The organism is Kitasatospora sp. NPDC032121 (assembly GCF_055580145.1).
Window position 1 is genome coordinate 41072 of record NZ_JBVILX010000015.1, and the last position, 174800, is coordinate 215871.

The window sequence follows — 174800 nt, forward strand, 5'->3', positions numbered from 1 at the left end:
TTCTCCCCCCCCCCCCCCCCACGACGTCCCCTCCTCCCCCCCCCCCCCCCCCCCCCCCCTCCCCCCCCCCCCCCCCCCCCCCCCCCCCTCCCCCCCCCCCCCCCCCCCTCCTCCCCCCCCCCCCTCTCCCCCCTCCCCCCCCCCCCCCCCCCCCCCCGGCCCCTGTCTGTCCCGATCTACCTCGAACCGCCCTCGATCGAATGAGATCGGAACGACGGCTCAGTGGCCGCCCTGCTCCGCCAGACGCTTGATCGAAGCGGTGACCTCGGCCTCGGCCTCGGCGCGGCCGACCCAGTTGGCGCCCTCGACGGACTTGCCCGGCTCCAGGTCCTTGTAGACCTCGAAGAAGTGCTGGATCTCCAGGCGGTCGAACTCCGACACGTGGTGGATGTCGCGCAGGTGCTCCCAGCGCGGGTCGGTCGCCGGGACGCAGAGCAGCTTGTCGTCGCCGCCGGCCTCGTCGGTCATGTGGAACATGCCGATGGCACGGCACTTGATCAGGCAGCCCGGGAAGGTCGGCTCGTCCAGGATGACCAGGGCGTCCAGCGGGTCGCCGTCCTCGCCGAGCGTGCCCTCGACGTAGCCGTAGTCGGCCGGGTAGCGGGTCGAGGTGAAGAGCATCCGGTCGAGCCGCAGACGGCCGGTCTCGTGGTCGACCTCGTACTTGTTACGAGAGCCCTTCGGGATTTCGATAAGGACGTCGAACTCCAACGGTTCCTCCAAGGTAGGGACTGACAGAATCCAAGTGTCTCCTACGGGAGTGAGTGCTCGGGAAAGGGGCCGGTCGGTGCGAGCAGGGGGAGGAGCGGCGCGCCGCCGCGGGGGGACGGCCGCGGGGCTGTTCGGGGCGGCGCTGCTGGTCGTCGGTACGGTCCTGACCTCGGGCGGCGCGTACGCGCAGCCGTCCCCGTCGCCGGGCGGGCACAGCGCCGGGCAGGGCGAGGACGGGGACCACGACGGGCAGGGCGGCCGCGACGGGAAGAAGGACGACCACGGGAAGGGCGGCAAGTCCCGGCCGGGCGACAGTCCGAGCGCGGGTCCGAGCACCACGCCCGCCCGCCGGGCCGCGCAACCGGGCGCCACCTCGCCCACCGCCGCCGGCAGCGATGCGCCTGGCACAGGCCAGGCCCCCGCGCCGGGCGCCGTCCTGGCCGCCGTCGAGGGTGGTGCCGGTGCCGCCGTCCCCACCGCCCAGGGCCTCCAGCAGGCGCTCGCCGCCGCCCTCGCCGACCGGAGCCTCGGCGAGGTCACCGTCGCCGTCGCGGACGCCGGCACCGGCCAACTCCTGTACGGCTCAGGGGAGAACACCCCGGCCACCCCCGCCTCCACCACCAAGCTGGCCACCGCGGTCGCGGCCCTGTCCCTCATCCCGGGCGACACCCGGCTGCACACCCGGGTGGTCCGGGGCGCGGACCCGTCCGCGATCACCCTGGTCGGCGGCGGAGACCCGACGCTCACCGCGCTGCCCGCCGACCAGGTGCAGATCGGCGGGCAGCCGGCCGACGCCGACACCGCCCCCGCCTCGCTGGACCTCCTCGCCCAGCAGACCGCCGACGGCCTCAAGAACATCGGCGTCACGTCGGTCCGGCTGGACTACGACCTGTCGCTGTACGCGGGCAGCCCGCAGCACCGCAACCACGACGCGCAGAACATCGCCCTGGTGGTCCCGCTGATGGTGGACGAGGGCAGGGTGGACCCGAAGAGCCGGGAGGACGCGCCGGACCGGGTCGCCGACCCGGCTGCCGCGGCCGCCGAGGCCTTCGCCGCGCTGCTCAGGGCCCGGGGCGTCGCCGTGACGGGCAAGGTCGCGCCCGCCGCCGCCCCGGCCCCCTCCGGCGCGATACCCCTCGCCGACGTCCGGTCGCCGACGGTCTCCCGTCTGGTCGAACGCCTGCTGACCACCTCCGACAACCAGCTCGCCGAGGCGATCGCCCGTCAGGTCGCCATCGCCGCCCACCAGCCGGCGAGCTTCGAGGGCGCCGCGGCCGCCGTCGCCCAGGAGCTCACCCGGCTCGGCGTGCCGATGGGCAACGCGGTCCTCAACGACGGCAGCGGCCTGCACCCGGGCAACGCGATCCCGCCCGCCGTCCTGGTCCGACTGCTCGTGCTGGCCGCCTCCGAACAGCACCCCACCCTGCGCCCGGTGCTCACCGGCCTCCCGGTCGCCGGCTTCACCGGCACCCTCAACAAGCGCTACGGCTCCGGGTCCGGCGCCGCCGACGCGGCCGGCCTGATCCGTGCCAAGACCGGCACCCTCAGCGGCGTCAACACCCTCGCGGGCACCGCCGTCGACGCCGACGGCCGGCTGCTCGCCTTCGCCGTCATGACCCGCACCACCGCCCCCGCCGACACCGCCCGCGCCGCCATGGACCGGGTGGCCGCCCGCCTCACCGCCTGCGGTTGCCACTGACCCCGACGTCCGGCGGCGGTGCCACGGGCGGGCGGCCGTCAGCCCCCGTTCGCCGGGCGCTCCGTCGGGGCACCTCGTCGGGCGCTCCGTCGGGTGCTCCGTCGGGCGCGGGGAGGTCCCGCCGGTGCCCGGCCGTGGCCGGGGCGGTGCGCCGGGGCCCTCGGTGGAGAGGTGTTGGCGGCGGGTGGCTGCCGTTGGCGGTGGGGAGCACGTACGGTGAGGGCATGACGAGCGCGAGTGGCGGTGCTGACATGGTCGACTGGAACCTCGCGGTCGCAACCGCGACCAGGTTGGTGCGGCCGGGTCCGGAAGTGAGCCGGGAAGAAGCGGCGGCGGTGGTCGCCGAGTTGCGCCGGCACGCCCTGGCGGCGGAGGAGCACGTGCGGGCGTTCACCGGCATGCGCTCGTCCAGCCTGTCCCAGGCCGTGGCGACGCCGGTGCTGGTGGTGGACCGCCCCGGGTGGATCCGGGCGAACGTGGCGGGCTTCCGGACGGTCGTCCAGCCGCTGGTGGAGAAGCTCCGGGCCCGCCGGGCGAACAGCGCGGCGGCCGGGATGTTCGGGGCGGTGGGCGAGAAGGCCACCGGGATCGAGGTCGGGGCGCTGCTGGCGTTCCTGTCCACCAAGGTGCTGGGCCAGTACGAGACCTTCGCCCCGGCCGAGGCCCCGCTGGAGGCGCCGGACAGCCCGGCCGCGCTGTTCGACAAGCCGCGGCTGGGGCCGGACGGCCCCGGGCCGGGCCGGCTGCTGCTGGTGGCGCCGAACATCGTGCACGTCGAGCGGGAGCTGGACGTCGACCCGTCCGACTTCCGGCTCTGGGTCTGCCTGCACGAGGAGACGCACCGGACGCAGTTCACCGCGGTGCCGTGGCTGCGCGACCACATCCAGTCCGAGGTGCAGTCCTTCCTCGCCGAGACGGACATCGACCCGGGTGCCCTGCTGGAGCGGCTGCGGGACGCGGCGGGTTCGCTCGGTGGCCTGCCGGGCGGCGGAGACCGGGAGGGTGCCTCGTCCAGGAACCTGCTGGAGGTCGTCCAGTCGCCCGCGCAGCGCGAGATCCTCGGCCGGCTGACGGCCGTGATGTCGCTGCTGGAGGGCCACGCGGACGTGGTGATGGACGGCGTCGGCCCGGCCGTGGTGCCGACGGTCGCCGAGATCCGGGAGAAGTTCCAGCAGCGCCGGGACCGCGGTGCCAACCGGCTCGACCTGGTGCTGCGGCGGCTGCTCGGCATGGACGCCAAGCTGCGCCAGTACCAGGACGGCGCGGTGTTCGTGCGCGGGGTGGTGGAGCAGGTCGGCATGGAGGGGTTCAACCGGGTGTGGACCTCCCCGAACACCCTGCCGACCAAGGAGGAGATCCACGATCCGGCCGCCTGGGTGGCCCGGGTGGCCCGCTGAGCGCGCGGTCGTGACGCGGGCGCGCCGGGAGCCGGACGGCAAGCGGCGCGCGCCGCTCAAACCCGCTCGTACGAGTGGTCCAATCGGCCGTACGACGGATGAAGAACCGTTTCTTCATTCACCCGAACGTGGGACGGTGGTGCCGGCGGGCGCGCGGGTGGCGTAGTGGGTGGCCACTATCTGCCACCATCTGTGAGCGCCCCGTAACCGGGCGTTCATGCCGGTGCGCGGTCCCCGCCGCGTCCGCCGCGAGTCCTGTCCCCCCTCCGTCGAGGAGTCTTCCGCCGTGGGCCCTCACCCCGCCGTCGCCGCGATACGCCTGGCCGTTCGCCGTACGCTCACCGACCTCGCCGCCGAGGCCGGTTCCACCTTCACCGCGCCCGCGCGCGAGCCCCGCGACCGCCCGGCCGGGGCGCCGCTGGTGGGCGCCTCGGTCGGCACCACCCTGATCGGCAACGCCGCGCGCCATCCCTCCGGGCTGCCCCGGACCCCGGCCGCGCCCGGCTCGCCGCTGGTCCTGGTCGCCGTCAGCGGCGGCGCGGACTCGATGGCGCTGGCCATCGCCGCCGCCTTCGAGGCCCCCAAGATCGGTCTGCGGGTCGGCGCCGTCACCGTCGACCACGGCCTCCAGGCCGGCTCCGCCGAGCGCGCCGCCCAGGTGGCCGACCGGCTGCGCACGCTCGGCCTCGATCCGGTGGAGGCGGTCCCGGTGCGGGTCGGCCGCACCGGCGGCCCGGAGGCCGCGGCCCGGGACGCCCGCTACGCCGCCCTGGACGAGGCCGCCGACCGCCACGGTGCGATCGCGGTGCTGCTCGGCCACACCAGGGACGACCAGGCCGAGACCGTGCTGCTGGGCCTGGCCCGCGGTTCCGGCGCGCGCTCGCTGGCCGGGATGCCCGCCCACAAGGGCCGCTACCGCCGCCCGCTGCTGGAGCTGGACCGGGCGGCCACCCGACAGGCCTGCGCCGCCCAGTCGATCCCGGTCTGGGACGACCCGCACAACTGTGATCCCGCCTACACCCGCTCCCGCGTCCGCCACGAGGTGCTGCCCGTCCTGGAGAAGCACCTGGGCGGTGGAGTGGTCGAGGCGCTGGCCCGTACCGCCCGGCTGTTCCGCGACGACGCCGACGCCCTCGACCAGTGGGCCTCCCTGGCAGAACGCGACCTCCGTACGGGCGACGGGGCCCTGGACGCCGTGAAACTGGCCGAACTGCCGCCCGCGGTGCGCCGCCGGGTGCTGCGCCGGGCCGCGCTGCGGGCGGGCTGTCCGGCCGGGGACCTCTTCGCCCGGCACCTGGAGACGATCGACCTGCTGGTCACCGGATGGCGCGGACAGGGCCCGCTGCACCTACCCGGGGGCGTCGAGGCCACCCGCAGGTGTGGCACGCTGGTCTTTCGGCGGCAGGGCGACTGACGGGCGAGGCATGCCCCGGGGGAGCCGGCCGCCGGCCACAAAGACCCCGAACGTTTGAGGACGTATCCCCGGTGGACCAGAACGACATGGGCGCTGACCTCGCGAAGGTGCTCATCAGCAAGGACGAGATCGACGCCAAGCTCCTGGAGCTGGCCGAGCGCATCGACCGGGACTACGCAGGCAAGGACCTGCTGATCGTCGGCGTCCTCAAGGGGGCCGTGATGGTCATGGCCGACCTCGCCCGGGCCCTGCACTCGCAGGTCACCATGGACTGGATGGCCGTCTCCTCGTACGGAATGGGCACCAAGTCCTCCGGTGTGGTGCGGATCCTGAAGGACCTGGACACCGACATCGCCGGCCGTGACGTCCTGATCGTCGAGGACATCATCGACTCCGGCCTGACGCTGTCCTGGCTGCTGGGCAACCTGGGCTCGCGCGGCCCGGCCTCGCTGGAGGTCTGCACCCTGCTCCGCAAGCCGGACGCGGCCAAGGTCGAGATCGACGTGAAGTACGTCGGCTTCGACATCCCCAACGAGTTCGTGGTCGGCTACGGCCTGGACTACGCGGAGAAGCTGCGCAACCTCCCGTTCATCGGGACCCTCGCCCCGCACGTCTACGGCGGCTGAGGCCCCGTTCGGGCTACGGGCGGGAACAGTAGGCCGTTCCCGCCCGTTGTCCCGGGGGGACAAAGAACCAAAGCCGTGTCGCCGTGCTCCCGCCATGGGTGGGTTCGACTGCGGTACGGTCCAATAAACCGCTCTTCACATGAGCACCAATCGGATGCGCCGCGGCCCAACAGCCTCCCGGCGCCGTTGAGTGGCAGGAGGGACGGGGCGGCAACGCCCCGCATGGATGGACGTCAAGCGATACTTCCGTGCGCCGATCATGTGGATCGTGCTGGCCGTCCTCGCCGTCATCGTACTGATGCAGGTCGTTTCGGACTCGAACGGCTACAAGACGGTGGACACCGGTCAGGTCGTCGCGGCGATCGACGCGCACAACGTCAAGTCGGCGCAGATCACCACCGGTGACTCGAACACGATCAAGATCCAGCTGAAGGACGGCGCAACGCTGCCCAGCTCCGGCACGGGCAAGACCCCGTCCGGTACCAAGTTCCAGGCCTCGTACATCGGCGACCAGGGCGTCGCCATCGCCGACAAGCTCCAGGCCCAGGTCAACGACAAGGACCAGAGCACGCTCGCCGAGGGCTACACCATCAGCCCGGAGAAGCAGAGCACCTTCGTCAGCCTGCTGCTGTCGATGCTCCCGATCGTGATCATCGTCCTGGTCTTCCTGTTCCTGATGAACCAGATGCAGGGCGGCGGCTCCCGGGTCATGCAGTTCGGCAAGTCCAAGGCCAAGCTGCTCACCAAGGACACCCCCAAGACCACCTTCGCCGACGTCGCCGGCGCGGACGAGGCGGTCGAGGAGCTCCACGAGATCAAGGAGTTCCTCCAGGAGCCGGCCAAGTTCCAGGCCGTCGGCGCTAAGATCCCCAAGGGCGTGCTGCTCTACGGCCCGCCCGGTACCGGCAAGACCCTGCTGGCGCGCGCCGTCGCGGGCGAGGCCGGCGTGCCGTTCTACTCCATCTCCGGCTCGGACTTCGTCGAGATGTTCGTCGGCGTCGGCGCCAGCCGCGTCCGCGACCTCTTCGAGCAGGCCAAGGCGAACGCCCCGGCGATCGTCTTCGTCGACGAGATCGACGCCGTCGGCCGGCACCGCGGCGCGGGCCTCGGCGGCGGCCACGACGAGCGCGAGCAGACCCTCAACCAGCTGCTGGTCGAGATGGACGGCTTCGACGTCAAGGGCGGCGTGATCCTGATCGCCGCGACCAACCGCCCCGACATCCTGGACCCGGCGCTGCTGCGCCCGGGCCGCTTCGACCGCCAGATCGCGGTGGAGCGCCCCGACCTCCAGGGCCGGCTGGACATCCTCAAGGTGCACCAGAAGGGCAAGCCGATCGCGCCCGACGTCGACCTGTCGGCCGTCGCCAAGCGCACCCCCGGCTTCACCGGTGCCGACCTGTCGAACGTCCTCAACGAGGCGGCGCTGCTGACCGCCCGCTCGGACAAGAAGCTGATCGACAACGGCATCCTGGACGAGGCGATCGACCGCGTCGTGGCCGGTCCGCAGAAGCGCACGCGGATCATGTCCGACAAGGAGAAGAAGATCACCGCGTACCACGAGGGCGGCCACGCCCTGGTCGCGGCGGCCTGCCAGTACAGCGACCCGGTGCACAAGATCACCATCCTGTCCCGCGGCCGGGCCCTCGGCTACACCATGGTGCTGCCGGACGAGGACAAGTACTCCACCACCCGCAACGAGATGCTCGACCAGCTCGCCTACATGATGGGCGGGCGCGCGGCGGAGGAGCTGGTCTTCCACGACCCGACCACCGGTGCCTCGAACGACATCGAGAAGGCCACCGCGACGGCCCGGGCCATGGTCACCCAGTACGGCATGACCGAGCGCCTCGGCGCGATCAAGTTCGGCTCGGACAACTCGGAGCCGTTCCTGGGCCGCGAGATGGGCCACCAGCGCGACTACTCGGAAGAGGTCGCCGGGCTGGTGGACGAGGAGGTCAAGAAGCTCATCGACACGGCGCACAACGAGGCCTGGGAGATCCTGGTCGAGAACCGCGACGTGCTCGACAACCTGGTTCTGGAGCTCCTGGAGAAGGAGACCCTGAACAAGGAGCAGATCGCCGAGATCTTCGCCCCGATCGTCAAGCGCCCGGCCCGGCCGGCCTGGACGGGCTCCGCCCGCCGCACGCCGTCCACCCGGCCTCCGGTGCAGTCCCCGAAGGAGCTGGCGCTCACCAACGGCGCCGCCTCCGTGGAGAGCGCTCCGGTGGACGTCGTGAAGCTCCCGCCGCTGCCGGCCGAGCCGCCGACCGAGGGCTGACCCCCACTCCGCAGGGAATGGATGCCGCGTCACCAGGGTTTGTACCCTGGAGGCGCGGCATCCGTGCTGTTCCGCCAGAGCTCTTCCCATACGTAAGCGAGGCCCGCATGATCGACCCGGTGACGTTCGACGGTCCGCCCGCCGTCGGTACCTTCGACCAGAAGCGGGCCGAGAACGCCATCCGCGAGCTGCTGCTCGCCGTCGGCGAGGACCCGGACCGCGAGGGCCTGCTGGAGACCCCGGCCCGGGTCGCGCGTGCCTACAAGGAGATATTCGCGGGCCTGTGGCAGGAGCCCGAGGACGTCCTCACCACCACCTTCGACCTCGGCCACGACGAGATGGTGCTGGTCAAGGACATCGAGCTGACCTCGGTCTGCGAGCACCACCTGGTGCCGTTCCGCGGTGTGGCCCACGTCGGGTACATCCCGTCCACCAGCGGCAAGATCACCGGGCTGTCCAAGCTCGCCCGGCTGGTCGACGTCTACTCCCGCCGGCCGCAGGTGCAGGAACGGCTGACCAGTCAGGTCGCCGACGCGCTGATGCGGATCCTGGAGCCGCGCGGGGCCATCGTCGTGGTCGAGTGCGAGCACATGTGCATGTCGATGCGCGGCATCCGCAAGCCCGGCGCCAAGACCATCACCTCCTGCGTGCGCGGCCAGCTGCGCGACCCTGCCACCCGGGCCGAGGCGATGAGCCTCATCATCGGCCGCTAGGGCGGTCGGCGGGGGTCCGCTCAGAGCACCTCGTGTTCCGCGTGCGGCGGGGCCGGGGTGCCCAGGGCGTTGCGGCGCTCGGGCATCCGCAGTGTGACCATCCGGCGCCAGCCGTAGGCGCGGTCGTACAGGTAGAGCGCCTGCACCCCGAGGGTGACCAGGGCGAGCTGCCGGCGCGGCCAGCGCAGGATCCCGGCCATCCGGGCGGTGACGGCGAGGCCGACGTCCCGGTGGGTGCGGATCTCGCCGCGGGCGCTGGTCTCCAGGGTGTGCCGGATGTACGGGCCGTGGCCCTCGGAGGCCAGCCGCAGCAGCTCCTCGTGGCAGTAGGCGAGGTGGTTGTCCTCGTCGGCGGAGATCATCCGCATCGCCCGGCCGAGGTCGGGGTTGTGCTCGTACACCCTCACCAGTCGGCGCATCTGCTCGGCGGCGCGCTGCTCGGTGACCCGGCTGTGGGCGAGGTAGGTGATGATCTCGCGGTCGGTCAGCGGGACGTCGCTGTTCAGCCGCTCGTGCGAGAGGCCGATGCCCTGGCGCTCCAGCAGCATGCAGTAGTCCGCCTCCTCCGGCACGGGCACCCTGGGCAGGCCGCGCTTGTGCAGCAGCCCGTCGAAGATCCGGCCGTGCTTGCGCTCGTCGGCACCGTGCCGGGCGACCTTCGGGGCGAGGACCGGGTCCCGGGTGAGCGCGGCGATCCGCTCGTTCTCCCAGCCGCCCTGGTCCTCGCCACCGGCCGCGATGCTGCAGAACAGCTGGTACGCCTGGTCGTTCCGGTAGATCTCGTCGAAGAGCGAGCGGGTGCTCAGCACGGTGCCTCCTGCGCGGGTCCGGGGCGGCGCCCGGCGGGGGCCGACGGGCGGTCGCGATACGTTCCCCCGGGCCGCCGGCCGCCCCGGGCCGACCGTCGGGTAATCACTCAGCTGTCCCAGTCCGGGTGCGCGCCCGGCTCGGGTGCGGCCTAGCCCAGGTGCGCGCCCAACCATTCGAGGGTGGCCGGCAGCTCCCTGGTCCAGCTCTCGAAGTTGTGCCCGCCGTCGTTCAGGTAGAGCGACTCGATGGTGAACTGCGGGTTGGCCGCCGCGGCCTTGGTGGCCTGGTCGACGAACTGGACGGTCTGCGGGTAGTCGCTCTCCGTGCGGGTGGAGACGGCCAGCAGGTTGAGCGTCGGGACCGGCAGGTTCTGCAGCCGCCAGCCGAGGTCGTGCTGCTGGGCCAGCTTCGTGTCGCCGTTGAAGAGGTCGCCGCCGGTGTAGTTGTCCTGGCGCACGGTGAAGTCGCCGTGCAGGCTCGCCGCGTTGCCGTAGACGTTCGGGAAGCGCATCGCCAGGCGCAGCGCGCAGCTGCCGCCGGTGGAGTAGCCGAAGGTGCCCCAGGAGCCGGCCGTGCGGCCGACCCGGTAGGCGCTGCGGACGGCCTCGGGGACGTCCTTGACGAACCAGGTCTCGGTGCGCGGCCCGCCGGGGACGTCCACGCACTCGGTGTCGCGGGCGGGGACGACCGCGGGGCGGGCCAGCACCAGGATGGTCGGCGGCATCTTGCCGGTGCGCTGCAGCTCGATCGCGGTCTGGGCGAGGGGGAGTTCCTGCAGCAGGTTCAGCGTGGTGCCCGGGTAGCCGGCGATGGCCAGCAGGACGGGGAAGCGGACCAGGGCGAGCTTCTGGTCGAAGTACGCGGGCGGCAGGTAGACGAACATCTGGTCGGAGAAGCCCGTCTCCTTGCCGTTGACCCGGATCGACTCGATCTTGCCGACCTCCTCGGGCGGGCCCTTCGGCAGGTTGGTGACGGCCTCCAGGCCGCCCTCGGTGGTGGGCACGACCAGTGCGTCGGCGACCGGGGTGCCGCCCTTGTGGTTCTCGTTGCTGGTCAGCGCGAGCTTGGCGCCGCCCGGGCTGAGCAGGTCGTCCCAGGAGGTGTAGAACCCGAAGGAGTTGTTCACCGACAGCGCGAGCACGGCCAGGACGGAGGCTTGAACGACCGTCAGCAGTCCGATCCGGCCGAGTACCTGCAGTGGGCGCTGGGGTGCCAGTCGCGGCCAGAGCCACAGGGTCGCGACGATGGCCGCAACGCCGAGTGCGAGCAGCGAGTTCACCAGCGCTTCGCTGGTCAGTTCCATGCCGTCGGCCTTCCGGTGGGACGCTGTCGGTGCAGGCTTCATCGTCTGGCGGTCCGTCAGGTCCGGCCACTGCGGCTAGGCTGTCCGGGCGCTCGGGCGGGCCGGGTGGGGCGGGGGGAACCGCGGGGCAACCGGCGCCCTAGAATGCGGCGTCCACCGTACGTAACGCGTCCCGGAGGGCTCCGTCGCGCCACGCTGCGGCGGGCTCCGGGCTCCCGCCGCCGGCTCAACCCGCAGCGCGACCACGGCCCCGGTTTACCGACCGTTTCCGGGTCCTTGGTATGCGCATTGCCTGATGAAGGAATAGGCATGAAGGTCCATCACGCGTCCTCCTCCGGAGTGACCGGACACCGCACCGCAGCCTCTACGCTGAGCTTCCATGAGCGTTCCCGTGTCCGTTGAGCCGAGCCCCGAGCAGCCGTCCCGCCGTCGCCGCGGCCTGCAGACGCTGCGCACCCAGGCGGCCGCCGTCCCGAGGGCCTGGCTCCCCGGAGCGGTCGGCTACGCCTGTCTGCTGATCGGGCTCATGGACATAGCCAGCGCGGTGTTCCCCAAGCTCCGGCACACCAGGGTGCACACCTTCGCCGGGCAGCTGCCGGGCGGCACCACCAGCCTGGCGGCGGTCGGCACGCTGATGGTCGGGATCCTGCTGGTGCCGCTGGCGCACGCGCTGCGCCGGCGCAAGCGGCGGGCCTGGCGGGCGGTCTGCGTGCTGCTGCCGGTCAGCGCCGCACTGCACATCGTGCGCTGGCACCAGATCGGCCCGGCGGTCGTCTCGCTGGTGGTCCTCGTCGTGATGCTGGTCCACCAGCGCGAGTTCTACGCCAAGGCCGACCCGCGCACCCGCTGGCGGGCGCTGGTCAACCTGATCGTCATGGGCGCCCTCAGCGTGCTGCTCGGCCTGCTGATCGTGAGCACCCGGACCAAGTACGAGATCGGCCACCCCGGCCTGACCGAGCACCTGCAGCACGTCGGGTACGGACTGTTCGGCTTCGAGGGCCCGGTCCGGTACAACAACATCCGGATGTCCGACCTGGTCGCGTACCTGCTCGGCGGACTCGGCCTGCTGACCGCCTTCACCACCGCCTACCTGGCGCTGCGTCCGGGCAAGCCGAAGCCCGAGCTGACCGCGGAGGACGAGGACAAGGTCCGCGAGCTGCTCAAGCGGCACGGCGAGCGCGACTCGCTCGGCTACTTCGCGCTGCGCCGCGACAAGAGCGTGCTGTTCTCGCCCACCGGCAAGGCGGCGATCTCCTACCGGGTGGTCTCCGGCGTGATGCTGGCCTCCGGCGACCCGGTCGGCGACGTCGAGGCCTGGCCCGGCGCGATCAAGGTGTTCATGGCCGAGGCCCGCGAGCACGCCTGGGTGCCGGCGGTGATGGGCTGCAGTGAGGTCGGGGGCGAGGTCTGGACCCGCGAGGCGGGCCTGGACGCGCTGGAGCTGGGTGACGAAGCGATCGTGGACACCGCCACCTTCTCGCTCTCCGGCCGGGCCATGCGCAACGTGCGCCAGATGGTCAAGCGGATCGAGCGCAACGGTTACTCCTGCCGGGTGCGCCGGGTCTCCGAGCTCACGGCGGAGGAGAAGTACCGGATCGCCGACGCCGCCGCCCGCTGGCGCGGCACCGACACCGAACGCGGCTTCTCGATGGCCCTCGGCCGCTTCGGCGACCCGCTGGACGACGACTGCGTGGTGGTCACCGCCCACAAGGCCCCGGAGGAGGGGGAGGAGGGCGACGACCTGAAGGCCGTGCTGCACTTCGTGCCCTGGGGGCCGGACGGCATCTCGCTGGAGCTGATGCGCCGCGACCGCGCCGCCGACCCCGGCCTGAACGAACTGCTGATCGTCGCCGCGCTGCAGGCGGTGCCCGCGATGGGCGTGCGCCGGGTGTCGCTCAACTTCGCGATGTTCCGCTCGGCGCTGGCCCGCGGCGAGCGGATCGGCGCCGGTCCGGTGCTGCGCGCCTGGCGCGGACTGCTGGTGTTCCTGTCGCGCTGGTTCCAGATCGAGTCGCTGTACAAGTTCAACGCCAAGTTCCAGCCCGAGTGGGAGCCGCGCTTCCTGGTCTTCCCGAGCACCCGGGACCTGCCGCGGATCGGCTTCGCCGCGATGCAGGCGGAGGCCTTCATCACCCTCGGCATGCCGCGTTTCGGCCGCAAGCGCCAGCGCGAGGGGCTGATGCCGGTCCCGTCGACCCGTGAGGTCACCGAGGTCGCCTGAGGCCCGCCGCCGCCCTCCGGGGCCCGCCGGTACGGAACGGGGCCCCCGCCGAGAACCTTCGGCGGGGGCCCCGTTCGATAATGGGAAGCATGAACGATTCGCCGTCTTTCTCCCTGCCGGCCGGCCTGCCGCGACTGGAGCGCTGTGCCGTGATGGGCGTTGTCAACGTCACGCCCGACTCCTTCTCGGACGGCGGGATGTGGCACGACCCGGCCAAGGCGATCGCGCACGGCCTCGCGCTGCGGGCCCGCGGCGCCGACCTGGTGGACGTCGGCGGCGAGTCCACCCGTCCGGGCTCGCAGCGGGTGCCCGAGGAGGAGGAGCTGCGCCGGGTGATCCCGGTGGTGCGCGAGCTCTCCGACGCCGGGGTGATGGTCTCCGTGGACACCATGCGCGCCTCGGTCGCCGAGCGGGCCGTCGAGGCCGGCGCCGTGATCGTCAACGACGTCTCCGGCGGGCTCGCCGACCCGGCGATGGCCCGGGTGGTCGCCGAGACCGGCGCCCCCTTCGTGGTGATGCACTGGCGCGGGCAGTCCGCCGACATGGACCGGCTGGCCGTCTACGACGACGTGGTCCGGGACGTGGTGACCGAACTGACCGACCGGGTGGACGCGCTGCTGGCCGCCGGGGTCAAGGAGGACCAGGTGATCCTCGACCCGGGGCTCGGCTTCGCCAAGACCTCCGAGCACAACTGGGCGCTGCTCGGCCGGCTGGACGCGCTCACCGCGCTCGGCCGTCCCGTGCTCGTGGCGGCTTCGCGCAAGCGGTTCCTGGGTACGCTGCTCGCCGACCCGGCAACCGGGGAACTGCGCCCGGCCCGGGAGCGCGACGACGCGACGGCCGCGGTGTCGGTGCTGTCCGCCCGGGCCGGAGCCTGGGCGGTGCGGGTGCACGACGTGTCCGGCACGGCGGATGCCGTCCGGGTCGTCGCGGCCTGGCAGCACGCGGCGCGGTCGGTGTGAGGGAGGGTCTGTGACGGGTGACGGCAGGTTGAGCGGCGGTACGGCCGGGCGGGCTCGCGAGGCGGACGTGGAGGCCGTGCTCGCGGCGAACCGGGGGCTCTACGAGGCGTTGGAACGGGGGGACCTGGAAGCGGTCGAGGACGCCTGGCTGGGCGCCGCCGACGCCGACGACAAGGGCGGGGTGGTGTGCGTGCACCCGGGCTGGCCGGTCCTGCGCGGCCGCGCCCAGGTGACCCGTTCGTACATGCTGATCATGATGAACACGGAGTACATCCAGTTCTTCCTGACCGATGTCGAGGCCGAGGTGAACGGGGATGTGGCCCTTGTCACGTGCACCGAGAACATCCTGTCCGGCGGTGAGTCGGAAGAGGAGGGGGAACTCGGGCCACTGGTCGGCGGAAAGGTCGTGTCGACGAATCTGTTCCGTCGCACCCCGGCCGGGTGGAAGCTCTGGTCGCATCACGGTTCACCCGTTCTGACCAGCGGGGACGACGACGAGGAGAGCTGATTCCGGCGGCCGCGGAAATGCGCTGCCGAGAAGTCGCCGGGAATTTCCGAGTGGTCACCGAACGTTCACGTCAATCGCCATATCGGCGCGCGTGGCGTCGGTTCGTGCCGGGTAGGACGGTCAGGCGTTGTCCGTGCTCGCGGGTAGATTCGAAACGGAGTGGCGGGCGTGCTGCCCGCCTTCGCCCTGCCCGTCCATGCCTTTCTCCGGGTGGGGCCCGTCCGACTGGGAGCAGTGATTCGTTTGCTGGACCGCGTCACCCTGCGGGGGCTGCGAGCCCGGGGCCACCACGGCGTCTTCGAGCGCGAGCGCGTCGAGGGGCAGACCTTCGTGGTCGACCTCGTGCTCTACCTGGACACCCGCCCCGCCGCGGCCGGAGACGACCTCACCCGCACCGCGCACTACGGCCTGGTGGCGGAGGAGGTCACCGCGATCATCGCCGGGGAGCCGGTCGACCTGATCGAGACGCTGGCCCAGCGCATCGCCGACCAGTGCCTGAAGCACGATGCGGTCGAGGAGGTCGAGGTCACCGTGCACAAGCCGGACGCCCCGATCACCGTGCCGTTCGACGACGTGACCGTGACCATCCACCGGGGCCGCGCATGACCCCCACCGCGCGCCCGGTATCCGATGCAGAGGGATTTCTTCGATGAACAGCAGCGACACGCCGAACGCGTTCGACCTGGAGAGCCGGGTGGACTCCGCCGACACCACGCTGCACAGCCAGCGGTGCGCGGTGATCGCGCTCGGCAGCAACCTGGGCAACCGGCTGGACACCCTCCAGGGTGCCGTCGACGCGCTCGCCGACACCCCGGGGCTGAAGATCAAGGCCGTCTCCGCGGTGTACGAGACCGAGGCCGTCGGCGGGCCCGAGGAGCAGCCGAACTACTACAACGCGGTCGTGGTGCTGCGGACCTCACTGCCCCCGCGGGACCTGCTGGAGCGCGGCAACGCCATCGAGGACGCCTTCGGGCGGGTGCGGACCGTCCACTGGGGCCCGCGCACCCTGGACGTCGACATCCTGGCCTACGAGGGCGTGCTGAGCGACGACCCGCAGCTGCTGCTGCCGCACCCGCGCTCGCACGAGCGGGCCTTCGTGCTCGCCCCCTGGCTGGACGCCCAGCCGGAGGCCGAGGTGCCCGGGCACGGGCGGGTGGACGCGCTGCTGACGGCACTGGGCGGCCCCGACGCGCAGGGCGTGAAGCGCCGCGACGACATCCGGCTGACGCTGCCGGAGTGAGGCCGTAACAGGGCCGCCGCGGGGCCGGGGGAGCCCCGCGGGGGCCGGCGGCCGGGGCCGTCGCCCGGGGAACTCGACCGGGGGCCCGGCCGTACGAGTAGGTGACCGTCGTCGGCGCGGGTGTCCGCCCGGCCGGGCCCGGTACGGTGGCTTGGCGTCGCCGCGCCGGGCCGCCGGGCGGTCGGCCGGTTCTGGTACCCGGGAAGGACCTCCTCCGCGTGAAGCTGCTTCGCCTCCGTCTGCTGATCGGCATCACCGCCGCCACGACGGCGCTGTCCTGGGCCGGCTCCAAGCTGTGGGCCTCCGTGGACACGCTGCCGGCCGTTCCGGCCGCGGCGCCGGTGGTGCTGGCGGCGGTGGCCGTGATCCTGCTGGCGACCGCGCTGTCGCTGCGGGCCCGGCTGAAGGCGGTGCGCGAGCGGCAGCCCGGGGCGAAGGGGGTCGACCCGCTGCTGGCGGCCAGGGCGGTGGTGCTGGGGCAGGCCAGCGCGCTGGTGTCGTCGGTGGTCACCGGGATCTACGCGGGGGCCGGGATCTACCTGCTGGGCGAGCTGGACGTGCCGGCCCGCAAGGACCAGGCCGTGACGGCCGGGCTCGCGGTGCTGGCGGGGGCCGCGGTGATCGCGGCGGCGCTCTGGATCCAGCACGTGTGCAAGCTGCCGGAGAACCACGACGACCCGGGCGGTCCGGCGGCGTCGCACCGCTGAGACCGCCGGGGCCTCGTTGAGCAGGGCTTTCTTCGTGATCTTGGGTGAGAATCCGGGCACGTGCGGTAAAAACCGCCCCCTGTCAAGGGCGGAAGGGGACCCTGGGCTGACACGCCCCCAATTCGCACGCTAGTTTCTTGGACATGTCTCGCGGACGCCACCGTCATTCCTCCGTCCTCGGCCGGGTCTTTCCCCCCACCGCCGCCGGCGTGCTGCTGGTCGCCGCGCTGGCCGCGCTGCTTTTCAGTCAGGACACCGTCCTGGTGCGCTCGGTGGGCGTCGCGGCGGTGATCGCGACGCTCGGCTTCGCGCTGCTGCTGCGCCAGCGGGACAAGGCGGCCCGGGCGGCCGCCGAGATGTCCTCGGCGCAGCGGCTGCGCGCCGAGGAGCGGTTCGAGGAGCAGCTGGCCGAGGCCGAGTACGCGGCGGAGGTCGCCGAGGAGCGGGCCACCCGGTTCGGGCGGCGGCTGACGGCGGAGAAGTCGCGGCTGGCGAAGGCCGAGACCGAGATCGCCCGGCTGCTGCGCGAGCGGGCCGTGACGGTGGCCGAGCAGGCGCTCAAGGAGGCCGAGGCGGCCCAGCGGGCGCTCGCCGCGAGCCGTCCGAAGTACCCGGCCAGCCCGGCGGCGTACGTGCGGGCGGCGGCCGTGCTGCGGCAGCTGGAGCGCCGTGCGGCGGAGCAGGAGGCCCAGCGGGCGCGGACGGCGGGTGCGGAGGTGGCTCTGCGGGCGCGTACGGCGCCGGCGCCGACCGCGGTGCCCGCCCCGGTGGCCGTACCGGCTCCGGTGGCGCCCTCGGTGCCCACGCCGGAGCAGGCTCCGGCGGCCCAGTCGCCGGTGCGTCCGGCGCTGACCGCGACGGTGGGTCAGCTCGGCGGGACGCCGGCCGCGCCCGCCGCGCCCGCCGCGGCGCCCGCGCCGGCCGAGCGGCAGCGGCCGCGGCCGGCCCAGTCCGGGCAGGCGCGCGGGCAGGGCTTCAGCTTCTTCGGCCGCGGCTCGGCCGCCCCGGCGCGCCCGGCGGCTCCGGCGCCGGCCGTGGGCAGCGTCGCCGAGCTGGGGGAGCGCGCCGACCTGGCGGACGTGGTGGGCGACGAGGCGGTGGCCGCGAAGGCCGAGGCCGACGCCAGGGCGGCGGAGCCGGCCGAGCGGCCGGAGCAGGGCGCGCCGGCCGTGGTGGACCTGACGCCGGAGGACGAGACCGAGCTGATCCAGCTGCCGGAGCTGCGCGCCTCGCGCTGAGGGCGCCGGGCCCGCCGGGCCCCGGAAACGAGAACCGCGGCGCGGGAGGTCGGACGGACCGACTTCCCGCGCCGCGGTGTTTTCCGCGGGTGCGTCAGATCTGGACGCCGAAGTCCTGGGCGATGCCCGCCAGGCCGGAGGCGTAGCCCTGGCCGACGGCGCGGAACTTCCACTCCCCGCCGTTGCGGTAGAGCTCGCCGAAGATCATCGCGGTCTCGGTGGCGGCGTCCTCGGAGAGGTCGTAGCGGGCGATCTCGGAGCCGCCGGCCGCGTTCACCACGCGGATGTAGGCGTTGCGGACCTGGCCGAAGTTCTGGCCGCGGGCGACGCCGTCGTAGATGGTGACCGGGAAGGTGATCTTGACGGCCTCGGCCGGCAGGCCGGCCAGGTTGACGTTGATCGACTCGTCGTCGCCCGCACCCTCGCCGGTGCGGTTGTCACCGGTGTGCACGACGGTGTTGTCCGGCGTGCTGGTGTTGTTGAAGAAGACGAAGTGGGCGTTGGACAGCACCTTGCCGTCCGCGTTCAGGACGATCGCGCTGGCGTCGAGGTCGAACTCGGCGCCGGTCGTGGTGCGGACGTCCCAACCCAGGCCGACGGAGACCGCGGACAGGCCGGGGGCCTCCTTGGTCAGCGAGACGTTGCCACCCTTGGAGAGGCTCACTGGCATGACGATTGCAGTCCCTTCGTTGCTCTCGTTCGCTATTTCCCGGGACAACGCAATAGTCCGGGGGCTTGGTTCCGCAGAGCCCGTGAATTCTTCGTGGGCGCCAATCGGCTGGCAAAGCCCCGGCAAAGCCGGTGTCAGATCCGGCGGAACCGTCCCTGCAGCGTCCAGATGTTCGGGTTGTCGGCCAGACCGGGGTGCATGTCGAAGAGGTCGGCCAGGGTGTCCTGGAGGAAGTCCCGGGCCTCGCGCCGCAGTTCGCCGTGCCGGACGACCACCGGCGGCTCGTCCGGCAGCCAGGTGGCGGTGACCTCCACCCAGTTGAAGCGGCGGGCGAAGCGCAGCAGCTCGGTGTTCTGGGTGAAGTCGAGGTCGGCGGTCTGCACCCGGGCGGCCCGGACGCCGTCCGGGTCACGGTCCAGCAGCTCGGCGATGTCGCACAGCGCCCACGCGAAGTCGAGCACCGGCACCCAGCCCCAGGCGGTGGACAGCTCCGAGCCCTCGCCGTCCAGGTAGACGTCGCCGCAGAACAGGTCGTACCGCAGGGCGTGCACGGACGCGGTGCGGTAGTCCGTCTGCGGGGGGTCGGGGAAACGGTTGGAGAGGGAGTAGCCGAGCTCGATCACGTACGCCATTGTCGGGGCTCCGGACGCACGGGGGGAACCGGGGCCGGACGGGCGACGGGGCCCGCGGGCCGCGCCGCCCGGAGCCGGAGGGGCGGGGGCGAATAACGGCGTGACCGGGTGGGCCGGGCACGGGATGATGGACGCATGTCCGAGCCCATCCGCGTACGGGGGTCGGTGGTCGTCCCCGACGCCGAGCTCGTCTGGCGCTTCTCGCGTTCCTCAGGCCCCGGCGGCCAGCACGTCAACACCTCCGACTCCAAGGCCGAGCTGCGCTTCGACCTGGCGTCGACCAAGGCGCTGCCCGAGGTCTGGCGCGAGCGCGCACTGGAGCGGCTGGCCGGTCGGCTGGTGGACGGCCGGGTGCTGGTGGTCCAGGCCTCGGAGTTCCGCTCGCAGTGGCGCAACCGGGAGGCGGCCGCGGCCCGGCTGTCGGCGCTGCTGAGCGAGGCGTGCGCACCGCCGCCGAAGACCCGGCGGGCGACCAGGCCGAGCCGGGGGATGGTCGAGCGGCGGTTGTACAACAAGCGGCACCGCTCCGAGCTGAAGCAGGGCCGTCGGGCGCCGCGGGGCGGCGAGTAGACGCGCCCTGGGCGGACGGGCCGTAGCCGAGCGGACGCGCCCTAGCCCTAGCCGAGGGCGCGGTAGCCGCCGCGGAAGTAGAGCAGCGGGCGGCCGCCGGGGTCGGGCACCACGGCCTCCAGGACGCGGCCGAGCAGCAGGGTGTGGTCCCCGGCCGGTATCCGCTGTTCGGTGCGGCACTCGACGGTGGCCAGCGCCCCGGCGATCAGCGGGGCGTCGGTGTGCGGGCCGCGGTGGTGCGGGGTGTCCGCGAACAGCAGCCGGTCGCTGAGCCGGCCCTTCATGGCGAACCGGGAGCCGAGCGTCTTCTGCCCCTCGGCCAGCACCGAGACCGCCCAGGTGTCCGCCCGGGAGAGCACGTCGTCCATCCGGGAGTCCTCGCGGACCGAGATCAGCACCAGCGGCGGCTCCAGCGACACCGAGAGGAAGGACGTGGCGGTCATGCCGGCGTCCTCGCCGTCCTCCGGGTCGTGGACGGTCACCAGGCTCACGCCGGCGGCGAGCTGGGAGAGGGCAGCCCGGAACTCGTCGGGCGTGGCGTGGGGGGCAGCTTCGGGCTGCGGGGACGGGTACACGTACCGCACGGTAGTCGTCACCTGGGAGAAACGGCATCGGGCCTTGGTCGTAGGACCGGAGGTCAGGCCGAGGGGTTGCGCTCGGTGGCCGAACTCACCCGCAGGAGTGAAGCGGCCGCAGTGGCGGGCGCACTGGGCTTCAGCCCGCGGCCAATGCGGTCGACCACCAGAAATGTTCCGATGGCGCTTTATGTCCCGCTATGGGTCAGATGAGCTGATTAAGGGCGCATTAGTGTCGTGTGATTTAAGTCACAAGTGATGGCCTATTGCTGACCGAGCGTGCCGAGCGCTGTGCTCCCTGTGATTCAGTTCTTCTGGCAATCGGACGATAACCAATCAAGAACTATCCGAAGCAGCCGGGGAGCCCCCGCATGGAAGCCGAGTCGGAGCCGTACGTCCGTCTCGCGACCCTCCGCACCTTGCACCGGGTCGTGGCGGACCTCAACGCTGCCCGCAGCCTCGCTGGCACGCTCCAGGCCGTTGTCGAAGGCGCGGTGCACGGGCTCGGCTTCGACGCCGCCGCGGTCAGCCTGGTCCGGCCGGACGGCGACCTGGTGGTGGCGGCCGTCTGGGAGCTGGAGGAGAGCCCGATGGGCGGCCCCTCCGTCCTGCTCGGCCAGGTCGGCTCCCGGGAGTCCTGGGACCGGCTGCTCGGCGTCAGTGACCACTGGGGCACCCTGCGCTTCCTGCCGTACGACCGCGGCTGGGCCGTCGCCAGCGACATCCCGCGCTGGATCGGGGACGGTCCGCTGCCGGTGTACGCCAACGACTGGCACCCCGCCGACGGGCTGCTCGCCCCGATGTACAGCGCCGGTGGCGACCTCCTCGGCGTCCTCTCGGTGGACCGGCCGCGCAGCGGCAAGCGGCCCGGGGCGTGGACCCGCGAGGCGCTGGAGATGTTCTCGCTGCAGGCCTCCATCGCGATCGGCAACGCCCGGCTGCGGGCCGAGATGCAGCGCGCGCTGGCCCGTCTGGAGAAGGAGCAGCAGGCGCTGCGGGCCAGCGAGGAGAGCTTCCGCCAGGCGTTCGAGTACGCGCCCAGCGGGATGGCGATCACCGAGCTGCACGGTGCCGGGCGCGGCCAGCTGACCAGGGTCAACGACGCGCTCTGCCGGCTGCTCGGCCGGCCCCGGGCGGTGCTGCGCCAGCAGAGCTTCGCCGACCTCGTGCACCCCGAGGACCGGGCGCTGCTGGAGCGCACCAGCGCCGAGAGCGGCCGCGCCGAGCTGCGGCTGTCCCGGCGGGACGGCGGCTACCAGTGGGTCTGCCTGCGCAACTCGATCGTCGCGGACGCGGCCGAGGGCCCGAGCTTCCTGCTCACCCACGTCGAGGACATCGAGGACCGCAAGCGGCACGAGTTCCAGCTCGCCCACCGGGCCAGCCACGACGCGCTCACCGGGCTGCCGAACGGCGCCGAGCTCAAGGCCAGGCTGGCCCGCCGGCTCTGCGCCCAGCCGCAGCCGGTCGGCGCCGCCGCCGGCCAGGTCGAGGTGGCCTATCCCCAGCCGTACGGCTACCCGGCCGACTCCTACGCCGTGCACAGGGAGTACGCCGGGGCGCAGGGGGCGGACCCGTACGCCGGGGCGGTGCACGGCTACGGGACGTACGAGGGCGTACCGGGCGGGATCGGCCCGGGCTACGGGGAGCACGTGCACGCGGTGGTCCCCGCCGAGTACGGGCCGGGCGGCGAGGCCTGGTCGGTGCCGTTCCGCTCCGGCGGCGCGGCGGCGGTGGAGAAGGGGCTCGCGGTGATCTTCTGCGACCTGGACGGCTTCAAGTCGATCAACGACCGGTTCGGCCACAACGCGGGTGACGCGGTGCTGGTCGAGGTCGCCCAGCGGCTGAGCCAGGCGGTCCGGGACGGCGACACGGTGGCCCGGCTCGGCGGTGACGAGTTCGTGGTGCTGGCCGACGGGATCGGCCGCGAGGAGGCCAAGGACCTCGCCCACCGGCTGCGGGGCGCCATCATCCCGCCGATGCGGATCGACGGCCGGGCGATGCGGGTGGGGGTGAGCCTCGGGGTCGGCTGGGCCGGCTGCGGGATGAGCATCGAGGAGGTGCTGCACACCGCGGACGAGCGGATGTACGACGAGAAGCGGGCCCGGGGCGGGGCGGTGCGCGGGGCGCGCGGCGAGCGCTCGCACCGGCGCGCGGGCTGAGCGGGCGCCGAGCACGGCGGGCGCGGGCTCCGGTCCCGCCAGGTTACCGGTGAGTTGTCAAGGGGTCTTTTCCCGCTGTCACGTACGGCAGGTAGGGTTCCCGGTACGACAGCGTCCATGATCTGTGCCGCCCGCAGCCGGCGGTGCACCGGATGGGGGAGCAGACCACCGTGACGACCGCCGGCAGCAACGGAGTGCCCGAGGGCCAGGGGGGCGGTGCCCCGCAGGACGACGACCCGTTCGGCTACCTCTACCGCCCGGCCGACGGTTCCACCGGGCAGCCGGCCGAGCCGCAGCAGGGGGTCCCGCGCACGCCGTACAGCCGTCCGATGGAGGTCGGGCGCGCGCAGTACGGCTACCCGCCGCGGGCTCAGCAGCAGCCGTACGGCCCGCAGGGCGGTCAGCCGCAGGGGTACCCGGGCGGCCAGCCGCAGGCCCCTTACGGCGGCCAGCCCGGCCAGCCGCAGCAGCCCGAGTACGGTGCCGTGCCCGCCCAGCAGACCCGCTACGCGGAGCACTCCCGGCCGCAGCCGGGGGAGGAGCCCCGCAGCAGCGGCCGCAGCAAGGGCGCGGTGATCGGCGCGGTGGCCGTGGTCGCGGCGATAGCGATCGGGGCCGGCATAGCGCTCTCCACCGGGGACCCGGACGACAAGGGCGGCAAGGGCGGCGTCGCGACCTCCGCACCGCCGGCCCCCACCACCCCGGCTCCGACGGCCACGTCCGCGAGCGCCGCCCCGTCGGCGAGCACCGCCGCGATCACCGGCCCGACGAACGTGGACGCCGGCCAGTTCCAGGCGCAGAACGCGCCGGTGGGCAACAGCGTCAAGGGCGCCAAGTCGGCCGACGGCAGTTACCTGACGCTGCAGCCGGGCGGCTCGGTGACCTGGACCGGCGAGATCGCCACGGCCGGGACGTACAAGCTGTCCGTGCACTACAACTACACGGGCGCCGACATCAAGGGCAGCGCCGTGGTGAACGGCAAGGACTGGCCGAGCGGGGTGACCTACAAGATCTACGGGGCGCCCCCCAAGGACCAGACCTCCGCCTGGTTCTCCACCTGGATACTCCCGCAGTTCCAGGCCGGGACGAACTCGGTGACCTTCACGGTGCCCTCCGGGCCGGTCCTGATCGACCAGATCACCATCGAGCCGAGCGGCTGACCCCGCCCCGGACGCGACACGGCCGCCCGTCCCCTCCCGGGGGCGGGCGGCCGTCGTGTCGGCGGGCTCCGGTCAGTCGGCCTTCACGGGCCGGAACCGCTCGCCGCCGAGGACCCACCGGCCGCGGCGCATCACGGCGACCAGGTCGTAGCTCTCGGAGTCGACCACGACCAGGTCGGCGAGCTTGCCGGCCTCCAGTGAGCCGATCGAGTCGCTCAGGCCGATCAGCCGGGCCGGGGTGGCGGACAGCGACTCGACGGTCTGGTTCAGGCTCAGCCCGTTGACGGTGACCGAGCGCTTGAACGCCACGTCCAGGGTGAGGGTGGAGCCGGCGATCGCGCCGCCCTCGACCAGCCGGGCCACGCCGTCCTTGACGTCGACCTGGAGCGGTCCGAGCGGGTAGAGGCCGTCGCCCATGCCGGCCGCGCCCATGGCGTCGGTGATCAGGGCGACCCTCTGCGCGCCGGCGGTGCCGTAGGCGAGGTCGAGGACGGAGGGGTGCAGGTGCACGCCGTCGTTGATCAGTTCGACGGTGACCCGCTCGTCCTCCAGCAGCGCCACGATCGGGCCGGGGGCGCGGTGGGCGATGCCGGGCATGGCGTTGAACAGGTGGGTGGCGACGGTGGCGCCGGCCTCGATCGCCTCCAGGGTGGTGGCGTAGTCGGAGTCGGTGTGGCCGACGGCGGCGATCACGCCGAGGTCGGCGAGCATCCGCACCGAGTCCAGGCCGCCGGGCAGTTCGGGGGCCAGGGTGACCATCCTGGCGTGGCCGCGGGCGGCGTCGACCAGCTTGCGCACCAGCGCCGGGTCGGGGTCCCGCAGCAGGTCGGGGCGGTGGGCGCCGCAGCGGCCCGGCGAGATGAACGGCCCCTCGAAGTGGATGCCGGCCAGGACGCCGTCCTCGACGAGTTCGGACAGGACGTGGGCCTGGCGGGCGAGGTCGTCGATCTCGCCGGTGACGGTGGAGGCCACCGTGGTGGTGGTGCCGTGCTCCAGGTGGGTGCGGGCGGCCAGCAGCGCCTCCTCGGCGATGCCGGAGGTGTACGAGGCACCGCCGCCGCCGTGGACGTGCAGGTCGACGAAGCCGGGCACGACGGTGTACCCGGTCAGGTCGAGGTCGCCGGGCTCGCTGTCGCCGCCACCCGCCTCGTTCCCGATGGCGGCGATGCGCTCGCCGTCGACGGTGAGGCGGCCGCCCTCGACGACGCCGCCGGGCAGGACCAGTCGGGCGCCGGCCAGGGCAGTACGGTCACGGTCCGCGGTGGTCACGCGGTCACCTCCAAGGTGAGCAGATCCCAGGCGAGCAGGCCAGCGCCCAGGGATGCGGCGGTGTCTTTGAGCATGGCGGGCACGACCTTCGGGGGCATCTGGAAGGTCAGTCGCTCGGCGACCGCCGCGCGCAGTGGGGTGAAGAGCGTGTCGGCGGCCTCGGCCAGCCCGCCGCCGACGATCACCGTCGACGGGTCGAGCAGGCTCTGGGCCAGGACGATGCCGTCCGCCAGGGCGTCGACGGCCCGCTGCCAGACCGCGACGGCACGGTCGTCCCCGGCGTCCACCGCGGCGGCGCAGGATGCCGCGTCGGCGTCGGGGTCACCGCTGGCCTCGGCCCAGGCGCGGGAGACGGCGGAGGCGGAGGCCAGCGTCTCCAGGCAGCCGCGGGCGCCGCAGCCGCACAGCGGGCCGCCGGGGCGGACCACGACGTGGCCGATCTCGCCGCCGTAGCCGTGCGCGCCGGCCTCGATCCGGCCGTCGATGCCGATGGCGCCGGCGATGCCGGTGCCGAGGGCGATGAACAGGAAGCGGTCGACGCCCCGGCCGGCTCCGATCCGGCCCTCGGCCAGGCCGCCGGAACGCACGTCGTGGCCGAGGGCCACCGGCATCGCGCCGCCCTGCGGCCCGGCCAGGCGCTCGCCGAGCAGCTTGCGCAGCGGGAGGTCGCGCCAGCCGAGGTTGGCGGAGTAGACCGCGATGCCGTTCTTCTCGTCGATCGTGCCCGGGACGGCGACACCGGCCGCGAGCGGGGCGACGCCGAAGCGGCTGCGGCCCTCGTCCGCCAGGTCGGTGGCGAAGTCGAGGATGGCGGTGACGACGGCGTCGGTGCCGTGCTCCCGCCCGGTCGGTCGGCGTGCTTCGAACAGCACGGAGCCGTCCTGGGCGAGCAGCGCGGCCTTCATGCCGGTGCCGCCTACATCGAGTGCGATGACGTGCTTCACGGAGGACAGTTTCCCTTGGGCGGGTCGAAGAGGTCTAGTCCAGTTGTCGGATTGGTCTGGTCCATACTGGGTGAGCTTTGTCGCAGCTGCGCAGGTGTGCGGGGCTTTGCGCCGGGGCGCGGGGCCGGGTGCCGGAGCGGGTGCGGACCGGGGTGCGCGGGGGTTTTGTTGCGCATTGTGCAATGACTCAGAGCACTTCGATAACTACTCGGGCGGGCCCGGTCGGTGGTGTGGACCGGCGGTCGGCGGGTTTGGCAGTGTGGCGCGTCCCCTGCCGGAATCCCCCGTTCCGGCCGATTCATCCCCCCGAAGGCGGTACCCGCGTTGAACAGGCGCGTCCACGTTCCCACCCGTGTGCTCGGCGGTGTGCTGGCCGGAACACTGGTCCTCATCGCGGCCAGTGCCTGCGCCGGGAAGGACGACGGGCCCGTCACCCTCAAGCTGGTCGCGGCCGACTACGGGGAGAGCCCCGAGACCAACTCCCAGCACTACTGGGACGCGGTCGCCAGGGACTTCGAGGCGGCCAACCCCGGGATCAAGGTCAGCGTCGAGGTGGACAGCTGGACCGAGATCGGCAAGAAGGTCGAGGACATGATCGCGGCCGGCAAGTCGCCGGACCTGCTGCAGACCGGCGGCTTCGCCGACCAGGTGGCGGCGGAGCGGCTCTACCCGGCGTCCGACGTGCTTTCGGTGGAGACCCAGGCCAGGTTCCTGGAGACCTTCGCGCACGCCGGGCAGGTGCTCGGGACGCAGTACGGGATCCCGTTCGTCTCCTCGTCGCGGGTGCTCTTCTACAACAAGGCGATGTTCCGGCAGGCCGGGATCGCCCAGCCGCCGGCCACCTGGAACGAGCTGCGGCAGGACGCGGAGAAGATCAAGGCCAAGGTGCCGGGGGTGACCCCGTACGGGTTGCCGCTGGGACCGGAGGAGGCGCCGGCCGAGTCGATGCTGTGGACGCTGAGCGGCGGCGGCAGCATCTCCGACGACGTCGGCAACTACACCATCGACAGCTCCCAGAACCAGGCGACCTTCAGCTGGCTGAAGAGCAACCTGGTGGCCACCGGGCTGACGTACCCGGACCCCGGCAAGATGAACCGCACCCCGGTGTTCCAGGACTTCGCCGCGGGGAAGGTGGCGATGCTGAACGGGCATCCGACGCTGCTGCGGATGGCGACCGCCGGGAAGGTCGAGTTCGGGACGGCGCCGATCCCGAAGCGGGACGGGCTCGGGCGCACGGGGAGCCTCGGGGTCGCGGACTGGATGATGGCGTTCAAGGCGAACGGGCACAAGAACGAGATCAAGAAGTTCCTGTCGTTCGTCTACGACAAGGACAACCAGCTGAAGTTCGACGAGCAGTACAACCTCCTGCCGGTCACCCAGGACGCGTTCGCGCAGATGTCGACGGACCCGAAGCACGAGGACCTCAAGCAGTTCGCGGTCGGGCTGACCAACGCGAGCTTCTACCCGTTCGGGGACCCGGCCTGGGGCGAGGTCAGCGACCGGATCAAGGCGGGGATCGGGCAGGCGGTGACGGGGGATCCGAAGCAGGTGCTCGGGGGGCTGCAGGACGCGGCCGTGAAGGAGGCGGCGGCGGTCCGCAAGTAGGGGCCGGGGGCCGGGGGCCGGCCCCCGGCCCGGGCGGGGTCGTCCGGCTCCTACGGGAGCGTGATGGCGTAGGCCTTGCGGAGGGTCTCGTGGACCGTCCAGGTGGTGCGGTCGCCCTCGCGCAGGACCGCGCAGTCGCCGGGGCCGACCTCCAGGGTCGGGCCGCCCTCGATCTCGATGGTGGCCCGGCCGCTGAGCACCACGAACATCTCGTCGGCCTCGACGTCGGTGACCACGCCGGGGGTGATCTGCCAGAGGCCGCGCAGGTGGCGGCCGTCGGCGGACTCGGAGAGCACCCTGCCGGTGACCTCGGGGGTGCCGGAGACGATCTGGGAGGGGTCCAGCGGGTCGGGGTCGAGGTCGGCGGTCGGGATGTGCAGGGCGAAGCTGGGCGTGGTCATGGGAGTGACGTTAGTGCGGCCGGGGTGGCGGTGGGGCGAGCACTGTGTGTCGGGGTCGCGCGGGAGAATGACACTCCGTAGTGGCGGGCGGAGGTGTGCGCGGTGGGCGAGCTGAGTGAGCGGGAACGGGCGGTGCTGGCGCTGGAGGGGCGGCAGTGGCGTACGGCGGGAGCCAAGGAGCGGGCGATCCGGGAGGAGCTGGGGCTCTCCTCCACGCGGTACTACCAGGTGCTGAACGCTCTGCTGGACCGGGAGGAGGCGCTGGCGCACGCGCCGGTGTTGGTGAATCGGCTGCGGCGGGTGCGGGAGGCTCGGCGGGGGGCTCGCTGATCGGCTCGCTGATCGACGGGGGGCTCTCGGGAGGGTGGGGGCTCCCGCGCGCCCGCGGGCCGGGGGAGTGCGGAGCGGGGTGCTCCGGGGTAGGGGCTCCGGTATGGGCTTTGAAGAGATGTTCGTGCCGGCGACCGGGGCTGGGCGGGACGGGGTGCGGGCCGTCCTGGCGGCGCCCGGGGATGCCGTGATCGGGTTGGACTTCGACGGGACGTTGGCGCCGATCGTGGCGGATCCGGAGCGGGCGCGGGCGCATCCGGGGGTGGTGGGGGCGTTGCGGCGGCTGGCTCCGGTGGTGGGCGGCGTGGTGGTGGTGACGGGGCGGCCGGCCGGGGTGGCGGTGGAGTACGGGGGGTTCGCGGGGCTGCCGGGGGTGGTGGTGCTGGGGCACTACGGGGCCGAGCGGTGGGAGGGCGGGGAGCTGTCGGCGCCGGAGGCGCATCCGGGGGTGGCGCGGGTGCGGGAGGAGTTGCCGGGGGTGCTGGAGCGGGTGGGGGCGCCCGGGGGGACGTGGGTGGAGGACAAGGGGCGGGCGGTGGCCGTGCACACCCGGCGGACGGCGGCGCCGCAGGAGGCGTTGGAGCTGTTGCGGGCGCCGGTGGGGGAGTTGGCGGCCGAGTACGGGCTGGTGGTGGAGCCCGGGCGGCTGGTGCTGGAGCTGCGGCCGCCGGGGGTGGACAAGGGGGCGGCGCTGACCGGCTTCCTGCGGGAGCGGAGGGCCCGTTCGGTGCTCTACGCGGGGGACGACCTGGGGGACGTGGCGGCCTTCGCCGCGGTGGAGAAGCTGCGCGGCGAGGGTGTCGCGGGGGTGCTGGTGTGCGCCGGCGCGGTGGGGGACGCGCCGGTGCGGGAGCTGGCCGACCGGGCGGACCTGGTGGTCGCCGGGCCGGAGGGTGTGGTGGAGCTGTTGGGGGCGTTGGGGGACGCGCTCACAGCGCGTTGAGCTGGTCCAGGAACCACTGCTGCGGGGGGAGTGCGGTGGCCGCCGCCGCCAGGCGCTTGGTGCGGTCGGCGCGCTCCTCCGGGCTCATGGTGAGGCCGGCGTGGAGGGCGTCGGCGGTGGCGATGACGTCGTAGGGGTTGACGGTGAGGGCGTCGTCCTTGAGTTCGGCGTGGGCGCCGGCCTCGCGGGAGAGGACGAGGGCGCAGCCGCGGTCGGAGACCACGGGGACCTCCTTGGCGACCAGGTTCATGCCGTCGCGGATGGGGTTGACCAGGGCGACGTCGGCCAGCCGGTAGGCGGCGAGGGAGCGCGGGAAGTCGTCGTCGACGTGCAGGATCAGCGGTTGCCAGGTGGGGGTGGCGAATTCGGCGTTGACGGCCTCGGCGAGCTCCCGGACCCGGGCCGTGTAGTCGCGGTACTCGGCGAGGTCGGTGCGGGACGGGTAGGCGAAGGCGATGTGCACCACCCGGTCGTGCCACTGCGGGCGGGTGCGGAGCAGGTGCCGGTAGGCCAGCAGGCCGCGGACGATGTTCTTGCTCAGCTCGGTGCGGTCGACCCGGACGATGGTGCGGCGGTCGCCGACGGCCGCGCGGAGGGCGGCGAGGCGTTCGTCGACGTCGGGGCGGTGGGCGCGCTCGCGCAGGAAGTCGGCGTCGGCGCCGAGGGCGTGCACGCCGAGGCGGGTGGTGCGGCCGTCGAGCGTGACGGAGAGCGCGTCGTGGTCGACGCCGGCGCCGAGGAGGTCCGCGCAGCAGGCGGCGAAGGCGCGGGCCCAGCGCTCGGTGAGGAAGCCGGCCCGGTCGGCGCCCAGGATGCCGGTGAGGACGGCCCGGGCGACGTCGTCGGGCAGCAGCCGGTAGTACTCGGGCGGGGCCCAGGGGGTGTGCGAGAAGTGGCCGATCCGCAGGTCGGGGCGGGCCTCCCGGAGCAGGGCCGGGACCAGGGAGAGGTGGTAGTCCTGGACGAGCACCGCGGCGTTCGGGGCGGCTTCGGCGGCCAGGGCTTCGGCGAAGGCCTCGTTGTAGGCCTGGTAGGCGGCCCACTCGGTGCGGAAGCCGGCGTCGAAGACGGGGGCGGTGGGGGTCGCGTAGAGCAGGTGGTGGACGAACCAGAGGGTGGAGTTGGCGACGCCGTTGTAGGCGCGGGCGAAGGTCTGCGGGTCCAGGTCCAGCATCCGCACGGCCTGGCCGCCGACCGCGTGGCCGGCCAGGTCGAGGCGGCCGTGCGGGGCCCCGGCGGCGGCTCTGCGGTCGGAGTCGTCGAGGGCGGCGCAGACCCAGACGGCGTTCGGGTCCTCGATGGCGGAGAGGCCGGAGACCAGGCCGCCGCCGCCCCGCCGCAGGGTCAGCGTGCCGTCGTCGGCGGTGCTGAAGGACACCGGTCCCCGGTTGGAGGCCACCAGGACGGGGGCGGTGCCGGTCGCGTTCGAACGGTTGGTCGTGAGATCGCCCATGGTTGGCATCTTGCCGGGGGCTCGGCGTGGCAAACCCGTGGGGCCTGTCTTCGAACCCCGGCGTCACCCCGCGGACGCGGGTTCGAGGACAGGCCCCTAATGACGGGTGGCGTATTCCGGCACGGTGTGCATCGGGGGGCGTTCCAGGGCGGTCACCGGGTGGGTGTGCGCGGTGAAGGCGCGGGTTTCCGGGTCGCGGGTGAACTGGGTGAGGTGGGGGTGGACGAGGTCGGCCGAGGCCTTGAGGCGGTGGGTGCGGTCGAGCCGTTCCAGGGCGGTCCGGTAGATGGTGGCGGCCATCCGGCCGAGGGCCTGGCCGTCCTGGTGGCGGTGGTGCCGGACGCCGACGTCCACCTGGGCCAGGGCGTCGAGGCCGGCCACTTCCAGGGCGTCGACCAGCAGGCCGAGTTCGACGCCGTAGCCGGTGGGGAAGGGCAGCCGTTCGAGCAGTGAGCGGCGGGCCGCGTACTCGCCGCCGAGGGGCTGGACGAAGCCGGCGAGTTCCGGCCAGTGGAGGTTGAGCAGGGGGCGGGCGACGAGTTCGGTGACCCGGCCGCCGCCGGCGGGCAGGACGGCGCCGTCCGACTCCAGCGGGCGGTCGTACATGGCCTTGACCAGCTGGATGGACTCGTCGGTGAGCAGCGGGCCGACGATGCCGGAGACGAAGGCCGGGTCGAACTCGCGCAGGTCGGCGTCGACGAAGCAGACGATGTCGCCGTGGGTGACCAGCAGGGAGCGCCAGAGCACCTCGCCCTTGCCGGGGACGGCGGGCAGCCGGGGGAGGATCCGGTCGCGGTGTTCCACCCGGGCGCCGGCCTCGGCGGCGACGGCGGCGGTGGCGTCGGTGGAGCCGGAGTCGACGACGACGAGTTCGTCGACGAGCGGGAGGCGTTCCATCAGCTCGCGGCGGACGGTGCGGACGATGTCGCCGACGGTGGCCTCCTCGTCCAGGGCGGGGAGGACCACGCTGACGGTGCGGCCGGTGCGTTCCTTGGCGTCGAGGAGGGTGCGGACCGGCCGGTCGGCCGCGCTCCAGGAGCGGCGGTGGAGCCAGGACGCCGCCTGCGGGAGGAGCTCGGGAGTCGGTTCGGGGGGCACGGAGGTCTCCTCGGCGGGGTCGGTGGAATCTGTCATCTCGCGTGGCGGACGGTCCCGTTCAGGATTGGCGCCTTCGGATACAGTCTTCGTACAGCGGTCGGACCTTCGCACGCCGGGGTCGCCGTTGAGCAGCACCACAATTTCACAAGCTCATCCAGAGGGACTGAGGGAACGGCCCGTTGACGTCCCGGCAACCTTCTCGCGCGGCTGTCGTCGACAGGCCCCGGCGGGACAGGTGCCAATTCCGGCCCGTGCGCGACCGCGCCACGGGGAAGATGAGGAGAGAGGCCTCGCCATCATGGCTATCGACACCGCCGCACCAGTTTCCGTCGACCTCGGCCCCGCCACCGCGCTGTCCTGTCGCGAGTGTGGCACCCGTTTCCCGCTCGGCCCCAGCTTCGCCTGCCTGGAGTGCTTCGGCCCGCTGGAGATCGCCTACGAGTTCGGCAGCGAGGGCGCCGAGGAGCTGCGCAAGCGGATCGAGGCCGGTCCGGCGTCGATCTGGCGGTACGCGCCGCTGCTGCCCGTTCCGGCGGACGTGGCCTCGAAGCCGAACCTGAACCCGGGGTGGACCCCGCTGGTGAAGGCGGACAACCTGGGCCGGGAGCTCGGGTTCACCGCCCAGCTGCACGTCAAGGACGACTCCGGGAACCCGACGCACTCCTTCAAGGACCGGGTGGTCGCGTGCGCGATCGAGGCGGCCCGGGCGTTCGGCTACACCACGCTGTCCTGCTCCTCCACCGGCAACCTGGCCGGCGCGGTGGGTGCGGCGGCGGCCAGGGCCGGGTTCCGGTCCTGCGTGTTCATCCCGCACGACCTGGAGCAGGGCAAGGTCGTCATGGCCGGGGTGTACGGCGGTGAGCTGGTCGGCATCGAGGGCAACTACGACGACGTGAACCGCTTCTGTTCGGAGCTGATCGGCGATCCGGCCGGCGAGGGCTGGGGCTTCGTCAACGTGAACCTGCGGCCGTACTACGGCGAGGGGTCCAAGACGCTGGCGTACGAGATCTGCGAGCAGCTCGGCTGGCGGCTGCCGGAGCAGATCGTGATCCCGATCGCCTCGGGCTCGCAGCTGACGAAGATCGACAAGGGTCTCCAGGAGCTGATCAGGCTGGGCCTGGTCGAGGACCGGCCGTACCGGATCTTCGGTGCCCAGGCCGAGGGCTGCTCGCCGGTGTCGGCCGCGTTCAAGGCCGGCCGGGACGTGATCAAGCCGGTCAAGCCGGACACCATCGCCAAGTCGCTGGCGATCGGCAACCCGGCCGACGGCCCGTACGTGCTGGACATCGCCCGCCGCACCGGTGGCGCGGTGGAGGACGTCACGGACGCCGAGGTCGTGGCGGCGATCCGGCTGCTGGCGCGGACCGAGGGGATCTTCGCCGAGACCGCGGGCGGGGTGACCGTCGGCGTGCTGAAGAAGCTGGTCGAGACCGGGCAGCTGGACCCGTCGAAGGAGACCGTCGCGATCAACACCGGCGACGGCCTGAAGACCCTGGACGCCGTCTCCGAGGCCGGGATGACCGCCGTCATCCGCCCGACGCTGGACTCGTTCCGCGCCGCCGGCCTCGTGTCCGCCTGAACCACCCGCCCCCGCAAGGAGAAGTCATGAGCGCCAACGTCCGCATCCCCACCATCCTGCGCACCTACACCTCCGGCGCCGCCGAGGTGACCGCCGAGGGCGCCACCCTGGCCGAGGTCGTCGCCGACCTGGAGAAGAACCACGCGGGCATCTCGGCCCGCATCCTGGACGACACGGGCAAGCTGCGCCGCTTCGTGAACGTGTACGTGAACGACGACGACGTGCGCTTCGCCGAGGGCCTGGCGACCGGGATCGAGGACGGCGCCAGCATCTCGATCATCCCGGCGGTGGCCGGCGGCTGCTGAGCCCGCAAGAGAACCCGCGGTCGCCCGCGCGTACGGAATTCCGCTGTCCGTATGCGCGGGCGACCGCTCGCATTCCTGCGGGAATATTTCCGGGTCGAGTCGGAGTAGAGTGTCGCTCGGCTGGGAACAGGGTTTCCCTTTCGGCCCCGCAGTGCTCGTTCGGCCCCGCAGTGCTCGGCCCGGGGCGTCCGGCCGATGAGACCGGCCCGTGAAACATGTCAGGCAGATGTCAGAATTACCGCAGGCATTTGGGTAATTCGTCCGCTATGTCCGGCGTGAAATGCCGAGAACATCCCGATTCGGTCCGTCCTGTCCCTTGACGCCGTACCGGAATTACCGGTGGTTGGGCCTGTTGCAGAGGGCGTCGATCCGGATACATTCAGCGGCGGTCGACGCAATCACCCGCTCGTCGGAGGCCGCCTGGCGTCCTGTGCGGAGGGTTGCGGCGTGCACGGCTGCGCCCAGGGGGGGTTCCCCGGGCCGGCCTTCAACCAACCCGGGCCCGCGACCTGCGGGCGCGCGAAGGGCCAGCACAGCACTAGGGGAGTTCGGAATGGCTCAGGGCACCGTCAAGTGGTTCAACGCGGAGAAGGGCTACGGCTTCATCGCGGTCGACGGTGGTGCGGACGTCTTCGTCCACTACAGCGCGATCCAGATGGACGGCTACCGCACCCTCGAGGAGGGCCAGCGGGTCGAGTTCGAGATCTCCCAGGGACAGAAGGGCCCGCAGGCGGACATGGTCCGCGCGGCGGTCTGACCCCTTCCGGCTCCAGGAGCTCGGCGCGGCCCCACGGCTGGTGACCTCTCGCTTCTCGACGGGCCCGTGCGACGTGTGTCGCACGGGCCCGTCGGCGTTCCCGGGCGGCTCCCGCGGCGGCTCGCGGATTGCCGATTGGGCTTGCACTCGACCACCCGGAGTGCTAATCATTGGCGTTAGCACTCACAGTGTGAGAGTGACAGCGGACCGGGTCGGTGAGGCCCCCGGGAGCGGCAGGGGAATGGACCTCCGCGCACCAGGGCCGTCCGTCGCGGGCACCCCTTGGTCCGAGCAGTCGACCGTGTCCCGGAGGACCACTTCTGATGGCCAAGATCATCGCCTTTGATGAGGAAGCTCGCCGCGGCCTTGAGCGTGGCATGAACCAGCTCGCCGACGCAGTGAAGGTCACGCTCGGCCCCAAGGGTCGCAACGTCGTGCTGGAGAAGAAGTGGGGCGCCCCCACGATCACCAACGACGGTGTCTCCATCGCCAAGGAGATCGAGCTCGAGGACCCGTACGAGAAGATCGGTGCCGAGCTCGTCAAGGAGGTCGCCAAGAAGACGGACGACGTCGCGGGTGACGGCACCACCACCGCCACCGTGCTCGCCCAGGCCCTGGTTCGCGAGGGTCTGCGCAACGTCGCCGCCGGCGCCAACCCGATGGCCCTGAAGCGCGGCATCGAGAAGGCCGTCGCGGCCGTCTCCGACCAGCTGCTGGCCCAGGCCAAGGACGTGGAGACCAAGGAGCAGATCGCCTCCACCGCCTCCATCTCCGCCGCCGACACCCAGATCGGCGAGCTGATCGCCGAGGCCATGGACAAGGTCGGCAAGGAAGGCGTCATCACCGTCGAGGAGAGCAACACCTTCGGCCTGGAGCTCGAGCTCACCGAGGGCATGCGCTTCGACAAGGGCTACATCTCCGCCTACTTCGCCACCGACCTGGAGCGCATGGAGGCGACGTTCGAGGACCCGTACATCCTCATCGCCAACTCCAAGATCGGCTCGGTCAAGGACCTGCTCCCGCTGCTGGAGAAGGTCATGCAGAGCGGCAAGCCGCTGGTCATCATCGCCGAGGACGTCGAGGGCGAGGCCCTGTCGACCCTGGTCGTGAACAAGATCCGTGGCACCTTCAAGTCCGTCGCCGTCAAGGCCCCGGGCTTCGGTGACCGCCGCAAGGCCATGCTCGGCGACATCGCCATCCTCACCGGTGGCACCGTCATCTCCGAGGAGGTCGGCCTGAAGCTGGAGAGCGCCGGCATCGACCTGCTGGGCACCGCCCGCAAGGTGGTCATCACCAAGGACGAGACCACCATCGTCGACGGTGGCGGCGACAGCGAGCAGGTCGCGGGCCGCGTGAACCAGATCCGCGCCGAGATCGAGAACAGCGACTCGGACTACGACCGCGAGAAGCTCCAGGAGCGCCTCGCCAAGCTGGCCGGCGGCGTGGCCGTCATCAAGGCCGGCGCGGCCACCGAGGTGGAGCTCAAGGAGCGCAAGCACCGCATCGAGGACGCCGTCCGCAACGCCAAGGCCGCCGTCGAGGAGGGCATCGTCGCCGGTGGTGGCGTCGCCCTGCTGCAGGCCGGTGTCGCCTTCGACAAGCTGGAGCTGGACGGCGACGAGGCCACCGGTGCCAACATCGTCAAGGTCGCGCTGGAGGCCCCGATCAAGCAGATCGCGACCAACGCCGGCCTGGAGGGTGGCGTCGTGGTGGAGAAGGTGCGCAACCTCCCCGCCGGTCACGGCCTGAACGCCGCCACCAACGAGTACGTCGACCTGGTCGCCGAGGGCATCATCGACCCGGCCAAGGTCACCCGCTCCGCGCTGCAGAACGCCGCCTCCATCGCGGCGCTGTTCCTCACCACCGAGGCCGTCATCGCCGACAAGCCGGAGAAGGCCGCCGCGGCCGCCGGCGGCGGCATGCCGGGCGGTGACATGGACTTCTGATCCTGATCGCTCCGATCGGATCGGCTGGTTCCTCGTCCGTGTGGGCGGCTCCCTTCGGGGGGCCGCCCACACGGCGTTTCGGCGTTCGGGGGAGTTGAGGAGAGGATGGACGGATGGCTGCCGACGACATCGAGACCGCCCTGCACAACGCGCGGGCACTGATCCTGGCCGACCTCACCGCGCGGGACGTGGCGGACGCCGCCGTCGTCTCGCTGGTGGAGCAGGCCGTGACGCACCGCCGCTGGTGGCTGGAGCAGTGGCCCGACGGCACCGACTACGTGCTCGGACTGGTCGCCCAGGACGTCCAGGACGCGCTCCTGGAGGCGTACGGCCGCTGGCCGCTGTGCACCGACTGCGCGGCCGACGGGGATCCGCACGCGCTGAGCGTGGAGCCCGAGTTGGGGCCGGAGCCGCACTGGGTGTGCGGCAAGCAGGGCGCGGTGGTGGCTCCGGTGGGGGAGCTCTCCTAGGCCGCGCGGCGCGGCTGACGGGCGCGCGCGTGCGGGGGGAGCCGGCTGCTGCCCGCGCGTGCGGGCGCGCGGGCGGGCTCGTGTCAGAGGGCGCCGAGCTCGGCCGTCAGGTTGGCGTGGGCGGCCGCCGTGAAGCGCTCGCGGGCGGCGGGCGTGCGGTAGAGCCCGGGCAGGTCGAGCAGGGCGAGCAGGTGGCGCAGTACGGCGGCCCGGCCGGCCGTGAAGTCCGGTGCGGGGACGAAGCCGTACTCCTCGCGGACGGCGGCCGCGTACGCCGCGTACGCCTCGGGGGTGCCGCCGAGGACGGCGAGGTCCGCGTCGCAGAGCACCTCGCCGTTGCGGTCGCCGGGGGCGGGGTCGTGGCCGACGGTGAGCAGCACGAGGCGCTCGACCTCGGCGACCCGCTCGGCGGGCAGCCCGGCGGCGGTCAGCGCGCGGACGGCGAGGGCGGCGCTGCGCTCCTCGTTCTCGGTGCGGTCCGGCCGGTAGACGGCGTCGTGGAACCAGGCCGCGAGGCGGACGGCCTCCGGGTCGGCGGCGTGCCCGGCCAGCTCGTCGACGTGCCGCAGCACCGCGCGCAGGTGCGCGACGGTGTGGTACCTGCGCTGCGGCTCCGACCAGCGGCGCAGCAGCTCCCGGCCGTACGGCTCGGGGTCGACGGCGGCGCCGCAGCGGTGCAGCAGGGCGGTCCAGGCGGCGAGCAGGTCCTCGGTCGGCATGGGCACATTGTGGCGGACGGGCCCGGCCCTGGACCTATAGGTAGGTTGGCGATATATGTAGTCGTATGACAGAACGCTCCATGCAGGAGCCCACGCTGCTGCTGCTCACCGCCCTGGCCGACGCGCCGAGACACGGTTACGCGCTGATCCAGGAGGTCGCCGCGATCTCGGACGGCCGGGTCAAGATGCGCACCGGCACGCTCTACGGGGCGCTCGACCGGCTGCTCGGCCAGGGCCTGATCGAGGTCGCCGCCGAGGAGGTGGTGGACGGTCGGGCTCGGCGCAGCTACGCGCTGACCGGGGCCGGCCGGGACGCGCTGGCCGCCGAGGCGGAGCGGCTGCGGGCGGTCGCCACCGAGGCCGAGCGCCGACTGGCCAAGATCCGGTCGGTGCTGCCGGGCGGGGCCGGGTCGCAGGGGCGGCCCGCGGCGGGGGGAGGCTTCTCATGAGCGCACCGGCGATCGGCGCGGGGCCCTCGGTGGCGCTGCGGACCGCGCTCCGGTTCTACCCGGAGCGGTACCGCCGCGAGCGCGGCGAGGAACTGGCCGAGGTGTTCGCCGACACGACGGCGGAGGGCGGCCGCCTGGCGGTCACCCGGGAGCTCCTCGGCCTGGCGGTGTACGGGCTGCGGGTGCGGCTCGGGCTGACCGGGGCCTCGCCGGCCGGGCGGCTGTTGGCGCTGGTCGCGCCGATGCTCGCCGGCGCGGTGGCCGGCGCGACACTGGTGGCCTGGGCGGCCACCGCGGGCCGGGTCGCCAACCGGCTCTCCTGGGACGGCTCGTACGGCACCTACGCCGAGCTGCTCTCCCGGCCGGTGGCCGCCGCGCTGCTCCTGGTGGCGGCGCTCCTCGGGCGGTGGACGGCGGTGCGGGGCAGCGCGCTGGTCCTGGGCGCGGTGGGGCTGTACGAGCTGGTGGAGGCCGTGTGGGTCTCCTCCTTCGACGCGTGGTGGAGCGGCTACATCGGGATGGCCTCGCTGCCGCTGGTGCTGGCCGCGCTGCTGCTGGCCGCGGCGCCGACCGACCTGCTGGCCCGGCCGACCTGGCGCGCCGGTGGGCTGGTGCTGGTGTCGGCGGCCGTGGGCGGGCTGCTGGAGACGGCCCAGAACTGGGACGACGCCACCTTCCCGCTGGACCTGCCGTGGGTCGTGGCGATGCTGGTCCTCCCGCTGCTGCTGACCTTCGCCGGGCTGCGCGGGCGGGCGGCCCCGGCGGCCGCGGGGGTGGCGGTGCTGGTGCTGACCGGGCCGGGCTGCCTGTTCAACATCTGGCGCGAGTCCCGGGGTATCTCGCACCTGCTTCCGGTGGCGGCGCCGACGGTGGCGCTGCTGGTGCTGGTGGCGGTGGTGGTGCACCGGTCCGGGCGGCGCGCGGCGGTCGGGGCGGTCCACGGGGCGGTCCACGGAGCGGCGTGACGGCGGTGACTGAGGGCTGGTGGGGCGGGGCGGCGGGACCGGGCAGCTCCGGGGGCGTTCCGGTGTGACCGGATCGGGCCCCTGGGGGTCACCGGGGGTCGCCGGGCTCCGCCGGATGTGGCAGTCTGTCGAATATGTCTAGACCAATTTTCGAAGTCATCGCGCTGACGCCCCAGGACGCCCAGGCCGCCGAGTCGGGCGGCGCCGACCGGCTCGAACTGGTCACCGACATGGCCGCCGACGGGCTCACCCCGTCCGTCGAGGACTTCGGCCGGATCCGGGCCGCCGTCGGCATCCCGCTGCGGGTCATGCTGCGGATCCGGGACGGCTTCGCCCCCGGCGACGTGGACGAGCTGTGCGCCCGGGCCGCCGCGCTGCGGGCCGAGGGCGCCGAGGAGTTCGTCCTCGGCTTCCTCGACGCCGACGGCGCCGTCGACCTGGCCGCCACCACCGCCGTCGCCGAGGCGATCGCCGGCTGCCGCTGGACCTTCCACCGGGCGATCGACCACAGCACCGACCGGGCCGCCCTGCGGGCCGCCGTCGGCGGGCTGCCCGGCCTGGACACCTTCCTCACCTCCGGCGCGGCCGCCGGGGTGGACGCCGGGCGCGAGGTGCTGTCGGCCGAGCTGGCCCGGGCCGGCGAGCCCGGGTACCGGCAGCGGATCCTGATCGGCGGCGGTCTGCGGGCCGAGCACCTGAAGGAGCTGCGGGCGGAGGGCTTCGACGCCTTCCACGTCGGCGGCGCGGTGCGGGTCGACGGCTGGCGGACGCCGGTGGACGCGGCCAAGGTCGCCGAGTGGCGGGCGCTGATCGACGCCTGAGCGCGTGCCCGGAGGGGCCGGTCCGCGGGTCGGCCCCTCCGGGTGGGCGAGCCGCTACCGCAACTGCTCAGGCAGCGGCTCGCCGTGCAGCACCGTCAGCCCGGAGACGGCACGGGTCAGCGCCACGTACAGCCGCCGCAGTCCGGTCCGCTCGTCCGGCTCCCCGGCGATCACCGCGGCCGGCTCGTCCAGCACCACGTAGTCGTACTCCAGACCCTTGGCCAGCGAGGCGGGGACGAGGGTGAGCCGGGCCTCCGCGCTGGTCTCGGTGCCGGGGGAGAGGTACGGCAGGCCGGCCGCCGTGAGCGCCTCGGCGAACCGCGGGATGCGGGCGTCGGCGACGATCAGGCCGGTCGAGCCCTCGTGCTCCAGCGCCTCCCGGCAGGCCGCGAGGACCGCCTCCGTGCCGTCCCCGTCCCCGTCCGCGATCGGACGGATCGTCAGCGAGCCGGGCGCCTCGCGGACCGAGGAGGCCGGGGCCAGGCCGGGGGCGATCGCGGGGAGCAGCCGGGAGGCGTACGCGATGACCTCCTCCGGCACCCGGAAGCCCTTGGTCAGCTCCTCGATGTGCGCCTCCGGCTTGCCCAGGTGGCGCAGCGCCTCCGGCCAACTCGCCGTCGCCCACGGGGTGGTGCCCTGGGCGAGGTCGCCGAGGACGGTCGCCGAGCCGGTGGTGCAGCGGCGGCCGACCGCGCGGTACTGCATCGGGGAGAGGTCCTGGGCCTCGTCCAGCACCACGTGCCCGAGCGAGGGGGTGCGCTGCACCAGGTCGGTCGCCTCGTCCACCAGGACGGCGTCGGCCGCCGTCCAGCGGGCCGTCTTCACCGAGCGGCCGGGCTTGGGCCACAGCACCGCCCGCTGCTCCTCGGGCGTCAGCACGCCCTCGGCGCACTCGGCCAGGAACTCCGGCTCGGAGAGCAGTCGCAGGACCAGCTTCGCCGGGTCGACGGCCGGCCAACACTCCTTGACCACCGCCTTGACGGCGCTGTTGCGGGCCACCGCGTCCTGCACCCGGTCGTCCGGGGCCTCGCCGCCCTGCTCCATCTTCAGCAGCACGGCGTGCGCGATGCGCTGCGGCAGGGCGTCCCTGGACGCGCCGTAACGGACCTCGCGGCCCTTCAACTCCTCGATGATCTCGACCAGTTCGTACACCGGCACGCGCCAGCGGCGGGAGCCGCGGACCACCACGCAGGGCTCGGTGGGCAGCGAGATGCCCGAGCGCACGGCCCGGCGCAGCACCTCGGCCATCCGGGCGTCGCCCTTCAGCCGGGCCGCCTCCGGGGTGTCCTCGCCCCGCACCTCGACGTGTCCGACCAGCTGCTGCACGGTGGCCTGGGCGACGTCCAGCTCGCCGAGGGCAGGGAGCACCTGCTCGATGTAGGAGAGGAAGGCGTTGTTCGGGCCGATCACCAGGGTGCCGGTACGGGCCAGGCGCTCGCGGTGCGCGTACAGCAGGTAGGCGACGCGGTGCAGGCCGACGGCGGTCTTCCCGGTGCCGGGCGCCCCCTGGACGCAGATGGTGCCCGTGATGTCGGAGCGGACGATCTCGTCCTGCTCGGGCTGGATGGTGGCGACGATGTCGCGCATCGGGCCGACGCGGGGCTTCTCGATCTCGGCGGCCAGCAGGGCGGAGGTCTGCTCCGTCTCGGCCGGGTCGGTGAGGTGCTCGTCCTCGTAGGCGGTGAGCTCGCCGCCGGTGTAGCCGAAGCGGCGGCGGCGCTCGACGTCCATCGGCTCGGTGCGGCTGGCCCGGTAGAACGGCTGGGAGACCGGCGCGCGCCAGTCGATCACCATCGGGTCGCCGTCGGTGTCGTGGACGTGCCGGCGGCCGATGTAGAAGCTCTCGCCGCCGCTGCCCTCGCTCAGCTCCTCGCTGATCGCGTGGAGGTAGTCGAGGCGGCCGAAGAACAGCGGGGTGTGCGAGAGGTCGGCCAGTGCGGCGATCCTGGCCTCGATCTGGTTCTGCAGGACGAGGGTGGTGACCCAGCTGCCGGTCACGTCGCGGATGTCGAGCGACTCGACGTCCTCGCGCATGGCGCGCAGCGCGGCCCGGGACGCGGCCAGGTGGTCGCGTTCGCGCTGGAGGGGGTCGGTGGTGGGGGTGGCGGGCACAGCGAACCTTCCCGGCTGCCCCGGTGGCGGGTGCAGCGGATCGTAGGAGCTCACGGTGGGCACGCCGACCGGTTGCCGTGCGGTCGGCACCTCCCCCGGCTGCCTGCGGGACTTCAGCAGGTACCACGGTTCGGGAGGGGGCAGACGGACGATCTTAGACCCGTCCGTCCCGGGGTTCCAGCCGTGCTCCTCCCGGGGTTCCGGCCGCACCGGCCCCGGGGTTCGGGGCGCGCCGGTCCCGGGGTTCGGGGCGCGCCCCTCCCGGGTTCCGGCCGTGCGGGCCTCGGGGTTCGCCCTACCCCGGCCCCGGGGTCCGCCGTACACCCGCAGGACGACCCGCGCACCTGCGGATACGGCCTTTGGAGTGATGCCGACGGCCGTCCGGGTGCCTACCGTTGAAGACATGAGCACCACGAACCGAACCCCCCGATCCGGCCCGTCCGGCGCCACCGCCGCCTCCGGGCGTCACCGCAGCCCGCTCAGCACCGCCGTCCGCAACGTCGGCATCGCCCTGGACACCGCCGCGCGCGTGATCTTCCTCGGGCGCGACGGTGTCCGGTACTGAAACGCCCGGTACTGACGCGCCCTACAGCACGTCGTCCGCGTCGATGATCCGGTACGCGTAGCCCTGCTCGGCCAGGAAGCGCTGCCGGTGGGCGGCGAAGTCCTGGTCCACGGTGTCCCGGGCGACCACCGAGTAGAAGTGCGCCGCGTGGCCGTCCGCCTTGGGGCGCAGCACCCGGCCGAGGCGCTGGGCCTCCTCCTGGCGGGAACCGAAGGTCCCGGAGACCTGGATGGCGACGGTGGCCTCGGGCAGGTCGATCGAGAAGTTCGCGACCTTGGAGACCACCAGGACGCCGATCTCCTTGTTCCGGAAGGCGTCGAAGAGCTTCTCGCGCTGGGCGTTGCTGGTCTCGCCCTTGATCACCGGGGCGTCCAGGGCCTCGCCGAGCTCGTCCAACTGGTCGATGTACTGGCCGATGATCAGCGTCTGGTCCTTCTCGTGCTTCCTGACCAGTGCCTCCACCACCCGCCGCTTGGTCGCCGTGGTGGCACAGAAGCGGTAGCGCTCCTCCGGCTCGGCGGTCGCGTAGGCGAGCCGCTCGGAGTCGGTCAGGGTGACCCGCACCTCACAGCAGTCGGCCGGCGCGATGTAGCCCTGCGCCTCGATCTCCTTCCACGGCGCGTCGAAGCGCTTGGGGCCGATCAGGCTGAACACGTCGCCCTCGCGGCCGTCCTCGCGCACCAGCGTGGCGGTCAGGCCGAGCCGGCGGCGGGCCTGGAGGTCGGCGGTGAACTTGAACACGGGCGCGGGCAGCAGGTGCACTTCGTCGTAGACCACCAGCCCCCAGTTGCGGGCGTCGAACAGCTCCAGGTGGGCGTAGACGCCCTTCCGCTTGGTCGTCATCACCTGGTAGGTGGCGATGGTGACCGGGCGGATCTCCTTCCGCGTCCCGCTGTACTCGCCGATCTCGTCCTCGGTGAGCGAGGTGCGCTTGACCAGCTCGTGCTTCCACTGGCGGGCCGAGACGGTGTTGGTGACCAGGATCAGCGTGGTCGACTTGGCGTGCGCCATCGCCGCCGCGCCGACCAGCGTCTTGCCGGCGCCGCAGGGCAGCACGACCACGCCCGAGCCGCCGTGCCAGAAGCCCTCGACGGCCTGCTCCTGGTACGGGCGCAGCTGCCAGCCGTCCTCCTCCAGGTGGATCGGGTGCGCCTCGCCGTCGACGTACCCGGCGAAGTCCTCGGCGGGCCAGCCGAGCTTGAGCAGCACCTGCTTGATCTGCCCGCGCTCGGAGGGGTGGACCACCACGGTGTCCGGGTCGACCCGGGCGCCGACCAGCGGGACGATCTTCTTGGAGCGCAGCACCTCCTCCAGCACCGGCCGGTCGGTGGTGGTGAGCACCAGCCCGTGGGTCGGGTGCTTGACCAGCTGGAGCCGCCCGTACCGGCCCATGGTGTCCGCCACGTCCACCAGCAGCGCGTGCGGCACCGGGTAGCGCGAGTACGTCACCAGGGCGTCCACCACCTGCTCGGCGTCGTGCCCGGCCGCCCGCGCGTTCCACAGCCCGAGCGGCGTCACCCGGTACGTGTGCACGTGCTCGGGCGCCCGCTCCAACTCGGCGAACGGCGCGATGGCGCGACGGCAGTCGGCGGCCTTGGGGTGGTCGATCTCCAGGAGAAGAGTTTTGTCGCTCTGGACGATGAGCGGTCCGTCGTTCACGCGGGGGAGCCCTCCACTGGCTGACAGGGTGGATTGACGCAGACCCTCCAGTGTCGCGCATCGCGGGGGCTGCGCGGGAGGCCGCTCGGAGTGACCACGGTGCGTGCTCGCTCGTTGAGCTGGTCATGAAGAAGTCGAAGCGTGTTCTCACCGCCCTCGCCCTGATGGGCTCGGCCTTCGCGGCCACCGCGTCCTCGGCCGGTTCGGCGCATGCCCTCGCGGGCATCGGGGAGGGGCCCGGCGGGCTGCTCGCGGCGCCCGGGTTCCTGTTGGCGGACACCGTCACCGGGGGTGCGATGCCGGTCGGGCAGGGGCAGATCGGCAGCCTGGCGGACAAGGCCGTGCAGGAGAAGATGAAGGAGGCGCAGCAGGGGCACTGAGCGCCCCGGGGGTCACTCGTCGAGTTCCGCGACGCCGGTGATGCGGTGCAGGGCGAAGGTGCGGAGTTCGTCGGCGTGGTGGTCGAAGGCGGTGACGAAGCCGCCTTCGACCTTGACCGGGTCGATGATCCGCTGGCTGGCGATGCCCTCGGCGTTGAGGTAGCCGATCCACATGCGTTCGCCGAGCAGGACGGCCGTCTGGAGGGCGGCCAGGGTCTCCGCGGCGGCGGTGCGGGGGAGGTGGCGCGGGTCGGGGGTGGGATCGCGGCGGGTGGCGGTGGCGGCGCGGTCGCCGGCCCGGATGGCCTTGATGGCGGCCGCGAGCAGGGTGTCGTCGGGGGCGGGCGGCCCGTCGGGGACGGGCACGGGGGCGGTCCGGGGCGGGGTGCGGTGGCTGTCCGGACGGGTGATCAGCACGTCGCCTTCGGCGGACTCGGCGGCCGGGGCGTAGCCCATGGTGCGCAGGGCGGCGAGCAGGACGTCCGGGGCGGCCTGGGCGGCGAGGACGGTGGGGGCGAGCAGCCGGAGCCGCAGCTCGGCGGAGCGGCGGTCCGCGAGCACCTCGCCGAGCAGTGACGGGTCGTCGCAGCGCAGGTAGGAGGAGGCGGCGCCGACCCGCAGGACGCCGTGCCGGCGGGCGACGTCGTCGATCAGGTAGGCGAGCGGCTGCGGGACGGGTGTGCGGCTGTGCTGCTCCAGGAAGGTCCGCAGGTCGGTGGCGGTGCGGCCGGCGTCGAGGGCGCGGCGGACCGAGGCCGGGGTGAAGCGGTAGACGGTGGCGCCGCCCTTGGACTCGATGTCGGCGCACAGGGCGAGGGCCTGGGCGAGCGGGGTGAGCAGCGGGCCGGGGGCGATCGCGGTGAGGTCCGGCTGGAGGATCACGTGGTCCAGCGGCTGCGGGAGCAGCGGGGCGAGCACCTCGGCCGGGTCGGACTCGGCGGTCAGCAGTGCGCGGCCGGGGGCGGCCAGGGCGCCGCGGCCGGTGATGCCGAGGAGTTCGGCCTCGTCGAGGGTCCAGGCGGTGAGCTCGTCGCGCAGTTCGCGGCCGTCCGGGCCGGTGGGGCCGCCGCGCAGCGGGCGCTGCCAGCGCAGGGTGGGGAGCAGTTCCTCGGCGGTGGCCGGGGTGCCGGGCGGGAGTTCGGCGAGCAGGGCGAGGGCGGCGCGGCGGACGGACGGGGCGAGGGTGCGGTCGAGTTCGGGGCCGAGGGCGGCGCGCGGCTTGCCCCGGCCGTCCGGGGTGCCGGTGAGGGCGGGGACGCGGGTGGCGGCGAGCCAGGCGGTGGCCAGTACGGACCAGCGCTCGGCGGTGTCCAGGTGCAGCCAGGCGTCGTATGCCGGGGTGGGGGCCCAGCGTTCGTCCACCTCGCCGTCGGGGGCCAGCAGCCCCGCGGTGTAGGCGAGCTCGAGCCAGAAGGCGGTCTGCTGCTCGGTGGTCTCCAGGGCCTGGGCGGTGCGCTTGAGGTCGCGGACGCCGAGGCCGCCGGCGCGCAGGGTCAGCGGCGGGGTGAGGGCCCAGCCGTCCAGCAGCTCCTCGACGGTCTTGACCGCGGTGTGCGCCTGGCCGGCCGCGGCGCCGTCCACGGCCCCTGGGTCGCGCGGGGCGGCGGCGGGCACCGGCTCGGGCTGGACCGGTTCGATGGTGCGGTGGGTGCGGCCGCCGCGCAGGTGCAGCGCGAGTTCGCGGGGCAGGACGACGCTGCCGGGACTGGTGGGCAGCAGCAGGCCGCGGGCGAGCAGCCACTCGACCGGGCTCTGGGCGTCCTCGGCGGTGACCGGACGGGTGGCGTCCGGGACGGTGCCGGTGGGCGGGCCCCAGACCAGCCGTTCCAGCAGCCGCAGCGCGGCCTCGGGCGCGGTGGCGAGCAGCGCGGCGCAGCGGGTGCGGTCGGTGAGCAGCGCGGTGAGCGCGGCGATCGCGCTGACCGGGTCCGGGGTGGCGGGTTGCCCGGCCGAGGCGAGCAGCTGCTGCAGCCGGGCCGGGGACATGCCGACGGTGGCGTCGGCGAGGGTGGGGCCGAGTCCGGTGCGGCCCGGGTTGGTGGCGGTCGGGGCGAGCGCCTCGCGGACGGCGAGGACCAGCCGCAGCCCGTTGTCCGGGCCCCAGAGCAGCGCCCGGTCGCGCAGGGTGGCGATCGCGCGTGGCAGGGCGGTGGCGACGGCGGCCCGGTCGGCCGGGGTGAGCGGGGTCGCGCCGGGGTGCGGCTTGACCTTCGCCGGGCCGGTCAGCAGGGTGCGGACGGTGCTCAGCGAGGTGCCGTCCGGGGCGGTGGCCAGCGCCTCGGCGACCTGGAGGGTGAAGCGGTCGAGCCGTTCCAGGGCGCGCAGCGCGGAGGCGCGCGAGGAGAGCCGGGCGGACAGCTGGGTGAGGTCCCCGGGGACGGGGTTCAGCAGGTCGGGGCGGGAGCGGAGCAGGGCGGCGAGCGCGTCGTCGGGACGGGAGCGCAGCTCCTCGGCGAGGGTGCGCGGGCCGGTGGCGGACCTGCCCCGGCGTTGGGGGCCCTGCTGTGTGGTCATTCGACCTAGGTTAGTCGGGCGAGCGGACGGCGCGGTGTCCCTCGGCCGCCGTACCTCCGGCGCACCGCCGGGCGCGCGGACGTACTCGCGCGGGCGGGGGCGGGGTGGGTAGCGTCACGCCGAGGGCGGTTCGGTGGCGGCCGGTACGGGCGAGGCGGGGTGGTCGGTGTGACGGACGGCGAGTGGTGGCGCAAGAGCGGGCCGTGGAGCGAGCGTTCCGGCGGCGGTTCGGCGGACCGTTCGGCCGACCGTTCGGACGTCGGCCCGGACGTCGGCCCGGACGCCGGCCCGGGCGGGGCCGCGTCCGGCGGCGCCCCGGGGGCGCCGTCCGCCCCCGCCCCGGAACGTGACCCCGACAGCGTGTACGACCCGCCGGCGCCGAGCGCGGCCGGCATTCCGTCGGTGCCGCTGGACCTGCCGGACCTGGCCGCCGTCGAGGAGCGGTCGGACGCGATCCCGCCGCCGACGGTGTCGAGCACCGGCCCGTGGACGATGACGCTCTTCGACTTCTCGGACGGGCCGCGGCCCGCGCCGAAGCCGATCCCCGAGCAGCGCACGGCCGAGGAGGAGGCGGCGGCCGCGCCCGTGGCGGAGCCGGCGAAGCCCGCGGACCTGAGGAAGAAGCCGCGCCGGGGCCTGCTCAGGCCGGCCCCGGCCCCGGCCGCTCCCCCCGTGCCGCCCCAGGCCCCGGCCGGGAAGGCCGGGGGCAAGGTCAGGGGCAGGGGCAGGGGCAAGGTGGCGGAGAAGGATGCGTCCGCCCGCAAGCCCTCCCCGCTGATCCTGCTCTCCTGCCTCCTGCTGGTCGGCGGGGCGGTCTCCGGGTTCTTCCCGGCGATGCTGGCCGGCTGGGGCCTCGGGTACCTGTCCCGCCGGATCTCCGAGCTGATGCGCAAGTTCGTGGTCCTCGGCATTCCGCTGATCACGATGAGCGCGACCACCCTCTACTCCATGCAGCGGGCCAAGCAGGGCGGGGGCCAGGGCGGCGGCCTCCAGACGGGCTCGCCGCTGGGCGAGATCAGCTGGTCGTCGGCCCCGACCGTGCTGCGGGTGTCCGCCGTGCTGTCGGCGGTGGTCCTGCTGCTGCTCGCCATGCGCCGCCGCCCGCCGCAGGAGGGGTGAGCCGGGGCCGTACCGGCGGTCCTCCCGGGACGGCCGGGGCCTGAGCCGACGCCGTACTGCTCCGGCTGCGCGTCGGCGGCCGGGTCAGTCGTCGGCGAGGTGCACGAGGCGGCGGAAGGTCTCCGGGTCGCCGAGGTGGCCGACGATCCACCGGGCGACGGTGGCGCGGGTGACGGTGCCGGCGCGGGGGAGCGGCCGGTCGTACGAGACCTGGGGGCCCGGGGCCGGCGGTCCGTCCTTGAGCATCGGCACCCGGACCACCGTCCAGGCGGTGTCGGACCCGGCGAGCACCGCCTCCATCCGGGCGAGGTCGTGGTGGATCTCCCGGTACAGCCGGTCGGCCACCAGCGTGGCCACCATCCGCTGGGCGAACGGGAGCCGGCTGGTGTCCAGGCCCGCCGAGCTCATCGTCACCAGGTGCCCGGCGCCGCCGTCCCGCAGCGCCGCGGTCAGCTCGCGGGCGCCGTCGGAGAAGACGGAGGTGGCCCGGCGACCGGTGGTGCCGAGGGTGGCGACGACGGCGTCCTGGCCGTTCAGCGGGCCGTGCAGGGAGCCCGGCCGACCGACGTCGGCCCGTGCGGTCAGCGGGGTGCCGTGCGGGAAGTCCGGCAGCCGGGCGGGGTCGCGGACGACGGCGGTCACGGTGTGTCCGGCGGCCAGCGCGAGGTCGACCACCAGGCGGCCGGTGCGCCCGGTGGCTCCCACGACTGCGATCCTCATCGGTTCCTCCTCGGGATGCCCGGGACTCGGGGGTTCGGGCTCGGGGTTCGGGCTCGGCCCGGGCCTGGGCTCGGGCTTGGGCCCGGCAGCGGTTGTCATTCATTCAGACGGGCTGTATGAATGAAATCAAGTGAACCACAGCACACCCCGAGCGCAAGCCCAAAGGAGCGATGGGACATGGGAGTTCGACAGGCTCAGTACCCCGACCTGGACGGCCGGGTGGTCGTGATCACCGGCGGCAGCCGTGGCATCGGTGCGGAGACCGCCCGCGCCTTCGCCCGGCAGGGCGCGGCCGTCGCCGTCCTCGGCCGCGACGAGGCGGCGCTGACGGCGGTGGCCGAACAGCTGCGGGCGGAGGGGGCCCGGGCACTCGGGCTGGTCGCCGACTGCACGGACGCGGCGGCGCTCGGCTCCGCCGCCGCCAGGATCGGCCGGGACCTCGGCCCGGTCTCCGTCCTGGCCGCCTTCGCCGGCGGCGACGGCTACCCGGTGTCGACCGTCCACGAGACCGAGGAGCACTGGCGGGCCGTGCTGGACGGCAACCTCACCGCCACCTTCCTCACCGTCCGGGCCTTCCTGCCCGGCCTGCTGGTCCGCGGCGGCGGCTCGATCGTCACCATGGCCTCCACGGCGGGCCGGCTGCCCAGCGGAGCCTCCGCGGCGTACGCCACGGCCAAGGCGGGGGTGCTGATGTTCACCCGGCACCTCGCGCTGGAGGTCGCCGACGAGGGCGTACGGGTCAACGCCGTCGCGCCGGGTGCCGTCCGCACCGAGCGGACCGCCGCGCGGATGCCGCCCGAGGTGCAGGCCACGGTCGCCGCCGCGCACCCGCTGGGCCGGCTCGGCGAGCCGGTGGACATCGCCTCGGCCGCGCTCTTCCTGGCCTCCGACGCGTCCTCCTGGATCACCGGGCAGACCCTGGACGTCAGTGGCGGGCGGATCATGCTCTGAGCCGCGCGGCCGTCCCGCCGGGCGCCCGGTGCGGCCGGGTCGTCCCGCCGGACGCCGGTGCGGGCGCCGGTGCGGCCCGGTCGGATGCGGGCGCGGCCCGGCCCGGGTGAACCGATCGGCGATACTGCCAGTTCACGCGGAACGAGTGGAGGCGAGCGGGATGAGCCCCCGGTCCTACCGGATGGGACAGCGGCAGGCGGAGGTCGACGAGACCCGCGCCCGGATCGTCGCGGCCGCCCGCGCGCACCTGGCCGAGACCGGCGGGGTCTCGCTGGACGCGGTCGCCCGCCGCGCGGACGTCGCCCGGGCGACCGTCTACTACCAGTTCGGCTCCAAGGCGGGCCTGCTGGAGGCGGTCTGCGACGCCCTCGCCGAGCAGGGCGGCATGGCCCGGCTCGCCGAGGCCTTCACCCTGGCCGACCCCTGGGCGGCGGTGGACCGCTTCGTCGAGGTGATGGGCGGCTTCTGGGCGTTCGACCGGGTCTGCACCCGCCGCCTGCGGGCGCTCGCCGCGCTCGACGAGGAGGTGGGCCGGGTCATCGCCGACCGAGACGCCCGCCGCCGCCAGGGGGCCGCCGTGCTGTCCGGCCGCCTGCCCGCCGCCCCGCCGGACGCGGCGAGCCTGCTGTTCGTGCTCACCGCCTTCGAGACCTACGACGCGCTGGCGACGGACGCGGAGGCGGAGGACGCGGAGGGGGCGTCGGGCGGCGGCGACCTGACGGTGGCCACCGCGACCGTCATCCGCCTGGTCCGCGCCGCCCTGGGCGGGCCGGGGGACGGGCGGTAGGGGGCGAGGCCCGCGGGCCTCGGTTCAGGGGGAGCGCCTCGACGCCCGAGAGCAGCGGGATGAGCCGGAACCGGCCGTCCCCGTTCTGGGCGAAGGTCGTGAGGCGGTCGTGGCAGCCGCCGTGGCAGTACGTGCACTGGTGCAGGTCCAGGTGCCGGCCCGCGGGGGCGGCGGAGCGGTGTCGGCGGGGGCGGCGGTGTTGACGGTGCCGGCGACGGCAGAGGGAGCCGGGCCGCCATCGGAGCGGCGTGGCGGGCTGGCACCCCGTGCGGGCAGGGGGTTAACACCCGTACGGGACGGGTGCTTTCCCCGTTCTGCGGGTCGGCCGGCCGCGGCCAGACTCTGGGCATGCCCGCGCAGCCCGTGATGACGCCCGAAGCACCCGAAGCGCCCGAAGCACCCGAAGCCCGCGAAGTCCCCGCAGTGCCTGGAGCGCCCGACACCTGCGCCGCCCCGCGGTCCGGGAGCGGCGGCAGCGACTTCGCCGAGTTGACCCGCCGGATAGCCGCCGAGGGCCTGCTCGACCGGCGCCCCGGCTACTACGCCGTCCGCGCGGGCCTGGTGCTCGCCGCCTTCCTCGGCGGCTGGTGCGCCCTGTTCGCGCTGGGCGACACCTGGTGGCAGCTCGGCCTGGCGGCGGCGATGGCCGTCGTCTTCGCCCAGGTCGGCCTGCTCTCCCACGACCTGGCGCACCGCCAGGTCTTCGACCGGCGGGTGCCGAGCGAGATCGGCGGCCGGATCGCCGCCAACCTGCTGATGGGCATGAGTTACGGCTGGTGGATGAACAAGCACACCCGCCACCACGCCAACCCGAACCACGAGGAGCGGGACCCGGACGTCGCCCCCGATCTCCTGGTGTGGTCCGGGCGGCAGGCCCGGCAGGCGAGCGGCCTCGCCCGGTTCATCGGCCGCCGGCAGGCGTACCTGTTCGTCCCGCTGCTCCTGCTGGAGGGCCTCAACCTCAGCTTCAACAGCTTCCGTGCGCTGCGCAGCCCCGTGATGAAGCGCCCGGTGCTGGAGGGCGTGCTGCTGGTGGTCCACTTCGTCGGCTACCTCGGCCTGGTGTTCGCCGCGCTCCCGGCGGGCAAGGCGGTCGCCTTCCTCGCCGTGCACCAGGCGCTGCTCGGCGTCTACCTGGGCTCCGTCTTCGCCCCGAACCACAAGGGGATGCTGATGGTGACGCCCGGCATGAAGCTCGACTTCCTGCGCCGCCAGGTGCTCACCTCGCGCAACGTCCGTGGCGGGCCGGTCGTCGACTCGGTGATGGGCGGCCTCAACTACCAGGTGGAGCACCACCTGTTCCCCAGCATGCCGACCCCGGCCCTCGGGCGGGCGGCCCGGATCACCAGGGAGTTCTGCGCCGAGAAGGGCGTCCGGTACTACGAGACGGGCCTGTTCCGCTCCTACCGGGAGATCTTCGGCCACCTGCACCGGACGGGTGAGTCGATCCGCTCCGGCTCGGGCGCGTGAAGGCCCGGCTTTCGCGACGTGACGGCCTGAGGTCCTGAACGCCGTTGTCCCGCACGGGAAGTCGGATCCGCCGACCTCCCGTGCCGGACGGTTTTCCGGCGGCACCGCCCGGCCACTCGCGCGTTCGCGCGTCCGCGCCCGTACGATGCCCGAGCGGGGGGTGGGCGGACGCCGGGGGTGGGTGTGGTTCGGTTCTGGCTGAGGTGGGTGCTGGTCGCGGTCCTCGGGGCGGCCGTCGTGTTCGGCAGCTGGGCGGGGTGGCGGCTCTACCGCGACACGGCCATTCCGGCCCCGCCGGACGTCCAGGGCCTGGCGCGGGCCGCGGACACCGCCGAGGCCCGCCGGACGGCCGAGGGGCGGATGGCGGAGCGGATCGACCGGCTGCCCGAACTGTTGCCGTGGGCGCAGGGGTTGGGGCGGTCCACGGTCGACGTGTGCCGGACCGACTATCGCGGCGACCTCTGGATCCGGGGCAAGTGGCTGCCGACGGCCTGCGAGCGGACCGTGAACGTGTACCTGGCCTTCGACGGGGCCGACGTCCGTGCCCGGCTGGCCGATCTGGACGGCTATCTGGACGGCCAGGGCTGGCGGAGCTCGCAGCGCTGGAAGGGCCTGGTCGCGGCCGACGAGTACGACCACCTGCCGCCCGCCGAACCGGCCCCGGAGGAGGCGCAGGAGGCGGCGGCCAGGCCGATCACCCCGTCCGTGGAGTTCGAGGCGGCGACGGACGAGGCGGTGCGGACGGAGCTGGTCGTGAGCGTCGCCCGGCCGCCGGGGCCCGAACGCCTGACCTCCGGCGAGGACTACTGGTACGAGAAGTACGGCAGCCGGCGCTACCGGAACGACGAGGGGCAGCGGTCCGAGTACCTGATCTGGCAGCCCGTGCGGCCGAGCGAGGTCACCAGGGCGGCCGAGGGGCGGTACGTGGTGGTCCTCGGCTTCACCACCAGGTACACGGAGAAGCACGGAACGCCGTAGCCCCCGCCGTGCCCGAGGACGGTCCGCCGCCTCCAGCGCCCGTTCGCCGAGTACGCCGGCGCCTCCCCGAAGCGGGTGCTGCGCCGCGCCCGCCTCCACGAGGCCGCCGAACGCGCCGCCGGCGACGGCGAGTCGGACCCGGCCGGGCTCGCTACCGAGCCGGGCTACGCCGACCAGGCGTACCTGAGCAGGGACTTCACCGCCGCCGTGGGTGTTTCCCCGGCCCGCTGCGCGGGGACGCGCCGGCCCTAGGCTCCGAGGAAGCGCTGCAGCTCGTCCAGCATGTAGTTGGCGCCCGTGTACCCGATCCCCTGGAACCACAGCTGGTCGTCCACCGGGAACGCCCGGTGCCCCTTGACCGCCCCCAGTGCCTGCCAACCCGGGCTCGCCAGCACCGAGGTGGTGCCCGCGCGCCCCGGATCGCCGTAGGTCGCGTACAGCAGCAGATCGCCGTCGGCCCTGGCGAGCTGGTCCGCCGGGATCTCGAAGTCCGACTGGTCGACGTTCTGCGCGTCCGGCCGGCCCACCTCGGCGTCGGCGAGCACCGTGCCGGGAAAGCTCTGCCGGCCGAACAGCCGGATGCCGCCGCCCTCCACGAACCGCACCAGGCTCACCTTGCGCCCCGACAGCTTGGCCGCCGCCAGCGCCTGCACCACCTGCCCGACGTGCCTCTGGTACGAGCCGGCGAAGGCCGCCGCGGCCGCCTCCCGGCTCAGCGCCTGGGCGTGCAGCTGGAAGTCGGCCTTCCACGGCGCCCCGGTGGTCTGGGTGAGCACGGTCGGGGCGATGCCCCGCAGCTGTTCGTAGCGGTCGCCGTCGCGGGCCTGGTTGGAGAGGATCAGGTCCGGCCGCAGCGCCCGTACGGTCGGCAGGTCGGGTGCGCCCGCCGGGCCGACCAGCCGGATCCCGGCCGTCCGGGAGGCCGGCCAGTACCCGGGGTAGCTGGTGTCGCGGGCCGGCAGCGCGGCGCCGACCGGGGTGATGCCGAGGGTCAGCGCCGAGTCGAGCACGTCGGTGTCCAGCACGACCACCCGCATCGGCGCGCCCGGCACCACCACCGGCCCGGTGGCGGCGTTCACCGTCACCGGCGGCAGCGGGGTCGGGGACGGCGGGGTCGGGGACGGCGTGGCGCCGGGGGCGAGGCCGTCCGTGGCCGCCGGGGCCGGGTGGTGGTCGGTGCACCCGGTGGCCGTCGCGAGCACGGCGGTGCCGAGGCCGGTGAGGAGGGTGCGGCGGGAGATCCGGGGCATCGGCGGTCCTCTGGCGTCGCGGCGGGGTCGGGGCGCCGTCGATTATGTCCGAAATGGCAGCTAAAGTGCCGTTAAGGGCGCCGTCAGGCGGGAGCACCGTCCGGGGTGAGCGCCGACCACGGGGCGCCCGGCACGACCAGCGGCGTGCCGGTCACCGGGTCCGGCACTACCACCGAGTCCAGCCCGAACACCTCCCGCACCAGCTCGGCCGTCACCACGTCCCCGGGCGCGCCCTGCGCCACCACCCGGCCGTCCCGCATCGCCACCAGGTGGTCCGCGTACCGGGCGGCCTGGTTGAGGTCGTGCAGCACCGCGACGACGGTCCGGCCGCGCTCGACGTTCAGTCGCCGGACCAGGTCCAGCACCTCCACCTGGTGCGCGATGTCCAGGTAGGTGGTCGGCTCGTCCAGCAGCAGGATGTCGGTGCCCTGGGCGAGCGCCATCGCGATCCAGGCGCGCTGGCGCTGGCCGCCGGACAGCTCGTCCATGCTCCGCTCGGCCAGCTCGGCGGTGGAGGTGCGCTCCAGCGCCTCCGCGACCGCCGCCTCGTCCTCCGGCGACCACTGCCGCCACCAGCTCTGGTGCGGCTGGCGGCCGCGCGCGACCAGGTCCGCCACCGAGATGCCCTCGGGGGCGGTCGGCGACTGCGGCAGCAGGCCGAGCCGCTGGGCGATCCGCTTGGTCGGGATCCGCGCCAGCTCCTCGCCGTCCAGCAGCACGGCGCCCCGGACCGGCTTCAGCAGCCGGCCGAGGGCCCGCAGCAGGGTCGACTTGCCGCAGGCGTTCGGGCCGACGATCACCGTCACCCGCCCGTCCGGGACGCTCACGTCCAGGCCCTCGACGACCGTGCGCGCCTCGTAGGCCAGGGTGAGGCCCCTGGCCTCCAGACGGTGATCGGACATCAGGAACCTCCACGGCGGGATCGGATCAGCAGCCACATCAGGTACGGCGCGCCGACCAGGCCGGTCACCACGCCCACCGGCAGCTCCGTCGGGGCCAGCAGCCGCCGGGCGATCAGGTCGGCGAGGACCACCACCAGCGCGCCGGTCAGCGCCGAGCAGAACAGCGGGACCTGCGCCGAGCGGGCCAGCCGCAGCGCGATCTGCGGGGCCATCAGCGCGACGAAGTCCACCGGCCCTGCGGCCCCGGCCGCGCACGAGGCCAGCACGATGCCCAGCAGGGCCATGCCGAGGCGGATCCGGTCCAGGCGCAGGCCGAGCCCGACGGCGGTGGCGTCGTCGAAGGAGATCGACCGCTGGGCGCGGGCGGCCCACAGCGCGACCGGCAGGGCCGCGAGCAGCACCCAGGCGAGCCGGTCGGCCTGGTCGTAGCCGGCGCCGTTCAGGCTGCCGGTCATCCAGACCTTGGCGGCCTGGGCCTGGAAGCCGTCGCCCTTGGTGAGGAAGACGGAGGTCAGTGAGGACAGCGCGACGCTGACGCCGATGCCGATCAGCACGAAGCGCTGGGCGTGCAGGCCGCGCCGCCAGGCCAGCGCGTACACCAGCAGCCCGGCCACCAGACCGCCGGCCACCGCCGCGTACGGGGCCTGGCCGGTCGAGCCGACCACGCCGTACGCCGTCAGGCCGACCACGGTCGCGGTGGCGCCCCAGGTCACGCCCACCACGTCGGGGCTGGCCAGCGGATTGCGGGCGACGGTCTGGATCAGCGCCCCGGCCAGCCCGAGCGCCAGGCCGACCAGCAGCCCGACCACGACCCGGGGCAGCCGGAACTCGCCGACCACCAGCTCGTGCGGGCTCGGCCGCCCGAGCACCACCTTGACCACCTCGCCCGGCGCCACCGTGGACTCGCCCAGGCAGAGCGAGGCCACCGCGGTCGCCGCCAGCGCCACCAGCAGCCCGGCGGTGACGGCCACCGAGCGCCGGTGCACCAGGAACGACACCCGCCCGGCCCGGACGGCCGAGTAGCCGCGCAGCGACACCGACGTCATGCCGCCACCACCTTCCTGCGGCGGACCAGGGCCACCAGCACCGGGACGCCGACGAGGGCCGTCATCACGCCCGCCGGGACCTCGGACGGCGGGAACAGGACCCGGCCGAGGGTGTCGGCGAGCAGCAGCAGCGCCGGGCCGAGGACGGCGGAGAAGGCGAGGATCCAGCGGTGGTCGGCGCCGGCCACCGCGCGGGCCGCGTGCGGGACGGCGAGGCCGACGAAGGCGATCGGGCCGGCCGCCGCGACCGCCGAGCCGGTCAGGACGGTCGCGCCGAGCGCGCCGACGGCCCGCACCAGGCCGGTCCTGGCGCCCAGCCCCTTGGCGGTGTCGTCGCCGAGCGCCAGCGCGTCCAGCCCGCGCGCCACCGCGACCACCAGCACCGTGCCGACGGCCAGGAACGGCAGCAGCTGCCAGGCCACGTCCGAGGTCCGCCCGGAGAGCGAGCCGACGTGCCAGAAGCGGAACTGGTCCATGGTGGCCGAGTCGGTGGTCAGCACCAGGGTGTTGAGCGAGGCGATGAAGGCGGACGCGGCCGAGCCGGCCAGCGCCAGCTTGATCGGCGTGGCCCCGCCCCGGCCGCGCCCGGCGAGCCCGTACACCAGCACGGTGGCGATCACCGCGCCCGCGAAACCGAACCAGACGTACCCCGTGAGGGTGGAGACGCCGAAGCCGGAGATGGCGACCACCACACCGGCCGCCGCCCCCTGGGAGACGCCGAGGATGCCGGGGTCGGCGATCGGATTGCGGGTCAGGCCCTGCATGACGGCCCCGGCCAGGCCGAGCGCCGCGCCGACGGCCAGCCCGACGACCGTGCGCGGCACCCGCAGCTCGCGGACCACCACGGCGTCGGCGGTGTCGCCGCCGTGCAGCAGGGCGTCCAGCGTGCCGCCGAAGGGGATGGTCCGGCTGCCGACCGCCAGGCTGAGCAGCACCGCGGCGGCCAGGACGGCGAGTGCGGCGGCGAGCCACAGTATTCGGCGCCGCGGCGCGCGGTACGGCGCGCGGGGCGCACCGGGCGGTGCGCTGGTGTCGGTCATGGGCCCTCTCCGCAGACAACTCAGGTAAACCTAAGTTCCCCCGTGAAGCCCGGGCAAATTGCCTCGTGGCCCATGGCCCCCGTTGGGTAGCCTGACGGCATGCCCGCGACCTCACCCGCTCCGCTCACCGTCGGCTTCGACCTCGACATGACGCTGCTGGACACCCGGCCGGGTATCCGCGCCACCTACCTGGCGCTCTCCGCCGAGACCGGCACCCACATCGACGCCGACCTGGCGGTCACCCGGCTCGGCCCGCCGCTGCTGGACGAGATGCGCAACTGGTTCCCGGAGGGCGAGGTGGAGCGGGCCGTCGACCGCTACCGCGAGCTCTACCGGGACCACGCCTTCGCGCCGACCGTGGCCCTGCCCGGCGCGCACGCCGCCGTCGAGGCGGTCCGCGCCCACGGCGGCCGGGTCGCGGTGATCACCGGCAAGTACGAGCCGAACGCCCGCCTCCACCTGGAGCACGCCGGGCTGGCCGCGGACACCGTGATCGGCGACCTGTGGGCGGAGACCAAGGGCGTGGCGCTGCGCGAGCACGGCGCGAGCGTCTACGTCGGCGACCACCTCGGCGACATCAGGGGCGCCCGGTTCGCGGACGCCCTCGCGGTCTGCGTGCCCACCGGCCCGTACAGCGCGCGGGAGCTGCGCGAGGCGGGGGCGGACGTGGTGCTGGCGGACCTCACCGGCTTCCCGGACTGGCTCGCCGGCCACCTGGCCGAGCGGGGCTAGCGCGCGGGCCCGCGGCGGCCGTCGGCGGCCGTCAGGACCCGACGGGCCCGGTTCGGCGGCGCTGGGCCCGGGCGTTCAGCAGCAGCCCGGTCAGCGCGGCCAGGAAGCCGGCCGGCATCAGCATGCTCAGCCAGTACGCGGCCGTCGGCAGCGGCGTCAGGTGAAGGAACAGCGGGACGAAGGTGACCAGGGTGGCGAGTGCCCCGAGGCCGAAGACGATCGCCCCGGCCTTGACGTACACGTCACCGGGGTCGGCGCTCTGGCTGCTCACGTCTGCTCACTCCTCCGGGCCGGTCGGGACTTCTCCCAGTCTGGCAGAGCGGCCTGCGGGCGGTCCCACCGGAGCGGGTCGGTCACGTTGCGCAGTTTCCCGGCAGCTGAACGTTTTGATCCCTGTTGAGCGGGGGTATGCACGGGGTGCCGAGGGGCGCTACAGGTGCGCCCCGCGTCCTCAGACCCGGGGGTGTGAGCCGATGGACCGCGCGGAGCCGCGCCACGGCCGTGCCGGCGCCGGGTTGCCCGTGACCGCGAGATCCCGCTCCCGCCGCCCCGACCGGGCCTCGGAACGCGGATCCCTCGCGGAACGCGGATGAGGCAGTGACGGACGGTTAGTCTGCTCCTGACCGCGTGCCGACCACGAGTGCCCACGGGCGCCGGAGCGGGGTCGGTCGCCTTTCCCCACCACCCAGTGATCCCCGGCCAGGGCCGGGATCCCTCACACCCATTCGAGGACTGTTCGAGATGCCCACCGGCCAGGTCAAGTGGTTCAACGAGACGAAGGGCTTCGGCTTCCTGTCGCGCGACGACGGCGGCGACGTCTTCGTCCACACCAAGGCGCTGCCCGCCGGTGTCACGTCGCTGAAGCCGGGTCAGCGGGTCGAGTTCGGCGTGGTCGCCGGCCACCGCGGGGACCAGGCGATGGCCGTGCAGCTGCTGGACGCGCTGCCCTCGGTGGCCGCCGCCCAGCGCCGCAGCGCCGACGACATGGCACCGATCGTCCAGGACCTGATCACCACGCTGGACGCGGTGCTGCCCGGCCTGCAGCGCGGGCGCTACCCCGCCAAGCCGACCGGCCAGAAGCTGGCCGGCCTGCTGCGCGCGGTGGCCGACCAGTTCGACGTCTGACCGACGGGCACGTGGGAACGCGGGCCGGCTAGAACGAGAGCGCACCCGGGTCGAGCGGGGGCACCAGCCCCTCCGCCGCGGCCCGGGTGAGCAGCGCGTGGACGGCCGCGTAGCCCTCCTCGCCGAGGTCCTCGGAGAACTCGGTGACGTACAGTCCGATGTGCTGCTCGGCGACGGCCAGGTCCATCTCCTGGGCGTGCGCCAGTACGTACTCGCGGCTCGCCGCCGGGTCCGCCCAGGCCTGCCGGACGGAGGCGCGGATCGCGTCGGAGATCTCCCGCAGCCGCTCGGCACCGAGCGAGCGCCTGGCGACGATCGCGCCCAGCGGGATCGGCAGGCCGGTCTCCTGCTCCCAGGCCTCGCCCATGTCGGCCAGGCTGTGCAGGCCGTACTGCCGGTACGTGAAGCGGGCCTCGTGGATCACCAGGCCGGCGTCCACCCGGCCGTCCCGGACGGCGGGCATGATCTCGTGGAACGGCAGGACGACGATCTCGCCGAAGCCGCCCGGCACCGCCCGCGCCGCCCAGAGCCGGAACAGCAGGTAGGCGGTGGAGCGCTCGGAGGGCACCGCGACGGTCTTCCCGGCGAGGTCGGCGGGGGAGTCCACACCCGGCAGGGTGAGCACCAGCGGGCCGCAGCCGCGGCCCAGCGCGCCGCCGCAGGGCAGCAGGGCGTACTCGTCCAGGACCCAGGGCAGCGCGCCGTAGCTGATCTTCAGCACGTCCAGCTCGCCGCGTTCGGCCTGGCCGTTGGTGACGTCGATGTCGGCGAAGGTCACCTCGGGGGCGTCCACCCCGGGCACCAGGCCGTGCGCCCAGGCGTGGAAGACGAAGGTGTCGTTCGGGCAGGGCGAGTACGCGATGCTCAGCCGTTCAGCCACGGCCGGCCTCCTCAATCGGTTGGTGCCGCGCGGCCGGTTCGTGCGCCGCGGCCAGTTCCCGGACGGGCAGCGCGGCGAAGGCCCGTTCCAGGGCGGCCAGCGCCTCGCCGATCCGCCAGGCGGACCGGTCGCGCGGGCCCACCGGGTTGGACACGGTGCGCAGTTCGAGGGCGGGCACGCCGTACCGGGCGGCGGCCTCGGCCACGCCGAAGCCCTCCATCGCCTCGGCGGCGGCGCCCGGGTGGCGGGCCGCCAGCTCGGCGGCCCGCTCGGCGCTGCCGGTGACGGTGGAGACGGTCAGCACCGGGCCGACGGTGAGACCGGGGCCCAGCGCCCGCGCGACCAGGGCGACGGCGGCCGGGGGAGGGGTGTGCCGGACGGTGCCGAAGCCCAGTTCGGTGACGTCGGCGAAGCCGTCGGGGGTCTGGGCGCCGAGGTCCGCGGCCACGATCGCGTCGGCCAGCACGGTGGCGCCGACCGGGGCGAGCGGGGCGAAGCCGCCGGCGATCCCGGCCGAGACGGCCAGGGCGTACGGGTGGGCCGCCAGCGCGGCGGCGGCGCCGGCCGCGGCGGCGGCCGGGCCGACCCCGGCGGCCAGCACGTCCACCGGCACCCGCTCGGCCCGGTGCAGCGTGCCGCCGGGCAGCGGCAGCGCGGCGGACCCGCCGGGCAGGCCGCGGAGCACGGCCTCGGCCTCGGCGGCCACCGCGACGACGACGAGCAGCCGGGCCCGTGCGGGGCCCGACTGCTCGCCCTGGCCGTCGGTGACGGCGTGCGCGGTCATCGCAGGACCGTCAGCTGCCCTGGGTGTTCAGCTGGAAGTACCAGACGGCGACCGGGTTGTCCGAGTTCTTGTCGCCCTCGACCACGGTGACCAGGGTCTTGCCGCTGGCGTTCAGCACCTTGTTCGCCTGCTGGGAACCCGACCAGGTCGGGCCCTTGGCGTACGAGAACAGGCTGAAGCGCCCGCCCTGGCCGGTCGAGCCGCCGTTGGTGAAGGCCCACCAGCCGGTCTCGGCCACGTTCGGGGAGACCCCGACGCCGACCCGGTCGCTGCCCACCACGTCCCTGGTGGGCAGCGTGCCGTTCTTCAGGGCCTCGGTGGCCTTGTCCTGGCACTGCATCTGGAGGTCCTCGGTGATCGGGCTTCCGCCGTTCCAGCACAGCGGGTCCGCGACGATCGAGGAGTTGCCGACCGTGAGGGTGGCACGGTGGGAGCTGTGCTCGGTCTGGCCGGCGGCGATGGCGACGGAGGTGCCCACCGTGGCGGCGCCGACCACGACGACGGCGCCGAGGGCGGCGATGGCACGGGAATTGAGGCTCATGCGTCAGAATCTACCGGGCCTGGCCGATCACGCGACGCGGGGGTCGGCACCGCGTGTTGTCACCAGGCCCCGGGTCAGGCCACCCGGGGCGCCGCCGGGTGCCGCCGCAGACCCACCCGGAACAGCGAGCGCAGCGTCCACAGCAGCACCACGCCGACCACCCCGGCGGCGATCGACAGGCCCAGCTTCCCGTTCAACGGCAGCAGGATGCCGACCGCGCCGCCGGCCACCCAGCACAGCTGCATCAGGGTCTCCGAGCGGGCGAACGCCGAGGTCCGCACCGCCTCCGGGACGTCCCGCTGGATCAGCGCGTCCAGCGCCAGCTTGCCCAGCGACGCCGCCATCCCGGCAGCCCCGGCGACCAGAACCACCGTCACCACGCCGTACCAGAGCGCGGCCGCCGCCGTGACGCAGGTCGCCAGCAGCAGCATCGCGGTGACCGTCGCCTCCGGGCCCCGGGTGCGCAGCCAGGAGCCGAGCACCGAGCCCAGCGCGTTGCCCGTCCCGGCCGCCAGCGCCACCAGGCCCAGCGCCGCGGTCGGCCGCAGCCCGCCGATCGGCTCCTCCCGCAGCAGGAAGGCCAGGAACATCACCAGGAAGCCGACCAGCCACTTCATCGCCGACATCGCCCGCAGCGCCAGGATCACCGAGGGGCCGACGGTGCGCAGCGAGGCCTTGACCGGCGGCGGCCTGTGGTGGATCAGGTGCGAGCCCTCGCCGTGCACCTCGGCGTGCAGGACGGCGCGCTGCTCGCCCTTGGCCGAGTCCACCGCGGGCGGCAGGTGGAAGGCCATCAGGGTGCCGATCACGAACACCAGGAAGGCCCCGCGCAGCGGCCAGCCGGGCCCGAGCAGGTGCAGCAGCCCGCCGACCGCGGCCGCCACGCCGGTGGCCAGCAGCCCGGCCAGGGTGACCCGGGAGTTCGCCTTCACCAGGGACAGCCGGCTCGGCAGCAGCCGGGGCACCACCACGCTGCGCACCACGCCGTACGCCTTGGACGCGACCAGCACGCCGAGCGCCTCCGGGTAGAGCGCGATGCCGCCGCCGGCGATCACCGCGGCCATCGTCCAGGCCAGCACGGCCCGGGCCAGCATGGCCGTCGCCATGGCCGCCCGGCGGCCGTGCGGCAGCCGGTCCAGCAGCGGGCCGACCACCGGGGCCAGCAGCGCGAACGGGGCCATCGTGATCAGCAGGTAGAGCGCGACCCGGCCGCGGGCCTCGCCGGTGGGCACCGAGAAGAAGATGGTGGACGCCAGTGCGACGGTGATCAGCATGTCGCCGAAGGAGTTCAGCGCGTGCAGCTCGATCAGCTTCGCGAGGCCGGACTCGCCCGCGCCCTCGGCGGCGGTGGCCCGGCGGATCCGGCGGCCGGTGCCGTGCACCACCTTGCCGGTGCGGGAGCCGGCGGCGGAGGCGGTGCGGACCAGGAAGTGCCGGCGGGGCTCGGGGGTCTCCGGCTCCTCCAGCTCCTTCGGTTCCGCCGGGGCCGGGTCGAAGGCGGCGGGGGTGTCGGGGGCCCCGGCCGCGGACCGGTCCGCGGATTCGGCGGACGCCTCGGCGCAGTCCGCCGGCGGCGGTTCGCCCGCGCCGGGGACCGGAGGCTGCTGCCGCGGCACGGCGTCCGTCTGGTCGGGGCTGCCGGCCTGCGGGACACGCAGTACGTGCTGCGGCGGTTCGGGGTCCGCCACAAGCCCATCCTGCCCCAGAATCGCCGAGCCGACGCGGGACCGGGCTCCGCTCGGCGCGGCCCCGGAACGGCCGTGTCCGCCCCGGACTGTGCCGGGGCACCGACCGGCGGGTAGCCTGCCCAGGGTCGACCCGCCGGAGCGCCGGGGCGCCGGTAGGCCGGTCGAGCGGCGCGGCCGGTACCCGAGGGGGCTCCCGGTCGCGCAGAATGGACGTGGGACACCAAGCCGCGACGGAACAGGCAACACGCCGTGGGCGACAGAAGAACTGGGAGAGAATCGACGCCGTGAGTGCTGCGATGCGAAGCCGTACCCCCGACCGGCTCTGTGCCGAGGCCGTCGAACTCGCCCGCCAGGCCGCCGAGGAGGCCGTCGGTGCGGAGGCCGTCGGGCCGCACCTGGGTGTCCAGGCGGACGCCGACCGCGTCGTCACCCACACCTTCGAGTGCCTTGACGCGGCCTACCGCGGCTGGCACTGGGCGGTCACCGTCGCGCGTGCGCCGCGCGCCAAGAACGTCACCCTGGACGAGGTCGTGCTGCTGCCCGGCGACGACGCGGTGCTCGCCCCGGAGTGGGTGCCGTGGAGCGACCGGCTGCGCCCCGGCGACATGGGCCCGGGCGACCTGCTGCCCACCGGCGCCGACGACCTGCGGCTGGAGCCCGGCTGGACGGGCGAGGACGAGCCCGCGCCGAACTCCGCGGTCGCCCTGGCGGACGACGAGGACATGGTCGTCACCGACCCGCACGTCGAGCCCGCCCCGGCCCGCGCCCGGATCAACGCCGTCGCCGAGGAGCTGGGCCTGGGCCGCAGCCGGGTGCTCTCCCGGCTCGGGCTGCACCTGGCCGCCGAGCGCTGGGAGAAGTCCCACGGCCCGCAGACCGCGATGGCGCAGGCCGCCCCGGCCTCGTGCGCGAGCTGCGGCTTCCTGATCCCGATCGGCGGCTCGCTCGGGCAGGCCTTCGGCGTGTGCGGCAACGAGTTCGGCCCGGCCGACGGCCAGATCGTCTCCTTCGCGTACGGCTGCGGCGGGCACTCCGAGGCGGCCGTGATCCCGGCCCCGCCGGCGCCGTCCGAGCTGATCCTGGACGAGCTGGTGGTCGAGCCGCTCCCGCTGCACCCCGACCGCGCCTCCGGCTCCGTCGAGCCCGACGCCCCCGCCGAGGAGCTCGGCCACTCCTGAGCCCCGTGCCCTCCGCGGCCCGCCCGGTCACCGACCGGCGCGGGCCGCGGTGCTTTCCGGGCGGCGGGAGGGCCGCCGGGGCCGCCGCCGGCGGGGCGCGTGGTCGGGAGCAGTCAGTGGGGCAGGGAAGAATGCCCTACGACGAACAGGGCAGCGGAAGGCGGCAGGTCCAGTGGAACCTCGGATCATCGGCAGCGGCACGGACGAGCACCTCGCGGACCCCTTCGGCAGCGCCGCGCTGCGCCGACGGGTGCTGGCCGCCTGGGCCGCCTCGCCGGCCCGGTTCCGGGAGGACGCCAACGCCGAGGAGGAGCTGGCGCTCGGCGGCTACCGGGACCGCCTGGTGGTCGAGTTGGCGCAGAACGCGGCCGACGCCGCGGTCCGGGCCGGCCAGGGCCCCGGCCGGCTGCGGCTGACGCTCGCCGACGGCGTGCTCGCCGCCGCCAACACCGGCGCCCCGCTGGACGCGGCCGCCGTCGAGTCGCTGTCCACCCTGCGCGCCTCCTCCAAGCGCGGTGAGGAGCCCGCCGTCGGCCGGTTCGGGGTCGGCTTCGCGGCCGTCCTCGCCGTGACCGACGAGCCCGCCGTGCTGAGCGCCACCGGCGGGGTGCGCTGGTCGCTCGGCGAGGCCCGGGCGCTGGTCGGGGCCCAGCCCGAGCTGGCCGACGAGCTGCGCCGCCGGGACGGCCACGTGCCGCTGCTGCGGCTGCCGTTCGCGGCCGAGGGGCCGGCCCCGGCGGGCTACGACACGGTGGTGGTGCTGCCGCTGCGGGACGCCGCCGCCGAGGACCTGACCCGCCGTCTGCTGGCCGGGATCGACGACGCGCTGCTGCTCACCCTGCCCGGCCTGCGCGAGGTCGTGGTGGAGACCCCGGACGGCACCCGCACGCTCACCCGGGAGGCCGCCGAGGCCCGCCCGGACGGGGTCACCGAGGTCACCGTCACCGACGACGCGGGCGGCCGGCCGCGGCGGACGCTCTGGCAGACCGTCGGCGCCTCCGGCACGCTCGCGGCCGAGCTGCTGCTCGACCGGCCCACCGAGGAACGCTCCCGCCCGTACTGGACGGTGACCTGGGCCGTCCCGGTCGGCCCGGACGGCGCCCCGCAGCGGCCCGCGATCGCCTCCGTGCTGCACGCGCCGACCCCCAGCGACGAGCCGGTCGGCCTGCCCGCGCTGCTGATCGCCTCCTACCCGCTGGACTCCACCCGCCGGCACGTCGCGCCCGGCCCGCTGGCCGACTTCCTCACCGAGCGCGCCGCCGACAGCTACGCCGAGCTGCTGCGCGCCCGCGGCGCCGACCTCGGCTCGCTCGGCCTCGTCCCGGCCCCGCTCGGCCAGGGCGCGCTGGACAACGCGCTGCGCGCCGCGGTGCTCTCCCGGCTGCCGGGCACGCCGTTCCTGCCGCACCCGGCGCCGGTCGAGGAGGGCACGCCCGCGCTGCGGCCCCGGGACGCGACGCTGCTGGAGGGCGCGGACGGCTCGGTGGTCGAGGCGCTCTCGCCGATCTTCCCCGGGCTGCTGCCGGCCGGCCTGGAGCGCCGCACCGAGCTGCGGGTGCTGAACGTGCGCCGGGTGCCGCTGGCCGAGGTGGTGGACCAGCTCGGCGGCCTGGACCGCGAGCCCGCGTGGTGGCGCAACCTGTACGCGGCGCTCGGCGCGGCCGACCCGGAGGCGCTCGGCGCGCTGCCCGTCCCGCTGGCCGACGGGCGGACGGTCACCGGGCCGCGGCGCGTCCTGCTGCCCTCCGAGGACGCCGACTGGGCGGCCTTCCCCGGCTATCCCGAGTCGCTGGCGGGCGCGCTGGCCGCGCTGGACCTGCGCCTGGCCCACCCCGAGGCCGCCCACCCGCTGCTGGCCAAGCTCGGCGCCGGCACCGCCACCCCGGCCGGGGTGCTGGACACCCCCGAGGTGCGGGCCGCCGTCGCCCGCTCCTACGAGCTGGCCGAGGACGACCTGGACGCGGCGCTCGAACTCGCCGACGCCGTCCTGGCGTTGGTGAAGGCCGCCGCCCCGGAGCCGGGCGCCCACCCGTGGCTGGCCCGGCTGGCGCTGCTCGACGACGAGGGCGAGCCCGCCCGGGCCGGTGAACTCGTGCTGCCCGGAAGCCCGTTCGCCGCGCTCGCCCGCGAGGAGGACGCCGGCTGGGTGGACGACGAGCTGCTGGAGCGCTGGGGCCCGGAGGTGCTCGCCGCCGTCGGTGTGCTGGCCGACTTCGTGCTGGTGCGCGCCGAGGACGTGGTGCTCGACCCGGACGACCTGGAGCGGCTCGACCCGACCGCGCCGGCCGACCGCGCGGCCGGCGGCCACCCCACCGGCCTGCTGGACGAGGCCCCGGACGGGCTCGCCGAGTGGGCCGAGGACGCGCTGGAGGCCCTGCAGGCCGACGAGGCGATCGGCGTCCCGCCGGTGGCCGCCGAGCTGCTCGCCGTGCGCGACCTCGACCTGGTGGACGACGACGCCTGGCCCCAGGCGCTCGCCGCGCTGGCCCGCCCGCCGTACCGGGACGCCGTGGTCGGCCCGGTGCGCACCCTGCTGCCGGACGGCTCGTACGCCGACCTGCCGCCGTACACCGCGTGGTGGCTGCGCGACCACCCGGTGCTGGCGGGCCGCGAGCCGGCCGGCCTGCGCGCCGCCGGGGCGGACCCATTGCTGCGCGGCCTGTACGACGAGGCCCGCACCACCCTGGACGAGCAGTTCCTGCACGCGCTCGGGGTGCGCACCACGCTGGCCGCGCTGCTCGCCGAGCCGCACGGTCCTGACGAGGTGCTGGACCGGATGACCGACCCGGCCGCCGAGGTCGGCCACCGTCAGCTGCACGGCATCCACACCGCGCTGGCCCGGGTGGACCGCGAGCGGATCGAGCCGCTGGACGTGGTGCGGGCGCTGCCGCCGCTGGACCCGGAGACCGGGCGCCGGCCGGCCCACACCGTGGTGGTGGACGCCGTCGAGGCGGTCGTCGCCGACGCCCCCGACCTGGTCCAGCTGCTGCACCCGTACCCGCTGCTGCCGGTCGCCCCGGCGCTGGCCGCCGACCTCGCCGAGCGGCTGCAGGTGTCGCTGGCCAGCGAGGTGGCGGGCGGCCGGGTGCTGTCCGAGGGCGTGCTGCACCGGGTGCCGGCGGTGGTGCGGGAGCTGCTGCCCGGCTGCCCGGTGGCGTACGAGGAGCACGAGGAGCTGCTGGTCGTCGGGCCGGACGGCGGCGAGGCGGCGGTGGACTGGCGCTGGGACACCGGGGCGCAGGCCCCGGAGCCGCCGTACGACCCGGAGCTGGCCGAGGCCGGCGACGAGGACGACGAGTTCGACGTCCCGCCGGTGCCCGGGCTGCTGCACGCGGCCACCCCGGAGGGCCTCGCCGCCGGGCTGGCCTGGTCGGTCGGGCAGTGGCACCGCCGCTTCGAGGTGCTGGCCGCCCTCAGCGAGCCGGACCGCGCCTACGAGCTCTCGGCCGCCCGGGACTTCGAGGGCTGAGCCGCGCCCCGTGGGCCCGCCCCGGGCGGCGGGCCCACGGGAGGGTCACTCCATGCCGCGGCGCTTCATGACGCGCCAGGCGATCTCCAGGGCGATGCCGCAGACCACCGCGATGGCGACGCCCGTCAGCGGGTCGCGGAAGCCGACCAGCGAGAGGTCGAAGAAGGTCTTCAGCGGGGGCACCACCAGCACCAGCGCGAAGGCGCCGCACATGCTGCCGATCAGCAGCAGGCGCCACCAGTTGTACGGGCGGGCGACGATGGCGAGGACCCAGATGGCGATCAGGAAGAGCGTCAGGGTGGCCACGCTGGTGTCGGCCTTGAGGTCGGTCGCGTGGTCGGCGCGGGCGAGCGCGTAGGCGACGAAGGTGCCGGTGCCGGCGATGACGCCGCCGGGGATCGCCAGCCGCAGCACCCGCTTCACGAAGCCGGTGCGGGCCCGCTCGTTGTTGGGGGCGAGCGCGAGGAAGAACGCCGGGATGCCGATGGTCAGCGAGGACAGCACGGTGGAGTGCCGGGGCAGGAACGGGTACGGCGAATGGGTGAAGATCACCAGGAGGGCCAGCAGGACCGAGTAGACGGTCTTCACCAGGAAGAGTGAAGCGACCCGCTCGATGTTGCCGATGACCCGGCGGCCCTCGGCCACCACGGACGGCAGCGAGGCGAAGGAGTCGTTCAGCAGCACGATCTGGGCGACCGCCTTGGTGGCGTCCGAGCCGGTGCCCATCGCCACGCCGATGTCGGCGTCCTTGAGCGCGAGCACGTCGTTGACGCCGTCGCCGGTCATCGCCACGGTGTGGCCGCGGGACTGCAGGGCCCCGACCAACTGGCGCTTCTGCTGGGGGGTGACCCGGCCGAAGACGCTGGTCCGGTCGGCGGTCTCGGCGAGTTCCTCGGGGTCGGCGGGCAGGGTGCGGGCGTCCAGCGGGTGGTCGGCGCCGGGCAGGCCCAGGTGGCCGGCCACCGCGCCGACCGAGACCGCCGCGTCGCCGGAGATGACCTTGGCCCGGACCCGCTGGCCCTCGAAGTAGCGCAGGGTCTCGGCGGCGTCCGAGCGCAGCCGCTGCTGGAGCACCACCAGGGCGAGCGGGGTGAGGTCGGCCGCCGGGTCGGGGGCGTCCAGCGGGACGGCGGTGCGGCCGAGCAGCAGCACCCGCAGGCCGCGGGCGCCCAGTTCGTCCACCTCGGCCAGGGCCGGGTGCCCGGCGGGCAGCAGCACGTCGGGCGCGCCGAGCAGCCAGCTGGCCTCGCCGCCCTGCGGCTCCAGCAGTTGCACCCCGCTCCACTTGCGGGCGGAGGAGAAGGGCATCGCCTCGATCACCCGCCAGCCGTCGCGGCCAGAGGAGGCGCCGCCGTCGCCGCGCCCGTACGCGTCGATGACCGCCTGCATGGACGGGTTGGGGCGGGCGTCGGCGCCGGCCATCACGGCCAGCGCGTGCTGGACGGTCTCCGGGGCGACGGCGGCGGGCTCCCCGTTCGAGAGCACCCGCAGGTCGATCACGTCCATGCCGCCCTCGGTGAGGGTGCCGGTCTTGTCCAGGCAGACGGTGTCCACCCGGGCCAGGCCCTCGATCGCCGGGAGCTCCTGGACCAGGCACTGCTTGCGGCCGAGCCGGACCACGCCGATCGCGAAGGCGACCGAGGTCAGCAGCACCAGGCCCTCGGGGACCATCGGCACGATGCCGGCCACCATGCGCCGGACGGCCTCCTGCCAGTCCCGGCCCTCGACGGCCAGCTGGCTGATGATCAGACCGAGGGCGGTGGGGATCAGCAGGTAGGTGATGATCCGCAGGATGCTGTCGATGCCGGTGCGCAGCTCCGACTTCACCAGGGTGAACTTGCTGGCCTCCTCGGCGAGCTGGGCCGCGTAGGCCTCGCGGCCGACCTTGGTGGCGGTGAACGCGCCGGCACCGGCCACCACGAAGCTGCCGGACATCACGTGGTCGCCGGGCTGCTTGAGGACCGGGTCGGGCTCGCCGGTCAGCAGCGACTCGTCGATCTCCAGGCCGTCCGCCTCGGCGACCTCGCCGTCCACGATCACCTTGTCGCCGATGCCGAGCAGCACGGTGTCGTCGAGGACGATCTCGGAGACGCCGATCTGCTGGACGGCGCCGTCCCGGCGGACCTGCGGGCGGGCCTCGCCGATCAGGGCCAGGCTGTCCAGGGTCTTCTTGGCGCGCAGCTCCTGGATGATGCCGATCGCCGTGTTGGCCACGATGACCAGGCCGAACAGGCCGTCCTGGAGCGGACCGACGATCAGGATGATGCCGAACATCACGCCGATGATGGCGTTGAAGCGGGTGAAGACGTTGGCCCGGACGATCTCCTTGGTGGACCGGCTGGACCGTACGGGGACGTCGTTGACCTGGCCCTTCGCGACCCGCTCGGCCACCTCGGCGGCGGTCAGGCCGCCGCGCCGGCCGGGCAGCAGACCGAGGGGGTGTGCTCCGTCCGGTCGGTCCCGGTCGGTCGGCCGCTCTTCCGCTGGCTGGTCAGGCTGCGTCATGGCACCGACTCTACGGGCGCCTTATGCCTGATGCGTGCTACTAAAGGACTATTCAGTCCGACCGGGTGGCCGGGTTCTGGCCGTTGTCCTCGGCCGTGTGTTCGGCCGTGTGCGCGGCCGCCTCGGCGGCGCGGCCGCGGGCGATCGCGTCCCGTCGGGCGCGGCAGTACCAGAGGCCGATCAGGCCGAGCAGGCCGCCGGAGAGGCAGATCCACGGCCAGGTGCCGTGGCCGTGCGCGGAGAGGGTGCCCTGGAAGGGGAGCAGGGCGAGGAAGGCGACGAACCACAGCACCGTGCCGCCGCCGACGATGGCGACGTCGTTGGCCTCCAGCGGAGGGGGCGAGGGGTGCAGTGGCGTCTTGGGCATGGGGCCTAGCGTACGGTGCGGCGGGCGGCGGTGCGGGCCCCTCGGCCCCATGCGAGCTCTACGCGCGAAGATAGCGCGTGTGCGATCCGGAAACCATACTTAAAGATCTGCGCCCGGCCACCGTCGCCCCGGGCGTCCACTCCCTCTCCTCAGCTCCCCCACAGAGGACGCACGCACATGCCTGTGGTCCAGCCGACCACCGAGTCGCCCGAACCCGCCGACGCCGCGCCGAAGCCCCCCACGAGCGCCGTCGACCGCTTCTTCCGGATCAGCGAGCGGGGTTCCACCCTGCCGCGCGAGATCCGCGGTGGTGTCGCCACCTTCTTCACCATGGCGTACATCCTGGTGCTGAACCCGATCATCCTGGCCAGCGGCACCGACGTCACCGGGGCCCACCTGAACAGCGGCCAGCTGGTCACCGCGACCGCCCTGACCGCGGGTCTGACCACCCTGCTGATGGGGGTCATCGGCAACGTCCCGATCGGCCTGGCCGCCGGCCTCGGCGTCAACACGATCGTGGCGCTCCAGCTCGCCCCCAAGATGACCTGGCCGGACGCCATGGGCATGGTCGTGCTGGCCGGTTTTGCGATCATGCTGCTGGTCGCCACGGGTCTGCGCGAGCGGGTCATGAACGCCGTGCCGCTCGGTCTGCGCAAGGCGATCGCGATCGGCATCGGCCTGTTCATCAGCCTGGTCGGCCTGGTCGACTCCGGCTTCGTCAGCCGCATCCCGGACGCCGCCCACACCACGGTCCCGCTCCAGCTCGGCGGTAACGGGCACCTGCTCGGCTTCCCGGTGCTGATCTTCGTGGTCGGCCTGCTGCTGACCCTGATCCTGCTGATCCGCAAGGTGCCCGGCGCCATCCTGATCAGCATCGCGGTCTCCACCGCGCTCGCCGCGATCATCGACAAGGTGGCCGACATCCCGGCGCTCAAGTGGGGCCTCACCGTCCCGACCTGGCCGGGCAACCCGGTCTCGGCGCCGGACTTCGGGCTGGTCGGCAAGGTCAGCCTGTTCGGCGGCTTCGAGAAGGTCGGCGTGCTGACCGGCGTGCTGTTCGTCTTCACCGTGCTGATGTCCTGCTTCTTCGACGCGATGGGCACCATCCTCGGCGTGGCCGACGAGGCCCACCTGCTGGACGCGAAGGGCGACCTGCCCGGCATCAACAGGGTCCTGATGGTGGACGGCATCGCCACCGCGGCCGGCGGTGCCACCTCGTCCTCCGCCAACACCTGCTTCGTCGAGTCCACCGCCGGTGTCGGCGAGGGCGCCAGGACCGGCTTCGCCTCGATCGTCACCGGCCTGCTCTTCGTGGTGGCGCTCTTCCTCACCCCGCTCGCCACCATGGTCCCGGCCCAGGCCGCCACCCCGGCCCTGGTCACCGTCGGCTTCCTGATCCTGGCCAACTCGATCAAGGAGATCGACTGGGCCGACTACACGATCGCGATCCCGGCCTTCGTGACCATCGTGATGATGCCGTTCACCTACAGCATCACCAACGGCATCGGCATGGGCTTCATCGTCTTCTGCGTGATGCGCCTGGCCGCCGGCCGCGGCCGCGAGGTCCCGGTCCCGATGTACGCGGTGGCGGCGGTGTTCGCCTTCTACTACCTGATGCCGGCCCTCGGCCTGCTCTGACGCCGTACGGCCCACGCGGCCCCGTCCTCCCCGGCTTCACCCCGGGAGGACGGGGCCGCGGCGTTTCCGCGGGGCGCTCCTCCGGCCGCACCCGTCACCAACGGTCGGAAGTTGTCAAAAATGCGCCCGTGTAGGCGAGTTGGCGATGGGAATACTGGCTGGACGGAGAAGGGGGAGGGGACTCGACCGATGGTGCAACAGGATCCGCCGGGGGGCGTCGAGGCACAGCTTCTGCCGGAGCTGTTCTGGACGACGGACAAGGCATCGCTGGACGGCCAGCGGGAGACGCTGCGCTGGTACCGCGGCCTGATCGCGATGCTGGTGGTCGCCGCGGTGATCGGGTCGTTCCCGGGCCCGGACGACAAGGGCGACTTCGACGTCTGGCCGCTGTTCTCGGTCGCCGCCTTCCTGGTGGCCGGCTACTTCTGGTCCCGGCTGCGCCGGAGCAACCCGCAGGGCCGCTGGTACCAGGCCAGGGCGGCGGCCGAGTCGGTCAAGACGCTGGCCTGGAAGTACACCGTCCGGGCCACGCCGTTCGACGGCGAGGCCGAGTCCGTGGACGTCGACCGCGGCTACCTGCTCCAGGTCGAGGACGTGCTGCGGGCCTTCGAGGATCCGGAGATCGTGCCGCCCGGCAGCGTCGCCGAGATCACCCCGGAGATGCGCCGGCAGCGCGCGGAGAGCCTGACCGCCCGGCGCACCCTCTACCTGCGCGCCCGGGTCGAGGGCCAGCGCACCTGGTACCGCTCCCGGGCCGAGGCCTGCGACTCGCAGGCGGTCTCCTGGGGACTCGGCGTCGCGGTGCTGATCATCGTCGGTGCCGCGGCGGCCGTCGCCCAGGCCACCGGCGCGCTGCCGGTGCACGTCTTCGGCGCCACCTCGGCCGCGGCGGCGGCGATCATCGCCTGGACGCAGCTCAAGCAGCTCGGCCCGCTGGCCGCCGCCTACCAGCTGGCCGCGCGCGAGCTGGAGAACGTCGGCAACCAGCTGTCCGACCTCGACCTCCGGGCGCCGGACGCCGAGGCGCGCTGGGCCCGGCTGGCCGCCGAGGCGGAGGACGCGGTCTCCCGGGAGCACACCACCTGGCGGGCCCGCAGGGCGTTCCCGCGGTAGCGCGGGTCCGCCGGCGGCGGAGGGTACTCGGTGGGAACGGGGAGTTGGGGAGATCCGGCGAAACGCGGGGCACAGGTGTGCGGGGTGCGTGAGAGTGGAGCGCCGAGACACGGGCCGTAATCATTACGTGTCCATGCCGTGGTTTCATCGCCTGCGCGCGACCCCAGTTCCCGCCGGAGGCCCTCCTTGCGCATTCTCCTGATCGCCAGTGCGTTCAACAGCCTGACCCAGCGCGTCCACACCGGACTGCGCGAGCGCGGCCACCGGGTCGCCGTCCAACTCGCCCTCGGAGACGAGGGGATGAGGGAGGCGGTGGCCCGCACCGATCCCGAGCTGATCATCTGCCCGATGCTCACCAGGGCCGTCCCGCAGGACATCTGGTCCACCCGGACCGTCCTGATCGTGCACCCGGGGCCCAAGGGCGACCGCGGCCCCTCCTCGCTCGACTGGGCGATCACCGAGGGGGCGGAGCACTGGGGCGTCACCGTGCTGCAGGCCGTCGAGGAGATGGACGCCGGGGACATCTGGGCCTCCGTCGAGTTCCCCGTCCCCGCCTGCGGCAAGAGCGAGTTGTACCGGGGCGAGCTCGCCGACGCCGCCGTCGAGGCCGTCCTGCTGGCCGTCCAGCGGTACGAGGGCGGGCTGTTCACCCCCGAGCCGCTGGACTACGCCCGGCCGGACGTGCAGGGCGAACCGCGGCCCTTCCTGCGACAGGAGGCGCGCCGGATCGACTGGTCGCGGGACGACACCGCCACCGTGCTGCGCAAGCTGCGCGCCGCCGACTCCCAGCCCGGCGTGCTGGACGAGCTGTACGGGCGGGAGTTCTTCCTGCACGGCGGCCACCCCGAGGACGAGCTGCGCGGACCGGTGCCCGGCGCCGTGCTGGCCACCCGGGACGGCGCGATCTGCCGGGCCACCGTGGACGGCGCGGTGTGGATACCGCAGCTGCGCCCGCGCCGCACCCCCGGCGGGCCGGCCACCTTCAAGCTGCCGGCGGCCACCGTGCTCGCCGACGAGCTGTACCGGGTCCGCGAGGTGCCGGTGAGCCCGGAGGCGGCGAGCCGCCGGGACACCTGGTCGGAGCTGCGCTACCGCGAGGAGGGCGAGGTCGGATTCCTCGAATTCGCCTACGCGGGCGGGGCGATGAGCACCGGGCAGTGCCGCCGGCTGCTCGCCGCGTACCGGAAGGCGGCCGAGCGGCCGACCTCGGTGCTGGTGCTCGGCGCGCCCCGGGACTTCTACTCCAACGGGATCCAGCTCAACGTCATCCAGGGCGCGGCCTTCCCAGCACTGGAGTCCTGGGAGAACATCAACGCGATGGACGACTTCGTCGAGGCGGTGCTGACCACGACGGACAAGGTGACGGTGGCGGCCCTGGCCGGGAACGCGGCGGCCGGCGGGCTGATGGCGGCGCTCGCCGCCGACGAGGTGTGGTGCCGGGAGTCGGCGGTGCTCAACCCGCACTACCGGCTGATGGGCCTGTACGGCTCCGAGTACTGGACGTACACCCTGCCCCGGCGGGTCGGCGCCGAGCAGGCCGAGCGGCTGACCGCCGAGGCGCTGCCGGTCGGTGCCGACCACGCCCGCCGGATCGGCCTGGTGGACCGCACGGTCGGCGGGGACGCGGCCGGGTTCCGCCGCTGGGTGGCCCGCGAGGCCGCCCGGATCGCCGCCGCCCCGGACCTCACGGGGCGGCTGGTGGACAAGAAGCGCCGCCGCGCGGTCGACGAGGAGGCCAAGCCGCTGGCCGAGTACCGGGCGGAGGAACTGCGCCGGATGCACGCCAACTTCTACCGGGCGGGCGAGCCGTACCACGCGCTGCGGCGGGACTTCGTGCACAAGGTCTGCCCGGTGGCCACGCCGGAGCACGTGGCGGGGCTCCTCGGACGTCCCTCGCGGGCCTGACGCGGCGGTACCCGTCGGAACGGGAACGGGACCGGGCGGACGCCCGGCCGGGGTGGGGGGCCCGGCCGGACGCCCGCTCGGGCTCCGCTCCCGCGCCCGGCCTCAGCGCCGGGCCGCCCCGCCCAGTGGCCGCTGCCGCCGCGGGAGCGGCGGCAGCGCCGGCAGCGGCGGGTCGTCCGGGCCGCCCGGGGTGCGCGCGGCCCACCCGGCCCGCTCGGTGGCGGGAGCACGCGGGGGCAGCGGGGCGGCCGGACCGGCCAGCAGGGGCCGGGAGTCGGGTCGGCTCGGTGAGACGGCGAAGGCCAGCGAGCCGAAGAACACGTAGCAGCCGAGCCCGACCCCGAGCGGGAAGACGAACTGGAGCGCCATCACGCCGTCCGCGGTGGAGCGCGAGAAGTCCAGCCGGACGGAGAGCGCCGCCATGCCGGTGTAGTGCATCGCGCAGACCGCCACGCCCATCACCGGGGCGGCCGCCAGTACGGCGAGCGTGCCCCGGATGTTCAGCGCGGCCCAGAGCGCGGCCGTGGCCGCGACCACGGCGATCGCCACCGAGGCCGCCACGGTGGGCCGGTCGTAGTCGAGCCGGCCGGGCAGGACCATCGCGGCCATGCCCAGGTAGTGCATCGCGGCGACCCCGAGGCCGGTGGTCAGCCCGCCGACCAGCAGGGCCGGACCACGGCGCCGCCAGTACCCGACGGTGAAGAGCCCGACGCCGACCACGGCGACGGCGACCAGCAGGCTGAGGACGGTGAGCCCGGGCCGGTAGCTGATCTCGACGCCGGTCACGGAGAAGCCGAGCATCGCGATGAAGTGCATGGACCAGATCCCGGCCCCGAGCGAGGTCGAGGCGAACAGCAGCCAGACGGCCCGGGTGCGGCCCCGGGAGACGAGTGACCAGCGGGCGCTGCGCAGCGCGACGAAGGCGCCGAGGCAGGCGACGAAGTACGAGACCGCCGGTGTCACCCAGCCGTGGTCGGCATGGTGGATCTCACCCAACAGAGCTCCCTGGACGAGGGTTGCGGGCACCGGGACACGGGCGGACGCGGCTGGCCGGGGAAGGCGCGCGGCAACGGGCACCGGAGCGGGAACGCGGTCCCGCGGGGAGGAGCCTGGCATGTGGTGCCCCTGACAAACCGGGAGAGTAGTCAGTGTTCGGCGGATCGCACAATGTTCGCGTTTTTCGTGAAGTCCCAGGTCAGGATGGATCTTTACGCGGCCTGCATGATCCCGGCACCAATCCCTGACACCGCCTGCGCACCGCCCCCGGGTCGCGGTCGGCGCTCACTTCGGCGGTCGGTGGCCCACTCCGGCGGTCGGTGCTCCCCCCGGCGGTCGGCGCTCACTCCAGGGGCGCTAGCCCGAACGGGTGGCCGGCCGGGTCGATCAGCACCCGCAGCGTGCGGCCGTGCTGGTAGGCGGGCTCGGTGGCGCCGAGCGCGAGGGCCCTCTCGGTGGCCTCGTCCAGGTCGTCGACGTAGAAGTCGAGGTGGAAGTGCTTGCTGCCGTCCGGCTCCTTCCACGGCTCCGGCCGGTACCCGGTCACCCGCCCGAAGCCGATCGGGCTGCCGCCCTCGGGGTTGTCCAGGATCGCGAAGTGCTCGTCCGCGTGCCTGGTCTCCCACCCCAGCAGTTCGCCGTAGAACGAGGCCAGCGCGACCGGGTCGGCGCAGTCGATGGTGACCATGGCGAGCCGGGCGAAGCCGGTGTCGTCGGGCTCGGTCCGGGTGGACGGCACGGACGGCTGCGACTGCTCGGACGGCTGCGGCCGTTCGGACCGCCCGGACGGCTCGGTGGCGAGGTCGGACATGGCAGGTCGGCCCTTCTGGGAGTCGAGAGCTGGGGCCCATGACCAATATCGCACCGGGGTGACCCTCTGGCGCGGCGGATCTCATTTTCCTTAGCGAGAGTAATGACGTAGTCTAAAGAGATGCCCGAGATGTCCGAGCAGGACCTCGCAGCGATCAGTCAGCTGCGATCGTCCACGATGCGCCTCTCCCGACGACTCAAACACCAACGGGTGGAGGAGTCGCTGAGTCCCACCGAGATGGGAGTGCTGGGCACCCTCGCCCGGTGCGGGAAGGCGACGCCGGGTGAGCTCGCCCGGAAGGAGCACGTGCAGCCTCCCTCGATGACCAGGATCGTCGCGATGCTGGAGGAGAAGGGGCTGGTGCGGCGCGAGCCGCACCCCGAGGACCGCCGCCAGGTGGTCGTCAGCAGCACCGAGCAGGCCGAGACGATCCTCGCGGAGAGTCGTCGACGCCGGAACGTCTGGCTCGCCGAGCTCGCCCAGGGGCTCGACGAGGAGGAGTGGGCCGTCCTCAGGGAGGCCGCGCCCGTGCTCTACAAGCTCGCACACCTCTAGGCACACCGAATCCGGCCAGCCGCCGGAAGAACGAGGAGCACTGCATCACCGCAGGACCGACCACTGACACCAGGAGCGCGACGGCCACCGCCATGGCCGTCGCGCCGCGAGGGGAGACCACCGTGACACCGCCGGCCGCAGCCAGCGCCGCCGCCATCCGTACCGACGATCCGACCACCGACCCCGCCGCGGCGAGCGCCGCGGCCGCCGACGCCCAGGCACCCGCCCCCACGGGGCTGCCCGGCAACGGCGACGACGACCCCGACGAACGCACCGCGGCGGACCCCGCCGCTCAGGGCCGCACCCACTCGGCCGCGTCTCCCACAGGTGCCGAATTCACCCGGCCCGGGGGGATGTTCTCCTCACTGCGCGTTCGCAACTACCGCTACTACTTCGCCGGCCAGGTGGTGTCCAACACCGGCACCTGGATGCAGCGGATCGCCCAGGACTGGCTGGTGCTGAGCCTCACCGGCAGTCCGCTCGCGGTCGGCATCACCACCGCCATGCAGTTCCTGCCGATGCTGCTGCTCGGCCTGTTCGGCGGCGTGCTCGCGGACCGGATGCCCAAGCGCCGGCTGCTGATCTACACCCAGGGCGCGATGGGCCTGCTGGCCGCCGGCCTCGCGGTGCTGACCGTCGGCGGCGTGGTGACGCCGTACTACGTGTACTTCTTCGCGCTGCTGCTCGGCCTGGTCACCGTGGTGGACAACCCGACCCGGCAGGCCTTCGTCTCCGAGATGGTCGGGCCCAAGGACCTCGCCAACGCCGTCAGCCTGAACGCCGCCAACTTCCAGACCGCCCGGCTGGTCGGCCCCGCCGTCGCGGGCCTGCTGATCGCCGCGGTCGGCAGCGGCTGGGCGTTCGCCGTCAACGCGCTGTCCTTCGCCGCCGTGATCGGCGGGCTGCTCGCGATGCGGGAGAGCGAACTGCGCCCGACCGAGCCGATCGCCCGCGAGAAGGGGCAGTTGCGCGAGGGCCTGCGGTACGTGAGGGAGCGGCCCGAGCTGCTCTGGCCGATGGTGCTGGCCGGGTTCATCGGCACCTTCGGCTTCAACTTCCCGACGCTGCTCTCCGGTTTCGCGTACGACACCTTCGAGGTGGGCGCCGGCCAGTACGGCCTGCTGAACACCGCGATGGCGATCGGTTCGCTGACCGGCGCGCTGCTCGCCGCCCGCAGGGGCGTGCCGCGGCTGCGCCGGCTGGTCGGTGCGGCGCTGGCCTTCGGCGCGCTGGAGGTGGTCGCCGCGTTCGCGCCCGACTACTGGACCTTCGCGCTGCTGCTGATGCTGATCGGGGTGTTCGGGCTGAGCTTCAACACCTCGGTCAACTCCACGCTGCAGCTGGCCACCGACCCCGAGATGCGCGGCCGGGTGATGGGCCTGCTGGTGCTGGTCTTCACCGGCGGCACGCCGATCGGCGCCCCGATCGTCGGCTGGGTGACCGCCTCGTACGGGCCCCGGCTCGGCCTGCTGGCCTGCGGACTGGTGTCCGCGGCGGCGGCCGGCGTGGTGGGCCTGGTGCTGGCCCGCAGCGCGGACCTGCGGGTGCGCTTCGACCTGCACCCGGGCCGCGGCGGCCGGGTGGTGGCCTTCGTGCCGCGGACCGGAGCGGCGAGCAAGTCGGAGCTGGCCCCGGCCTGCTGACGGAACGCCGGGCCCCCGGACGTGTCCGGGGGCCCGCGGTGGGTCAGAGGCGGATCTCCAGCACCTGGCCGGGCCAGACGCCGTTCGGCTGGTCGACCTCGAACGCCACGGTCTCGGTGAAGCCGAGCGCCCGGTAGCGGCCGACCAGCTTGCGGTCGGCGCCGCCGTAGCAGTCCACGCGCAGCAGGCCGATGCCGCGTCGGCGGGCCTCCTCGACCGCGTCGGCGATCAGCGCGGCGCCGATGCCGGAGCCCTTGCGGTCGCGGTCGGTGACCAGGTTGCGGACGTACAGCTCGCGCTCGTCCACGGCGGGGATCCACCGGCCGCGGTCCTCGGAGAGCACGCAGCAGCCGACCGTACGGCCGTCCTCGTCCACGGCGAGGCGGATCAGGAACGGCTCCTCGGCGTACGAGGAGACCTGGTCGATCCGGGCCTGGATGGTGCTGAACGGCTGGTCGCCCCACTGGCCGGTGCGGCCCTGGGCGGTCAGCCAGGAGACGGCGCCGTCGAGCAGCGACAGGATGTCGGGGACGTCCGCGGACCCCCCGTTGCGGATCTTCATGGGAGAACGTTCTACCCCAGCCGGCCGGGCGCGGGAAGATGGGCCCATGAGGTTGTTCGTGGCGGTGCTGCCGTCGGTCGAGGCGTTGCAGGGGCTCGCCGACGCGGTCGCGCCGGTGCGGGAGCTGCCCGGGGCGGAGCGGCTGCGCTGGACCGGCGTCGAGGGCTGGCACCTGACCCTGGCCTTCCTGGGCGAGGTGCCGGCCGGGAGCCTGCCGGAGCTGGAGGCGGGCCTGGCCGCCGTCGCCGAGGTCCACCCGGTGCACCGGCTGCGGATCGCGGGTGCGGGCCGGTTCGGCGACCGGGTGCTCTGGGCCGGGGTCGAGGGCCAGGCCTGGGCGCTGCGGCGGCTGGCCGACGCCGTCACCGGGGCCACCGCCGAGGTCACCGGGGCGACCGACGACTTCGCCTTCCACCCGCACCTCACCCTCGCCCGGGCCGGCTCCTCGCGCGGTCACCGGCGGGCCGTGCAGCGGGTCGCGGCGGCCGAGCTGGACGGCCTGGTGGCGGCGCTGGCCGACTACCGGGGGCCGGAGTGGGACGCGGCCGAGCTGCACCTGGTGCGCAGCGACCTGGGCGGCGGCTTCGCGCACTACGAGACGCTCCGCTCCTGGGCGCTGGCGGACTGGAGCTGAGCTCCCCGAGAGGGCCCGGCAAGGGGCCCGGGCGGAGTACGGGATGAGCCGGAGGTACGCTCGTTGACCGTGGATCCCAAGACTCGTATGCGCATCGTCTCCGGCACCCTGGTGCTGATGCTGGTCGTCGTGCTGATCAGCTCGCTGGTCGGCCGCTAGGCACCTCCGGCCTCCCGGCCCCGGAACGGCGAGAGGGCCACCGCCCGTCGGCGGTGGCCCTCGGCCGTGTCCTCGGGGGACGGGGTCAGAGCTGCTCGACCACGTAGTCGATGCAGTGGGTGAGCGCCTCGACGTCCGCCGGGTCGATCGCCGGGAACATCGCGATGCGCAGCTGGTTGCGGCCCAGCTTGCGGTACGGCTCGGTGTCCACGATGCCGTTGGCACGCAGTGCCTTGGCGACCGCCGCGGCGTCCACCGACTCGTCGAAGTCGATGGTGCCGACCACCTGGGAGCGCTCGGCCGGGTTCGCCACGAAGGGGGTGGCGTAGGAGGACTTCTCGGCCCAGGAGTACAGCCGGGACGAGGAGTCGGCGGTGCGGGCGACCGCCCAGTCCAGCCCGCCGTTGCCGTTCATCCACTCCAGCTGGTCGGCCAGCAGGAAGAGGGTGGAGAGCGACGGGGTGTTGTACGTCTGGTCCTTCGACGAGTTGTCGATGGCCGTCGGCAGCGAGAAGAACGGCGGGATGTAGCGGCCGGAGGCGGCGATCTCGGCGGCGCGCTCCAGGGCGGCCGGGGAGAAGGTGGCCAGCCACAGGCCGCCCTCGGAGGCGAAGGACTTCTGCGGGGCGAAGTAGTAGACGTCCGTCTCGGTGATGTCCACCGGCAGGCCGCCGGCGCCCGAGGTGGCGTCCACCAGCACCAGCGAGCCCTCGTCCGCGCCGGCCGGGCGCCGGATCGGCATCGCGACGCCGGTCGAGGTTTCGTTGTGGGTGAGCGCGTAGACGTCCACGCCGGCCTCGGCGACCGGCAGCGGGTGGGTGCCCGGGGCGGTCTTGATCACGCTCGGCTCGCCGAGCCAGGGCGCGGCCGCGACCGAGGAGGCGAACTTCGAGGAGAACTCGCCGAAGTCGAGGTGCTGGGACTTCGCCCGGACCAGGCCGAAGGCGGCGATGTCCCAGAAGGCGGTGGAGCCGCCGTTGCCGAGGACGACCTGGTAGCCGTCCGGCAGCGAGAAGAGGCTGCTCACGCCCTCGCGCACGCGCTTGACCACGTTCTTGACCGGGGCCTGGCGGTGTGAGGTGCCGAGCAGGGAGGTCTGGGTGGCGGCGAGGGCACTCAGGGCCTCGGGGCGCACCTTGGACGGTCCGCAGCCGAAACGGCCGTCTGCGGGCTTGATGTCAGCGGGGATCTGGATCTGAGCCACGGGCGCAGCCTACCGGCCGGGGGCCCGGCGGAGGTACGGCCGTCCGCCCGCTGAGACTGGGGTCCCGGCCGTCCCGGAGCCACCCGGGGACGCGCGGCAGCGGGCCCGGCCGGAGCCGGACCCGCTGCTCAGGGGCACTGACCGGACGCTCGTCCGGTATCGCGCCGCGGGGGATCAGTGGGCGATGGCGTCCCAGCCCTCGATCTCCTCGGGGCGGCGCGGGCCGGGGCCGACGTAGCGCGCGGAGGGGCGCACGAGCCGGCCCGTGCGCTTCTGCTCCAGGATGTGCGCCGACCAGCCCGCCGTGCGCGCGCAGGTGAACATCGAGGTGAACATGTGCGCCGGGACCTCGGCGAAGTCCAGCATGATGGCGGCCCAGAACTCGACGTTGGTGGCCAGCACGCGGTCGGGGCGGCGGTTGTGCAGCTCCTCCAGCGCGGCCTTCTCCAGGGCCTCGGCGACCTCGAAGCGCGGCGCGCCGAGCTCCTTGGCGGTGCGGCGCAGCACGCGGGCGCGCGGGTCCTCGGCGCGGTAGACGCGGTGGCCGAAGCCCATCAGGCGCTCGCCCTTGTCCAGCGCGTTCTTGACCCAGGCGGTCGCGTCGCCGGTGCGCTCGATCTCCTCGATCATGCCGAGCACGCGGGACGGGGCGCCGCCGTGCAGCGGGCCGGACATCGCGCCGACCGCGCCGGAGAGGGCGGCCGCGACGTCGGCGCCGGTGGAGGCGATGACCCGGGCGGTGAAGGTGGAGGCGTTCATGCCGTGCTCGGCGGCCGAGGTCCAGTAGGCGTCGACGGCCTTGACGTGCTTCGGGTCCGGCTCGCCGCGCCAGCGGATCATGAACCGCTCGACGACCGTCTCGGCCTTGTCGATCTCGCTCTGCGGGACCATCGGCAGGCCCTGGCCGCGGGCCGACTGGGCGACGTAGGACAGGGCCATCACGGCGGCCCGGGCGAGGTCGTCGCGGGCCTGCTCGGCGTCGATGTCCAGCAGCGGCTTGAGGCCCCAGACCGGGGCGAGCATGGCGAGGGCGGACTGCACGTCGACGCGGATGTCGCCGGAGTGCACCGGGATCGGGAACGGCTCCGCGGCCGGCAGGCCGGGGTTGAACTTGCCGTCCACCAGCAGGCCCCAGACGTGGCCGAAGGAGACGTTGCCCACCAGGTCGTCGATGTCGACACCGCGGTACCGCAGGGCGCCGCCCTCGCGGTCGGGTTCGGCGATCTCGCTCTCGAACGCGACGACTCCCTCAAGCCCGGGTACGAAGTCGGACATGCGACGGCTCCTTCAGTTCTGCGATCGGCGCTCCGCCGTGGTGGGGCGGCGCGCCAGTGACCGAATGGTGTTTGGCACTCGGTGCCAGAGTGACAGGCACGGGGTGCATTGCGCCATACACCACCGTGGTGATGTTTCCCGTCGTCCCGCTTGACTTTCCCGCGGGCGGGCCGGCCCCGCCCGGGGAGGCCGCGGAACGAAACGCCCGGTTCCGGACAATTCCCTGCAGGGTGGGCGGCCGACCGGTGGCGGGTCACCTCGTCTCCCACCGAGGTTTGTCCGGAGGTAGCGGTGCCCGTTGCTTGTCGTACGGGATGATGTTGGCGTGCAGACCCCGGATCGCGCCCAGTCGACGCCCCTGAGCCCCGCCAACCGGATCCTGGCCGACGAGGCCCGCCCAGGCCCGGACCTCACCGTGATGCGCAAGCACTACAGTCACGAGGGCCTGGTCGAGGAGCAGCTCGCGCCCGAGCCGATCGGCCAGTTCACCCGATGGTTCCACGAGGCGGACGACGCCGGCGTGGTGGAGCCCAACGCGATGGTGCTCTCCACCGCCGACGCCCAGGGGCGGCCCAGCTCCCGCACCGTCCTGCTCAAGGGCTACGACCTGCGCGGCTTCGTGTTCTTCACCAACTACGGCTCCCGCAAGGGCTCCGAGCTGGCCGCCAACCCCTACGCGGGGCTGCTGTTCCCGTGGATCGCGCTGGCCCGCCAGGTGATCGTCCAGGGCCGGGTGGAGAAGGTCGGCCGGGACGAGACCGCCGCCTACTTCCGCACCCGCCCGCACGGCTCCCAGCTGGGCGCCTGGGCCAGCGAGCAGTCCAGCCCGGTCGACAGCCGGGAGGTGCTCGAACGGCGCTACGCCGAGCTGGAGCGCCGCTACCCGGAGGGCGAGGGCGTGCCCGTCCCGCCGTTCTGGGGCGGGTACCGGGTGGTCCCGCAGAGCGTCGAGTTCTGGCAGGGCCGGGAGAACCGGTTGCACGACCGGCTCCGCTACGTCGCCGACCCCGCCGCCCCGACGGGCTGGCGGGTGGAGCGGCTCTGCCCGTGATCCGTTCGGCCCATCAGCTCCGCGCGGCGCCCGCGCGGAGCTGATGGGGCGTCACTCCCCGGGTGTAGGATGCCCGTCGCGGACCTGGGTCGATGCACCTTCGGCCAACAGCCCGCTGTGCCGACACGATCGAGTGAGGGACTGATGGGCGTCACCGGTGCGGAAACCGCCGCTGGACTCGGCTCTGACCTGGTCGACGTCGCCGCCCTGTCGCTCGACGAACTCGAAGCCCTGCCCGACACCGTCCTCGGCGACCTGCTGCGCCGGGTGGTCGCGGACGCCCTGACCCCCGGCGCCGAGCCGCTCGCCGCCTTCCAGTCGGCGCTCGACCGGTAGGTCGCCCCGCCGCCGGCATCCCGCCCGCGGCACCCCGCCGGAGGGCCCCGCCGGCAGCGCTCGACCGGTGGCACCCGCCGATCCCGCCGGTGCGCCCCGCGATCCCGTCCGCGCGCCCCCGGGCGCCGGAGCGCCGCGGGCCGTCCGTGTGCGCCTGACCACCGGCTAAACCACCCGCGGTACCGAATCCTCCAACTCGCCAGCGGCGCCGGGGGAGTTCGCGACATGCTGGGGTATGAAACCAGCGCCGTCGCGGACCGTCGGGGCACGGGGGGAACAGGTGATGGGGCAGGAACAGCAAAGGCCGTACTTCTTCTTCAGCTACGCGCGTCGGGACTTCGAGGCCGAGGACGCCTTCGTCAACCAGTTCTTCAACGACCTGCGGGACGAACTCGGCCGACTGCTCGGGGTGGCCGTCCGGGCCGAGGAGCTCGCCTTCCGCGACACCGAGCAGCTGCGCCTCGGCGACGACTGGGCCGAGCGGCTGGCGACGATGCTGGGCCGCAGCCGGACCATGATCGCGCTCTACTCCCCGGCCTACTTCGCCAGCCTCTACTGCGGCAAGGAGTGGACCGCCTTCCGCGGCCGGGTGCGGCGCCACCACGAGGACACCGGGGAGCTCGTCCCGGCGCTGATCCCGGTGCTCTGGGAGCCCGTCGGCTCGGGCGAACTGGCCGCCGAGGTGACCAAGGTCCAGTGGGTCCAGCCGGACATGGGCGAGGCCTACGCCCGGCACGGCCTGCGGGCCCTGCTGCGCACCGCGCAGAGCGGGGCGTACGAGCAGGTCGTCCGGGTGGTCGCGGAGCGGGTGCGGGACGCGGCCGCGCGGCGGCTCGGCGAACTGCCCGAGTTCGACCTGGGTGCGGTGCGCGGCTACTTCCCGCCCCCGGCGGCGCCGGAGCCGGCGCCCAGCCCCGGGATGGTGCGGCTGTTCATCGCCGCCGGGAGCGCCCCTGAGGCCGTCGCGCAGGGCGGCTCGTACACGGGTGGCTGGTACGGGGCCAAGCCCTGGCACTGGGCGCCCTACTACCCGCCCGCCCGGCCGTCCCTGGCGGCCCGCGCCCAGCAGGTGATCACCGCGGCCGGGCACACCACCACGCTGGAGGAGGTCGGCCCGGGCCTCGGCAGGAAGCTCGACCAGGCCCGGGAGGACAGCCAGGTCAGCGTGCTGCTGGTCGACCCGTGGGTGGCCGGCAGCGGCCGCTACCGGGCCGCGCTGAGCGAGTACGACGACCAGAACCACCCGGTCACCGGCGTGGTGGTGCCGATCGGCAGCAACGACCCGGACGGGGAGCGCGAAGCGCCGTGGACCGGCGTGCGCGGCGTGTTCCGCCGCAACTGGTTGCGCCGGAGCGACCTGGAGCACTTGTTCCGGGTGCGCGTGAACCAGGAGAGCTTCGACAACGACCTCACCATCATGGTGACGGTCGCCCAGAACAAGCTCATGGACGACAACCTCGATTGGGGAGACGATGGCGGGGACGCCTTCGGCCTCGGCCCGGAAGGCGACGCCTTCGGCTTCGGCGACGGCCCGGACATGCCCGGGCTGACCATCCCGGCCGGTCCGTCCGGGCGGTCCGGCCCGTCGGGTCCGCGCCAGGGCCGACCGCCCGCGCAGCACCACCCCGACCCCGCTCCACCGGAACTGCCCGGCCAGCGCCGGGGCCAGGACGATGCCGTCCCGCTGAGGGGAGACCAGGACGATGACCACTGAGCCCGGCGCAGAGCTGGAGCGCGGCGGACCGGGATCGGTCGTCACGTTCTACTCCTTCAAGGGCGGCACCGGCCGCACCATGGCGCTCGCCAACGTCGGCTGGATCCTCGCCAGCCGCGGCCTGCGCGTCCTGGTCGTCGACTGGGACCTGGAGGCGCCCGGCCTCCACCGCTACTACCACCCGCTGCTGGTCGACCCGGAACTCCACTCCACCGAAGGCCTGATCGACCTGCTGCGCTCCTACGTCAAGCAGGCGCTGCCCTCCGCCAGCGGGCCGGTCGGGCAGTCCCCGGCCGACTGGCTGGACGAGCCAGGCCGCCTGGAGGGCTACGTCTGCGGCCTCGCCCTCGACCTGCCGCCCGGCGGCCGGCTCGACTTCCTGCCCGCCGGCCGGCAGAACGCCGCCTACGCCGCCGCCGTCACCACCTTCAACTGGCGCAGCTTCTACCACGGCCGGGACATCCGCGGCGGCGAGTTCCTGCGCGAGCTGCGCGAACGCTGGGCCCGCGACTACGACTACGTGCTCATCGACAGCCGCACCGGCGTCAGCGACACCTCCGGCATCTGCACCGTCCTGATGCCCGACACCGTGGTGGACTGCTTCACCTTCAGCGCCCAGAACATCCGCGGCGGCGTCGACGCCGCCCGCGCCATCGCCGAGGCCGAGGAGCGGGCGATCCGGGTCCTGCCGGTGCCGATGCGGGTCGAGGACGCCGAGCAGGAGCGCCTGGAGGCCGGCCGGGACTTCGCCCGCGAGGCCTTCGCCCCCTACCTCGGCCGCTGGCTGGCCGGCGACCGCCGGGCCGGCTACTGGGCCGACGTCGAGGTGCCGTACAAGCCCTTCTACGCGTACGAGGAGGTGCCCGCCACCGTCGCCGACCGGCCGCAGGAGGCCCGTAGCCTGCTCAACGCCTTCGAACGGCTGGCCGGTTGGATCACCGACGGCCGGGTCCGCACCCTGCGCCCGCTCACCGCCGAGACCCGCCGCCGGCTCTACGGCGCCTACCTGCGCTCCGCCCGCGCGGTGCCGCGCCAGGTGTTCGTCAGCTACGCGCCCGAGGACCGGATGTGGGCCGAGTGGGCCGCCGGGACGCTCACCCGCTTCGGCTACCAGGCCTCCCTGCACAGCGCCGCCGAACCGTACACGGGCCCCCGGCCGCCCGAGGTCGCCGGGCCGGTCGACGGCCAGGGCCGGCTGCTCGCGCTGCTCTCGCCCGAGTACACCGCGCTGCCCCGGGCCGCCGAGGTCTGGCAGCTCCTCCAGGGGCGCGAACTGACCTCCGGATCACCGGCGTTGGTCTCCTTCCGACTCCAGGACTCGGACGAGCCGGTGCCCCGCCCGTTCGCCGGGCAGCCGGTGCCCGACCTGGTCCGCTCCTCCGCGGTCGGCGCCGAGTCCCAGCTCTACGCCGAACTCGGCCCGCCGCCCGGCAGCAACCGGCAACTCGACACCGACAGCGGTGAGTTCGCCGCCCCCGCGCGGTTTCCCGGCACCGCCCCGCAGGTCCAGGACGCGCCCTCGCGCAACGCCGCCTTCATCGGCCGCGGCAAGCTCCTGGAACTGCTCCGCAACCGCTTCACCGGCGGCCCCGCCGCCGTGCTCAGCCAGGTGCTCTACGGCTTCGGCGGCGCCGGCAAGTCCCAGATCGCCGCCGAGTACGCGCACCGCTTCAAGGCCGCCTACGACGTGATCTGGTGGGTGCCCGCCGAGGAGCCCGCCAACATCCCGCAGAAGCTCGCCGAACTCGCGCCCCGGCTCGGCGTGCCCACCAGTGACGACGTCGCCCACACCGCCGCCGCCGTGCTTGACGCGCTGCGCCGCGGTCAGCCGTACCGCCGCTGGCTGCTCGTCTTCGACAACGCCGGCACCCCCGAGGAACTCGCCCCCTGGCAGCCGGCCGGCTCCTCCGGCGGGCACGTGCTGATCACCTCCCGCAACCAGGGCTGGGCCCGGCACGCCGGCCTGGTGGAGGTCGACGTCTTCCTCCGCGAGGAGAGCGTGCGACTGCTGCGCCGCTTCAACGGCGGCCTCTCCGCGGAGGACGCCGACCAGGTCGCGCACCGCCTCGGCGACCTGCCGCTCGCCGTCGGCCAGGCCGCCGTCTGGCTCCAGGAGACGTCGATGCCGATCGCCACCTACCTCGAACTGCTCGACGAAGAGCTCACCGAGATGCTGGAACGCACCCGGCTGCGGGCCGCCGACTACCCGCACTCGGCCGCCGCGACCTGGCGCATCTCGGTCGAGGAACTGCGCCGGATGAACGCCCCGGCCGCCCAGATCCTGGAGATCTGCGCCTTCTTCGGCCCGGACGCCATCCCGATGCGGCTGCTCTACAGCCGGGCCGTCACCCGCGCCCTGCGGCTGCCCCCGCGCGCGCCCCGCGACAAGCTCGCGATCGGCGAGTTCCTGCGCGCCATCAACCGGTTCGGGCTCGCCCGCACCGACCAGGGCAGCGAGACCATCACCGTGCACCGGCTGGTCCAGGCGGTGCTGCGGGACCAGGTCGAGGAGGAGCGGCGGGCCGAACTGAGCGGCGTCGTCCACGCCGCCCTCGCCACCGCCAACCCCGGCGACCCGGACGTGCCCGCGAACTGGGCCGAGTACGCCGAACTCCTGCCCCACCTCTGGCCGTCCGGGGCGCTCGACAGCGCCGACGAGGACGTCCGGCAGTGGATCATCGACTCGGTGCGCTACCAGTGGAAGCGCAGCCTGCACGAGTCCGGCCGGGAACTCGCCGAGCGGACCCTGGAGCACTGGCGCCAGGACGGCTACGGCGGGCCCGGCTTCGACGTCGACAACGACGCCCAGACGCTCATGCTGCGCACCCAGCTGAGCAACATCCGCCGCTCCCAGGGCGCCCTCCAGGAGGCGTACGAGACGGACCGGGACATCCTGGAGCGCTTCACCGCGACCCTGGGCCCGGAGCACTCGCACACCCTCGCCGTCGCCAACAGCCTCGGCGCCGACCTGCGCTTCCTCGGCCGCTACGACGAGGCCAGGGCGCTCGACCGCCGCACCCTGGACGCCGCCCGGCGCACCCTCGGCCCGGACCACCCGCGCACCCTGATGATCACCAACAACCTCGCCGTCTCCGACTACCTGGCCGGCGACCGCCGGGCCGCCCTGGAACGGCACCGCAGCAACTACCTCCAGCAGCGCGACGCGCTCGGCGCGCACAGCCTCTACGCGCTCTCCTCGGCCTCCAACTACGCCCGCGACCTGCGCGAGACCGGGCGGCTGCGGGAGGCCCTGGACCTGCTGGAGGAGACCGTCCGGATCTACCAGCAGACCATCGGGGACAGCCACACCGACACCCTGCGTGCCCGCAAGAACCTGGCCGTGGCGCTGCGCCGGGCCGGCCGGTACCACGAGGCCCTGGAGATCGACGAGGACATCTACCAGCGCTACCTGGACATCAACGGCCCCGAGCACCCCGACACCCTGGCGGCCGCCACCAACCTGGCCAGCGACCTCAACGCGCTCGGCGACACCGGGCGGGCGATCCCGCTGGCCGAGCGCGCGCTGGCGCGGTACCGCGACTACCTGGGCGAGAACCACCCGGTGACGCTGGCCGGCGCCAACAACCTCTCGGTGTACCTGCGGCTGGCGGGGCGCACGGCGGAGGCGCGCGAGCTGTCCGGCCGTACGCTGGCGCAGTTCCGCACCGTCCTCGGCGCGCACCACCTCTACATCCCGATCGCGATGATGAACCACGCCAACGACCTGGCGCTGGCCGGGGAACTCCGGGCCGCGCTCGAACTGGAGCTGGAGGCCGAGCCGTTGATGACCGACGCCCTCGGCCAGGACCACTACGACTCCATCGGCATCAACTCCAACCTCGCGCTGTCGCTGGCCGCCCTGGGGTACGCCGAGCGGGCCGCGGAGCTGCGGGCGGAGTGCATCCGGCGGGCGCGGTCGACCTTGGGGGAGGAGCACCCGACGACGATCGCGGTGCGGGCCGGGACGCGGCTGGACTCGGACGTGGAGCCGCCGCACGTGTGACGGGTGATCAGGCGGCGTGGTGGTCGGGCGGCGTGGCGGCCGGCGGCCGGCGGTCGGCGGCGTGGCAGCCGGGCGGTCGGCGTGGCGGCCAGGCCGTAGGCTCACGGGCATGGTGCCGTTCCGGCAGTTCCTGCTGAAGATCCACAGTCGGTGCAACCTGGCCTGCGACTACTGCTACGTGTACGAGGGCGCGGACCAGAGCTGGCGCGGGCGGCCGCGGCGGATGGAGCTCGCGACCGTCCGTCGCACCGCCCGGCGGATCGACGAGCACGCGGCCGAGCACGGGCTGGACGATGTGTCCGTGGTGCTGCACGGCGGCGAGCCGCTGCTCGTCGGCGCGGCCCATCTGGACGCACTGCTCGGCGAGTTGGCGGCCGTCCGGCCCCGGGTGCGGTTCACCGTGCAGACCAACGGGCTGCGGCTGCTGGACGAACCGGCGCTGCTCGACGTGCTGCACCGCCACCGGGTCGCGGTCGGGGTCTCGCTGGACGGCACCCGGGCCGGCCACGACCGGCACCGGCGGCTGCCCTCCGGCGCGGGCAGCTGGGCGCGCACCGCCGAGGCGGTGCGGCTGCTCGGCTCGGAGCGGCACCGGGGGCTGTTCGCCGGGCTGCTGTGCGTCGTCGACCTGGCGTCGGACCCGGTGGCCACCTACGAGGCGCTGCTGGAGTTCGCGCCGCCCAGGGTCGACCTGCTGCTGCCGCACGCCACCTGGCGCGAACCCCCGCCGGGCGTCCCGCCCCGGCCGGTGCCGGACGCGCCGCCGACGGGCGGGGGGCCCGCGCCGTACGGGGAGTGGCTGATCGCCGCCTTCGACCGCTGGTACGGCGCGCCGCGCCGGGAGACCGGGGTCCGGCTGTTCGAGGAGCTGGCGGTGCTGCTGCTCGGCGGGCGGGCGGCCAGTGAGGCGGTCGGGCTGGCGCCCGTCGACCTGGTGGTGGTCGAGACGGACGGGGCGATCGAGCAGGCGGACAGCCTCAAAGCGGCCTACGACGGCGCCCCCGGGACCGGCCTGGACGTGTGGCGGCACGGCTTCGGGGAGGCGGGCGCGCACCCGGCCTTCCGGGCCCGCCAGCGCGGCCTCGCGGGCCTCGGGGCGGTCTGCGCCGGGTGCCCGCTGGCCAGGGTCTGCGGCGGGGGCCTGTACGCGCACCGGTACGCGGGGGACGGCTTCGGGCACCCGTCGGTGTACTGCGCGGACCTGGACCGGCTGATCCGGCACATCGCGGGGCGACTGCGGGCGGGGGTGGCGGGACTGGCGGGTTCGGCGGAGGCGGCGGGTGCGACGGGGGTGGCGGGGGCGGCATCGGAGGCGCGGGTGGGGCCGAGGTGACGGCGGGGGCGGGGCGTCGGTTCACCCGTCCGGGTCATGCCCGGCCGCCGTCCGGCTGATCCGCACCCGCACGGGGAGACCGCGGGCGGATCCGGCGGGTTGGGCGAGGGGTCGGCCGACCTGGCCGGCAGCCGCACACACGAGGAGGAGGACCGGTGACGGATACGGGCGAGGTGGTGGCGGCCGGGGTGCCGGGCGCACGCGGGGCGGACGGACTGCCCCGGCACGGGGTGGACCGGGCGACGTTCCGGGCGATCGCGGGCGCGCGCGGCGGACCGGAGGCCGTCCGGCTGCTGCGCGCGGGGCAGTTGAGCAAGCGGGCGCTGCTGCTGCTGGCGCTGCGCCGGTCGGCACCGGAGCACGACGGCTACCGGGAGGCGTACGCCCGGGTGCGGGCGCTGCAGCGGGACGACCGGGACGGCTGGGAAGAGGTGCTGCTGCGGCCGGAGTTGGACGCCTGGGCGGCCGACTGTCTGCGCGGCGCGGCGGCGGGGGAGTCCGTTGCGCTCGGCGGGCTGGGCGAGTTCCTCCGGTCGGGCCCGGGGCCGGCCCTCGTGCTGGAGTGTGACGGGCTGCGCTGGACGCCGTCGGTCGACCACGCCGGTCCGCGCCGGGTGGACTACGGGCGCCCGCCGGCCGGGCCGCTCACGGACGCCGAACTCGCTCGCTGGGAGCGGCGGTTGGCCGAGGCCTGGGAGATCCTCGTGCGCCGCCACCGCCGCCATGCGCGGGCCCTCGCGGCCTGCGTGACCACCGTCGTGCCGCTGCGGCCGGCCCCCGGTGGGGAGGTCGTCAGCGCCGCCGCCCGGCGGGCGTACGGTGCGGTGGCGGCCTCGCTGCCGGACGATCCGGTGCTGCTCGCGCTCGCCCTGGTGCACGAGTTCCTGCACGTCCAACTCGGCGCGCTGATGGACCTGGTGCCGCTGCACCGCCCCAACGGTCCGGCGGTCTACCACGCTCCCTGGCGGCCCGACCCGCGTCCGGCCGGGGCGTTGCTCCAGGGGGCGTACGCGCACCTGGGTGTGGCGGACTTCTGGCGGGTGGAGGCGGCGGCCGGGGTGGCGGCGGGCGCGGGCGCGGCGCTGGGCTCGGACGCGGGCGCGGGCTCGGGTGCGGCGCTCGGCTCGGGCGCCGGTGATGCGGCGCGCGCGGCCCGTGCGCACGGGGAGTTCGCGCGCTGGCGGACGCACACCCTGGCGGCCGGGCGGACGCTCCTGAGCTGCGGCGAACTCACGCCGGACGGGCTGGAGTTCGCCAGGGAGTTGGTGCGGGTCGTGGGGGAGCTCGGCGAGCCGGGGGGAGTGAATCCGGGGGAATGAATCCGGTGAGACGCAGGCTTGACCGGATGGCGCGCTTGTGGGGGTTCTCTGCCGGGCACTCCCGGGGTGTGCCCAGGCGGCGGTCCACCTGTTCGTCCTGGCGGCGGGCCACAATTTCGCCCTGGCGGCGGTCCGTGTTTTCGCCCCGGCGACACGCTTCGGCGTGCGCCACGGCAAAGCGCGCGGCGGCTGAACAGGTGAATTCTGGTGGTACGGCGCGGGCTGTGGTGCGGCGTCGGCCGCCTGGGGAGCCCAAGGTGACTCCGAACGTGCCGCGCGGAGTCTTCGAGGGCACTACATTGGTCGCAACCGGGTGGGCTTACCCACCCTCGGCAGGTCCTAACCGCGCCTAAGGAAACGAACATGACCCCGGTAACCAGCATCAGGCCGGCCGGCAAGCTCACTGACCCTCAGGAGACGCCGGAACGCCCCTCGCTCGCCGATCTCGCCGCGCTCGGCGCGGAAGAACTCGCCTCCCGGCTCCAGCGCGCGCTCCCCGGCGCGGAATCCGGCCTCGTGCCGGTCGCTGCCTTCAACTCCTCGATCTGACCCGGCCCGGAACGCCGGGCGGAACCCAGACCGAGCCGAACCGAACAGTCCCAGCTCCATGACGACGTCGACTCCGCTGCCGCTGACGCAGTTCGTGGTCAAGATGCACAGCAGGTGCGATCTGGCCTGCGACCACTGCTACGTCTACGAGCACGCGGACAGCAGCTGGCGTTCCCGGCCGAAGGTCATCGCGGACGGGATCCTGGCCAAGGCCGCCGAGCGCATCGGCGAGCACGCGGCCGCCCACCGGCTGCCCGCCGTCCGGGTCGTCCTGCACGGGGGAGAACCCCTGCTCGCCGGCCCGGACCGCTTGCGCCGCGCCGCCGAGGCGCTCCGGGCGGCGCTCCCGTCCGGCTGCGCCCTCGACCTGCGCATCCACACCAACGGCGTGCTGCTGAGCCGGGACTTCTGCGCGCTGTTCGCGGAGCAGGAGATCAAGGTCGGCATCTCGCTGGACGGCGACAAGGCCGCCAACGACCGCCACCGCCGGTTCGCCGACGGACGCAGCAGCCACCCGCAGGTGCTGCGGGCCGTCGCCCTGCTGAACGAGCCCGAGTACCGGCACCTCTTCGTCGGGCTGCTGTGCACGATGGACGTCGAGAACGACCCGGCGGCCGTGTACCGGGCGCTGGCCGAACTCCGGCCGCCCGCCGTGGACTTCCTGCTCCCGCACGCCACCTGGGACGAACCGCCCAAGCGCCCCGCCGCGCTCGGCGCCACCCCGTACGCCGACTGGCTGCTGACCGTCCACAGGCTGTGGGAAACGGACGGGCGGCCGTTCGCCGTACGGACCTTCGAGTCCGTGCACCGGACCCTGCGGGGGTTCTCCAGCCTCACCGAGTCGCTCGGCCTGGAGCCCTCCGACCTGGCGGTCCTGGAGACGGACGGGACCTTCGAGCAGGCCGACAGCCTGAAGACGGCGTACGACGGCGCGCCCGTCACCGGGTTGAACGTCTTCGCGCACAGCCTCGACGACCTCGCCCGCCACCCCGGCATCGCCGCCCGCCAGTCCGGCCTGGCCGGCCTGAGCGAGGCCTGCCGCGCCTGCTCCGTGGTGCGCTCCTGCGGTGGCGGGCTGTACGCCCACCGCTATCGGAGCGACGATGGAGGAGGCAGCTTCGACCATCCCTCCGTCTACTGCGGTGATCTCATGACGTTCATCAACGGCATCGCGGGGAGCGGGAGTTCCGCCGGAACTCCGGAGGCCGGTGTTCCGGTGCAGGCGGCCGGGTCGTCGCGGCCCGGTGCCGAGCGACTGCTGCCCGGCGCGCTCACCCCGCCCCAACTCGACGAGCTCGCCGCCGGATACGGGAGCGCGGACACCATCGCCGCGCTCGGCCGCTCCCAACTCGCCTTCACCCGGGCGATGCTGGCCGCCGCCTGGGACGCCTCCGGACAGGGGCGGGCCGAGGCGTGGGCCCTGCTGACCGAGCTCGACGCGGCGGCCCCCGCCGCCGTGGACGCCGTGCTCGCCCACCCGTACGCCCGCGCCTGGGCCGCCCGCCGGCTCGCCGGGGACCTCCCGGTCGGGCTCGGCCCGCTGGCCGCGCTCGCCGCGGCCGCCGCGGTGCGGGCCGGGCGGGGCGACACGGTCGCCGTGCCCGTCCGGGGCGGCCGGCTGCACCTGCCGACGCTCGGCGGCCTCGCCGTACCCGACGGCGAGGCCGTGGTCACCGGACGGGCGGACGGCTTCCAGGTGCGGGCGTCCGACGGATCCGTGCACACCGTGCTGGACGAGCCGCGGTGGCGGATCCGGCTGGCCGACGGCTGGACGGTCGTCCTGGAGGACACCGACCCGCTGCGGGACAGCCACGACCACCCCGTCGCCGACCGCCTCTCCGAGAGCGAACTGCTCGACTGGACGGGCGCGTTGCGCGAGGCCTGGGAGCTGCTCGGGCGGGACCTGCCCGGGTACGCGGAGGGCATCCGGGCCGGCCTGACGACGATCACCCCGTTGCGGCCCGGCCCGACCGGCCGGGACGTCAGCTCGGCGGCCCGGCAGGCGTACGGCGCCGTCGGCATCGCCCGGCCCGCCACCGCGCCGACCCTCGCCCTGCTGCTCGCCCACGAGTTCCAGCACGTCAAGCTCGGCGCGGTGCTGGACCTGACCGACCTGTACGACCGCGGCGACACCGCGTTGTACTTCGCCCCCTGGCGGCCCGACCCCCGGCCGCTCGAAGGGCTGCTCCAGGGCACGTACGCCCACCTGGCCGTCACCGAGTACTGGGGCACCCGCACCCTCGCGTACGACGGACTGCCGGGCTCGGCCGCCGACCGGGCGCGGGAACAGTTCGCGCTCTGGCGGCGGTACACCGCCGACGCCGTGGAGCGGCTGGCGTCGTCCGGATCCCTGACCGGGACCGGCCTGCGCTTCGCCGACGGCATGCGTGCCACCGTGGCACCCTGGCTCGCCCTGCCGCTGCCCGCAGCCGCCGAGCAGGCGGCCGACCGGGTCCGGCGGGAACGGGCCGGGGTCTGACACCTCCCACCCGCGCCGCCCCGGGACCTCCCTCGCCCGGGGCCCTCAACCCCGGGGAAACGCCATCCTCACCGAACCCCGCGCCGGCGGCGTCGCCGTCGCCACCTCCGTCCACCCCCTCGTCCGCGACCTCCTCGAGCTCGGGGTCCGTCCGGGCACGGTGCTGCACGTCCAGGCGTCCCTGCGCGCCCTCGGACCGGTACCGGGCGGGGCGGCCGGTGTGGTCGAGGCCCTGCTCGAAGTCCTGGGCCCCGACGGCACCCTGGTCGCCTACACCGCCACGCCCGAGAACTCCGCCACCTCCCGCATCCACCAGTCCGCCACCGCCGGTCTCTCCCCGGCGGAGGTGGCCGACTACCAGGACCGGATGCCCCGCTTCGATCCGGCCACCACCCCGGCCTCGCCCTCCATGGGGGCGCTGTCGGAAGCGATCCGCTCGTGGCCGGGCGCGCTGCGCAGCCGCCACCCGCAGACCTCCTGGGCGGCCGTCGGCCGGCTCGCCCGGGAGATCACCGCCCACCATCCGCTGACCTCCCACCTCGGCCCGGAGTCGCCGCTCGGGCGGCTCTACGACCTGGACGCCCGGGTGCTGATGCTCGGCGTCCCGATGGACCGCTTCACCGCGTTCCACCTCGCCGACCTCCGCATGCCCGACGTGCCGGTGCGCGAGTACCGCTGCGTCGGGGAGGACGGCTGGACGGCCTTCCGGGCCGCCGACCTGGACGACCTCCACTTCGGCGGCCTCGGCGCCGAGGTCCTGCGCACCGCCCGCGGCATCACCACCGCGCGCATCGGTGCCGCCGACTGCCGCCTCGTGCCGGTCCGGGAGGCCGTCGACCTCGCCGAGGCCGTCCTGCGGCGCGGCCGCCCCTGAAACCCGCTCCTTGTTCCCGCCGCCCGACAAGTGATCCCGCCGTTTCCCACCCCCCGCCCCCACACCCACCCCGCCGACCCGCCCCCGTCGGCGCTTCGGCTCCCCCGAAGCGCCGACGGGGCCCCAGCCCCATCGCGTGCGTGAGAAGTCGGCCCGGCCGATTTTGCTGATCTTGCTTTGGGAGATGCCGCAACGCACCGAAAGCCGGTCTCCTGTGAGACCGGCTTCCAGTCGGAGCCTTCTGAGCGTCTCGGCCAGATCCGGGTTGTCAGCCATGGTGACCCATCCGGGGCGAGTCCCTCCCGACCCATCAGCGACGCTAGGGCTGCCGATGGCGCCTGTCCACGCGGCACCGGGCATATTGCTGATCCGGAATAAGGATCTTGCTCCAGCGGCGTCCAGCTGTTGGCCGGCGCCGAGGAACCGTGGCCCTCGGCGGCCTCTTGCGGGGAGCAAGAGGCCGCCGGGAAGGATCCGCTTCAGGGGTTGGCGGTGAAGTGGTCGAACTCGCCGGCCTTGGCGCCGTGGAGCCAGGCGGCGAGCTTGGGACGGGTGGTGGTGACGATGTGGGTGGGGTCGTCTGACTCGCGGAGGTAGACCAGCTCACCGTCGGAGGCGATCTCAAGGCAGTTGGTGTTGGTGCCGCTGAAGCTCGACTTCTGCCAGTTGAGCTGTTCCATGTCTACCTTCCCGGCGCTGCGTAACGAATGTGTCGGAGCAAGCCCAGTACGTCGTTCGCCGAACGCACGCTGCTACTGCGACGGTTCGTGCCCCAGGATGCCTGGGGCGCGGACAGAGAGGGGGCTCTCTGCGTGGGAAGTCGACCAGGCCGACTTCCCACGCGAGGCTTTTGGGAGTTGTTGCTTGAGTGTGGGAGGTGGCCGATGTCGCCAGTTGGGGACGAGCGACTGGTACTGGGTGTTGGGGCTGGCGGGGCGAGTGGGCTGACAGGGTCCGTGCCCCCGGCCCGCCGCCGGGGCACGGGGCGAGGAGTCAGGCCTCGATGAGGTGGTCGAACTCGCCGGCCTTGGCGCCGTGGATCCAGGCGTGGAGCTTGGTGCGGGTGGTGGTGACGACGGTGGTGGGGTCGTCGGACTCGCGGATGTGGACCAGCTCGCCGGCGGAAGCGATTTCGACACAGTTGGCCTGGTCGCTGCTGAAGCTGGACTTCTGCCAGTTGAGCTGGTGCATGGCTATCTTCCCTGGATCTTGTAGCGGATGTGTTGGATCAAACCCAGCGAGTCCCGATGGGCGGGCGATGACGCGGACGTGGCCGAGGATAGGGGCGGCAGAGCCAAGGCCCTGAGTCGGTCGAACTTCCGGTCAAATGTTGTCACGACCTCGGGGTCGCCAATGAAGTTCGATCCATGCGGATGCTCGAGTAGCACCGTGCCGAGCCGCGCGTGCGTGCCACGGATGAGCAGGAACGGTGAGTCGTTCGAAGCGAATACGGTGCAGTCGAACGGGAGGATCTGGATCGTCACGTTGGGCAACCTGCTCATCTCGATCAGATGGTTCAGTTGCTCCCACATGACCGTTGCTCCTCCGTACATCATGTGCAGGGCCGCTTCGTGGATCACGGCACGGTACGGAGGTGCGTTCTTGCCCGTCAGTACCTTGTGACGTTCGTGGCGGAACTCGACCTTCTTCTCGGTGTACCCCAGGATGACCTCGCTGTAGGCCTTGGTCTGTAGAAGGCCCGGGATCAGTAGGGATTCATAGTTGTCCAGGCCGGTGGCACGTGATTCGGCCTCGGCCAGGTCGAGTGTGCTCCGCGAGACCTGGGTCTTGAACTCGGTCCACCAGCCCTTGCCCGAGCTCTCGCTCATGGCGGCGAGGCCGGCCCGGTAGTCGGAGTCCGTAATCTCGCACAGGTCGAGCCAGGTGTTGAGCCGCGGAAGGTTTAGGCCCATCCTTCCGGACTCGATGTGGCTGACGGCAGGACCCTTTACGCCGATCGCCTGCCCGATCTCGAGCGCTGAGCGTCCAGCGGCGTCGCGTGCCCTGCGAAGCTCTTCGCCCAACCGGCGCTGACGTTCGCTGATCCCACTCCCGAATGCCATGGGCATACCTTCCACGCGGATCGTCATCTACGGAAAGTGTAGGTCTATGTGCGGAGCGTGTTGCTAACTTTGCCGAGAAGCCCCTAAAGTTTCACTGCACTGCTCGCCGGATGGGGCGTCAGGTCTCTCCGTGCGTAGCTCATTTGAGCTGATGGGAGATTCCCCATGTGTGACCCCAACCTCAACTCCCCCTCCCTCACCGTGTCCCGCGAGGTGTTGCGCGACGCGATGTTGCGCGCCGGGTACCCCGACTCCTCCATCGGGGACGCCGAACTCGCCCTCATGGAACTGGTGGTGAACGCGTGGCGGCACGGGATGACGCGCTCGCCCGTCGTCACGGTCGTCTACTCCGGCGACATCCTCCGTGTCTCCGTCGCGGACCGCAGCAGCGAGTTGCCGAAGTGTCAGAAGTTCGACCCGCAGGCCGAGTCGGGCCGCGGACTGCAGCTGGTGGAGGGGCTCACCAACCGCTGGGGCGCCGAATCGCAGGCGCTCGGGAAGCGGGTCTGGTTCGAGCTGGACTGCGTCGCGTGAGCGCCCTCCACCCCCTCGACCCGCGTGATCCCTCTCTCCATCGCCTCACCCGTCGGGATCTCACCGACCTGATCGTGGAGCTCCGCACCGAGGGTCGTGAGTTGGGTCTGCTCTGGCCCTCGGCCAAGCCCGGCGAGACCGTCTTGAACGGCCAGGTCCTCGTCTCGCTCGGTAGTGTTCCGGCCAGCACCCTGGTCAACCTTCTCTCGCTCGTCCGCGAGTTCAGGCGCCGCCAGGGGTAGGCGCAAAATGCGGGCCCCGTGCACTTGGCGGGGCCCGCGCCCGTGTGGTCAGGCCCTGAAGCCGGCCGCGAGGAGGCCGAGGCGGGCGAGCAGGGCATCGGCGAGCGAGTGAGACGCGTCGGCGGCGAGCCAGCGGCCCAGGGTCGTGATGTAGGTGTCGAACAGCAGGTCGGCGACGGCGGTCGGGTCCAACTCGGCGCGGATCTCGCCCTGTTCGCGCCCCCGGGAGGCGGCCGCGACGAATGCCCGGGGGGTCGTGGCGCCGAGGCCGAAGGCGGCGTGGAGCACTCCGCTGTCGTGGAGCTCCTTCGCCAGCGCGTACTCCCGCTCGTTGAGCTCAGCGAGGGCGCGCAGTGCGCCCGCGAGCGCCTCGGTGGCGGAGGCATGAGCCTCGTCCAGGCGTTCCAGTGCCTCGTGCCGCTGCTGGACCCAGGCGGTGACGAAGTCCTCCTTGCGGCGGAAGTGGTTGAAGGCCGTCTGGCGTCCCACGTCCGCGCGTTCGGCGATGTGGTCGTAGGTGGTGGCCGCGTACCCCTGGGTGGCGAACAGCTCCAGCGCTGCCGCCAGCAGTCGCTCCCGGGTGGCGGTGCGGCGCTGGTCGCGTCGGTTGGGTGAGGACACGGGAAAAGTGTACTTGAATCTATTGGTGGACTGGAGTACATGTTGAGACTCCAGTTCACCTAACGAGGAGGCCCAGTCATGGCCGTCCCGTACACCCTCGGCCTGCACGAGATCGCCCCGGACACCTACGCCTACCTACAGCCGAACGGCTCCTGGGGCCTGAGCAACGCCGGGCTGATCGTCTCCGGCGACGAGGCCCTGCTCGTCGACACCCTGTTCACCGTCCCGCAGACCCGGGACCTGCTCGGCGCCGTCGCCCGGGCGCTGCCCGGGGTCGAGATCGGCACCCTGGTCAACAGCCACAGCGACGGCGACCACTGGTGGGGCAACCAGCTGCTCCCGCACGCCACGGTCATCGCCTCCGAGGCCGCCGCGGCCGACATGGGCCGCGACCACCTCCACGAACTGCTCGCCGCCCCCGGCGACCTGCCGCTCCCGCGCGTCGCCCAGGACATGCGGAAGGCCTTCGACTTCACCGGCATCGCCCCGACCCTGCCGAACCGGACCTTCAGCGGCGAGCTGGAGGTCGCCGTCGGGCGGCGCACCGTCCGGCTGATCGAGGTCGGCCCCGCCCACACCCGGGGCGACGTCCTGGTCCACGTACCCGACGCCGGTGTGCTGTTCGCCGGGGACATCCTGTTCGTCGGCGGCCACCCGGTGATCCACAGCGGCCCGGTGGAGCGTTGGATCGCCGCCTGCGACCTGATCCTCGGCCTGGACGTCGAGACGATCGTGCCCGGGCACGGCCCGGTCGTCGGCAAGCCCGAGGTCCGCACTTTCCGCAGCTACCTGGAGCGGGTCCGCGACCACGCGGGGCGTGCCCACGCGGCGGGCGTCCCGGTGCTCCGGGCCGCGCGGGAGATGGACCTGGACGGCTTCGCGGACTGGGACGACCGGGAGCGGCTGCTGCTGAACATCGGCGCCGTGTACCGGGAGCTGAACGGTGACGGGACCCCCGGGGAGGTGGAACTGCTGGTCGGGCTCGACGAGTTCGGCCCGGCCCCCCGTCCGGCCCCCCGTCCGGCCCCCTGCCTGGCCCCCCAGGCGGCCCCCCGGCTGGCCCCGCGGCCCGGGGCCGAGGTCGCCGCCGAGGTCACCGCGCTGGCCGCGGGCCTGCCGGGCATCGTCCGGCAGCTGTTCCCGGCCGAGGGCTCCGGGCCGCTGGAGGGCTTCCCGGTGCCCAACGTGCTGGCCACCATCGGGCACCACCCCGACCTGCTGACCAGCCTGGCGCCGCTGCTCGCCCAGCTCAACCAGGGCACGATCCCGCCCCGCGAGCGCGAACTCGCCGTCCTGCGCACCGCGCACCGCACCGGTTCGACGTACGAGTGGCAGCACCATGTCCGGCTGGCCGGCCTCGCCGGGCTGACCGGGCCCGAGATCGACCGCGTCCAGGACGGCGCGGAGCACCCCGATTGGTCCGAGGCCGACCGCACCCTGCTGCGGGCCGTCGACGAGCTGCACGACGGGCACGCGCTCTCCTCGGCCACGTGGCAGGCGCTGTCCGACCGCCACCCGGTGCCGTGGTTGCTGGAACTGCTGGCCCTGGTCGGCACCTACGGGATGGTGGCCGGGATCCTCAACTCCTGCCGGGTCCCCGTCGACGGCTGGCTCTCCGGGGCCGGAGCGTAGGGCACTGAAGCCGGGGCCGCGCAGCAGCAGGAGGTCGTCGCTGTCGACCGTGGTGGCGTCGGCCGCGTCGCGGTGCCCCGGGCTCGGACGACGGAACGCCCGACCAGCGGGAGCCGGTCGGGCGGGGTCGGGCCGGTCGGGCGAGGTCGGGTGCCGTCAGGCGACGAAGTGGTCGAATTCGCCGGCCTTGGCGCCGCGGACCCAGGCGTTGAACTTGATGCGGGTGGTGGTGACGACGAGGGTGGGGTCGTCGGACTGCCGGATGTAGACGTGGTCGCCCTCGGAGGCGATCTCGATCCACTCGTCCTTGCCGATGCTGGTGCTGGCCCTCTGCCAGTCGAGGTGTTCCACGAGTTCCCTCCTGGTGGTGGTGCGCGACGGCCGGAACGAGGGTACTGCTCCCAGTGCACGGGTGGCGGCATCGTTTCGGTCATGTCAATTCGTGCGAGACGTTGTGCTATTCCATTGGGGTGTCAGTCGTTCCTACACTGAAGCCCCGCCGCACGGGGGCTGCGGGAGGCAGGTTTGCCGACGGGCCCGGGGGAGGCGCGTGTGACTGACCGGGGCTGGGACGAGGACGACGCCCGGCCGTACTTCTTCCTCTCCTACGCGCACACCCCCAAGGCCGGTGCGCGGGGCGCGAGCGATCCGAACCACTGGGTCAGGCAGTTGTACCGGGATCTCTGCGAGGCTGTGCTCCAGCTGACCACCGTCCCGGACGGGGTCGCGGTCGGCTTCATGGACGAGTCCATGCACCAGGGCGAGTTGTGGGCCGAACGGCTGTCCGACGAGTTGGCGACGTGCCGGGTGTTCGTGCCCCTCTACTCCCCGAGGTACTTCAACAGCGTTCCGTGCGGCCAGGAATGGCACGCCTTCACCCGCCGGCCGGTCTACCCGGCGAACCTCGACTCCGAGCGCACCAGCGGCATCGTGCCGGTGCTGTGGGCCCCGATGAGCCGCTACCGGCTGCCGGACGTGGCCAGTGAACTCCAGTTCAACCACGCGAGTTTCGGCCCCGAGTACGCCACCGAGGGCCTCTACGCGCTCATGAAGCTCAGCTACTTCCGCTCCGCCTACGAGCTGGCCGTGCACCGGCTGGCGGCCCGGATCGTCCAGGTCGCGGAGGAGACGGTGATCCCGGTCGGTCGGCGGCTGGAGTTCAACGGCCTCCCGAGCGCCTTCAACGTCACCGCCCCGACCAAGCAGCTGCGGATCTCCGTCCTCGCCTACCACCAGAACGAGTTGCCCGCCGACCGCAGCCCCGACTACTACGGCGAGCGGCGCACCGACTGGCACCCGTACCGGCCGGTCGGCTCGCCGATCGCCCAGCACGCGGCCAGGCTGGCACGGCAGTTGGGGTTCCAGCCGACCGTGCACGAGTTCGACGAAGAGGTCGAGTCGATCATCGAGGGCAACGCCGAGGCGCCCGGCCTGCTGCTGCTCGACCGCTGGGCGCTGCGCGACCCGCGCCGGCGCGAGCTGGTCCGGCGCTTCGACCGCTCGGACGCCACCTGGGTGAGCATCCTGGAGCCGTTCAACGGCGACGACCCGGAGTGCGCCGAACGCTCGGACGAACTGAACGACCTGAGCGACGAGACGCTGCGCATCACCCGGCGGGCGAGCCGGCCGAGCTTCCTCGGCGCGACCGGCCCGACCGGGCTGCACACCCTGGAGGACTTCGACGACGCCCTGCCCCGGGCGGCGATGAAGGCCAAGTACGCGTTCGAGGGCCGCACCCGGGCCGAACCGGAGGAGCCGCCGCCGCCCCGGCCGAGCCTGCGGGAAGCGTTCCGGCGCCCGGGGGGCGGGTACGGACCGGACGGATCCCCGGAGGACCCCTTCGAGGACGACCGGGGCGACGACGGTGGCACCGACGGCAACGACCGCACCAACGGCAACGACCGCGGCAACGGCCGCACCACCCGTCGAAGTCGGACCAACGGCAACGACCCGTACCGCGAGCACGACCCGTACCGCGACGACGGCGATGAACCCGATGACGGGATGGCGCCCTTGGGAGGACGAGGACCGCGATGAGCGACGACAACCGCACCAGGAACCTCCGCCTCGGCGGGCTCACCGCCGCCGACCTGGCCGCCCAGCGGGAGGCCGAGCGGCAGGCGGCGGAACGGGACCGCAACGGCCGGATCATCACCTTCTACTCGTACAAGGGCGGCACCGGCCGCACCATGGCGCTCGCCAACACCGCCTGGATCCTGGCCGCCAACGGCTTCCGCGTCCTCACCGTGGACTGGGACCTGGAGGCGCCCGGCCTCGCCAAGTTCTTCCACCCGTTCCTCGACCAGGCCTCGCTGGCCGGCACCACGGGCATGATGGACCTGATCGCCGAGTACCGCGAGGAGGCGTTGCGCCCGGTCGAGCACGCCGAGGGCTGGCACCTGGACTTCGCCCGGGTGCACCCGCACGCGCTCTCGCTCACCTGGCCGCACTTCCCGGCCGGCGGCAGCCTGGACTTCCTCTCCGCGGGCCAGTTCAACCGCGACTACTCCGAGGCCGTCACCCACCTCGACTGGGACATCTTCTACGACCGTTTCGACGGCGGGCAGTTCTTCGACGCCCTCAAGGCCGACATGGCCAAGCGCTACGACTACGTGCTGATCGACTCCCGCACCGGCCTGTCCGACATCGCCGAGATCTGCACCGTCCAGATGCCCGACGACCTGGTGGTCTGCTTCACCCTCAGCGACCAGTCCATCGACGGCGCCTCCCGGATCGCCCAGCACATCCACGACCGCTACCGCGAGCGCGGCATCCGCATCCTGCCCGTCCCGATGCGCATCGACGAGGGCGAGAAGGAGAAGGCGGACGCCGGCCGCGCCCTCGCCCGGGTCCGCTTCGACGGGCTGCCGGCCGGCCTGGACGGCGAGGAACTCGCCCAGTACTGGGGCTCGGTGGAGATCCCGTACCGGCCGTTCTACGCCTACGAGGAGATCCTCGCCACCTTCGGCGACCAGACCGGCACGCCCACCTCGATGCTGGCCGCCTGCGAGCGGCTCACCTCCATGATCACCGAGGGCCGGGCGGCCGGCCTGCCGCCGATGGACGAGGAGGTGCGGCTGCGCTACGTGGACGCGTTCACCCGCCGCCGCCCGTCCGTGCCCGCCGACCTCTACCTCTCCTACGTCCCCGAGGACCGGATGTGGGCGGACTGGATCGAGTCCGTCCTGACCAGGGCCGGCTTCCGGGTGCTGCCGCGCGACCTCAGCGCCGGCACCGACCCGCGCGAGGAGACCGAGCGCGGCATCGACTCCGCGTACCGGACGGTCGCGGTGCTCTCGCCCGCCTACCAGCGCTCCCCGCAGGCGCGGGCGCTGTGGGAGTCGGTGGTCAGCTCCGACCCCTCCGGCACCCGCCGCCAGCTGCTGCCGGTCCGTGTCGGCGACGTCCGGCTCACCGCGCCGTTCAGCAACCGCAACCCGGTCGACCTGGTCGGCCGCGACGAGACGCAGTCGATCCAGAGCCTGCTGCGCGCGCTCGGCCGCGGCGAAACCCCGCTCGGCGACGCGCCCAGCGGCGGGCCGCGCTTCCCCGGCAGCAAGCCCTCGGTGTGGGACGTCCCGCCGCGCAACCCGTCCTTCACCGGCCGCGCCGCCGTGCTGGAGCAGCTGCGCAACCAGCTGCGCGGCGGCATGGCGGCCGTGCTGCCCACCCCGCAGACGCTGTACGGGCTCGGCGGCGTCGGCAAGACCCAGGTGGCGCTGGAGTACGCCCACCGCTTCATGTCCGACTACGACCTGGTCTGGTGGATCGACGCCGAGCAGACCGAGCTGGTCGCCCCGGCGCTCGCCGAACTCGCCCGCCGGCTGGGGCTGCGGGTCGGCGACTCGGTGACCGAGGCCGCCGAGGCGGCCAGGGAGGCGCTGCGGCGCGGCGTGCCCACCTCGCGCTGGCTGCTGATCTTCGACAACGCCGACGAGCCCGCGGAGATCCGCCGGTTCTTCCCCGGCGGCTCCGGCCACATCCTGGTCACCTCCCGCAACCAGGCCTGGACCGGGCACGCCGAGGCGCTGGAGGTCGACGTCTTCACCCGCGGCGAGAGCGTCGAGCACCTGTGCCGGCGCGCCCGCAGCCTCTCCCGCCCGGACGCCGACCGGGTCGCCGAGGCGGTCGGCGACCTGCCGCTGGCCGTCGAGGTGGCCGCCGCCTGGCTGGACACCACCGGCACCCCGGTGGACACCTACGTCTCCCAGCTGCACGCCGAGGCCGCCCGCGCCCTGGCCGTCGGCCGCCCGGCCGACTACCCGACCCCGGTCGCCGCGACCTGGAACGTGTCGATCGGACGGCTGCGCCAGCAGTCCCCGGCGGCCGTCCGGCTGCTCCAGCTCTGCGCGTTCTTCGCGCCCGAGCCGATCTCGATGAACCTCTTCTACAGCGACCAGATGATCCGGGCGCTGGTGAAGTTCGACGCCGACCTCAGCGACAAGTTCATGCTGGGCAAGGTGATCCAGGCGATCGGCCGGTACGCGCTGGCCAAGGTCGACGCCGGCAGCAACAGCTTCCAGGTGCACCGGCTCGTCCAGGCGGTGATCCGGGCCGGGATGACCGCCGACGAGCAGGAGATCGCCGTCCACGAGGTGCACCGCATCCTCACCGGCGCCCGGCCCGTCCTCGGCGACACCGACGACCCGGCCAACTGGCCCGCCTTCGACGAGATCTGGCCGCACCTGTCGCCGTCCAAGGCGCACAACTGCGACGAGGCGGACACCCGCCAGCTGCTCATCGACCGGGTCCGCTACCTGTGGAAGCGCGGCGAACTCGACCGTGCCCGCGACCTCGGCCACGCCCTGGACGTGGAGTGGACCGGCAAGCTCGGCGAGGACGACCGGCAGACCCTGCTGCTGCGCTTCCAGCTCGCCAACGTGCTGCGCTCCCAGGGCAACTACGGCGAGGCGCTGGCCCTGGACGAGGACACCCTGGAGCGCCAGCGGGCCCTGCTCGGCGAGCACCACCCGTACACCCTGATGACGGCCGGCTCGCTCGGCGCCGACCGCAGGGCGCTCGGCCGGTTCCAGGCCGCCCTCGACCTCGACCGCGAGATCCTCGACCAATTCCGCGAGTTGTTCGGCGACGACAACCCGCGCACGCTCTCCATGGCGAACAACCTGGCGATCGACTACCGGCTGGTCGGCGACAGCGAGGCGGCCCGCGAACTCGACCAGGAGACCCTCGACCGGCGCACCGCCGTCCTCGGCCCCAAGCACCCCTACACCCTGTCCACCAAGTCCAACCTGGCCCGCGACCTGCGCGAACTCGGCGACTACCGCGGCTCGGTGGACCTGCTCCAGGAGGTCACCTCCGACCTCGGCGACGTGCTCGACCCGGACCTGCCGGAGAACCTGCGCAACGCCAAGTCGCTGGCCGTCTCGCTGCGCCGGATCGGCCAGCTCGCCGAGGCCCGCCGGATCACCAAGGAGACCTACGAGCGCTACCTGGAGCGCTACGGCGCCGACGCCCCCGACGCGCTCGCCTGCGCGCTCAACCTGGCCGCCGACCACAGCGCCTCCGGTGACAAGGAGGCCGCCCGCGACCTCTGCTCCACCGTCTTCGAGGGCCACCGGCGACTGTTCGGCGACGAGCACCCGTTCACCCTGGCCTGCGCCAACAACCTCGGCATCTACCTGCGGGGCAGCGGCGACGTCCAGGGCGCCATCGAGCGCGGCCGGCTCACCGTCGAGGGGCTGAGCCGCTCGGTCGGGCCGGAGCACCCGTACACCCTCAACGCGATGATCAACCTGGCCAACGCCTACGGCGACGACGGGCAGCTGGATCGCGCCGAGCGGCTCGGCCGGGCCGCCTACCAGGGGCTGTGCGACCGCTACAGCGCACAGCACCCGGACGCGGTGGCCTGCGAGGCCAACCTGGCGATCACCCTGCGGGCGGCCGGCCGGCACACCCAGGCGGCCGAGCTGCGGGCGCGGGCGATCTCCGAGCTGATCCGGCAGGTCGGCGAGGAGCACCCCAACACGGTCTCCGCGCGCGGCTGGAAGCGGATCAACCGGGACCTGGAGCCGCAGCCGGTCTGATCGGGAGGACCAGGAGAGGGGCGGGGTACGCTGCGAGACCATGAGCATCCCGCCCCCGGTCCTGGTCACCCGGCGCCTCGCCCCCGGCGTCATCGAGCGGCTCACCGCGCACCACGCCGTCACCTGCCACGACTCCGACCTGGCGATGGACCGGGCCGCACTGCTGGCCGCCGTCCGCGGGCGCCGGGCCGTGATCACCACCCTGGACGACCGGGTGGACGCCGAGTTCCTCGACGCGGCCGGCCCGCAGCTGGCCGTCGTCGCCAACCACGCCGTCGGCTACCACAACGTGGACGTGGCCGCCTGCGCCGAACGCGGCGTGCTGGTCACCAACACCCCCGGCGTGCTCACCACCGCCACCGCCGACATGGCCTGGGCGCTGCTGCTGGCCGCCACCCGCCGCCTCGGCGAGGGCGAGCGGCTGCTGCGCTCCGGCGCGCCCTGGACCTGGGCGCCGAACTTCCTGCTCGGCCTGGAGCTGGCCGGCACCCCGCTGGGCGTGCTCGGCATGGGCCGGATCGGGCAGGCGGTGGCCCGCCGGGCCCGCGCCTTCGACATGCCCGTCAGCTACCACAACCGCCGCGAACTGCCGCCCGAACAGGCCGAGGGCGCCGACTGGAAGCCGCTGGAGGATCTGCTCGCCACCTCCACCGTCCTGGTCGTCACCTGCCCGTTCACCACCGCGACCCGGCACCTGCTGGACGCCCGCCGGCTCGCCCTGCTGCCGCGCGGCGCGGTGGTGGTCAGCATGACCGCCGGGGTGGTGGACGAGGAGGCGCTGGCCGCCGCGCTGGAGTCCGGCGCGCTGTTCGCCGCCGCCGTGGACAACTTCGAGCGCGAGCCGGCCGTCCCGTCCGCGCTGCTCGCCCAGGAGCGCGCGGTGCTTGCCCCGCACCTGGGCAGCGCCACCGTCCGTACCCGCCAGGCGATGGGCGGCCTGGCGGTGGACAACGTGCTGGCGGTGCTCGGCGGTTCGGCGCCCCTGACTCCGGTGCGGGCCTGACGCCGGTGCGGGCCTGACTCCGGTGCGCCCCTGGCTCCAGTGCGGGCCTGACGCCGGTGCGGGCCTGAGCCCTGGTTCCTAGCCCGCCGCCCAGGCCAGGGCGGTGGTCATCACCCGGAACGCCCCGAAGTGGGCGGCGCCGGGCTCCAGGAACAGCTGGGCGTCCGGGATGTGGTCGGCCAGCCAGCGGGAGTGTTCGACCGGCGAGAACTGGTCGTCCGCGCCGTGCCAGAGCCAGGTCGGCACCCGGATCGAGCCGACCTCGAACCCCCAGTCGGCGGTGAAGGCCAGCACGTCGTCGATCCAGCCGTCCGCGCCGTGCCGGAACGCCTCCCGGTAGTTGCTCTGGAGCATCCGGCGCAGCCCGCTGTCGGCCACCACCTCCCGGTCGGCGGCGGAGAGCTCGGTGCGCAGGCCGTTCAGCAGCCGGACCGGGTCGTCCTTGATCTGCCGGGAGCGGAACTCCATCGCGTCGGCGATCCGGCCGTGCCCGCGCTCGGCCTCCTTGTAGGCGCGGACGTTGGACGGGGTCATCCCCGCGTACCAGTCCAGGCCGGCCGCGTTGCGCGGGGCCAGCCCGACCAGCACCGCGACCCGGCTGACCCGGTCCGGCAGCAGCGCCGCGCAGGCCAGCGCGTGCGGGCCGCCGCCGGAGCGGCCGAGCACCGCGAAGCGGTCCAGCCCGAACTCGTCCGCGATGGTGCGCACGTCGGTGGCCGCCGCGCTCACCCGGCGGCCGAACAGCCGGGTCGAGTCGCCGTAGCCGGGCCGGTCGAACGAGATCAGCCGGACGCCCAGCCGGTACAGCACGGTGCTGCGCGGGTGCGGGCCGACCCGGCTGCCGGGCATGCCGTGCAGCAGGAACACCGGACGGCCGCGCGGGTCGCCGAGGGACTCGACGGCGAGGGCGCGGTCGTCCGCCGTTTTGACCGTCCGTAACGACACCTGCGGCCTCCTCAGTGCTCCGGGTCGGTTGCGTGCTCCCGGTCGGTGGTGGTGCGCACCTCCCGGCGGGCCTGCCAGGTGGTGTGCTCGCGGGAGATCGCGTCCTCGGCGTCCCGGGCCAGGCGGGCCCAGACCTCCTCGGCCTCCATCGACTCCAGGTCCAGCTGGGCGAGTTGGCGCTGGATCTGCGCCAGCTCCTCGGCGGCCAGGGCGTACGCGGCCGCGAGCGGCCGGTACTGGCGCAGCTGCGCCCAGGCGGCGACCGACGCGGCCACCGCCGAGACCGTGCCCAGCGCGTCGTAGCTGAAGGCGCCGAGCGCCCGCAGCAGGGCGAGCACCAGGCCGAGCGCGGGCAGCAGCACGCCCAGCACTCCGGCCCAGTGCCCGGCGCGGGCGCAGTAGCGGGCCTTGGCGCGGTACCAGTCGTGCTGCAGCTGGATCCGCTCGGCCAGGTACACCTCGCGGCGCACCGCCAGCGGCTGTCCGCGCAGGTCGTGCATCGCCGGGGTGATCTCCACCCCGCCGTCCGGGACGGCGACCGGGCTGTTCCGGAACGCGCCGAGCACCCGGGCGAGCTGGAAGCGGTACAGGCCCTCGGCGTCCGGCAGGGCGCGCGGCGGGGGCTGGTAGGCGTCGGCCCGGACGGCGTACTTCCAGGCCAGCGTCTTCACCGACTCGGCGGCCGCCCGGCCCTCGTACCAGAGGCCCTGGGGGTTCTGCCGGCTGACCACCACCGCCAGCGCGATCGCGCCGAGGTAGGCCGCCGCCGCCGGCCACGCCCAGGGCTCGCCGTCGGCCGATCCGGTCGCCGCGGCGGCCACCAGCAGGACCAGCTCCCAGGCGCAGAGCAGCACCGAACGCCGCTGCCCGCGCAGCGAGGCCGCGTCGGCGGCCCAGAAGAACTCGGGTAGCAGGTCCCGCTCGCGCACCCACCCGGTCCGTCCCGCAACAGACGCCATGTTCGGCCCCCACCAGTCGCTCCGGTCGCACCGCTCTCCTGCCCAAGGGGGCCGACCGGTACGCCTGGTGACGGCCGGTGCGGCCGGATGTGGCCGGGAAGGCCCGCTGCTTTGTCCGGTACTCCCCGTGTTCGCTCCTGCACCCAGCGTGCGGAGAGGCGGTGGGGGCGCGCGGCGGTCGGCGGGCGTGCGCGGGCGACCGGCCGGAGGTGGGCGGGGCGGCCCGGCGGGTGCGGGAGGGGCTCAGTAGGTGTAGAAGACCCGGTCGGCGTTCTCGGCCATCTGCTTGGCGTTCCACTCGGTGCCGCCGGGGACGTTGCCGGAGCGGAACAGCGGCGGCGCGGGGCACTCCCCGGCGGCCGCCCGGTCGGCCAGCCGGCCGACGGCCGAGGCGACCACGGCCTGCATCAGCGCGCTGGTCACGATGGTGGACACCGGGCCGAAGGTGGTCTCGGCGCCGGGGTGGGTCAGCTCGCCGTCGCCGACCGCGATCTTGCTGTCCAGCACCACGTCGCAGTGGTCCTTCAGGTAGGTGCCGGTCGGGTGCGCCGAGGATACCTCCGCCGGGTACGCCAGCGAGGTCACGCCGACCACCTTGAGGCCGCGGTCCCGGGCGTACCGGGCCAGCTCGACCGGCATCACCTGGCGGCCGGAGAGCGAGATCACGAACAGCAGGTCCCCGGTGGTGGCCGGGGTGAGGTCCAGGGTGGCGGTGGCCAGCCCGGAGACCCGCTCCAGGGCGCTGGACAGCGGTGCGGGCATCACCGTCACCCCGGCCATCCCGGGCACGTTCAGCAGGTTCATCGGGACCAGCCCGCCGGCCCGGTAGACCACGTCCTGGGCCGCCAGCGCGGAGTGCCCGGCACCGAAGGTGAAGACCCGGCGACCCTCGGTCATCGCCTCCGCCAGCAGCGCGGCGGCGGCCTCGATGGTGTCGGCCTCCTCCACGCGGACCCGCTGGAGGTGGGCGATCGCGGCGTCGAAGTACCGGTCGACCAGGTCGTTCATCTGGTGCCTTCGCTCTCTGCCGGGTGGGGGATCCGGCCGGGTGGGGTGGTCCGGGTGGTCCAGACCGCCGGTGGAGAAAGCTTCGGCGAGCACGGTCGCGCCCCGGCGGCACCGTTGTCAACAGGAACGAAACGGGCCTCCGGAGCCCCGGGGCGGGCCCGGTTGTCGGTCCCGTACGTCAGAATTGGCGGTGAGGACACCGAAGAACGGAGCCAGCGGCGATGTCTGGGCTGATCGACACCACTGAGATGTACCTTCGCACCATCCTGGAGCTGGAGGAGGAAGGCATCGTCCCGATGCGCGCCCGGATCGCGGAGCGCCTGGAACAGAGCGGCCCCACGGTCAGCCAGACGGTCGGCCGGATGGAGCGCGACGGGCTGCTCCAGGTCGCCGGGGACCGCCACCTCGAACTGACCGAGGAGGGGCGCCGGCTCGCGGTGCGCGTCATGCGCAAGCACCGCATCGCCGAGTGCCTGCTCGTCGACGTGATCGGCCTGGAGTGGGAGCAGGTGCACGAGGAGGCCTGCCGCTGGGAGCACGTGATGAGCGAGACGGTCGAGCGCAAGGTGCTCGCCATGCTCGGCCACCCCACCCAGTCCCCGTACGGCAACCCGATCCCGGGCCTGGACGAGCTGGGCGACACCAAGGCCGAGGGCGAGGGCTTCGACGCCGGGCTCGTCCCGCTGGACACCGTCAAGCCGGGCGAGGCCGGGGCCGACGTGGTGGTCCGTCGGATCGGTGAGCCGATCCAGACCGACAGCGCCCTGATGAGCACCCTGCGCCGGGCCGGCGTGCGGCCGGGTTCCACGGTCAAGGTGAGCGCCGGAGTCGGCGGCGTGCTGGTCGGCACCGGGGACAACGCGGCGGAGCTGGGCAAGGACATCGCCCAGCACGTCTTCGTCGCCCAGGCCTGAGCCACGTCCGTCGTACCGAGAAGGGGCCCGCTGCTCTCCACGCAGCGGGCCCCTTCGCCCTCCCCGTTCCCTCCCCGCTCCCTCCCTTTCCCCTCCGCCCCTCCCGCTCCCCTCCACCGCCGCCGCCCGGCTTCCCCGTCCGAGCGCCCCTGCCGGCGTCCCCACACATCGCAATTCCTCCCCTCGGCCGATCATGGCAATCCTTGAGCGCTGTCACTCGTACGAGGGGCTTTGCCGGTTGACCAGCGGGTACACGGAAGCCTTATCCGGACATGCGTATGACGGGCCCCGTCCCCGGTGGGAGACAAGGCCCGTCACGTGCGCGCGTTGTGTCGCGCGGTGCACGCCCTCACCCGATCGGCAGAGGGCGGCCGTTCCGGGGCCCGCCGGAGCGGGCGGAACTCAGCCCACCGGCGCCGGCTGGGCGGCCCGGGCGGTCCGGGCCGAGGGCGTCTCGCGGCCGCAGGCGTACGCGAGCGGGCTGATCAGTTCGGCGGCGTCCGGCAGCCAGCGGTTGAGCGCGGAGGGGGAGCGGGCCCACTGGGCGTACCCCAGGGAGCCGATCCTGGACGGCGGGGCGACCGTCCAGTCCCCCTCGCCGCGGGCGACCAGGTCCAGCCGGCCGGGCGGCCAGCCGAGCCGGCGGAGCATCTCCGGGAGCCTGGCCGCGCCTCCGGGCAGCACCAGGAAGTGCAGCCGCCGCCCGATCCGCCCGGGCGCGGCGGGCTGGACCACCACCGGGCCGAGCTGGAGGTCCATCCGCTCCATCCGGGCGAGCGCCAGGCAGCCGGCCGTCTCCGGGACGTCCAGGACGTCGAAGGAGCGCCCGGTGGGCAGCAGGACCGACGCGTCGGGCCGCTCGGTCCACCAGCTCCGCACCGCACCGGGGCCGGCGCTCGCCTGCCTCGCCCAGTCCGGGTCCAGCGGGTGGGCGCCCGGCAGGGTGCAGCGCCGGTCGCCGCAGGAGCAGCGGACTCCGCCGTCGCCGTCGTCGACCAGCCAGGCGCCCGGGGCCACCTCCCAGTGGCGGGTCTCGGCGTAGCCGACGGCTTCCACGAGTAAGAGGGGCGGGTCGGCCCTCTCGTTCCGGTCCTGGGCGTCGGGGATGTCTTCCACGGGGTGCTCAACTACCGTGTGTGAGGCTGGTTACGGCCCGATGGCGCCCGGTTGGGCGTATCCCGGCAATGTCACCCGTTCCGGTTAGTCGGCCGAGTTGAAGGGGCTGAGGGCAGGCGCAGCGGGGGCGCACAGGAGCATTTCCCGGGGCGCAAGGGGGGTGCGGTTCGTCACCGTGGGTATCCCGCTGGCGTTGCTGATCGCTAACCTTGTGTCAGATTCCTTGGATGGTCGGACAGTCGGCAACAGATCAGCAGAAGCGTCGCCCGCCGGCCGGGACCGGAGGGTGTGGGGAGGCGAAGCCCAATGGCCGCGAGACCACTCGTCGCACGACAGCCCAACGAGCGTCTGCAGCAACTGATCCAGGAGGCCAGCTGTTCCAACGCCGGCCTGGCCCGGAGGGTCAACCTCTGCGGCGCCGAACACGGGCTGGACCTTCGGTACGACAAGACCTCCGTGGCCCGCTGGCTGCGCGGCCAGCAGCCGCGCGGGCAGGCGCCGGCCGTGATCGCCGAGGCCCTGGGCCGCAAGCTCGGCCGCAGCGTGTCGGTCGAGGAGATCGGCATGGCGGACGGCAAGAACCTGAGCTCCGGCATCGGGCTCCAGTTCGCGCCGACCATCGGTGCCGCCCTGGAGCAGGTCTGCGAGCTGTGGCGCAGCGACGTCGGCCGGCGGGACTTCCTGACCGGTGCGACGGTCGCCGCCTCCGCGCTGGTGGAGCCCAGCCGGGACTGGCTGATCACCCCGCCGGACCCGGTGGTGGCGCGGACCGGCGGCCCCCGGGTCGGCCCGACGGACGTGGCCGCGGTCAAGGCGACCACCGCGATGCTGGTCGACCTCGACCACCGCTTCGGCAGCGGCCATGTGCGCCCGGTGGTGGTGCACTACCTCAACTCGGTGGTCTCCGGCCTGCTCGGCGGCGCCTACCGGGAGGAGACCGGGCGCCAACTCTTCGCCGCGGTGGCCCGGTTGACCGAACTGGCCGGCTACATGGCGGTGGACACCGGACAGCCCGGGCTCGCCCAGCGCTACTACATCCAGGCGCTGCGGCTGGCCCAGGCCGCCGACGACCGCGGCTACGGCGGCTACGTGCTGGCGGCCTCGATGAGCCACCTGGCGGCGACCCTCGGCAACCCGCGCGAGATCGCCCAACTCGCCCGCGCAGCACAGGAGGGCGCCCGCTCGGTGGCCACCCCGACGGCGATGGCGATGTTCTACGCCGCCGAGGCCCGCGGCCACGCCCTGCTCGGCGACGCCCGCTCCTGCGAGGCGGTGTCGGCCAGGGCGCTGGAGATGATGGAGAAGCGCCGCCCGGAGGACGACCCGGACTGGATCGCCCACTTCGACGACGCCTACCTCGCGGACGAACTGGCCCACTGCCACCGGGACCTGGAGCAGGCGGGCCAGGCCGAGCACTACGCCCGCCGGGCGCTCGACCTGCACCCGCCGACCAGGGTCCGGCGCCGCGCGGTGGACCTCGTCCTGCTGGCCACCGCCCAGCTCCAGCAGCGGGACCTGGAACGCGCCTGCGAGACGGGTGCCCAGGCGGTCCGGCTGCTCAGCGGGCTGCGCTCCAACCGGGGCGTGGAGTACCTGGACGAGTTCCGGCGCCGGCTGGAGCCGTACCGGGAGCAGCGGGTGGTCCGCGAGTTCCACGCCCGGGCGGACGCCGAGGCGGCGTAGCGTCCGTCTCCGCGGCTCCTCCCCGTCCCCGGGGCCCGGGCGGCGGCCCGAGCCCGGGGCGGCCGCGGATCGTCTGTGCAGGGAGCGTGATGGATGTCCCGCCCACGTGGTCACCCGGTGAGGCGAACCGGTAGCGTGGGCGCGACGTCCAAGGAACTGTGATGCTCCCAAGAACCGACGAGATGTGGTCCGCCATCAGTGCGCGGTCCTGCACAGGTGAGGAATCGCGTTGAGTCAGCGCCGCTCGTACCCGAACTCCGGTGACTTCAACCTGGACGACCTGTTCCGCCCCGAGCCCGGCCAGCCCGGCCAGCCGGGGCAGCCGGGCCAGCCGCAGGCCCACTCGGCCGTGCCGCCGGTGGGGCAGCCTTCCGGGCAGCCGGAGTACCTCGGCGAGGGTGCGCACGCGCTGCCGACCCAGGCCATGCCCGCGCAGCCGACGCCCGGGCCGGGTGCCTCGTGGGGTGGGCAGCAGCCCGGTTACGGTGCCCCGCAGCCCGATCCGGCCCCGGAGACCCAGTACCTGCCGCCGTACCCGGCCGGCGACCCGCAGGCCGGCTACCCGGCGGCGCAGGCCCAGCCCGGCTACCCGGCGGCGCAGGCCCAGCCCGGCTACCCGCAGCCGCAGCCCGCGCCCGGCTACCAGGCCTACCCGTCGGCCGCGCAGCCGCAGCCGGGCTACCCGGCCCAGGACTACCGCCAGGGCTACGCCCCCGAGCAGGGGCAGAGCTACGGCCAGGGCTTCGAGCAGGGCTTCGGCGCCACCCAGGCGGGCGCTCAGGGGCGTGGCGGCCGCCCGTCCAACAAGCTGATCGTCGGTGGTGTGGTGGCGGGCTGCGCGGTGGCCGGCATCCTGGTCGCGGTGCTGATGGGCGGCGGCGACGACGCCAAGGACGACAAGAAGTCCACCCCGGTGGCCGCCACCGCCAGTACCGCCCCCACCGCCGGGACCCCGAGTACGAGCGCCTCCGGCGCGGCCGTCGACCCGGACGTCAAGGCCCAGGCGCAGCCGCTGTCGGACCTGCTGGGCACCGCGAGCGACAGCCGCAGTGCGGTGGTGTCCGCGGTCGCCTCGGTGCAGAAGTGCGACAAGCTGCCCGAGTCCCAGCAGGCGCTGTCCGGCGCGGCCGGCAAGCGGCGCGAACTGCAGAGCAAGCTCGGCCAGCTGAAGACCGACAAGCTGCCCGGCGGCCAGCAGCTGGTCGACCAGCTCAACGCGGCCTGGACGGCCTCGGCCCAGGCCGACGACGAGTACGCGGCCTGGGCGCAGGACGCGCAGGGCTCCTGCGACGCGAAGAAGCAGGACAACCAGCACTACAAGAACGCCGTCCAGGCCAGCGGCACCGCGACCACCGCGAAGAAGCAGGCCGCCACGCTCTGGAACGCGATCGCCGCCCAGACCGGACTGCCCAACCGGAGCGACGGGGACCTGTGAGCGACCGGGGCCTGTGAGCGACCGGGCCCTGTGAACGACGAGGGGGACGGGCCCGAAGGCCCGTCCCCTCCCGCTCCGGCGCGCGGTCCGCGTCAGGCCGGCGGGCGGCCCCCGGTGAGTGCCCAGCGGATGTCCACGAAGCCCGGCTGCTGCAGGGTCATCCGGCCGTTCTTGACCACCTGGTAGGTGACCCAGGTGTTCACCAGCCGCGGCGACCCGCTGCTGGGCAGCATGTTGGTGGTGCCCCAGTTCAGCGGTGGGGTGATCCCGACGTCGATGCCCTCGCCGCTGTCCAGCAGCGAGGAGACGGCCTTCGGGGTGACCGGCTTCCCGGCCTCCGCCAGCTTCTGCGTCGCCGTCCGGAACACCTCGTACGCGACCCAGGTGGTCTGCACGCCGGGGTCGGAGACGTCGATGGAGTGCCCGCCGGTGGTGTCGGTGCGCACCACCGCGCGCAGCCCGTCCCAGATCTTCGCGGACTCCGGCGGGTACCAGCTGGTGACGTAGGCGCCGCCGAGCGGGCCGGTGTCGCCGCCGGTGGAGTCCACCACCGACTGCTGGACGCTGCCGATCACCGAGGCGATCCGGGTGTTCTTCACGCTGACCCGCCGGTAGGCGTCCAGCAGGTTGCCGGTCGGCTCGGCGGCCAGGGCGCTGGTGATGCAGGTGCCCTGCTCGTCCTTGCCGATCGCCTTGCGGATCACCGGGGTGTAGTCGGAGGACTGCTCGGGCGCCTTGACGTCCGTCAGCTTGATCCCGGCCGGCCGCAGCGCGGTGCCCAGGTAGCCGAGCAGGTTGTCGCCGGCCGGGGTGTCCGGGCGGATCAGGGAGACGGCCTTGCAGCCGGCGTCGACCAGTTGGCGGCCGTTGCCCGCGATCAGCGCCGGCATGCCGCCGTCCACCGGGTAGGACAGCGGGCTGGAGAACTCCGGCTGGGAGAGCCCGTAGCCGCCGATCAGCGGGATGCCGGCGCGCTCCAGCACCGGCATGAACGCCTCGCCCCACTGGCTGTAGGAGCCGATCACGGCGACCGCCTTGGCGTCCACCGCCTGCTGGGCACAGGCGCGGGCACCGTCCGCGGAGTTGTGCTCGTTGCAGGTGATCACGCGCAGCCGGTGGCCGTTCAGTCCGCCCTTGGTGTTGACGTCCTGGCCGATGGCGGAGGCGAGCGCCGTCATGCCGGGGCGGTCGGCGGAGCCCGTGCCGGCCGGGGCCCAGGTCATCACGGTCAGGTCGTTGCCGCTGGTGGAAGCATCGGCCGATCCGCCGCACGCGGAGGCCGAGAAGAGGGTGGGGAGCAGGGCCGCGGTGGTCGCGGCGGCTGCGATCGGGCGTCGGCGGCGGCGTCGCACGACCTGGGGACGGGCCTGGAAGGAGTCCCTTCGGCTGGTCATCGGTATTCCCTCTCTGGGCGCCCTCCGGCGCGCCGGAGCAAGCCAAGCCCCGGTGCCACAAGTCGAGAGGGCCGAAGTGCGAACGGATGGCGAACGGCCGCCGAACTCCGAGGAGGTACGCGTGTAGATCGCGAGTGGAGCGCGAACAGACGGGGAACGTACGATCGTTCACCATGTCCGCCAGCACAGAATCTTCGTATCGGTCTGCCCGAAACACTTCTCGTCCGAGCCACCGCTCCAGCACGATGGGCGGCATGCCGCTCAACGACCTGCCCTGGTGGCGCTGGCGAGCCCGACTGCGCTCGGCGCTGCACATGCTGTCCGACCCCGGTTTCCAGCAGGACACCTGGCTGACCGGCCGGGAGGGCTACGGCGACGTGACCGACGCCGTCTACCGGCTGGTCGAGGACACCTGGCTGGATCACTGGTCGGCCGAGAAGTACGTCGGGACGATCTTCCACGACCCGGCCGAGGCCGCGCTGGTGGACGTCGCGGTGCTGCGGGCCGTGCAGATGCTGCACGAGGTCGGGGCGGACGCGCCGGCCTCCGCCTACCTCGGCCACCCCGGCTGGCCGGAGACCGTCCGGGCCGCCCGCGAGGCGCACGTCGCGCTGGCCACGGGCGACGGGGACGACCCGGACGCGCCGCCGAAGTCGCTGGACGTGCTGCGCATCCTCACCCAGGTCTGACCTCCGGACGCCCGCCGTCCCGCAGTACGGGCAGCGGGGCGGCAGGTGTCCGGGATGTGACACGCTGGACCATCCACGCACGTCACGACCTCAGAACGGGATACCCCCAGTGGAACAGCAGCCGGCCGGCGCCCAGTACGTCCTCACGCTGTCCTGCCCCGACAAGCAGGGCATCGTCCACGCGGTCTCCAGCTACCTCTTCATGACCGGCTGCAACATCATCGACAGCCAGCAGTTCGGGGACGGCGACAGCGGGCTCTTCTTCATGCGGGTGCACTTCTCCGCCCCCGAGCCGGTCACCGCGGACAAGCTGCGGGCCAGCTTCGCCGCGATCGGCGCCTCCTTCGGGATGGACTGGCAGATCCACCCGAGCGAGCAGCGGATGCGGATCGTGCTCATGGTCAGCAAGTTCGGGCACTGCCTGAACGACCTGCTCTACCGCACCCGGATCGGCGCCCTGCCGGTGGAGATCGCCGCGGTGGTCTCCAACCACACCGACCTGCGGGACCTGACCGAGAGCTACGGCATCCCCTTCCACCACATTCCGGTCACCAAGGACACCAAGGCCCAGGCCGAGCGGCAGCTGCTCGACCTGATCGCGGCGGAGGACGTCGAGCTGGTCGTGCTGGCCCGCTACATGCAGGTGCTCTCCGACCAGCTGTGCACCGAGCTGTCCGGCCGCGTGATCAACATCCACCACTCCTTCCTGCCGAGCTTCAAGGGCGCCAAGCCGTACCACCAGGCGCACGCGCGCGGCGTGAAGCTGATCGGCGCCACCGCGCACTACGTCACCGCCGACCTGGACGAGGGCCCGATCATCGAGCAGGAGGTCGCCCGGGTCACCCACGACGTCAGCCCCGACCAGCTGGTCGCGCTCGGCCGGGACGTCGAGTGCCAGGCGCTGGCCCGCGCGGTGAAGTGGCACAGCGAGCACCGGGTACTGCTGAACGGGACCCGTACGGTCGTCTTCGCGTAGGCCTCCGTACCTAGGGCCGGGAGAGCAGTGGGAGCGCGTGCAGCACCTCGCGCACCGCGGCCCGGTCGCCGTGCTCGCCGACCGGCAGCCGGTCCGGGTCCCGGTGCGCCGCGGCGAGCTGGCACAGTTCCAGGCCGTCCAGCACCATCGAGGCCACCGGCTCCCCGCCCGCGCCGCCGGTGCGTTCGTCGCCGTCGAGGGTGATCAGCCACTCGCCGCCCGCCGGGCCGTCGACCATCAGCCGCACCCGCCGGGCCGGGCGGACCCCGCCCTCCGGCAGGCCGGGCGCCCCGGCGTGCTCGGGCCGGGCCGCGCGCAGCCCGGCCAGTGCCCGGGGGAGCAGCCGGACCACCAGCTCCACCATCTGCCGCAGGTGCTGCGGCGCCGGCGGGTCGTACGGGTAGGCGACCGCCCTGGCCACGTCCTCGCCGTGCACGAAGCACTCGAAGGCGCGGTCCACGAAGGCGTCCCGCAGTGGCAGCACCGCGAAGCCGTAGTCGACCGGGGTGTTGCCCTGGGGCGCGAGCGCGGCGCTGCGCACCAGGTCGTGGGCCTGCCGCCGCCAGCGGGAGCGCACCGACTGCGGCGCCAGGCCGCCCTGGTCGGCGATCAGCCGGGCGGTGCGCGCGGTGATGGTGTCGTACGGGCCGCCCTGCGGCGGGACGCGCGGCACGGCCGGCCCGGCGGCCGGCTCCTGCGGCGGCACCCGCCGTCCGGCCGGCGCGGTGGGCAGGCCGGGGAGGGCCGACACCGGGTCGGGCAGGCCGAGCGCCAGCGCCAGGAAGCCGTCCACCGCGGTCAGGTGGCCCAGCACCTCGGCCGGGCGCAGCCGCTCGGTGCCGCCGTGCCACGGCAGTTCGGCCACCTCCAGCCACTCCTCCGGGCCGAGGTCGCGCAGCAGCGCGTCGAGCTTGGCGGTCTCCGCCGTGTACGGCATGCCCCAGGCGGGGACGGGCAGTTCGGCCGGCCGGCGGGCCAGGCACCAGTCGAGCACCTGCTGGCGCAGCGGGCCCGGCTGGTCCAGCGGTTCGTCCAGGGAGAGCCAGCCGGCCGCCTCGCGCAACCGGGCCGCCTCCTCGGCGCACTCCCGGCAGTCGCCCAGGTGCTGCTCCAACTCGGCGGCCTCGCGGGCCGGGCAGGCGCCGAGGGCCCACGCGCCGAGCAGCGAGCGCAGGGCGTCGTGCCGCTCCTCTGTGCTGCTCACGTCTCCCCGTTCCCGTCCCCGGCCGCGGCCTGGCGGGCGCGCTCGTCGGCCAGTTCGGTGGCCAGCAGCTCCAGACCGAGCCGCATCCGCTGCTTGGCGGCCTGCTCGCTGATGCCGAGCAGCCGGGCCGTCTCGCGGTAGGTGCGGCCGTCGTAGTACGTCACCGCGATGGTCTCACGCAGGGGTTGGGGCAGGGAGTCGACCACGTACTGGACCCGGGCGGCGGTGGCCACGGCGCGTATCTCGGCCTCCGCGCCCGGTGCCCGCTCGGCGGCCCGCCGCGCCCGCAGCCGTTCGACCGCGCGGTGGTGGGTCAGCGCGCCGAGCCAGGAGCGCAGGGTGCCCCGGGCGGGGTCGTAGTCCTCGGGGTGCTCCCAGACGTGGGCGAAGATCTCCCGGGTGAGCTGGGTGGCGGCGGCCTGGTCGGCCAGTATCCGCCCGGCCAGGCCGTGCACCATCGGTGCGAGCTGGTCGTAGAGTTCGCCGAGCGCCGTCTCCTCGCCGCGGGCGAGGCGGCGCTGCAACTGCTCGTCCCAGCGCGGGTTCCGTTCCGGGGTGGCCATCGGGAAACCACCCTCCTGACCGGGTTCGCTGGCGTACTCAACGGTATCTTGCGGCCGGGTGGCGCCGGGAGCGATTCCGGCAAGATCGGAACCGTTCCGAGCGTTTCGCCCTCCTCATGGGTGGGCCCTCCGCCAGGGAGGTGCCGCACGCCTTCCGGCTCGCGGCCCGGGGGAGTGGCCGGGGGTGCGTCCCGGGGCCGCCCGGGGCCGTTCGGGGTGCCGCTGTTCGACAGCCGTCGGACACATGTCGCACGGGTGGTTCGCGAGTGGCGGGCGGGGCCCGCGCGACGCGCGGCGGTAGGTTCCCGACGGCGGGACCGGCAGGTCGGCCCGGGTCGGACGATCACCGGTGCGAGGCTCGCGAGAGTGAGCGGGACAGTATGCACTCCCCTGTCGCCCGATCGCCGGAATATGCCCGAAGCGCTTGCTGCTGTCGGTCCCCCCGCCCATCCTGAGGCGTATTCGTGTCGCGGCCGGTACCCGACCGACGAGGCGGCGCGGACGAGTGGGCGCGGGCGGACGGATCGGGCGGGCGCCCGGGTGCGGCTCGGGTGGCACCGGGCGACGTGCGAGGGCCCGCCGGCCGATCCGGCCCGATCGGAACTAAGGCCGAACTGCGAGTGCGGGTGGTGGAGCGGTGCAGGTTCTTCAGGTACAGCTGGCGGTCCAGGCTGACCCCGCCGAGGTCGGCCGGGCCCGCCGGTGGGTGCGCTCGAGGCTGCTGAACCACGGGGTGGACCCGGACGCGCCGATGGCCGAGACGGTGGTGCTGGTGGTCTCGGAGCTGGTGACCAACGCCGTGGTGCACACCGGCTGTCCGGCCGTGCTGAGACTCTGTCTTCCGGTGGCGGACGGGAGCGGTGAGGGCGGGCCGGCCGCCCCGCTGCGGGTGGAGGTCGCCGACGCGAGCCAGGCCGCCCCCACCCCGCGGCACGCGGGCGCCGACCAGGACGCGACCAACGGCCGCGGCCTGGAACTGGTCGAGCTGCTCTGTGAGCGCTGGGGCTGGGACCCGGAGGGCTCGGGCAAGCGGGTCTGGTGCGAGATCGGCCGCGACGCCCGCCCGGCCGATCCGCTGGCCGACGTGGACTGGGCGGCATTGGCGCAATAGCGGCTTTCGCGGCGGCCGTCGGACGGTGCCCGACCCCGGTGCTGATCACCGGCCGAAAGGTGACGCAACCATTCCGAATTTCGGACTAGCCATTGACGTGACGTATCCGACTGATCACGCTTGGGTGCGGCGCTCCGTCGCGAGGGGACGCCGAGGGGACGTCCGTCCACCGCCGCGGTGCTGCTGTCCAGGGGATTCGTGCCAGCAGGGGGGACCGCGGACGGCCGGTCACGGGCCGCTCCTCGGCGAGTGCGGAGGGTGCGGCGCGGGTTCAGGGCCCGCGCGCCGTGTTTGGATGGCGGCCTGCCGTGCCGTGCCGGAGGCGCGCGCGGCCTGCCGCCATCCAAGGCGCCGTCGGGGAACGACGAGATCCGGCCACCGGCGGCCCGGTTCCCCGGCCGCGCTCAGGAAGCCTGCCGGGCAGGGTCTTCGGGGACAGCGAGGTCTTCGGGAACGGCGAGGCCTTCGGGGACGGCGCGGAAGGTGCGCCGGTAGGCGCTCGGCGCGACGTCGAGCCGGCCGCGCAACTGCAGCCGCAGCGAGGCGGCGGTGCCGAATCCGGACTCCCGGGCGACCTGGTCGATCGTCAGATCGGTCCGTTCCAGCAACTGCCGGGCCCGCTCGGTGCGCTGGGTGGTGATCCACTGGCCGGGGCTGGCGCCGGTTTCCTCGCGGAAGCGCCGGGTGAAGGTCCGGACGCTCATCCCCGCCCGGTCGGCGAGCCGGCGCAGCGCCAGCGGCTCGTCCAGGTGCTCCAGCGCCCAGGCGCGCACCGCGGAGGTGCCGCTGCCGTCGGCGTCCACCGGGCTCGGGGCCTCCACGTACTGCTTCTGGCCGCCCTCGCGCCACGGCGGCACCAGGCAGTTGCGGGCCACCGCGTTGGCGACCGCGCTGCCGTGGTCGCGGCGCACCACGTGCAGGCAGAGGTCCACCCCGGCGGCCACCCCGCCGGAGGTGAGGACGTCGCCGTCATCGGTGTAGAGCACGTCGGGGTCCAGCCGCACCCGGGGGAACAGCCGGGCGAAGTGCTCGGTGTAGCGCCAGTGGGTGGTGGCCGGGCGGCCGTCCAGCAGGCCGGCGGCGGCCAGGACGAAGGACCCGGTGCAGATCGACATCAGCCGGGTGCCGGGCCGGATCCGTGCCAGCGCGTCGGCCAGGGCCGGGGTGAAGCAGGCGTCGGCGACGTCCGGGGCGGAGTCGGCGGACGCCGGGATCAGCACCGTGTCGGCCCGCTCCAGCAGTTCGGGCCCGTGGTCGACCAGCACCCGGAAGTCGGCGCTGGTGGTGACCGGCCGTCCGTCCAGGGTGCAGGTGGCCACCTCGTACAGCGGCCGGCCGGCCGGGTCCCTGGCGCCGCCGAAGATGCGGGCGGGGATGCCGAGTTCGAAGGCGATCACGCCCTCCAGTGCGAGTACCGCGACCAGGTGTGCCATGCCGTCCCCTCGGGCGTCGGTGGGTCCGGGCCAGGCTACCGCGGCCCTTGGCCCGATTCTTGCGAAAGCTGTCGTTCAGGCCACTCGTCCTGCTCCGGGCCGCCCGGAACACTCGTCCGGGTGACCGAACGCAGCGCCCCCGCCCCCACCGTCCCCCGCTCCGAACCGCCCGCCCCGGCCCGACGCCCCCGGGTGCACTACGCCTGGGTGGTGGCCGCCGTCTCCCTGCTCGTGCTGCTCGGCTCGGCCGGCTTCCGCTCCACGCCGAGCCTGATGATGGACGCCCTGCACAACGAGTTCGGCTGGTCGCTCGGGACGATCTCCAGCGCCACCTCCGTCAACCTGACGCTCTACGGCCTCACCGCCCCCTTCGCCGCCGCCCTGATGGACCGCTTCGGGGTGCGCCTGGTGGTGGTCTGCGCGCTGCTGACCATCTCCGTCGGCGCCGGGCTGACCATGCTGATGCGTCAGCCCTGGCAACTGGTGCTCTGCTGGGGCGTGCTGGTCGGCCTCGGCAGCGGCTCGATGGCCGGCGCCTTCGCCACCACCATCACCGGCCGCTGGTTCCGGGCCCGCCAGGGCCTGGTCACCGGGGTGCTGACCGCCGCCGGGGCGGCGGGGAACCTGGTCTTCCTGCCGGTCGGCGCCTGGCTGGTCGAGCAGCACGGCTGGCGCTCGGCCGTGGTCGTGGTCTCGCTCGCCGCCAGCGCCGTCGCCGTCCCGGTCCTCCTGCTGATGCGCGAGCGGCCCGCCGACCTCGGCCTGCTCCCGTACGGCGCCACCGAAGCCCCTCCCGCGCCGGTCGCCGACGGCCGGGCCCTCACCCGCTCGCTGCGGGTGCTGCGGGACGCCGCCCGGAGCCGGGCGTTCTGGCTGCTGGCCGGCTCCTTCGCGATCTGCGGCGCCACCACCGCCGGCCTGGTCGGCACCCACTTCATCCCGGCCGCGCACGACCACGGCATGCCCGTCACCACCGCCGCGAGCCTGCTCGCCCTGATCGGCGTGTTCGACGTGCTCGGCACCGTCTTCAGCGGCTGGCTCACCGACCGGGTCGACTCCCGGCTGCTGCTGACCGTCTACTACGGGCTGCGCGGCCTGTCCCTGCTCCTGCTGCCGCAGCTGTTGGCCGGCTCGCTGCAGCCGCCGATCCTCGCCTTCGTGATCTTCTACGGCCTGGACTGGGTGGCCACCGTGCCGCCGACCGTCGCGCTGTGCCGCCGGCACTTCGGCGAGGACGCCCCGATCGTCTTCGGCTGGGTGCTCGCCGCCCACCAGATCGGCGCGGCCGTCGTCGCCGGACTGGCCGGCCTGGCCCGGGACGCGCTCGGCAACTACGACCTCACCTGGTACGGCGCCGGCGCGCTGTGCGCCGTCGCGGTCGGGCTCTGCCTGGCGCTGCGCGGCACCGGGCGGGACGGCGGGGCGGTGCCGGTGCTCCCGTGACGGCGGGTCGGCGCCGGTGCTCCCGTGACGGCAGTGCGGTGCCGGCGTTCCCGTGACGGCGGGGGCCCGGTGGGCGAGGGCGGTGCCGGACCTCCCGGTAGGACAGTCGTACCGGAGGTCTAGGCTCCGCCTCATGGCGCTCATCTTCACCCTGGACCCGAAGCTCGACCCCGACCTGCGCACGGACGTCGTCCGGCTGTGGGTCGACGTCACCAACGCGGGCGGGGCGGTCGGTTTCGTGGCGCCGGTCACCGAGGACGAGGTCTGGGACACCGCCGACCGCCAGTTCGCCGGGGTCGCGCCGGACGGCCCGGACCGGCTGCTGGTCGCGCACGAGAGCGGGACGGGCCGGCTGGTCGGCCTGCTGTTCTTCGAGTCGATGCGCTTCGGCCTGATGGACCACTGGCGGATGCTCAAGCGGGTCATGGTGCACCCGGACTTCCAGGGCCACGGTCACGGGGCCGGGCTGCTCGCCGAGGCCGAGCGGGTGGCCCGGGAGTGGGGCCTGGAGTCGCTGCGGCTCACCGCGCGCGGCGGCCTGGGGCTGGAGCGTTTCTACGCCCGCAGCGGCTACCGGGAGGTCGGCCGGGTGCCGGCCGCGATCCGGGTCGCCCCCGGGGACGACCGGGACGACATCACCATGTGGCTCGACCTGCGCTGACACCCGTCCCGGACGGACCGCGGCGGCCGGGCGGGTCGGATCGGTGCCCCGTGCCCCGCGCCGGCCGTCAGGCATGCTTGACTGGAGGACCCGCCCCAGCGCAAGAAGAAGGATGTGTCGAGTGACCAGCAACGGCCCGGAGAAGTCGCACGCCACGCTCCGCTACACCTCCCTGCGGGTCAGCATCTTCCTCGGCTGCCTGCTGGTGGCCCTGCTGCTCGGGCACTTCCAGATCATCCCGGTCAGCGGTGAGGCCGGCATGATCTTCCTGTTCCTGCTGGCCGCGATCGCCTCCGCGCCGCTCAGCTACGCGCTGCTGAGCAAGCAGCGCGACGAGATGTCCGCGCAGATCAGCGGCAGGGTCTCCGGGATGCGCAGCCGTACCGCCGAGCGGATCGCCACGCAGAACGCCGAGGAGGACGCCGCCGACGACGCCGCCCGCGCGGCCACCGCCGGCCAGAGCTGACCCCGGCTCCGCCCCGCCCCGCCCCACGAGCGCAGCCGCCGTGCCCGCCAACCGAGACTCCGAGCCTTCCGAGCCGTCGTCCGAGCAGACGCCCGTCGAGGGGCCGCCCGCTGAGGGGGTGCCCGCCGAGGGGCCGCCCGTCGAGGGGGCGCTCGGCACCTGGCCGGCCCCCGTCCGCCGGCCCACCGGACGGGACGTGGCCCGGCTCGCCGGGGTCTCCCAGGCGACCGTCTCCCTGGTCTTCTCCGGCGCCGAGGCCGGCCGACGGGTCTCCGAGGCCACCCGGGAGCGGGTCCGGGAGGCCGCCCGCAGCCTCGGCTACCGTCCCCAGGCGGCCGGCCGGCAGCTGCGGCTCGGCCGCAGCGGGATGATCCTGCTGGCCGTGCCGAACCTCCAGGGCCCGTTCTTCGGCCGGGTGCTGGAGGGCGTCCACGAGGAGGCCGGCCGCAACGGCCTGGCCGTCGTGGTCAGTTCCGGCTGGGGCCGCGCCACCCTCGCCGAGGCCGCCACCGCCGGCCGCTTCGACGGCCTGCTGATCTGCTCCCCGGACGACAGCCAGCTCGGCGAGCTGCCCGCCGACACCCCCGCCGTCTTCCTGGACGCCGACCCCGGCACCGACCGGGCCCGCCCGACCGTCGAGCTCGACGTGGCCGGCGGGATGCGCGCCGCGGTCGAGCACCTGGCCGCGCTCGGCCACCGCCGGATCGGCCGGCTGCGCTCCAGCCACTCCGCGTACACCTTCCGGGTCCGACAGGCCGCCTTCGAGCAGGCCGTGCGCGAACTCGACCTGGACGTCGTGGAGTTGGGCGTGAGCCTGAACGACGGCCACCGGGCCGCGCGGACCGTCGCGGGCCGGCTGCTGGAGCGGGCGGACCGGCCGCGCGCGGTGATCTGCGACGACGACGTGGTCGCCTCCGGGGTCTACCAGGCCGCCGCCGAGCTGGGGCTTCGGGTGCCCGAGGACCTGTCGGTGGTCGGCATGGACAACGTCGCGGTGGCCGCGCTGCTCGCCCCGCCGCTGACGACCGTCGACCTGCCCGGCGAGGAGCTGGGCCGGGCGGGCGCCGCCGCGCTGGCGGCCCTGCTGCGCGGCGAGCGGGTGGCGCCGGTCGCACCGCTGGCCACCTCGCTGGTGCTGCGCTCCTCCACGGCGCCGGCCGCTACGGTTCCGACGGTCTGATCACCTTCCGTAATCGCCGGGTGGCGCCAGCTCGTCCGGTTTGCCCATTGATTGCTCCAATCGGGTGAAAAGTAATCCTTCGCTCTCGCGCCGTACCTCCATTCGGATTAACAGAGGGTGAGATTTCCGGCATGCGGACGCTCCGATCAATACCCTCACCCTCGTCCAGGGCAGGCCGTACGGCCATGGCCATGGGCCTCTTCGCGGGCACGCTGCTCACCGGCACCCTCACCGCTCCGGCCGCCGAAGCCGCCGTCAGCTTCACCAAGACGGTGGACAAGCCGACGGTGGCGCCCGGCGAGAACGTCACCTACACCCTGCGCTACACCTGCTCGGTCACCGACTGCGCCAACGGCCGGATCACCGACACCCTTCCCGCCGGGATGGAGTTCGTCGGCTGGACCCCGGACGCGAGCACCGTCGACGTCGCCGGTTCGACCGTCCCGGCGGCGGGCGCCATGGGCGGCACCCTCGACATCAGGCTCCTCACCCTCACCCCGGGGACCACCGCGACCGTCAAGGTCGTCCTCAGGTTCCCCAACTTCACCACCCCCAACGGCACCAAGGCCGTCAACTCGGCCACCCTGACCGCCGACGGCGAGCCCAAGCAGTCCGGCTCCGCCACCACCGGCGCCGTCGTCCAGCCCGACTACAAGGTCACCAAGGGCGTCCAGACCAGCAGTCAGGACGGCCGGTCGGTCACCTACCAGTTCAGCGCCTGCTCCACCAGCGGCGTCCCCAACGTCGACCTGGACGCCGCCCGCCTGGTCGACACCCTGCCGCCCGGCGCCGTCGTCGACACCGGCCGCTCGCCGGGCTGGACCCGGGACCCGGCCGACCCCGACCGCTGGGTGTTCGACATCGGCGACTTCCGGGCCGGCAACGGCCAGGCGGGCTGCCGCATCCCCGGCGTCCTGGTCGTCAACTACCCCGACCCGACGTTCCCCAGCGGCACCACCTCCACCAACTCGGTCGTCCTGCAAGGCGATCCGCTGGGCCCCGAGGGCATGCGCGACCTCTCGAAGGCCACCGCGGACTCCCCGACCTTCCAGCCGCCGACCACCGGCATCCAGGTCACCGCCTCCAAGATCTGGCAGGACGAGGTCGTCTCCGGCGACATCGCCGCCTTCAGCCTCCATCCCGGCAACATCGCCGGCCCCGCCACCCGCCTGGTGATGACCGACCCGGGCGGCGGCACCACCTCGAACCTCTACAACTGGCTGATCCCGCAGTCCATCCAGCTGGAGGCCTGGAACCCCACCAGCATCGGCCTCACCCTCGAGTACCGGCTGGACGGTGACCCGACCTGGCGGACCTTCACCCCCGGCAAGCCCTTCGACGGTTCGGGCAGCCGCCGGATCACCTTCGCCGCAGGCGCCGGCGACCCCGCGAACGACGAGCTCGGCATCCCCGCCGGGCGCCGACTGGACGGGCTGCGCTTCGAGTGGAACGGCCCCATCCCCACCGGCTGGAGCCCCGGCAACGCCGTCCAGGTGCTCGCCCAGGTGGTCACGCCCGGCCACGACGGCCGCACCGCGCCCGGCCCGCTGCACAACTGCGTGGACGTGACCGGCACCGACGCCGCCGGCGCGACCTCCTCGGCGAGCGCCTGCGCCGACGCCCACGTCTCCGCGGCCACCAACCTGGGCGCGGCCAAGACCACCACCTCCGGGGAGGTGCTCGCCCCCGGCGGCATCGCGACCTTCCAGATCACCCCGTACAACCGCACCGGCCGCACCCTGGGCACCCCGCTGGTGATGTACGACCTGCTGCCGGCCGGCCTCGTCTACCAGGACGGCAGCGCCCGCCGCGACCCCGGCTACCCGGAGTCCCTCGCCCCGCAGTCCGTCCAGGTGCTGCCCGGACCGGACGGCCGCCAGCTGCTCAAGCTGACCTGGCCGGCCGGCGCGCCCGACATGACCTACCTCGACGACCACCGGGCCCACCGCACCCTGATCGACGTCCAGGTGGCCGGCAGCGCCAGGCCCGGCACCCTCACCAACGACGTGTACGTCACCACCGAGGGCGCCAAGGAGCCGGTCGCCTGCTCCTACTTCGGCACCGACAGCGGCACCCCGGACACCCTCGACCTCAACGGCGACGGCAACACCACCGAGACCATGTGCCACGCCTCCTCCAAGGTCGAGGTGCAGGTACCGGCCGTGCTGCGCTCCTTCAAGGAGGTCAGGGGCGACCTCGACAAGGACTACGCCACCACCGGCACCACCACGCCCGGCGGCGGCCTGTCCTACCGGCTGACCGTCCGCAACGACTCGCCCGACCCGGTCACCGACTTCGTCGCGTACGACAAGCTGCCCACCCCGGGCGACTCCTACCTGCTGCGCCCGGACGTCCCGCGCGGCTCCGCCTGGACGCCCTCGCTCACCCGGCCGCTGACCTCCAGCGATCCGACCGTGGTGATCGAGTACACCACCTCGCCGAAGCCCTGCCCGACCGGCGCGATCACCGTGCCCGGGCCGTGCGACGCCGGCGCCCGGTGGAGCACCGACTTCCCCGGTCCCGGCAACGCCACCTGGTTCAGGGTCAGCCGACCGGGCACCCTGCCGTCGGGCGGACTGTTCACCCTGACCTGGCCGATGGTCGCCTCGGTGGACGCCGGCAACGCCGACTTCGCGTGGAACAGCTTCGCCTACACCGCCACCGACTCCACCGGCAGCCCGCTGCTGCCGGCCGAGCCCGCCAAGGTCGGCGTCGGCGTCCAGGCCCCCACACCGCCGAACAACGCGCTCGGCGACCACGTCTGGGCCGACCGCGACGCCAACGGCGTCCAGGACTCCGGCGAGAGCGGCGTCCCGGGCGTCCGGGTGGAGCTGCTGGACGGCGCCGGACAGCCGGTCCGCGACAAGCTGGGCAAGCCGGTCACCACGGTGACGGACGCGGACGGGAACTACCTGTTCGACCAGCTGCCGGACGGGGAGTACGCGGTGCGCTTCGACCTGACGACCGTCCCGGCGGACGCCAAGGTCACCGTGCGGCACGCGGGGAAGGACCCGGCGCGGGACTCGGACGCCGACCCGACCACCGGGACCACCCAGACGGTGCGGCTGTCGGGCGGGGCGCGGGACCTGAGCCTGGACCTGGGGCTGGTACTGGCGGATGCGCCGACGCCTACTCCGACGCCGACGCCTACTCCGACGCCGACGCCGACTCCGACGCCTACTCCCACGCCGACTCCGACGGGTTCGCCGACGCCGACCTCGTCCCCGTCTCCGACCTCGTCGCCGACGCCCACCCCGACGAACTCGCCGTCCCCGACGAACTCGCCGTCCCCCACGGGTTCGCCGACGCCGACGAACTCGCCGACGGGTTCGCCCTCGCCGACGGGCAGCCCGACCGGCACCCCGTCGGGCACCCCGACCGACGGCCCGTCGAACGGCCCGTCGTCGACCGAGCCCCCGAGCACGGGTGAGCCCGGTGCCCCGTCGCAGGATCCGCAGCGGCCGTCCCCGGGGCAGGGGAGCGGCGAGCTGCCCCACACCGGTGGGCCCGGCCTGCTGCCGGCCGTGCTGGGCGCCGTCGCCCTGGGCTCCGGCGTGCTGTTCACGGTGATCGCCCGGCGCCGTCGGGGCCGTCACAGCTGATCATCCGTAACCGACCGAAGGACAAGACCGTGCCCGCCGGCCAGACCGCCGGCGGGCACAGTCGTCTGTGGGGGTGGGTCAGCCCACCGGGACGGGCTGCGCGGCAGTGGCCACCGGCGCCGGGTGGAACCAGCGCCGGGCGCCGAACAGCAGCAGTCCGCCGAGCGCGATCCCGCCCACCGCGCACAGCGCCACCGGGCGCAGCGAGTCCTCGGCGAGCTTGCCGGAGACGGCGTAGCCGAGCGAGTTGCCGGTGGCGAACAGCGTGATCAGCCAGGCGAAGGCCTCGGTCACGGTGCCGGTCGGCGCCAGTTCGGCGACCAGCACGAACGCCGCCGCGAGCAGCGGGGCCAGCATGATCCCGGAGAGGAAGGCCAGCGCGGCCATCGGGTACGGCCCGGGCAGGGTGACCAGCGGCAGGTAGCAGGCGGCCATCGCGAGGGCCATCGCCCAGGTGCGGGTGGCCGTGCTCTGCCGCCAGTCGACCGCGCCGTAGGCGAGCGCGCCGAGCAGGCCGGCGAGCGCGGCCAGCGCCAGCAGGGTGCTCCCGCCGCCCGGCAGTTCGCCGGCGTGCCGCTCGGCGTAGGCGATGAACAGCACGTTCTGGGCGCCGACCGCCCAGCCGGCCCCGGCCAGGCCGATCAGCAGCAGCACCAGGCCGGGGGAGCGCAGCGGTCCGAGCAGTCCGGCGGACTGCTCCCGGGCCGGGGCGCGCCAGGCGCGGGCGGGCCCGGTGGTGGCCACGATCAGCGCGCCGGCCAGCCCGAGCCCGGCGGCCACCCAGAGCGCGGCGACCGGGCTGAACAGTCCGGAGATGGCGGCGACGGCCAGCGGCCCGGCCACGTAGAGCGTCTGCTGGGAGGCGGAGTCGAAGGCGTACGCGGTGTCGAGCTGCTTCTCCTCGACCACGTCCGGCCAGAGCGAGCGCAGGCAGGGTTCCAGTGGGGGCATGGCGAGGCCGGCGATCGCGGCCCCGACCGGTGCGCCGATCGCGGAGCCGGGGGCGAGGGCGAGCAGCGCGTACCCGCCGCCGGCCACCACGGCGGAGGCGAGCAGGACCCTCGGCTGCCCGGTGCGGTCCACGATCCGGCCGAGCACCGGCCCGCCGATGGCGACGGCGAACGCGTAGGCGGAGGTGGCCAGTCCGACCCGGCCGTACGGCACCCCGGCGTCGCGCAGGGCGAGGGCGATGACGAGGGCGGTCATGCCGGCGGGCAGACGGCCGAGCAGGGTGCCGAGCAGCAGGCGGGTGACGTGCGGGGCACGGAGCAGGGCGAGGTAGCCCATCGGCGTCCTCTCCGGGTGGGCAGGCAGGGGCGGGGACGCCGCCAAAGTTATACGTATAACCGCTCGGCGGTCAATCAGGCCGCTGGGCTGGCCTGATGGGGCGTCAGCTTCGTTCGTGTCCGGAGTTCGAGTTCGCGGTGAGCCCGGAGAGGGCAGGAACTCTGCGTGACCTCAAACAAGTACTTTGAACATCTCAAACCTTTGCTGCTAACGTATCGGCCATGACAGCCTCAGACGCACTGCGGATGCACGGCCCGGGCCAGCTGCCCGGCGCCGCCCGCCCGTGTGCTCTGGCCGGTGCTGTGGACAGCCCGCGCCGTTGTCGCGCCCCGCGCTGTACTGCCCTGTGCTGTACCGCGGCGGCACGCCCCTGACCGGGGGCCAGACCTCTCCCGTCCGGCCCCGCGCCGTGCCGCCTGCTCCGCCCCCACCTCACCGTCAGCAACGCCCTCCCCGGAGACGCTCCCCCATGTCCACAGCGCCCGAGGCGACCACGTCGCCGTCCGTGCTCGCCCGCATCCGCAAGACGCCCTTCTGGGTGCAGATCGTCGCCGGCCTCGTGCTCGGCGTCGGCCTCGGCTACCTGGCCCGCGCCGCCGACATCTCCTGGCTGGCCACCACGCTGGAGACCATCGGCAAGACCTTCGTCCAGCTGCTCAAGCTGGCCGTCCCGCCGCTGGTGTTCACCGCGATCGTGGTGAGCGTCGCCAACCTGCGCAACGTGACCAACGCGGCCCGCCTGGCCACCCGCACGCTGCTCTGGTTCATGATCACCTCGCTGATCGCGGTCGGCATCGGCATCGGCCTGGGCCTGCTGACCAACCCGGGCGAGGGCACCAACCTGAAGACCGAGGGCCTCAAGGCGCTCGACTCCAAGGGCACCTGGGTCGACTTCCTGACCGGGATCTTCCCGACCAACATCGTCGACTCCTTCGCCAAGGTGAACGTCCTCCAGATCGTCTTCCTGGCGGTCGTGGTCGGCGCGGCGATCATCAAGCTCGGCGCCAAGGCCGAGCCGGTCCTCAAGCTCAGCGAGTCCGTGCTGGAGCTGACCCAGACCGCGCTGTGGTGGGTCATCCGGCTCTCCCCGCTCGGCACCCTCGGCCTGATCGGCAAGTCCGTCGCGAAGTACGGCTGGGACCTGCTGAAGCCCTTCGCCACGCTGACCCTGGACATCTACCTCGGCTGCGCCCTGGTGCTGTTCGTCGTCTACTCGCTGGTGCTGCGCTTCGCCGCCGGGCTCAACCCGGTGCACTTCTTCAAGGGCGCCTGGCCCGCGATCCAGCTGGCCTTCGTCTCCCGCTCCTCGGTCGGCACCCTGCCGGTCACCCGCCGTGTCACCGAGCGCCTCGGCGTCCCGAGCGAGTACGCGTCCTTCTCGGTGCCGTTCGGCGCCACCACCAAGATGGACGGCTGCGCCTCGATCTACCCGGCCGTCGCCGCGATCTTCGTCGCCCAGGTCTTCAACGTGGAGCTGGACATCAAGGACTACATCCTGATCGCCTTCGTCTCGGTGGTCGGCTCGGCCGCCACCGCGGGCCTCACCGGCGCGATCATCATGCTGACGCTGACCCTGTCCACCCTGGGCCTGCCGCTGGAGGGCGTCGGCCTGCTGCTCGCCATCGACCCGATCCTGGACATGATGCGCACCGCGACCAACGTCGCCGGCCAGGTCGTCGTGCCGATCGTGGTCGCCGCCCGGGAGCGGATCCTGGACGTCGCCGCGTACAACAACCCCTCAGGGGACCTGTACGAGGAGGACGCGAAGCCGGCCGTCGCTGCCGGTCAGGGCGAGCCGGCCGCGGCCGCGGCCTGAGGCTCGTCCGGCCTTCCGGCCCGGCCGCTCGGCCGGAGGTCGGATGTCCGATCGGACGTCAGAGGGGGCGTTCGATCCGCGACGGAAAGGGCCCTCTCCCGGTGACGGGAGAGGGCCCTTTCCGTATTCCTTCGTTCCGCACCCGAACTTCCGTCCGGTTCGCGGCTTTCGAAAAGGCAGGGGGCCCGCCGGATGGGCGGGCCCCCTTGGGTACTGCTCTTGTGCTCATGGTGGCGGCTGTCGGGCGCCGCCGGCGGACCCGTACGGGTCCCGAGCGATCAGATCATCAGAGGATGGTCAGACAGCGCTGACGTTCTCCGCCTGCGGGCCCTTCGGGCCCTGGGTGACGTCGAAGGTGACCTGCTGGTTCTCCTCCAGCGAGCGGAAGCCGTTCGCGTTGATGGCGGAGTAGTGAACGAAGACGTCGGGGCCGCCGCCCTCCTGGGCGATGAAGCCGAAGCCCTTCTCAGCGTTGAACCACTTGACGGTTCCCTGAGCCATGCCGTTCTCCTTGCGATGCGTGTCGGGGGCCACACCGTGTGACACCCGGTCCGCTGCGCTGATCGCCCTGCCTCCGGACGTGTCCGAAATTTTTCGATATTGCTGAAAAACTACAAAAAGCCTGCGGTTACATGCTCCGCAGGCTTCAAGTACTGCAAGGGGAATCAAACTGCAACTGAGGGCAACGCTAGCATGCGGCCGCTGTGACGACCAGAGGTCACTTGCGGCGTGGAAGGCGCGTGTCGTAAGGGCGGGAGCGGTCGCGGAAAGGCGTGCCGGAGCCGCGTGAGGGCGTGTCGGGTGGCCGGTGCGGGCCGCCGTGAACAGCAGGCATACGCTGCGGGGAGGCACGAACAGCAAGGGAGCGGCGCAGTGGCAGCACCGGAAGCACGAACCCCGGACGCGCGGACGCGGGAGCCCCGACAGAACACCCCGGACACCCCGGACACCCCGGTCAGGCCCAGGGTCGGCCACATCCAGTTCCTGAACTGCGTACCCCTCTACTGGGGGCTCGCCAGGACCGGCAACCTGCTCGACCTGGACCTCACCAAGGACACCCCCGAGAAGCTGAGCGACCAGCTCGTCGGCGGCGCCCTCGACATCGGCCCCATCACCTGCGTGGAGTACCTGCGCAACGCGGACGACCTGCTGGTCCTGCCGGACATCGCGGTCGGCAGCGACGGCCCGGTGATGTCCTGCCTGATCGTGAGCAAGGTGCCGCTCGCCGACCTCGACGGCCGCAGGGTCGCCCTCGGCTCCACCAGCCGCACCTCCGTGCGGCTCGCCCGGCTGCTCCTGGAGGAGCGCGAGGGCGTGCGCCCGGACTACTTCAGCTGCCCGCCGGACCTCAGCGCGATGCTCGCCGAGGCCGACGCCGCCGTCCTGATCGGCGACCCGGCCCTGCGCGCCTACCTCGGACAGGCCGCCGACCTCGGGCTCACCGTCCACGACCTCGGCGAGATGTGGAAGGAGTGGACCGGCCTGCCGTTCGTCTTCGCGGTCTGGGCGGTGCGGCGTGAGTTCGCCGAGCGCGCCCCGGAACTGACCGCCGCGGTGCACCGGGCCTTCCTGGAGTCCCGCGACCTGTCGCTGGTCGAGGCCGCCAAGGTGGCCGAGCAGGCCGCCCGCTGGGAGTCCTTCGGGGCGGACGTGCTGGAGCGGTACTTCAGCGAGGCGCTCGACTTCTCGCTCGGCGAGCGGCAGCTGGCCGGCGTCTCCGAGTTCGCCCGGCGGGTCGCGCACGACAGCGGGTTCGCCCCGGACGTCGCGGTACGGCTGCTGGAGCCGGCGGCTCTGCCGGTGGGGTGACCGGTCCCGCCGGTGGGGTGACGGGCGTTGCCGCGGGGCGACGGGCCCTGCCGCCGGGGGACCGGCGTCGTTGCCGGGGGACTGGCATCGTCGCCGGGGTGACCGGCGTCGCCGCCGGGGGTGACAGCGGAGGTGGGCGGCCGAATGTGCTGGCGTAGGCTGGTTCGGCCGTACCCCAGTAGCACTTGAGAGAGAGAAGGCCGCCAGGTGACCGAGCTCGCAGCGACCACCCTCGATGCGTCCAGCACCGACCTGAAGGCCGTGCTCGACCGGGCCGCCGCCGGCGGCCGGATCACCCCGGAGGAGGCGCTGGAGCTCTACCGCTCGGCGCCGCTGCACGCGCTCGGCTCCGCCGCCGACGCGGTGCGCCGCCGGCGCTACGCGGGTACCGAGCACATCGCGACGTACATCATCGAGCGCAACATCAACTACACCAACGTCTGCGTGACGGCGTGCAAGTTCTGCGCCTTCTACGTGCCGCCGAAGAGCGACAAGGGCTGGTCCCGCGAGCTCGACGAGATCCTGCGCCGCTGCGCCGAGACGGTCGAGCTGGGCGGCACCCAGATCATGTTCCAGGGCGGCCACCACCCGGACTACGGCGTGGAGTACTACGAGCGCGCGTTCTCGGCGATCAAGGCCGACTTCCCGCAGCTGGTGATCCACTCGCTGGGTGCCTCCGAGGTCGAGCACATGGCGCGGATCTCGGGCGTCTCCGTCGAGGAGGCCATCACCCGGATCCACAAGGCGGGCCTGGACTCCTTCGCCGGCGCCGGCGCCGAACTGCTGCCGGAGCGGCCGCGCAAGGCGATCGCCCCGCTGAAGGAGTCCGGCGAGCGCTGGCTGGAGATCATGGAGATCGCCCACGGCCTCGGCGTGGAGTCCACCTCCACCATGCTGATGGGCACCGGCGAGACCAACGCCGAGCGGATCGAGCACCTGCGGATGATCCGCGACGTGCAGGACCGCACCGGCGGTTTCCGGGCGTTCATCCCGTACACCTACCAGCCGCAGAACAACCACCTGAAGGGCTCGACCCAGGCCACCGTCTTCGAGTACCTGCGGATGATCGCGATCGCCCGCCTGTTCCTCGACAACGTCGCCCACATCCAGGGCTCCTGGCTCACCACCGGCAAGGAGGCCGGCCAGCTGTCGCTGCACTACGGTGCGGACGACCTCGGGTCCGTGATGCTGGAGGAGAACGTCGTCTCGGCGGCGGGCGCCAAGCACCGCTCCAACCTCACCGAGCTGATCCACCTCATCCGGGCCGCCGACCGCGTCCCGGCGCAGCGCTCGACCACCTACGAGCACCTGCGCGTGCTGGACGACCCGGCCAACGACCCGGTCGACCCGCGGGTCGCCTCGCACATCGCCTCCACGGCGATCGAGGGCGGCACCGCGCACCCCGAGCTGAAGATCCTGGACAACTGACCCCTCTCCCCACGGTGCGCTGACCCCGTCATGCTGACCCTGCACCGGGCGGCGTTCCTGCTGCCCGACCCGGCCGATCCCACCGCCCCGTCCATCGCCGACGGGGCGGTGGTGGTGCGTGGCGAGCTGGTGGAGGCGGTCGGGCCGTACGAGGAACTGGCGGCCGCGCACCCGGGCGCGCGGGTGCGGGACTGGGGAGCGGCCGTGCTCGCCCCCGGGCTGCGCAATCCGTACGGGCACTGGCTGCTGGAACGGGCGTACCACCCGGATCCACGGGAGGAGGTCGGCCTCGAACCGGTCGCGGACGGGCTGGCCGGGTCCGCGGACGAGACGCGCTGCGGGGCCAGCGCGCGGCGGGGGCTGCAGCGGATGCTCGGGTACGGGGTGACGGCGGTGGCCGGGCCCTTCGAGCGGGCCTCGGTGCGGACGGCGGTGGCGCGGTCGGGGGTGGTGGGGCTGCCTGGCTCCGGCTCTTCCGGCTCTTCCGGTTCCTCCAGCTCTTCCGGCTTCTCCGGCTCCTCCGGTTCCTCGGGTGGGGGTGTGGGGCCGCTGGATCCGCTGGCGGTGCTGCCGTTGGCGCAGGCCGTGTACGGGCGGGTGGCGGCCGGGGGGCGGGCGGACTTCGCGGTGTTCGCGGTCGCGGGTGCCGGGGGCGTCGTGGGTGCTGCGGGTGCCGCGGACGTCGAACCGGCGGCGGGCGGGTGCCTGGCCACGGTTCTGGGCGGGCGGTTGGTGTACCGCCGACGGTGAGACGACCGTCACGGCGGGCGTGACATACCCGCCAGTAGCCGGAATCCCTTGTGGCGTACGGGACTTCCTTCGTGTGCACTCGAACTCCGGTGTCGGTTCCGGAGAGTGATTGCCCTTTCATCGTGACCTGAGGGCCCGCCAGCGGATACGATCCCGGACAGTTCACTCCGTACCCTCACCACACCACCGCCCGCGCCCGCGGGCGGCGGGGCCGTGTCCCCGGCCCCGAAGGCAAGCCAGGACAGGAACCATGCGAACCGCGACCGTTCCCCCGCCGCGCATCCCGCGGTTGGGCCGTGGTTGGTACCTCGCCGCCGTGCTCAGCGCCGTGCTGGCCGTCGGCATGTGCCTGCTGGGTTGGCGTCAGGCCGACCAGGCCGACCGGATCGAGGCGCACCCGGTGAGAGTCGAGGGGGTCGTCACCCAGCTCCCGACCGGCGGCGGCACCTACAGCGCCGTCAGCTACCGGGCCGGCGGCGAACCGCACACCGCGGCCGCGCTTCCGCTCTCGGACGGCGCCAGGCTCGGCGACAAGGTCTGCCTGGAACACGCCGCCGACGACCCGGGCGCGGTCCGGATCTGCGGCGACACCTACCCGCAGCCGGTCGGCGTGGGCCTGGCCCGGTTCAGCGTGCCGGTGGGCGTCGTGCTCTTCCTGATCTGCGTGCTGCGCATCCGGCGGCACCACAAGGCCCTCGCGGTCCGCAGCGGGAAGGGGAAGCTGGCCGCCAACCTCGCCCTGGCGACCGGGGCGCTGGCGGACGGGATGCCCGCGATAACGCACGGCAAGCGGTCCCGCCGGCGGCGCCGCGCGGGCGGGCGGCGCGCTCAGCACTGACGGGCGGCGGGCTCGGTGCTGAGAGGCGGCGGGCTCGGTGCTGACGGGCCCGTTGGGCGTGGCCCGGCGGGTGGGGCTCCAGGTGCGCCCCGAGGGTCGGCGTGCCCCCTTGGTCGGGGTGTCCGTGCGAGGGTGAACAATGGGGGGCGTGACCCGAGCCTCTCTGGACAAGCAGCCGCACGAAGTCGCCGCCATGTTCGACGACGTCGCGGCCAAGTACGACCGCACCAACGACGTGCTCTCCCTGGGCCAGGCCCGCGCCTGGCGCCGGGCGGTGGCCGAGGCGGTGGACGCCGGACCGGGCGACATCGTGCTCGACCTCGGGGCCGGCACCGGCACCTCCTCGCTGCCCTTCGTCGAGGCCGGCGCGAAGGTCGTCCCGTGCGACTTCTCGGTCGGCATGCTCGCCGAAGGCAAGCGCCGCCACCCCGAGCTGGCGCTCACCGCCGGCGACGCCACCCGGCTGCCGTTCGCGGACGACACCTTCGACTCGGTGACGATCTCCTTCGCTCTGCGCAACGTCCAGGACACCGACGCGGGGCTGCGCGAGATGCTGCGGGTCACCAAGCCCGGCGGCAAGCTGGTGATCTGCGAGTTCTCCACCCCGACCTGGACGCCGTTCCGGACGGTCTACACCGAGTACCTGATGCGCGCGCTGCCGCCGGTGGCCACCGCCGTCAGCAGCAACCCGGACGCGTACGTCTACCTCGCCGAGTCCATCCGGGCCTGGCCGGACCAGCCGGGCCTGGCCGCCAGGCTCCAGGACAACGGCTGGTCGAAGGTCGCCTGGCGGAACCTGACCGGCGGGATCGTCGCGCTGCACCGGGCGTACAAGATCGCGTAGCCGGGCGGTGGACGCGGCGGACGTGATGGACGGGATGGACGCGGCGGCCGCCTTGCTCGGAGGGGCGGGGCCGGTTCGCGGCCGGGGGGCAGGGGCGGTTCGCGGCCGGTGGTCGGGGCGGGGGCGCAGCCGGTGGTGTGAGCGGAACTAGACTGCCGGAGACAAAGCCGCCGTCCCCCAGCCGCAGTTCCAGGAGTGTGTCCACGTGTCCGAGACCGCAGCCGATCTGACGAAGCCGGACAGCCCCGTGGAGAGCACGGCCGACGTCATCGTGGTCGGCGCGGGCCCGGCCGGCTCCACCACCGCCTACTACCTGGCCCAGGCCGGGCTGGACGTGCTGCTGCTGGAGAAGACCGCCTTCCCGCGCGAGAAGGTGTGCGGTGACGGCCTGACCCCGCGTGCCACCAAGCAGTTGGTGGACATGGGCATCGACGTCTCCACCGAGAACGGCTGGCTGCACAACAAGGGCCTGCGCATCATTGGTGGCGGCGTCCGGCTGGAGCTGGACTGGCCGGAGCTGTCCTCCTTCCCCGACTACGGCCTGGTCCGCAAGCGCGCCGACTTCGACGAGTTGCTGGCCCGTCAGGCCGAGAAGGCCGGTGCGCGGCTCTACGAGCGCTGCAACGTCAGCGGTCCGGTCCTGGACGAGCGCACCGGCCGGATCGTCGGTGTCACCGCCAAGCTCGGCGAAGAGAAGCGGCCGGTCACCTTCCGGGCCCCGCTGGTGGTCGCCGCCGACGGCAACTCCACCCGGCTCTCGCTCGCCATGGGCCTGCACCGGCGCGAGGACCGCCCGATGGGCGTCGCCTACCGCACCTACTTCACCTCGCCGCGCCACGACGACGACTACCTGGAGTCCTGGCTGGAGCTGTGGGACACCCGCGACGGTGACCGCAAGCTGCTGCCCGGGTACGGCTGGGTCTTCGGCATGGGCGACGGCAGTTCCAACGTCGGCCTCGGCATCCTCAACTCCTCGCCGGCGTTCGGCGAGCTGGACTGGCGCGAGGTGCTCAAGGCCTGGTGCGCCGGCATGCCGGAGGAGTGGGGCTACACCCCCGAGAACATGACCGAGCCGATCCGCGGCGCCGCGCTGCCGATGGCCTTCAACCGGCAGCCGCACTACACCCGCGGCCTGCTGCTCGTCGGCGACGCGGGCGGCATGGTCAACCCGTTCAACGGCGAGGGCATCGCCTACGCGATGGAATCCGGCCAGATCGCCGCCGGGGTCATCGTGCAGGCCCTCGCCCGGGTCACCGACGGCGGCCGCGAGCGCGCCCTCCAGGCCTACCCGCGCATCCTCAAGGACGTGTACGGCGGCTACTACACGCTGGGCCGGGCCTTCGTGAAGCTCATCGGCAACCCCAAGGTGATGCAGATCGCCACCCAGCGCGGCCTCACCCACCCGATGCTGATGCGCTTCACCCTCAAGCTGCTCGCCAACCTCACCGACCCGCAGGGCGGCGACGCGATGGACCGCGTGATCAACGGCCTCGCCAGGGTCGCGCCGAACGCCTGACCCGGGGCCCGGGGCGTTCGGTTCGGGCGTTCGCCCGGACGTTCGCCCCGGGCGTTCGGTTTGGGCGTTCGCCCGGATGTTCGCCCCGGGCGTTCGGTTCGGGCGTTCGCCCGGACGTTCGCCCCGGACGTTCGGCTCGGGACCGGCATCCCGTGGACCGCAGCGCCGTAGCCCACCGCGGCAGCCTCCTCATCGCGCTCCGAGCGGAGGGCTGACCCCTGCCGCGGAGACGCCCAGCCCCGGACGGAGCGGTCGGCTATGCCTCTTCGGACGTCTCTGTCGGAGCTGGGGCGGCGTCCGGCGTTCGGCGGGAGGCGGCGGAGCGCTGTTCGACGTAGGCGAGGCGTTCGGCGAAGACCCGGGACGCGTCGGGGGTGAGGGTCCTGAGGGCGACGAGGGCTGAGAAGACGACGTCGCAGAGTTCGTGCTGGACGTCCTCCCAGGTGTGAGTGACGCCCTTGCGCGGGTTCTGACCAGTGGCGCCGATCACTGCCGCGCCGACCTCACCGACCTCCTCGGAGAGCTTGAGGATCCGCAGCAGCCGTTCCTCCTGGGGCGACTGCGTGCCCTGCTCGTCCAGCCATGCGACCAGGTGGTCGACGCTCTCCCAGATCCGGCTGTCCATGCGGCGCTGCTCCTGCTCCCATGCGGTGTCGTTGGTGCTGCCACCGTACGGGAGCGGGGGAGCGCGGACAGGGGCGGGCGGACAGGGGCGGGCGGGGGGACGGGTGGCGGGCGCTGATCAGTGGGTGCTGATCTTCACGTTGCGGATGTTCACGGGGAGGTTGGGGAAGCCGTCGCCCGGGTTGTTCTGGTCGTCCTCGCCTCCGGCGGCAATCTTCTGGAGGACGTCCAGGCCGGCGGTGATCCGGCCGAACGGGGTGTAGGCGGGGGAGAGCTTGGTGTCCTTCCAGACGAAGAAGAACTGGCTGCCGTTGGTGTTCGGGCCGGCGTTGGCCATGGCCACGGTGCCGGCCGGGTAGGTGGCGCCAGTCAGGTTCTCGTCCGGGAACGAGTAGCCAGGACCGCCGCTGCCGGTGCCGGTCGGGTCGCCGCACTGGAGGACGTAGATCCGCTGGGTGGTGAGGCGGTGGCAGTGGCTGCGGTCGAAGTAGTCGTGCTCGGCGAGGAACCGGAACGAGAAGGTGGTGCACGGCGCCTTGCCAGTCAGGGCCTCGAAGGTGATCTGGCCCTGGGTGGTGCGCAGTGTCGCGCGGTAGGGCTTCGCCGCCTTCTTGGCGTCGAACACCGGGATGCCCTTGAAGTTGTCCGCCGGGACGGCCGGTGTGTAGGTGCAGCCCGAGGCGGGGGCGGCGGCCACGGGGGCGTCCGCGATGGCGGTGCCGGTGCTCGCCATGAGCGGGAGGACGGTGGCGGCGGCGACCAGCGCCCAGTGCTTGCGGTTCACGTGACGGGCCTTCCGGGGGGTGGTGGACGGCGGGGTTGTCATGGGTGCATCATCCATGGCCGGGCGGGGATGCGGTAGGGGGTGGGGCGGCTGTGGTCCCCCGGGCAGCGGAAGTGTGAGGGTTCGTCAGTTCACCTCCGGGGCAGTCGTGGTGGGTGTGAAGAGTCCGGCGCGGGCGGCCAGGGCCGCGGCGTCGGCGGCTCGCTCGGCGGTGCGGGCGTCGAGCGGCTCGCCGGAGACGAACAGCCGATAGTAGAGCGGTGCGGTGGCGGCCCGGACCACCTCGGCGCCGTCCGTTCCGGCGGGCAGTTCGCCCCGGGCGACGGCCCGTTCGGCCACCTCGGCGGCCTGGCGGTGGCGGGCCGCGAAGAAGGCGCGCAGGGCGGCCGCGCCGGCGTCCGAGCGCTGGGCCGCGGAGATCAGCGCGGTGGGCGTGGGGCCGAGTTCCGGGTCGGTGAAGACGCTGAACACCTCCTGGGTGATCCGCCGGAGGTCCTCCTGGAGGTCTCCGGTGTCGGGCAGGGGCCAGGGCTGATCGGCGGAGGCAGTCAGGGCGTCGGCGACCAGGCCGTCGACCCCGCCCCAGCGCCGGTAGAGGGTCGCCTTGTGGATGCCGGAGCGGGCGGCGACCGCCTCGACGGTGAGGCCGTCGTACCCCTTGGCCGTCACCTCGGTGAGCGTGGCGGCGACCACTTCCGCCCGGACCCGGGCGCTGCGGCCGCCGGGGCGCGGGGTGGGGGTGCGGGACTCCGGCTCGGGGTGGGCTGCTTCAGTCAAAGTCGACTCCAGTCGCGTTAAGGCTTGCCGTGGGGTGGCGGCCGTGCGATGCTCATCTTAATGCGACTCGTGTCGCATTACGAGAGGAGCCTGCGTGTCCGCCACCGCCATTCCCGACCCCGCCGCCCTCCACCCGCTCGCCGGTCACGACCGGATCGTCCTGCTGCGCCCGCTCGTCACCGACCCGCGGATCGAGGTCGGCGAGTACACCTACTTCGACGACCCCGATGGAGCCACCCGCTTCGAGGAGCGCAACGTCCTCTACGCGTACGGCCCCGAGCGGCTGGTGATCGGCAAGTACTGCGCGATCGCCACCGGCACCCGATTCCTGATGGCCGGCGCCGCTCACCCGGCCATCGGAGTCTCCACCTTCCCGTTCACCATGTTCGGCGGCAGCTGGACGGAGCGGACCCTCGACATCGTCGCGGGCCTGCCCAGCCGGGGCGACACCGTGATCGGCAACGACGTCTGGTTCGGCCACGGGGCCACCGTCCTGCCCGGCGTCCGGATCGGCGACGGCGCGATCATCGCGGCCGGAGCGATGGTCACCTCCGACGTCGAGCCGTACACCGTCGTCGGCGGCAATCCGGCCCGCCCGATCCGCCGCCGCTTCGACGGGGCCGACACCGCGCGCCTTCTCCGTGCGGCCTGGTGGGACTGGCCGACCGAGCTGGTCACCGAACACGTCCGCGCGATCATGTCCGGCACCCCGGCCGACATCGAGGCGATCGCCGCGGCGAACGGTCTGCTCGCCGTCTGATCCACCCGCGCCCCCGCAGGGCATTGATCACCGGCGGCCCGGTGCGCGAAGATGGCGCACCCTTGCGCTGTGCTCCGCCCCGTCCACCGCCGGGCCTTTCACCCGGCACCTGGGTCCGTCCGACGCCGTACGGTACTCGCGCCTGCCGGTTCCGTCCGTTCGGAGGGGTCTTTCGCATGTCAGCCTCCTTGCCCGACCTGTCCAAGAGGTCGCCCTCGTCGGTCCTTCGTGATCTTCCGGTCCTGCTCGTGGCCGTGGTGTGGGGGTCGAGCTTCCTCGCCGTCCAGCGGGTGGCCGAGCCGCGGACGGTCGTGGCGATGCTCGTGCTGCGGTTCGGGCTGGTGCTGCCGCTGCTCGGTGCCGTCGCCTGGCGCGCCCTGCGGAGGCTGAGCCGCGCCGAGTGGCTCGGCGGCGCTGCGCTGGGGCTGGTGCTCAGCGGGATCTTCCTGCTGGAGACCTATGGGGCCGTGCACACCTCCGCGACCAACGCCGGGCTGATCATCAGCCTCGCGATGGTGCTGACCCCGCTCGGCGAGAGCGCCCTCGGCCGGACCGCGCCACCGAAGGCCTTCCTCGCGGCCGCCGGACTGGCCGTCCTCGGCGTCGCCCTGCTCACCGGCGACGGCGGGCTGCGCCCTCCCGCGCTCGGTGACCTGCTGGTGCTGGGCGCCGCCCTCGTCCGGACCGCGTACGTCCTCGCGATGGCCCGCACCCGGGCCGTCCGCGACACCGACATGCTCGCCGTCACCTTGGTCCAACTCGCCGTGGCCACCGGGGTGTTCGCCGTCGTCGCGCTCCTGGCGGGGCCCGCGCCCTGGACGGTCGCGCGCTCGTACGGGGCGGGCCAGTGGGCCTGGCTGCTGCATCTGTCCTTGTTCTGCACCCTGTTCGCCTTCTTCGTCCAGATGTGGGCCGTGCGGGCCACCTCGCCCTCCCGCGTCAGCCTGCTGCTCGGCACCGAGCCGCTGTGGGCCGCCGTCTTCGGCATCACCGTGGCCGGGAACCGGATGGGCCCGCTCGCCCTGCTCGGCGGGGCCCTGGTGCTGGTCGCGACCGAGTGGGGCCGACGCACGGCACCCGCGCCCGCGCCCGAACCCGTGCCCGGCCTGGCCGGAGGCGAGGCCCCGAACGAGACCGATGCGACGGGGCCGAGCCCGGAGCCGACTCCGGTGTGACCGGCCGCCCTCGTCACCGCCGCCGCAGCGTCCGGCGGGCGTAGTCGAGCGTGACCGCGCCGAGCAGCGGGCCCCAGGCGACCAGGGGCAGGTAGGCGAGCGTCATCACGACGGCGGCGAAGCCCTGCGGCGAGTCGGGGTCGGCCAGGTTGTGGGCCCAGCCGCCGAACAGCCCCTCCATGCCGAGGAACGTGAGCACCACCGAGCCCAGCAGTGCCGGGGCGATCGCGGCGAGCGGCCGGACCCGGCGGCCGCCTATCAGCGGGATCCACCGGGGCGCCACCAGCCCCCAGGGCCGGACCAGGCCCAGCGTCAGGAAGGCCAGCGACTCGGCCAGGGCGCTCAGGGCCACGCAGTAGACCGTGCCCCAGCCCGGTTGGTGTTCGGCGTAGGCCGCGGCCGTCGCGCCGGTGAAGCCGAGCGGGGCGCCGAACCCGAAGGCGATCCGCCACAGCCCCGAGGGGACGGTGGTGAGGACGGCGGCCTTGGCGGCGAGCCGGGCCCAGCGCGGCGCGGGCGGGACGTCCGGGGCGGTGGCGCCGGCCCGGTGGGTGGTGGCGCGGGCATTGATCACGAGCTTCGACACGGTGGTGGCCTCCTCTCGGCCCCGGCCTCCGTGGCCGGTGCGATGACTCAAGACTGGAGGCCCGGCGGGGGTTCGCGGCAGATGCCGATCGGGCTGTTCCTCCTGCTCAACCGGCCTCTGAAATATGCCGATCGGCACAGGCGCACCGCCCGGTGGCGTCGTAGTGTGACGGCAGTCGAAGAGTCGAGGAGAGGTGGTGACGATGACTCAGATCCTGTCCGGGGTCGTCCTGGCCCTGGCGCCGCCGGCCTGGTCGGCGCGGCGGCGGTACGGGCCGGTGGCCGTGACGCTGGCGCTCGGGGCGGCGTCGGTCGTGGTCACGGTCGCCGTCTGGCTCCTCGGCCGCTGGGCGGAGGGGCAGCGCTGGGCCGGGCTGGCGGGCCTGGCCGAACTGGCCGTCCTGCTGCTGGCCGTGGTCGTCAGCCTGCGCGCCGAGGACGGTCCGCGGTGTGCGGCGGCGGCCTGGACGGCCTGCGGAGCGGTCGCCCTCTGGCCGTCCCGGTTCGCGTTCGTCGAGGGGCCCGCGGACACGCTCACGCTCTTCGGGTTCGGGTCGATGCTCTCCCTGCCGGCCGTGCTGGTCGGGCTCTACCTGCGGGGCCTGGACGAGGGGCGCAGGAAGGCGGTGGCCGAGGCCAAGCGGGCACAGCGACTCGAACTGGCCCATGACCTGCACGACTTCGTGGCGCACGACGTCAGCGGCATGGTCGCCCAGGCCCAGGCGGGGGCCTATCTGGCGGGGATCGATCCGGCCCGGGCGGCCGAGATGTTCCAGCGAATAGAGCAGGCCGGGCAGCGGGCGCTGGCCTCGCTGGACCGGACCGTGCAACTGCTGCGCAGTGAGGAGGGCGTCGGCCGCGGCCCGCAGCCCGGGCTCGCCGAACTCCTCGGAGTGGCCGAGCGGTTCACCGCGACCGGCGGCGCCGAAGTCCGGTTGGAGCTGCCGGAGGAGTCGGTTCCACGCGAGGTGGAGGGCACCGTTCACCGGATCGTGGTCGAGTCCCTGACCAATGTCCGGCGGCACGCTCCGGCCGCGCGTGTGGTCGAGATCAGGGTCCGCCGCTGCGGCGGCCGGCTGGAGCTGACGGTGACCAACGACGGTCGGGCACCGGGCCCGGCGGGGCGGTCTCGCCGGGGCGGCGGCAGCGGACTGCCGGGGCTGGCGGCCCGGGTGGAGGCCCTCGGCGGTTCGCTGGAGGCCGGCCCGCACGAGCGGGAGGCCTGGCGGGTGAGGGCGGTGCTGCCGCTGGAGGAGGCCGGCGCGGGGCCGGCGTAATCGTAGCGGCCGCCGGCGGATCGCCGGCGGATCGGTGACGGGGAGGTACGGGGATGGGTAGCGGCAAAGGGCCGGTTCGGGTCCTGATCGCGGACGACCAGGCGGACGTTCGCAGTGCGTTCCGGATGATCCTGGACGTCCAGCCGGACATGGTGGTGGTGGCGGAGGCGGCGGACGGTGCCGCAGCCGTGCAGGAGGCAAGGCGGCTGCGGCCGGATGTGGTGCTCGCGGACATCCGGATGCCGAAGCTCGACGGGCTGGAGGTCACGCGCCAGTTGGCCGACCAGTGCAAGGTGATCGTGGTGACCACCTTCGACCTGGACGAGTACGTGCACACGGCACTGCGGCACGGAGCGGCGGGATTCCTGCTGAAGCGCTCGGGGCCGGTGCTGCTGATCGAGGCGGTCCGGGCGGCGATGGCCGGGGACGCGTTGATCAGCCCGCAGATCACCGTACGGCTCCTGCGCCACATGGCCATCCCCGGCATGGAGCCGAAGCCCGGGCCGGGCGTCACGTCGGCTGCCGCTGCGACGCAACCGACAGCCGGGCCGACGGAGGAACTGACCGCGAGAGAAAGGGAGATCGCCGAGCTGGTGGCAGACGGCGCGACCAACGCCGAGATCGGTGCCGGGCTGTTCATCTCTCCGGGAACGGTGAAGAACCACCTCGCCAACGTCCAGCGCAAGATCGGAGCCCGTAACCGGGTGGGCATCGCGGCCTGGATCTGGGAGCAGGCGGCCGGCCACCAGTAACCGACCGGCCCCCGGCCCGGAGTGCGGTCCCGGGCCCCGGAGCCTGGCCCGGAGTGCGGTCCCGGGCCCCCGGGCCCCCGGCCCCGGCCCGGAGCGCGGGCGCGCGGGCACCCGGAGCCTGGCCCGCGGCGACCAGTACCGGTGCAGCGCCGAAGGCCGCCTGGAGCGCTTGTGAACGAAGGGTCAAGCGAGCGTTCGGCCCCCCGCCACCCCTCCGAGTGAGCCGCTATAACACGTCAACATGACGCCCGGAAATTTGCTCCAAGCGGCGCATAGTTGATATAGGAACACGCCCCTGACCAGCCGCTTCACGAGCAAATGCGACGGCTTGTGATCATTCGACTGCTTTGCGTCGACAAATTTGGGCATGTTCGCATTCGACCCCATTCACATGGTGTCGTAGATCACAAAGAAGACGGTGAACTGCGTGTCGCAGATCACAAGCCGACGGGCATAGGATGCGCTCGTTCCAGGCTTTGTGAACTGCCTCACATGAGGTGGATCTCGGGAACTGGAACGCGGGTTCACCTCAACGTGACCCGCCGGTTCCGATCTGCAGTCAAGGACGACTGGACGGAGGGAGCGGGGGCTATGAATGCCTACGCGCCGATCCTCGTACTCGGTGCCATCGCGGCGGCGTTCGCGGTCGGCTCCGTCGTGATGGCCTCACTCACCGGCCCCAAGCGCTACAACCGGGCCAAGTTGGAGGCGTACGAGTGCGGCATCGAGCCGACCCCGCAGCCCGTGGGCGGCGGTCGGTTCCCGATCAAGTACTACCTGACGGCGATGCTCTTCATCGTCTTCGACATCGAGATCGTCTTCCTCTACCCCTGGGCGGTGACCTTCGACGCCCTGGGGATCTTCGGGCTGGTCGAGATGCTCCTGTTCATCGCCACCGTCTTCGTCGCGTACGCCTACGTGTGGCGGCGCGGCGGCCTGGAGTGGGACTGAGCGCGGGGCGGTCCGAGCGCGGGGTGGCAACTCCACCCGTCCGCCGGCTGCGCGCCCGCTTGTGAACGAGCGGACAAGCCAGAACCGGCCCACGTATCAGAGGACTTGAGGGCATTGAGAGGGATCTGATGGGAATCGAGGAGAAGCTGCCGAGCGGCTTTCTGCTCACGACCGTGGAGACGGCCGCCGGCTGGGTGCGCAAGGCGTCACTCTTCCCGGCCACCTTCGGTCTGGCCTGCTGCGCGATCGAGATGATGACCACCGGGGCGGGCCGCTACGACCTGGCCCGGTTCGGCATGGAGGTCTTCCGGGGCTCCCCCCGGCAGGCCGACCTGATGATCGTGGCGGGCCGGGTGAGCCAGAAGATGGCCCCGGTGCTGCGCCAGGTGTACGACCAGATGCCCAATCCCAAGTGGGTCATCTCGATGGGCGTCTGCGCCTCGTCCGGTGGGATGTTCAACAACTACGCGATCGTCCAGGGCGTCGACCACATCGTCCCGGTGGACATCTACCTGCCCGGCTGTCCGCCCCGTCCGGAGATGCTGATGGACGCGATCCTGAAGCTGCACGACAAGATCCAGCACGAGCCGCTGGGCGTGAACAAGCGCCGGGCCGAGGAGCTCGGCGAGGCGCTCGCCCTGAAGGCCACCCCGATCAGCGAGATGCGGGGGCAGCTGCGATGAACGACCAGGTACCCGAGACCCGCCGCGAGCAGCCGGTCCGCGAGATCCCGGTCGAGGTGGTCGGCCGCCGCCAGGGCATGTTCGGCGCCAAGGACAGCGGCGACACCTCCGGCTTCGGCGGCCTGGCCGCCCCGATCGTGCTGCCCGGTCCGAGCGAACGCCCGTACGGCGGCTGGTTCGACGAGGTGGCCGACGAGCTGGAGGGCGCCCTGGAGGAGCAGGGCCTGGACCCGGTCGAGGTGATCGAGAAGACCGTGGTCGACCGCGGCGAGATCACCTTCCACGTCGACCGCGGCCACCTGTTGAGGACGGTCCGGATCCTGCGCGACGACCCGGCGCTGCGCTTCGAACTGTGCCTGGGAGTGAGTGGCGTTCACTACCCCGGCGACAAGGGGCGCGAGCTGCACGCGGTCTACCACCTGCGCTCGATCACCCACGGCCGGCTGATCCGGCTGGAGGTCACCGCGCCGGACGCCGACCCGCGCATCCCCTCCGTGGTGAGCGTCTACCCGACCAACGACTGGCACGAGCGCGAGGCCTACGACTTCTTCGGCCTGGTCTTCGAGGGCCACCCGGCGCTCACCCGGATCATGATGCCGGACGACTGGCTGGGCCACCCGCAGCGCAAGGACTACCCGCTCGGCGGCATCCCCGTCGAGTACAAGGGCGCCCAGATCCCGGCTCCCGACCAGCGGAGGTCGTACAGCTGATGAACACCCAGCACTTTGGAGAGACCGAGGAAGCGGACGCCCGCGAGACCACCGAGGGCCGGGTCTTCACCGTCACCGGCGGCGACTGGGGCGAGGTGGTCGAGGCGGTCGGCCGGGCCGACGACGAGCGCATCATCGTCAACATGGGTCCCCAGCACCCGTCCACCCACGGCGTGCTGCGGCTGATCCTGGAGATCGACGGCGAGACGGTGAAGGAGGCGCGCTGCGGCATCGGCTACCTCCACACCGGCATCGAGAAGAACATGGAGTTCCGCAGCTGGGTGCAGGGCACCACCTTCGTGACCCGGATGGACTACCTGACCCCGCTGTTCAACGAGACCGCCTACTGCCTGGCGGTCGAGAAGCTGCTCGGCATCACCGGCGACGTCCCGGACCGCGCCAGCGTCATCCGGGTGATGATGATGGAGCTCAACCGGATCGCCTCGCACCTGGTCTGCCTGGCCACCGGCGGCATGGAGATCGGCTCCACCACGCTGATGATCTACGGCTTCCGGGACCGCGAGCTGATCCTGGACGTCTTCGAGCTGGTCACCGGCCTGCGCATGAACCACGCGTACGTGCGCCCCGGCGGCCTCGCCCAGGACCTGCCGCCCGGCGCCGTCGACCAGATCCGCGAGGCGGTCAAGGTCTTCCGCTCCCGGATGCACGAGTACGACAAGCTCGCCACCGGCAACCCGGTGTTCAAGGCCCGCCTGGTCGACGTCGGCTTCCTGGACCTGCCGGGCTGCCTGGCCCTCGGCGCCACCGGCCCGATCCTGCGCGCCACCGGCCTGCCGCACGACCTGCGCAAGACCGACCCGTACTGCGGTTACGAGGACTACGACTTCGAGGTCGCGATCGCCGACAGCGCCGACTCCTACGGTCGCTTCCTGATCCGGCTGGAGGAGATGAAGCAGTCGCTGCGGATCGTCGAGCAGTGCCTGGACCGGCTGCGGCCGGGCCCGGTCATGGTGGCCGACAAGAAGATCGCCTGGCCGGCCCAACTGGCCGTCGGCCCGGACGGGATGGGCAACTCCCTCGACCACATCCGCAAGATCATGGGCACCTCGATGGAGGCCCTGATCCACCACTTCAAGCTGGTCACCGAGGGCTTCCGGGTCCCGGTCGGCCAGGCGTACGCGGCGGTCGAGTCGCCCAAGGGCGAGCTGGGCGTGCACGTGGTCAGCGACGGCGGGACGCGCCCGTACCGGGTCCACTTCCGGGATCCGTCGTTCACCAATCTGCAGACGATGGCGGCGATGTGCGAGGGCGGCCAGGTGGCCGACGTGATCGTCGCGGTGGCCGGGATCGACCCGGTGATGGGAGGCGTGGACCGGTGACCAACGTCGAACTGGGACTGCCGGCGCTGCCGGCCGCACCGTACCCCGAGGAGGTGCACGCCCGGCTGGCCGCCGACGCCGCCGAGCTGATCGCCCGCTACCCGCAGCCCCGTTCGGCGCTGCTGCCGCTGCTGCACCTGGTGCAGGCCGAGGAGGGCTTCGTCAGCCCGACCGGGATCCGCTTCTGCGCCGAGCAGCTGGACCTCACCACCGCCGAGGTCACCGCGGTCGCGACCTTCTACACCATGTACCGGCGCCGCCCGGCCGGGAAGTACCACGTGGGGGTCTGCACCAACACCCTGTGCGCGGTGCTCGGCGGCGACCAGATCTTCGCCGAGCTCCAGGAGCACCTGGGCATCCGCAACAACGAGACCACCGAGGACGGCGAGCTCTCGATCGAGCACATCGAGTGCAACGCGGCCTGCGACTACGCGCCCGTGGTGATGGTCAACTGGGAGTTCTTCGACAACCAGACGCCGGAGAGCGCCCGGCAGCTGGTCGACGACCTGCGCGCCGGCCGCGAGGTCAGGCCCACCCGCGGCGCCCGGCTGTGCGGCTTCAAGGAGACCGCCCGGATCCTGGCCGGCTTCCCCGACGAGCGCCCGGGCGCCAACGACGAGTCCGGCGCCGGCGGCGCGCCCTCCCTGGCCGGCCTGCGGCTGGCCCGCGGCGAGGCCCTGCCCGGCACCCCCGGCACCAAGGTGGTCTCCCCCCGCCCCGAGTCCCCCCACCGGGCAGCCAACGGTCAGCCCGCCAACGGTCAACCGGGCAACGGCCAGCCCGCCGACGGCCAGCCCGCCAACGGTCAACCGGGCAACGGCCAGCCCGCCGACAGCCAGCCTGTCAACGGCCAGCCTGCCGACAGCCAACCGGGCAACGGCCAGCCGACCAACGGCCAGGAAGGGAGCGAGGCGTGATGACCGCCGCCGAGCCGGCCGAGAAGCTGCTCACCCCGGTCCTGTCCGACTCCTGGGACGACAGCCGCCCCTGGACGCTCGACACCTACCGCCGCCACCACGGCTACGAGGGCCTCAAGGCGGCCCTCGCCATGCCGCCGGACGACGTGATCGCCCTGGTCAAGGACGCCGGCCTGCGCGGCCGCGGCGGCGCCGGCTTCCCCACCGGCATGAAGTGGCAGTTCATCCCGCAGAACGACGGCAAGCCGCACTACCTGGTGGTCAACGCCGACGAGTCCGAGCCGGGCACCTGCAAGGACATCCCGCTGCTGTTCGCCAACCCGCACGCGCTGATCGAGGGCATGATCATCGCCTCCTACGCGATCCGCTGCGACCACGCCTTCATCTACCTGCGCGGCGAGGTCGTCCCGGTGCTGCGCCGGCTGCACGCGGCCGTCGCCGAGGCCTACGGGGCGGGGCTGCTGGGTCGGAACATCCTCGGCTCCGGCACCGACCTCGACATCACCGTGCACGCCGGCGCCGGCGCCTACATCTGCGGCGAGGAGACGGCGCTGCTGGACTCCCTGGAGGGCCGCCGCGGCCAGCCCAGGCTGCGGCCCCCGTTCCCGGCGATCGCCGGCCTGTACGCCTGCCCGACGGTGGTCAACAACGTCGAGTCGATCGCCTCGGTGCCGCCGATCCTGTCCCGCGGCAAGGAGTGGTTCAAGGCGCTGGGCACCGAGAAGTCCCCCGGCTTCACGCTCTACTCGCTCTCCGGCCACGTCACCAACCCCGGCCAGTACGAGGCCCCGCTCGGCATCACGCTGCGCCAGCTGCTCGACCTCAGCGGCGGCATCCGCCCCGGGCACCGGCTGAAGTTCTGGACCCCGGGCGGCTCCTCCACCCCGATGTTCACCGACGAGCACCTCGACGTCCCGCTGGACTACGAGGGCGTCGGGGCGGCCGGCTCGATGCTCGGCACCAAGGCGCTCCAGGTCTTCGACGAGACCACCTGCGTGGTGCGGGCGGTCACCCGCTGGACGGAGTTCTACGCCCACGAGTCCTGCGGCAAGTGCACCCCCTGCCGCGAGGGCACCTACTGGCTGGTCCAGCTGCTCAAGCGGATCGAGGCGGGCGAGGGCGTCGACGGGGACCTGGAGAAGCTCCTCGACATCGCCGACAACATCAACGGCAAGTCCTTCTGCGCGCTGGGCGACGGCGCGGCCAGCCCGATCGTCTCCTCGCTCCAGCACTTCCGGGCCGAGTACGAGCAGCACCTGGCCGAGCGCCGCTGCCCGTTCGACCCGGCCGCCTCCACCGTCTGGGCCGACGGCCCCCGCCCCGGCCACCAGTCCGCCACCGAAAGGGAGGTGCACGCGTGACGATCACAGAGCCAACCGCCTCCGAGACCGCGGTCGAACTGGTCACGCTCACCATCGACGGCGTCGAAGTGCGGGTCCCCAAGGGAACGTTGGTGATCCGGGCCGCCGAGACCATCGGCACCCAGATCCCGCGCTTCTGCGACCACCCGCTGCTCGACCCGGCCGGTGCCTGCCGCCAGTGCATCGTCGAGATCGAGGGCCAGCGCAAGCCGGTCGCCTCCTGCACCGTCCCGGTGGCCGAGGGCATGGTGGTGCGCACCCAGCTAAGCTCGCCGGTGGCCGAGAAGGCCCAGCGCGGCGTGATGGAGCTGCTGCTGATCAACCACCCCCTGGACTGCCCGGTCTGCGACAAGGGCGGCGAGTGCCCGCTGCAGAACCAGGCGATGACCAGCGGCGCCGCCGACTCCCGCTTCGAGGGGATGAAGCGCACCTACGAGAAGCCGGTGCCGATCAGCAGCCAGGTGCTGCTGGACCGCGAGCGCTGCGTGCTGTGCGCGCGCTGCACCCGCTTCTCGCAGCAGATCGCCGGGGACCCGTTCATCGACCTGGTGGAGCGCGGGGCGCTGCAGCAGGTCGGCACCGGCGAGGGCGACGACTTCGAGTCGTACTTCTCCGGGAACACCATCCAGATCTGCCCGGTGGGCGCGCTGACCTCGGCGGCGTACCGGTTCCGCTCGCGCCCCTTCGACCTGGTCTCCTCGCCGAGCGTGTGCGAGCACTGCGCCTCGGGCTGCGCGCAGCGCACCGACCACCGGCGCGGCAAGGTGCTGCGCCGGCTGGCGGGCGAGGACCCGGCGGTGAACGAGGAGTGGAACTGCGACAAGGGCCGCTTCGCCTTCCGCTACGCCCAGCAGCGCGACCGGCTGACCACCCCGCTGGTGCGGGTGGACGGCGAACTGGTGCCGGCCTCCTGGCCGGAGGCGCTGGCCCGGGCGGCCGAGGGGCTGCGCGGGGTCCGGGCCGGGGTGCTGGCCGGCGGTCGGGTGACGGTCGAGGACGCCTACGCGTACGGGAAGTTCGCGCGGGTGGCCCTGGGCACCAACGACGTGGACTTCCGGGCCCGCCCGCACAGCGGTGAGGAGGCGGAGTTCCTGGCCGCCGCGGTGGCCGGGCGGGGCGTCGACCTGGACGGCACCGGGCCGGCCTACGAGGACCTCGACCGGGCGCCGGCGGTGCTGCTGGCGGGCTTCGAGCCGGAGGAGGAGTCGCCGATCGTCTTCCTGCGGCTGCGCAAGGCGACCCGGGCGACGGGCCTGAAGGTGTTCTCGGTGGCCGCGTTCGGCTCCCGGGGTCTGGCCAAGCTGCGCGGCGCGCTGCTGCCGGCGGCCCCCGGCACCGAGCCGGAGTGGTTCGCGGCGCTGGCGGCGGACGAGCCGCTGAACGACGAGGCGGGCCGGGCGGCCGAACTGCTGCGCACCCCGGGTGCGGTGATCCTGGCGGGCGAGCGGCTGGCCGCCGTCCCGGGCGCACTGACCGCGGTGCTGAGGCTGGCGCACGCGACCGGCGCGAAGCTCGCCTGGGTGCCGCGCCGGGCCGGTGAGCGCGGGGCCGTCGAGGCGGGTGTGCTGCCGGGCCTGCTGCCCGGCGGCCGTCCGGTGGCGGACGCGGCGGCCCGGGCGGAGGCGGCCGCGGTGTGGGGCGGGGCCGAGCCGCCGTCCCGGCCGGGCCGGGACACCGACGGGATCCTGGCGGCGGCCGTGGCCGGCGAGTTGGAGGCGCTGGTGGTCGGCGGGGTGGACCCGGACGACCTGCCGGATCCGGCGCTGGCCGACGAGGCGTTGGCGGCGGTGCCGTTCCTGGTGTCGCTGGAGCTGCGGCCCTCGGCGGTGACGGCGCGCGCCGACGTGGTGCTGCCGGTGGCGGCGGTGGCGGAGAAGGCCGGCACCTTCCTGGACTGGGAGGGCCGGGTGCGGATGTTCGAGTCCGCGCTCAAGCCGGACCAGCAGATGGGCCGGCACCTCCAGTCGGATCTGCGGGTGCTGAGCATGCTGGCCGACGCTCTGGGCCACCGGCTGGGGCTGCCGGACGTCCGGGCGGCCCGGCTGGAGCTGGACCGTTTCACCCCCTGGGAGGGCGGCCGCGCGGCCGACCCGGCGGCGCACCCGGCCGTGCTGCCCCGGCCGGCCGCCGGCCAGGCGGTGCTGGCGGGTTGGCGCCTGCTGCTGGACAACGGCGTGCTGCAGCAGGGGGACCCGCACCTGGCGGGCACCCGGCACCGGGCGGTGGTCCGGATCTCGGCGGAGACGGCCAAGGAGGTCGGCGCCGAGGCGGCCGCCGCGCTGAGGCTGACCGGCCCGGCCGGATCGCTGACCCTGCCGCTGGAGGTCACCGACTCGATCCCGGACCGCACGGTCTGGATCCCGCTCGACTCCACCCCGGGCGGCGCCCACCGCGCGCTCGGCACCACCGTCGGCCACCTGGTCACGATCACCGCGGCCGAACTCGACTCCGAACCCGAACCGGAGACCGAACCCGCCGAACCCGCAGCCGAACCCGAACCCCAGCCGGCGACACAGGCCCGGGCGGCGAAGGCCAGGGCGACACAGGCCAGGGCGGCGAAGGCCCAGGAGACCGCGGACCACACCGCCGGCGAAGGGGAGGACCGATGACTTCGCAGCCGTACGAGACGCTCCACTTCTTCGGGCAGGACCCGTGGTGGCTGGTGCTGCTGAAGGCCGTGTTCTGCTTCGCCTTCCTGGTCCTGACGGTGCTGATCGCGATCGTCTGGGAGCGCAAGGTGGTGGCCTGGATGCAGCTGCGCATCGGGCCCAACCGGCACGGCCCGTGGGGCCTGCTGCAGTCGCTGGCGGACGGCGTGAAGCTGGCCCTGAAGGAAGACCTGGTGGTCAAGGGCTCGGACAAGGTGGTCTACATCCTGGCCCCGATCGTCTGCGCCATCCCCGCGTTCATGGCCTTCGCGGTGATCCCGTTCGGCCCGGCCGGCAACGAGGTGTCGATCTTCGGCACCCGCACGCCGCTCCAGCTGACGGACTTCCCGGTGGCGCTGCTGTACATCCTGGCGACCGCCTCGGTGGGCATCTACGGCATCGTGCTGGCCGGCTGGTCCTCGGGTTCGACGTACCCGCTGCTGGGCGGGCTGCGCTCGTCCGCGCAGATGATCAGCTACGAGATCGCGATGGGCCTGTCCTTCGCGGCGGTCTTCATCTACTCCGGCTCGATGTCGACCTCGGAGATCGTGGCGCACCAGCAACCGACCTGGTTCGCGGCGCTGCTGCCGGTCTCGTTCATCGTCTACGTCATCGCGATGGTCGGCGAGACCAACCGGGCGCCGTTCGACCTTCCGGAGGCCGAGGGCGAGCTGGTCGGCGGCTTCAACACCGAGTACTCCTCGCTGAAGTTCGCGATGTTCATGCTGGCCGAGTACGTGAACATGGTGACGGTCTCGGCGGTGGCCTCGACCCTCTTCCTGGGCGGCTGGCGGGCCCCGTGGCCGGTGTCGACCTTCTGGGAGGGCGCCAACCACGGCTGGTGGCCGATGCTGTGGATCACGCTGAAGATCCAGCTGCTGCTGTTCTTCTTCATCTGGCTGCGCGGCACGCTGCCCCGGTTCCGCTACGACCAGTTCATGAAGCTGGGCTGGAAGGTGCTGATCCCGGTCTCGCTGGTGTGGCTGGTGCTGATCGCGAGTGTGCGGGCGCTGCGCAACGAGGGCTACGGCTTCGGCCAGGTGGTGCTGTACGTGGGCGCCCCGGTCGGGGTGGTGCTGCTGCTGGCGCTGCTGCGGGACTTCGTGAGGAAGCAGCCGGAGGTCGAGGAGGCGCCTCCCGAGGGCGAGTTCGATCCGATGGCGGGCGGCTACCCGGTCCCGCCGATGCCCGGTCAGGTGCTCCCGCCGGTGCCGCGCCGGCCCAGTCGTGCCCCGAAGCAACTCCAGGACGCCCTCAACGGGGCCGACCATTCCGAAGGGAGCTGAACCGAGATGTCCGACCAGTCCGATCGTGCGGGCCGCCCCGAGCGAGCCGACCGTCCGTCGATCCTCGGCCCGGCCGCCGGCTTCGGCGTGACCTTCAAGGCCATGTTCAAGAAGCGGCTCACCGAGCAGTACCCGGAGCAGAAGAAGCCCACCGCTCCGCGCTTCCACGGCCGCCACCAGCTGAACCGGCACCCGGACGGCCTGGAGAAGTGCGTCGGCTGCGAGCTGTGCGCGTGGGCCTGCCCGGCCGACGCGATCTACGTGGAGGGCGCGGACAACCGGGACGAGGAGCGCTACTCCCCGGGCGAGCGCTACGGCGCGGTGTACCAGATCAACTACGCCCGCTGCATCCTGTGCGGGCTGTGCATCGAGGCCTGCCCGACCAGGGCGCTGACCATGACCAACGAGTACGAGCTGGCCGACTCCTCCCGGCGGGACCTCATCTTCACCAAGGAGCAGCTGCTGGTGGGCCTGTCCGAGGGCATGGTCGACACCCCGCACGCGATCTTCCCGGGCACCGACGAGGGCGCGTACTACCGGGGAGAGGTCACCGCGGCGGCGCCGGGGACGGTCCAGCAGGAGCGCACCGACCGGGAGAAGGAGGTGCGGCAGTGATCGCGCGGCTGGCGGAGGCGACCGGGACGACCTCGACGGGTGAGGCCTTCCAGTTCTGGGTGCTCGCGGTGATCGCGGTCGGCGGTGCGCTCGGCATGGTGCTGATGCGCAAGGCCGTGCACAGCGCGCTCTGCCTGGCGGCCACCATGCTGGCGCTGGCGGTCTGTTACATGGCCCAGGGCGCGGTGTTCCTGGGCGTGGTGCAGATCGTGGTCTACACCGGCGCGATCATGATGCTGTTCCTGTTCGTGGTGATGCTGGTCGGCGTCACCAGCGAGGACTCCCTGAAGGAGCAGCTGAAGGGCCAGCGGTTCGCCGCGGCCCTGTGCGGCCTGGGCTTCGGCGTGCTGCTGATCGCCGGGATCGCCAACGCGAAGCTGAACCACTTCACCGGGTTGTCCGAGGCGAACGCCGAGGGCAACGTGCCGGGCCTGGCCCGGCTGATCTTCACCCGGTACGTGTGGGCCTTCGAGGTCACCGGTGCGCTGCTGATCACCGCGGCGATCGGCGCGATGGTGCTGACCCACCGGGAGCACGTGAAGGCGCCGAAGACGCAGCGCGAGCTGGCGGCGCAGCGGATCAGGGACAACATCCAGGTGCCGCCGATGCCGGCGCCGGGCGTGTACGCGCGGCACAACGCGGTGGACGTCCCGGCGCTGCTGCCGGACGGCACGGTCGCCGAGGACTCGGTGATGGCGACGCTGCGCGAGCGCGGCCAGGTCCGGGACGTCAGCCAGGCGATGCTGCAGCGGATGGCGGAGCTGGAGAACAGCACGGCGGACTGGCTGGGCCGTCCGTCCTCGGAGCGGCCGGCGGTGGCGTCCCCGCGCAAGTCGCTGGAGCCGGTGCCGGCGAACGGCGGTCCCGCGAACGGTGGTCCGGCGAACGGCGGTCCCGCGAACGGCGGTCCGGCGAACGGCGAACGGGACGCGGCGAACGGCGAGCCGGTGGCGGCGAACAACGTGAAGCACCCGGCCGGCGAGGAGGGCGCGGAGTGAACCCGGTCAACTACCTCTATCTGTCGGCCCTGTTGTTCACCATCGGCGCGGCCGGGGTGCTGATCCGGCGCAACGCGATCGTGCTGTTCATGTGCGTGGAGCTGATGCTGAACGCCTCGAACCTCGCCCTGGTGACGTTCTCCCGGCTGCACGGGACCTTGGACGGTCAGATCATCGCGTTCTTCACGATGGTGGTCGCGGCGGCCGAGGTCGTGGTGGGCCTCGCCATCATCGTCTCCATCTTCCGGACCAGGCACTCCGCTTCGGTCGACGACAGCAACCTGATGAAGCTGTAGGCGGAGGGCCTTCGGTGAACTCTCTCATTCCGCTGCTGGTGGCGGCTCCACTGGCCGGCGCCGCCCTGCTGCTGCTCGGCGGCCGGGCGCTGGACCGGTACGGCCACTGGCTGGCCACCGCGCTCGCGGCGCTCTCGTTCGGCTTCGGCCTGGCCCTGTTCTCGGACATGCTCGGCCGTGACGCCGAGCACCGGGCGGTCGGCGTGCATCTGTTCAGCTGGATCCCGGTGAACGGCTTCCAGGCCGACGCCTCCTTCCTGCTCGACCAGCTGTCGATGACCTTCGTCCTGCTGATCACCGGCGTCGGCACGCTGATCCACCTCTACTCGGTCGGCTACATGGCGCACGACGAGCGCCGGCGCCGCTTCTTCGCCTACCTGAACCTGTTCCTGGCCGCCATGCTGCTGCTGGTGGTCGCGGACAACTACCTGCTGCTGTACTTCGGTTGGGAGGGCGTGGGCCTGGCCTCGTACCTCCTGATCGGCTTCTGGCAGCACAAGCCGAGTGCGGCGACGGCGGCGAAGAAGGCCTTCATCGTCAACCGGGTCGGTGACGTCGGCCTGTCCGTCGCGATCATGCTGATGTTCGCCGAGTTCGGCTCCTTCGCCTTCGGTCCGGTCTTCGGCGGTGCGCACGAGGCGAGCGAGGGCAAGCTGACGGCGATCGGCCTGATGCTGCTGCTGGCGGCCTGCGGCAAGTCGGCGCAGGTGCCGCTGCAGTCCTGGCTCGGGGACGCGATGGAGGGCCCGACCCCGGTGTCGGCGCTGATCCACGCGGCCACCATGGTGACCGCCGGCGTCTACCTGATCACCCGCTCCTCGGCGATCTTCGACCTGGCGCCGGACGCGCAGACCGCCGTGGTGGTGGTCGGCGCGGTGACGCTGCTGTTCGGTGCGATCGTCGGTTGCGCCAAGGACGACATCAAGAAGGCGCTGGCCGGCTCGACCATGTCGCAGATCGGCTACATGGTGCTGGCGGCCGGGCTCGGCCCGATCGGCTACGCCTTCGCGATCATGCACCTGGTGACCCACGGCTTCTTCAAGGCCGGGCTGTTCCTCGGTGCCGGGTCGGTCATGCACGGCATGAACGACGAGGTGAACATGCGCCACTACGGCGGCCTGCGCAAGTACATGCCGGTCACCTTCGTCACCTTCGGCCTCGGCTACCTGGCGATCATCGGCTTCCCGGGCCTGTCCGGCTTCTTCTCCAAGGACAAGATCATCGAGGCGGCCTTCGCCAAGGGCGGCACCGAGGGCTGGATCCTCGGGCTGTGCGCGCTGGTCGGCGCGGCCGTCACCGCGTTCTACATGACCAGGGTGATGGTGCTGACCTTCTTCGGGGAGAAGCGCTGGCAGCCCGACGCCGAGGGCAACGCCCCGCACCCGCACGAGTCGCCCCGGACGATGACCGTCCCGATGGTCCTGCTGGCCTTCGGCTCGGTCTTCGCGGGCGGGCTGTTCGCCTTCCACGACTCCTTCCTGAGGTGGCTGGAGCCGGTCACCGGGCACGAGGAGGGCAACTCCCCGCTCGCCCCGCTGACCGTCACCCTGCTGACCACGGCCTGCATGCTGGCCGGCGTCGGCCTCGCGTACCTGATGTACGGGCGCTCGCCGGTCCCGGTGGTGCCGCCGGTCGGCTCCCCGCTCACCCGGGCCGCCCGCCGCGACCTGCTGCAGGACGACTTCAACCACGCGGTGCTGGTGCGGCCGGGCTCGGCGCTCGCCGCGGCGCTGGTGTTCTTCGACAGCCGCGGCCTGGACGGCGTGGTCAACGGCCTGGCCGCCGCGATCGGCGGGCTCTCCGGCCGACTGCGGCGGATCCAGAACGGCTTCGTCCGCTCGTACGCGCTCTCCATGTTCGGCGGCACGCTGGTGCTGGTCGCCACGACTCTCCTGATGAGGTCCACGTGATGACTCGTCCTGATATCCGTTGGGGGGAGCGGGCATGAGCGTCCTTCTGACCGCCACCTGCGCCGTTCCGGCGGCCGGCGCGGTGCTGACGGCCGCGCTGCCCGCCGGGTCCTCCGAGAGCCGGCGCAGGACCACCAAGGCCGTCGCGCTGGGCGTCTCGGTCGTCACCCTGGCGCTGGCCGCCGTGGTGGCGACCCGGTTCGACCCGCACGGCACCCGCTTCCAGCTGAACGAGTCGTACAGCTGGATCCGCTCCTTCGGCATCAACTTCTCGCTCGGCGTGGACGGCATCGGAGCCGTGCTCGCCCTGCTCACCGCCGTGCTCGTGCCGCTGGTGATCCTCGCCTCCTGGCACGACGCCGACCCGGGGCCGGCCGGGCCCGACGGCAGCTTCGAGAACAGGCGCCGCACCCAGGGCTTCTTCGCCCTGATCCTCGCGGTGGAGGCGATGGTGGTCGTCTCCTTCTACGCCACCGACGTCTTCGTGTTCTACGTTTTCTTCGAAGCCATGCTGATCCCGATGTACTTCCTGATCGGCGGCTTCGGGGACCGCGCGGGCGGTCCCGAGTCGGCGCGCCAGCGCTCCTACGCGGCCGTGAAGTTCCTGCTCTACAACCTGCTCGGCGGCCTGGTGATGCTGGCCGCGGTGATCGGCCTGTACGTGATCGCGCAGGACCAGGGCTTCGGCACCTTCGACCTGCCGACGCTGACCTCGGCGATCGCCGACGGCCGGCTCCAGCTGACCGGCACCGCCGAGAAGGCGCTGTTCCTGGGTTTCTTCTTCGCCTTCGCGGTGAAGGCCCCGCTGTGGCCGCTGCACACCTGGCTGCCGAACGCGATGGGCGAGTCCACCGCCGGCACCGCGGTGCTGATCACCGCCGTGGTGGACAAGGTCGGCACCTTCGCGATGCTGCGCTTCTGCCTCGGGCTGTTCCCGGACGCCTCGAAGACCTTCGGCCCGGCGATCCTGGTCCTCGCGCTGGTCGGGATCGTCTACGGCGCACTGCTGGCGGTCGGCCAGAAGGACATCAAGCGCCTGGTGGCGTACGCCTCGATCTCGCACTTCGGCTTCATCATCATGGGTGTCTTCGCCCTGACCAGCCAGGGCCAGAGCGGCGCCACCCTGTACATGGTCAACCACGGCCTGTCCACGGCGGCGTGGATGCTGGTGGCCGGGTTCCTGATCTCCCGTCGCGGCTCGCGGCTGATCGCCGACTACGGCGGCGTGCAGAAGGTCGCCCCGGTGCTCGCCGGGACGTTCCTGATCGGCAGCCTGGCGACGCTGTCGCTGCCGGGGCTCGCCCCGTTCGTCAGCGAGTTCCTGGTGCTGGTGGGCACCTTCACCCGCTACCCGGCGATCGGCGTCGTGGCCACCTTCGGCATCGTGCTGGCCGCGCTGTACGCCCTGCTGCTGTACCAGCGCACCATGACCGGCCCGGTGAAGGAGGGCGTGCGCACCATGCCCGACCTCAAGCTCCGCGAACTCGCCGTGGTCGGCCCGTTGGTGGCGCTGACCATCCTGCTGGGCGTCTACCCCAAGCCGCTCACCGACCTGGTCAACCCCTCGGTGAACGCGACGCTCTCGCAGATCCACCGGACCGATCCGGCGCCGGCCCACCCGGTCGCCGCCACCTCAGGAGGTGAGCAGAAGTGAGCGCCACCGCAGTGCTCGCCGCCGCCGGCGGCAACACCGCCAGCATCCCGGCGCCGCACATCGAGTACGGGCAGCTGTCCCCGATGCTCGTGGTGTTCGCCGCAGCCGTGACCGGCGTCCTGGTGGAGGCCTTCGTACCCCGCCGGTACCGGCACTGGACCCAGGTGACGCTCGCCCTGGCCGGACTGGGCGGCGCCTTCGTCGCCGTGGTGGTGCTGGCCGTGCAGAGCCACGGCTTCACCCGGATCGACCTGCTGGCCATGGAGACGGTCGCGATGGACGGCCCGGCGCTGTTCCTCCAGGGCGTGATCCTGCTGGCCTCGGTGGTCGCGGTGCTCACCTACGCCGAGCGGAGGCTGGAGCCCAAGGCCGGCGGCCTGCCCGCCGACGCCTTCGCCGCCCAGGCCGCCGCCACCCCCGGCGGCGAGCAGGAGCGGGCCGCGGTCCGGGCCGGCTTCGCCACCAGCGAGGTCTTCCCGCTCACCATGTTCGCGGTCGCCGGCATGCTGCTGTTCCCCGCCGCCAACGACCTGCTGACCATGTTCGTGGCGCTGGAGGTCTTCTCGCTGCCGCTGTACCTGCTGTGCGCGCTGGCCCGGCGCCGCCGGCTGCTCTCCCAGGAGGCGGCGGTCAAGTACTTCCTGCTCGGTGCCTTCGCCTCGGCCTTCTTCCTGTTCGGCACGGCGCTGCTGTACGGCTACGCGGGCAGCGTGAAGCTCGGCGACATCGGGGACGTCATCTCCGGCAAGGCGATGACCACCCCCGCGCAGCTGAGCACCACCCAGAGCGACGCGCTGGTGCTGACCGGCCTGGCGATGCTGGCGGTCGGCCTGCTGTTCAAGGTCGCCGCGGTGCCCTTCCACTCCTGGACCCCGGACGTCTACCAGGGCGCGCCGACCCCGGTGACCGGCTTCATGGCGGCGGCCACCAAGGTCGCGGCCTTCGGGGCCTTCCTGCGGCTGTTCTACGTGGCCTTCCCGGGCCTGCGGCTGGACTGGCGGCCGGTCATGTGGGGCGTGGCGATCCTCACCATGGTGGTGGGCGCGGTGCTCGCGGTCACCCAGCAGGACGTCAAGCGCCTGCTGGCGTACTCCTCGATCGCGCACGCCGGGTTCATCCTGACCGGCGTGATCGCCGTCAACAAGCAGGGCATCTCCTCGGTGCTGTTCTACCTGCTGGCGTACGCCTTCGTGACGCTCGGGGCGTTCGCGGTGGTCACCCTGGTGCGCGACTCCAAGGGCGAGGCGACCCACCTGTCCAGCTGGGCCGGGCTGGGGCGGCGTTCGCCGCTGGTGGCGGGGGTGTTCGCGCTGTTCCTGCTGGCCTTCGCCGGAATTCCGCTGACCTCCGGGTTCACCGGGAAGTTCGCGGTCTTCCAGGCCGCGGCCAGCGGGGGGGCGACGCCCCTGGTGGTCGTCGGTGTGCTGAGCTCGGCGGTGGCCGCGTTCTTCTACATCCGGGTCATCGTGCTGATGTTCTTCTCGGACCCGCAGCCGGGCGGCCCCACGGTGGCGATCCCCAGCGCCTTCACGGCGACCGCGATCGGGGTGGGGGTGCTGGTCACGCTGGGTCTCGGACTGCTGCCCCAGTACTTCCTCGACCTCGCGTCCAAGGCCTCGCTGTTCGTGCGCTGACCTTTACGTCCCCCGCTCTCGACCAGGGCCCCGTCCGGGCCGCGCCCAGTTCGCGCGGCCCGGACGGGTCTTTGTCGGGTGCGGGGGCCGGGGGAGTTCCGGGAGCTCTCCCGCCTTTATTTCCAGCCGAATTCGCCCCCACCGCCGTCCGGCCCGCACAGCCGCGCTGACCAGGGCATCAGGCCCGATCATGACAGGATCCGCACGCCCGTGCAGTGATCCACTGGCGACCGGATACCCTGCCTGTATGGCCAGCGGCGGCACTCAGGGACCAGGCCGCTAGATCGACCAGGGACAGAGGAGTGGTCTTCGTGACCGTCGTGGAACCCTTCGGGCTCAGCGTGCAGGACCGCGACCTGACCCGGGACGTCCAGGCCGGACTGGACGCGGTGGAGGCGGCGCTCGGTGAGGCCGTCAAGAGCGACGTCCCCTTCATCACCGTCACCGCCAGTCACCTCCTCGAGGCCGGCGGCAAGCGCTTCCGTCCGCTGCTCCTGCTGCTGGCGGCCCAGTTCGGCGACCCGGGGGCGCCCGGCGTGGTGCCCGCCGCCGTGGTGGTCGAACTGACCCACCTGGCCACGCTGTACCACGACGACGTCATGGACGAGGCGCCGGTGCGCCGGGGCGCCCCGAGCGCCAACTCCCGCTGGGACAACTCGGTCGCGATCCTCACCGGCGACTTCCTGTTCTCCCGCGCCTCCCAGGTGCTCTCCGACCTCGGCCCGGAGGCCGTGCGGATGCAGGCCGAGGCCTTCGAGCGGCTGGTCACCGGCCAGATCCTGGAGACCCGCGGCCCCGGCCAGGACATGGACCCACTGCTGCACTACCTGGACGTCCTGGAGGGCAAGACCGGCTCGCTGATCGCCGTCTCCTGCCGGATAGGAGCGCTGATGGCCGGTGCCGAGCGCGAGCTGGTGGACACCCTCGGCGAGTTCGGCGAGCGGATCGGCATCGCCTTCCAGCTGGCCGACGACGTGCTCGACATCGCCAGCGACGGCCACGAGTCCGGCAAGACCCCCGGCACCGACCTGCGCGAGGGCGTGCCGACCCTGCCGACCCTGCTGCTGCAGCAGATGCCCGCCGACCCGGCCGACCCGGACGACGCCCGGCTGCGCGAACTGCTCGACCAGGACCTCTCCGACGACGAGCTGCACGCCGAGGCGCTGCGGCTGCTGCGCGCCCACCCCGCGCTGCAGCGTGCCCGCGCCGAGACCCTGCGCCGGGCCGAGGAGGCCCGGGCGCTGCTGGCCCCGCTGCCGGACTGCGCGGCGAAGGCCGCCCTGGAGGGCCTCTGCGACGCGGTGGCGATCCGCACCATGTGAGCCCCGACCGGGGCCGTGCGGGCCCGGCCGCGATGTGGCCGGGCCCGCCCCCTCGGCGCGTCAGGGCATGGGGGAGACTGACTCCCGTCAGCCCACGCCTGCCGGGAAGGTCGTTATGCGCCGCGTCGTCATCGCCGAGGACTCCGTTCTGCTACGGGAGGGACTGACCCGGCTGCTCACCGATCGCGGCCTGGAGGTCGTGGCCGGGGTCGGGGACGGCGACGCCCTGGTGAAGACCATCCACGACCTGGCCGCTGCCGACGCCCTGCCGGACGTGGTGGTCTCCGACGTGCGGATGCCCCCGAGCCACACCGACGAGGGCCTGCGCGCCTGCGTGGAGCTGCGCGGCCGCTACCCGCAGCTGGGCGTGCTGGTGCTGTCGCAGTTCGTGGAGGAGCGCTACGCCTCCGAGTTGCTGGCCGGCTCCACCCGGGGCGTCGGCTACCTGCTCAAGGACCGGGTCGCCGAGGTGCGCGAGTTCGCCGACGCGGTGGTCCGGGTCGCCGAGGGCGGCACCGCGCTGGACCCCGAGGTGGTGCAGCAGCTCCTCAGCCGCAGCCGCAAGGGCGACGTTCTGGCCAATCTCACGCCGCGCGAGCGCGAGGTGCTCGGGCTGATGGCGGAGGGCCGCACCAACGCCGCGGTGGCCAGGCAGCTGGTGGTCTCGGACGGCGCGGTGGAGAAGCACGTCAGCAACATCTTCCTCAAGCTGGGTCTGGCTCAGAGCGCCGAGGACCACCGCCGGGTGCTGGCCGTGCTCACCTACCTCAACTCCTGACAGCCGCCTCGTTGAGCGCATCTCGGCCAAGGTTCGCCAGGTGTCTCGCGCCCGCCCGCCCGAGCCGGAATGATCTCCGGCAGGCGGGTGTTGACGTTTGTGTGCTGTGTTGCCGCGGGCCGGTGAATTAACTGCCGTGGCTCCGGCCGCCGTCGAGTCGACCCGCATAGGATGCGAGAGGTGCACCAGGCGGACGGGGCACGGGGCCGCGCCCGCGGTGGTGCGCCCACGAGGAGGTCCGCGGCAGTGACCAGTCAGGTCGATCAGTCAGAGGCAGTGGACGGCCCGGACGGCGACGAGGCCCGCGCCGGGAGCGGCGGTGTCCGCTCGGGTTCGGCTGCTCCCGCGGGACCCCCGGCCACGGGCGGCCCTCCGGTGAAGCCGGGCAAGCCGATCCGCAGACTCGATCGGGTGATCATTCGTTTCGCCGGTGATTCCGGTGACGGTATGCAGCTGACCGGTGACCGTTTCACGTCGGAGACGGCGTCGTTCGGTAACGACCTGTCGACGTTGCCGAACTTCCCGGCGGAGATCCGGGCGCCTGCCGGGACTCTTCCGGGGGTGTCGTCGTTCCAGTTGCACTTCGCGGACCATGACATCCTGACGCCGGGTGACGCGCCGAACGTGTTGGTCGCGATGAACCCGGCGGCGTTGAAGGCGAACCTGCCGGACCTGCCGCGTGGCGCGGAGATCATCGTCAACACCGACGAGTTCACCAAGCGCGCGCTGGCGAAGGTCGGTTACGCGGCGGATCCGTTGGGCGACGGTTCGCTGGAGGGTTTCCACCTGCACAAGGTGCCGTTGACGACGCTGACGCTGGAGGCGCTGAAGGACAGCGGTCTGGCGCGCAAGGACGCGGAGCGGGCGAAGAACATGTTCGCCCTGGGCCTGCTGTCCTGGATGTACCACCGGCCCACCCACGGGACGGAGTCGTTCCTGCGGGCGAAGTTCGCGAAGAAGCCGCAGATCGCCGAGGCGAACATCAGCGCTTTCCGGGCGGGCTGGAACTTCGGTGAGACGACCGAGTCGTTCGCGGTGTCCTACGAGGTGCCGCCGGCGAGGCTGCCGGCCGGGCGCTACCGCAACATCTCCGGCAACCTCGCCCTGTCCTACGGGCTGGTCGCCGCCGCGCGGCGCTCGGGGCTGCCGCTGTATCTGGGCTCGTACCCGATCACTCCGGCGTCGGACATCCTGCACGAGCTGAGCCGGCACAAGAACTTCGGGGTGCGCACGTTCCAGGCGGAGGACGAGATCGCCGGCATCGGCGCCGCGCTCGGGGCCGCGTTCGGCGGCGCGCTGGGGGTGACGACGACGTCGGGGCCGGGTGTGGCGCTGAAGTCGGAGACGATCGGCCTGGCGGTGTCGCTGGAACTGCCGCTGCTGGTGGTGGACATCCAGCGCGGCGGCCCGTCCACGGGGTTGCCGACGAAGACGGAGCAGGCGGACCTGCTGCAGGCGATGTTCGGACGCAACGGTGAGGCACCGGTGCCGATCGTCGCCCCGGCCACACCCGCGGAGTGCTTCGACGCCGCGCTGGAAGCGGCCCGGATCGCGGTCACCTACCGCACCCCGGTCTTCCTCCTGTCCGACGGCTACCTCGCCAACGGCTCCGAGCCCTGGCGGATCCCGGACGTCGACGAACTCCCCGAGATCGACCCACGGTTCGCCACCGGGCCCAACCGTGAGGACGGCGCGTTCTGGCCCTACCTACGCGACCCCCACACCCTGGCCCGCCCCTGGGCCGTGCCCGGAACACCCGGCCTGGAACACCGCATCGGCGGCATCGAGAAACAGGACGGCACCGGCAACATCTCCTACGACCCCGCGAACCACGACTTCATGGTCCGCACCCGCCAGGCCAAGATCGACGGCATCACCGTCAAACCGGTCGAGGTCGACGACCCCAGCGGCGACGCCCGCGTCCTGGTCCTCGGTTGGGGCTCCACCTACGGACCGATCACCGCCGCGGTGCGCCGGGTTCGCGCCGACGGCGGCGAAATCGCCCAGGCCCACCTGCGCAACCTCAACCCCTTCCCCGCCAACCTCGGCACCGTCCTGCGCAGCTACGAGAAAGTCATCGTGCCCGAGATGAACCTCGGACAACTGGCCCTCCTGCTGCGGGCGAAGTACCTGGTCGACGCCGAGTCCTACAACCAGGTCCGCGGACTGCCCTTCAAGGCCGCCCAACTCGCGGACGTCCTGTGGGCCGCGATCGGCACCCTGGACGAGGAGGACCACCAGTGACCGACCACGCCTACCCCTCCCTGCGCCTGGTCCCCAAGACCGAACAGCCGCAGAGCGCCCGGGACTTCAAGACCGACCAGGAAGTGCGCTGGTGCCCCGGCTGCGGCGACTACGCGATCCTGGCGGCGGTGCAGTCCTTCATGCCCGAACTGGGCATCCGCCGCGAGAACACGGTGTTCGTGTCCGGGATCGGCTGCTCCTCGCGGTTCCCGTACTACATGAACACCTACGGCGTGCACTCGATCCACGGCCGCGCCCCGGCGATCGCGACCGGACTGGCCACCTCACGCCAGGACCTCAGCGTCTGGGTGGTCACCGGCGACGGCGACGCCCTGTCCATCGGCGGCAACCACCTCATCCACGCGCTGCGCAGGAATGTGAATCTGAAGATCCTGTTGTTCAACAACCGGATCTACGGTCTTACCAAGGGTCAGTACTCGCCGACGAGTGAGCTGGGCAAGGTCACGAAGTCGACGCCGATGGGCTCGTTGGACGCGCCGTTCAACCCGTTGTCGTTGGCGATCGGTGCCGAGGCCACGTTCGTCGCCCGCACGATCGACTCGGACCGTCAGCACCTGCAGTCGGTGTTGCGGGAGGCCGCGTTGCACGAGGGTACGGCGCTGGTGGAGATCTACCAGAACTGCAACATCTTCAACGACGGCGCGTTCGAGGTGCTGAAGGATCCGGGCAGTCGGGACGAGGCGCTGATCCGCCTGGAACACGGCCGGCCGATCCGTTTCGGCACGGACCTGGCCAACGGCGTCTTCCGCGGCCGTGACGGCGAACTGTTCACCGCCCCTGTCACGGCCGACAACGAGGCGCAGGTGCTGGTTCACGACGCGCACGCCGCGAACCCGGCCACGGCGTTCGCGCTGTCCCGGATCGCGGACGCGGACACCCTCCACCACACCCCGATCGGTGTCCTGCGCAGTGTCCAGCGGCCGGTCTACGACGAGTTGATGGCCGAACAGCTGGCCACCGCCACCACCCGAAGCGGCCCCGGCGACCTGGCCACACTCCTCACCGGCAACGACACCTGGACGGTGGACTGACCGTCCGCCGGATCGAGTGGAGCCCCCTGTCCCGCCGGACAGGGGGCTCCGTCGTTCACCGCTCGGCCTCGTCCACCGCTCGGCCTCGCTCGCTGTCAGCCTCGCCGTACTGCTCGGCATCGCCTACTGCTCGGCCCACTCCGTCAGCTGGATCAGCACCCCGTTCGGGTCGGTGGTCTGGAAGAGCTTCTCGCCCCACGGCTCCTCGCGCAGGGGCAGGGTGATCGCGACCCCCTCCTCGCGCAGGCGCCGCTCCTCGGCGGCGACGTCCTCGACGACGAACGCCAGGATCACGCCGTCCGCGATCCGGTGGCGCTGCTCCTCCGGCAGGACCTCGAGGCCGCGCCGGAGGTAGACGACGTTGAATCCGCCGTCCGGGTGAGCGAGCGAGACGAAGCCGTCGGCCGACATCTCCTCGGTGTAGCCGAAGTGCCGCTGGAGGAAGGCGGCCGAGGTGCCGACGTCCTCGACGGTCAGGGAGACGGCGGTCTTGGTGATCTGCATGGCGGAGCCCTCTCGTCGATGCCTGCGCGGTTATCCCGTACGCAGTACACTATACATAGTACGGAGAATCCGCCAGGGGATTGCCCGGGAATCCGCTCAGGGTTGCCGGAGAACGCCCGAGGGAGGCCCCCGGGCGGGGAGCCTCCCTCGGAGGGCGGGGCGGGGCGTGTCAGAACACGCAGGGGATGCCGCCGTCGGACTCCGCGTCGACCATGGGGCCCTGCTGGGGCACGTTGGTGTCCGGAGCGGGCGGGGCGGCCGGGGTGCCGGTGGCGGCGGGCTTGTCGGCGGCGACGCCGGTGAAGGCGGTGCCGAGGGTGACGGTGACGTGGTCGGCGGTGGCGGAGGCGGACTCGGTGGCGGCCACGCCGTAGCGGGCGGCGATCTGCTCGGCCGCGTCCTTGGCGCCCTTGCCGTAGGTGACGGTGGTGGTCTTCGGCTTGGCGGCCGCCGGGCCGGTCCTCCCTTCCTTGAAGCCCATGGCGACCAGGGCCTTGGACTCCGCGGTGGAGGTGACGCCGGGGGTGGAGGAGGCGTTGAAGACGTCCACGGTGACGCTCCTGGCGGCGGCCGGCGGAGTGGACGCGACGGGCGCGACGGGTGCGGCCGTCGAGGCGGGGCTCTCGTCGGTCGGGGCCGGCGCCGGGCTGGTGTCGGCGTAGCCGAAGAGCTGCTTGACGATCTTCTGGATCTGCGGCGGGCTGACGATGTTGACGTCCTGGCCGTTGACCTTCCTGAGGTCGGCGACGGGGAGGGTACGGAACTCCGCGTTGCCGCCGGTGAGGTTGGGGGCCTGCTGGGCGAAGTCCAGGACGTTCCACTCGTTGTCGATGACGAGGTCCTTCTGCACCACGCCCATCAGCTCCTGCATCTTGCCGAGGTCGCCGAGGACGCCCTTCTGCTTCAGGTTGTGCACGACGGAGGAGATGAAGGCCTGCTGGCGGTGGGTGCGGGCGAAGTCGCTGTCGTTGCCGTCGCCGCCGTCGAGGTTGTGGCGCTGGCGGACGAAGGAGAGCGCCTGGGAGGCGTTGAGCTTGTTGACGCCCTTGTGGAAGTCGGCGCCGGAGCCCTGGCCCTCCATGGCCGGGTCCTTGGTGTCGTGGGTGAGGCAGACCTCGATCGGCTGGAGGGCCTTAGCGATGTCGTAGAAGCCCATCAGGTTGACCTCGGCGATGTGGTCGACGGGCTGGTCGAGGAACTTCTGCACGGTCTGGATGGTGGCCGCGCGTCCGGCGTCGCGTCCGGCCTTCTCCAGGTCCGCGCCCTTGAGGCCCTTGGCCTGGAGGGCCGGCGTGGCCTTGTCCTTGGCCTCGCCGTAGGCCTCCTTGATCTTGCGCATGCCGACCTGCTTGCCGTCGCCGCTGTAGGTCATGACGTAGTCGTCGCGGGGTATCGAGACGGCCTGCACCTTGCCGCCGTTCGCCGGGATGTGCAGCAGGATCAGGGAGTTGGTGTTGTAGCCGCCGATGTCGGAGCTGTGGCCGGCGTGCAGCTCGTCCTGGACGAACTCGGGCGGGAGGTCCGTGCCGTCCATGTTCTTGCGGCTGTCCAGGCCTATCAGCAGCAGATTGACCGAGTTGTCCAGGTGCTTGGGGGCGTCCTTCTTGGTCTGGGCGATCGCGTTGGAGGTGGTCATCCCGTCGGTGAGCTGCTTGAACCCGTACCAGACCACCCCGCTGGCGGCGAACACCGCGAATCCCACGGTGCAGGCCGCCACCCGGCCCGCGATCAGCGCGGGGGAGGGGCGGCGGGGGCGGGGGGCCTCGGTGTCGCCGCCGTGCTCGGCGTTGTCAGCCATGCTGCCTCCTCCTCGCCCGGACCAGCCGGACCGCGATCACGATGACGGCCGCGGCCGCGGCCTCGGCCATCACGGGAAAGCCGTGCACCACCCACTTCGCGGCGCCGGCGGCCAGGCCCTTGCCCTGGTACCGGTCGCGGTGGGCGGCCAGTTCGACGACGGCCGTCGCACCCAGGACGACCAGCGGCGACGCGGCGAGCACCCACCACCAGCCGTTGCGGCCGCTCGACGCCGCCGCCAGGCCGGTGCCGAGCACCGCGCCCACCGCGAAGGCCAGTCCCATGCCGGGCCCGGAGAGTTCGTCGACCGCGGCGCCGGCGATCGGTAGCCCGACGGCGAGGGCCGCGGGCAGTAAGGGGCCGCCGGGAAGGGGGCGGGGATGGCCGACAGGCCCGCTCGCCGCCCGCCGTCGCGCCCCTCGGTCGGCTGACCGTCCTCGTTGCCCCGCCACGCCCTCACCCCCGGTGTTCCCGTGTTCCCTGCGCCCCGGTGGCGCGTCCGCGTCGCTCGCCGCCCACTCGTTCGAACGCATGGACGTCCAAACTATGGATCGTCCGAATGTCCGGAAATCCGGTCATGACACTGCTCGTTCTGGACGCCGGTCCGGGTCGGCCGGTTCCCGCACGGGGTCCGGCCGGCCGAAATCGGGGAGACGCTTCCGCATGTCTCTACACGGGTGTAGAAGTCGTACGCAGCATAGAGCACGCCTGTTCGGCGGGGAGGGCGGGCCGTCCGCGGTCCGGATAAACTACACCGGGTAGTTTTTGAGATGGTCGGCCGATGCGCCGACGGAGGAGGAGAGCGCCGTGGCGACGATGGGCGGAGCGGGGCGGCCGGAGAAGCGCAAGGCCATCACGCAGGCCGCGACGGTGGTGTTCGGGCGCGAGGGGTACGTCCGGGCCAGCATGGACGCGATCGCGGCCGAGGCCGGGGTGTCCAAGCGGACGGTCTACAACCACTTCGCCGACAAGGAGAACCTCTTCCTGTCGGTGGCCCTGCGGAACTCGGCGGAACTGACCGAGCGGATCCGCGAGTTGATGGCGAAGTACCTCGACCGGGTGGTGGACCTGCGCCGGGACCTGACCGACTTCGCCGTCGAGCGGGCCCGCGCCGTGCTGTCCGCCGGGGAGCACGGCGCGCTCGGCCGGGCGATCCGCGCCGAGGTGGCCAACATCCCTGCGGACGTCCTGGAGGCCTGGCTGGAGGCCGGCCCGGTCGCCTCCCAGCGCGACCTCGCGCAGCACTTCGAGGCGCTCGCCGAGCGCGGGCTGCTCGCGGGCGGGGACGCCGCGCTCGCCGCCGAGCAGTTCACCCTGCTGACCTTCCACGGCATCGCCGAGCGCTCCTTCTGGGGCGCGCTCCCGGTGGCGGACGAGGAGGTCCGGCGGGTCGCGGCCGTCGGCGTGGACGCCTTCCTGCGGATCCACGGGGTGTCGGCGGCGTCGGCGGCGCGGGGCTGAACGCGCCCGGGCGCGCGGACGAGGACGGGCCCGGGGCGGTGTTTTACCGCTGGGGGGCCTGAGGCCGTGATCGGGGTTCGCCCAGCACGCCGGGCGGGTTTTGGTCCGTGGTGGTTCCGAAGGTCACTAAAAAA

The 174800-nt window shown here is 73.3% G+C and carries 153 protein-coding genes, 3 pseudogenes and 1 riboswitch; of the genes and pseudogenes, 101 read left to right on the top strand and 55 right to left on the bottom strand.

Going from position 1 to position 174800, the window contains the following annotated elements; genetic code table 11:
- Positions 1-219: 219 nt before the first annotated feature.
- Complete coding sequence (locus ACZ5OX_RS29260) at positions 220-711, bottom strand: inorganic diphosphatase (RefSeq protein ID WP_030059594.1); 492 nt, start codon at positions 709-711, stop codon at positions 220-222.
- A 76-nt stretch (positions 712-787) separates the two neighbouring features.
- Here ACZ5OX_RS29260 and dacB point away from each other — a divergent pair, with 76 nt between their 5' ends.
- The 6 genes from dacB (at position 788) to folE (ending at position 8838) form a co-directional block, all read left to right on the top strand.
- Positions 788-2410 carry a D-alanyl-D-alanine carboxypeptidase/D-alanyl-D-alanine endopeptidase gene (dacB, locus tag ACZ5OX_RS29265; protein ID WP_465634225.1) on the top strand — a complete coding sequence of 541 codons (1623 nt, stop codon included), beginning with the start codon at positions 788-790 and terminating at the stop codon, positions 2408-2410.
- Between the two features lie 224 nt (positions 2411-2634).
- Positions 2635-3807, top strand: coding sequence for a zinc-dependent metalloprotease (locus ACZ5OX_RS29270; RefSeq protein WP_465634226.1), 1173 nt, complete (start codon positions 2635-2637; stop codon positions 3805-3807).
- A gap of 286 nt (positions 3808-4093) precedes the next feature.
- The gene (gene tilS, locus ACZ5OX_RS29275; protein ID WP_449792231.1) at positions 4094-5221 is read left to right on the top strand and encodes a tRNA lysidine(34) synthetase TilS; all 1128 of its coding nucleotides are present in this window, start codon (positions 4094-4096) and stop codon (positions 5219-5221) included.
- A 71-nt stretch (positions 5222-5292) separates the two neighbouring features.
- Entirely contained in the window at positions 5293-5847 is a 555-nt protein-coding gene (gene hpt / locus ACZ5OX_RS29280) for a hypoxanthine phosphoribosyltransferase (RefSeq protein WP_030059589.1), read from the top strand.
- Between the two features lie 226 nt (positions 5848-6073).
- Positions 6074-8125 (top strand): ATP-dependent zinc metalloprotease FtsH, encoded by a 2052-nt coding sequence (gene ftsH / locus ACZ5OX_RS29285; protein WP_449792232.1) that lies wholly within the window; start codon positions 6074-6076, stop codon positions 8123-8125.
- 107 nt (positions 8126-8232) lie between these two features.
- Positions 8233-8838, top strand: coding sequence for a GTP cyclohydrolase I FolE (gene folE / locus ACZ5OX_RS29290; protein WP_449792233.1), 606 nt, complete (start codon positions 8233-8235; stop codon positions 8836-8838).
- Positions 8839-8858: 20 nt separating this feature from the next.
- On the opposite strand, the gene ACZ5OX_RS29295 is transcribed toward folE, so the two are convergent.
- Positions 8859-9647: a ferritin-like domain-containing protein gene (locus ACZ5OX_RS29295; RefSeq protein WP_465634227.1), complete on the bottom strand. Its 789-nt coding sequence runs from the start codon at positions 9645-9647 to the stop codon at positions 8859-8861.
- 149 nt (positions 9648-9796) lie between these two features.
- The gene (locus ACZ5OX_RS29300; RefSeq protein WP_465634228.1) at positions 9797-10951 is read right to left on the bottom strand and encodes an alpha/beta hydrolase; all 1155 of its coding nucleotides are present in this window, start codon (positions 10949-10951) and stop codon (positions 9797-9799) included.
- 379 nt (positions 10952-11330) lie between these two features.
- On the opposite strand from ACZ5OX_RS29300, the gene ACZ5OX_RS29305 reads away from it, so the two are divergent.
- The 7 genes from ACZ5OX_RS29305 (at position 11331) to ACZ5OX_RS29335 (ending at position 17827) form a co-directional block, all read left to right on the top strand.
- Positions 11331-13172 (top strand): phosphatidylglycerol lysyltransferase domain-containing protein, encoded by a 1842-nt coding sequence (locus tag ACZ5OX_RS29305; protein ID WP_465634229.1) that lies wholly within the window; start codon positions 11331-11333, stop codon positions 13170-13172.
- 80 nt (positions 13173-13252) lie between these two features.
- Positions 13253-14134, top strand: coding sequence for a dihydropteroate synthase (folP, locus tag ACZ5OX_RS29310; protein ID WP_392882584.1), 882 nt, complete (start codon positions 13253-13255; stop codon positions 14132-14134).
- 10 nt (positions 14135-14144) lie between these two features.
- Positions 14145-14642, top strand: a complete 498-nt coding sequence (locus ACZ5OX_RS29315) for a nuclear transport factor 2 family protein (RefSeq protein WP_465634230.1) — start codon at positions 14145-14147, stop codon at positions 14640-14642.
- Positions 14643-14888: 246 nt separating this feature from the next.
- Positions 14889-15248, top strand: coding sequence for a dihydroneopterin aldolase (gene folB / locus ACZ5OX_RS29320; protein WP_392882701.1), 360 nt, complete (start codon positions 14889-14891; stop codon positions 15246-15248).
- A gap of 43 nt (positions 15249-15291) precedes the next feature.
- Positions 15292-15882, top strand: coding sequence for a 2-amino-4-hydroxy-6-hydroxymethyldihydropteridine diphosphokinase (folK, locus tag ACZ5OX_RS29325; RefSeq protein WP_465634231.1), 591 nt, complete (start codon positions 15292-15294; stop codon positions 15880-15882).
- A 218-nt stretch (positions 15883-16100) separates the two neighbouring features.
- Positions 16101-16589: a DUF3180 domain-containing protein gene (locus tag ACZ5OX_RS29330; protein ID WP_465634232.1), complete on the top strand. Its 489-nt coding sequence runs from the start codon at positions 16101-16103 to the stop codon at positions 16587-16589.
- A gap of 143 nt (positions 16590-16732) precedes the next feature.
- The gene (locus ACZ5OX_RS29335; RefSeq protein ID WP_465634234.1) at positions 16733-17827 is read left to right on the top strand and encodes a hypothetical protein; all 1095 of its coding nucleotides are present in this window, start codon (positions 16733-16735) and stop codon (positions 17825-17827) included.
- A 94-nt stretch (positions 17828-17921) separates the two neighbouring features.
- Here ACZ5OX_RS29335 and ACZ5OX_RS29340 read toward each other — a convergent pair whose 3' ends face one another.
- Both ACZ5OX_RS29340 and ACZ5OX_RS29345 read right to left on the bottom strand, forming a co-directional pair.
- Positions 17922-18497 carry a TerD family protein gene (locus ACZ5OX_RS29340; protein ID WP_449792241.1) on the bottom strand — a complete coding sequence of 192 codons (576 nt, stop codon included), beginning with the start codon at positions 18495-18497 and terminating at the stop codon, positions 17922-17924.
- 134 nt (positions 18498-18631) lie between these two features.
- The gene (locus ACZ5OX_RS29345) at positions 18632-19129 is read right to left on the bottom strand and encodes a hypothetical protein (RefSeq protein ID WP_449792242.1); all 498 of its coding nucleotides are present in this window, start codon (positions 19127-19129) and stop codon (positions 18632-18634) included.
- A 135-nt stretch (positions 19130-19264) separates the two neighbouring features.
- Here ACZ5OX_RS29345 and arfB point away from each other — a divergent pair, with 135 nt between their 5' ends.
- Complete coding sequence (arfB, locus tag ACZ5OX_RS29350; protein ID WP_392882569.1) at positions 19265-19699, top strand: alternative ribosome rescue aminoacyl-tRNA hydrolase ArfB; 435 nt, start codon at positions 19265-19267, stop codon at positions 19697-19699.
- Between the two features lie 47 nt (positions 19700-19746).
- On the opposite strand, the gene ACZ5OX_RS29355 is transcribed toward arfB, so the two are convergent.
- Positions 19747-20274 (bottom strand): flavin reductase family protein, encoded by a 528-nt coding sequence (locus ACZ5OX_RS29355; protein WP_465634235.1) that lies wholly within the window; start codon positions 20272-20274, stop codon positions 19747-19749.
- A gap of 371 nt (positions 20275-20645) precedes the next feature.
- Here ACZ5OX_RS29355 and ACZ5OX_RS29360 point away from each other — a divergent pair, with 371 nt between their 5' ends.
- Together ACZ5OX_RS29360 and ACZ5OX_RS29365 are read left to right on the top strand one after the other, a co-directional pair.
- Complete coding sequence (locus ACZ5OX_RS29360; RefSeq protein WP_465634237.1) at positions 20646-22433, top strand: GGDEF domain-containing protein; 1788 nt, start codon at positions 20646-20648, stop codon at positions 22431-22433.
- A 152-nt stretch (positions 22434-22585) separates the two neighbouring features.
- Complete coding sequence (locus tag ACZ5OX_RS29365) at positions 22586-23593, top strand: carbohydrate-binding protein (RefSeq protein WP_465634238.1); 1008 nt, start codon at positions 22586-22588, stop codon at positions 23591-23593.
- A gap of 72 nt (positions 23594-23665) precedes the next feature.
- Here ACZ5OX_RS29365 and nagA read toward each other — a convergent pair whose 3' ends face one another.
- Both nagA and ACZ5OX_RS29375 read right to left on the bottom strand, forming a co-directional pair.
- The gene (nagA, locus tag ACZ5OX_RS29370) at positions 23666-24862 is read right to left on the bottom strand and encodes an N-acetylglucosamine-6-phosphate deacetylase (RefSeq protein WP_465634240.1); all 1197 of its coding nucleotides are present in this window, start codon (positions 24860-24862) and stop codon (positions 23666-23668) included.
- Positions 24859-25806, bottom strand: coding sequence for an ROK family protein (locus tag ACZ5OX_RS29375; protein ID WP_449792701.1), 948 nt, complete (start codon positions 25804-25806; stop codon positions 24859-24861). Before ACZ5OX_RS29375 ends, nagA begins: the two co-directional genes overlap by 4 nt.
- 324 nt (positions 25807-26130) lie before the next feature.
- Between ACZ5OX_RS29375 and ACZ5OX_RS29380 the strand changes: the two genes are divergently transcribed.
- A complete protein-coding gene (locus tag ACZ5OX_RS29380) occupies positions 26131-27411 on the top strand; it encodes an extracellular solute-binding protein (protein WP_465634242.1) in 1281 nt (426 codons plus the stop codon).
- 50 nt (positions 27412-27461) lie between these two features.
- On the opposite strand, the gene ACZ5OX_RS29385 is transcribed toward ACZ5OX_RS29380, so the two are convergent.
- A complete protein-coding gene (locus ACZ5OX_RS29385) occupies positions 27462-27812 on the bottom strand; it encodes a cupin domain-containing protein (protein ID WP_392882550.1) in 351 nt (116 codons plus the stop codon).
- A 102-nt stretch (positions 27813-27914) separates the two neighbouring features.
- Here ACZ5OX_RS29385 and ACZ5OX_RS29390 point away from each other — a divergent pair, with 102 nt between their 5' ends.
- Positions 27915-28142 (top strand): DUF3263 domain-containing protein, encoded by a 228-nt coding sequence (locus tag ACZ5OX_RS29390; protein WP_392882548.1) that lies wholly within the window; start codon positions 27915-27917, stop codon positions 28140-28142.
- Positions 28143-28245: 103 nt separating this feature from the next.
- Positions 28246-29085 (top strand): trehalose-phosphatase, encoded by an 840-nt coding sequence (gene otsB, locus ACZ5OX_RS29395; RefSeq protein WP_465634243.1) that lies wholly within the window; start codon positions 28246-28248, stop codon positions 29083-29085.
- Here otsB and ACZ5OX_RS29400 read toward each other — a convergent pair.
- Both ACZ5OX_RS29400 and ACZ5OX_RS29405 read right to left on the bottom strand, forming a co-directional pair.
- Positions 29072-30538 carry an alpha,alpha-trehalose-phosphate synthase (UDP-forming) gene (locus ACZ5OX_RS29400; RefSeq protein ID WP_465634244.1) on the bottom strand — a complete coding sequence of 489 codons (1467 nt, stop codon included), beginning with the start codon at positions 30536-30538 and terminating at the stop codon, positions 29072-29074. The two genes, otsB and ACZ5OX_RS29400, sit on opposite strands and share 14 nt — an antisense overlap.
- A gap of 96 nt (positions 30539-30634) precedes the next feature.
- Positions 30635-31672: a glucosyl-3-phosphoglycerate synthase gene (locus tag ACZ5OX_RS29405; protein ID WP_465634246.1), complete on the bottom strand. Its 1038-nt coding sequence runs from the start codon at positions 31670-31672 to the stop codon at positions 30635-30637.
- Positions 31673-31783: 111 nt separating this feature from the next.
- A riboswitch (SAM riboswitch) is annotated at positions 31784-31918 on the top strand.
- A gap of 16 nt (positions 31919-31934) precedes the next feature.
- Between ACZ5OX_RS29405 and thrC the strand changes: the two genes are divergently transcribed.
- The 5 genes from thrC to ACZ5OX_RS29430 all read left to right on the top strand — a co-directional run bounded on the left by thrC (position 31935) and on the right by ACZ5OX_RS29430 (position 36693).
- Positions 31935-33215: a threonine synthase gene (gene thrC / locus ACZ5OX_RS29410; protein ID WP_465634247.1), complete on the top strand. Its 1281-nt coding sequence runs from the start codon at positions 31935-31937 to the stop codon at positions 33213-33215.
- Between the two features lie 26 nt (positions 33216-33241).
- Positions 33242-33520 (top strand): MoaD/ThiS family protein, encoded by a 279-nt coding sequence (locus ACZ5OX_RS29415; protein WP_449792709.1) that lies wholly within the window; start codon positions 33242-33244, stop codon positions 33518-33520.
- A 553-nt stretch (positions 33521-34073) separates the two neighbouring features.
- On the top strand, positions 34074-34277 hold the full coding sequence (locus ACZ5OX_RS29420; RefSeq protein WP_030289665.1) for a cold-shock protein: 204 nt from the start codon (positions 34074-34076) through the stop codon (positions 34275-34277).
- A gap of 323 nt (positions 34278-34600) precedes the next feature.
- Positions 34601-36223, top strand: a complete 1623-nt coding sequence (gene groL / locus ACZ5OX_RS29425; RefSeq protein ID WP_316526858.1) for a chaperonin GroEL — start codon at positions 34601-34603, stop codon at positions 36221-36223.
- Positions 36224-36336: 113 nt separating this feature from the next.
- A complete protein-coding gene (locus ACZ5OX_RS29430) occupies positions 36337-36693 on the top strand; it encodes a hypothetical protein (protein WP_449792710.1) in 357 nt (118 codons plus the stop codon).
- Positions 36694-36776: 83 nt separating this feature from the next.
- On the opposite strand, the gene ACZ5OX_RS29435 is transcribed toward ACZ5OX_RS29430, so the two are convergent.
- Positions 36777-37412 (bottom strand): HD domain-containing protein, encoded by a 636-nt coding sequence (locus ACZ5OX_RS29435; RefSeq protein ID WP_465634248.1) that lies wholly within the window; start codon positions 37410-37412, stop codon positions 36777-36779.
- Between the two features lie 65 nt (positions 37413-37477).
- On the opposite strand from ACZ5OX_RS29435, the gene ACZ5OX_RS29440 reads away from it, so the two are divergent.
- From ACZ5OX_RS29440 to ACZ5OX_RS29450, 3 genes are all read left to right on the top strand, one after another.
- Positions 37478-37861, top strand: a complete 384-nt coding sequence (locus ACZ5OX_RS29440) for a PadR family transcriptional regulator (protein ID WP_465634249.1) — start codon at positions 37478-37480, stop codon at positions 37859-37861.
- Positions 37858-38826, top strand: coding sequence for a hypothetical protein (locus ACZ5OX_RS29445; protein ID WP_465634251.1), 969 nt, complete (start codon positions 37858-37860; stop codon positions 38824-38826). Before ACZ5OX_RS29440 ends, ACZ5OX_RS29445 begins: the two co-directional genes overlap by 4 nt.
- Before the next feature lie 134 nt (positions 38827-38960).
- A complete protein-coding gene (locus tag ACZ5OX_RS29450) occupies positions 38961-39647 on the top strand; it encodes a copper homeostasis protein CutC (protein WP_465634252.1) in 687 nt (228 codons plus the stop codon).
- A gap of 54 nt (positions 39648-39701) precedes the next feature.
- On the opposite strand, the gene ACZ5OX_RS29455 is transcribed toward ACZ5OX_RS29450, so the two are convergent.
- On the bottom strand, positions 39702-41759 hold the full coding sequence (locus ACZ5OX_RS29455; protein WP_465634254.1) for a HelD family protein: 2058 nt from the start codon (positions 41757-41759) through the stop codon (positions 39702-39704).
- Between the two features lie 403 nt (positions 41760-42162).
- On the opposite strand from ACZ5OX_RS29455, the gene ACZ5OX_RS29460 reads away from it, so the two are divergent.
- Positions 42163-42324 carry a hypothetical protein gene (locus tag ACZ5OX_RS29460; protein WP_465634255.1) on the top strand — a complete coding sequence of 54 codons (162 nt, stop codon included), beginning with the start codon at positions 42163-42165 and terminating at the stop codon, positions 42322-42324.
- A gap of 21 nt (positions 42325-42345) precedes the next feature.
- On the opposite strand, the gene ACZ5OX_RS29465 is transcribed toward ACZ5OX_RS29460, so the two are convergent.
- Entirely contained in the window at positions 42346-43983 is a 1638-nt protein-coding gene (locus ACZ5OX_RS29465; protein ID WP_465634257.1) for a DNA repair helicase XPB, read from the bottom strand.
- A gap of 125 nt (positions 43984-44108) precedes the next feature.
- Here ACZ5OX_RS29465 and ACZ5OX_RS29470 point away from each other — a divergent pair, with 125 nt between their 5' ends.
- Positions 44109-44363: a hypothetical protein gene (locus ACZ5OX_RS29470; RefSeq protein WP_392882511.1), complete on the top strand. Its 255-nt coding sequence runs from the start codon at positions 44109-44111 to the stop codon at positions 44361-44363.
- A 12-nt stretch (positions 44364-44375) separates the two neighbouring features.
- On the opposite strand, the gene ACZ5OX_RS29475 is transcribed toward ACZ5OX_RS29470, so the two are convergent.
- Entirely contained in the window at positions 44376-46877 is a 2502-nt protein-coding gene (locus ACZ5OX_RS29475; RefSeq protein ID WP_465634258.1) for a helicase-associated domain-containing protein, read from the bottom strand.
- Positions 46878-47045: 168 nt separating this feature from the next.
- Here ACZ5OX_RS29475 and ACZ5OX_RS29480 point away from each other — a divergent pair, with 168 nt between their 5' ends.
- Positions 47046-47996, top strand: coding sequence for a hypothetical protein (locus tag ACZ5OX_RS29480; RefSeq protein WP_465634259.1), 951 nt, complete (start codon positions 47046-47048; stop codon positions 47994-47996).
- Between the two features lie 84 nt (positions 47997-48080).
- Here the strand turns inward: ACZ5OX_RS29480 and ACZ5OX_RS29485 are convergent, their stop codons facing one another.
- The gene (locus ACZ5OX_RS29485) at positions 48081-48716 is read right to left on the bottom strand and encodes an NAD(P)-dependent oxidoreductase (protein ID WP_465634261.1); all 636 of its coding nucleotides are present in this window, start codon (positions 48714-48716) and stop codon (positions 48081-48083) included.
- Positions 48717-48893: 177 nt separating this feature from the next.
- On the opposite strand from ACZ5OX_RS29485, the gene ACZ5OX_RS29490 reads away from it, so the two are divergent.
- From ACZ5OX_RS29490 to ACZ5OX_RS29510, 5 genes and pseudogenes are all read left to right on the top strand, one after another.
- The gene (locus tag ACZ5OX_RS29490) at positions 48894-49667 is read left to right on the top strand and encodes an SDR family NAD(P)-dependent oxidoreductase (RefSeq protein ID WP_465634263.1); all 774 of its coding nucleotides are present in this window, start codon (positions 48894-48896) and stop codon (positions 49665-49667) included.
- Positions 49668-49827: 160 nt separating this feature from the next.
- Complete coding sequence (locus ACZ5OX_RS29495; RefSeq protein WP_465634265.1) at positions 49828-50454, top strand: TetR/AcrR family transcriptional regulator; 627 nt, start codon at positions 49828-49830, stop codon at positions 50452-50454.
- A gap of 366 nt (positions 50455-50820) precedes the next feature.
- Positions 50821-51924, top strand: a complete 1104-nt coding sequence (locus tag ACZ5OX_RS29500; protein WP_465634366.1) for a fatty acid desaturase family protein — start codon at positions 50821-50823, stop codon at positions 51922-51924.
- 177 nt (positions 51925-52101) lie between these two features.
- On the top strand, positions 52102-52902 hold the full coding sequence (locus ACZ5OX_RS29505; RefSeq protein WP_465634266.1) for a hypothetical protein: 801 nt from the start codon (positions 52102-52104) through the stop codon (positions 52900-52902).
- Positions 52903-52935: 33 nt separating this feature from the next.
- A pseudogene (locus ACZ5OX_RS29510) lies at positions 52936-53154 on the top strand (helix-turn-helix domain-containing protein); the annotation flags it as partial.
- Here ACZ5OX_RS29510 and ACZ5OX_RS29515 read toward each other — a convergent pair.
- The 4 genes from ACZ5OX_RS29515 to ACZ5OX_RS29530 form a co-directional block, all read right to left on the bottom strand.
- Positions 53151-54152: an ABC transporter substrate-binding protein gene (locus ACZ5OX_RS29515; protein ID WP_465634268.1), complete on the bottom strand. Its 1002-nt coding sequence runs from the start codon at positions 54150-54152 to the stop codon at positions 53151-53153. The pseudogene ACZ5OX_RS29510 and the gene ACZ5OX_RS29515 overlap by 4 nt on opposite strands.
- Positions 54153-54235: 83 nt before the next feature.
- Positions 54236-55054, bottom strand: a complete 819-nt coding sequence (locus ACZ5OX_RS29520; protein WP_392882489.1) for an ABC transporter ATP-binding protein — start codon at positions 55052-55054, stop codon at positions 54236-54238.
- Positions 55054-56100, bottom strand: coding sequence for a FecCD family ABC transporter permease (locus tag ACZ5OX_RS29525; RefSeq protein ID WP_465634269.1), 1047 nt, complete (start codon positions 56098-56100; stop codon positions 55054-55056). The genes ACZ5OX_RS29520 and ACZ5OX_RS29525 overlap by 1 nt, the downstream gene beginning before the upstream one ends.
- Positions 56097-57140, bottom strand: a complete 1044-nt coding sequence (locus ACZ5OX_RS29530; RefSeq protein ID WP_449792723.1) for a FecCD family ABC transporter permease — start codon at positions 57138-57140, stop codon at positions 56097-56099. Before ACZ5OX_RS29530 ends, ACZ5OX_RS29525 begins: the two co-directional genes overlap by 4 nt.
- Positions 57141-57239: 99 nt before the next feature.
- Between ACZ5OX_RS29530 and ACZ5OX_RS29535 the strand changes: the two genes are divergently transcribed.
- Complete coding sequence (locus ACZ5OX_RS29535) at positions 57240-57872, top strand: HAD family hydrolase (protein ID WP_449792724.1); 633 nt, start codon at positions 57240-57242, stop codon at positions 57870-57872.
- Between the two features lie 31 nt (positions 57873-57903).
- Here the strand turns inward: ACZ5OX_RS29535 and ACZ5OX_RS29540 are convergent, their stop codons facing one another.
- Entirely contained in the window at positions 57904-58143 is a 240-nt protein-coding gene (locus ACZ5OX_RS29540; protein ID WP_392882480.1) for a hypothetical protein, read from the bottom strand.
- 470 nt (positions 58144-58613) lie between these two features.
- Between ACZ5OX_RS29540 and ACZ5OX_RS29545 the strand changes: the two genes are divergently transcribed.
- On the top strand, positions 58614-58997 hold the full coding sequence (locus tag ACZ5OX_RS29545; RefSeq protein ID WP_360348240.1) for a cold-shock protein: 384 nt from the start codon (positions 58614-58616) through the stop codon (positions 58995-58997).
- 28 nt (positions 58998-59025) lie between these two features.
- On the opposite strand, the gene ACZ5OX_RS29550 is transcribed toward ACZ5OX_RS29545, so the two are convergent.
- From ACZ5OX_RS29550 to ACZ5OX_RS29565, 4 genes are all read right to left on the bottom strand, one after another.
- Positions 59026-59877 (bottom strand): 1,4-dihydroxy-6-naphthoate synthase, encoded by an 852-nt coding sequence (locus tag ACZ5OX_RS29550; protein ID WP_465634271.1) that lies wholly within the window; start codon positions 59875-59877, stop codon positions 59026-59028.
- Positions 59870-60661, bottom strand: coding sequence for a futalosine hydrolase (locus ACZ5OX_RS29555; protein WP_465634273.1), 792 nt, complete (start codon positions 60659-60661; stop codon positions 59870-59872). The genes ACZ5OX_RS29550 and ACZ5OX_RS29555 overlap by 8 nt, the downstream gene beginning before the upstream one ends.
- Positions 60662-60671: 10 nt before the next feature.
- The gene (locus tag ACZ5OX_RS29560; RefSeq protein WP_465634274.1) at positions 60672-61202 is read right to left on the bottom strand and encodes a hypothetical protein; all 531 of its coding nucleotides are present in this window, start codon (positions 61200-61202) and stop codon (positions 60672-60674) included.
- A 74-nt stretch (positions 61203-61276) separates the two neighbouring features.
- The gene (locus ACZ5OX_RS29565; protein WP_465634368.1) at positions 61277-62668 is read right to left on the bottom strand and encodes an MFS transporter; all 1392 of its coding nucleotides are present in this window, start codon (positions 62666-62668) and stop codon (positions 61277-61279) included.
- 518 nt (positions 62669-63186) lie between these two features.
- Here ACZ5OX_RS29565 and ACZ5OX_RS29570 point away from each other — a divergent pair.
- Both ACZ5OX_RS29570 and ACZ5OX_RS29575 read left to right on the top strand, forming a co-directional pair.
- Positions 63187-64068, top strand: coding sequence for a DUF3027 domain-containing protein (locus tag ACZ5OX_RS29570; RefSeq protein ID WP_465634369.1), 882 nt, complete (start codon positions 63187-63189; stop codon positions 64066-64068).
- A gap of 172 nt (positions 64069-64240) precedes the next feature.
- Positions 64241-67537, top strand: a complete 3297-nt coding sequence (locus tag ACZ5OX_RS29575; RefSeq protein ID WP_465634276.1) for a sacsin N-terminal ATP-binding-like domain-containing protein — start codon at positions 64241-64243, stop codon at positions 67535-67537.
- Positions 67538-67582: 45 nt separating this feature from the next.
- Here the strand turns inward: ACZ5OX_RS29575 and ACZ5OX_RS29580 are convergent, their stop codons facing one another.
- Positions 67583-70042, bottom strand: a complete 2460-nt coding sequence (locus ACZ5OX_RS29580; RefSeq protein WP_465634277.1) for an HAD-IC family P-type ATPase — start codon at positions 70040-70042, stop codon at positions 67583-67585.
- Positions 70043-70094: 52 nt separating this feature from the next.
- Positions 70095-70409 carry a DUF2530 domain-containing protein gene (locus tag ACZ5OX_RS29585; RefSeq protein ID WP_392882467.1) on the bottom strand — a complete coding sequence of 105 codons (315 nt, stop codon included), beginning with the start codon at positions 70407-70409 and terminating at the stop codon, positions 70095-70097.
- Between the two features lie 177 nt (positions 70410-70586).
- Between ACZ5OX_RS29585 and ACZ5OX_RS29590 the strand changes: the two genes are divergently transcribed.
- The 3 genes from ACZ5OX_RS29590 (at position 70587) to ACZ5OX_RS29600 (ending at position 75065) form a co-directional block, all read left to right on the top strand.
- Positions 70587-72047, top strand: coding sequence for an NCS2 family permease (locus tag ACZ5OX_RS29590; protein ID WP_465634279.1), 1461 nt, complete (start codon positions 70587-70589; stop codon positions 72045-72047).
- 189 nt (positions 72048-72236) lie between these two features.
- Positions 72237-73160, top strand: coding sequence for a DUF4231 domain-containing protein (locus ACZ5OX_RS29595; RefSeq protein ID WP_449792732.1), 924 nt, complete (start codon positions 72237-72239; stop codon positions 73158-73160).
- 186 nt (positions 73161-73346) lie between these two features.
- Positions 73347-75065, top strand: a complete 1719-nt coding sequence (locus ACZ5OX_RS29600) for a hydrogenase maturation protein (protein WP_465634281.1) — start codon at positions 73347-73349, stop codon at positions 75063-75065.
- A gap of 102 nt (positions 75066-75167) precedes the next feature.
- On the opposite strand, the gene ACZ5OX_RS29605 is transcribed toward ACZ5OX_RS29600, so the two are convergent.
- Both ACZ5OX_RS29605 and ACZ5OX_RS29610 read right to left on the bottom strand, forming a co-directional pair.
- Positions 75168-76061, bottom strand: coding sequence for an MHYT domain-containing protein (locus tag ACZ5OX_RS29605; RefSeq protein ID WP_465634282.1), 894 nt, complete (start codon positions 76059-76061; stop codon positions 75168-75170).
- A gap of 343 nt (positions 76062-76404) precedes the next feature.
- A complete protein-coding gene (locus ACZ5OX_RS29610; RefSeq protein ID WP_449791426.1) occupies positions 76405-76872 on the bottom strand; it encodes a VOC family protein in 468 nt (155 codons plus the stop codon).
- Positions 76873-76992: 120 nt separating this feature from the next.
- On the opposite strand from ACZ5OX_RS29610, the gene ACZ5OX_RS29615 reads away from it, so the two are divergent.
- Together ACZ5OX_RS29615 and ACZ5OX_RS29620 are read left to right on the top strand one after the other, a co-directional pair.
- Positions 76993-77427, top strand: coding sequence for a MarR family winged helix-turn-helix transcriptional regulator (locus ACZ5OX_RS29615; RefSeq protein ID WP_030235202.1), 435 nt, complete (start codon positions 76993-76995; stop codon positions 77425-77427).
- A 92-nt stretch (positions 77428-77519) separates the two neighbouring features.
- Positions 77520-79070 carry an MFS transporter gene (locus ACZ5OX_RS29620; protein WP_465634284.1) on the top strand — a complete coding sequence of 517 codons (1551 nt, stop codon included), beginning with the start codon at positions 77520-77522 and terminating at the stop codon, positions 79068-79070.
- Between the two features lie 43 nt (positions 79071-79113).
- On the opposite strand, the gene ACZ5OX_RS29625 is transcribed toward ACZ5OX_RS29620, so the two are convergent.
- Positions 79114-79632, bottom strand: coding sequence for a GNAT family N-acetyltransferase (locus ACZ5OX_RS29625; RefSeq protein WP_449791428.1), 519 nt, complete (start codon positions 79630-79632; stop codon positions 79114-79116).
- A gap of 46 nt (positions 79633-79678) precedes the next feature.
- Here ACZ5OX_RS29625 and thpR point away from each other — a divergent pair, with 46 nt between their 5' ends.
- Positions 79679-80266, top strand: a complete 588-nt coding sequence (gene thpR, locus ACZ5OX_RS29630) for an RNA 2',3'-cyclic phosphodiesterase (protein ID WP_449791429.1) — start codon at positions 79679-79681, stop codon at positions 80264-80266.
- 244 nt (positions 80267-80510) lie between these two features.
- On the opposite strand, the gene serC is transcribed toward thpR, so the two are convergent.
- Both serC and ACZ5OX_RS29640 read right to left on the bottom strand, forming a co-directional pair.
- Entirely contained in the window at positions 80511-81629 is a 1119-nt protein-coding gene (serC, locus tag ACZ5OX_RS29635; RefSeq protein WP_465634285.1) for a phosphoserine transaminase, read from the bottom strand.
- A gap of 174 nt (positions 81630-81803) precedes the next feature.
- On the bottom strand, positions 81804-82904 hold the full coding sequence (locus tag ACZ5OX_RS29640; protein ID WP_360348291.1) for a citrate synthase 2: 1101 nt from the start codon (positions 82902-82904) through the stop codon (positions 81804-81806).
- Positions 82905-83322: 418 nt separating this feature from the next.
- Between ACZ5OX_RS29640 and pdxH the strand changes: the two genes are divergently transcribed.
- The 9 genes from pdxH (at position 83323) to ACZ5OX_RS29685 (ending at position 96562) form a co-directional block, all read left to right on the top strand.
- On the top strand, positions 83323-83955 hold the full coding sequence (gene pdxH / locus ACZ5OX_RS29645; protein WP_449791486.1) for a pyridoxamine 5'-phosphate oxidase: 633 nt from the start codon (positions 83323-83325) through the stop codon (positions 83953-83955).
- 144 nt (positions 83956-84099) lie between these two features.
- The gene (fxsA, locus tag ACZ5OX_RS29650; RefSeq protein WP_392882446.1) at positions 84100-84291 is read left to right on the top strand and encodes an FxSxx-COOH cyclophane-containing RiPP peptide; all 192 of its coding nucleotides are present in this window, start codon (positions 84100-84102) and stop codon (positions 84289-84291) included.
- Between the two features lie 283 nt (positions 84292-84574).
- On the top strand, positions 84575-86005 hold the full coding sequence (locus ACZ5OX_RS29655) for a TIR-like protein FxsC (RefSeq protein ID WP_465634287.1): 1431 nt from the start codon (positions 84575-84577) through the stop codon (positions 86003-86005).
- Positions 85995-90008, top strand: coding sequence for an FxSxx-COOH system tetratricopeptide repeat protein (gene fxsT, locus ACZ5OX_RS29660; protein WP_465634288.1), 4014 nt, complete (start codon positions 85995-85997; stop codon positions 90006-90008). The genes ACZ5OX_RS29655 and fxsT (ACZ5OX_RS29660) overlap by 11 nt, the downstream gene beginning before the upstream one ends.
- A 109-nt stretch (positions 90009-90117) precedes the next feature.
- Positions 90118-91341, top strand: a complete 1224-nt coding sequence (locus ACZ5OX_RS29665) for an FxsB family cyclophane-forming radical SAM/SPASM peptide maturase (protein ID WP_465634289.1) — start codon at positions 90118-90120, stop codon at positions 91339-91341.
- 155 nt (positions 91342-91496) lie between these two features.
- Complete coding sequence (locus tag ACZ5OX_RS29670; protein WP_465634290.1) at positions 91497-92660, top strand: aKG-HExxH-type peptide beta-hydroxylase; 1164 nt, start codon at positions 91497-91499, stop codon at positions 92658-92660.
- A gap of 363 nt (positions 92661-93023) precedes the next feature.
- Positions 93024-93209 carry a hypothetical protein gene (locus ACZ5OX_RS29675; protein ID WP_359913873.1) on the top strand — a complete coding sequence of 62 codons (186 nt, stop codon included), beginning with the start codon at positions 93024-93026 and terminating at the stop codon, positions 93207-93209.
- 58 nt (positions 93210-93267) lie between these two features.
- Complete coding sequence (locus tag ACZ5OX_RS29680; protein ID WP_465634292.1) at positions 93268-95688, top strand: FxsB family cyclophane-forming radical SAM/SPASM peptide maturase; 2421 nt, start codon at positions 93268-93270, stop codon at positions 95686-95688.
- A 160-nt stretch (positions 95689-95848) separates the two neighbouring features.
- Complete coding sequence (locus ACZ5OX_RS29685) at positions 95849-96562, top strand: AAC(3) family N-acetyltransferase (protein ID WP_465634294.1); 714 nt, start codon at positions 95849-95851, stop codon at positions 96560-96562.
- Positions 96563-96733: 171 nt separating this feature from the next.
- On the opposite strand, the pseudogene ACZ5OX_RS29690 reads toward ACZ5OX_RS29685, so the two are convergent.
- From ACZ5OX_RS29690 to ACZ5OX_RS29705, 4 genes and pseudogenes are all read right to left on the bottom strand, one after another.
- A pseudogene (locus tag ACZ5OX_RS29690) lies at positions 96734-96922 on the bottom strand (hypothetical protein); the annotation flags it as partial.
- Between the two features lie 119 nt (positions 96923-97041).
- Complete coding sequence (locus ACZ5OX_RS29695; RefSeq protein ID WP_465634295.1) at positions 97042-97242, bottom strand: DUF397 domain-containing protein; 201 nt, start codon at positions 97240-97242, stop codon at positions 97042-97044.
- Positions 97243-97555: 313 nt separating this feature from the next.
- On the bottom strand, positions 97556-97753 hold the full coding sequence (locus ACZ5OX_RS29700; protein ID WP_465634297.1) for a DUF397 domain-containing protein: 198 nt from the start codon (positions 97751-97753) through the stop codon (positions 97556-97558).
- A 2-nt stretch (positions 97754-97755) separates the two neighbouring features.
- Complete coding sequence (locus tag ACZ5OX_RS29705) at positions 97756-98652, bottom strand: helix-turn-helix domain-containing protein (RefSeq protein ID WP_465634298.1); 897 nt, start codon at positions 98650-98652, stop codon at positions 97756-97758.
- A gap of 138 nt (positions 98653-98790) precedes the next feature.
- On the opposite strand from ACZ5OX_RS29705, the gene ACZ5OX_RS29710 reads away from it, so the two are divergent.
- Positions 98791-99159, top strand: coding sequence for an ATP-binding protein (locus ACZ5OX_RS29710; protein ID WP_465634300.1), 369 nt, complete (start codon positions 98791-98793; stop codon positions 99157-99159).
- Positions 99156-99401 (top strand): hypothetical protein, encoded by a 246-nt coding sequence (locus ACZ5OX_RS29715; protein ID WP_392882391.1) that lies wholly within the window; start codon positions 99156-99158, stop codon positions 99399-99401. The genes ACZ5OX_RS29710 and ACZ5OX_RS29715 overlap by 4 nt, the downstream gene beginning before the upstream one ends.
- A gap of 48 nt (positions 99402-99449) precedes the next feature.
- Here ACZ5OX_RS29715 and ACZ5OX_RS29720 read toward each other — a convergent pair whose 3' ends face one another.
- Complete coding sequence (locus tag ACZ5OX_RS29720; protein WP_465634301.1) at positions 99450-100022, bottom strand: TetR/AcrR family transcriptional regulator; 573 nt, start codon at positions 100020-100022, stop codon at positions 99450-99452.
- 78 nt (positions 100023-100100) lie between these two features.
- On the opposite strand from ACZ5OX_RS29720, the gene ACZ5OX_RS29725 reads away from it, so the two are divergent.
- On the top strand, positions 100101-101654 hold the full coding sequence (locus ACZ5OX_RS29725; protein WP_465634302.1) for an MBL fold metallo-hydrolase: 1554 nt from the start codon (positions 100101-100103) through the stop codon (positions 101652-101654).
- Positions 101655-101810: 156 nt separating this feature from the next.
- Here the strand turns inward: ACZ5OX_RS29725 and ACZ5OX_RS29730 are convergent, their stop codons facing one another.
- Positions 101811-102005 carry a DUF397 domain-containing protein gene (locus tag ACZ5OX_RS29730; protein WP_392882380.1) on the bottom strand — a complete coding sequence of 65 codons (195 nt, stop codon included), beginning with the start codon at positions 102003-102005 and terminating at the stop codon, positions 101811-101813.
- Positions 102006-102206: 201 nt separating this feature from the next.
- Between ACZ5OX_RS29730 and ACZ5OX_RS29735 the strand changes: the two genes are divergently transcribed.
- Genes ACZ5OX_RS29735 through ACZ5OX_RS29745 form a run of 3 tightly spaced genes read left to right on the top strand, consistent with a single transcriptional unit; the run spans position 102207 to position 108701 of the window.
- Complete coding sequence (locus tag ACZ5OX_RS29735; RefSeq protein ID WP_465634303.1) at positions 102207-103691, top strand: TIR-like protein FxsC; 1485 nt, start codon at positions 102207-102209, stop codon at positions 103689-103691.
- Complete coding sequence (fxsT, locus tag ACZ5OX_RS29740) at positions 103688-107698, top strand: FxSxx-COOH system tetratricopeptide repeat protein (RefSeq protein ID WP_465634304.1); 4011 nt, start codon at positions 103688-103690, stop codon at positions 107696-107698. Before ACZ5OX_RS29735 ends, fxsT (ACZ5OX_RS29740) begins: the two co-directional genes overlap by 4 nt.
- Positions 107699-107738: 40 nt before the next feature.
- Entirely contained in the window at positions 107739-108701 is a 963-nt protein-coding gene (locus ACZ5OX_RS29745) for a 2-hydroxyacid dehydrogenase (protein ID WP_465634305.1), read from the top strand.
- A gap of 78 nt (positions 108702-108779) precedes the next feature.
- Here the strand turns inward: ACZ5OX_RS29745 and ACZ5OX_RS29750 are convergent, their stop codons facing one another.
- From ACZ5OX_RS29750 to ACZ5OX_RS29760, 3 genes are all read right to left on the bottom strand, one after another.
- Positions 108780-109646, bottom strand: a complete 867-nt coding sequence (locus ACZ5OX_RS29750) for an alpha/beta fold hydrolase (protein WP_402406367.1) — start codon at positions 109644-109646, stop codon at positions 108780-108782.
- 11 nt (positions 109647-109657) lie between these two features.
- Positions 109658-110605 (bottom strand): DUF4231 domain-containing protein, encoded by a 948-nt coding sequence (locus tag ACZ5OX_RS29755; RefSeq protein WP_465634306.1) that lies wholly within the window; start codon positions 110603-110605, stop codon positions 109658-109660.
- Between the two features lie 243 nt (positions 110606-110848).
- A complete protein-coding gene (locus tag ACZ5OX_RS29760) occupies positions 110849-111613 on the bottom strand; it encodes a sugar isomerase domain-containing protein (RefSeq protein ID WP_392882367.1) in 765 nt (254 codons plus the stop codon).
- Positions 111614-111834: 221 nt separating this feature from the next.
- Between ACZ5OX_RS29760 and ACZ5OX_RS29765 the strand changes: the two genes are divergently transcribed.
- Complete coding sequence (locus ACZ5OX_RS29765; protein WP_049649967.1) at positions 111835-112527, top strand: metal-dependent transcriptional regulator; 693 nt, start codon at positions 111835-111837, stop codon at positions 112525-112527.
- 402 nt (positions 112528-112929) lie between these two features.
- Here the strand turns inward: ACZ5OX_RS29765 and ACZ5OX_RS29770 are convergent, their stop codons facing one another.
- Entirely contained in the window at positions 112930-113643 is a 714-nt protein-coding gene (locus ACZ5OX_RS29770) for a bifunctional DNA primase/polymerase (RefSeq protein WP_465634308.1), read from the bottom strand.
- Between the two features lie 306 nt (positions 113644-113949).
- On the opposite strand from ACZ5OX_RS29770, the gene ACZ5OX_RS29775 reads away from it, so the two are divergent.
- Positions 113950-115326: a tetratricopeptide repeat protein gene (locus tag ACZ5OX_RS29775; RefSeq protein WP_449791452.1), complete on the top strand. Its 1377-nt coding sequence runs from the start codon at positions 113950-113952 to the stop codon at positions 115324-115326.
- 229 nt (positions 115327-115555) lie between these two features.
- Positions 115556-116761 carry a hypothetical protein gene (locus ACZ5OX_RS29780; RefSeq protein ID WP_465634310.1) on the top strand — a complete coding sequence of 402 codons (1206 nt, stop codon included), beginning with the start codon at positions 115556-115558 and terminating at the stop codon, positions 116759-116761.
- Between the two features lie 92 nt (positions 116762-116853).
- On the opposite strand, the gene ACZ5OX_RS29785 is transcribed toward ACZ5OX_RS29780, so the two are convergent.
- Positions 116854-118155 carry an ABC transporter substrate-binding protein gene (locus ACZ5OX_RS29785; protein ID WP_465634312.1) on the bottom strand — a complete coding sequence of 434 codons (1302 nt, stop codon included), beginning with the start codon at positions 118153-118155 and terminating at the stop codon, positions 116854-116856.
- 254 nt (positions 118156-118409) lie between these two features.
- Between ACZ5OX_RS29785 and ACZ5OX_RS29790 the strand changes: the two genes are divergently transcribed.
- Positions 118410-118844, top strand: coding sequence for an SCO4402 family protein (locus tag ACZ5OX_RS29790; protein WP_465634314.1), 435 nt, complete (start codon positions 118410-118412; stop codon positions 118842-118844).
- A 109-nt stretch (positions 118845-118953) separates the two neighbouring features.
- A complete protein-coding gene (gene purU / locus ACZ5OX_RS29795; RefSeq protein ID WP_465634316.1) occupies positions 118954-119820 on the top strand; it encodes a formyltetrahydrofolate deformylase in 867 nt (288 codons plus the stop codon).
- A gap of 10 nt (positions 119821-119830) precedes the next feature.
- Here the strand turns inward: purU and ACZ5OX_RS29800 are convergent, their stop codons facing one another.
- Together ACZ5OX_RS29800 and ACZ5OX_RS29805 are read right to left on the bottom strand one after the other, a co-directional pair.
- Positions 119831-121024 carry a zf-HC2 domain-containing protein gene (locus tag ACZ5OX_RS29800; protein WP_465634318.1) on the bottom strand — a complete coding sequence of 398 codons (1194 nt, stop codon included), beginning with the start codon at positions 121022-121024 and terminating at the stop codon, positions 119831-119833.
- Positions 121021-121587, bottom strand: coding sequence for a sigma-70 family RNA polymerase sigma factor (locus ACZ5OX_RS29805; RefSeq protein ID WP_392882344.1), 567 nt, complete (start codon positions 121585-121587; stop codon positions 121021-121023). Before ACZ5OX_RS29805 ends, ACZ5OX_RS29800 begins: the two co-directional genes overlap by 4 nt.
- 637 nt (positions 121588-122224) lie before the next feature.
- Here ACZ5OX_RS29805 and ACZ5OX_RS29810 point away from each other — a divergent pair.
- A complete protein-coding gene (locus tag ACZ5OX_RS29810; RefSeq protein ID WP_449791459.1) occupies positions 122225-122698 on the top strand; it encodes an ATP-binding protein in 474 nt (157 codons plus the stop codon).
- Positions 122699-123102: 404 nt separating this feature from the next.
- Here the strand turns inward: ACZ5OX_RS29810 and ACZ5OX_RS29815 are convergent, their stop codons facing one another.
- Entirely contained in the window at positions 123103-124131 is a 1029-nt protein-coding gene (locus ACZ5OX_RS29815; protein WP_465634320.1) for a GlxA family transcriptional regulator, read from the bottom strand.
- A 120-nt stretch (positions 124132-124251) separates the two neighbouring features.
- On the opposite strand from ACZ5OX_RS29815, the gene ACZ5OX_RS29820 reads away from it, so the two are divergent.
- The 5 genes from ACZ5OX_RS29820 (at position 124252) to ACZ5OX_RS29840 (ending at position 131483) form a co-directional block, all read left to right on the top strand.
- Complete coding sequence (locus ACZ5OX_RS29820) at positions 124252-125574, top strand: MFS transporter (protein WP_449809918.1); 1323 nt, start codon at positions 124252-124254, stop codon at positions 125572-125574.
- A gap of 133 nt (positions 125575-125707) precedes the next feature.
- On the top strand, positions 125708-126235 hold the full coding sequence (locus tag ACZ5OX_RS29825; protein WP_449791462.1) for a GNAT family N-acetyltransferase: 528 nt from the start codon (positions 125708-125710) through the stop codon (positions 126233-126235).
- 121 nt (positions 126236-126356) lie between these two features.
- Positions 126357-126701: a DUF4229 domain-containing protein gene (locus tag ACZ5OX_RS29830; protein WP_465634322.1), complete on the top strand. Its 345-nt coding sequence runs from the start codon at positions 126357-126359 to the stop codon at positions 126699-126701.
- Positions 126702-126741: 40 nt separating this feature from the next.
- On the top strand, positions 126742-127881 hold the full coding sequence (locus ACZ5OX_RS29835) for a LacI family DNA-binding transcriptional regulator (protein ID WP_465634323.1): 1140 nt from the start codon (positions 126742-126744) through the stop codon (positions 127879-127881).
- Positions 127882-128072: 191 nt separating this feature from the next.
- Positions 128073-131483, top strand: coding sequence for an SdrD B-like domain-containing protein (locus ACZ5OX_RS29840; RefSeq protein WP_465634325.1), 3411 nt, complete (start codon positions 128073-128075; stop codon positions 131481-131483).
- A 78-nt stretch (positions 131484-131561) separates the two neighbouring features.
- Here ACZ5OX_RS29840 and ACZ5OX_RS29845 read toward each other — a convergent pair whose 3' ends face one another.
- Positions 131562-132770, bottom strand: coding sequence for an MFS transporter (locus ACZ5OX_RS29845; protein WP_465634327.1), 1209 nt, complete (start codon positions 132768-132770; stop codon positions 131562-131564).
- Positions 132771-133239: 469 nt separating this feature from the next.
- Here ACZ5OX_RS29845 and ACZ5OX_RS29850 point away from each other — a divergent pair, with 469 nt between their 5' ends.
- Positions 133240-134586 carry a dicarboxylate/amino acid:cation symporter gene (locus ACZ5OX_RS29850; RefSeq protein WP_465634329.1) on the top strand — a complete coding sequence of 449 codons (1347 nt, stop codon included), beginning with the start codon at positions 133240-133242 and terminating at the stop codon, positions 134584-134586.
- A gap of 297 nt (positions 134587-134883) precedes the next feature.
- Here ACZ5OX_RS29850 and ACZ5OX_RS29855 read toward each other — a convergent pair whose 3' ends face one another.
- Positions 134884-135087: a cold-shock protein gene (locus tag ACZ5OX_RS29855; protein ID WP_316526772.1), complete on the bottom strand. Its 204-nt coding sequence runs from the start codon at positions 135085-135087 to the stop codon at positions 134884-134886.
- Positions 135088-135561: 474 nt separating this feature from the next.
- Between ACZ5OX_RS29855 and ACZ5OX_RS29860 the strand changes: the two genes are divergently transcribed.
- The 6 genes from ACZ5OX_RS29860 (at position 135562) to ACZ5OX_RS29885 (ending at position 141771) form a co-directional block, all read left to right on the top strand.
- Entirely contained in the window at positions 135562-136395 is an 834-nt protein-coding gene (locus ACZ5OX_RS29860; protein WP_465634370.1) for a menaquinone biosynthetic enzyme MqnA/MqnD family protein, read from the top strand.
- A gap of 207 nt (positions 136396-136602) precedes the next feature.
- Entirely contained in the window at positions 136603-137823 is a 1221-nt protein-coding gene (mqnC, locus tag ACZ5OX_RS29865) for a cyclic dehypoxanthinyl futalosine synthase (RefSeq protein ID WP_049651178.1), read from the top strand.
- Between the two features lie 30 nt (positions 137824-137853).
- Entirely contained in the window at positions 137854-138573 is a 720-nt protein-coding gene (locus ACZ5OX_RS29870; RefSeq protein WP_465634331.1) for an amidohydrolase family protein, read from the top strand.
- Between the two features lie 250 nt (positions 138574-138823).
- Positions 138824-139411, top strand: coding sequence for a DUF3592 domain-containing protein (locus tag ACZ5OX_RS29875; RefSeq protein ID WP_449791470.1), 588 nt, complete (start codon positions 138824-138826; stop codon positions 139409-139411).
- Between the two features lie 148 nt (positions 139412-139559).
- The gene (locus tag ACZ5OX_RS29880; protein WP_449791471.1) at positions 139560-140255 is read left to right on the top strand and encodes a demethylmenaquinone methyltransferase; all 696 of its coding nucleotides are present in this window, start codon (positions 139560-139562) and stop codon (positions 140253-140255) included.
- A 205-nt stretch (positions 140256-140460) separates the two neighbouring features.
- Positions 140461-141771, top strand: coding sequence for a geranylgeranyl reductase family protein (locus tag ACZ5OX_RS29885; RefSeq protein ID WP_465634332.1), 1311 nt, complete (start codon positions 140461-140463; stop codon positions 141769-141771).
- 256 nt (positions 141772-142027) lie between these two features.
- On the opposite strand, the gene ACZ5OX_RS29890 is transcribed toward ACZ5OX_RS29885, so the two are convergent.
- The 3 genes from ACZ5OX_RS29890 to ACZ5OX_RS29900 all read right to left on the bottom strand — a co-directional run bounded on the left by ACZ5OX_RS29890 (position 142028) and on the right by ACZ5OX_RS29900 (position 143956).
- Positions 142028-142396 (bottom strand): MazG-like family protein, encoded by a 369-nt coding sequence (locus ACZ5OX_RS29890; RefSeq protein WP_465634334.1) that lies wholly within the window; start codon positions 142394-142396, stop codon positions 142028-142030.
- 117 nt (positions 142397-142513) lie between these two features.
- Positions 142514-143221 (bottom strand): peptidylprolyl isomerase, encoded by a 708-nt coding sequence (locus tag ACZ5OX_RS29895; protein ID WP_465634336.1) that lies wholly within the window; start codon positions 143219-143221, stop codon positions 142514-142516.
- 84 nt (positions 143222-143305) lie between these two features.
- Positions 143306-143956 carry a TetR/AcrR family transcriptional regulator gene (locus tag ACZ5OX_RS29900; protein ID WP_465634337.1) on the bottom strand — a complete coding sequence of 217 codons (651 nt, stop codon included), beginning with the start codon at positions 143954-143956 and terminating at the stop codon, positions 143306-143308.
- Positions 143957-144050: 94 nt separating this feature from the next.
- On the opposite strand from ACZ5OX_RS29900, the gene ACZ5OX_RS29905 reads away from it, so the two are divergent.
- Together ACZ5OX_RS29905 and ACZ5OX_RS29910 are read left to right on the top strand one after the other, a co-directional pair.
- The gene (locus ACZ5OX_RS29905) at positions 144051-144716 is read left to right on the top strand and encodes a CatB-related O-acetyltransferase (protein WP_465634339.1); all 666 of its coding nucleotides are present in this window, start codon (positions 144051-144053) and stop codon (positions 144714-144716) included.
- A 176-nt stretch (positions 144717-144892) separates the two neighbouring features.
- The gene (locus tag ACZ5OX_RS29910) at positions 144893-145891 is read left to right on the top strand and encodes a DMT family transporter (RefSeq protein ID WP_465634340.1); all 999 of its coding nucleotides are present in this window, start codon (positions 144893-144895) and stop codon (positions 145889-145891) included.
- Between the two features lie 13 nt (positions 145892-145904).
- Here the strand turns inward: ACZ5OX_RS29910 and ACZ5OX_RS29915 are convergent, their stop codons facing one another.
- Complete coding sequence (locus ACZ5OX_RS29915) at positions 145905-146477, bottom strand: hypothetical protein (protein WP_465634342.1); 573 nt, start codon at positions 146475-146477, stop codon at positions 145905-145907.
- Between the two features lie 202 nt (positions 146478-146679).
- Between ACZ5OX_RS29915 and ACZ5OX_RS29920 the strand changes: the two genes are divergently transcribed.
- The 20 genes and pseudogenes from ACZ5OX_RS29920 to ACZ5OX_RS30015 all read left to right on the top strand — a co-directional run bounded on the left by ACZ5OX_RS29920 (position 146680) and on the right by ACZ5OX_RS30015 (position 170904).
- On the top strand, positions 146680-147753 hold the full coding sequence (locus tag ACZ5OX_RS29920) for a sensor histidine kinase (RefSeq protein WP_465634372.1): 1074 nt from the start codon (positions 146680-146682) through the stop codon (positions 147751-147753).
- Positions 147754-147806: 53 nt separating this feature from the next.
- A complete protein-coding gene (locus tag ACZ5OX_RS29925; protein WP_465634344.1) occupies positions 147807-148505 on the top strand; it encodes a response regulator in 699 nt (232 codons plus the stop codon).
- 591 nt (positions 148506-149096) lie between these two features.
- Positions 149097-149456, top strand: coding sequence for an NADH-quinone oxidoreductase subunit A (locus ACZ5OX_RS29930; protein WP_030060100.1), 360 nt, complete (start codon positions 149097-149099; stop codon positions 149454-149456).
- Positions 149457-149584: 128 nt separating this feature from the next.
- Positions 149585-150139: a NuoB/complex I 20 kDa subunit family protein gene (locus tag ACZ5OX_RS29935; RefSeq protein WP_355265622.1), complete on the top strand. Its 555-nt coding sequence runs from the start codon at positions 149585-149587 to the stop codon at positions 150137-150139.
- Positions 150136-150849: an NADH-quinone oxidoreductase subunit C gene (locus tag ACZ5OX_RS29940; RefSeq protein WP_465634346.1), complete on the top strand. Its 714-nt coding sequence runs from the start codon at positions 150136-150138 to the stop codon at positions 150847-150849. Before ACZ5OX_RS29935 ends, ACZ5OX_RS29940 begins: the two co-directional genes overlap by 4 nt.
- Complete coding sequence (locus ACZ5OX_RS29945; protein WP_392882290.1) at positions 150849-152189, top strand: NADH-quinone oxidoreductase subunit D; 1341 nt, start codon at positions 150849-150851, stop codon at positions 152187-152189. Before ACZ5OX_RS29940 ends, ACZ5OX_RS29945 begins: the two co-directional genes overlap by 1 nt.
- Positions 152190-152206: 17 nt before the next feature.
- Entirely contained in the window at positions 152207-153106 is a 900-nt protein-coding gene (nuoE, locus tag ACZ5OX_RS29950) for an NADH-quinone oxidoreductase subunit NuoE (RefSeq protein ID WP_465634373.1), read from the top strand.
- Positions 153106-154467, top strand: a complete 1362-nt coding sequence (nuoF, locus tag ACZ5OX_RS29955; RefSeq protein ID WP_449791481.1) for an NADH-quinone oxidoreductase subunit NuoF — start codon at positions 153106-153108, stop codon at positions 154465-154467. The genes nuoE and nuoF overlap by 1 nt, the downstream gene beginning before the upstream one ends.
- A pseudogene (locus ACZ5OX_RS29960) lies at positions 154464-156941 on the top strand (NADH-quinone oxidoreductase subunit G); the annotation flags it as partial. The gene nuoF and the pseudogene ACZ5OX_RS29960, both read left to right, overlap by 4 nt.
- Positions 156942-157072: 131 nt before the next feature.
- Positions 157073-158401, top strand: coding sequence for an NADH-quinone oxidoreductase subunit NuoH (nuoH, locus tag ACZ5OX_RS29965; protein WP_465634347.1), 1329 nt, complete (start codon positions 157073-157075; stop codon positions 158399-158401).
- 6 nt (positions 158402-158407) lie between these two features.
- Complete coding sequence (gene nuoI, locus ACZ5OX_RS29970; protein ID WP_392882284.1) at positions 158408-159016, top strand: NADH-quinone oxidoreductase subunit NuoI; 609 nt, start codon at positions 158408-158410, stop codon at positions 159014-159016.
- Positions 159016-160014 (top strand): NADH-quinone oxidoreductase subunit J, encoded by a 999-nt coding sequence (locus tag ACZ5OX_RS29975; protein WP_465634374.1) that lies wholly within the window; start codon positions 159016-159018, stop codon positions 160012-160014. The genes nuoI and ACZ5OX_RS29975 overlap by 1 nt, the downstream gene beginning before the upstream one ends.
- Complete coding sequence (gene nuoK, locus ACZ5OX_RS29980) at positions 160011-160310, top strand: NADH-quinone oxidoreductase subunit NuoK (protein WP_195911268.1); 300 nt, start codon at positions 160011-160013, stop codon at positions 160308-160310. Before ACZ5OX_RS29975 ends, nuoK begins: the two co-directional genes overlap by 4 nt.
- 14 nt (positions 160311-160324) lie before the next feature.
- A complete protein-coding gene (gene nuoL / locus ACZ5OX_RS29985) occupies positions 160325-162220 on the top strand; it encodes an NADH-quinone oxidoreductase subunit L (protein ID WP_465634349.1) in 1896 nt (631 codons plus the stop codon).
- Between the two features lie 34 nt (positions 162221-162254).
- Positions 162255-163874, top strand: a complete 1620-nt coding sequence (locus ACZ5OX_RS29990; protein WP_449791484.1) for an NADH-quinone oxidoreductase subunit M — start codon at positions 162255-162257, stop codon at positions 163872-163874.
- Entirely contained in the window at positions 163871-165508 is a 1638-nt protein-coding gene (gene nuoN, locus ACZ5OX_RS29995) for an NADH-quinone oxidoreductase subunit NuoN (RefSeq protein ID WP_465634350.1), read from the top strand. The genes ACZ5OX_RS29990 and nuoN overlap by 4 nt, the downstream gene beginning before the upstream one ends.
- Before the next feature lie 311 nt (positions 165509-165819).
- Entirely contained in the window at positions 165820-166830 is a 1011-nt protein-coding gene (locus tag ACZ5OX_RS30000; protein WP_392882275.1) for a polyprenyl synthetase family protein, read from the top strand.
- Between the two features lie 115 nt (positions 166831-166945).
- Positions 166946-167608 (top strand): response regulator transcription factor, encoded by a 663-nt coding sequence (locus ACZ5OX_RS30005; protein ID WP_359827817.1) that lies wholly within the window; start codon positions 166946-166948, stop codon positions 167606-167608.
- 246 nt (positions 167609-167854) lie between these two features.
- Positions 167855-169852 (top strand): 2-oxoacid:acceptor oxidoreductase subunit alpha, encoded by a 1998-nt coding sequence (locus tag ACZ5OX_RS30010; RefSeq protein ID WP_465634352.1) that lies wholly within the window; start codon positions 167855-167857, stop codon positions 169850-169852.
- Positions 169849-170904 (top strand): 2-oxoacid:ferredoxin oxidoreductase subunit beta, encoded by a 1056-nt coding sequence (locus ACZ5OX_RS30015; RefSeq protein ID WP_465634353.1) that lies wholly within the window; start codon positions 169849-169851, stop codon positions 170902-170904. The genes ACZ5OX_RS30010 and ACZ5OX_RS30015 overlap by 4 nt, the downstream gene beginning before the upstream one ends.
- 123 nt (positions 170905-171027) lie before the next feature.
- Here ACZ5OX_RS30015 and ACZ5OX_RS30020 read toward each other — a convergent pair whose 3' ends face one another.
- The 3 genes from ACZ5OX_RS30020 to ACZ5OX_RS30030 form a co-directional block, all read right to left on the bottom strand.
- Positions 171028-171408 carry a VOC family protein gene (locus ACZ5OX_RS30020; protein ID WP_465634354.1) on the bottom strand — a complete coding sequence of 127 codons (381 nt, stop codon included), beginning with the start codon at positions 171406-171408 and terminating at the stop codon, positions 171028-171030.
- A gap of 169 nt (positions 171409-171577) precedes the next feature.
- Positions 171578-173206: an LCP family protein gene (locus ACZ5OX_RS30025; protein WP_465634356.1), complete on the bottom strand. Its 1629-nt coding sequence runs from the start codon at positions 173204-173206 to the stop codon at positions 171578-171580.
- Entirely contained in the window at positions 173199-173738 is a 540-nt protein-coding gene (locus tag ACZ5OX_RS30030; protein WP_465634357.1) for a DUF6542 domain-containing protein, read from the bottom strand. The genes ACZ5OX_RS30025 and ACZ5OX_RS30030 overlap by 8 nt, the downstream gene beginning before the upstream one ends.
- A 283-nt stretch (positions 173739-174021) precedes the next feature.
- On the opposite strand from ACZ5OX_RS30030, the gene ACZ5OX_RS30035 reads away from it, so the two are divergent.
- The gene (locus ACZ5OX_RS30035) at positions 174022-174666 is read left to right on the top strand and encodes a TetR/AcrR family transcriptional regulator (RefSeq protein ID WP_465634375.1); all 645 of its coding nucleotides are present in this window, start codon (positions 174022-174024) and stop codon (positions 174664-174666) included.
- Positions 174667-174800 lie beyond the last annotated feature (134 nt).

Coding starts and splice junctions, on each gene's coding strand:
- ACZ5OX_RS29555 (WP_465634273.1), bottom strand. CDS start 60,661: ATGACCGCGCACGCCGTCACCGACGGCCAGGGCGAGCAGTCGGGCCCC.
- ACZ5OX_RS29705 (WP_465634298.1), bottom strand. CDS start 98,652: ATGACGATCCGCGTGGAAGGTATGCCCATGGCATTCGGGAGTGGGATC.
- ACZ5OX_RS30035 (WP_465634375.1), top strand. CDS start 174,022: ATGGGCGGAGCGGGGCGGCCGGAGAAGCGCAAGGCCATCACGCAGGCC.
- ACZ5OX_RS29655 (WP_465634287.1), top strand. CDS start 84,575: ATGGGGCAGGAACAGCAAAGGCCGTACTTCTTCTTCAGCTACGCGCGT.
- ACZ5OX_RS29875 (WP_449791470.1), top strand. CDS start 138,824: ATGCGAACCGCGACCGTTCCCCCGCCGCGCATCCCGCGGTTGGGCCGT.
- folP (WP_392882584.1), top strand. CDS start 13,253: ATGGGAAGCATGAACGATTCGCCGTCTTTCTCCCTGCCGGCCGGCCTG.
- ACZ5OX_RS29560 (WP_465634274.1), bottom strand. CDS start 61,202: ATGAGCCTCAATTCCCGTGCCATCGCCGCCCTCGGCGCCGTCGTCGTG.
- ACZ5OX_RS29595 (WP_449792732.1), top strand. CDS start 72,237: ATGGTGCAACAGGATCCGCCGGGGGGCGTCGAGGCACAGCTTCTGCCG.
- ACZ5OX_RS29340 (WP_449792241.1), bottom strand. CDS start 18,497: ATGCCAGTGAGCCTCTCCAAGGGTGGCAACGTCTCGCTGACCAAGGAG.
- ACZ5OX_RS29530 (WP_449792723.1), bottom strand. CDS start 57,140: ATGACCGACACCAGCGCACCGCCCGGTGCGCCCCGCGCGCCGTACCGC.
- ACZ5OX_RS29625 (WP_449791428.1), bottom strand. CDS start 79,632: ATGAAGATCCGCAACGGGGGGTCCGCGGACGTCCCCGACATCCTGTCG.
- ACZ5OX_RS29675 (WP_359913873.1), top strand. CDS start 93,024: ATGACCCCGGTAACCAGCATCAGGCCGGCCGGCAAGCTCACTGACCCT.
- ACZ5OX_RS29335 (WP_465634234.1), top strand. CDS start 16,733: ATGTCTCGCGGACGCCACCGTCATTCCTCCGTCCTCGGCCGGGTCTTT.
- ACZ5OX_RS29470 (WP_392882511.1), top strand. CDS start 44,109: ATGAAGAAGTCGAAGCGTGTTCTCACCGCCCTCGCCCTGATGGGCTCG.
- ACZ5OX_RS29535 (WP_449792724.1), top strand. CDS start 57,240: ATGCCCGCGACCTCACCCGCTCCGCTCACCGTCGGCTTCGACCTCGAC.
- ACZ5OX_RS29615 (WP_030235202.1), top strand. CDS start 76,993: ATGCCCGAGATGTCCGAGCAGGACCTCGCAGCGATCAGTCAGCTGCGA.
- ACZ5OX_RS29755 (WP_465634306.1), bottom strand. CDS start 110,605: ATGGCGTCTGTTGCGGGACGGACCGGGTGGGTGCGCGAGCGGGACCTG.
- fxsT (WP_465634288.1), top strand. CDS start 85,995: ATGACCACTGAGCCCGGCGCAGAGCTGGAGCGCGGCGGACCGGGATCG.
- ACZ5OX_RS29855 (WP_316526772.1), bottom strand. CDS start 135,087: ATGGCTCAGGGAACCGTCAAGTGGTTCAACGCTGAGAAGGGCTTCGGC.
- ACZ5OX_RS29895 (WP_465634336.1), bottom strand. CDS start 143,221: ATGACAACCCCGCCGTCCACCACCCCCCGGAAGGCCCGTCACGTGAAC.
- ACZ5OX_RS29935 (WP_355265622.1), top strand. CDS start 149,585: ATGGGAATCGAGGAGAAGCTGCCGAGCGGCTTTCTGCTCACGACCGTG.
- ACZ5OX_RS29925 (WP_465634344.1), top strand. CDS start 147,807: ATGGGTAGCGGCAAAGGGCCGGTTCGGGTCCTGATCGCGGACGACCAG.
- ACZ5OX_RS29665 (WP_465634289.1), top strand. CDS start 90,118: ATGGTGCCGTTCCGGCAGTTCCTGCTGAAGATCCACAGTCGGTGCAAC.
- ACZ5OX_RS29870 (WP_465634331.1), top strand. CDS start 137,854: ATGCTGACCCTGCACCGGGCGGCGTTCCTGCTGCCCGACCCGGCCGAT.
- ACZ5OX_RS29415 (WP_449792709.1), top strand. CDS start 33,242: ATGAGCGCCAACGTCCGCATCCCCACCATCCTGCGCACCTACACCTCC.
- ACZ5OX_RS29490 (WP_465634263.1), top strand. CDS start 48,894: ATGGGAGTTCGACAGGCTCAGTACCCCGACCTGGACGGCCGGGTGGTC.
- otsB (WP_465634243.1), top strand. CDS start 28,246: ATGGGCTTTGAAGAGATGTTCGTGCCGGCGACCGGGGCTGGGCGGGAC.
- fxsA (WP_392882446.1), top strand. CDS start 84,100: ATGGGCGTCACCGGTGCGGAAACCGCCGCTGGACTCGGCTCTGACCTG.
- fxsT (WP_465634304.1), top strand. CDS start 103,688: ATGAGCGACGACAACCGCACCAGGAACCTCCGCCTCGGCGGGCTCACC.
- ACZ5OX_RS29760 (WP_392882367.1), bottom strand. CDS start 111,613: ATGAACGACCTGGTCGACCGGTACTTCGACGCCGCGATCGCCCACCTC.
- ACZ5OX_RS29305 (WP_465634229.1), top strand. CDS start 11,331: ATGAGCGTTCCCGTGTCCGTTGAGCCGAGCCCCGAGCAGCCGTCCCGC.
- pdxH (WP_449791486.1), top strand. CDS start 83,323: ATGCGCAAGCACTACAGTCACGAGGGCCTGGTCGAGGAGCAGCTCGCG.
- ACZ5OX_RS29725 (WP_465634302.1), top strand. CDS start 100,101: ATGGCCGTCCCGTACACCCTCGGCCTGCACGAGATCGCCCCGGACACC.
- ACZ5OX_RS29990 (WP_449791484.1), top strand. CDS start 162,255: ATGAGCGTCCTTCTGACCGCCACCTGCGCCGTTCCGGCGGCCGGCGCG.
- ACZ5OX_RS29400 (WP_465634244.1), bottom strand. CDS start 30,538: ATGGGCGATCTCACGACCAACCGTTCGAACGCGACCGGCACCGCCCCC.
- ACZ5OX_RS29590 (WP_465634279.1), top strand. CDS start 70,587: ATGCCTGTGGTCCAGCCGACCACCGAGTCGCCCGAACCCGCCGACGCC.
- ACZ5OX_RS30025 (WP_465634356.1), bottom strand. CDS start 173,206: ATGGCTGACAACGCCGAGCACGGCGGCGACACCGAGGCCCCCCGCCCC.
- nuoF (WP_449791481.1), top strand. CDS start 153,106: ATGACCGCCGCCGAGCCGGCCGAGAAGCTGCTCACCCCGGTCCTGTCC.
- ACZ5OX_RS29680 (WP_465634292.1), top strand. CDS start 93,268: ATGACGACGTCGACTCCGCTGCCGCTGACGCAGTTCGTGGTCAAGATG.
- ACZ5OX_RS29815 (WP_465634320.1), bottom strand. CDS start 124,131: ATGGCACACCTGGTCGCGGTACTCGCACTGGAGGGCGTGATCGCCTTC.
- ACZ5OX_RS29585 (WP_392882467.1), bottom strand. CDS start 70,409: ATGCCCAAGACGCCACTGCACCCCTCGCCCCCTCCGCTGGAGGCCAAC.
- ACZ5OX_RS29430 (WP_449792710.1), top strand. CDS start 36,337: ATGGCTGCCGACGACATCGAGACCGCCCTGCACAACGCGCGGGCACTG.
- ACZ5OX_RS29710 (WP_465634300.1), top strand. CDS start 98,791: ATGTGTGACCCCAACCTCAACTCCCCCTCCCTCACCGTGTCCCGCGAG.
- ACZ5OX_RS29525 (WP_465634269.1), bottom strand. CDS start 56,100: ATGACGTCGGTGTCGCTGCGCGGCTACTCGGCCGTCCGGGCCGGGCGG.
- ACZ5OX_RS29580 (WP_465634277.1), bottom strand. CDS start 70,042: ATGACGCAGCCTGACCAGCCAGCGGAAGAGCGGCCGACCGACCGGGAC.
- ACZ5OX_RS29790 (WP_465634314.1), top strand. CDS start 118,410: ATGCCGCTCAACGACCTGCCCTGGTGGCGCTGGCGAGCCCGACTGCGC.
- ACZ5OX_RS29825 (WP_449791462.1), top strand. CDS start 125,708: ATGGCGCTCATCTTCACCCTGGACCCGAAGCTCGACCCCGACCTGCGC.
- ACZ5OX_RS29845 (WP_465634327.1), bottom strand. CDS start 132,770: ATGGGCTACCTCGCCCTGCTCCGTGCCCCGCACGTCACCCGCCTGCTG.
- ACZ5OX_RS29920 (WP_465634372.1), top strand. CDS start 146,680: ATGACTCAGATCCTGTCCGGGGTCGTCCTGGCCCTGGCGCCGCCGGCC.
- ACZ5OX_RS29805 (WP_392882344.1), bottom strand. CDS start 121,587: ATGGCCACCCCGGAACGGAACCCGCGCTGGGACGAGCAGTTGCAGCGC.
- ACZ5OX_RS30030 (WP_465634357.1), bottom strand. CDS start 173,738: ATGCGTTCGAACGAGTGGGCGGCGAGCGACGCGGACGCGCCACCGGGG.
- ACZ5OX_RS29700 (WP_465634297.1), bottom strand. CDS start 97,753: ATGCACCAGCTCAACTGGCAGAAGTCCAGCTTCAGCAGCGACCAGGCC.
- ACZ5OX_RS29850 (WP_465634329.1), top strand. CDS start 133,240: ATGTCCACAGCGCCCGAGGCGACCACGTCGCCGTCCGTGCTCGCCCGC.
- ACZ5OX_RS29840 (WP_465634325.1), top strand. CDS start 128,073: ATGGGCCTCTTCGCGGGCACGCTGCTCACCGGCACCCTCACCGCTCCG.
- ACZ5OX_RS29775 (WP_449791452.1), top strand. CDS start 113,950: ATGGCCGCGAGACCACTCGTCGCACGACAGCCCAACGAGCGTCTGCAG.
- ACZ5OX_RS29620 (WP_465634284.1), top strand. CDS start 77,520: ATGGCCGTCGCGCCGCGAGGGGAGACCACCGTGACACCGCCGGCCGCA.
- ACZ5OX_RS29485 (WP_465634261.1), bottom strand. CDS start 48,716: ATGAGGATCGCAGTCGTGGGAGCCACCGGGCGCACCGGCCGCCTGGTG.
- ACZ5OX_RS29360 (WP_465634237.1), top strand. CDS start 20,646: ATGGAAGCCGAGTCGGAGCCGTACGTCCGTCTCGCGACCCTCCGCACC.
- groL (WP_316526858.1), top strand. CDS start 34,601: ATGGCCAAGATCATCGCCTTTGATGAGGAAGCTCGCCGCGGCCTTGAG.
- ACZ5OX_RS29745 (WP_465634305.1), top strand. CDS start 107,739: ATGAGCATCCCGCCCCCGGTCCTGGTCACCCGGCGCCTCGCCCCCGGC.
- ACZ5OX_RS29445 (WP_465634251.1), top strand. CDS start 37,858: ATGAGCGCACCGGCGATCGGCGCGGGGCCCTCGGTGGCGCTGCGGACC.
- ACZ5OX_RS29515 (WP_465634268.1), bottom strand. CDS start 54,152: ATGCCCCGGATCTCCCGCCGCACCCTCCTCACCGGCCTCGGCACCGCC.
- ACZ5OX_RS29945 (WP_392882290.1), top strand. CDS start 150,849: ATGAACACCCAGCACTTTGGAGAGACCGAGGAAGCGGACGCCCGCGAG.
- ACZ5OX_RS29570 (WP_465634369.1), top strand. CDS start 63,187: ATGCGAAGCCGTACCCCCGACCGGCTCTGTGCCGAGGCCGTCGAACTC.
- ACZ5OX_RS29500 (WP_465634366.1), top strand. CDS start 50,821: ATGACGCCCGAAGCACCCGAAGCGCCCGAAGCACCCGAAGCCCGCGAA.
- ACZ5OX_RS29495 (WP_465634265.1), top strand. CDS start 49,828: ATGAGCCCCCGGTCCTACCGGATGGGACAGCGGCAGGCGGAGGTCGAC.
- ACZ5OX_RS29640 (WP_360348291.1), bottom strand. CDS start 82,904: ATGTCCGACTTCGTACCCGGGCTTGAGGGAGTCGTCGCGTTCGAGAGC.
- ACZ5OX_RS29765 (WP_049649967.1), top strand. CDS start 111,835: ATGTCTGGGCTGATCGACACCACTGAGATGTACCTTCGCACCATCCTG.
- ACZ5OX_RS29930 (WP_030060100.1), top strand. CDS start 149,097: ATGAATGCCTACGCGCCGATCCTCGTACTCGGTGCCATCGCGGCGGCG.
- ftsH (WP_449792232.1), top strand. CDS start 6,074: ATGGACGTCAAGCGATACTTCCGTGCGCCGATCATGTGGATCGTGCTG.
- ACZ5OX_RS29270 (WP_465634226.1), top strand. CDS start 2,635: ATGACGAGCGCGAGTGGCGGTGCTGACATGGTCGACTGGAACCTCGCG.
- ACZ5OX_RS29460 (WP_465634255.1), top strand. CDS start 42,163: ATGAGCACCACGAACCGAACCCCCCGATCCGGCCCGTCCGGCGCCACC.
- ACZ5OX_RS29910 (WP_465634340.1), top strand. CDS start 144,893: ATGTCAGCCTCCTTGCCCGACCTGTCCAAGAGGTCGCCCTCGTCGGTC.
- ACZ5OX_RS29940 (WP_465634346.1), top strand. CDS start 150,136: ATGAACGACCAGGTACCCGAGACCCGCCGCGAGCAGCCGGTCCGCGAG.
- thpR (WP_449791429.1), top strand. CDS start 79,679: ATGAGGTTGTTCGTGGCGGTGCTGCCGTCGGTCGAGGCGTTGCAGGGG.
- ACZ5OX_RS30020 (WP_465634354.1), bottom strand. CDS start 171,408: ATGCAGATCACCAAGACCGCCGTCTCCCTGACCGTCGAGGACGTCGGC.
- folK (WP_465634231.1), top strand. CDS start 15,292: ATGAACAGCAGCGACACGCCGAACGCGTTCGACCTGGAGAGCCGGGTG.
- folE (WP_449792233.1), top strand. CDS start 8,233: ATGATCGACCCGGTGACGTTCGACGGTCCGCCCGCCGTCGGTACCTTC.
- ACZ5OX_RS29385 (WP_392882550.1), bottom strand. CDS start 27,812: ATGACCACGCCCAGCTTCGCCCTGCACATCCCGACCGCCGACCTCGAC.
- nuoH (WP_465634347.1), top strand. CDS start 157,073: ATGACTTCGCAGCCGTACGAGACGCTCCACTTCTTCGGGCAGGACCCG.
- ACZ5OX_RS29785 (WP_465634312.1), bottom strand. CDS start 118,155: ATGACCAGCCGAAGGGACTCCTTCCAGGCCCGTCCCCAGGTCGTGCGA.
- ACZ5OX_RS29440 (WP_465634249.1), top strand. CDS start 37,478: ATGACAGAACGCTCCATGCAGGAGCCCACGCTGCTGCTGCTCACCGCC.
- ACZ5OX_RS29435 (WP_465634248.1), bottom strand. CDS start 37,412: ATGCCGACCGAGGACCTGCTCGCCGCCTGGACCGCCCTGCTGCACCGC.
- ACZ5OX_RS29520 (WP_392882489.1), bottom strand. CDS start 55,054: ATGTCCGATCACCGTCTGGAGGCCAGGGGCCTCACCCTGGCCTACGAG.
- ACZ5OX_RS29475 (WP_465634258.1), bottom strand. CDS start 46,877: ATGACCACACAGCAGGGCCCCCAACGCCGGGGCAGGTCCGCCACCGGC.
- nuoI (WP_392882284.1), top strand. CDS start 158,408: ATGTCCGACCAGTCCGATCGTGCGGGCCGCCCCGAGCGAGCCGACCGT.
- ACZ5OX_RS30005 (WP_359827817.1), top strand. CDS start 166,946: ATGCGCCGCGTCGTCATCGCCGAGGACTCCGTTCTGCTACGGGAGGGA.
- ACZ5OX_RS29365 (WP_465634238.1), top strand. CDS start 22,586: ATGGGGGAGCAGACCACCGTGACGACCGCCGGCAGCAACGGAGTGCCC.
- ACZ5OX_RS29610 (WP_449791426.1), bottom strand. CDS start 76,872: ATGTCCGACCTCGCCACCGAGCCGTCCGGGCGGTCCGAACGGCCGCAG.
- ACZ5OX_RS29345 (WP_449792242.1), bottom strand. CDS start 19,129: ATGGCGTACGTGATCGAGCTCGGCTACTCCCTCTCCAACCGTTTCCCC.
- arfB (WP_392882569.1), top strand. CDS start 19,265: ATGTCCGAGCCCATCCGCGTACGGGGGTCGGTGGTCGTCCCCGACGCC.
- ACZ5OX_RS29695 (WP_465634295.1), bottom strand. CDS start 97,242: ATGGAACAGCTCAACTGGCAGAAGTCGAGCTTCAGCGGCACCAACACC.
- ACZ5OX_RS29420 (WP_030289665.1), top strand. CDS start 34,074: ATGGCTCAGGGCACCGTCAAGTGGTTCAACGCGGAGAAGGGCTACGGC.
- ACZ5OX_RS29300 (WP_465634228.1), bottom strand. CDS start 10,951: ATGGAACTGACCAGCGAAGCGCTGGTGAACTCGCTGCTCGCACTCGGC.
- ACZ5OX_RS29890 (WP_465634334.1), bottom strand. CDS start 142,396: ATGGACAGCCGGATCTGGGAGAGCGTCGACCACCTGGTCGCATGGCTG.
- ACZ5OX_RS29545 (WP_360348240.1), top strand. CDS start 58,614: ATGCCCACCGGCCAGGTCAAGTGGTTCAACGAGACGAAGGGCTTCGGC.
- thrC (WP_465634247.1), top strand. CDS start 31,935: ATGGCTATCGACACCGCCGCACCAGTTTCCGTCGACCTCGGCCCCGCC.
- ACZ5OX_RS29450 (WP_465634252.1), top strand. CDS start 38,961: ATGTCTAGACCAATTTTCGAAGTCATCGCGCTGACGCCCCAGGACGCC.
- ACZ5OX_RS29405 (WP_465634246.1), bottom strand. CDS start 31,672: ATGACAGATTCCACCGACCCCGCCGAGGAGACCTCCGTGCCCCCCGAA.